At 70.6% G+C, this 218,821-nt stretch carries 206 protein-coding genes, 10 pseudogenes and 1 riboswitch (1 of these 217 only partly in view); of the genes and pseudogenes, 103 read left to right on the top strand and 113 right to left on the bottom strand.

Annotation, left to right across the window (positions count from 1 at the left end; translation table 11 throughout):
• Window positions 1–265 precede the first annotated feature (265 nt).
• A complete protein-coding gene (locus tag QRX50_RS21380; protein ID WP_285973688.1) occupies window positions 266–1,096 on the top strand; it encodes an alpha/beta fold hydrolase in 831 nt (276 codons plus the stop codon).
• Window positions 1,097–1,103: 7 nt separating this feature from the next.
• Window positions 1,104–1,859 (top strand): SDR family oxidoreductase, encoded by a 756-nt coding sequence (locus QRX50_RS21375; protein WP_285973687.1) that lies wholly within the window; start codon window positions 1,104–1,106, stop codon window positions 1,857–1,859.
• On the opposite strand, the gene QRX50_RS21370 is transcribed toward QRX50_RS21375, so the two are convergent.
• A complete protein-coding gene (locus QRX50_RS21370) occupies window positions 1,856–3,469 on the bottom strand; it encodes an IS1634 family transposase (protein WP_434533299.1) in 1,614 nt (537 codons plus the stop codon). The two genes, QRX50_RS21375 and QRX50_RS21370, sit on opposite strands and share 4 nt — an antisense overlap.
• A gap of 144 nt (window positions 3,470–3,613) precedes the next feature.
• Between QRX50_RS21370 and QRX50_RS21365 the strand changes: the two genes are divergently transcribed.
• Entirely contained in the window at window positions 3,614–6,211 is a 2,598-nt protein-coding gene (locus QRX50_RS21365) for a bifunctional FO biosynthesis protein CofGH (protein WP_285973686.1), read from the top strand.
• A gap of 356 nt (window positions 6,212–6,567) precedes the next feature.
• Here QRX50_RS21365 and QRX50_RS21360 read toward each other — a convergent pair whose 3' ends face one another.
• The gene (locus tag QRX50_RS21360; protein WP_285973685.1) at window positions 6,568–7,536 is read right to left on the bottom strand and encodes an alpha/beta hydrolase; all 969 of its coding nucleotides are present in this window, start codon (window positions 7,534–7,536) and stop codon (window positions 6,568–6,570) included.
• A gap of 237 nt (window positions 7,537–7,773) precedes the next feature.
• Here QRX50_RS21360 and QRX50_RS21355 point away from each other — a divergent pair, with 237 nt between their 5' ends.
• Both QRX50_RS21355 and QRX50_RS21350 read left to right on the top strand, forming a co-directional pair.
• A complete protein-coding gene (locus QRX50_RS21355) occupies window positions 7,774–10,116 on the top strand; it encodes a discoidin domain-containing protein (protein WP_285973684.1) in 2,343 nt (780 codons plus the stop codon).
• 28 nt (window positions 10,117–10,144) lie between these two features.
• Window positions 10,145–12,343, top strand: coding sequence for a galactose-binding domain-containing protein (locus QRX50_RS21350; RefSeq protein ID WP_285973683.1), 2,199 nt, complete (start codon window positions 10,145–10,147; stop codon window positions 12,341–12,343).
• A gap of 44 nt (window positions 12,344–12,387) precedes the next feature.
• Here the strand turns inward: QRX50_RS21350 and QRX50_RS21345 are convergent, their stop codons facing one another.
• Genes QRX50_RS21345 through QRX50_RS21320 form a run of 6 tightly spaced genes read right to left on the bottom strand, consistent with a single transcriptional unit; the run spans window position 12,388 to window position 18,216 of the window.
• Complete coding sequence (locus QRX50_RS21345) at window positions 12,388–13,743, bottom strand: MFS transporter (protein WP_285973682.1); 1,356 nt, start codon at window positions 13,741–13,743, stop codon at window positions 12,388–12,390.
• Entirely contained in the window at window positions 13,740–14,420 is a 681-nt protein-coding gene (locus tag QRX50_RS21340; RefSeq protein WP_285973681.1) for an alpha/beta fold hydrolase, read from the bottom strand. The genes QRX50_RS21345 and QRX50_RS21340 overlap by 4 nt, the downstream gene beginning before the upstream one ends.
• 55 nt (window positions 14,421–14,475) lie before the next feature.
• Window positions 14,476–15,474, bottom strand: a complete 999-nt coding sequence (locus QRX50_RS21335) for a 2Fe-2S iron-sulfur cluster-binding protein (protein ID WP_285973680.1) — start codon at window positions 15,472–15,474, stop codon at window positions 14,476–14,478.
• Window positions 15,471–16,433: a PdxA family dehydrogenase gene (locus QRX50_RS21330; RefSeq protein ID WP_285973679.1), complete on the bottom strand. Its 963-nt coding sequence runs from the start codon at window positions 16,431–16,433 to the stop codon at window positions 15,471–15,473. Before QRX50_RS21330 ends, QRX50_RS21335 begins: the two co-directional genes overlap by 4 nt.
• On the bottom strand, window positions 16,430–16,894 hold the full coding sequence (locus QRX50_RS21325) for an aromatic-ring-hydroxylating dioxygenase subunit beta (RefSeq protein WP_285973678.1): 465 nt from the start codon (window positions 16,892–16,894) through the stop codon (window positions 16,430–16,432). The genes QRX50_RS21330 and QRX50_RS21325 overlap by 4 nt, the downstream gene beginning before the upstream one ends.
• Window positions 16,894–18,216, bottom strand: coding sequence for an aromatic ring-hydroxylating dioxygenase subunit alpha (locus QRX50_RS21320; protein ID WP_285973677.1), 1,323 nt, complete (start codon window positions 18,214–18,216; stop codon window positions 16,894–16,896). The genes QRX50_RS21325 and QRX50_RS21320 overlap by 1 nt, the downstream gene beginning before the upstream one ends.
• A 142-nt stretch (window positions 18,217–18,358) precedes the next feature.
• Between QRX50_RS21320 and QRX50_RS21315 the strand changes: the two genes are divergently transcribed.
• The 6 genes from QRX50_RS21315 (at window position 18,359) to QRX50_RS21290 (ending at window position 25,200) form a co-directional block, all read left to right on the top strand.
• Window positions 18,359–19,111: an IclR family transcriptional regulator domain-containing protein gene (locus QRX50_RS21315; protein WP_285973676.1), complete on the top strand. Its 753-nt coding sequence runs from the start codon at window positions 18,359–18,361 to the stop codon at window positions 19,109–19,111.
• 75 nt (window positions 19,112–19,186) lie between these two features.
• Entirely contained in the window at window positions 19,187–20,194 is a 1,008-nt protein-coding gene (locus QRX50_RS21310) for a LacI family DNA-binding transcriptional regulator (RefSeq protein ID WP_285973675.1), read from the top strand.
• Between the two features lie 116 nt (window positions 20,195–20,310).
• A complete protein-coding gene (locus tag QRX50_RS21305) occupies window positions 20,311–21,702 on the top strand; it encodes an ABC transporter substrate-binding protein (RefSeq protein WP_285973674.1) in 1,392 nt (463 codons plus the stop codon).
• On the top strand, window positions 21,680–22,648 hold the full coding sequence (locus QRX50_RS21300) for a carbohydrate ABC transporter permease (protein ID WP_285973673.1): 969 nt from the start codon (window positions 21,680–21,682) through the stop codon (window positions 22,646–22,648). The genes QRX50_RS21305 and QRX50_RS21300 overlap by 23 nt, the downstream gene beginning before the upstream one ends.
• Window positions 22,649–22,657: 9 nt before the next feature.
• Window positions 22,658–23,575 carry a carbohydrate ABC transporter permease gene (locus QRX50_RS21295; protein ID WP_285973672.1) on the top strand — a complete coding sequence of 306 codons (918 nt, stop codon included), beginning with the start codon at window positions 22,658–22,660 and terminating at the stop codon, window positions 23,573–23,575.
• Between the two features lie 44 nt (window positions 23,576–23,619).
• On the top strand, window positions 23,620–25,200 hold the full coding sequence (locus QRX50_RS21290; protein ID WP_434533354.1) for a glycoside hydrolase family 13 protein: 1,581 nt from the start codon (window positions 23,620–23,622) through the stop codon (window positions 25,198–25,200).
• A 58-nt stretch (window positions 25,201–25,258) separates the two neighbouring features.
• On the opposite strand, the gene QRX50_RS21285 is transcribed toward QRX50_RS21290, so the two are convergent.
• Window positions 25,259–25,936 carry a TIGR02569 family protein gene (locus tag QRX50_RS21285; protein ID WP_285973670.1) on the bottom strand — a complete coding sequence of 226 codons (678 nt, stop codon included), beginning with the start codon at window positions 25,934–25,936 and terminating at the stop codon, window positions 25,259–25,261.
• Between the two features lie 275 nt (window positions 25,937–26,211).
• On the opposite strand from QRX50_RS21285, the gene QRX50_RS21280 reads away from it, so the two are divergent.
• The gene (locus QRX50_RS21280; RefSeq protein ID WP_285973669.1) at window positions 26,212–26,784 is read left to right on the top strand and encodes a dihydrofolate reductase family protein; all 573 of its coding nucleotides are present in this window, start codon (window positions 26,212–26,214) and stop codon (window positions 26,782–26,784) included.
• 14 nt (window positions 26,785–26,798) lie between these two features.
• Here the strand turns inward: QRX50_RS21280 and QRX50_RS21275 are convergent, their stop codons facing one another.
• Both QRX50_RS21275 and QRX50_RS21270 read right to left on the bottom strand, forming a co-directional pair.
• A complete protein-coding gene (locus QRX50_RS21275) occupies window positions 26,799–27,371 on the bottom strand; it encodes a chloramphenicol phosphotransferase CPT family protein (protein ID WP_285973668.1) in 573 nt (190 codons plus the stop codon).
• Window positions 27,372–27,419: 48 nt separating this feature from the next.
• Window positions 27,420–28,721 (bottom strand): LVIVD repeat-containing protein, encoded by a 1,302-nt coding sequence (locus tag QRX50_RS21270; protein WP_353074162.1) that lies wholly within the window; start codon window positions 28,719–28,721, stop codon window positions 27,420–27,422.
• Window positions 28,722–28,854: 133 nt separating this feature from the next.
• Between QRX50_RS21270 and QRX50_RS21265 the strand changes: the two genes are divergently transcribed.
• Window positions 28,855–30,312 carry an ABC transporter substrate-binding protein gene (locus tag QRX50_RS21265; RefSeq protein WP_285973666.1) on the top strand — a complete coding sequence of 486 codons (1,458 nt, stop codon included), beginning with the start codon at window positions 28,855–28,857 and terminating at the stop codon, window positions 30,310–30,312.
• Here the strand turns inward: QRX50_RS21265 and QRX50_RS21260 are convergent.
• Window positions 30,313–31,140: pseudogene (locus QRX50_RS21260) on the bottom strand (LysR family transcriptional regulator). It lies immediately after the preceding gene.
• A 93-nt stretch (window positions 31,141–31,233) separates the two neighbouring features.
• Here QRX50_RS21260 and QRX50_RS50380 point away from each other — a divergent pair.
• Window positions 31,234–31,786, top strand: a pseudogene (locus tag QRX50_RS50380) (Rossmann-fold NAD(P)-binding domain-containing protein); the annotation flags it as partial.
• Window positions 31,787–31,792: 6 nt separating this feature from the next.
• Here QRX50_RS50380 and QRX50_RS21255 read toward each other — a convergent pair.
• Window positions 31,793–32,560 carry an NPP1 family protein gene (locus QRX50_RS21255; protein ID WP_285973665.1) on the bottom strand — a complete coding sequence of 256 codons (768 nt, stop codon included), beginning with the start codon at window positions 32,558–32,560 and terminating at the stop codon, window positions 31,793–31,795.
• 120 nt (window positions 32,561–32,680) lie between these two features.
• Entirely contained in the window at window positions 32,681–33,418 is a 738-nt protein-coding gene (locus QRX50_RS21250) for an SDR family oxidoreductase (protein ID WP_285973664.1), read from the bottom strand.
• 122 nt (window positions 33,419–33,540) lie between these two features.
• Here QRX50_RS21250 and QRX50_RS21245 point away from each other — a divergent pair, with 122 nt between their 5' ends.
• Window positions 33,541–34,173: a class I SAM-dependent methyltransferase gene (locus tag QRX50_RS21245; protein ID WP_285973663.1), complete on the top strand. Its 633-nt coding sequence runs from the start codon at window positions 33,541–33,543 to the stop codon at window positions 34,171–34,173.
• A 39-nt stretch (window positions 34,174–34,212) separates the two neighbouring features.
• On the opposite strand, the gene QRX50_RS21240 is transcribed toward QRX50_RS21245, so the two are convergent.
• The 5 genes and pseudogenes from QRX50_RS21240 to pip all read right to left on the bottom strand — a co-directional run.
• Window positions 34,213–36,132 carry a S8 family peptidase gene (locus QRX50_RS21240; protein ID WP_285973662.1) on the bottom strand — a complete coding sequence of 640 codons (1,920 nt, stop codon included), beginning with the start codon at window positions 36,130–36,132 and terminating at the stop codon, window positions 34,213–34,215.
• 241 nt (window positions 36,133–36,373) lie between these two features.
• On the bottom strand, window positions 36,374–37,768 hold the full coding sequence (lpdA, locus tag QRX50_RS21235; RefSeq protein WP_285973661.1) for a dihydrolipoyl dehydrogenase: 1,395 nt from the start codon (window positions 37,766–37,768) through the stop codon (window positions 36,374–36,376).
• Between the two features lie 52 nt (window positions 37,769–37,820).
• The gene (locus QRX50_RS21230) at window positions 37,821–38,615 is read right to left on the bottom strand and encodes a lysophospholipid acyltransferase family protein (RefSeq protein WP_434533298.1); all 795 of its coding nucleotides are present in this window, start codon (window positions 38,613–38,615) and stop codon (window positions 37,821–37,823) included.
• A gap of 54 nt (window positions 38,616–38,669) precedes the next feature.
• The gene (locus QRX50_RS50375) at window positions 38,670–39,074 is read right to left on the bottom strand and encodes a nitroreductase family deazaflavin-dependent oxidoreductase (RefSeq protein WP_434533353.1); all 405 of its coding nucleotides are present in this window, start codon (window positions 39,072–39,074) and stop codon (window positions 38,670–38,672) included.
• A gap of 111 nt (window positions 39,075–39,185) precedes the next feature.
• A pseudogene (gene pip, locus QRX50_RS50370) lies at window positions 39,186–40,034 on the bottom strand (prolyl aminopeptidase); the annotation flags it as partial.
• 79 nt (window positions 40,035–40,113) lie between these two features.
• On the opposite strand from pip, the gene QRX50_RS21220 reads away from it, so the two are divergent.
• The 7 genes from QRX50_RS21220 to QRX50_RS21190 all read left to right on the top strand — a co-directional run bounded on the left by QRX50_RS21220 (window position 40,114) and on the right by QRX50_RS21190 (window position 48,040).
• Entirely contained in the window at window positions 40,114–41,151 is a 1,038-nt protein-coding gene (locus QRX50_RS21220; RefSeq protein ID WP_285973658.1) for a LacI family DNA-binding transcriptional regulator, read from the top strand.
• Between the two features lie 78 nt (window positions 41,152–41,229).
• Window positions 41,230–41,913, top strand: a complete 684-nt coding sequence (locus QRX50_RS21215) for a response regulator transcription factor (protein WP_285973657.1) — start codon at window positions 41,230–41,232, stop codon at window positions 41,911–41,913.
• A gap of 2 nt (window positions 41,914–41,915) precedes the next feature.
• Window positions 41,916–43,262, top strand: coding sequence for a sensor histidine kinase (locus QRX50_RS21210; protein ID WP_285973656.1), 1,347 nt, complete (start codon window positions 41,916–41,918; stop codon window positions 43,260–43,262).
• Between the two features lie 150 nt (window positions 43,263–43,412).
• Entirely contained in the window at window positions 43,413–44,834 is a 1,422-nt protein-coding gene (locus tag QRX50_RS21205) for an amino acid permease (protein ID WP_285973655.1), read from the top strand.
• Window positions 44,831–45,604 (top strand): carbon-nitrogen hydrolase family protein, encoded by a 774-nt coding sequence (locus QRX50_RS21200; protein WP_285973654.1) that lies wholly within the window; start codon window positions 44,831–44,833, stop codon window positions 45,602–45,604. Before QRX50_RS21205 ends, QRX50_RS21200 begins: the two co-directional genes overlap by 4 nt.
• Window positions 45,601–47,295, top strand: a complete 1,695-nt coding sequence (locus QRX50_RS21195) for a flavin monoamine oxidase family protein (protein WP_285973653.1) — start codon at window positions 45,601–45,603, stop codon at window positions 47,293–47,295. The genes QRX50_RS21200 and QRX50_RS21195 overlap by 4 nt, the downstream gene beginning before the upstream one ends.
• A gap of 112 nt (window positions 47,296–47,407) precedes the next feature.
• On the top strand, window positions 47,408–48,040 hold the full coding sequence (locus tag QRX50_RS21190) for a TetR/AcrR family transcriptional regulator (RefSeq protein ID WP_285973652.1): 633 nt from the start codon (window positions 47,408–47,410) through the stop codon (window positions 48,038–48,040).
• Between the two features lie 177 nt (window positions 48,041–48,217).
• On the opposite strand, the gene QRX50_RS21185 is transcribed toward QRX50_RS21190, so the two are convergent.
• On the bottom strand, window positions 48,218–48,946 hold the full coding sequence (locus QRX50_RS21185) for a TetR/AcrR family transcriptional regulator (RefSeq protein WP_285973651.1): 729 nt from the start codon (window positions 48,944–48,946) through the stop codon (window positions 48,218–48,220).
• Window positions 48,947–49,013: 67 nt separating this feature from the next.
• On the opposite strand from QRX50_RS21185, the gene QRX50_RS21180 reads away from it, so the two are divergent.
• The 3 genes from QRX50_RS21180 to QRX50_RS21170 all read left to right on the top strand — a co-directional run bounded on the left by QRX50_RS21180 (window position 49,014) and on the right by QRX50_RS21170 (window position 50,721).
• Window positions 49,014–49,880 (top strand): alpha/beta fold hydrolase, encoded by an 867-nt coding sequence (locus QRX50_RS21180; protein ID WP_285973650.1) that lies wholly within the window; start codon window positions 49,014–49,016, stop codon window positions 49,878–49,880.
• Window positions 49,881–49,964: 84 nt separating this feature from the next.
• The gene (locus tag QRX50_RS21175; RefSeq protein WP_285973649.1) at window positions 49,965–50,393 is read left to right on the top strand and encodes a hypothetical protein; all 429 of its coding nucleotides are present in this window, start codon (window positions 49,965–49,967) and stop codon (window positions 50,391–50,393) included.
• A 142-nt stretch (window positions 50,394–50,535) separates the two neighbouring features.
• On the top strand, window positions 50,536–50,721 hold the full coding sequence (locus tag QRX50_RS21170; protein ID WP_285973648.1) for a DUF5302 domain-containing protein: 186 nt from the start codon (window positions 50,536–50,538) through the stop codon (window positions 50,719–50,721).
• A 70-nt stretch (window positions 50,722–50,791) separates the two neighbouring features.
• Here QRX50_RS21170 and QRX50_RS21165 read toward each other — a convergent pair whose 3' ends face one another.
• Window positions 50,792–51,226 carry a MarR family winged helix-turn-helix transcriptional regulator gene (locus QRX50_RS21165; RefSeq protein ID WP_285973647.1) on the bottom strand — a complete coding sequence of 145 codons (435 nt, stop codon included), beginning with the start codon at window positions 51,224–51,226 and terminating at the stop codon, window positions 50,792–50,794.
• A 57-nt stretch (window positions 51,227–51,283) separates the two neighbouring features.
• Between QRX50_RS21165 and QRX50_RS21160 the strand changes: the two genes are divergently transcribed.
• Window positions 51,284–51,805, top strand: coding sequence for a DUF6790 family protein (locus QRX50_RS21160; protein ID WP_285973646.1), 522 nt, complete (start codon window positions 51,284–51,286; stop codon window positions 51,803–51,805).
• Window positions 51,806–51,865: 60 nt separating this feature from the next.
• On the opposite strand, the gene QRX50_RS21155 is transcribed toward QRX50_RS21160, so the two are convergent.
• From QRX50_RS21155 to QRX50_RS21140, 4 genes are all read right to left on the bottom strand, one after another.
• Window positions 51,866–52,939 carry a Glu/Leu/Phe/Val dehydrogenase dimerization domain-containing protein gene (locus tag QRX50_RS21155; RefSeq protein WP_285973645.1) on the bottom strand — a complete coding sequence of 358 codons (1,074 nt, stop codon included), beginning with the start codon at window positions 52,937–52,939 and terminating at the stop codon, window positions 51,866–51,868.
• A gap of 138 nt (window positions 52,940–53,077) precedes the next feature.
• Window positions 53,078–54,271, bottom strand: a complete 1,194-nt coding sequence (locus QRX50_RS21150) for a kynureninase (RefSeq protein WP_285973644.1) — start codon at window positions 54,269–54,271, stop codon at window positions 53,078–53,080.
• Window positions 54,268–55,059 carry a tryptophan 2,3-dioxygenase gene (locus tag QRX50_RS21145; RefSeq protein ID WP_285973643.1) on the bottom strand — a complete coding sequence of 264 codons (792 nt, stop codon included), beginning with the start codon at window positions 55,057–55,059 and terminating at the stop codon, window positions 54,268–54,270. The genes QRX50_RS21150 and QRX50_RS21145 overlap by 4 nt, the downstream gene beginning before the upstream one ends.
• The gene (locus QRX50_RS21140) at window positions 55,056–55,901 is read right to left on the bottom strand and encodes a PaaX family transcriptional regulator (protein ID WP_285973642.1); all 846 of its coding nucleotides are present in this window, start codon (window positions 55,899–55,901) and stop codon (window positions 55,056–55,058) included. The genes QRX50_RS21145 and QRX50_RS21140 overlap by 4 nt, the downstream gene beginning before the upstream one ends.
• A 68-nt stretch (window positions 55,902–55,969) precedes the next feature.
• On the opposite strand from QRX50_RS21140, the gene QRX50_RS21135 reads away from it, so the two are divergent.
• Together QRX50_RS21135 and QRX50_RS21130 are read left to right on the top strand one after the other, a co-directional pair.
• A complete protein-coding gene (locus QRX50_RS21135; RefSeq protein WP_285973641.1) occupies window positions 55,970–56,662 on the top strand; it encodes an SDR family NAD(P)-dependent oxidoreductase in 693 nt (230 codons plus the stop codon).
• The gene (locus tag QRX50_RS21130) at window positions 56,659–57,486 is read left to right on the top strand and encodes an enoyl-CoA hydratase family protein (RefSeq protein WP_285973640.1); all 828 of its coding nucleotides are present in this window, start codon (window positions 56,659–56,661) and stop codon (window positions 57,484–57,486) included. The genes QRX50_RS21135 and QRX50_RS21130 overlap by 4 nt, the downstream gene beginning before the upstream one ends.
• 65 nt (window positions 57,487–57,551) lie before the next feature.
• On the opposite strand, the gene QRX50_RS21125 is transcribed toward QRX50_RS21130, so the two are convergent.
• From QRX50_RS21125 to QRX50_RS21110, 4 genes are read right to left on the bottom strand one after another with little or no spacing between them, the layout of a single operon-like run.
• A complete protein-coding gene (locus QRX50_RS21125; RefSeq protein WP_285973639.1) occupies window positions 57,552–58,307 on the bottom strand; it encodes a 2-keto-4-pentenoate hydratase in 756 nt (251 codons plus the stop codon).
• 41 nt (window positions 58,308–58,348) lie between these two features.
• On the bottom strand, window positions 58,349–59,266 hold the full coding sequence (locus tag QRX50_RS21120) for an SMP-30/gluconolactonase/LRE family protein (RefSeq protein WP_285973638.1): 918 nt from the start codon (window positions 59,264–59,266) through the stop codon (window positions 58,349–58,351).
• A 10-nt stretch (window positions 59,267–59,276) separates the two neighbouring features.
• Window positions 59,277–59,933: a histidine phosphatase family protein gene (locus tag QRX50_RS21115; RefSeq protein WP_285973637.1), complete on the bottom strand. Its 657-nt coding sequence runs from the start codon at window positions 59,931–59,933 to the stop codon at window positions 59,277–59,279.
• A 22-nt stretch (window positions 59,934–59,955) separates the two neighbouring features.
• Window positions 59,956–60,696 (bottom strand): SDR family oxidoreductase, encoded by a 741-nt coding sequence (locus QRX50_RS21110; protein WP_285973636.1) that lies wholly within the window; start codon window positions 60,694–60,696, stop codon window positions 59,956–59,958.
• Between the two features lie 413 nt (window positions 60,697–61,109).
• Between QRX50_RS21110 and QRX50_RS21105 the strand changes: the two genes are divergently transcribed.
• Window positions 61,110–62,033, top strand: coding sequence for a hypothetical protein (locus tag QRX50_RS21105; RefSeq protein WP_285973635.1), 924 nt, complete (start codon window positions 61,110–61,112; stop codon window positions 62,031–62,033).
• Window position 62,034: 1 nt separating this feature from the next.
• Here QRX50_RS21105 and QRX50_RS21100 read toward each other — a convergent pair whose 3' ends face one another.
• The gene (locus tag QRX50_RS21100) at window positions 62,035–63,672 is read right to left on the bottom strand and encodes an acyl-CoA synthetase (RefSeq protein WP_285973634.1); all 1,638 of its coding nucleotides are present in this window, start codon (window positions 63,670–63,672) and stop codon (window positions 62,035–62,037) included.
• Between the two features lie 152 nt (window positions 63,673–63,824).
• Here QRX50_RS21100 and QRX50_RS21095 point away from each other — a divergent pair, with 152 nt between their 5' ends.
• From QRX50_RS21095 to QRX50_RS21085, 3 genes are all read left to right on the top strand, one after another.
• Entirely contained in the window at window positions 63,825–65,516 is a 1,692-nt protein-coding gene (locus QRX50_RS21095; protein WP_285973633.1) for a bifunctional 3'-5' exonuclease/DNA polymerase, read from the top strand.
• 16 nt (window positions 65,517–65,532) lie between these two features.
• A complete protein-coding gene (locus QRX50_RS21090; RefSeq protein ID WP_285973632.1) occupies window positions 65,533–66,000 on the top strand; it encodes a hypothetical protein in 468 nt (155 codons plus the stop codon).
• A 69-nt stretch (window positions 66,001–66,069) separates the two neighbouring features.
• Entirely contained in the window at window positions 66,070–66,507 is a 438-nt protein-coding gene (locus QRX50_RS21085) for a hypothetical protein (RefSeq protein ID WP_285973631.1), read from the top strand.
• Window positions 66,508–66,510: 3 nt separating this feature from the next.
• On the opposite strand, the gene QRX50_RS21080 is transcribed toward QRX50_RS21085, so the two are convergent.
• Window positions 66,511–67,593 (bottom strand): aldo/keto reductase, encoded by a 1,083-nt coding sequence (locus QRX50_RS21080; protein ID WP_285973630.1) that lies wholly within the window; start codon window positions 67,591–67,593, stop codon window positions 66,511–66,513.
• 153 nt (window positions 67,594–67,746) lie between these two features.
• Here QRX50_RS21080 and QRX50_RS21075 point away from each other — a divergent pair, with 153 nt between their 5' ends.
• Window positions 67,747–68,619 (top strand): AraC family transcriptional regulator, encoded by an 873-nt coding sequence (locus QRX50_RS21075; protein ID WP_285973629.1) that lies wholly within the window; start codon window positions 67,747–67,749, stop codon window positions 68,617–68,619.
• Here QRX50_RS21075 and hrpA read toward each other — a convergent pair.
• From hrpA to QRX50_RS21060, 3 genes and pseudogenes are all read right to left on the bottom strand, one after another.
• Window positions 68,612–72,442, bottom strand: coding sequence for an ATP-dependent RNA helicase HrpA (gene hrpA, locus QRX50_RS21070; RefSeq protein WP_434533352.1), 3,831 nt, complete (start codon window positions 72,440–72,442; stop codon window positions 68,612–68,614). The genes QRX50_RS21075 and hrpA overlap by 8 nt on opposite strands.
• A gap of 111 nt (window positions 72,443–72,553) precedes the next feature.
• Window positions 72,554–73,714 (bottom strand): annotated as a pseudogene (locus QRX50_RS21065) (cation:proton antiporter).
• A gap of 636 nt (window positions 73,715–74,350) precedes the next feature.
• On the bottom strand, window positions 74,351–75,187 hold the full coding sequence (locus QRX50_RS21060) for an LLM class flavin-dependent oxidoreductase (RefSeq protein ID WP_285973627.1): 837 nt from the start codon (window positions 75,185–75,187) through the stop codon (window positions 74,351–74,353).
• Between the two features lie 90 nt (window positions 75,188–75,277).
• Between QRX50_RS21060 and QRX50_RS21055 the strand changes: the two genes are divergently transcribed.
• The 3 genes from QRX50_RS21055 (at window position 75,278) to QRX50_RS21045 (ending at window position 78,362) form a co-directional block, all read left to right on the top strand.
• The gene (locus QRX50_RS21055) at window positions 75,278–76,438 is read left to right on the top strand and encodes a saccharopine dehydrogenase family protein (protein ID WP_285973626.1); all 1,161 of its coding nucleotides are present in this window, start codon (window positions 75,278–75,280) and stop codon (window positions 76,436–76,438) included.
• 325 nt (window positions 76,439–76,763) lie between these two features.
• Complete coding sequence (locus tag QRX50_RS21050) at window positions 76,764–77,615, top strand: chitosanase (RefSeq protein ID WP_285973625.1); 852 nt, start codon at window positions 76,764–76,766, stop codon at window positions 77,613–77,615.
• Between the two features lie 63 nt (window positions 77,616–77,678).
• Window positions 77,679–78,362 (top strand): L,D-transpeptidase family protein, encoded by a 684-nt coding sequence (locus tag QRX50_RS21045; RefSeq protein WP_285973624.1) that lies wholly within the window; start codon window positions 77,679–77,681, stop codon window positions 78,360–78,362.
• Between the two features lies 1 nt (window position 78,363).
• Here QRX50_RS21045 and QRX50_RS21040 read toward each other — a convergent pair whose 3' ends face one another.
• From QRX50_RS21040 to QRX50_RS21030, 3 genes are read right to left on the bottom strand one after another with little or no spacing between them, the layout of a single operon-like run.
• Window positions 78,364–79,347 carry a PHP domain-containing protein gene (locus tag QRX50_RS21040; RefSeq protein ID WP_285973623.1) on the bottom strand — a complete coding sequence of 328 codons (984 nt, stop codon included), beginning with the start codon at window positions 79,345–79,347 and terminating at the stop codon, window positions 78,364–78,366.
• 18 nt (window positions 79,348–79,365) lie between these two features.
• Entirely contained in the window at window positions 79,366–79,869 is a 504-nt protein-coding gene (locus QRX50_RS21035; RefSeq protein ID WP_285973622.1) for a metallophosphoesterase family protein, read from the bottom strand.
• A gap of 5 nt (window positions 79,870–79,874) precedes the next feature.
• The gene (locus QRX50_RS21030) at window positions 79,875–80,534 is read right to left on the bottom strand and encodes a GntR family transcriptional regulator (RefSeq protein ID WP_285973621.1); all 660 of its coding nucleotides are present in this window, start codon (window positions 80,532–80,534) and stop codon (window positions 79,875–79,877) included.
• A gap of 146 nt (window positions 80,535–80,680) precedes the next feature.
• Here QRX50_RS21030 and araD point away from each other — a divergent pair, with 146 nt between their 5' ends.
• The 4 genes from araD to QRX50_RS21010 all read left to right on the top strand — a co-directional run bounded on the left by araD (window position 80,681) and on the right by QRX50_RS21010 (window position 85,390).
• Window positions 80,681–82,399: an L-arabinonate dehydratase gene (gene araD / locus QRX50_RS21025; RefSeq protein ID WP_285973620.1), complete on the top strand. Its 1,719-nt coding sequence runs from the start codon at window positions 80,681–80,683 to the stop codon at window positions 82,397–82,399.
• Window positions 82,400–82,489: 90 nt separating this feature from the next.
• Window positions 82,490–84,253: a VanW family protein gene (locus tag QRX50_RS21020; RefSeq protein WP_285973619.1), complete on the top strand. Its 1,764-nt coding sequence runs from the start codon at window positions 82,490–82,492 to the stop codon at window positions 84,251–84,253.
• Entirely contained in the window at window positions 84,253–84,492 is a 240-nt protein-coding gene (locus QRX50_RS21015; RefSeq protein WP_285973618.1) for a hypothetical protein, read from the top strand. The genes QRX50_RS21020 and QRX50_RS21015 overlap by 1 nt, the downstream gene beginning before the upstream one ends.
• Before the next feature lie 124 nt (window positions 84,493–84,616).
• Window positions 84,617–85,390, top strand: coding sequence for a DJ-1/PfpI family protein (locus tag QRX50_RS21010; RefSeq protein ID WP_285973617.1), 774 nt, complete (start codon window positions 84,617–84,619; stop codon window positions 85,388–85,390).
• Between the two features lie 20 nt (window positions 85,391–85,410).
• Here QRX50_RS21010 and QRX50_RS21005 read toward each other — a convergent pair whose 3' ends face one another.
• Entirely contained in the window at window positions 85,411–86,070 is a 660-nt protein-coding gene (locus QRX50_RS21005; RefSeq protein ID WP_285973616.1) for a hypothetical protein, read from the bottom strand.
• Between the two features lie 150 nt (window positions 86,071–86,220).
• On the opposite strand from QRX50_RS21005, the gene QRX50_RS21000 reads away from it, so the two are divergent.
• A complete protein-coding gene (locus tag QRX50_RS21000; protein WP_434533297.1) occupies window positions 86,221–87,000 on the top strand; it encodes an ABC transporter ATP-binding protein in 780 nt (259 codons plus the stop codon).
• The gene (locus tag QRX50_RS20995; RefSeq protein ID WP_285973615.1) at window positions 86,976–88,568 is read left to right on the top strand and encodes a hypothetical protein; all 1,593 of its coding nucleotides are present in this window, start codon (window positions 86,976–86,978) and stop codon (window positions 88,566–88,568) included. The genes QRX50_RS21000 and QRX50_RS20995 overlap by 25 nt, the downstream gene beginning before the upstream one ends.
• Before the next feature lie 40 nt (window positions 88,569–88,608).
• Here the strand turns inward: QRX50_RS20995 and QRX50_RS20990 are convergent, their stop codons facing one another.
• A complete protein-coding gene (locus QRX50_RS20990; protein ID WP_285973614.1) occupies window positions 88,609–89,961 on the bottom strand; it encodes a TrpB-like pyridoxal phosphate-dependent enzyme in 1,353 nt (450 codons plus the stop codon).
• A 93-nt stretch (window positions 89,962–90,054) separates the two neighbouring features.
• On the opposite strand from QRX50_RS20990, the pseudogene QRX50_RS20985 reads away from it, so the two are divergent.
• From QRX50_RS20985 to ligD (QRX50_RS20965), 5 genes and pseudogenes are all read left to right on the top strand, one after another.
• A pseudogene (locus QRX50_RS20985) lies at window positions 90,055–90,546 on the top strand (dienelactone hydrolase family protein); the annotation flags it as partial.
• 29 nt (window positions 90,547–90,575) lie between these two features.
• On the top strand, window positions 90,576–91,811 hold the full coding sequence (locus tag QRX50_RS20980; RefSeq protein ID WP_285973613.1) for a recombinase family protein: 1,236 nt from the start codon (window positions 90,576–90,578) through the stop codon (window positions 91,809–91,811).
• A complete protein-coding gene (locus QRX50_RS20975; RefSeq protein WP_285974798.1) occupies window positions 91,739–92,146 on the top strand; it encodes a hypothetical protein in 408 nt (135 codons plus the stop codon). Before QRX50_RS20980 ends, QRX50_RS20975 begins: the two co-directional genes overlap by 73 nt.
• A gap of 192 nt (window positions 92,147–92,338) precedes the next feature.
• Window positions 92,339–92,818: an ATP dependent DNA ligase gene (locus QRX50_RS20970; RefSeq protein WP_285973612.1), complete on the top strand. Its 480-nt coding sequence runs from the start codon at window positions 92,339–92,341 to the stop codon at window positions 92,816–92,818.
• A gap of 5 nt (window positions 92,819–92,823) precedes the next feature.
• Window positions 92,824–93,753 carry a non-homologous end-joining DNA ligase gene (gene ligD, locus QRX50_RS20965; protein WP_285973611.1) on the top strand — a complete coding sequence of 310 codons (930 nt, stop codon included), beginning with the start codon at window positions 92,824–92,826 and terminating at the stop codon, window positions 93,751–93,753.
• Between the two features lie 47 nt (window positions 93,754–93,800).
• Here ligD (QRX50_RS20965) and QRX50_RS20960 read toward each other — a convergent pair.
• The 3 genes and pseudogenes from QRX50_RS20960 to QRX50_RS20950 all read right to left on the bottom strand — a co-directional run.
• A pseudogene (locus QRX50_RS20960) lies at window positions 93,801–93,971 on the bottom strand (integrase core domain-containing protein); the annotation flags it as partial.
• Between the two features lie 13 nt (window positions 93,972–93,984).
• Window positions 93,985–95,088 carry an IS110 family RNA-guided transposase gene (locus tag QRX50_RS20955; RefSeq protein ID WP_285971930.1) on the bottom strand — a complete coding sequence of 368 codons (1,104 nt, stop codon included), beginning with the start codon at window positions 95,086–95,088 and terminating at the stop codon, window positions 93,985–93,987.
• A gap of 246 nt (window positions 95,089–95,334) precedes the next feature.
• A pseudogene (locus QRX50_RS20950) lies at window positions 95,335–96,132 on the bottom strand (IS481 family transposase); the annotation flags it as partial.
• A 168-nt stretch (window positions 96,133–96,300) separates the two neighbouring features.
• Between QRX50_RS20950 and QRX50_RS20945 the strand changes: the two are divergent.
• Window positions 96,301–96,660, top strand: a complete 360-nt coding sequence (locus QRX50_RS20945; protein ID WP_285973610.1) for a transposase — start codon at window positions 96,301–96,303, stop codon at window positions 96,658–96,660.
• A complete protein-coding gene (locus tag QRX50_RS20940; protein WP_285973609.1) occupies window positions 96,608–97,162 on the top strand; it encodes an IS5 family transposase in 555 nt (184 codons plus the stop codon). Before QRX50_RS20945 ends, QRX50_RS20940 begins: the two co-directional genes overlap by 53 nt.
• A 175-nt stretch (window positions 97,163–97,337) precedes the next feature.
• On the opposite strand, the gene QRX50_RS20935 is transcribed toward QRX50_RS20940, so the two are convergent.
• Window positions 97,338–98,471 (bottom strand): IS701 family transposase, encoded by a 1,134-nt coding sequence (locus QRX50_RS20935; RefSeq protein ID WP_285974499.1) that lies wholly within the window; start codon window positions 98,469–98,471, stop codon window positions 97,338–97,340.
• A gap of 569 nt (window positions 98,472–99,040) precedes the next feature.
• On the opposite strand from QRX50_RS20935, the gene QRX50_RS20930 reads away from it, so the two are divergent.
• Window positions 99,041–99,451, top strand: a complete 411-nt coding sequence (locus tag QRX50_RS20930) for a VOC family protein (protein WP_285973608.1) — start codon at window positions 99,041–99,043, stop codon at window positions 99,449–99,451.
• Between the two features lie 208 nt (window positions 99,452–99,659).
• Here the strand turns inward: QRX50_RS20930 and QRX50_RS20925 are convergent, their stop codons facing one another.
• Window positions 99,660–100,265 (bottom strand): TetR/AcrR family transcriptional regulator, encoded by a 606-nt coding sequence (locus QRX50_RS20925; protein ID WP_285974519.1) that lies wholly within the window; start codon window positions 100,263–100,265, stop codon window positions 99,660–99,662.
• Window positions 100,266–100,353: 88 nt separating this feature from the next.
• Here QRX50_RS20925 and QRX50_RS20920 point away from each other — a divergent pair, with 88 nt between their 5' ends.
• Window positions 100,354–100,794 (top strand): class I SAM-dependent methyltransferase, encoded by a 441-nt coding sequence (locus QRX50_RS20920; RefSeq protein ID WP_285973607.1) that lies wholly within the window; start codon window positions 100,354–100,356, stop codon window positions 100,792–100,794.
• Between the two features lie 946 nt (window positions 100,795–101,740).
• On the opposite strand, the gene QRX50_RS20915 is transcribed toward QRX50_RS20920, so the two are convergent.
• Genes QRX50_RS20915 through QRX50_RS20900 form a run of 4 tightly spaced genes read right to left on the bottom strand, consistent with a single transcriptional unit; the run spans window position 101,741 to window position 105,716 of the window.
• On the bottom strand, window positions 101,741–103,267 hold the full coding sequence (locus QRX50_RS20915; protein ID WP_285973606.1) for an aldehyde dehydrogenase family protein: 1,527 nt from the start codon (window positions 103,265–103,267) through the stop codon (window positions 101,741–101,743).
• A gap of 13 nt (window positions 103,268–103,280) precedes the next feature.
• Window positions 103,281–103,622 carry a ferredoxin gene (gene fdxA / locus QRX50_RS20910; RefSeq protein ID WP_285973605.1) on the bottom strand — a complete coding sequence of 114 codons (342 nt, stop codon included), beginning with the start codon at window positions 103,620–103,622 and terminating at the stop codon, window positions 103,281–103,283.
• Window positions 103,623–103,641: 19 nt separating this feature from the next.
• Window positions 103,642–104,646: an NAD(P)/FAD-dependent oxidoreductase gene (locus tag QRX50_RS20905; protein ID WP_285973604.1), complete on the bottom strand. Its 1,005-nt coding sequence runs from the start codon at window positions 104,644–104,646 to the stop codon at window positions 103,642–103,644.
• Window positions 104,643–105,716 carry a DODA-type extradiol aromatic ring-opening family dioxygenase gene (locus QRX50_RS20900; protein ID WP_285973603.1) on the bottom strand — a complete coding sequence of 358 codons (1,074 nt, stop codon included), beginning with the start codon at window positions 105,714–105,716 and terminating at the stop codon, window positions 104,643–104,645. Before QRX50_RS20900 ends, QRX50_RS20905 begins: the two co-directional genes overlap by 4 nt.
• 128 nt (window positions 105,717–105,844) lie before the next feature.
• Here QRX50_RS20900 and QRX50_RS20895 point away from each other — a divergent pair, with 128 nt between their 5' ends.
• The gene (locus QRX50_RS20895) at window positions 105,845–106,633 is read left to right on the top strand and encodes a 2-keto-4-pentenoate hydratase (protein ID WP_285973602.1); all 789 of its coding nucleotides are present in this window, start codon (window positions 105,845–105,847) and stop codon (window positions 106,631–106,633) included.
• Between the two features lie 10 nt (window positions 106,634–106,643).
• On the opposite strand, the gene QRX50_RS20890 is transcribed toward QRX50_RS20895, so the two are convergent.
• The 8 genes from QRX50_RS20890 to QRX50_RS20855 form a co-directional block, all read right to left on the bottom strand.
• Window positions 106,644–107,429: an IclR family transcriptional regulator gene (locus tag QRX50_RS20890; RefSeq protein ID WP_285973601.1), complete on the bottom strand. Its 786-nt coding sequence runs from the start codon at window positions 107,427–107,429 to the stop codon at window positions 106,644–106,646.
• Between the two features lie 73 nt (window positions 107,430–107,502).
• Complete coding sequence (locus QRX50_RS20885; RefSeq protein WP_285973600.1) at window positions 107,503–108,783, bottom strand: aromatic ring-hydroxylating oxygenase subunit alpha; 1,281 nt, start codon at window positions 108,781–108,783, stop codon at window positions 107,503–107,505.
• Window positions 108,780–109,781: an amidohydrolase family protein gene (locus QRX50_RS20880; protein WP_285973599.1), complete on the bottom strand. Its 1,002-nt coding sequence runs from the start codon at window positions 109,779–109,781 to the stop codon at window positions 108,780–108,782. Before QRX50_RS20880 ends, QRX50_RS20885 begins: the two co-directional genes overlap by 4 nt.
• A gap of 7 nt (window positions 109,782–109,788) precedes the next feature.
• Window positions 109,789–110,283, bottom strand: coding sequence for an aromatic-ring-hydroxylating dioxygenase subunit beta (locus QRX50_RS20875; protein ID WP_285973598.1), 495 nt, complete (start codon window positions 110,281–110,283; stop codon window positions 109,789–109,791).
• The gene (locus tag QRX50_RS20870) at window positions 110,280–110,993 is read right to left on the bottom strand and encodes an alpha/beta hydrolase (protein WP_285973597.1); all 714 of its coding nucleotides are present in this window, start codon (window positions 110,991–110,993) and stop codon (window positions 110,280–110,282) included. Before QRX50_RS20870 ends, QRX50_RS20875 begins: the two co-directional genes overlap by 4 nt.
• Window positions 110,990–111,202 (bottom strand): tautomerase family protein, encoded by a 213-nt coding sequence (locus QRX50_RS20865; RefSeq protein ID WP_285973596.1) that lies wholly within the window; start codon window positions 111,200–111,202, stop codon window positions 110,990–110,992. Before QRX50_RS20865 ends, QRX50_RS20870 begins: the two co-directional genes overlap by 4 nt.
• 14 nt (window positions 111,203–111,216) lie before the next feature.
• Complete coding sequence (locus QRX50_RS20860; protein ID WP_285973595.1) at window positions 111,217–111,987, bottom strand: 2-keto-4-pentenoate hydratase; 771 nt, start codon at window positions 111,985–111,987, stop codon at window positions 111,217–111,219.
• Window positions 111,984–112,802: a 2-keto-4-pentenoate hydratase gene (locus QRX50_RS20855; RefSeq protein WP_285973594.1), complete on the bottom strand. Its 819-nt coding sequence runs from the start codon at window positions 112,800–112,802 to the stop codon at window positions 111,984–111,986. The genes QRX50_RS20860 and QRX50_RS20855 overlap by 4 nt, the downstream gene beginning before the upstream one ends.
• A 184-nt stretch (window positions 112,803–112,986) precedes the next feature.
• On the opposite strand from QRX50_RS20855, the gene QRX50_RS20850 reads away from it, so the two are divergent.
• Window positions 112,987–114,432 (top strand): aldehyde dehydrogenase, encoded by a 1,446-nt coding sequence (locus QRX50_RS20850; protein ID WP_285973593.1) that lies wholly within the window; start codon window positions 112,987–112,989, stop codon window positions 114,430–114,432.
• A gap of 104 nt (window positions 114,433–114,536) precedes the next feature.
• On the opposite strand, the gene QRX50_RS20845 is transcribed toward QRX50_RS20850, so the two are convergent.
• A complete protein-coding gene (locus tag QRX50_RS20845; RefSeq protein ID WP_285973592.1) occupies window positions 114,537–115,055 on the bottom strand; it encodes a hypothetical protein in 519 nt (172 codons plus the stop codon).
• A 136-nt stretch (window positions 115,056–115,191) separates the two neighbouring features.
• A complete protein-coding gene (locus QRX50_RS20840) occupies window positions 115,192–116,115 on the bottom strand; it encodes a helix-hairpin-helix domain-containing protein (protein ID WP_285973591.1) in 924 nt (307 codons plus the stop codon).
• A gap of 186 nt (window positions 116,116–116,301) precedes the next feature.
• On the opposite strand from QRX50_RS20840, the gene QRX50_RS20835 reads away from it, so the two are divergent.
• Together QRX50_RS20835 and QRX50_RS20830 are read left to right on the top strand one after the other, a co-directional pair.
• On the top strand, window positions 116,302–117,384 hold the full coding sequence (locus tag QRX50_RS20835) for a tyrosine-type recombinase/integrase (RefSeq protein ID WP_285973590.1): 1,083 nt from the start codon (window positions 116,302–116,304) through the stop codon (window positions 117,382–117,384).
• Window positions 117,381–117,710 (top strand): helix-turn-helix domain-containing protein, encoded by a 330-nt coding sequence (locus tag QRX50_RS20830; protein ID WP_285973589.1) that lies wholly within the window; start codon window positions 117,381–117,383, stop codon window positions 117,708–117,710. The genes QRX50_RS20835 and QRX50_RS20830 overlap by 4 nt, the downstream gene beginning before the upstream one ends.
• Window positions 117,711–117,989: 279 nt before the next feature.
• Here the strand turns inward: QRX50_RS20830 and QRX50_RS20825 are convergent, their stop codons facing one another.
• Entirely contained in the window at window positions 117,990–118,250 is a 261-nt protein-coding gene (locus QRX50_RS20825) for a hypothetical protein (protein ID WP_285973588.1), read from the bottom strand.
• 256 nt (window positions 118,251–118,506) lie between these two features.
• Here QRX50_RS20825 and QRX50_RS20820 point away from each other — a divergent pair, with 256 nt between their 5' ends.
• The 4 genes and pseudogenes from QRX50_RS20820 to QRX50_RS49600 all read left to right on the top strand — a co-directional run.
• Window positions 118,507–119,430: an ATP-dependent DNA ligase gene (locus QRX50_RS20820; protein WP_285973587.1), complete on the top strand. Its 924-nt coding sequence runs from the start codon at window positions 118,507–118,509 to the stop codon at window positions 119,428–119,430.
• Window positions 119,431–119,476: 46 nt separating this feature from the next.
• Complete coding sequence (locus QRX50_RS20815) at window positions 119,477–119,914, top strand: WDGH domain-containing protein (protein ID WP_285973586.1); 438 nt, start codon at window positions 119,477–119,479, stop codon at window positions 119,912–119,914.
• A 257-nt stretch (window positions 119,915–120,171) separates the two neighbouring features.
• Entirely contained in the window at window positions 120,172–120,498 is a 327-nt protein-coding gene (locus QRX50_RS20810; protein ID WP_285973585.1) for an alpha/beta hydrolase fold domain-containing protein, read from the top strand.
• Window positions 120,499–120,583: 85 nt separating this feature from the next.
• A pseudogene (locus QRX50_RS49600) lies at window positions 120,584–120,820 on the top strand (hypothetical protein); the annotation flags it as partial.
• Window positions 120,821–121,013: 193 nt separating this feature from the next.
• On the opposite strand, the gene QRX50_RS20800 reads toward QRX50_RS49600, so the two are convergent.
• Window positions 121,014–121,619 carry a TetR/AcrR family transcriptional regulator gene (locus QRX50_RS20800; protein WP_285967391.1) on the bottom strand — a complete coding sequence of 202 codons (606 nt, stop codon included), beginning with the start codon at window positions 121,617–121,619 and terminating at the stop codon, window positions 121,014–121,016.
• A gap of 100 nt (window positions 121,620–121,719) precedes the next feature.
• On the opposite strand from QRX50_RS20800, the gene QRX50_RS20795 reads away from it, so the two are divergent.
• The 4 genes from QRX50_RS20795 to QRX50_RS20780 all read left to right on the top strand — a co-directional run bounded on the left by QRX50_RS20795 (window position 121,720) and on the right by QRX50_RS20780 (window position 124,242).
• Window positions 121,720–123,060 (top strand): carboxylesterase/lipase family protein, encoded by a 1,341-nt coding sequence (locus tag QRX50_RS20795; RefSeq protein WP_285973584.1) that lies wholly within the window; start codon window positions 121,720–121,722, stop codon window positions 123,058–123,060.
• A 29-nt stretch (window positions 123,061–123,089) separates the two neighbouring features.
• Complete coding sequence (locus tag QRX50_RS20790; RefSeq protein ID WP_285973583.1) at window positions 123,090–123,359, top strand: SDR family oxidoreductase; 270 nt, start codon at window positions 123,090–123,092, stop codon at window positions 123,357–123,359.
• A gap of 34 nt (window positions 123,360–123,393) precedes the next feature.
• Window positions 123,394–123,855 (top strand): lipocalin-like domain-containing protein, encoded by a 462-nt coding sequence (locus QRX50_RS20785; protein WP_285973582.1) that lies wholly within the window; start codon window positions 123,394–123,396, stop codon window positions 123,853–123,855.
• 153 nt (window positions 123,856–124,008) lie between these two features.
• Entirely contained in the window at window positions 124,009–124,242 is a 234-nt protein-coding gene (locus QRX50_RS20780) for a hypothetical protein (protein ID WP_285973581.1), read from the top strand.
• A gap of 92 nt (window positions 124,243–124,334) precedes the next feature.
• On the opposite strand, the gene QRX50_RS20775 is transcribed toward QRX50_RS20780, so the two are convergent.
• Both QRX50_RS20775 and QRX50_RS20770 read right to left on the bottom strand, forming a co-directional pair.
• Window positions 124,335–124,505, bottom strand: coding sequence for a hypothetical protein (locus QRX50_RS20775; RefSeq protein WP_285973580.1), 171 nt, complete (start codon window positions 124,503–124,505; stop codon window positions 124,335–124,337).
• Between the two features lie 44 nt (window positions 124,506–124,549).
• Window positions 124,550–126,253, bottom strand: a complete 1,704-nt coding sequence (locus QRX50_RS20770) for an FUSC family protein (RefSeq protein WP_285973579.1) — start codon at window positions 126,251–126,253, stop codon at window positions 124,550–124,552.
• On the opposite strand from QRX50_RS20770, the gene QRX50_RS20765 reads away from it, so the two are divergent.
• Together QRX50_RS20765 and QRX50_RS20760 are read left to right on the top strand one after the other, a co-directional pair.
• The gene (locus QRX50_RS20765; RefSeq protein ID WP_285973578.1) at window positions 126,192–126,731 is read left to right on the top strand and encodes a cysteine hydrolase family protein; all 540 of its coding nucleotides are present in this window, start codon (window positions 126,192–126,194) and stop codon (window positions 126,729–126,731) included. The two genes, QRX50_RS20770 and QRX50_RS20765, sit on opposite strands and share 62 nt — an antisense overlap.
• Before the next feature lie 9 nt (window positions 126,732–126,740).
• Window positions 126,741–127,226 (top strand): hypothetical protein, encoded by a 486-nt coding sequence (locus QRX50_RS20760; RefSeq protein WP_285973577.1) that lies wholly within the window; start codon window positions 126,741–126,743, stop codon window positions 127,224–127,226.
• A 281-nt stretch (window positions 127,227–127,507) separates the two neighbouring features.
• Here QRX50_RS20760 and QRX50_RS20755 read toward each other — a convergent pair.
• The 6 genes and pseudogenes from QRX50_RS20755 to QRX50_RS20730 form a co-directional block, all read right to left on the bottom strand.
• Window positions 127,508–127,703 (bottom strand): annotated as a pseudogene (locus QRX50_RS20755) (transposase); the annotation flags it as partial.
• Between the two features lie 98 nt (window positions 127,704–127,801).
• The gene (locus QRX50_RS20750) at window positions 127,802–128,431 is read right to left on the bottom strand and encodes a hypothetical protein (protein WP_285973576.1); all 630 of its coding nucleotides are present in this window, start codon (window positions 128,429–128,431) and stop codon (window positions 127,802–127,804) included.
• A 435-nt stretch (window positions 128,432–128,866) separates the two neighbouring features.
• Window positions 128,867–129,295: a hypothetical protein gene (locus QRX50_RS20745; RefSeq protein ID WP_285973575.1), complete on the bottom strand. Its 429-nt coding sequence runs from the start codon at window positions 129,293–129,295 to the stop codon at window positions 128,867–128,869.
• Window positions 129,296–129,502: 207 nt separating this feature from the next.
• Window positions 129,503–129,796 carry a hypothetical protein gene (locus QRX50_RS20740; protein ID WP_285973574.1) on the bottom strand — a complete coding sequence of 98 codons (294 nt, stop codon included), beginning with the start codon at window positions 129,794–129,796 and terminating at the stop codon, window positions 129,503–129,505.
• Between the two features lie 230 nt (window positions 129,797–130,026).
• Window positions 130,027–130,599: a DUF8453 domain-containing protein gene (locus tag QRX50_RS20735; protein ID WP_285973573.1), complete on the bottom strand. Its 573-nt coding sequence runs from the start codon at window positions 130,597–130,599 to the stop codon at window positions 130,027–130,029.
• Window positions 130,600–130,686: 87 nt separating this feature from the next.
• Window positions 130,687–131,577 carry an AcrVA2 family anti-CRISPR protein gene (locus QRX50_RS20730; RefSeq protein WP_285974797.1) on the bottom strand — a complete coding sequence of 297 codons (891 nt, stop codon included), beginning with the start codon at window positions 131,575–131,577 and terminating at the stop codon, window positions 130,687–130,689.
• Here QRX50_RS20730 and ligD (QRX50_RS50365) point away from each other — a divergent pair.
• Window positions 131,530–131,694: pseudogene (gene ligD / locus QRX50_RS50365) on the top strand (non-homologous end-joining DNA ligase LigD); the annotation flags it as partial. The gene QRX50_RS20730 and the pseudogene ligD (QRX50_RS50365) sit on opposite strands and share 48 nt — an antisense overlap.
• A 180-nt stretch (window positions 131,695–131,874) precedes the next feature.
• On the opposite strand, the gene QRX50_RS20720 reads toward ligD (QRX50_RS50365), so the two are convergent.
• The 4 genes from QRX50_RS20720 to QRX50_RS20705 form a co-directional block, all read right to left on the bottom strand.
• Window positions 131,875–132,021 (bottom strand): hypothetical protein, encoded by a 147-nt coding sequence (locus tag QRX50_RS20720; RefSeq protein WP_285974796.1) that lies wholly within the window; start codon window positions 132,019–132,021, stop codon window positions 131,875–131,877.
• A gap of 298 nt (window positions 132,022–132,319) precedes the next feature.
• On the bottom strand, window positions 132,320–132,961 hold the full coding sequence (locus QRX50_RS20715) for an EndoU domain-containing protein (RefSeq protein ID WP_285973572.1): 642 nt from the start codon (window positions 132,959–132,961) through the stop codon (window positions 132,320–132,322).
• Between the two features lie 67 nt (window positions 132,962–133,028).
• Complete coding sequence (locus QRX50_RS20710) at window positions 133,029–134,738, bottom strand: WXG100 family type VII secretion target (protein WP_285973571.1); 1,710 nt, start codon at window positions 134,736–134,738, stop codon at window positions 133,029–133,031.
• A 232-nt stretch (window positions 134,739–134,970) separates the two neighbouring features.
• Entirely contained in the window at window positions 134,971–135,192 is a 222-nt protein-coding gene (locus tag QRX50_RS20705; protein WP_285973570.1) for a DUF2188 domain-containing protein, read from the bottom strand.
• Between the two features lie 927 nt (window positions 135,193–136,119).
• Between QRX50_RS20705 and QRX50_RS20700 the strand changes: the two genes are divergently transcribed.
• Window positions 136,120–136,536, top strand: a complete 417-nt coding sequence (locus QRX50_RS20700; RefSeq protein WP_285973569.1) for a hypothetical protein — start codon at window positions 136,120–136,122, stop codon at window positions 136,534–136,536.
• Window positions 136,537–136,612: 76 nt separating this feature from the next.
• Here the strand turns inward: QRX50_RS20700 and QRX50_RS20695 are convergent, their stop codons facing one another.
• From QRX50_RS20695 to QRX50_RS20685, 3 genes are all read right to left on the bottom strand, one after another.
• Window positions 136,613–136,921: a DUF7677 family protein gene (locus tag QRX50_RS20695; protein ID WP_285973568.1), complete on the bottom strand. Its 309-nt coding sequence runs from the start codon at window positions 136,919–136,921 to the stop codon at window positions 136,613–136,615.
• A gap of 415 nt (window positions 136,922–137,336) precedes the next feature.
• Entirely contained in the window at window positions 137,337–137,810 is a 474-nt protein-coding gene (locus tag QRX50_RS20690) for a hypothetical protein (protein WP_285973567.1), read from the bottom strand.
• A 71-nt stretch (window positions 137,811–137,881) separates the two neighbouring features.
• Window positions 137,882–138,121 (bottom strand): hypothetical protein, encoded by a 240-nt coding sequence (locus QRX50_RS20685; RefSeq protein ID WP_285973566.1) that lies wholly within the window; start codon window positions 138,119–138,121, stop codon window positions 137,882–137,884.
• Window positions 138,122–138,593: 472 nt separating this feature from the next.
• Here QRX50_RS20685 and QRX50_RS20680 point away from each other — a divergent pair, with 472 nt between their 5' ends.
• From QRX50_RS20680 to QRX50_RS20670, 3 genes are all read left to right on the top strand, one after another.
• Complete coding sequence (locus tag QRX50_RS20680; RefSeq protein WP_285973565.1) at window positions 138,594–139,118, top strand: hypothetical protein; 525 nt, start codon at window positions 138,594–138,596, stop codon at window positions 139,116–139,118.
• A 508-nt stretch (window positions 139,119–139,626) separates the two neighbouring features.
• A complete protein-coding gene (locus tag QRX50_RS20675; protein WP_285973564.1) occupies window positions 139,627–140,451 on the top strand; it encodes an alpha/beta fold hydrolase in 825 nt (274 codons plus the stop codon).
• A gap of 281 nt (window positions 140,452–140,732) precedes the next feature.
• Window positions 140,733–141,284 carry a hypothetical protein gene (locus QRX50_RS20670; RefSeq protein WP_285973563.1) on the top strand — a complete coding sequence of 184 codons (552 nt, stop codon included), beginning with the start codon at window positions 140,733–140,735 and terminating at the stop codon, window positions 141,282–141,284.
• 289 nt (window positions 141,285–141,573) lie between these two features.
• On the opposite strand, the gene QRX50_RS20665 is transcribed toward QRX50_RS20670, so the two are convergent.
• Both QRX50_RS20665 and QRX50_RS20660 read right to left on the bottom strand, forming a co-directional pair.
• Window positions 141,574–142,572, bottom strand: a complete 999-nt coding sequence (locus QRX50_RS20665) for an IS481 family transposase (RefSeq protein WP_285972854.1) — start codon at window positions 142,570–142,572, stop codon at window positions 141,574–141,576.
• 696 nt (window positions 142,573–143,268) lie between these two features.
• Window positions 143,269–143,874 (bottom strand): endonuclease domain-containing protein, encoded by a 606-nt coding sequence (locus QRX50_RS20660; RefSeq protein ID WP_285973562.1) that lies wholly within the window; start codon window positions 143,872–143,874, stop codon window positions 143,269–143,271.
• Between the two features lie 781 nt (window positions 143,875–144,655).
• Here QRX50_RS20660 and QRX50_RS20655 point away from each other — a divergent pair.
• On the top strand, window positions 144,656–145,072 hold the full coding sequence (locus tag QRX50_RS20655; RefSeq protein ID WP_285973561.1) for a hypothetical protein: 417 nt from the start codon (window positions 144,656–144,658) through the stop codon (window positions 145,070–145,072).
• Between the two features lie 82 nt (window positions 145,073–145,154).
• Window positions 145,155–145,376, top strand: a complete 222-nt coding sequence (locus tag QRX50_RS20650) for a dienelactone hydrolase family protein (protein ID WP_434533296.1) — start codon at window positions 145,155–145,157, stop codon at window positions 145,374–145,376.
• 8 nt (window positions 145,377–145,384) lie between these two features.
• On the opposite strand, the gene QRX50_RS20645 is transcribed toward QRX50_RS20650, so the two are convergent.
• A complete protein-coding gene (locus QRX50_RS20645) occupies window positions 145,385–146,137 on the bottom strand; it encodes an MBL fold metallo-hydrolase (protein ID WP_285973560.1) in 753 nt (250 codons plus the stop codon).
• 82 nt (window positions 146,138–146,219) lie between these two features.
• Here QRX50_RS20645 and QRX50_RS20640 point away from each other — a divergent pair, with 82 nt between their 5' ends.
• Complete coding sequence (locus QRX50_RS20640) at window positions 146,220–147,092, top strand: aminoglycoside phosphotransferase family protein (protein ID WP_285973559.1); 873 nt, start codon at window positions 146,220–146,222, stop codon at window positions 147,090–147,092.
• 13 nt (window positions 147,093–147,105) lie between these two features.
• On the opposite strand, the gene QRX50_RS20635 is transcribed toward QRX50_RS20640, so the two are convergent.
• A complete protein-coding gene (locus tag QRX50_RS20635) occupies window positions 147,106–148,101 on the bottom strand; it encodes a helix-turn-helix domain-containing protein (protein WP_285973558.1) in 996 nt (331 codons plus the stop codon).
• A gap of 155 nt (window positions 148,102–148,256) precedes the next feature.
• Between QRX50_RS20635 and QRX50_RS20630 the strand changes: the two genes are divergently transcribed.
• Window positions 148,257–151,967, top strand: a complete 3,711-nt coding sequence (locus tag QRX50_RS20630) for a S8 family serine peptidase (RefSeq protein WP_285973557.1) — start codon at window positions 148,257–148,259, stop codon at window positions 151,965–151,967.
• A gap of 123 nt (window positions 151,968–152,090) precedes the next feature.
• The gene (locus tag QRX50_RS20625) at window positions 152,091–152,552 is read left to right on the top strand and encodes a DUF8821 family protein (RefSeq protein WP_285973556.1); all 462 of its coding nucleotides are present in this window, start codon (window positions 152,091–152,093) and stop codon (window positions 152,550–152,552) included.
• A 151-nt stretch (window positions 152,553–152,703) separates the two neighbouring features.
• Here QRX50_RS20625 and QRX50_RS20620 read toward each other — a convergent pair whose 3' ends face one another.
• The 3 genes from QRX50_RS20620 to QRX50_RS20610 form a co-directional block, all read right to left on the bottom strand.
• Window positions 152,704–153,279 carry an ATP-binding protein gene (locus QRX50_RS20620; RefSeq protein ID WP_285973555.1) on the bottom strand — a complete coding sequence of 192 codons (576 nt, stop codon included), beginning with the start codon at window positions 153,277–153,279 and terminating at the stop codon, window positions 152,704–152,706.
• Between the two features lie 86 nt (window positions 153,280–153,365).
• Entirely contained in the window at window positions 153,366–155,177 is a 1,812-nt protein-coding gene (locus QRX50_RS20615) for a PstS family phosphate ABC transporter substrate-binding protein (protein ID WP_285973554.1), read from the bottom strand.
• Complete coding sequence (locus QRX50_RS20610) at window positions 155,164–155,859, bottom strand: DUF6313 family protein (protein ID WP_285973553.1); 696 nt, start codon at window positions 155,857–155,859, stop codon at window positions 155,164–155,166. Before QRX50_RS20610 ends, QRX50_RS20615 begins: the two co-directional genes overlap by 14 nt.
• 165 nt (window positions 155,860–156,024) lie before the next feature.
• On the opposite strand from QRX50_RS20610, the gene QRX50_RS20605 reads away from it, so the two are divergent.
• Window positions 156,025–156,645 carry a VOC family protein gene (locus QRX50_RS20605; RefSeq protein WP_285973552.1) on the top strand — a complete coding sequence of 207 codons (621 nt, stop codon included), beginning with the start codon at window positions 156,025–156,027 and terminating at the stop codon, window positions 156,643–156,645.
• A 160-nt stretch (window positions 156,646–156,805) separates the two neighbouring features.
• On the opposite strand, the gene QRX50_RS20600 is transcribed toward QRX50_RS20605, so the two are convergent.
• On the bottom strand, window positions 156,806–157,285 hold the full coding sequence (locus tag QRX50_RS20600; RefSeq protein WP_285973551.1) for a carboxymuconolactone decarboxylase family protein: 480 nt from the start codon (window positions 157,283–157,285) through the stop codon (window positions 156,806–156,808).
• A 133-nt stretch (window positions 157,286–157,418) separates the two neighbouring features.
• Here QRX50_RS20600 and QRX50_RS20595 point away from each other — a divergent pair, with 133 nt between their 5' ends.
• Window positions 157,419–158,297, top strand: coding sequence for an RNA polymerase sigma-70 factor (locus tag QRX50_RS20595; protein ID WP_285973550.1), 879 nt, complete (start codon window positions 157,419–157,421; stop codon window positions 158,295–158,297).
• 63 nt (window positions 158,298–158,360) lie between these two features.
• Window positions 158,361–159,155: a PIG-L family deacetylase gene (locus QRX50_RS20590; protein ID WP_285973549.1), complete on the top strand. Its 795-nt coding sequence runs from the start codon at window positions 158,361–158,363 to the stop codon at window positions 159,153–159,155.
• Window positions 159,156–159,207: 52 nt separating this feature from the next.
• On the opposite strand, the gene QRX50_RS20585 is transcribed toward QRX50_RS20590, so the two are convergent.
• Window positions 159,208–159,546: a RidA family protein gene (locus tag QRX50_RS20585; RefSeq protein ID WP_285973548.1), complete on the bottom strand. Its 339-nt coding sequence runs from the start codon at window positions 159,544–159,546 to the stop codon at window positions 159,208–159,210.
• A 64-nt stretch (window positions 159,547–159,610) separates the two neighbouring features.
• On the opposite strand from QRX50_RS20585, the gene mtnA reads away from it, so the two are divergent.
• Entirely contained in the window at window positions 159,611–160,597 is a 987-nt protein-coding gene (gene mtnA, locus QRX50_RS20580) for an S-methyl-5-thioribose-1-phosphate isomerase (protein ID WP_285973547.1), read from the top strand.
• Here mtnA and QRX50_RS20575 read toward each other — a convergent pair.
• The 9 genes from QRX50_RS20575 to QRX50_RS20535 are packed head-to-tail and all read right to left on the bottom strand — an operon-like array spanning window position 160,582 to window position 169,333.
• Window positions 160,582–161,430, bottom strand: coding sequence for an outer membrane protein assembly factor BamB family protein (locus QRX50_RS20575; RefSeq protein ID WP_285973546.1), 849 nt, complete (start codon window positions 161,428–161,430; stop codon window positions 160,582–160,584). The two genes, mtnA and QRX50_RS20575, sit on opposite strands and share 16 nt — an antisense overlap.
• Window positions 161,431–161,470: 40 nt before the next feature.
• The gene (locus tag QRX50_RS20570; protein WP_285973545.1) at window positions 161,471–162,526 is read right to left on the bottom strand and encodes an MSMEG_0565 family glycosyltransferase; all 1,056 of its coding nucleotides are present in this window, start codon (window positions 162,524–162,526) and stop codon (window positions 161,471–161,473) included.
• 2 nt (window positions 162,527–162,528) lie between these two features.
• A complete protein-coding gene (locus QRX50_RS20565) occupies window positions 162,529–163,359 on the bottom strand; it encodes a carbon-nitrogen hydrolase family protein (protein WP_285973544.1) in 831 nt (276 codons plus the stop codon).
• A complete protein-coding gene (locus QRX50_RS20560) occupies window positions 163,360–164,187 on the bottom strand; it encodes a carbon-nitrogen hydrolase family protein (protein WP_285973543.1) in 828 nt (275 codons plus the stop codon).
• Window positions 164,188–164,200: 13 nt separating this feature from the next.
• Window positions 164,201–165,574 (bottom strand): MSMEG_0567/sll0787 family protein, encoded by a 1,374-nt coding sequence (locus QRX50_RS20555; protein ID WP_285973542.1) that lies wholly within the window; start codon window positions 165,572–165,574, stop codon window positions 164,201–164,203.
• A 1-nt stretch (window position 165,575) separates the two neighbouring features.
• A complete protein-coding gene (locus tag QRX50_RS20550; RefSeq protein WP_285973541.1) occupies window positions 165,576–166,652 on the bottom strand; it encodes an MSMEG_0568 family radical SAM protein in 1,077 nt (358 codons plus the stop codon).
• Window positions 166,653–166,661: 9 nt separating this feature from the next.
• Window positions 166,662–167,174 (bottom strand): MSMEG_0572/Sll0783 family nitrogen starvation response protein, encoded by a 513-nt coding sequence (locus QRX50_RS20545; protein ID WP_220243137.1) that lies wholly within the window; start codon window positions 167,172–167,174, stop codon window positions 166,662–166,664.
• Between the two features lie 3 nt (window positions 167,175–167,177).
• Window positions 167,178–168,014, bottom strand: coding sequence for an amidohydrolase family protein (locus QRX50_RS20540; RefSeq protein WP_285974518.1), 837 nt, complete (start codon window positions 168,012–168,014; stop codon window positions 167,178–167,180).
• Window positions 168,014–169,333, bottom strand: coding sequence for an MSMEG_0569 family flavin-dependent oxidoreductase (locus QRX50_RS20535; RefSeq protein ID WP_285973540.1), 1,320 nt, complete (start codon window positions 169,331–169,333; stop codon window positions 168,014–168,016). Before QRX50_RS20535 ends, QRX50_RS20540 begins: the two co-directional genes overlap by 1 nt.
• Window positions 169,334–169,581: 248 nt before the next feature.
• Between QRX50_RS20535 and QRX50_RS20530 the strand changes: the two genes are divergently transcribed.
• Window positions 169,582–170,304 (top strand): hypothetical protein, encoded by a 723-nt coding sequence (locus QRX50_RS20530; protein ID WP_285973539.1) that lies wholly within the window; start codon window positions 169,582–169,584, stop codon window positions 170,302–170,304.
• Window positions 170,305–170,356: 52 nt separating this feature from the next.
• On the opposite strand, the gene QRX50_RS20525 is transcribed toward QRX50_RS20530, so the two are convergent.
• The 4 genes from QRX50_RS20525 to QRX50_RS50360 all read right to left on the bottom strand — a co-directional run bounded on the left by QRX50_RS20525 (window position 170,357) and on the right by QRX50_RS50360 (window position 174,051).
• Entirely contained in the window at window positions 170,357–170,572 is a 216-nt protein-coding gene (locus QRX50_RS20525; RefSeq protein ID WP_285973538.1) for a ferredoxin, read from the bottom strand.
• Window positions 170,573–170,574: 2 nt separating this feature from the next.
• Window positions 170,575–171,765, bottom strand: a complete 1,191-nt coding sequence (locus QRX50_RS20520) for a cytochrome P450 (RefSeq protein WP_285973537.1) — start codon at window positions 171,763–171,765, stop codon at window positions 170,575–170,577.
• 165 nt (window positions 171,766–171,930) lie between these two features.
• On the bottom strand, window positions 171,931–172,365 hold the full coding sequence (locus tag QRX50_RS20515; protein WP_285973536.1) for a YrhB domain-containing protein: 435 nt from the start codon (window positions 172,363–172,365) through the stop codon (window positions 171,931–171,933).
• Between the two features lie 18 nt (window positions 172,366–172,383).
• A complete protein-coding gene (locus tag QRX50_RS50360) occupies window positions 172,384–174,051 on the bottom strand; it encodes a toxin glutamine deamidase domain-containing protein (RefSeq protein ID WP_434533295.1) in 1,668 nt (555 codons plus the stop codon).
• Between QRX50_RS50360 and QRX50_RS50355 the strand changes: the two genes are divergently transcribed.
• Both QRX50_RS50355 and QRX50_RS20500 read left to right on the top strand, forming a co-directional pair.
• Window positions 174,043–174,282, top strand: coding sequence for a hypothetical protein (locus QRX50_RS50355; RefSeq protein ID WP_434533294.1), 240 nt, complete (start codon window positions 174,043–174,045; stop codon window positions 174,280–174,282). The genes QRX50_RS50360 and QRX50_RS50355 overlap by 9 nt on opposite strands.
• A gap of 178 nt (window positions 174,283–174,460) precedes the next feature.
• Window positions 174,461–175,030 (top strand): TetR/AcrR family transcriptional regulator, encoded by a 570-nt coding sequence (locus QRX50_RS20500; RefSeq protein WP_285973535.1) that lies wholly within the window; start codon window positions 174,461–174,463, stop codon window positions 175,028–175,030.
• Between the two features lie 7 nt (window positions 175,031–175,037).
• On the opposite strand, the gene QRX50_RS20495 is transcribed toward QRX50_RS20500, so the two are convergent.
• Both QRX50_RS20495 and QRX50_RS20490 read right to left on the bottom strand, forming a co-directional pair.
• Window positions 175,038–176,069, bottom strand: a complete 1,032-nt coding sequence (locus QRX50_RS20495; RefSeq protein ID WP_285973534.1) for an alpha/beta hydrolase — start codon at window positions 176,067–176,069, stop codon at window positions 175,038–175,040.
• Between the two features lie 176 nt (window positions 176,070–176,245).
• Entirely contained in the window at window positions 176,246–179,038 is a 2,793-nt protein-coding gene (locus tag QRX50_RS20490) for an FAD-binding and (Fe-S)-binding domain-containing protein (RefSeq protein ID WP_285973533.1), read from the bottom strand.
• Between the two features lie 164 nt (window positions 179,039–179,202).
• Between QRX50_RS20490 and QRX50_RS20485 the strand changes: the two genes are divergently transcribed.
• The gene (locus tag QRX50_RS20485; protein ID WP_285973532.1) at window positions 179,203–179,496 is read left to right on the top strand and encodes a hypothetical protein; all 294 of its coding nucleotides are present in this window, start codon (window positions 179,203–179,205) and stop codon (window positions 179,494–179,496) included.
• A gap of 107 nt (window positions 179,497–179,603) precedes the next feature.
• Here QRX50_RS20485 and QRX50_RS20480 read toward each other — a convergent pair whose 3' ends face one another.
• On the bottom strand, window positions 179,604–180,230 hold the full coding sequence (locus QRX50_RS20480) for a YigZ family protein (RefSeq protein WP_285973531.1): 627 nt from the start codon (window positions 180,228–180,230) through the stop codon (window positions 179,604–179,606).
• 600 nt (window positions 180,231–180,830) lie between these two features.
• Here QRX50_RS20480 and gltB point away from each other — a divergent pair.
• Both gltB and QRX50_RS20470 read left to right on the top strand, forming a co-directional pair.
• Complete coding sequence (gltB, locus tag QRX50_RS20475) at window positions 180,831–185,360, top strand: glutamate synthase large subunit (protein WP_285973530.1); 4,530 nt, start codon at window positions 180,831–180,833, stop codon at window positions 185,358–185,360.
• On the top strand, window positions 185,353–186,804 hold the full coding sequence (locus tag QRX50_RS20470; protein ID WP_285973529.1) for a glutamate synthase subunit beta: 1,452 nt from the start codon (window positions 185,353–185,355) through the stop codon (window positions 186,802–186,804). The genes gltB and QRX50_RS20470 overlap by 8 nt, the downstream gene beginning before the upstream one ends.
• Before the next feature lie 59 nt (window positions 186,805–186,863).
• Here the strand turns inward: QRX50_RS20470 and QRX50_RS20465 are convergent, their stop codons facing one another.
• Both QRX50_RS20465 and QRX50_RS20460 read right to left on the bottom strand, forming a co-directional pair.
• Window positions 186,864–187,772: an ROK family protein gene (locus tag QRX50_RS20465; RefSeq protein ID WP_285973528.1), complete on the bottom strand. Its 909-nt coding sequence runs from the start codon at window positions 187,770–187,772 to the stop codon at window positions 186,864–186,866.
• Between the two features lie 117 nt (window positions 187,773–187,889).
• A complete protein-coding gene (locus QRX50_RS20460) occupies window positions 187,890–189,353 on the bottom strand; it encodes a M1 family metallopeptidase (RefSeq protein ID WP_285973527.1) in 1,464 nt (487 codons plus the stop codon).
• An 85-nt stretch (window positions 189,354–189,438) separates the two neighbouring features.
• Between QRX50_RS20460 and QRX50_RS20455 the strand changes: the two genes are divergently transcribed.
• From QRX50_RS20455 to QRX50_RS20445, 3 genes are all read left to right on the top strand, one after another.
• Entirely contained in the window at window positions 189,439–190,530 is a 1,092-nt protein-coding gene (locus QRX50_RS20455) for a sensor histidine kinase (RefSeq protein WP_285973526.1), read from the top strand.
• 72 nt (window positions 190,531–190,602) lie between these two features.
• Window positions 190,603–191,190, top strand: coding sequence for a response regulator (locus QRX50_RS20450; protein ID WP_434533351.1), 588 nt, complete (start codon window positions 190,603–190,605; stop codon window positions 191,188–191,190).
• An 82-nt stretch (window positions 191,191–191,272) separates the two neighbouring features.
• The gene (locus QRX50_RS20445) at window positions 191,273–191,989 is read left to right on the top strand and encodes a DUF4190 domain-containing protein (RefSeq protein ID WP_285973524.1); all 717 of its coding nucleotides are present in this window, start codon (window positions 191,273–191,275) and stop codon (window positions 191,987–191,989) included.
• 4 nt (window positions 191,990–191,993) lie between these two features.
• Here the strand turns inward: QRX50_RS20445 and QRX50_RS20440 are convergent, their stop codons facing one another.
• Window positions 191,994–193,475 carry a cobyric acid synthase gene (locus QRX50_RS20440; RefSeq protein ID WP_285973523.1) on the bottom strand — a complete coding sequence of 494 codons (1,482 nt, stop codon included), beginning with the start codon at window positions 193,473–193,475 and terminating at the stop codon, window positions 191,994–191,996.
• The gene (locus QRX50_RS20435; RefSeq protein ID WP_285973522.1) at window positions 193,472–194,410 is read right to left on the bottom strand and encodes a cobalamin biosynthesis protein; all 939 of its coding nucleotides are present in this window, start codon (window positions 194,408–194,410) and stop codon (window positions 193,472–193,474) included. The genes QRX50_RS20440 and QRX50_RS20435 overlap by 4 nt, the downstream gene beginning before the upstream one ends.
• Before the next feature lie 36 nt (window positions 194,411–194,446).
• Between QRX50_RS20435 and QRX50_RS20430 the strand changes: the two genes are divergently transcribed.
• The 3 genes from QRX50_RS20430 (at window position 194,447) to QRX50_RS20420 (ending at window position 196,980) form a co-directional block, all read left to right on the top strand.
• Complete coding sequence (locus QRX50_RS20430; RefSeq protein ID WP_285973521.1) at window positions 194,447–195,052, top strand: bifunctional adenosylcobinamide kinase/adenosylcobinamide-phosphate guanylyltransferase; 606 nt, start codon at window positions 194,447–194,449, stop codon at window positions 195,050–195,052.
• Between the two features lie 10 nt (window positions 195,053–195,062).
• On the top strand, window positions 195,063–196,082 hold the full coding sequence (gene cobT, locus QRX50_RS20425; RefSeq protein WP_285973520.1) for a nicotinate-nucleotide--dimethylbenzimidazole phosphoribosyltransferase: 1,020 nt from the start codon (window positions 195,063–195,065) through the stop codon (window positions 196,080–196,082).
• A 166-nt stretch (window positions 196,083–196,248) separates the two neighbouring features.
• A complete protein-coding gene (locus QRX50_RS20420; RefSeq protein ID WP_285974516.1) occupies window positions 196,249–196,980 on the top strand; it encodes an adenosylcobinamide-GDP ribazoletransferase in 732 nt (243 codons plus the stop codon).
• Between the two features lie 35 nt (window positions 196,981–197,015).
• Here QRX50_RS20420 and QRX50_RS20415 read toward each other — a convergent pair whose 3' ends face one another.
• The 6 genes from QRX50_RS20415 to QRX50_RS20390 all read right to left on the bottom strand — a co-directional run bounded on the left by QRX50_RS20415 (window position 197,016) and on the right by QRX50_RS20390 (window position 204,269).
• On the bottom strand, window positions 197,016–197,969 hold the full coding sequence (locus QRX50_RS20415) for a redoxin family protein (protein WP_285973519.1): 954 nt from the start codon (window positions 197,967–197,969) through the stop codon (window positions 197,016–197,018).
• Window positions 197,970–199,175, bottom strand: a complete 1,206-nt coding sequence (locus QRX50_RS20410; protein ID WP_285973518.1) for an epoxide hydrolase family protein — start codon at window positions 199,173–199,175, stop codon at window positions 197,970–197,972. It abuts the gene before it with no gap.
• 139 nt (window positions 199,176–199,314) lie between these two features.
• Window positions 199,315–200,358 (bottom strand): Rv2231c family histidinol phosphate aminotransferase CobC, encoded by a 1,044-nt coding sequence (cobC, locus tag QRX50_RS20405; protein ID WP_434533293.1) that lies wholly within the window; start codon window positions 200,356–200,358, stop codon window positions 199,315–199,317.
• Window positions 200,333–201,685 carry a cobyrinic acid a,c-diamide synthase CobB gene (locus QRX50_RS20400; RefSeq protein ID WP_434533292.1) on the bottom strand — a complete coding sequence of 451 codons (1,353 nt, stop codon included), beginning with the start codon at window positions 201,683–201,685 and terminating at the stop codon, window positions 200,333–200,335. The genes cobC and QRX50_RS20400 overlap by 26 nt, the downstream gene beginning before the upstream one ends.
• Window positions 201,679–202,293: a cob(I)yrinic acid a,c-diamide adenosyltransferase gene (cobO, locus tag QRX50_RS20395; RefSeq protein ID WP_285973515.1), complete on the bottom strand. Its 615-nt coding sequence runs from the start codon at window positions 202,291–202,293 to the stop codon at window positions 201,679–201,681. The genes QRX50_RS20400 and cobO overlap by 7 nt, the downstream gene beginning before the upstream one ends.
• Window positions 202,293–204,269, bottom strand: a complete 1,977-nt coding sequence (locus QRX50_RS20390) for a putative cobaltochelatase (protein WP_285973514.1) — start codon at window positions 204,267–204,269, stop codon at window positions 202,293–202,295. Before QRX50_RS20390 ends, cobO begins: the two co-directional genes overlap by 1 nt.
• 68 nt (window positions 204,270–204,337) lie before the next feature.
• On the opposite strand from QRX50_RS20390, the gene cbiE reads away from it, so the two are divergent.
• The 7 genes from cbiE to QRX50_RS20355 all read left to right on the top strand — a co-directional run bounded on the left by cbiE (window position 204,338) and on the right by QRX50_RS20355 (window position 212,308).
• Complete coding sequence (cbiE, locus tag QRX50_RS20385; protein ID WP_285973513.1) at window positions 204,338–205,489, top strand: precorrin-6y C5,15-methyltransferase (decarboxylating) subunit CbiE; 1,152 nt, start codon at window positions 204,338–204,340, stop codon at window positions 205,487–205,489.
• Complete coding sequence (gene cobM / locus QRX50_RS20380) at window positions 205,486–206,247, top strand: precorrin-4 C(11)-methyltransferase (RefSeq protein WP_285973512.1); 762 nt, start codon at window positions 205,486–205,488, stop codon at window positions 206,245–206,247. The genes cbiE and cobM overlap by 4 nt, the downstream gene beginning before the upstream one ends.
• Window positions 206,244–207,254 (top strand): Gfo/Idh/MocA family protein, encoded by a 1,011-nt coding sequence (locus tag QRX50_RS20375; RefSeq protein ID WP_285973511.1) that lies wholly within the window; start codon window positions 206,244–206,246, stop codon window positions 207,252–207,254. Before cobM ends, QRX50_RS20375 begins: the two co-directional genes overlap by 4 nt.
• On the top strand, window positions 207,251–207,979 hold the full coding sequence (locus tag QRX50_RS20370; protein WP_285973510.1) for a cobalt-precorrin-6A reductase: 729 nt from the start codon (window positions 207,251–207,253) through the stop codon (window positions 207,977–207,979). Before QRX50_RS20375 ends, QRX50_RS20370 begins: the two co-directional genes overlap by 4 nt.
• Window positions 207,976–208,620 carry a 5,6-dimethylbenzimidazole synthase gene (gene bluB, locus QRX50_RS20365; protein ID WP_285973509.1) on the top strand — a complete coding sequence of 215 codons (645 nt, stop codon included), beginning with the start codon at window positions 207,976–207,978 and terminating at the stop codon, window positions 208,618–208,620. The genes QRX50_RS20370 and bluB overlap by 4 nt, the downstream gene beginning before the upstream one ends.
• A gap of 30 nt (window positions 208,621–208,650) precedes the next feature.
• Window positions 208,651–211,728 (top strand): arabinosyltransferase domain-containing protein, encoded by a 3,078-nt coding sequence (locus QRX50_RS20360; protein WP_285973508.1) that lies wholly within the window; start codon window positions 208,651–208,653, stop codon window positions 211,726–211,728.
• Window positions 211,729–211,882: 154 nt separating this feature from the next.
• The gene (locus QRX50_RS20355) at window positions 211,883–212,308 is read left to right on the top strand and encodes a GlcG/HbpS family heme-binding protein (RefSeq protein WP_285973507.1); all 426 of its coding nucleotides are present in this window, start codon (window positions 211,883–211,885) and stop codon (window positions 212,306–212,308) included.
• Here QRX50_RS20355 and QRX50_RS20350 read toward each other — a convergent pair.
• The 3 genes from QRX50_RS20350 to QRX50_RS20340 are packed head-to-tail and all read right to left on the bottom strand — an operon-like array spanning window position 212,299 to window position 215,572.
• Window positions 212,299–213,819: a precorrin-2 C(20)-methyltransferase gene (locus tag QRX50_RS20350; protein ID WP_285973506.1), complete on the bottom strand. Its 1,521-nt coding sequence runs from the start codon at window positions 213,817–213,819 to the stop codon at window positions 212,299–212,301. The genes QRX50_RS20355 and QRX50_RS20350 overlap by 10 nt on opposite strands.
• The gene (locus QRX50_RS20345; protein WP_285973505.1) at window positions 213,816–214,439 is read right to left on the bottom strand and encodes a precorrin-8X methylmutase; all 624 of its coding nucleotides are present in this window, start codon (window positions 214,437–214,439) and stop codon (window positions 213,816–213,818) included. The genes QRX50_RS20350 and QRX50_RS20345 overlap by 4 nt, the downstream gene beginning before the upstream one ends.
• Window positions 214,436–215,572: a ferredoxin-like domain-containing protein gene (locus QRX50_RS20340; protein ID WP_285973504.1), complete on the bottom strand. Its 1,137-nt coding sequence runs from the start codon at window positions 215,570–215,572 to the stop codon at window positions 214,436–214,438. The genes QRX50_RS20345 and QRX50_RS20340 overlap by 4 nt, the downstream gene beginning before the upstream one ends.
• Window positions 215,573–215,714: 142 nt before the next feature.
• On the opposite strand from QRX50_RS20340, the gene QRX50_RS20335 reads away from it, so the two are divergent.
• The 5 genes from QRX50_RS20335 to cobN all read left to right on the top strand — a co-directional run.
• Window positions 215,715–216,575: an ABC transporter ATP-binding protein gene (locus tag QRX50_RS20335; protein ID WP_285974515.1), complete on the top strand. Its 861-nt coding sequence runs from the start codon at window positions 215,715–215,717 to the stop codon at window positions 216,573–216,575.
• Window positions 216,576–216,583: 8 nt separating this feature from the next.
• Window positions 216,584–217,456 carry an ABC transporter permease gene (locus QRX50_RS20330; protein ID WP_434533291.1) on the top strand — a complete coding sequence of 291 codons (873 nt, stop codon included), beginning with the start codon at window positions 216,584–216,586 and terminating at the stop codon, window positions 217,454–217,456.
• Window positions 217,457–217,462: 6 nt separating this feature from the next.
• Window positions 217,463–217,696: a helix-turn-helix transcriptional regulator gene (locus tag QRX50_RS20325; protein WP_285973502.1), complete on the top strand. Its 234-nt coding sequence runs from the start codon at window positions 217,463–217,465 to the stop codon at window positions 217,694–217,696.
• Between the two features lie 10 nt (window positions 217,697–217,706).
• Window positions 217,707–218,324 (top strand): hypothetical protein, encoded by a 618-nt coding sequence (locus QRX50_RS20320; protein WP_285973501.1) that lies wholly within the window; start codon window positions 217,707–217,709, stop codon window positions 218,322–218,324.
• Window positions 218,325–218,367: 43 nt separating this feature from the next.
• Window positions 218,368–218,477: riboswitch (cobalamin riboswitch) on the top strand.
• A gap of 34 nt (window positions 218,478–218,511) precedes the next feature.
• Window positions 218,512–218,821 carry the 5' end (the start) of a cobaltochelatase subunit CobN gene (gene cobN, locus QRX50_RS20315; protein WP_285974514.1) on the top strand. It continues 3,299 nt past the right edge of the window, so 310 of the gene's 3,609 nt are visible here — the first part of the coding sequence; it begins with the start codon at window positions 218,512–218,514; its stop codon lies off the right edge, out of view.

Genomic DNA, 218,821 nt, shown 5'->3' with positions numbered 1-218,821 from the left:
TCGCCTGAGGCGAGAGCTTGGTTCGTGTCCCGGTGGCCGCCCGGTTTCCCTGGCGACTTGGAGAACTTTACATGGCCGAAAACGCCCCAGAACAGGGGGGTCCCTTAACTCGATCTTCCCAGGTCAAACCCCGTGTTGTCCCCGGAATCGCCCTACCGCAGCCCCGGACACCTCGTCCAGCCGCTCCGTCGACTGGCGAAAAACATTGCTCCGACTACATTGCGGCGCATTGCACCGATACAAAGCTCTGCCTACCGTCAGCCCCATGCCCACCCTCGAGACCCACCATGGCGCCGTCCTCACCTACGACGACCGGGGCACCAGCGAACCAGCGCTGTTGCTCGTCCACGGCCACCCCTTCAACCGCTCCATGTGGCACCCCCAGACCGAGCACTTCGCCGAACGGGGCTTCCGCGTGGTCGTCCCCGACCTCCGCGGCTACGGCGAGAGCACCGGTCCCGCCGTGACCAGCCTGAAAGACTTCGCCCACGACCTCATCGCGCTGGCCGACCACCTCGGCCTCGCCACCTTCGTCCTCGGCGGCCTGTCCATGGGCGGCCAGATCGCCATGCAGACCATCGCCGACCATCCCCAGCGCGTCCAAGCGCTTCTGCTCGCCGACACCTTCCCCACCGCGGAGACCCCCGAAGGCCGCCGGAACAGACGAGCCGCCGCCGGCCGGGTCGAGAAGGAAGGCATGCGCGATTACGCGACCGAGCTCCTCCCGAAGATGGTCTCCCCGCGAACCCGCGCGAAGAACGCCGAAGTCACCGAGCACGTCTTCACGATGATGCGCACCAGCGCACCCGCCGGCGCCGCCGCGGCACTCCGGGCCCGTGCGCTGCGCCCCGACTACCGGGTGACCCTCGAACAGGTCGAAGTCCCCACCCTGGTGACAGTCGGCAGCGAAGACGAGTTCACCCCGGTCGCCGACGCGCAGCTCATGCACCGGCTCGTGGCCGGTTCCGCACTGGCGGTGCTGGAAGGCGCGGGCCACCTGCCTAACCTGGAGTCCGCGGCCGAGTTCAACGACGTGTTCGGCCGGTTCCTGAACCCACTCCGGCCCCGGCCGGACCCCCAGGCGGAAGAACGGTGACCCACCCATGAAGACCGTATTCGTGACCGGCGCGAGTGCCGGGTTCGGTGCCGCGATCACGCGCCGGTTCGTGGCCGAGGGCTCGCGGGTCGTCGCCGCGGCCCGCAGTGCCGACCGGCTCGCCGCGCTGACCTCGGAGCTCGGCGAGTCCGTGCTGCCGGTGGTGCTCGACGTGCGCGACCGCGACGCGATCGTCGCGGCCGTCGGCGCGCTGCCCGGCGACTGGGGCCGGATCGACGTGCTCGTGAACAACGCGGGCCTGGCCAAGGGCCTCGAGCCGGCGCAGGAGGCCAAGCTCGAGGACTGGGACCAGATGATCGAGACCAACGTGACCGGCCTCGTGCACCTCACCCGCGCGGTGCTGCCCGGCATGGTCGAGCGCGGCAGCGGCCACGTGATCAACATCGGCTCCATCGCCGGCACCTACCCCTACCCCGGCGGCAACGTCTACGGCGCGACCAAGGCGTTCGTGCACCAGTTCAGCCTCAACCTGCGCAGCGACCTGCGCGGCACCGGCGTGCGCGTGACCAACATCGAGCCCGGCATGGTCGGCGGCACGGAGTTCTCCAACGTCCGCTTCGGCGACGACGACAAGGCCGCGGGCGTCTACGCCGGCACCACCCCGCTCACCGCCGACGACATCGCCGAGTCGGTGTTCTGGGCCGCCGCGCAGCCGCCGCACGTCAACGTGAACGTCATCGAGATCATGCCGGTCGTGCAGAGCTTCTCGGCCCTGACCATCCAGCGCGACAGCCAGAGCTAGGGCGCGAACCGCTCCAGCCCGAACAGGTCGAACAGCGCCTGCTGCGCCGGGTCGCGGTCGGTGAGGATGCGGCGGCTGCGCGGACGCCCGCCGGTGGACGGGTAGCGCAGCACCGTCTCGCCGATGCCGCACAGCTGGTCGAGCAGCTCGCCCACGGACAGGTTCATCCCGGCGCGGTCGGCCTCGCGCCGCATGAGGTGCGTGACGGTGGCGGCGAGCACCGAGACCAGCGCGTGCACGGCGACGCGCTGCGGGGTCCACTCCCACCGCGGCGTCGGGCCGAGGGCGGCGGGGCCGGTGAGCCAGCGGAACGTGGACTCGAGGTAGGTCCGCGCACGGTAGGCGGTGACGATCTCGGCCACCGGCCAGTCGCGGTCGGTCACGAGGATCTGCTTGCCGAAGTACTCGTCCACCAGCCGGGCGACGGCCGCTTCGTCGACGCGGCGCGTCAGCCGGATCTCGCCCGTCCGGGTGCCGGTGAGCGTCGCCTCCAGGACCCGGCCGATGCGGCGGCCGCGCGTGACCCGCGAGATCTCCGCGTGGACCTGGGTGCGGTCGCCGCGGTGGGTGCCGGCTTCCAGGGCCGCGGCCAGGCCGTCGAGCTCGCGGGTCGCGGTGCTCAGCTCGTCGGTGAACGCGCGGTACTGAGCCGCGTACAGCGTGGCCGAGTGCGTGAGGATGACCCGGCGCCGCACGCCGTCGACGGTCGCGCGGGTGTCGATCGCGGTCAGCCCGGCGAAGCGTTCCGGGTCCACGCGCCGGCGGGCCGAGGCCGGCTGCGTGAGCAGCTCCGGGTGGTCGGCCGGCGGGAGCGAGCCGACGAACCCGCGCCTCGCGCCGAGGTCGAGCTGCGCGGCCTGCCCGGCGTGGAAGACGAGTGTGACGTCCGTGGCCGGGTAGCGCTCGCCCAGCTCCCCCGCCAGCGCGCCGAACGTCGGCGCCGCGCCGCTCTCCCTGCGGTACACGCGCGACGCGAGCGGGATCGCGCCGTCCCGGGTGACCACGAGGCCGAGGCCGGCGAGCGCGTCCTGACACGCGGAGGGCACCGTGCAGTCGGCGGCGGTGAAGGCCGCGAACTGGGGGACGTCCACCGCGAGCGCGGAGGTGCCGTCGTCGCCGAGCAGGTCGAGCACGGCTTCGGCGACCGCCGTTTCGACGCCCGTGATGCGCTCCGGCGTCAGGCGCTGCAACGCCCGCCAGTGCGCGGCCGTGGTGACGGCGGCTTTCGGCGGACGCGGGCGCACGAGGTCCTGCGCCGCGCAGCCGGCCCACCACTCCTCGAAGCTCGCGCCCGCCCCGGTCGCACGGTGCAGCACGGCGAGCGCGACGTGGAACCCGAGCGTGGTCTTGGCTCGCTGCGGACCGGCCACGGCGTCGACCCGCCGGACGAGATCGAGGCGCTGGATCGTGCCCCACACGGCGGCGACGTCACCGAACGTGCGATGCCGCGCGCCGCCTGGTTCCGCGCCGCCGGGCAGCGCGCCGGCGATGTCCTCGGCCGTGCCGAGGTACCGCTGCGTCACCACCCGCGGCGCGCCGTCGACCCGCGCGGATTCGGCCAGGTAGTAGTACGTCCGCCCGCCGATGCGCTTCCCGATCACCGATGCCACACTTTAGGTAATACACGTTTCTCGGGTGATCGACAACCTTTCCAAGCCGCTGACCAGCGCGGATGATCGTCCCTTCCGAACGGGTGAGCACGTGGCGGACAACGCACTGGCCTGCTTCCGCGAGCTGGTCCTAGCGTGACGGGAATGGCACCCGAACCCGAGTTGACCGCCCCCACCCCGTCGGCGATGCGCCGCGCGCTCGCGCGGGCCAGGGACGGGAAGACACTCGACCTCGCCGAGGCCACCGTGCTGCTGCACGCCCGCGGTGACGACCTCAAGACGCTGTCCGAGCACGCCTCACGCATCCGCGACGCCGGGCTCGAAGCCGCCGGCCGCGCGGGCGTCATCACCTACAGCCGTAAGGTTTTCATCCCGCTGACGCGGCTGTGCCGCGACCGCTGCGGCTACTGCACCTTCGTGACCGTGCCCGGCCGGCTCGAGTCGCCGTTCCTCTCACCCGACGAGGTCCTCGAGATCGCCCGCAAGGGCGCTGAGATGGGCTGCAAGGAAGCCCTGTTCACGCTCGGCGACCGGCCCGAGGACCGCTGGAAGGCCGCGCGCGACTGGCTCGACGCCCACGGCTACGACGACACGCTCTCCTACGTCCGCGCGATGGCCATCCGCGTGCTGGAGGAGACCGGCCTGCTGCCGCACCTGAACCCCGGCGTGCTGAGCTGGCAGGACTTCCAGCGGCTCAAGCCGGTCGCGCCGTCGATGGGCATGATGCTCGAGACCACGGCGACGCGGCTGTGGAGCGAGAAGGGCGGCCCGCACTACGGCTCGCCGGACAAGGATCCCGCCGTCCGGCTGCGCGTGCTGGAGGACGCCGGGCGCAGCTCCGTGCCGTTCACGACCGGGGTGCTGATCGGCATCGGCGAGACGCACGAGGAGCGCGCGGACGCCCTGTTCGAGATCCGCAAGGTCGCCAAGACCTACGGAGGCATCCAGGAAGTCATCGTGCAGAACTTCCGGGCCAAGCCGGACACGAAGATGCGCGCGACCCCGGACGCCGACCTCGAAGAGCTGGCCGCGAACATCGCCGTGGCGCGGCTCGTGCTCGGCCCGAAGATGCGCATCCAGGCGCCGCCGAACCTGATCGGCAACCAGTACGACCTGATGATCCGGGCCGGAATCGACGACTGGGGCGGCGTTTCGCCGCTGACCCCGGACCACGTCAACCCGGAACGCGCGTGGCCGCAGATCGACGAGCTGGCCCGCCACACGGACAAGGCCGGCTTCGAGCTGAAGGAACGGCTCACGATCTACCCCGAATACGTCAACGCCGGCGAGCCGTGGCTGGACCCGCGGATCACCCGGCACGTCGCCGCGCTCGTCGACCCGGCCACCGGGATGGCGCGCGAGGGCGCGATGCCGGTCGGCATCCCGTGGCAGGAGCCGGACGGCGGCTGGCAGCAGTCCGGCCGCACCGACCTGCACACCGAGATCGACACCACCGGCCGCACGGAAGACCGCCGGAGCGACTTCGACTCGGTGTACGGGGATTGGAAGGAGATCGGCGACCGGATCAAGACCGGGGTGCAGAAGTTCGACTCCACCGTGCTGGAAGCCTTGCGCAGTGCGGAAAAGGACCCCGCCGGGCTGTCCGACGACGCCGCACTGGCGCTGCTGTCCGCCGAGGGCAAGGAGCTGGACGCGTTCACGAAGCTCGCCGACGACCTGCGGCGCGAGACGGTGGGCGACGACGTGACGTTCGTCGTGACGCGCAACATCAACTTCACCAACGTCTGTTACACCGGCTGCCGCTTCTGCGCCTTCGCCCAGCGACGCACCGACGCCGACGCGTACACACTCTCGCTGGAGCAGGTCGGCGACCGCGTGGACGAGGCGTGGGCCGCGGGCGCGACCGAGATCTGCATGCAGGGCGGCATCCACCCCGATCTGCCCGGCACCGCGTACTTCGACCTCGCGGCCGAGGTCAAGCGCCGCCGGCCCGACATCCACCTGCACTCCTACAGCCCGATGGAGGTCGTGAACGGCGCGTCGCGGACCAACCTGTCCCTGCGGGACTGGCTGATCCAGGCCAAGGAGTCCGGTGTGGACTCCCTGCCGGGCACGGCGGCGGAGATCCTCGACGACGACGTCCGCTGGGTGTTGACCAAGGGCAAGCTGCCCACGTCGGAGTGGATCAAGGTCGTCACCACCGCGCACGAGATCGGGCTGCCGACGACGTCCACGATGATGTACGGCCACGTCGACACACCCGCGCACTGGGTCGCCCACCTGAAGCTGCTCGCCCGGCTGCAGCGCGAAGGCCTCGAGAAGCACGGGCGGCGCGGGTTCACCGAGTTCGTGCTGCTGCCGTTCATCCATCAGAGCTCGCCGATCTACCTCGCCGGGCTCGCCCGCCCGGGCGCGACCCAGAACGAGAACCGGGCGGTCCACGCCCTGGCGCGGCTGCTGCTGCACGGGATGATCGACAACATCCAGAGCTCCTGGGTGAAGCTCGGCGAAGAAGGCAGCCGGGCCGTGCTCCAGGGCGGTGTCAACGACATCGGCGGCACGCTGATGGAGGAGACGATCTCCCGCATGGCCGGCGCGTCGAACGGCTCGTACAAGACGATCAGCGACATGCGCGCGATGGTCGAGCCGCTGGGCCGACCGCTGCGGCAGCGGACGACTGGGTATGGGACGCCGTCGGCTGAACGCGTTGCGGCGGCGGAGGCTTCGGACGGGGTGGCGACGGCGGTGCGGAAGCCGTTGTTGCCGCTGCTGACTTCTTGATGGGTGGTCAGGTTCTCGCTGGTTTGGTGGGGATCCCCGGTGCTCCTTGCGGTTTCGCTTGGGGCGCTGGGGATTTCTCGTGTGTCGCGGCTTCGCGCGGTGGCCGTGGATTCTTGGCCCGCGAGGTCTGCGGGGCGTTGCGTGGCGCGGTGGCGGCTTCCGGAGACAGTGCGGCAGGCGATGCGTGATGACGACCTTGCTCGGGCAAACGCTGCCGTTTGAGACGGCCTTCGTGACCAGCGACGGGTTGAGCGCCAAGGCCTGACTCGGCAGCGGAAGTCGGCCTCAGTCGGAGGAAGGGCCCCGGGGTGAGGTGGTGAGCTGCAGACGCCTGGGCCGCAGCTCACCACAAGGCCTCAGCCGAGGATCCGCCGCAGCCACGGCGCCCGCGCCGCGCGGGCCTGCACCGACAGGGCCGCGTCGGGTGCCGAGCCGTCGAAGCCGTGGTAGGCGCCCGGCCACACGTGCAGCTCGGCTTGGACGCCGGCTTGCCACAGGCGCGTCGCGTAGGTGACCACTTCGTCGCGGAAGGTTTCGGCGGTGCCGACGTCCAGGAAGGCCGGCGGGAGGCCCGACAGGTCCTCGGCGCGGGCCGGGGCGGCGTAGGGCGAGACGTCGGGGCCGCCGCGGGCGGAGCCGAGCAGGGCGGTCCAGCCGATGTCGTTGGCGGTGCGGTCCCAGACGCCGAGGCCGGCCATCTGGAACGACGACGGGGTGTCGTTGCGGTCGTCGAGCATCGGATACAGCAACAGCTGGCCGAGCAGGGCCGGGCCGCCGCGGTCGCGCGACAGCAGGGCCACGGCGGCCGCCAAGCCGCCGCCCGCGCTGGCGCCGCCGACGATCACCCGGGAACGGTCGATGCCCAAGGAATCAGCGTGCTCGACTGTCCACTTCAGACCCGTGTAGCAGTCCTCGACCGGCGCGGGATGCGGGTGCTCCGGGGCGACGCGGTAGTCGACCGAGGCGAACGCCAGGCCGAGCGAAACCGCGTACTCCTTGAGCACCAGCAGGTCACGGCCGCGGTGCCCGCCGAGGATCATGCCGCCGCCGTGCATCCAGTAGAGCACCGGGGCGTCGGCGGTCACGTGGGTCGGGCGGCCGATGACGAGCGGCACACCGTCGGCGTCCACTTCGGACAGCGTGACGGTGCCGTCGGCCGCGACCTCTGCCAGGGAGAGCTCACGCGTGGCGCGCTCCTCGCGCAGGGCCGGGATCGCGGCGGCCGAGTCGAGCGCCGGCCGCTCGGCCCGCATCTGCTCCAGCACCACCTCGAGCTCGGGGTCGAACGGCAGCGGCGGCCCCACCTGCGGACGGGTCGCGGTCATCTCGGTACCTCCCAGGACGTCGTGGCTCTCCCCTGATCATCCTGGCCCGGCCGGGCCCCGCGCCACCTCCGCCAGGTGGCGGGAAATCCTCGAGCCGAGCCAGCCCTGACGGCCTATGTCGAAAATTTGCGTAAGTCAGTCCGACTATTGCGATTTCCTGTCGGGAATTCGTATGATCCAGCTCACACACTGTCCCCACCAGTGCACCCGACCCCGACGAAAGGCGAGTGCTGCCCCGTGTCTCCCCTAGGTGTCTTCAGCGCGCCCGAAAAACGACGGCCCACCCCGACAAAGATCACCGCCCTCGGCAGCGCCGTGCTCGCGGCCGCCGGCCTCACGGCCTTGACCGTGATCGCGGCTCCCGGCAACCCGGCGGCAGCCACACCCAACGCCGCCGTCGCCGGCCGCGGCGCCACCGTCCCGTTCGTCGAGCAGGAAGCCGAGAACGCCGCCACCAACGGCACCGTGATCGGCCCAGACCGCAGCGCCGGCTCCCTCGCCGGTGAGGCGTCCGGCCGCAAGGCGGTCACCTTGACCGGCCAGGGCAAGTACGTCGAGTTCACCCTCAGCGCCGCGGCCAACTCGCTCGACTTCCGCTACAGCCTCCCCGACAGCGCCCAGGGCACGGGGATCAACGGCACGATCTCGGTCTACGTCAACGGCAGCCACAACCGCGACCTCAACCTGACCTCCCGCTATGGCTGGTACTACGGCGGCTACCCCTTCAGCAACGAGCCCGGCCAGGGCAAGGCGCACCACTTCTACGACGAGGTGCGCACCCTGTTCGGCACCAGCTATCCCGCCGGCACCAAGATCAAGCTGCAGATCGACGCCGGCGACGTGACCCCCGCGACCGTCGACCTCGCCGACTTCGAGCAGGTCGCCGCACCCGCGGCCAAACCCGCCAACGCCGTGAGTGTCACCGACTTCGGCGCCACCACCGGCGACACGAGCGACGACGCCGGCGCGTTCGACGCCGCCGTGGCCGCCGCGAAGACGCAGGGCAAGCAGGTCTGGATCCCCGCCGGCTCGTTCACGCTCAACCACCACATCACCGTCGACCAGGTGACGATCCGTGGCGCCGGGCCGTGGTACTCCGAGCTGCACGGCACCCGCGCGGGCATCTTCGGCAAGGGCGAGCCGGCCAGCTGCGCCACCCCGACGTACCCCGGCAACGCGGCCGTGCCCGGCAGCAGCACGAACGTCGGGCTCTACGACTTCGCGATCATCGGCGACGTCCAGGCCCGCGTCGATTGCGACCAGTCCAACGCCATCGGCGGCGCGCTCGGCGGCGGTTCGGTCGTACAGAACCTGTGGCTGCAGCACACGAAGGTCGGGCTGTGGCTCGACGGGCCCTTCGACGGGCTCACCGTGCGCGGCAACCGCGTCCTCGACCAGACGGCCGACGGCCTCAACCTGCACCAGGGCATCAGCAACACGATGGTGACGAACAACTTCCTGCGCAACACCGGCGACGACGGCCTCGCCATGTGGGCCGAGCACGACGCCGACCACCACAACACGTTCTCGTTCAACACGGTGCTGCTGCCGATCCTCGCGAACAACATCGCGATCTACGGCGGCCACGACAACACCGTGTCCGACAACGTGGTGGCCGACAACCAGGACCAGGGCGGCGCAATCAACGTGGCCAACCGGTTCAGCGCCGTGCCGCTCTCGGGCACCACCACCGTCACGCGCAACACCGCGATCCGCACCGGCGTGCTCGACTCCAACTGGCAGTTCGGCGTCGGCGCGCTGTGGTTCGACGGGCGCGACTCGGCCATCACCGGCCGCATCGACGTGGTGGACAACGACCTGCTGGACAACAACTACGAGGGCGTGCAGTTCATCGACGGCGCCACCACCGACGTGCACTTCGACGGCCTGCGGATCACCGGCGCGGGCACGTTCGCGTGGCAGCTGCAGTCCAAACCGAGCGGTACGGTCAAGAACGTCGTCGCGACGAACGTCGGCCGCGCGGGCGTGTACAACTGCATGGGCCCGGACGCGCTCACGGGTCTCGCGGACCAGGGCGGCAACTCGGGCTGGACCACCACGTTCTGCGGTTCGTGGCCGACGCCGGTCTACAACGGCGACAACGGCGGCACGACTCCCCCGACCACGCCGACGACTCCCACGACACCCACGCAGCCGCCGACCGGGAATCTGGCTCTGCGCAAGACAAGCACGGCGAGCGGCTCCCAGGGTGGCTTTCCTCCGGGCAACGCCGTGGACGGCGATCCGAGCAGCTACTGGGAAAGCGGCAACAACGCGTTCCCGCAGACGCTGACCGTCGACCTCGGCAGTGCCCTGAACGTCGGCCGGCTCGTGCTCAAGCTGCCGCCGTCGAACGACTGGGGCGCACGCACGCAGACGCTCACCGTCCAGGGCAGCATCAACGGTTCGTCGTTCACCACGCTGAAATCCGAGACCGGCTATCGCTTCGACCCGGCGAGCGGCAACACCGCCACCGTCTCCTTCAGCCCCACGAGCACCCGCTACCTGCGCCTGAGCTTCGCCGGCAACACCGGCTGGCCGGCCGGGCAGCTGTCCGAGCTCAAGGCCTACGCGTCCTGATCCCCGGAAACCCGCAGAAAGGCGAAAGATGTCCCCCACCTCAGCACGACGCAGGGCGGCCTCGCTGGCCGCGGCGCTGGTGTCCTCCGGGCTGACCGTGTTCGCGGTCGGCTCGGGCACCCCCGCCGCGGCGGCGACCTGCCCGGCCACGGCGTCCGGCGGTGCGAGCGTTCCGTTCCGGACGGTTGAAGCCGAATGCAGTGCCACCAACGGTTCCGCCGTTAGCCCCGACTACACGCAGGCGACGGTGGCCTCCGAAGCGTCCGGCCGCCAGGCCGTGCGGCTCGGGCAGGGCGAATACGTGGAGTTCACGCTGCCGGCCGCGGCCAACTCGGTCAACGTCCACTACAACCTGCCCGGCGGCAGCTCCGGCCGGATGTCAGTGTACGTCAACGGGACCAAGCTCGGCAGCGGGCTTTCCGTGACGTCGCAGTACACCTACACCGACACCCCGGGCATCCCGGGCGCGAAGACCCACCACTTCTTCGACGACGCGCGCCTGCTGTTCGGCCAGAACGCCGCCGCGGGCGCGAAGGTCAAGGTGCAGCTCGACTCCGGTGACGTCGGGCAAGCCACGATCGACCTCGCCGACTTCGAGCAGGTCGGCGGCGCCGGCACACAACCGGCGGGCTCGCTGTCGGTCACTGATTACGGCGCCACCGCCAACGACTCCGGCGACGACACGCAAGCCTTCCGCAACGCGTTGCAAGCCGCCCGTCAGCAGGGCAAGGAAGTGTGGATCCCGGCGGGCCGATTCGAAATCGGGTCGGCGCTGCAGATCGACCAGACCACCGTGCGCGGTGCCGGACAGTGGTACACCGTGCTGCACGGCAACAACATCTTCAACAACGGCAGCGCGTCCGGGAACATCAAGCTCTACGACTTCGCCGTGTTCGGCTCGGTCTCCGAACGCAACGACTCCAGCCCGGACAACGCGTTCCACGGCGTGCTCGGCACCGGCTCGGTCGTCTCGGGCCTGTGGATCCAGGACACCAAGTGCGGCCTGTGGCTGATGAACGGCGCGTCGTCGAACCTCACGATCGAGAACAACCGCATCCTCGACACTCAGGCCGACGGCGTGAACTTCGACGGCGCCGTCACGAATTCGGCGATCCGCAACAACTACCTGCGCAACAACGGTGACGACGCGCTCGCACTGTGGTCCAACGGCCAGGCCGACTCCGGCATCACCATCGCGAACAACACCGTGGTGCAACCGAACCTGGCCAACGGGATCGCGCTGTACGGCGGCTCGAACAACACCGTGAGCGGCAACCTCATCCAGGACACCAACGCGCTGGGCGGCGGTTACCTCGTGGCCAACCGGTTCAACTCGGTGCCGCTCTCGGGCACCGTCACGCTGACGAACAACACCGCGCTGCGGGCCGGGGCGCTCGATCCCAACTGGCAGTTCGGCGTCGGCGCGCTGTGGTTCGACGCGCGGGACCAGGCCATTTCCGGCGTGACCATCCGCGTCAACGGCTTCACGGCGATCGACAGCCCGTACGAGGCCATCCAGTTCATCGACGGCAACGGCGCGGGCAAGCAGGTCAGCGGCATCACGATCGACGGCGTCACCGTGCGCGGCGCGGGCACGTTCGTCGCGCAGTCGCAGACCCAGGGCACGGTGTCGATCAACAACCTCACGGCGTCCGGGGTCGGCGTCGTCGGCACGTACAACTGCCCCTACCCGGGCTCGATCCCGAAGATGACCTTCAACGGTTCGGGCAACAGCGGCTGGACCGGCACGTGGAACGACTGCTCCAGCTGGCCCGCGCCGAACTCCGGCCCGCCGCAGCCGCCGAAGTCGGGCGCGAACATCGCGCGCGGCAAGGCCATCACAGCCAGCGGCTCGCAGGGCGGTTTCCCGCCTGGCAATGCCGTGGACGGCAACGCGAGCACCTATTGGGAGAGCGCGAACAACGCGTTCCCGCAGACGCTGATCGTCGACCTCGGTGACGCGGCGGCGATCAACAAGGTGACGCTGAAGCTGCCGCCGTCGGGCGACTGGGGCGCCCGCACCCAGGCGCTCACCGTGCAGGGCAGCACCGACGGCGGCTCGTGGACGACGCTGGTCGCCTCGCGCGGCTGGAAACTTCAGCCCGTCGTCGGGCAACACGGCGTCGGCGAGCTTCGGCACGACGACGCAGCGCTTCGTGCGCGTGACGATCACCGGCAACACCGGCCGGCCGGGCAGGTCTCGGAACTGGAGGTGGCCGCGGCCTGATGAACCGGGAAGGGCTCCCCGCCGGTGAGCAGGGAGCCCTTCCTTCACACCGCGGGCGCCGGTTCCCGCTCGGCGACCTCGGCCGTCTGCCGAGCCCGCCGTCCCAGGTAGAGGATCAGCACCGCGCACACCAGCATCGGTCCGGACAGCGCGAGGAAGATCGCCGCCGGGGACCAGTCGGCCGCGACCGCGGCGCCGACGACGAGCGGGCCGAGGATCCCGCCGAGGCGGCCGATGCCCAGCGCCCAGCCGACGCCCGTCGAGCGGATGTTCACCGGGTAGACCACGGCGGCCAGCGCGATCAGCGCCTTCTGGCCACCGCTGACCCCGCAGCCGACGAGGAACATCGCCGCCAGCAGAAGCCACACCGGCGCGTGGAACGCCGGCCCGGTCACCGCGAGGAACACCGCACCCACCACGAACAACGCGCCCAGCGAACCGAACGCGCCCAGGCGGTCCATCGCCGGGCCCACGACGAGCGCGACGACGATCCCGCCGACGGTCGTGAGGCTCGTGGCGGTGACCACGGTGCCGTTGGCGAAGCCGAGGTCCGTGAGCATCGTCGGCAGCCAGCTCTGCAACGCGTAGAACTCGCCGAGGTTGACGGCGAACACGACCCACAGCAGCACCGTGCTCAGCACCCCGCCGTTGGCCAGCAGCGCCTTCAGCTTCACGCGGCCACCGGCTTCGGCCGCGTCGACGGTCACCGGCTGCGGCTCCGAAGGCAGCGCCGGATCGATGCGGCGGCACAGCCGGTACGCGCGTTCGGCGTTCGCGCCGCGGCCCACCAGGAACACGAGCGACTCCGGCAGGAACTTCAGCATCAGCGGGATGATCACCATCGGCGCCAGCGCGCCCACGAGGAACACCGAACGCCAGCCGGCCGTCGGCACGAGCCAGCCCGACACCACCCCGGCCACGACGAACCCGAGCGAGAATCCACAGTAGATCGCCAGGACGAAGCTCGCCCGCAGGCGTTTCGGCGTGTACTCGGCGGTGAGCGCGACCGCGCTCGGTGCCGCAGCTCCCAGACCGATGCCCGTGATCAGCCGCAGTACCACGAGCTCGGCCACGCCGCCGACCCACACGGACACGAGGCTCGTGAGCGCGAACAACGCCGTGCCCGCGATCACGAGCCGCCGGTGGCCGAAGCGGTCGGACAGCGGCGAGAGCACGAGGTAACCGACCATCAGGCCGACCAGGGCCGAGGAGAAGATCGGGCCGAGCACCGCGACCTTCAGTCCCCAGTCCTTCGCGATGTGCGGGGCGAGGTAGTTGATGGCCTGCGTGTCGAAGCCGTCGAAGAACATCACCAGCCCGCACAGCACCACCGTGCCGTACTGGAACGCGCTGACGCGCTTGCCGTCGACGAACCCGCTCAGCCGAACCCCGGCCGTCACCGGGTGCCGGCCAGCAGGTCGGCCACTTCACGCGGGTGCGTCAGCGGCGCCAGGTGCGGGGCGTCGAGGCGCAGGACGTGGTCGGCCTCCGCGGCCATCTTCTCCTGGTCCACGGGGAAGATGGCCTCGTCGCGCTCGCACACGACGTAGGTGACCGGGTGCGTGCGCTCGGGTTCGGTGGCGGGCTGGGTGAAGGTGACGGCCGCGTGCGCGTGGCGCTGCCCGTGGACGCCGGCGAACGCGGTTTCGTCGAGGTCGGGGGCGAGGACCTTGCGGGCCAGGGCGTAGTCGTCGGTGACGTGCAGCGTGCCGTCTTCGCGGGGCACGATCCACTCCTGCGGGTGCGGCGAACGGATGTCGAGCAGGTTTTCGCCGCGGCGCGGCCGGAACGCCGACAGGAACACGCTGTGGCGCACGCGCGGGTGGTCGGAGAGCTCGCCGACGACGATGCCGCCGTAGGAGTGCCCGACCAGCACGACGTCACGATCGAGGCCGTCGATGACGTCACGCACGTGGGCCACGTCCGCGGCCACATCACCGAACGCGGCCGGGTCCGGTCCCCCGCTGGGCAGCTGTTCGACGACGTGCACCTCGTGGCCCTGCTCGCGCAGCGCTTCGGCCACTTCCCGCCAGCTCCAGCCGGCGTACCAGGCGCCGTGGACGAGCACGAAGTCCATGGGATTCTCCTTTGAATCGTGGTGGGTTCAGACGGAAACGCAGTTCGGAAAGCGGTCAGGCAGAAACGCGGGGCTCGGCGGCGGGCACGAACGAGTCGGCCAGGAAGCTCTCGGTCGGCAGGCCGCCGCGGGCGGTGAGCAGGTCGTGGGCGTCGGTGGTCATCGCTTCGCTGCCGCAGGCGTACGTGCGATGGCCGGTCAGCTCCGGGTGGTCGGCCAGCGCGGTGTGCTGGACATGGCCGGTGGCGCCGGACCAGCCCTTGCCGGGGCGGGAAAGCACCGGTGTGTAGTCGAACCAGCGGTGCCGGGCCGCCCAGCGCTGCGGGAGCTCGGCCAGGTAGAGGTCCTCCTCCGTCCGCGCGCCCCAATACAGGTGGACGGGCCGGGTGCTGCGACGGGCGATGAGGTCGAGCACGATCGACTGGATCGGCGCGAACCCGGTGCCCGTGGCGAGCAGGAGGATCGGCCCGTCGCCGTCGTCGAGCACGAACTCGCCGAACGGCGTCTCGACGTCGAGTGTGTCGCCGGGGCGCAGTGCCCCCACCGTGTGCTCGGAGAACCGCCCGCCCGGTTCGGTGCGGACGTGCAGCTGTACCGCGTCGTTGTGGTGCGGCGGGTTCGCGAGCGAGTACGGGCGCGGTTCGTCGTCCGGCAGCTGCACTTCCAGGAACTGCCCGGCCCGGAACGGCGCGCGCCGCCCGATCGGGAACCGCAGGTCGAGCACGGTGACGCGAGGCGCGGGCCGGCGGATGCGGTGCACCACCGTGGTGAGCTTCTTGCGCCGGGGCGGCTCGCTGCGTTCGATGCGGCGCGGCCGGACCACGACCGGGCCCTGCGGTTCGGCGCGGCAGAGCAGCACGCCGTCGGCCGGCCCCGTCAGCTCACCGCGGCCGCGGACGACCACCGAACCCGCGACGAGCGAACCGGTGCACGACGTGCAGACGCCCTTGCGGCACGAGTACGGGATCGCCCAGCCCGCGTTCTCGGCGGCTTCGAGCACGGTTTGCCCGTCGTCGCAAGGGATCTCGACATCCGTGTCCGCCACGGTGATCATGCGGTGGTCTCCTTCGTTCGTCCGAACAGGCCGAGCGCGCGGACCACGGCCGTGGGATCGGCGACGCCTCGGCCGGCGATGTCGAACGCCGTACCGTGGCCGACGCTGCAGAACGGCACGCCGGCGCCCACGGTCAACGCGGTCGAGGTACGGCCGGCCAGCAGTTTGACCGGGATGTGGCCTTGGTCGTGGTACAGCGCGACGAACCCGTCGTGCCCCGGGGTGGTGAGCGCCACGTCGGCGCCGGTCGGCCCGACCGCGTCGATGCCTTGCGCGACAAGCGAAGCCACGGCCGGTGCGGTGACGCGCTCGTCCTCGCTGCCAAACAGGCCGCCCTCGCCCGCGTGCGGATTTATGCCGAAGACGCCGACGCGCGGGACGGCGACGCCGAACGTCCGCAGGGTTTCCCACAACGCTTTCCCGGCCGCGGTGACCAGCTCCGGGGTGAGCCGGGCGAGGGCGTCGGCGAGGCGTTCGTGCAGGGTCGCGTGCACGATGTTCAGGCCACCGCCCGAGAGCAGCAGGAACACGCGGTCCTCGGGCACGCCGGTGAGCTGCGCGATCAGTGGCGGGTAACCGCGGAACGGGATGCCCGCGGCGTGCACGGCCGTCTCCGAGTGCGGGCAGGCGACCACTCCGCGGTACCCGCCGCCGAGGGCGAGTGTGACGGCTTCGGTGACGTAGCGGACGGCCGCCGCGCCCGCCTCCGCGCTGAGCACACCCGGCCGGAACTCGTCCGGCGGCAGGTGCCCGACGTCCACGAGGTCGAGCACACCGTCCTCGGGCGGGACGCCGGGCGTGTGCTCCCGCAGCCGGAACCCCTTCGCCGCGGCGAGATCCGCGAGCACGTGGTGGTCGCCCACGAGCACCGGCGGGTCCTCGGCCTGGGTTGCGGCCGCGACGGCGATCTCGGGTCCGATGCCGTTGGGGTCACCGATGACCAGCAGTACGCGGCTCACAGCGGCAGCGCCAGCAGGGTGTCGATCTCCTTGCTGTCGCACACGACCACGCGTTCGCGCAGCAGAGCCTGATCGCCCTCGACGCGGTAGCGGTCGACATAACGACCGCTCGCGAACAGGTCGGTCGGGCCGCCGCCGGTGACGCGCAGCACGAAGAACGGCGTCTCGCTCTCGACGTCGCCGCCGGACTCGGTGAGGATCGCGGGCTGACCGAGCATGTGGCGGTACACGTGCGGCTCGTAGATGTTGGCTTCCTTGAGCGCTGACACGCGGTCCTTCAGCATGCCCCGGGTGTCGGCCCAGATCAGGCCGGCGGGCAGGCCGCGGGCGTAGTTGTCGGCCGTGGTCACGCGGTAGTGGCAGTTTTCGGTGAAGAACATGGGCCAGTCTTCGAGCGGCCCGTCGTCGATGCAGCGGGCGTAGTGCGCCTGGGCGCGGGCGATGGCGACCTGGTTGTCCATCAGGCGCGCACCACCCGGGTGCGCTCGTGCTTGCCGATCTCGGGGAGGGGCGCGTCGTCGTCGGGCACGAAACCCATCGACTCGCGGTAGGCCAGCCAGAACCCGCGGACCGACGCTTCCGTGACGCGGCTTTCGCTCGACTCCGCGGTGTCGCCGCCCATCTGCAGCGTCGCGTACTCATCGGACGCGCCGGCGATACCGCGCTGCACGAAGCCGCCGATGCCACCGTCCTCCATGGACACGTAGCCGGCGGGACCGACCAGGTTGGACTGTTTCATCCTGACCAGCCGCTGCTCTTCGGTGTCGGACTCGAAGCCGAGGTAAGTCCAGTTGAGCAGCGTGTCGTCGGTGCCGCGCGGAAGGATTTGCCGCACGGCCACCGAGTTCTGGATCTGCTGCAGCACGAACCCCGGGTAGACCGACAGGATCTGCAGCGTCACGTCGTCGCCGACCTCGCTGAACCCTTCGAGCAGCGACGGGTCGGCCAGCTGGTACTCGCTGTCGGAGCGGATTTTCTGGTCGCGGTATTCGTTGCTCGCGACGGCCGTGCGGTCGATGGCCGAGTAGCTCACGTGGTGACCACCCGACTCGTCGACGATGATCGCGCCACGCTGCGAAAGCCGGTTGATGCCGAACGTGGTGAAGAACAAGTGCAGGATGCTGGCGTGGTAGGAGTCGCGGACGTTCTCCGCGTACAGCTTCCAGTTGTTCGGCAGCCGCTGCGCGAACCGGCCGAGCACCACTGGCTTGCGACCGCCGAGCACGCGGTCGATGCGGTCGAGGATCTCCTCGCCGAGGTACTCCTCGATGTCGGGCAGGTCGTTCGACAAAGTACCGAACACCAGCCCGTGGACCACGGCGATGCGCAGCTTGCGCGGCCCGTGGTCGGACAGACAGAAGTTCGGCGGCATCCCGCCCTTGCCGCCGACGCCCTCGGCGAACGCGACGGCCGTGAGGTCGCCCTGCAGGTTGTAGGTCCAGGCGTGGTAGACGCAGGTGAAGTCGCGGGCCTTGCCGTGGTCGGCCATCGCGATCAGCGCGCCGCGGTGGGCGCAGCGGTTTTCGAACGCGTACACCTCCCCGTCGACGTCGCGCGTCACCAGCACCGGCTGCTCGCCGATGAAGGTCGCGCAGAAGTCGCCGGGCTCGGCGAACTCGGCCTCGAGGCACAGGTAGCTCCAGTGCGGACCGTGGAAGATCCGGTCCTGCTCGGCGCGGTACACCGCCTCGTCCTGGAAGACCCAGTACGGCACCCGGGTCAGCGACCGCGGCCAGCTGCGGTCGGGTGCGCGGCCCGCAGTGGTCCCCGTGAGGCGATCCATCGTCGGTTCCTCCTCGCCCGGGGCGCCGCTCGACAGCTCGCGGCACCCCTGCTAGTGTTCGAATAACGAACGTAGATTCACTTGCCGAACACATTGAAGGCAGACGAGAGCCCGCCGTCAAGACCTATCTCCGGGGAGAGTCATGCCCGCAGCCGAGGGAATGGCCGGTTTGGCCAAGGGATTGGCGATCCTCGAGCTGTTCGGAGAGGCGGCACCGAAGCTCGCGATCAGCGACGCGGCGCGCCTCACCGGCCTCAACCGCGCCGTCGCCCGCCGCTGCCTGCTCACCCTGGTCGACCTCGGGTACCTCACCCACGACGGCAAGCACTTCCTGCCCACACCGCGCCTGCTGCGCCTGGGCGACGCGTACGTCGAGTCGACGGCGCTGCCGCAGCTCGCGCAGCCACACCTCGCGGCAGTGCGCGAGCACGTGCAGGAGTCCGCTTCACTGGCGGTGCTGCAGAACGACGACGCGCTGTTCATCGCGCGCAGCGAGGTGAAACGGATCGTCAACACGGGCGTGCGCATCGGCGCGAGCGTGCCGGCATACACGTCGGCGACGGGACACGTGCTCCTTTCCGCACTGTCCACGGAGGACTTCACGGCCTACCTCGACCGGTCCGAATTCCACCCCCGGACCCCGAAAACCCCTGTGACGCCCGACGAGATCCGCCGACGCGTGGACCTCGTGCGCGAGCAGGGCGCGGCGTTCACCGACGAGGAGCTGGAGTACGGCCTGCGCTCGCTCGCCGTACCCGTGTTCGACTCGCGCGGGCGAACCGTCGCCGCGATGTCGGTGAGCGCCACTGCTGGCCGCATCTCGATGGACCAGCTGCGCGACGAGTTCCTGCCGGTGCTGCGCGACCAGGCGGAGCAGCTGGGGCGCAAGCTGTAGCCGGTGGCTCTGCGTGTCAGCACCCTCGCGCCGTGAAGTCGAGATTTTGCGATTCGTTGCAGTAAAGTTTCAGCCATGACGCGTCGACTTGCCGAAGTGGCCCGACAGGTGGGGGTCAGCGAAGCCACGGTCAGCCGGGTGCTCAACGGCCGGCCCGGGGTTTCCGCGAGCACCCGGGCCGCCGTTCTCACCGCGCTGGACGTGATGGGCTACGAACGCCCCACCCAGCTGCGCGGGGAGCGGGCCCGCCTGGTGGGGCTCGTGCTGCCCGAGCTGCAGAATCCGATCTTTCCCGCGCTGGCCGAGATCATGGGCAACGCGCTGGCCCAGCAGGGGTTCACGCCCGTGCTGTGCACGCGCACCGCCGGCGGGGTGTCCGAAGCCGAGTACGTGGAGCTGCTCCTGCAGCAGCAGGTGTCCGGGGTGGTGTTCGCCGGCGGGCTGTTCGCCCAGGCCGACGCCGTGCACACGCACTACCACCACCTTGCGGAACGGAAGCTGCCGACGGTGCTGATCAACGCCGCCGTCGACCACCTCGGCCTGCCGCAGGTCTCGTGCGACGACGCGGTGGCCGTGGAGCAGGTCGTGGGGCACCTCAGCTCGCTCGGCCACGAGAAGATCGGCCTGGTCCTCGGCCCGGCCGACCACGTACCGTCGCAGCGCAAGCTCGCGGCTTTCCGCTCGTACGCGGCGAAACTCGGCCTACCCGTGCTCGACGAACTGGTGGAGCACGGCATGTTCTCCATCGAGGGCGGCCACGCCGCGGCCGCGCGCCTGTACCCGCGCGGGGCCACCGCCGTGCTGTGCGCGAGCGACCTGCTGGCCCTCGGCGCGATCCGCGCTGCCCGCCGTCAAGGCCTCGACGTGCCGGGCGACATCTCGGTGGTCGGCTACGACGACTCGGCGCTCATGAACTGCACCGATCCGCCGCTCACGACCACGCGTCAGCCGATCGAGGCGATGGGCCGCGCGGTGGTGGAGCTGCTGGTGAAGCGGATCAACGGCGGCGAGGTCGCGGCCGAGGAACTGCTGTTCGCCCCGGAGCTCGTGGTGCGGGGGTCGACCGCGCGGCACCGGGCGTGATCACGTCCTGTTCGTAACTTGCAAATCCTCGTCGGGTTATTGCGGCGTTCTGGTCTCGCACTTTAGAGTGACGGCCATCACGACACAGCCGTCGCGACCGCGAGAAGAGGCTTGAGATGAGCAGTCCCTGGTCCCGAGCAGCGAGGTCCAGCCGCACCCAGAGAACCGTGATCGCCCTGCTCACCGCGGGCGGCCTGGCCGTGAGCCTCGCCGCCTGCGGCTCCGATGCCGAGGGCGGTGACGCCGGCGGAAAGGTCCAGATCACCGTCACCGGGCAGCCGCCGACCACGCAGCCGTTCGAGCGCAAGGTGTTCGACGCCGACGTCGCCGAGTTCGAGGCTTCGCACCCGGACATCGACATCGTGCCCCACGAGGGGTTCATGGACCCCAAGACGTTCTCCGCGAAACTCGCCGGCGGCCAGCTCGAAGACGTGTACTACGTGTACTTCACCGACCCGGCGCAGATCATCGCCCGGCACCAGGCCGCCGACATCACGGAAGCGGCGAAGAGCGTGCCGCACGTCAACGACATCCAGCCGCAACTCCTGGACAACTTCCGGGACGCGAGCGGCAAGCTCTACGGCCTCCCGACGGCGAACTACACCATGGGGCTCGTCTACAACCGCAAGCTGTTCCAGCAGGCCGGGCTCGACCCGGACAAGCCGCCCGCCACCTGGGACGAGGTCCGCGCCGACGCGAAGAAGATCTCCGCGCTGGGCAACGGCACCGTCGGGTACGCCGACTACAGCAAGAACAACCAGGGCGGCTGGCACCTGACCGGCTGGCTCTACTCCATGGGCGGTGACATCGCCCGCAAGGACGGCGACAAGTGGGTCGCCGACTTCGACAACGACAAGGGCCGCGCCGCGCTGAACTACCTGCACGCCATGCGCTGGGACGACAACTCCATGGGCAGCAAGCAACTACTGCAGGACGTGGACGTGCAACGGATGATGGGCGCGGGCCAGCTCGGCATGTACATGGCCGCGCCGGACAACGTGCCCGTGCTGGTGAAGCAGTTCAACGGCAAATACGAGGATTACGGCATCGCCGGCATGCCGGGCGCGCAGGGCACCCTGCTCGGCGGCGAGGGCTACATGATCAACCCCAAGGCGTCGGCCGCGAAGATCAAGGCCGGGCTCACGTGGATCCAGTGGAAATACCTCAACCCCGACCGCTTCGACAAGCACGTGAAGCAGTACTCCGACGGCAAGCAGCCGGTGGGCCTGCCGACCGAGCCGACGCCGGACATCTGGCAGGGCGCGGTGCGCGACCAGCAGCTGGCCGTGAAGAAGAAGTACGCCAACGTGCCCGCGGAGAACTACCAGTCCTACGTGGACACCGCGAGCAAGATCAAGGGCAGCATCGAACCGCCCAGCGCGCAGCAGATCTACGCCGCGCTCGACAGCGTGATGCAGGCCGTGCTCACCGACCGCAACGCGAACATCGACCAGCTGCTCGGCTCGGCGCAGTCGAAGGTCAACAGTGTCCTCGCCCAGGTCAGGTAACGTGCTCGACTGGCCCGCGGTCACCCCGCGGGCCAGTCGGCCCCCCGCCTCGGCCGCCGAACGCCGGCGCGCCCGGCTCAAGCGGCGCCTGCGCGAGAACCTCACCGCGTACACGCTCTTGTGCGCCGCGCTCGTGGTGTTCGCGATGTTCTCCTGGTACCCCATCGTGCGCGGAGTGCTGCTGAGCTTCCAGCAGGTCGACTTCGTGAACCCGCCGACGTGGGTCGGGTTCGACAACTTCGTGCGGCTCTTCGCCGACCCGCTGTTCGGAGTGGCGTGGCGAAACACGTTGCTGTTCACCGGGTTCGCACTCGTCTTCGGGTTCCTCGTGCCCTTCTTGGCGGCGGTGCTGCTCAACGAGCTGCACCACGCGCGGGCGTACTTCCGGCTCGCGGTGTACCTGCCGGTGATGCTGCCGCCCGTGGTCACGGCGCTGATGTGGAAGTGGTTCTACGACCCGGGTCCCGGTCTGTTCAACTCGGCACTGAACTCCGTCGGCCTGCCCGGTCTGCAGTGGCTCGACTCGTCGACGACCGCGATGCTGTCGCTGGTGTTCGTGTCCACCTGGGCCAACATGGGCAGCACCACGCTGATCTACCTGGCGGCGCTGCAGACCATCCCGGGTGAGCTGTACGAGGCCGCGGAGCTCGACGGCGCCGGGATGTGGCGGCGGCTGCGGCACGTGACGTTCCCGCAGACGCGGTTCGTGCTGCTGGTGCTCCTGCTGCTGCAGATCGTGGCCACGATGCAGGTGTTCACCGAGCCGTACGTGATGACCGGCGGCGGCCCGGACGACTCGACGGTGACCGTACTCCTGCTGCTGTACCGCTACGCCTTCGTCTACAACGACTTCGGCTCGGCCAGCGCGATGAGCCTGCTGCTGTTCGTGGCACTGGGCGTGTTCTCGGCAATGTACGTGCGGCTGACCCGGCGCGCGGACGACTAGGAGGTTCCCATGACAACCGCCTTGCCGCGCAAGGGGAAACGCGCGGCTGTCCCGTCAGGACGGACGTTGATCTCACCGTCGCAGCTGCGCACCGGCGGCGGGAAAACCGTGTACGTGATCGTGTTCGTGTGCACGTTCGTGTTGTTCACGCTGGCGTTCCTGTTCCCGTTGTACTGGGCCGTGACGGGCGCGATGAAGTCGCCGGCGGAGCTGGCGGCGACCCCGGCCACGATCGTGCCGCGCGAGTGGCATCCGGAGTCGTTCACCGAGGCCTGGGACCAGATGGACCTCGGGAAGTACTTCCTCAACACGGTGGTCGTGGCCGGCGGCGCGTGGCTGGTGCAGCTCGCGGTGGACGTGCCGGCGGCGTTCGCGCTGTCGAAGCTGCGGCCGAAGTTCGGCAACGTGGTGCTGGGGCTCATGCTCGTCACGCTCATGCTGCCGGCCGCGGCGCTGCTGGTGCCGACGTACGTGACGGTGACCGACCTGCCGCTGCTGCATCTGAACCTGATCAACTCCCCCGCCGCGATCTGGCTGCCGGCCGCGGCCAACGCGTTCAACATCTACCTGCTCAAACGGTTCTTCGACCAGATCCCCGACGAGCTGGTCGAAGCCGCGCGCCTCGACGGCGCCGGCCCGGTGCGCACGTTGTGGAAGGTCATCCTGCCGATCTCGCGCCCGATCCTCGCCGTGGTTTCGATCCTCACGATCGTGGCCGCGTGGAAGGACTTCATCTGGCCGCTGCTGGTGTTCCCCGACACCGGCAAGCAGACGCTGAGCGTGATGCTGCAACGGGTCGCGATCGACATGCCGCTCAACCTGCTCGTGGCGGGCATGGTGCTGGCGAGTGTGCCGATGATCGTGCTGTTCCTCGTGTTCCAGCGCCAGATCCTCGCCGGGCTCACCGCCGGTTCGATCAAGGGCTGAGCACTGTCCGCAAAGACTACTGGGAGGACTACGCAGTGACCGAACTGTCTTCGGCTTGGTGGCGCAGCGCGGCGATCTACCAGGTGTACATCCGCAGCTTCGCCGACGGAAACGGCGACGGCATCGGAGATCTCGCCGGTGTGCGGTCCAAACTGGACCATCTGGCCGATCTGGGTGTGGACGCCATCTGGTTCACGCCCTGGTACCCGTCGCCCATGGACGACGGCGGCTACGACGTGGCCGACTTCCGTGACATCGAACCGCTTTTCGGCACCCTCGCCGAGGCCGAGGAGCTCATCGCCGAAGCGCACCAGCGCGGCATCCGCGTGATCATCGACATCGTGCCGAACCACTGCTCCGACGAGCACCGGTGGTTCCAGGCGGCACTCGCCGCCGGCCCGGGATCGCTCGAGCGGCAGCGGTTCTGGTTCCGCCCGGGCCGCGGCCCGGGCGGCTCCGAGCCGCCGAACAACTGGAAGTCCCGTTTCGGCGGGCCCGCGTGGACCCGCGTGGAGGACGGCGAGTGGTACCTGCACCTGTACAGCTCGCGCCAGCCCGACTTCAACTGGGACAACGCCGACATCCGCGCGGAGTTCGAAGACGTGCTGCGGTTCTGGTTCGACCGCGGCGTCGACGGCTTCCGCATCGACGTCGCCGACGGGCTCGTGAAGGACCCCGCGCTGCCCGACGTCGCCGAGGGGGACGAGACGCCGTTCTCCGACCAGGAGGGGCTGCACGAGATCTACCGGTCGTGGCGCAAGATCGCCGACTCCTACGCGGGCGAACGCGTGCTCGTCGGCGAGATGTGGCTGCCCGACATGTCCCGCGCCGCGCGCTACCTGCGCCGCGACGAGCTGCACTCGGCGTTCAACTTCGACTTCCTGGTGTGCCCGTGGGACGTCTCGCGCTTCCGCGACGTCATCTCGCGCACGCTGCGCGCCCACGACGAGGTCGGCGCGCCCGCGGCGTGGGTGCTGTCCAACCACGACGTGACACGGCACGTGACGCGGTACGGCCGGTCCGGCGACACGGGCTTCTCGTTCGCGGACCGGCTGCACGGCTCGCCGGTTTCGCTCTCCCTGGGCACCCGCCGGGCGCGCGCGGCGGCACTGCTGACTTTGGCGCTGCCGGGCGGGGTGTACGTGTACCAGGGCGAAGAGCTGGGGTTGTGGGAGGTCGAGGACCTCCCCTCGGAGCTGCGGCAGGACCCCGTGTGGGCGCGAACCGACGGCGCGGACCCGGGCCGGGACGGGTGCCGGGTGCCATTGCCGTGGTCGGGTTTTGGCGCACCGTTCGGCTTCGGCGCGGGGACGCCATGGCTGCCGCAGCCGGCTTCGTGGGCCGAATACACGGCTTCCGCCGAGGCCGCCGACCCGGCGTCGATGCTGTCGCTGTACCGCGACGGCCTGCGGATCCGCGCGGAACAGCCGGCGCTCGGCGCGGGGGCGCTGGAGTGGCTTTCCCTCGGCGACGGGGTGCTGGCGTTCACGCGGGAGCCGGGGTTCACGTTCGCGCTGAACTTCTCCGCGTCGCCGGTGCCGTTGCCGGCCGCGGAGATCCTGCTGGCGAGCGGTCCCGTCACCACGGAGATCCCGACGGACACCGCGGTGTGGCTGCGGTCCTGACCGGCGAGGGAGGGCACCTCTGATTCACTCGAGGTGCCCTCCACGGATCGGGCCTTGCTCAAGCAAGACCGATCACAAGCTCGACCACCAGCCGGTACGCCCCGGTCCGGGCCGGCGTCCACTCGTTCGCCCCGAGGACCACGTCGTCGGTCACGATGCGACAGATCAGGGCGCGCACCAGCATCTGGCCCCACTCGGGCAGGTGCGACCACCGCGTCGCGAGGTCCGGCTGGGCGCCGTGCCGGCACAGGGCGTCGACGATCACGACCGCCGATACCCACGACGGCGGCCGCCAGTACACCGACCAGTCGATCACCGCCGGGGCCTGGCCGTCGGCGAACAGGACGTTGCCGAGCAAGTCCCCGTGCACGGCCTGTGAGACGAGGTCCACCGGACGGCGAGCGCCCACGAGCGGGCGCAGCAGTTCCGCGGCCGCCGCAGAGCCGCTCCGCACGGTCAGCTCCTCCCAGGCGGCGCGGTCGCCCGTAGCGCACGGATCGTCGCGCCGGTCCAGGAAAGCCGGCCGGGGCAGGCCGGCGACGGCCTGGTGGAACGCGAGACCGGCCCGCACCACGTCGTCCGCCCGGCCGACGTCCGGTTCACCCGCGACGAACAGAGCCGCCTCCCAGCCCTCGGCGAACCAGCCGCCGTCGGTGGTCCTGATCGGCGTCGCGACGCGGAACCTGGCCGCGCCCAGCCCGGATACCGTGCCGGCGCGCCACACCGTCTCGGACACGACTCCACGCGTTTCAGCACCGCCCAGCCGGCCAGCCACGTCCCGCCTCGGCCGCCGGGCAGCCGCTCGATCGGCTGGTCGGCGAGTCCGAACGCGGCCAGGACGGACTGCGGTGGCGGCGTCACGGCCGCTGATCGTAGGAGGACTCCGACCCCTTTGTCGTCGCGGTTTCGGCCGCTCAGAAGTTTTTCTCCCGACGGTGTCGATTGGCGTCGAGCGGGTTCGTAGGCAGGGTGAGGGGCCGCCCGGCCCGAACCTCATTCAAGGAGCACACCATGACCGCCACCTACACCTTCGACGTCTTCTCCAGCCTCGACGGCTACGGCTCCCACACCGGCGACTGGGGCGGCTACTGGGGCAAGCAGGGCCCCGAGCTGCTGGCGCGCCGCCTCGAGCTGTACGGCGAGGGGCAGCGGATGGTGTTCGGGAAGACCACGTTCAAGGACAGCGTCGAGATGTTCGCCGAGTTCGGCGTGGAGAACCTCGACCCCTGGGTCGCCCTGATGCGGAACCTGCCGGCCACCGTCGTCTCCACCACCCTGCGCGGCCCCCTGGACTGGCCGGACGCGACGGTCATCAGCGGCGACGCCGTCGATGTCGTCGCGCGCCTCAAGAAGGAGTCCGACGCACCGCTGCGCTCGCACGGCAGCCTGGCGATGAACCGCGCCCTGATGGCGGCCGGCCTGGTCGACCGCGTGCAGCTCACGGTCTTCCCCGCACTCACCGGCCGAACCGGCGCCGCCCGCATCTTCGAGGGTGCCGAGGACTTCGACCTGGAGCTCCTGGAAAGCCGCACCCTGGACGGAAACACGCAGGAACTGATCTACCGGCCCACGCGCCACCCGTGAGTGGCCTCAGGCCGTCAGCTTGTTCGCGCGCGGGCGGCGCGGAGGCGTTCGAACGCCTTCGGCCGCCCGACCGCGTCGAGACGGCCGGCGATCTCGCGGGCGCAGTCGGCCGCCGTGCGGTGAGTCGTGTCCACGACGAGGTCGCTGTCCCGGTGGGAGTAGATCAGCGTCTGCGACGCGGCGAGACCGTGCGGCCGATCGCCGCGCGAGCGCTCCCGCCGGGCGAGCTCCTCCGGCGCGCAGTGGACGTCCACAAGCGTGACGTCGTAACCGTCGAGGACGACGAGGAGGTCGTCGAGGCGCCACGGCTCGCTGAGCAGGTAGTCCATGACCACGTCGTTCCCCGTGGACGTTAGGGCCGCGACGGCGCGGTGGTAACCCCGCCGGGTTCGTCTCAGCATCTCCTGGACCCCGGCGTCGTCGAGCTCACGGGTGTAGCGCGTCGACCGCATCCCGCTGATCCCGTCGACGGGGACGTGGAACCAGGGGTCGGGCAGGATCGCCAGCAGTGCCTGCCCGATGCTCGACTTTCCCGAGCTCGAAGGGCCGTTGAGGAGAATGACCCGGCCGCGCGCCACTGGCTCCATGATCGAACTGTAGCCAGCGGCGCCGATCGATCGCCCTGCGACCGGATCTCAGGCAGTCAGCTTCAGAACATCCACCCCACGCACGTTGTCCGCCACATACACGTACCCGTCGTGCCAGTACGGCGCCCACGAGCTGGCGTCCGCCGGGCGGAAGTAGGCGATCTGGCGCGGGTTGGTGGGGTCGCTGACGTCGAGGAAGCGCGTGCCCTGGGAGTAGAAGGATTGGACGAGCACGTGGTCGCGCAGGTCGAAGTAGTGGGCCGAGCAGTCGTCGGAGGCGGGGTCGCTGCCTTCCTGGCCCGCGACGCTCCACGTGCCGATGCTCTGCAAGCGGAAGGGGTCAGTCGGGGTCGAGCGCCAGCCTTCACCGTTGTATGAACCGGCCAGGGACGAGATGGTGAGCACGCCGTCGCCCGCGCAGCCGTCGAGGAAGTTCTCCTCGGTGGCGTACACGAGGTCGTGGCCGCGCCAGGCGCCGGCCTCGCGGGGGCCGACCGGGTGGAAGCTGTTGTGCAGGAACTTCGACGGCGCGGCGGTCTCGTCGACTCCGCCGCCGGCGTACGGGATGGGCGCCAGGGCCGTGGCGCGGTGCACGCCGCCGCGGACGGGGTCGCGGTGCAGGCCGCTGGTCCAGTAGCCGCGGACGCCGCCGCGGCCCGAGACCCACGCGACGCCCGCGGAGTCGACCTGGACGTCGTGCACGTAGTCGGTCTGGCCGTCGTTGCGGGCGAGCTCGATGGGGTCCGGGTGGACGACCGGGTGGCGCGGGTCGCGCACATCGGTGACCCAGATCGGGCGCCCGCCCCAGTCGGCCGGCTGGTCGTCGGCCTTCGCGGGGCCGCCGGTCCACAGGTAGCGGCAGCCGTCGACGCAGCTGGTGGTGTGGCCGGCGGGCACGCGCACGTAGCTGAGGATCGTGGGCTTCTCCGGGCGCGAGACGTCGACGACGTAGATGCCGGACTCGCCGGTGTGCGTGTTGCCCTCGAACGCCCGCGGGTCACGCGAGAGGAACACCAGCTTGCGCTTCGCGTCGACCTCGGTGTCCTCGGTCTCCCACAAGCCGGGCAGGCTGAGCTGCCCGATCGCCTTCGGCGCGGCGGGGTTGCGCGTGAGGTCGTAGACCTTGAGGCCGAACTCGCCGGACACCACCATCACGTCGCGGTGACCGTACTGCAGGAAGTTGGCGGAGATCGCGCCCGCGGCGTCGGGCACGTTGCCGACAGCGCGCACGCCCTTGATCGCGCCCGGATCACCGGCGGTGTGTTTGGCCTGCACCGCCGGTTTGTCGTCCTCGCCGCACGCGGCCGCGGGCAGCTCGGTCGCGATGAGCGTCGCGGCGACTGTGGTCAGGGCCAAGCAAGATCGAACCCACCAGCGTCGCACACGAACCTCCCAGAACGCCCAGCGTGACCGTTGCACTCTAAGACGGTGACCAACCGGACACAACCGCCTTTCGTCTCTTTCCAACTGGTATTAAGACACCATGCGCCTGCCTGCCCTGCTCGTCGCCGCGGTGGTGGCGTTGTCCGCGCTCGCCGGCTGTTCGTCCGACGAGCCGGCGCGCCCGGGCGTCGTCACGGTCGGGCTGCAGGAGCCGGGCACGCTGCTGCCCGCCGACGTCGACGACCAGGCCGGCCGCTTCGTCACGGGCGCGCTGTGGACGCCGCTCGCCGACTACGACCCGGCCACGGGCAAGCTCACCCCGCGCGCCGCCGCGGCGATCACGAGCACCGACCGCGTGACGTGGACCGTGACGCTGCGCCCGGGGCTGAAGTTCCACGACGGCACCCCGGTGACCGCGCAGTCCTATGTGGACACCTGGCAGGCCATCGCCGGCGAGAACTGGGAGGCCACGCCGGTGCTGACGAAGTCGTTGCGGGCCAAGCAGATCACCGCACCCGATGCGACGACGATCCGGCTCGTGCTCGACCGCCCGAGCAGCCAGGTGCCGGCGTGGCTCTCGGCGCCGGGGCTCGTGCCGATGCCCGCGTCCGTGCTCGCCTCGCACGACTGGAACGGCTTCGCCCGCCACCCCGTCGGAGACGGCCCCTTCCGCCTCGCCGACGACTGGGCCCCCGGCACCGGCGGCACCCTCGTGCGCGTCACCCCGGCCGAGGGCAAGGCGACCGAGGTCGACCTGCGCGTGGGCGACCCGGTGGAGCAGTACGACGCCGTGCGCGACGGCTCGCTCGACCTCGTCACCTCCGTCGCCGGCGAACGCCACGAAGCCATGCACACCGACTTCGCCGACCGCCACACCACCTGGCCCCTGCCCGAAGCCGGCTACCTCGTCTTCCCCATGGCCGACCCCCGCTTCGCCGACGCGGCCGTCCGCCACGCCTTCGCCCTGGCCGTCGACCGCTCAGCGCTGGAAGCCGGCCCCCTCGCCCACCAGGTCGACCCGGCCCACGCTCTCCTGCCACCCGCCGACGCCCCCGGCGAACGCACCGGCACCTGCCGCCCCTGCTCCTTCGACGCGGCCGCCGCCAAGTCGCTGCTGGGCCAGTCCGCCTTCACCGGCCCCACCACGGTCTACTTCGACCCCGGCGCGGGCCAGTGGACGCGCCCCCTCGCCACCGGTGTGGCCACGGCGCTGGGGGTAGCGGTGACCGCCGCCCAGCGCCCGAACGGTCGCGTGACTGGTCCGTCCACTGTGGACTTGAACCTCGCCTCCGCCAGCCCGGCGGACCTGCTGTCGGCCCTCGCCTCCGCCTCGGGCTACTCCGACGCCGGCTTCGAGCAGGACCTCACGGCGGCGGAGTCCGCGGCCACCACCGCGGAAGCCGGGCAGCTGTACCGCGTCGCCGAGAACCAGCTGCTGCGCGACCTCCCCGTGGCGCCCCTGTGGACGGGCCACGGGCACGCCGTGTGGTCGCCCCGCCTGCACGACGTCACGGCGGCGGCGTTCTCGGGGATCGACCTGGCGAAGCTTTCCGTCTGATCACACGCTCGCGTGGCGCTCGAGAACCTCGACAAAGGCGCTGGTCGACGGATCCGGCCCGGGGCCGGCTGTAAGCCGTGAGCACCCGGCGCACCGGCTCCGCCGGGCCCAGCACGCGGCCTTCGAAGTTCGGCGGGAGCACGTTGGCGGGCACGAGAGCGGGCCCCAGGCCGGCGGCCGCGAGGATGGGGGCGGTGGCCGTCTGCTCGGTGCGAACAGCAGGGCGCGGGCGGAAGCCGGAGTCGGCGCAGGCGGCGTCGAGGATTTCGGCGAGGCCGTGGCCGGGGGCGTAGTGCACCCAGGCGCAGTCGGCGAGCGTGGCCAGGTCGACGGTGCCGTGGTCGCCTTCGGTGGCGCCGTCGGACGGGAGGACGACGACGAACTCCTCGATCCCCGGCGAACGCACCGGTCCTTCCCAGCCGGCGGGCTCCGGGCCGATCGCGACGTCGGCTTCGCCCGCGATCATGGCTTCGCGAAGTTCGTCGGTGTGGCGGTGTTCGAACAGCCGCACATCGACCGCCGAGTGGTCGCGCCGCCAACCACGCAGCGCGGAGGGGAGCACGCCGAGGCTGACGGAGTAGACCGTGGCGACGAGGAGCTCCCCCGCCATGAGCCCGGACGCCTGCCGGGCGGCGCAGCGGGCGCGTTCGGCATCGGCGAGGGCGGCGCGGGTGTGCCGAAGCATCGCGCGGCCCATCGGCGTGAGACGGACCGAGCGAGGCAGCCGTTCGAGCAACGGTCCGCCGACGTGCTGCTCCAGCGCCCGGACCTGGTGCGACAGCGCGGTTGCGCCACATGGAGCTGCTCGGCCGCACGCCGGCCGAACACCTGCGCGGCCTCGGCTGGGACATCGTCGGCCTCTCGCGGCGCGGCGGGCCCGGCGCGCTGTCCGTCGCCCTGCTCGACTCCGCGACGCCCACGATCCGGCCGTCGGTGGTGGGCGGCACCACGCTCGGCAACCCGATGAACCTCGCGCTCGTGATCGCCGTGTACGCGTCGATCTCGAAGGAGCTCGGGGTGCCGCCGCGCTTCCCCGGCAAGCCCGGCGCCTACGACAGCCTCCTGGAAATGACCGACGCCGGGCTCCCGGCGGAGGCCACGGTCTGGGCCGCGACCTCCACCCGCAACGAGGCGTTCAACATCGCCAACGGCGACCTCTTCCGCTGGCGGCGAGCTGTGGCCGAAGCTCGCCGCGTACTTCGGCCTCGACACCGCGCCGCCGTTGCCCATTTCGCTGGCGACCGTGATGGCGGACAAGGAACCGCTGTGGTCCAGGATGTCCGCCGAGCACGGCCTCAAGGCGACCTACCGCGACGTGTCCGCCTGGCCCTTCGGCGACTTCGTGTTCTCCTGGGACTACGACATGTTCGCCGACACGTCGAAATCACGCCGCGCCGGCTTTCACTCCTATGTGGACACCGAGCAGATGTTCCACCGCCTGTTCGACGAGTTCCGGCGCGACAAGGTCACCCCCTGCCGCTCAGGCGTTCGGGTCCAGCCCGACCTCGGCCGGCTTCGCCGTCGCCAGCGTGCCGTTGAAGCGGTCGTCCGTCAGTTTGAACGTCGCGTCGCCGAAGTCGGCGGAGGTGAGCTTGTCGCGGATGCCCGCGGGGTAGTTGTCCCAGCCCACGAGGCCCTTGACCTGCCACACGCCCTCGTCGTTCTCGGGTGGCTCGTCGCCGTTGCCGTCCTTGGGGAAGCGGAAGTCGTGGGTCGAGACGCCGTCCTTGTGGTACACGGCCTTCGGGTGGGTGTCCTGGAACGGGACCTCCGAAGCGGGCTTCGTCTCGTAACCCTGGTGCTGGGAAACGGAAATGTACTTCGCCTGGTCGTCCTGGACCCACACGACGATGTGCTCCCAGTCGTGCTTGTGGCCGGCCGACACGGGGCCGTCGGAGACCTGGTCCTTCTCGAAGTAGTAGCCGTAAAGGTAGGCGCACCAGCCGTTGTTGCACTTGGACCGGGAGTAGACGTTGGTGTTGGCCAGATCGGACTTGTCGTGGCAGTTGCCGTTCACCGCGCCGCCGAGGTCGAGGCCCGGGTTGAGGGTGCCGTCGGGGCCGATGGCGGGGGTGTTGTAGCAGCCGTCCTTGTCGAAGTCGAGCGCGGGCTGCCACTTGGCGTCGGCGGCGGGCGCGCCGGCCGGCAGGGCCGAGGGCGGATCGGCCCATGCGGTCGCAGAACCGAAAACCAGTGAACCGGAAACCACCGTGGCGATCGCCAGCCTACGCAACGTGCGGTGCTTCATCGAGCGGGTCCCTTCTCGTGATCGCACGCCCAGCGTGGTCCCGGGACACGAGCACCGCAGCGTGGATCAGACCACTCGAAGGTCTTTGCCCGAACGGGTAAATCCGGCGGTACGGACGGGTCAGCCCCTCCCGATGAACGGCATGGCCGTGGCCGTGATGGTCAGGAACTGGACATTCGCGTCCAGCGGCAGCCCCGCCATGTACAGCACCGCGTCGGCCACGTGGCCCGAGTCGAAGGTGGGCTCGGCGAGCACGCGGCCGTCGGCCTGCGGGATGCCGGCGGACATGCGCTCGGTCATCTCCGTGGCGGCGTTGCCGATGTCGATCTGTCCACACGCGACATTCCAGGCGCGGCCGTCGAGGGAGATCGACTTGGTCAGCCCCGTGACGGCGTGCTTCGTGGCGGTGTAGGCGACACTCGCGGGCCGCGGCGCGTGCGCGGAGATCGAGCCGTTGTTGATGATCCGCCCGCCCATCGGCTCCTGGTCCTTCATCAGGCGCACGGCCTGCTGCGCGCACAGGAACATCCCGGTCAGGTTCGTGTCGACCGTCCGGCGCCAGCGCTCCACCGACAGGTCCGCGACGGTCCCGCCCGCCGACACCCCCGCGTTGTTCACCAGCAGGTCGAGCCGGCCCCACTGCTCGCGCACCGCCTCGAACAACGCCGCCACGGCCCCGGGCGAAGCCACATCCGTGGGCACGACCAGCGCACCCGAAGCATCACCAGCCGTCTCCGAAAGCGCCTCGGCCCGGCGCCCGGCCAGCGCGACCTGGTAGCCGGCGCCCAGCAACGCGCGCGTGACCCGCCGCCCGATGCCCGAACCCGCTCCGGTGACCACCGCGGTCTTGCCCGCCATCACACCCCTCCTCGATCTCGACCGCCAGCACGCTGCCACTCCGCCAGCACGCTGCCACACCATCCGGGCCACCACAATCCACGTCGTGGACTCGCGGCCGTCGCGGGGGCAGACTTGCGGAAATGGGACCACGAGACACTCTGCTCGCCGGGCTGGCGCGGCAGCTCGGCCACCCCAGCGGGCTGCCCGGCCGGGCCGTCGGGCGGCTGCTGAACCGCGCCAACCGCGGCAACATGAGGGCGGCCGTCGAAGCACTCGACCTGAAACCCGGGGAGACGGCGCTCGACATCGGCTTCGGCGGCGGGCTGGGCCTCGACCTGCTGCTGCGCGCCGCGGCGGGCGGGACGGTGCACGGCGTCGACATCTCCGACACGATGATCGCCAAGGCCCGCGCCGCGTTCCCCGACAACATCGCCGCCGGCCGGTTGCGTCTGCACCGCGGCACGATGACCGCGTTGCCGCTGGAAGACGCGTCGATGGCCGCCGCGATCACGCTCGACACGGTGTACTTCGTCGACGACCTCGACCTGGCGTTCGCGGAGGTCGCCCGCGTGCTCACGCCGGGTGGCCGGTTCGTGCTCGGCATCGGCGACCCGGAGGCCATGAAAGCCATGCCGTTCACCGAACACGGCTTCCGGCTGCGCCCGGTGGCCGACGTCGAGACGGCACTGGGCGAGGCGGGGTTGAGCCTGGACCGCCACGAACGCCTCGGCGAGGGCACCCGCGCCTTCCACCTGCTGCTCACGAGCAGGTGAGCCGGCGGCCCCGGCTACCCGGGGCCGCCGGAACCGCACCTAGCTCTGCGGCACGCCCAGCGCCGCCAGCGCCGGGCCCGCCATGATCACGCCGGCGCCCGTCACGGGGTCGTACCCGGGCGCGCCCAGGTCGATCGCGCTCGACACCAGGGCCGAGCGGATCTCCGCGGGCGTCGCGGTGGGCTTGCCCGAGAGCAGCAGCGCCGCGATCGCCGCGGCGTGCGGGGCGGCCGCGGACGTGCCGTAAAACGGCTGGAAGCCGGCCACGGAGGTGGCGACGCCGTCGGCCGCCGTGAGGTCCGGCTTGGCGCGCGTGGCGCCGCCCGTCGAGGAGACGTTGCCCGGGGTGAGCTCGGTGCCGTCGGGGTTGAAGAACAGGTGGCGCTCACCGTCGGAGGTGAAGCGTTCCCACTTGCTCGCCGAGGTGAACTGGCCCGGGTACGGACCGGCCGGGTTCGCCGGGTCGCCCGTCTCGAGTGGACGGCCGAACGCCGTCGCCGCCGGAGCCGCCGCCACGCTGAACGCGTCGGCCGCGGCCGAGTGGCCCGAGGTGACGCCCGCCGTGCTGAACGCCCTGAGCGAGCCGGAGTCCACGAACCGGCCGCGGATCACGTTGAGCGCGAGGAACCGGTCGGCGCCGCTGTACTTGACCACGGCCACGCGGTAGCCCGAGCCCGTGGTCGGCACCGACGCGATCTCGTACGGGTTCTGCGAGCCCGTCTGCGGGTTGTCGCTGGAGGCCACGACGCTGCCGGACACGTTGAGGATGAACAGGTCGTAGTCGTTGCCCGACTTGCCCCACGGGTCCGACCAGAACAGCGCGACGGGCTTGCCGAGCGAACCCGCCGACAGCGGGTCGGAGGTCTGCACCGCGGAGCCCGGGTCGAAGTCGTGCGGCGTGCCGCTGATGCCCGGCAGTGTGGTGGCCGAGGCGCGGAAGTCGCCCTCGTAGTAGCCGCTGGTGCCGTCGGTGAGGTTGCCGGAGTTGCCGGCGGAGGAGAAGTACAGCGCGCCCGCCGCGGTGACGTCGTTGACGGCCTGCGCGACCTGCGTGTCCTGGAACGGCGACTCGTCGAAGTAGGCGACGTCGTCCACGATCACCGTGCAGTGGCCGGTAGTGCGCAGGGCGCGGATGTTGGCGGCGAAGCTCGCTTCGCTGGTGAACGCCGTGGCGAAACCGAGCGTGGCGCCGGGCGCGAGGTCGTGGACGATCTCCAGCATCGCCGTGCCCTCGTCGCCGCTGCCGGCCTGGCCCGCCGGCACGTCGACGGCCGGCAGCTCGCCCGCGGCCTGCGACTTCGACAGCGAGTTGACGCCGTCGGACAGCACGCAGACCTTGATGCCGGAGCCGGTCACGCCGTACTCGGCGCGGGCGGTGTCGGCGCCGTGCGCCTTGTCCCCTTCGGACACCTGCGTCACGGCTTGAGCCACGAGTTCCCGGCGCGGGTCCTGCTCATGCCACGTCATCGCCTGCGCGGCCGGCGCGACGGCGGACACATCCCCGCGCGCCGCGATCTTGTCCACGGCGGCGAGCGGCAGGTCCGCGCGCACCGCGCCGTCCGGCGAGGCGTAGCGGACGGTGCCCCCGGCCGCCCGCACGGCTTGGGCCACGGCGGTCCCGGCGGCGCCGGTGATACCTGTGATGCCTGTGAGGTCTGTGATGTCTACGGAGACCGCACCGCTGTTTGCCACCGGCAGGCCCGTGCGGTAGTCGGGCAGCAGCGCCGCGAGCACGTGGTCGGCGCGCAGTCGCTTCTCGATCACCAGCCGACTGTCCTGCTTGCGCTCCGCGGGCGTCAGCGATTTCTTGATCCCCTGCAACGCGCTGATGCCGGCCTCGGTGCGCTGCGCGACGACGTCGGCCGCGGACGGCTGCGCGCTCGCCACGCCGGCGCCCAGCAGCACCACCCCCACCGCCAACGGCACCGACCGAGTGGCGGCCCGGCTGAATCCCCGCATCGACTCTCTCTCCCTGCCTCGCCCGCTCCACCGGCGGTAGTCAGACGAATCTAGGGAGTCACCACCGCGCAGTACACCGACAAAAGTTTGAATCGTCCGGTGTGTCCACTCCGTGGACGCGGTGATCACCGTAGCCGCCCGTCCCCCGCCCGTGGCCCCTCTCCGAGCGAACGGGTGATGACCGGCGAACGACGGCGCCGGACCGTCCGCAGTGGACGATCCGGCGCCGTGGTGGGAAAACTCAGAAGTTGATCATGTGCCCGGCCAGGCCGTGGATCGCTTCCTTCACCGCTTCGCCCAGGGTCGGGTGAGCGTGGACGTTGCGGGCGACCTCGTGCACGGTCAGGTCCCACTGCTGGGCCAGCGTGAGCTCGGGCAACAGCTCGGTCACGTCCGGGCCGATGAGGTGCGCGCCGAGCAGCTCGCCGTACTTGGCGTCGCTGAGGATCTTGACGAAGCCGCCGGCGTCGCCGAGGCCCTGGGCCTTGCCGTTGGCCGTGAAGGGGAACTTGGCGACCTGCACGTCGTAGCCCTTGTCGCGGGCCTGGGCCTCGGTCCAGCCGAAGCTGGCGATCTGCGGCTGGCAGTAGGTCGCGCGCGGGATCATCACGAAGTCGAGCTCCATGGTCTCCGCGCCGGCGATCGTTTCGGCCGCCACGATGCCCATGGACTCCGACGCGTGCGCCAGCATCAGCTTCGCCGTCACGTCGCCGATGGCGAACAGGTGGGGCACGTTGGTGCGGCCGCGGCCGTCGACCGCGATGGCGCCGCGCTCGGTGAGCTCGACGCCGGTGTTCTCCAGGCCGTAGCCCTTCACGTTGGGCGCGAAGCCGATGGCCTGCAGGACCTTGTCGGCCTCCAGCACATCCTGTTTGCCGTCCTTCGACACCGTGACGCGAACTTTCGCGCCCGAGGCACCGGGGTCCTCGATGGCCTCGACCTTGGTGCCGGTCAGCACCTTGATCCCGAGCTTGCGGTAGCGCTTGGCCAGCTCCGCCGACACCTCGGCGTCCTCCAGCGGCACCATCCGGTCGAGGAACTCGACGATGGTCACGTCCACGCCGTAGTTGCGCAGTACGTACGCGAACTCCACGCCGATCGCGCCGGCGCCCGCGATGACGATGCTCTCGGGCAGCTCGCTCTCGAGGATCTGCTGTTCGTAGGTGACCACGCGGTCACTGCGGGAAGTACCGGGCAGCAGGCGCGCCGTGGCGCCGGTCGCGATGATGCAGTTGTCGAACGTGATCCGCTCGCCGTTGACCTCGAGGGTGTTGGCGTCGACGAACGTGCCGTGGCCGTCGTACTCCGTGATCTTGTTCTTCTTCATCAGGAAGTGCACGCCCTTGACGCGGCCGTCCGCGACCTTGCGGCTGCGCTCGTAGGCGGCCGAGTAGTCGAAGCGGATCTCGCCGTCGGAGGAGATGCCGTAGGTGGCGGCGTCTTCCTTCACCGTGTGCGCCAGCTCGGCGTTGCGCAGCAGCGCCTTCGACGGGATGCAGCCGACGTTGAGGCACACCCCGCCCCAGTACTTCTCCTCGACGACCGCCGCGCTCAGACCGAGCTGCGTGGCGCGAATGGCGGCCACGTAGCCGCCGACCCCGGCCCCCAGGACCACGACGTCATAGTGTGCACTCATACCGTCCAAATTACCCCGAACCGACTGGCGGGGCGGGGTGACGGTGCTCGCCTCACGCACGGTCGCCGGGCGGCTCTTCGCCGCGGATCCCGGCCAGCAGATCCGTCACCGCGCACATGATCCGGGCGGTCGCCTCTTCGAGCACCTCACGGGTCGGCTCGCCGTACCGGAGGTCCGAAAGGTCCACCGGCGGGCCCGCCACGAGCTCGACGGTCTTGCGCGGGATCCCGTGCGGGAACCAGGCCCCGGCGGGCAGCAGGTGGTGCGTGCCCCAGTTCGCGACGGGCACCACCGGCACACCGGTCTCCAGCGCGATCCGCGCGACGCCCGTCTTGCCCTTCATCGGCCAGCCGCCGGGGTCGGCCGAGAACGTGGCCTCCGGGAAGATCGTCACGCACTCACCGGCGTCCACCGCCTTCACGGCGTCGCGGTACGCCCCCGCCGCCGTCGGCGCTCCGCGGTACACGGGAATGTGCTGCCCGGACCGCATCACCGAGCCGACCACCGGCAGGTCCCACAGGCTCGACTTGGCCAGGTACCGCGGCACGCGGCCGGCGGCGAGGCAGAACGCCGTGAGCGTGGTCGGGTCGGCGAACGACAGGTGGTTCGACGCCACCAGCACCCCGCCCGAAGCCGGGATGTGGCGCGAGCCCCGTACGCGGAAGCGGCTGAACAGCACCAGGAACTGCCAGACCACCTCGATCGCGAAGCTGTACCAGGCCCCACGGCCGGCGCGGGCGAAGCGCCGGCCGTAGGCCTGCATCTGACGGAAGGTGAGCAGCTCCCCCTCGTTCTCGAGCGGGGTCCAGCGGTCGCGCGACCGGTTTCGCAGGGCCATGAGCGTCATTCGTAGCCGAAGACCACCCGGCTCGGTGACCCCGGGTCCCGGACGCGGCGCGGATCACACCCGCTCGAGGACCACCACGGGGATCTCACGGTCGGTCTTCTTCGCGTATTCGTTGTAGTCCGGCCACACCTCGGCGAGCTTGTCCCACAGCCGGGCGCGCTCCTCGCCGGAGACCGTGCGGGCCCGGGCGGTGAACTTGTCGGCCAGCACCTGGACGCGAGCCTCGGGGTTGGCCTCCAGGTTGAGGTACCAGCCGGGGTGGTTCGGCGCGCCGCCCTTGGAGGCGACGATGACGGGGTTGCCGTCCACCTCCTGGTAGATCAGCGCGAACTTGCGGTCCTCACCGGACTTGCGACCCTTGGTCGTCAGGACCAGTGTCGGCACACCGGGCTTCCACTCGTGGCCGACCTCGCCGTCGGTCTCCTCGTAGCGGCGGACGTGCTCGTCACCGTAAAGCATCCGTGTGGTTCCTCTCGGTTCGTTGTTCTCGTGCTCGTCCCAGCGTGGCGCGAACCGGTCGGTCGTGCTGATCAGCTCGTGCAGCGTCCGGGGTTCGTCGAAGGCGTGCCCGGCGTCGGAGATCATCTTCAGCTCCGCACCGGGCAGTACCTGCGCCAGCTCCCACGCCGTCGTCGCGGGAGTGACCACGTCGTACCTTCCCTGCACGAGAACGCACGGGATGCCCGTGAGCTTCCCGGCCTCGCGGATGAGCTGGTCCTCGGCCAGCCAGCCGCCGTGGCGGAAGTAGTGGTTCTCGATGCGCGCGATGGCGAGCGCGAACTCCGGTTCGGTGAACGCCGACACCACCTCCTCCTGCGGCGTGAACTTCACCGTCTCGCCCTCCCACCGGCTCCACGCGATCGCGGCCGGGCCGTGGACCTCGGGGTCGGGGTGGTGCAGCAGCTCGTGGTAGACCTCGAGCAGGTTGTCGCTGCGGCGCGCGTACGGCACGGGCGCGAGGAACCGCGACCACGCCTCCGGGAACAGGCACGCGGCACCGCCGCCGAAGAGCCACTGGATCTCTTTCACCCGCAGCGTCGCGACCCCGCGCAACACGAGCTCGCTGACGCGGTGCGGATACTGCTCGGCGTACGCAAGGGCAAGCACGCTGCCCCAAGAGCCCCCGAACAGCTGCCACCGGTCGATGCCGCGGTCTTCGCGCAGGAGCTCCATGTCGGCGACCAGGTGCCAGGTGGTGTTCACCGACAGATCCGCCTCGGCCGTGCTGCCGTGGGGTGTGCTGCGGCCGCAACCGCGCTGGTCGAACAGCAGGATCCGGTACCCCTCGGGGTCGAACAGCCGCCGGTGCCGCGCCGACGCGCCGCCGCCGGGACCGCCGTGCAGGAACGCCACCGGCTTGCCCGCGGGGTTCCCGCACTCCTCCCAGTAGATTACGTTGCCATCGCCCACCGGCAGCATCCCGTGGTCGTAGGGTTCGATTTCCGGGTACAGACCGAGCATGGGGCCACTATGCCCGAGGAACCACCATGGAGGAGCGATGAAGTCGGGGCCACACGTGACGTTGGCCGACGTGGCACAAAGCGCCGACGTGTCACTCGCCACGGCGTCGCGGGTGCTCAACGGCACCGCGTCCGTCCGCACGGACCTGCGCGACCGCGTGATGTCGGCCGCGACTGAGCTCGCGTACGCGCCGAACGCACACGCGCAGGCACTCGCCGGAGGGACACATCGGACGGTCGGGGTGATCTGTCACGATGTGTCCGATCCGTACTTCTCCGCGGTCGCCGGCGGGGTCATGAAGGTGGCCAACGCCAACGGCCTGCTCGTGATGCTCGCCGACACCTTCCGTGACCCCGACCGCGAAGTGGCGTACGTCTCGGCGCTGCGGGCGCAGCGGGCGTCGGCGATCGTGCTGATCGGCTCGGCGTTCGAAGACCGCTCCTGGGAACGCGCGATGGCCGCGGAGCTGGACCCGTACCGCCGCGGCGGCGGCCAGGTCGCGGCCGTCAGCCGGCACCGCGGGCTCAAAGTGGACACCGTGCAGCCCGACAACCGTGGTGGCGCGGCTGCCCTCGCGAAGGCGCTCGTCGGTTTGGGCCACAAGCGGTTCGCCGTGCTGGCCGGGCCGACGCGGCTCACCACGGTGTGCGACCGGCTCGACGGGTTCGCCGAGGAGCTCGCCGCCCACGGCGTGCCACTGTCCGACGACGACGTCCTCGAAACCGCGTTCACCCGCGACGGCGGCTACGAGGCGGCGAAGCGGCTTCTGGAGCGCCCGAAGCGGAAGCGCCCGACGTGCGTGTTCGCGGTCACAGATTTGATGGCGATCGGCGCACTGGCCGCGTTGCGCGAGGCCGGCGTCGCCGTGCCGGGCGAGATCTCCGTGGCGGGCTTCGACGACATCCCCGTAGTGCGCGACCTCACACCGGCGCTCACCACGGTCGCGCTTCCCCTGGAACAGCTGGGCGAACGCGCGATGGACCTGGCGCTCAAGGGGTCGGGCACCCGGGCCCGCACGGTCCGGCTCAACGCCGAGGTCGTGCTGCGCGAAAGCACCGCGCGCCCCAGGCGCTGAGCACCGTCCTATGTAGACGAAATGCGCCTCCGCGGATTTCCGGCACAGTCCGGCCGGGGTGTTGGTTAGGCTGCTGCCGTGGCCAAGGTGCTGGTGGTTGAGGACGACGTGACGATCGGCGGCGTCCTGGAGTCGTCGCTCACGCGCCACGGTCACGAGGTGCGCTGGTGCCGCGACGGCCGCAGCGCCCTGAACGAGGCCGGGGCCGAGCTCGTGCTGCTCGACCTGGGCCTGCCCGACCTCGACGGCGTGGACGTGTGCCGCCGCCTGCGCACGAGCATGCCGGGCGCGGTCGTCGTGATCCTCACCGCGCGGGCCGACGAGATGGACGTGGTCGTGGGCCTCGACGCGGGCGCCGACGACTACCTCACCAAACCCATCCGCCTCGGCGAGCTGCTCGCCCGCGTGCGCGCCCACCTGCGCCGCGGCGCGCCGGCGAACCTCGCGGTGCCGGTCGTCACCGTCGGCTCGCTCGTGGTCGACCCGGCGAGCCGCCGTGCGGTCATCGGCGGGCAGGAGGTGGACCTGCGGGCGCGGGAGTTCGACCTGCTGGCCCGCCTCGCCGAGCAACCGGGCGTGGCGGTGAGCCGGGAGCGGCTCATGGCCGACGTCTGGGACGCGAACGCGCGCGGCTCCACCAAAACGCTCGACGTCCACATCGCGGCCTTGCGGCGCAAGCTCGCCGAAGCCGCGCCCGAGCCGGCGGACGTGCCCCGGATCGCCACGCTGCGCGGGCACGGCTACCGCCTGGAAGAGGCCTGAGCGTGCGCCGCCGGATCGTCACACTCACGGTGCTCGCCGCCGTGGTGGCCACCGTGCTGTTCGGGCTGCCGCTGGCCGTCGCGGCGCTGTGGTACTTCCGGGAGAACACCGGCTCCGAGCTCGAACGCGCCGCCGACGGCACGGCACTGGAGGTCTCCGACGCGCTCGCCGCAGGGCGCGTGCCCCGCCAGCCGGTGCAGGACAGTGCGACCGTCGGGATCTACGACCCGCAGGGGCGGCTGGTCTCCGGCACGGGCCCGGAGACCGCCGACGCGGTGGTGAGGCAGGTGTCCGGGGCGGACGTCGACGTGGCGTCCGGACCGGTCGACGGCGAGGACGTGCTGGCGGTGCCGGTGATGGACGGCGCGCGGCTCGCGGGTGTGGTCCGCGCGGCGATGCCGCACACCGTGCTCCTGCGCCGCGTCGGCCTGACCTGGCTCGGGATGATCGGGTTCGGGGTCGCCGCCGTCGCCGCGAGCTGGCTCATCGCTCGGCGCATCGCGGCCCGGCTGTCGAGCCCGCTGGAGGAACTGTCGTCGGCCGCGACCCGGCTCGGCGACGGTGACTTCACAGCTCGCAGCCCGCGCGCGGGCATCGCCGAGATCGACCGGGTCGGCGCGGCGCTGGACGTGACCGCGGAGCGGATCGGCGAGACGCTCGATCGCGAGCGCGCGTTCTCGGCCGAGGCGTCGCACCAGCTGCGCACGCCGCTGGCCGGCTTGCGGCTGCAGCTGGAGGCCGCGCTGGAGACGCCCGGGCTCGACCCGTACGAGGCGATCCGCGCCGGCATCGACTCGGCCGACCGGCTCGAGCGCACCATCGACGACCTGCTCGCGTTGTCCCGCGAACGCCGCGCACCGCGCGCGGAGCTCGACCTCGGCGCCGTGCTGGCCGAGCTGCGCGACGCCGGCGCTCCGTTGCTCAGCGGCCGCGGGCTTCGCGTCGAAGTCCAGGACCCGCCCACCGTCCGGGCTTCGGCGGCGGCCGTGCGGCAGGTGCTCGCCGTGCTGCTGGACAACGCGACGACGCACGGCTGTGGACCGGTCACCGTCGTCGCGCGCGACGCGGGCGGCGCGCTCGCCATCGACGTGGCCGACGACGGCCCGGACCTCGGCGACACCGACGCGTTCGCCCTGGCCCGCACCGCGCCGCCCGGGCACGGCATCGGGTTGCGGCTGGCCCGCAGCCTGGCCGAGGCCGAGGGCGGGCGGCTGCGGCTGTCGAGCCCACACCCGCCGACATTCACTCTGCTGCTGCCCGCGAGCGACGACCCCGCGGAGCCCGCCACCCCGGCCGAACCGACTGAACCGGCCCGGCAGGCTGAACCTTCGCCCGCCGTCGCGGAGTGAACAGATCACCGTTTCCGACCGTGAAAGTGCAATGAAACACCCAGATCTCGTCCGAACGCGCAACGTTTTCCTGTTTTCGGCTCACACTTCGCTCGATACCGTGGCTCGCGCCCGATCTTCATCGCAGCCTCGACGACGAGGAGTAGCCAGGTGACGTCCACCCCGACCCGCGTGCGGCTCGGCACGGCCCTCGGGCGCCGCAAACCGGTCGCGGACCTGGTGGCCGAGGCCGGCCACGGCCCGTTGAAACGCTCGCTCGGCCTGGGCCAGCTCACGATGCTGTCCATCGGCGCGACGCTGGGCAGCGGCATCTTCGTGGTGCTCGGCGAGGCTGTGCCGGTGGCCGGACCCGCCGTCGTCCTCTCGTTCGTGCTCGCCGGGGTCACGGCGCTGTTCTCCGCGCTGTCCTACGCCGAGCTCGCGGGCATGATCCCGCTGTCGGGCTCGTCGTACTCCTACGCGTACGCCACGCTCGGCGAGCTGGTGGCGTGGGTCTGCGGCTGGTGCCTGATCCTGGAGTACGGCGTGTCCGTGGCGTCGGTGGCGGTCGGCTGGGGCCAGTACGTGAACGAGCTGCTGCAGCTGGCGTTCGGGGTCGCGCTGCCGGAGTCGATCAGCGGCCCGCCCGGCGACGGCGGGCTGGTGAACGTGCCCGCGATCGTGGTGGTGCTGCTGGCGATGGTGCTCCTGCTTTCGGGCGCGAAGGAGAGCGCGCGGGCCAACGCGATCATGGTCGTGGTGAAGATCGCGACGCTGGTCCTGTTCTGCGCCATCGCGTTCACCGCCGTGCAAGCCAAGAACTTCACGCCGTTCCTGCCGCTGGGCCTCGCCGGCATGAGCGCGGGCGGCGCGAAGTTGTTCTTCTCCTACATCGGGTTCGACGCCGCGTCGACCGCCGGCGAGGAGGCCCGCAACCCGCAGCGCGACCTGCCGCGCGCGATCCTGCTCTCGCTCGGCATTGTGACGGTGCTCTACTGCCTGGTGGCCGTCGCGGCTGTCGGCGCGCTGCCGTGGCAGCAGTTCGACGACCAGCAGGCGGCCCTGTCGCACGTGCTGACCTCGGTGCTGGACAGCCCGTTCTGGGCCGGCGTGCTCGCCGTCGGCGCCCTCGTGGCGATCTCGAGCGTGGTGCTGACCGTCCTCTACGGACAGACGCGGATCATGTTCGCCATGTCGCGCGACGGGCTCGTGCCGAAGACACTGTCCACAGTGCACCCGCGGACCGGCGTGCCGCGCACGAACACCCTGGTGGTGTCGGCGTTCGTCGCGGTGCTCGCCGCGTTCGTGCCACTGGGCAAACTCGCCGACGCGACCAGCATCGGCACGCTCTTCGCGTTCGGCCTGGTCAACATCGCCGTGCTCGTGCTGCGCAAGCGCCGACCGGACGACGCGCGCACGTTCCGCGTCCCGTTCTCCCCCGTCACGCCGATCCTGGGCGTGCTCTGCTGCGCGTACATGATGTTCAGCCTCGACGGGGCCACATGGGTCGTGTTCGGCGGCTGGATGCTGCTCGGGCTGGTGCTGTACTTCGGTTACGGCATCCGGCGTTCGCGGCTGGCGGCGGCGAAATGATCGTCGCCGTCCACCAGGGGCCCTATGCGGAACTGCCCGCCGCGCTCGCTGCCGCCGCCGAGCGCGGCGCAGAGCTCGTGGTCACCGCGGAAATGATCACCACGGGCTACGCGATCGGCGCCGCCGCGGTCGCCGAGCGCGCCGAGCCGGCCGGCGGACCGCTGGCGCGGGAGCTGGCCGCGCTCGCGCGGCGACACGGTGTGGCCCTGGTCTACGGCTACCCCGAGCGCGCGGGCGACACGGTGTACAACTCCGTGCAGCTGCTGTCCGCGCAAGGGGAACGGCTCGCGAACTACCGCAAGACGCACTTCTACGGCGAGATCGACCACAGCCAGTTCTCCCCCGGCGCGGACCTGGTGGTGCAGGCGGACCTCGGCGGGCTGCGCGTGGGCCTGCTCATCTGCTACGACGTGGAGTTTCCCGAACCGGTGCGCGCCCACGCCCTCGCCGGCACCCAGTTGCTGCTCGTACCGACCGCGTTGATGCGGCCGTACGAGCGGGTCGCGGACGCACTCGTGCCCATCCGGGCGCACGAAAGCCAGCTGTATGTCGTGTACGCGAACCGCTGCGACACCGAGGGCGAGCTGACCTACTGCGGTCACTCGACCATCGCCTCGCCCGACGAGACGGTGGCCAAGGCCGGCGACGGGCCCGAACTGATCGTCGCGGACCTCGACCCCGCCGTGCTCACCCGGCCGGCGAACACCTACCTGGCCGACCGCCGGCCCGAGCTGTACCGATCCCTGACCGAAGAAGGACCCCAGGCATGACCTCCGCCGTCCCGACCGCGATCCCCACGGACGAGCCGGCCGGACGCCCGATCACCATGTTCGGCCCCGACTTCCCCTTCGCCTACGACGACTACCTCACCCACCCCGCCGGCCTCGGCACCGTGCCCGCGGAACACCACGGCACCGAGGTCGCCGTGATCGGCGGCGGGCTTTCGGGCATCGTCACGGCCTACGAGCTCATGAAACTCGGGCTGCGGCCGGTGGTGTACGAGATCGCCGAGCTGGGCGGACGGCTGCGCACGCACCGCTTCCCCGGCCTGCCCGACGACGTGGTCGCCGAGATGGGCGCGATGCGCTTCCCGCCGGCGTCCACCGCGTTGTTCCACTACATCGACAAGGTGGGCCTCGAGACCTCGCCGTTCCCGAACCCGCTCGCGCCCGCGACGCCGAGCACCGTCGTGGACCTCAAGGGCCACAGTCACTACGCGCACACGCAGGACGATCTGCCACCAGTGTTCACGGAAGTCGCGAAGGCGTGGCAGCGCACGCTCGACGAGCACGCGTCGTTCGCCGAGATGCAGACCGCGATCCGCGACCGCGACGCGAAAACCGTGAAGCGGATCTGGAACGAGCTCGTGCCGCGGCTGGACAACCAGACGTTCTACGGATTCCTGTGCGATTCGCCCGCGTTCGCGTCGTTCCGCCACCGCGAGATCTTCGGCCAGGTCGGCTTCGGCACGGGCGGTTGGGACACCGACTTCCCCAACTCGATCCTGGAGATCCTGCGCGTCGTCTACACCGGCGCCGACGACGAGCACCGCAGCATCACCGGCGGCAGCAGGCAGCTGCCGGTGCGGTTGTGGGACCACGCACCGGAAACGCTCGCGCACTGGCCCGCCGGCACCAGCCTCGCGGCACTGCACGAGGGCGCCCGGCCGCGCCCCGGCGTCACGCGGCTGCACCGCACGGCGCCGAACAACGTGACCGTCACCGACGCGTCCGGGCACATCCGCACCTTCCGCGCCGCGGTGTTCACCGCGCAGAGCTGGATGCTGCTGTCCAAGATCGAATGCGACGAGGCGCTGTTCCCGATCGACCACTGGACGGCCATCGAGCGCACCCACTACATGGAGTCGTCGAAGGTCTTCGTGCCGGTGGACCGCCCGTTCTGGCTCGATCGCGACCCCGTGACCGGGCGCGACACGATGAGCATGACGCTGACCGACCGGATGCCGCGCGGCACCTACCTGCTCGGCGACGACCCGGACAAACCCGCCGTGATCTGCCTTTCCTACACGTGGGCCGACGATTCGCTGAAGTGGCTGCCGCTGAGCGTGTCCGAACGCGTGGAGGTGATGCTGCAGTCGCTGCGCGAGATCTACCCCGGGGTCGACGTGCGCAAGCACCTCGTGGGCGACCCGGTGACCGTGTCGTGGGAAGCGGAACCGCATTTCATGGGCGCGTTCAAGGCGAACCTGCCCGGCCACTACCGCTACCAGCACCGCCTGTTCACGCACTTCAAGCAGGACAACCTGCCCGAGCCCTACCGCGGGCTGTTCCTCGCCGGCGACGACGTTTCGTGGACCGCGGGCTGGGCCGAGGGCGCGGTGCAGACGGCGCTCAACGCGGTGTGGGGCGTGCAGCACCACTTCGGCGGCGAGTCGGCGCCGGCCAACCCCGGTCCCGGTGACCTGTTCGACGACCTGGCGCCGGTCGAGCTGCCCGACTGACCCGGCGGCCAGTCAACCCGTACCCGGCGGTAGCCAACCAATGGTGTCCCCGGGCGCGACACCGCCGGACATCGGTCGGCCCCACTGAACCGATCATGCGAAAATATTACGTATGAATACGGAGCCGGCGCCGAAGTGGCGGAGACTGGAACCGGACGAGCGCAGGGAGCAGATCTACGCCTGCGCGGCGCGCCTGTTCGGCGAACGGCCCTACTCGGCGGTGTCCACTTCGGACATCGCGGCGGCCGCCGGGGTCGCGCGGGGGTTGATCAACCACTACTTCGGCACGAAACGCGAGCTGTACCTGGAAATCGTGCGGCGCGCGCTGACCGTGCCGAGGCTCGCGATCGAGATCCTGCCCGACGGCCCGCTCGAGCTGCGCGCCGATGTCGCCATCGACTGGTTCCTCGACATGGTGCGCGCGCAGGAGAAGACGTGGCTCGCCGCGATCGCGCCGGAGGGCATCGGGCGCGACGCGGAGGTCGACCGCATCCTGGAAGAGGCCGACCGCGAGTCGGCCGACCGCGTGCTGGAGGCCGTCGGCCTTTCGCGCGACAGCGAGCACGGCGAGGAGCTGAACGCGGCCGTGCGGGCGTTCGCAGGCATGGTGAAGGCGGCTGGGCGCGAGTGGCTCGTGCGGGGCTCGCTGAGCCGGGACCAGGTGCACACGCTGCTGAGCAAATCGCTCGTCACGCTCATCGGTGAGGTGTTCCCGCTGATCCAGGGCGAAGCTCCCGGGGAATGACGGAACCCCCGGCACCACGAGGGGGAGGAAAGTGCCGGGGGTCCCGGCCGGAAGCCTCACGACCCCCGGCTCCTTTCAACGTTACCCCTGGTCGACGTGGGTTCGGTGTCAGTTTCCCCCGGATAACTCCGGGGTGGTCACACGTTCGGCCCACACCGGAAGGCGGCCGCCACTCGATCAGGCCCGCGGCTCGGCCTCGAGCTCGGCCAGACGGTGCGCCAGCCCGTCCACACAGCGGCGCACCGCGTAGTCGTACAGGCGGGCGTACCAGCCGACCGCCAGCTCCGGGTCGGCCATCAGCTCCCGCATCGCGCGGCCCTGCGCGGCCATGCCGGGTAGGTCCGTACGGTCGTGATAGGTCGCGTACTCCTCGGTGTTGTCCAGGCGCAACGCGAGCGAGCTGTCGCGGTCGTCCTCCATCGCGACGAACTGGCAGGCCGTGGCGACGAGCAGGTTGTAGGCCAGCACGCTCTCCTCGCGGAAGCCGGCGGCGAGCAGCACGCCGACCCCGCGGTCGATGGTGCGGACGGCGGCCGACACCGACGGCCCGAAAAGCACCAGCCGCCGCGCCGTACCCGGGTGGGCCCGCAGCACCGTGCGCAGGTCGGCCAGCAGCTCGGCGAACCAGTCCTGCCACGGCAGGTCTTCCTCGGGCAGGCTCAGCAGGCCGACGACGCGGTCGAGCACCGCGGCCACGACCGCGTCCCGGTCGCCGACGTGGTGGTAGATCACCGCGGGGTAGGCGTCCACCGCCGCCGCGAGCTGGCGCAACGTCCAATTGTCGAGGCCGCGTTCAGCGGTCAGCGCGACCGCCGCGTCGACCACCTTCTCGGCGGTGACGGCCGGCAGTCCCGCCGCCGCGCGCGAGCGAGGGCGGTTCCCGGCCCGCGAGGACGAAGACGGCATGCGATGTACCGTATCCGGATAACAACGGCCCGTGCCAGGATTCGGGGATCTAGGGCAGGATCAGGGCATGCCCCGTGCCCTGGCCAACGGTCTCGAACTCGAGTACGACACGTTCGGCGACGCCGCGAACCCCCCACTGGTGCTCGTGATGGGCCTCGGTGCCCAGATGGTGACCTGGGAGGCCGGGTTCTGCGAGCTGATCGCGAGCCACGGCTTCTTCGTCGTCCGCTTCGACAACCGCGACATCGGCCTGTCGACCTATCTGGACGACCTGGGCGCGCCCGATCTGGCGGGCATCACGGCCGGGCAGGCCTCGGCGCCGTACCTGCTCTCGGACCTCGCCGACGACACCGTCGGCCTGTTCGACGCGCTCGGCTTCGCTAAGGCCCACGTGGTGGGCGCGTCGATGGGCGGGATGGTCGTGCAGCAGCTCGCCATCGACCACCCGGGCCGGCTGCTGAGCCTCACGTCGATCATGTCCACGACCGGCGACCCGACCGTCGGGCACACCTCGCCCGCCGCGCTGGCCACGTTGACCCGACCGCCCGCGGCGACGCGCGAAGAGGCCATCGAGCAGAGCATCGCCTCCTACCGCACCACCGGCTCGCCCGGTTATCCCGCGACCGACGAGTACTTGCGGTTCAAGGCGACGCGGGGCTACGACCGCGCGCAGCACCCGATGGGCACCCTGCGTCAGGCCGCGGCCGTCGTCGCTTCGGGCGACCGCACGGAAGCCCTGCGCGCACTGCGCCTGCCGACAGTGGTCGTGCACGGCGACTCCGACCCGATGATCGACGTCAGCGGCGGCAAGGCCACCGCGGCCGCGATCCCCGACGCCGAGCTCGTGGTCATCCCCGGCATGGGCCACGACCTGCCCGAACCGCTGTGGCCGGAGATCGTGGGCGCGATCGTGCGGGCCGCGAGCCGCAGTTAAGGAGATGTCAAGAACACCGCACGGGATGTAGGGAAAGCGTCCGCACCTCTCGTGCGGTGCGGGCGGGCGCGCTGAGCTGGACCCATGCGCATCACCGGTGGTTTCGGCTTCCCGCTCGGCTGCGCGGCCGTGGTGGCCGCCGCGATCGGGGCGGACGTCGCGGGGGCGACCACGCACCCGCTCTACGCGCTGGTGCCGTTGGCGCTCGTCGTGGTCGCCGCCGCTGCGATCACGGCCCCGGCCGCGGCGGCGGGGATCGCCGTCGTGGCCTGGGCCGTCGACTCCGGCTTCGTCCTCGGCCGCGAAGGCGCCCTCGTCTTCGACACCGCGAGCGGCCGCGCCGCCCTCGTGCTCGGCGCGGCGCTCGTCGTGGGCTTGCTGTCTCGGCTCGTGGTGACGGCGGCGGTCCGCGCCCGCCGCCGCGTTCACCCTGAGCCGCACCGGTTCGTGGCGTCCGTCCCCTCGCCGCGAACCGCCGGACAGCGGCGGGCCGACCACGCAGCCTCCGCCTGATCGGCCCGCCGCATCCGGCCCTCGTCGAGCGTGGTTGGCTGTGCGGGTGTGACCGGGTCCCGGTGTGTCGAAATCGACTCGCGTCGGGCTTCCGGCGGTGCCAGGCTGGGACGGTCACACGTCGTCACCTTCGGAGGTAAGCATGAGTGATCCGCAACCGTCGCCCAGCGGCGAGGAGGACGACGTCAAGCGCAAGTTCCGCGAGGCGCTGGAGCGCAAGCAGGCCCACGCCCGCTCCGGCTCCGCCCACGAAACCGGCGGCGGCAAGAACCAGCACGCCCACGGCCCCGCCGCGAACAAGCGCACGTTCCGCCGCAAGAGCGGTTGAGCGTCGCCCATCGACGAAGGCCCTCTCACCGCGGTGAGGGGGCCTTTCTCATGCCCTTCACGGCTCCGAGTCACGGGTCTCGGGGTTCCAGAAGCCGGGCCAGCCGGGCGGTGTCACGCAGGTACTGCTCATACGGGAAGCCGGCTTCGAGCAGGGCGGCGCGCAGCTCGTCGTAGAGTGGTTTCCCGTTGTCGCGGAAGGCTTTCGAGCCGACCTCGGTGATCGTCACGAGCCGGCGCCGGGCGTGTTCCGGGTCCTGGCGGACCTGCACGAGCCCGGCGGTCTCCAGCGGGCGCAGCGCACGGCTGATCGCCGGGTCGGACACCGAAAGCGCCTGTGCCAGCTGGTGCTGGGTCACGGGCTGGATGTCCTCCAGTGTGCCCAGCAGCCGCATCTGGCTGTAGCTCAGGCCGCCGGCACCACCGGCACTGTCAGCACGCCGGCGCGCGGCCTCCCCGAGCAGGAACACCACGCGATGCAGCAAATCAGCGAGATCGTCGTCCACGCCATCAGTCTACCTTGAGTCTTGCGTAGTTAATATTAACCATGCAAGACTCAAGGCATGACCACGATCGAGTACCTCGCCCAGTCCGCCGTTCCCCTGCTTTTCATCGTGGTGCCGGTCATCGGCGCCTTCATCCGCACCCGGCACAGCCCCTCCCGCGAAGCCGCACTGGAGACCTGGCAACGGTGGTGGGCCATCGGCGCCCTCGGCTGCGGCAGCCTCTGGATGACACTCGCGTTCGTCGGGGCCCCGGACGTGATGGCCACGGCGATCGGCTTCACCCGGACCCCGTTCGAGTTCGAAATCGCCTTCGCCAACCTCGGGCTCGCCGTCCTGGGCTTCCGCGCCGCTTCGGCCTCGGCCCGCGAACGCCTCACGATCGGCATCGGCGCCGGGATGTTCCTCTGGGGCGCCGTCGTCGGGCACGTCTACCAGTGGTTCACCAACGGCGACCACGCGCCGGGCAACACCGGCGGCGTCCTGGTCACCGACCTGCTGATCCCCGCCGTGAAGATCATTCTCGCGCGCCGCGCCCAGCGACTGTCCACATCGGAGCGGGTCGCGCCGGCCCTCGGTTGAAACCGTGTCACGAAAAGCGGGCGCACGGGGAACCCCGTGCGCCCGCTGTCGTGAGAGAACTCAGACCGTCAGGATCGACCGCAGCCGGCCGACGTCGGCCATGCGCCGTTCGGCGAGGCGGTCGGCCGCCGCGGCGGGCGGGACCCCGTCGGCCTTGGCCAGGGCGTACACGGCCTTCGTGGTGTCGAAGATGGCCGTGGTCTTGCGCTGGGCGCGGGCAAAGTCGAAGCCGTGGCGTTCGTCGTCGACCTGGATGACGCCGCCGGCGTTGACCAGGTAGTCGGGCGCGAAGAGGATGTCGCGGTCGTCGAGGAGCTTGTCGACGCCCGGGTGGGCGAGCTGGTTGTTCGCGGCACCGCAGACGATGCGGGCCTGCAGCGCGGCCACCGTCTCGTCGGTCAGCACGCCACCGAGCGCACACGGGGCGAAGACGTCGAGGTCCGCGCCGATCAGGGTGTCCACATCGGACACCACCTCGACGCCCGGGTACGCGGCGCGCGTGTGCTCGACGGCGAGCGCCGATACGTCGGTGATCACGACCTGCGCGCCCGCCTCCACGAGGTGGCCCACCAGGATGTGGCCGACCTTGCCGACGCCGGCGACACCGACGCGACGGCCGGCCAGCTCGGGCACGCCCCACACGTGGTCGGCCGAAGCGCGCATGCCCTGGTAGACCCCGTACGCGGTGAGCACCGAGGAGTCACCCGCGCCGCCGTCTTCGGGCGAGCGGCCGGTGACGAACTTCGTCTCGCGGGCCACCACGTCCATGTCGTGCACGTACGTGCCCACGTCGCAGGCCGTGATGTAGCGGCCGCCGAGCGACTCTACGAAGCGGCCGTAGGCACGCAGCAGCGCTTCGGACTTGATCGTGGCCGGGTCACCGAGGATCACGGCCTTGCCGCCGCCCAGGTCGAGCCCGGCCAGCGCGTTCTTGTACGCCATCCCCTTGGAGAGCGCGAGCACGTCGTCGAGCGCGTCGTCCTCGGTGGCGTAGGGGTAAAAGCGGGTGCCGCCGAGCGCGGGGCCCAGTGCGGTGGAGTAGATGCCGATGATGGCTTTGAGGCCGCTGGCCTCGTCGTGGCAGTACACGACTTGTTCATGGCCGCTGTGCCGGCCGAACACTCCTTCGGTCACGGTGGTGACTCCCTTGTCTGACCGCTCGCGGCTCGTGGCCGCGTGCTCCGGAAGGTGGTGTGCCGGATGGAGGTCGTCCGCCCCGCACACCGCCAACCTAGAGCCATCCGCGCGAACCGACCACCGCAGGTCGTCTCCTCAGCCGGCGACGACCTTCCCGAGCATCGCCATCGCCGCTTCCAGCTGCGCGTCCGACAGGTAGGGAGCCGGGCCGAACCGCAGGTAGGACCCCCGGCTGTCGGTGCGGACGCCGTGCTCGGCCAGCGCGTTCTGCAGGTCGCCGGCCGAGGGGCTGCGCAGCGACAGGAACCCGCCGATCATGCCCAGCGGCGTCTCGCGGTCCCGCGACACCACGTCGGCTGGGAGGCCGAGGTCGTCGAAGCATCGAGCCAGCAGGCCGACCTGGTGCTGCGACACCGTGCGCAGGAACTCCGGCGTGAGGCCGTGCTCGGCGAAGAACCGCTGCACGCGCACACCGCGGTAGTGGCTCGACGGATCGTAGGTCGCGCCGGCGAAGCGGTCGCCGCCGGCGGCGTAGGCGACGCGGTCCGGGCGCTGCCGGTCGGCGAGCGCGCCGAACTCGGCGTACCAGCCGGTGACGACCGGGCGCAGCTCTTGCGCGTGGGCGGGCAGGCGCAGGAAGCAGTTGCCCTCGCCGAGCTGGAGGTACTTGTAGCCGCCGCCGACCACCCAGGCATTGGTGAGCCCCAGCTCGTGCAGCGAGAACGGCACCACACCCAGTGCGTGGTAGGCGTCCACGACCAGCTCGACGTTGCTGTCGCGGCAGACGTCGGCCAGGCGCGCGAGCCCGGGCACGAGCCGCGACGTCTCGAACAGCACGGCGGACACGAGCACCGCGGCGGTGTTGCCGTCGACCTCCGCGGCCACGCGTTCGGCCAGCGTCGGCACCGGCTCCACCGGCACCCGCACGACCTCGACGCCCTCCTCCTCCAGCCGCGCGAGCTGGCGGCGCAGGGTGTGGAACTCGCCGCCGGTGGTCACCAGGCGCGGGCGGGACCGCAGCTCGATCGCCGACAGGAACCGGATCACGAGGTCGTGGGTGTTGGCGCCCAGCGCGTATTCGCCGTGCGGATCGGACAGCAGCCCGCGAAAGCCGGCCCGCAGCTCGTCGGCCTTGGCGAACGCGGCGGTCCACTTCTCGTCGACGTCGCGGGCCGCGTCGGCGAACCCCTCCAGCAGGCCCTCCTCGGCGACGTCGGGCCAGGCCTGGTGCGAGTGCGCCGAGAACAGCAGCCGGTCGGCCACGCGGAAGCGCGAGTAGTGCGGCGCGAGCGCGTTGTCGTCCGCGCGCAGGGATTCCAGCGTCGTCACAGCTTGCTCCGCACGGCCCACAGGTCCGGGAACATCGGCTGGAAGAGGGTGGTCCGCAGGTACGTCGCGCCCGACGACCCGCCCGTCCCGGTCTTGTCGCCGATGGTCCGCTCGACCATCTTCACGTGCCGGTAGCGCCACTCCTGCATCCCTTCGTCGAGGTCGACGAGACACTCCGCGACCACCGAGGGGCCGCCATCGTCCTGGTAGACCTTCAGCAGTACCGCCTGCAGTTCCGCCGACGGCGCCACCGGCCGGGTGACGTCTCGATCACTGTCCACGGCATAACCGCTGTTCGCGAGGTACTTGAGGAACGAGTCGAACAGCGACGGCCGGGCCATCGCGGCGGCGATCCGGGCGCGCTGCTCGCCGCCTTCGGGGTAGTGCGCGAACACGCGCTCGTCGCGGCGGCCGAGCACCGCCTCCAGCTCGCGGAACTGCGCGGACTGGAAGCCGCTGGACGCGTCGAGGCGCGCGCGGAAGCTCGTGAACTGGCTGGGCGTCATCGTCTCCAGCACGTCGATCTGCGCCACCACGACCTTGAGCACCGTGAGGATGCGCCGCAGCGTGCGGATCGCGTGCGCGGTGTTGCCGGCTTCGAGGTTGGCCTGCAGGAACTCCGCTTCGTGCAGGATCTGCTTGAACCACAGCTCGTACACCTGGTGGATCACGATGAACAGCAGCTCGTCGTGCTCGTCGGAACGCGGGCGCTGGGCTCCGAGCACCTCGTCGAGCGCGAGGTACGACGTGTAGCTCAGCGCGGCCCGCGTGTCGTCGGTCTGGGTCATGGGTTCCTCACCTCGTCGAAATCGTTGGTCCGCACGGCACGATCGAAATGCCGCTGCGCCGCGGGCGCGAGCGCGGCGTACAGGTCGTGAAAGAGCTCGACGGCCGCCGCGCGCCGGCCGGGCGCGGGGATCAGCTCGCCGGGCAGCTCGGGGTCGAGTGACGGGAACACCCGGAACTCGTGGACCAGTCTCGTGCGAACCGTAAACGCTTGCGCGTCGGACAGCTCTTCCGGGCCGCGCGGGATGCTGCCGAACTCGGTCACGAAGGCGTCGTAACGGGCGGACAGCTCGTCGAGGTCCCAGGCCCGCCCGGCGAACCGGCGGACGTCCAGCGCCGCCGACGGGGTACCCAGCATCAGGCCGGCGTGCTCGGTCACGCCGAGCTCGGCGAGCAGGCCGAGCACCTCGGCCTCGCGGTCGTGCGGCGCGATCCACGTGCCGTCCTGCACCGGGCCGAAGCCGAGGAACCGCAGGCGCCGCACGAGCGTCTCGCGGGCCTGGCGGCGGGTCTCGGGGATGTTCTGCCACAGCACCGTCCACGCGCCGGCCGGCCGGTCGCGGCGGCCGAGGCTGAAGATGCGCCGGTCGCCGTCGGCCAGGACCGCGACGGTGCGGTTCGTGAGCGAGTAGTGCACCAGCCGGCCTTCGCGGTGGCGCGCCAGCAGGTCGCGGTTGACCAGCCGGGTGAGCGCGATGCGGGCGGCGCCGTCGGAGAACCCCAGCTCGGTGAGCAACGACACGAGGCCGCCCGACCACACGCGCCGGCTTTCGCGCGGCTGCACGTAGCTGCCGAGGAGGGTGATCACCAGCTCCTGCGGTCCGGTGGGCGATGGTTCGAGCACGGCCTGACTCTATACACCTCAGCCCGCTGCGGTGTAGCTTTCGAACGAGCAGGTTGTCAGGAGGCTGGATGAAACGGCTGGTGGTCGTCACCGGCGGCACTCGCGGCATCGGCGCGGCGATCGCGGAACACTTCACCGCGGCGGGTGACACGGTGCACGCGCCGGGCAGACGCGACTGCGACGTGACCGACGAGCAGGCCGTGCGCTCGTACTTCGCCGAACTGGGCCCGGTCGACGTGCTCGTGAACAACGCCGGGATCTCGTCGAGCGCCCCCACCGCGAAGACGTCGCTGGAGGACTGGCGCGGACAGTTCGAGGTGAACGCGACCGGCGCGTTCCTGTGCACCCGCGAGGTGCTGCCCGGCATGCGCTCGCGCGACCGTGGCCGGATCGTCACGGTGGCCTCGACGGCCGGGCACGTCGGTTACCGCTACACCACGGGCTACACGGCCTCGAAACACGCCGCGGTGGGGCTGATGCGCGCGGTCGCCGCGGAGCTCACCGGCACCGGGGTGACGGCCAACGCCGTGTGCCCGGCGTTCGTGCGCACGGACATGACAGCTGACTCGGTCGCCCGCATCCGCGAACGCACCGGCCGCGACGAGGCCGACGCCGAGGCAGCGCTGGCGGCCGCGTCGCCGCTGGGGCGGTTGCTCGAACCGTCGGAGGTCGCGTTCGCGGTGGCGTTTTTCGCCGCGGAAGAAGCGGCGGCGATCAATGGACAGACTCTCGTACTCGATGGTGGAGGAATTCAGAAATGAGCCCGTTCCGTGCGACTGCCCCGATCACGAAGTCGTGGGACCACTTCGAGTTCACCGTGGACGACGGTGTGGCGACGCTGATGTTCAACCGGCCGGAGAAACTCAACGCGCTGACGTTCGACGTGTACGCGGATTTGCGGGATCTGGTCACGGAGCTGCCCCACCGCGGCGACGTGAAGGTCCTCGTGATCACCGGGCAGGGCCGCGGGTTCTGCTCGGGCGGCGACGTCGAGGAGATCATCGGCGAGCTGCAGAAGATGGAGACCGCGGAGCTGCTCGAGTTCACGCGGATGACCGGCGCGGTGGTGAAGGCGTTGCGGGAGACGCCCATTCCGGTCATCGCCGCCATCAACGGCGTGGCGGCGGGGGCCGGGTCGGTCATCGCGCTGGCTTCCGACTTCCGGATCCTGGCGCAGTCGGCGAAGTTCGCGTTCCTCTTCACGAAGGTCGGCCTGGCCGGCGCGGACATGGGCTCGGCTTACCTGCTGCCGCGGCTGGTGGGCCTCGGCCGCGCCACGGAGCTGCTGATGCTGGGCGACAAGCTGGAGTCGGCCCGCGCCGAGGCGATCGGCCTGGCGACGTCGGTCGTGGAGGACTCGGAGCTGGCGTCAACTGCTGCTGCCTTGGCGCGCCGGCTCGCCGACGGCCCGGCGCTGGCTTACTCGACCACGAAGGTCCTGCTGACCCGCGAGCTGGACATGGACCTGGGGTCGTCCATCGAACTCGAGGCGATGACCCAGGCCCTGCTGATGACGGCGCACGACCACAAGGAGTTCTACGCGGCTTGGTCGGCCGGCCGTAGTCCACAGTGGACCGGACGGTAGAACCTCACGACAGCCCCATGCCCCGGCGCGCGATTGTGCCGGGGCATGGTTTCGGCTCAGTGCCGCTACTGCGTCGCCAGGGTCAGGTTGCCCAGACCCGACACCTCGGCGAACAGGGTGTCCCCGCCCGTGAACGGCGTCGGCGCGCACAGTGTGCCCGTCAGGACCATGGCGCCCGCCGGGAGCGACTCGCCCGCCGCCGCCAGGTGGTTCGCGAGCCACGCAACCGCGGCGGCCGGGTTGCCGTTCATCACTGCCGCGGCGGAGCCGGGGATGGCCTTGTCCCCGATTTTGAGCGTGCACTCGAGGCCCGAAAGGTCCTGCGGCAACGGGGCCTGGGGGCCGAGGAAGGCGTAGGCGGCGTTGGTGTTGTCGGCGGCGAGCATGGCCAACGTCGTCGGTCCGCCGGACCAGCGGGAGTCGACGATTTCGAACGCGGGGGCGATCGCGGCGGTCGCGGCGACGACGTCCTCGGCGGTGGTGTCGGGGCCGGAGAGCGAGCGGCCGAGGATGAAGGCGATTTCGACTTCGGCGCGAGGCGCGAACATGTCCGCGGTCGACAAGGGTTGCCCGGGTTGCAGCACGGTGGAAGCCAGGACGTGGCCGAAGGCGGGTTCAGTGGCGCCGTAGGTGGCGCGGGCCGGCTCGGACGTGAGGCCGACCTTGTAGCCCGCGAGGCGATCACCGGCGGCCAGGGCCAGGTCGCAGATCGCGCGAGAGACGCGGTAGGCGTGCGCGAGATCGGCCACGGGTGCGGGGGCGACGGCGGGGCCGCCGTGAGTGGCCTTGGTCAAGCGCCGAGCCAGGTCGTCGTCCGTCACCGTGTGCTCCTCGGGGGTCCGGGATGGGCCTGGACATCTGATCACACCTCGGTGTGCGCGATGGCGTTGCCCTCCAGCGAACCGAACCAGAGGCGGCCGGCGTGTTCGCGGACGCCGACGAGCATGTGGAAGCCCGGGATCTCGCCCCACAGTTCGTGCTCCACGGCGCCGTCGGCGGCGATGCCGAGCACACCGACGTGACGTTTCGGGGCGGGTTGCAGGGCCGCCGGCAGTGAGCGCACCGCGGCACGCAAAGAGGCGGGCAGGCGGCGGACGGCGTCCAGCGCGGGGACACGGACGGAGGCCTGCGTGACCCAGATCAGGCCGTCGCTGCCGGTGGCGATGTTGTCGGGGAAGCCGGGCAGATCGTCGACGAGGGTGTCGCGCTGGCCCTGGCGCGTGCCGTGGAGCCAGAAGCGCGTGACACGGAATTCGCCGGTTTCGGCGACGGCCACGAAGGACTCGTCCGGGGGCAGGGCGACGCCGTTGGCGAACTGGAGGCCGTCGGCGATCAGATCGATGGTGCCGTCCGGGGTGCGGCGCAGGAGACGGCCGCCGCCGGTCTGTTCGATGAGGTCGTCGCGCCAGCGGTCGATGCCGAAGCGGCGCGAGGAGTCGGTGAAGTAGATCGTGCCGTCGGTGGCGACGGCGGCGTTGTTGCAGAACACCAGGTCGAGGCCGGCGGCGGAGGTCGCGAGGGTGCGCACCGCTCCCCCGGCCAGCGGCATCGTGAGCAGGCCGGCGCGGGCGTCGCAGATCAGGAGATCCTCGCCGTAGAGCTCCAGGCCCAGCGGGCGGCCGCCGGTGTCGCCGAGGACGTCGATGCGGCGGCCGTCGGGGGCGACGCGCAGGATTCGGCCGTCGTCGACGCCGGTGTAGACCCGGCCCTCGGCGTCGACCACCACGTCTTCGGGTGCGTGCCCGTTGACCGGGACCACCACGACGTCACCGAAGTCCATCACGAACCTCCTACCGATAGGTGAGCAGCTGCGCCGCCTCCGCTTCGAAGTGCGGGTGTTCGTTGAACGTCAACAGGTTCACGCCGCCGCGGCCCGAGGTGAGCTTGGTGATACCGGTGTTCACGGTGACGCGGTTGAACTTCAGCAGGCCGACCTCGGGCACGCCCAGGACCGCGCCCGCGATCGTGCCGATCACGCCGCCGGAGGTGAACACCAGCGCGTGCTCGCCCTTGCCGAGTGACTCGACGAGGTCGGTCAGCCCGGCCGTGCAGCGTTCGAGGAACGCCGGCCACGTCTCGGCGCACGGCCCGTCGGCGCCGGCCGCGACCCACGCGCCGAGCGCGGCGTCGAGCAGGCCCTGGTACTCGCGGGAATCCTCCTGCGGGGCGCCACCGGCGTGGTGGCGCGAAATGTCCACGTGGTCGTATTCGTTCCACCGCGGGTCCTCGACCACGGCCACGTCGGAGCCGAGTGTCTTCAGCGCCGTCGCCGCCGTGTCGCGCTGGCGGGCCAGCGAGCCGGAGCGCACCTGCGCGAACTCGACGCCGCGGCGCGCGAGCTCACGACCGACCACAGTGGACTGTTCGAAGCCGCGCTCGGACAGCGCGTCGTAGTCGGCCGCGCCGAACGAGGCCTGACCGTGGCGGACGAGGTAGATCGCACCCAACGCACTTGCTCCTTTTGGCTCGTCAGGAGAACTTGGCCAGCAGCCCGGCGGGCAGCACGCGCATGACCGCACTCAGCGGCACCCACGGCCACGAAGGAACGTACGCCATTTTCGGCTCCGCCTCGATCGCCTTGGCCATCGCGCGGGCGCCTGCCTCGGCACCGGTCAGCAACGGCGTGCTGCCGCTGCGCGCGGACATCTCGGACGCGATGTAGCCCGGGCGGATCTCGGTGACGCTGATGTCGGTGCGGCGCAGCTCGACCCGCGTACCCGCCACGAACGCGGAGATCCCGGCCTTCGACGCGGCGTACGCGGTGAGGTTCCTGGGCAGGCCGCGGATCGCGCTGAACGACGAGACCACGGCCAAGTGCCCTTCGCGCTGCTCGCGGAAGATGCCCACGGCGGCCTCGATCTGCGCGGCCGCGGCGACGAAGTTGGTCTCCAGCGTCTGGCGGTTGGCGTCGAAGCGGCCCTTGCCCACGGGCTGGCCCTTGCCGAGCCCGGCGTTCACGATCACGCGGTCGAGCGAGCCGAGCTCACCGCGGAACTCCTCGAACACGGTGAACACGCGGTCGTGGTCGTTCACGTCGAGCGGGCGGGTGACGACCGTGATCCCGGGGTAGGCGGCCTTGAGCTCGTCGAGGCGGTCGGTGCGCCGCGCGCAGAGGGCGAGGTTGCGCCCGCGCGCCGCGAACTGGCGCGCCATGCCTTCGCCGAGGCCCGAGCTGGCGCCGGTGATCAGGATGTTCTTCCGCAGGACCATGGGCCGGATCCTACCGGTTGGTAACCACCGGGCCTCGGCCCTTGACCGGTGGCCCGGCGCTGGGGGCATCGCCGGGCCACCGGTACCGGGTACGGCCGCCGGCCGTGCACGGGGCGCGGACCGCGGGCCGGGGCCGAAGCAGCTGCGCCGCGACCGGGATCGCCGGTGCGGGGCTTGATGGCCATACAAACGCGCCCCCGCAGGTCAGGGCAATGGTTCACAGTTGCCAGTACTAGCCCGTTCGCCCCAGTGGTGACGCGGAGTGCCTGGTCGGCTGCTGATACGGTCTGACGTGTCGGTTCGGACACTGTGGGGTTTCGGACACTCCGTTCGGGCACCCGGTCGGCGGACCACGGGTTTTCGGACACGGGTTTCACCACGAACCGGTGCGGTGCGAGACCACGGGCGGGGGCATGGCTGGTGGAACTGCGGACGAGTCCGGGGCCGACGGCGCCCGGACCGCGTTCGCGAGCGCGCTGCGCGCGGCGATCACCGCCAGCGGCCTGTCGCTCGACCGGATCCAGGCGCGGCTGCGGGCCCGCGGCGCGGCCGTCAGCGTCACGGCGCTGAGCTACTGGCAGTCGGGCAAACGCCAGCCCGAACGCGCGAGCTCGCTGTCCGCCGTGCGCGTGCTGGAGGAGATCCTCGACGTCCCGGCCGGCTCGCTGCTCGGCCTGCTGCCCCCGCCGCGCCCGCGGGGCGCGACCCGCCGTGACCGCGTCGGCGAGGAACCGCTGACGTTCACCCGCGAAACGCTGCAGCCGTTGCTGGACCGCGTCGGCGCGCCGCACATGCTCGACCAGCAGCAGCACCTCAAGCTCGTCGGCCTGCACGACCGCTGCGAGATCGCCGCGGACGGCGGCCAGCAGGCCGTCACGTCCCGCGCCGTCTTCCAGGCCGGCGCCGACGGCCTCGACCGCTGGCTGCTCGTCTACGCCCAGGACGACGCCGCGTCCGTGCCGCAGGTCCACGCCGTGCGCAACTGCCGCGTCGGCCGCTTCGAGGCGGACTCCTCGCACGGCATCCTGGTGGCGGAGCTGCTCTTCGACCGCCCGCTCGACCGCGGCGAGACGCACCTGATCGAGTACTCGCTGACCAACTCGGGCCCGCCCTACCCGCAATGCCGCGCCACGCACTACCGCGAATTCCGCCGCCCCGTGCGCGAGTACCTGCTGGAAATCCGATTCGCCCCGGAAGCCGAACCCGTGCGCTGCTGGCAGTACTCCCGCGACGACTCGGCCCCCACGCGCCGCCGCCTGCGCCTCGACTCGGCGGGCGGCGTGCACGCCGTGGCGCTCGACTTCGGGCCGGGGATCTTCGGCATCGGGTGGGAGTGAGTCAGCTCAGCTTGGAGCGCAACACCTTCCCCGTCGCATTGCGCGGCAGCTCGTCCAGGAACTCCACGTCGCGCGGCACCTTGTAGCGGGCGAGGTTCGACTTCACGTAGTCGCGCACCCCGTCGGCGTCCAGCGCCGAGTTCTCGCTGCGTACGACAAACGCCTTGAGCCGCTGGCCGAACTGCTCGTCCTCGACGCCGATCACGGCGGCCTCGATCACGTCGTCGCGCTCCACCAGGAGGTTCTCGACCTCGACCGGGAACACGTTCTCGCCACCGGAGACGATCATCTCGTCGTCGCGGCCGTCGATGAACAGGAGGCCGTCGTCGTCGAAGTGGCCGACGTCGCCGCTGGAGAGCAGGCCGTCGATGATCTCCTTGTGGCGGCCGTCGGTGTAGCCGCCGAAGCTGAGGCCGCTGCCGACGAACACGCGGCCCGTCACGTTGGGCTCGGTGATCTGGCGGCCGTGCTCGTCGTACAGGGCGACGCGGCAACCCACGGGCGCGCGCCCGACGGTGCCCGGTGCCTTGCGCCAGTCTTCCGGCGTGGCGACGGTCGCGACGGCGACTTCCGTTGAGCCGTAAAGGTTGTGCACGACGTCGCCGAACTGCTCGCTGGCCCGGTTGCCCAGGTCGGGCGACAGCGCGGAGCCCGCGACGAAGATGATCCGCAGGCACGACGTGTCATACCGCGAACGCACCGAAGCCGGCAGGTCGACGATGCGCTGCAGCATCGTCGGCACCAGCACGAGCGTGGTGCAGCGGTGCTCGGCGACGCCCTTGAGCGTCTCCTCCGGGTCGAACTTTCGCCGCATCACCACCTTGCAGCCCAGCGCGAAGCTCAGGATGAACTGCGAAAGCCCCGTGCCGTGGAACAGCGGCGCGCCCATGTACGTGGCTTCGCCCGCGCGCAGCGGGATGCGGTCGAGGAACTGCGCGGACGCCAGCGGCGACGTGTGCGGCCGCGGCGCGCCCTTCGGCGTGCCGGTGGTGCCGCTGGTGAGCAGCACGAACCCCCCGGGCTTGGCGGGCGCGTGCAGCGGGCGGTCGTCGGTGCTGGCGATGATCTCGTCGAGCACCGGCACGGAGTGGTCGCCCGGTTCGTCGACCCACGCGAGGTAGCGCTCGACGTCACCGGAGATCGCGTCGAGCAGGCCGGTGAACTCCTGGTCGTAGACGAGTGCGGTGACGCGTTCGCGCTGCGCGACGTCGGCCAGTTGCGGCTTGGCGAAGCCGGTGTTCATCAGCAGCAGCCGTGCGCCGAGCTTGCCGGCGGCGGCCATGGTGAGCACGAGGCCGCGGTGGTCGCGGCACAGCGCGGCGATCACGGTGCCCTCGCCGAGCCCGCGCTCGGACCAGGCCCTGGCCAGCGCGTTGGACCGGTCGTCGAGCTGCTTGAACGTGAGCGGGCCGAGCTCGTCGACGATCCCGACGGCCGCAGGGTCGCGGCGCGCGGCGATGTGGTTGGCGCCCGCGAACGGGCCGTACTTCCGGATGGCGACGACCGAGCGCACGCCCTCGTCGAGCCGCGGGAACGGCACGAGCCCCGCGCGGCGCATCACGTCGATGCTGCGCGCGGTCTCAGCCACCTTGTCCGTGACCTGGCTGGCGAGGCCGAACACCCCGGCCGGGTTCCTCATCCGGACACCTCCGTTGCTGCTGCGGGGAAGCCACCCGTACCGCCGGTATGGGTGGCTACTCGACAGTAGACCAAGCCGGGCGAGCGTGCACCAGACCACGGCGGCCGGGTTCGGTGACCGAAATTGTCGGTAGCCCCGAGCACAATGACGGCGTGCAGGTGATCACCGGCCAGGAGGAGGACGCCGGCTACACGATCTCGACGCCGGCGGGCACTTCCCGCGGGCTGTCGAGGGCCGAGTGGGTGGCCGAGGTGCGGCGGCTCGAGGAAGCCGAGGCGCCGCGCTGGGTGCTGCCCTCGGTCGAGGCGCTGTACCCGAAGCTCATCGACGCGGGCGTGCGGCTGGGGCGCTGCCATGACCTGGGCCTTGCGGAGGGCCTGCTGCTCGCGTACGAGGGGCGCGAAAGCGAGTCGCGCAGCCTGCGCGCGGCGTGGGCGCGGGCGCAGGGCGAGGAACCGCCCGACGACGGGCCCGCGTTCGGCGAAGCGGCGCAGCCCACGCTGTTCTCGCCGCGTGGACCGGGGCTGCCTCCTGACGTCACGGTCGTCGACGCGGTCCGTGGCGTGCTGGCGGAGCAGGAGAAACGCGTGGCTTCCGTCGCTTCGCCCGGTCGGATGCGGCTGCTGTTGGCGGCGGAGTCCGCGAGCGCGTTGGCCGCGGCCGAGATGTCGGCGGCGGGGCTGCCGTGGCGGGCGGACCTGCACCGGGCGCTGCTGGAGTCCCGGCTCGGTCCGCGCGTGCCGTCCGGGCAGCGGCCGAAAGCGCTGGTCGCGCTGGCCGCGCAGATCACCGACGCGTTCGGTGGGCGGCCGGTGAACCCCGACTCGTCGCCGAGCGTCATCCGCGCGCTGGCCCGCGAGGGCATCGAGGTGCCGGCCGCGCGCAAGTACCTGCTGCGCGACATCGACCACCCGGCCGTCGCGCCGCTGCTGGAGTACAAGGAACTCTCGCGCCTGCACTCGGCCAACGGCTGGGCCTGGCTCGACGAATGGGTCACCGACGGCCGCTTCCGCCCCCACTACGTCGTCGGCGGCGTCGTCTCCGGCCGCTGGGCCACCCGCGGCGGCGGGGCGCTGCAGATCCCCAAGGTGCTGCGCACGTGCGTCCGCGCGGATCCCGGCTGGAAACTCGTGGTCGCGGACGCCGCTCAGCTGGAACCACGCGTGCTGACGGCCTTGTCGGGCGATCGCCGGCTGGCCGAAGTCTCGGCCGCGACGGACCTGTACGCGCGGCTGGGCGAGGCTCTTTTTTCGGGCGCCCGCTACGTTCCCCCACCGTCCGGTTCCGCGGACGACCGCTCCCGAGCCAAGATCGCCATGCTGTCCGCCATGTACGGCGGCACCTCCGGCGAAGCAGGCCCCCTCCTCGCTCTGCTCCGCCAGCGCTTCCCCGACGCCGTATCCTATGTGGAACAAGCCGCGGCCGCCGGCGAACGCGGCGAACGCGTCCGATCCCGGCTGGGCCGCACCTCCCCCGCCCCGTCCGCCGCGTGGCGCGCCCTCACCGGCGGCCTCGCCGACGACGAAGCCACGGAAACCCGCGCCCGCCGCGCCTCCCGCGGCTGGGGCCGCTTCACGCGCAACTTCGTCGTGCAAGCCAGCGCGGCCGACCTGACCGCCGTCCTCCTCGCCACCCTCCGCGGCCGCCTCCCGGCCCCCGCCCACCTCGTCTTCTTCCAGCACGACGAGGTGATCGTCCACACCCCGGCCGAGCTGGCGCCCGCCGTGTCGGCCCTCATCGAGTCCACCGTGACGGAGTCGGCGCAAATGCTGTTCGGCGAGGCATGCCCAGTCCACTTTCCGATGCAGGCCCTCGCCGTCGACACCTACGCCGACGCGAAATAACTCAAGGAGATTCGTCATGGGAGCCTCGGGCTGGCACTACCGCGCGCCTTATGTCGGCAGCGTCAAAGCAACACACAGGTTCGTCCAGGCGCAACTCCTGTCGACCGGTGACTACCTCTGGCCGTGGGAGACCTTCGATCCGGAGTACGTCGCGCCCGTGCCTCGGCCCAGATCCCTGCCCGACCTCGAAGCCGCCAAGGACTCCGAAAACTTCTGGGACGCCGGCACCCACACCATCCTCGACACCCACGAGATCTCCGAAGCCGACAGCGTGGGCACCATCCGCCCGTTAAGCCCCGCCGAACTCATCGAGGTATTCGGCACCCACCAACCGTCGGCGGCCGACTTCGACCGTGTCTTCCGGCCCGGCCCCTCCGGCTCGCTCGCCGACCTGATGGGCGAACGCTGGACCGGCCGAAGTCTGGTGCTGTACCACAACGGCACCCCCACCGAGGTCTTCTTCTGGGGCTTCTCCGGCGACTGACCTCTGCCGGCTCCTCAGCCACTGGGCGCGCCGCTTTTCCGTCAGGTCGCCCTGTGGTTGAGTTCCCTCATGCTCTACATCTACTTCACGGCCACTTCGGACGACGAAGCCGCGACCGCGCTCGAAGCACCCGAAGGTCCGGCCGCGCTCTTCCCGACGGCCGCGTTCAACGGCATCGACCCGAACATGCAGGTGCCCCGGGCTGAGTCGTTCCTGACGGGGGTCGGCGAGGAGGCGGCCGCCGACAACCCGCGGGCGATGAAGCTGCTCGCGGAAGTCGGCGAGGGCGAGGTTGTGCTCGTCACGCTGACCGACGAATTCCGCGACGCCATCGCCGCCACCGACCAACCCCGCCGCCGCGAACTGGCGGACTTCTGGTCCCACGCCGAAGACCTCGGCGGCGAGGCCAGTGCCGAGGACCTGCTGCCGGTCGTCGACGAACTGGCCGCGCTCGCCAAGCAGGCGAAGCCCACGAACGGGCACCTGTACTGCTACGTCGCGGTCTGACGGTCAGTAGCGCGTGGCGTTCTGCAGCAGCGGCGGGTACACGCCGTGCTCCTGCCCGTTCACGGTCGCGCCCGCGTAGCGCAGCATCGGGGCCATGCCGCGGTTCAGCTCGGCCGGGAAGTTCAGCCGCGGCGCCGAAACCTCGTCCAGCGCGGCGACCTGCTCGGCGCTGAGCTGAAGGTCCAGCGCGGCCAGGTTCTCCGTCAGGTGCTCCACTCGCCGCGGTCCGATCAAGGTCGAAGTGATCCCCGGCCGCCCCTGCACCCACGCCAACGCCACCGCAGCCGGGCTCACGCCCAGCTCCTTCGCGATCCCCACCACCACATCGATCACCCGGAACTGCTCCTCCATCGGTCCTACCCCGAACGCCGCCCCGCGCCGCGTATCGGCAGCCGCACCGTCCCGGGTGTACTTGCCCGACAGGAAGCCGCTCTTCAACGGGCTCCACGGCAGCATTGCCATGCCCGCGTCCTCCGCCAGCGGCAGCAGCTCACCCTCGATCGTGCGCTCCAGCAGCGAGTACTCCATCTGCAACCCGGCCACCGGTGCCCACCCGCGGAACTCCGCGATCGTCTGCGCCTTCGCCGTGAACCACGCCGGAGTGTCGGAGAACCCGACGTAGCGGATCTTGCCGGCCCCGACAAGATCATCGAGCGTCCGCAGCGTCTCCTCGACGGGCGTGTGGCGGTCGTAATTGTGCAAGTAGTAGAGGTCGAGGTAGTCCGTCCCGAGCCGCCGCAGCGAGTCGTCCACCTGGTGCAGAATCGCCTTCCGGCCGGCGCCACCACCGTTGGGGTCACCCGGGTGCAGGTTGACGAAGAACTTCGTCGCCAGCACCATCCGGTCGCGCAGCCCCGGCGTCGCGGCGAGGAAGTCGCCGACGATCTTCTCCGAATGCGTGTTCGTGTAGAAGTTGGCGGTGTCGATGAAGTTGCCGCCGCGGTCGAGGTAGGTCTGCAGGATCCTCTCGGACTCTTCGACGCTGCAGCCGGTGCCGGTGTCCTCGCCGAAGTTCATGGCGCCGAGGCAGAACGGGCTCACGACGAGGCCGGACCGGCCGAGGTGGACGTAGGAATCAAGGCTCACGGGAATTCTCCTGGCTCATCATGGGACTTCGTTGCCGTTCCATGACACCAGCGCCCGGCCCGCCACCGTGAGCCCGAAAGTCGTAGCCTCTTGCCTGATCCTGTCACGATCGCCAGTTGCTCAGGCGGGCGCGGCCGTGGTCGAATCGACCCCGTGTCCCTCTCCGAGCTGCGCACGCTGATCACCCGCCACGCCGGCCGCACCGACCTGCCGGGCGGCCTGATGCTGTCGTGCGAACGCGCGCCCACCGACCCGGCGGCGTCGCTGACCGGCCCGGTGCTCGCCGTCGTCGCGCAGGGCCGCAAACGCATCGGCACGGGCGAGCGCACCTACGAGTACGGCGCCGGCCAGTACCTCGTGGTCACCGTCGACATGCCCGTGACCGGGCACTTCGTGGAGGCCAGCTCCACGGAACCGTTCCTGGGCGCCGGCCTGGTCCTCAAGCCGGAAGCCGTCGCCGCCCTCCTGCTCGAAACGGGCACCACGAACTCGGCCCCGGCCACCCCGTCGGCCATCACGGTGAGCGACGCGCCCGCCGAACTGCTCGACGCGTTCGTCCGCCTGCTGCGGCTGACCGACCACCCGGCCGACCGCCGCGTGCTCGCGCCGCTCATCGAGAAGGAGATCCTCTGGCGCCTCGTCACCGGCGACCAGGGCGCGACCATCCGCCAGATCGGCCTCGCCGACAGCAGCCTTTCGCACGTCGGGCGCGCCATCCGCTGGATCCGCGACCACCACGCGGAGTCCCTGCGCATCGCCGACCTCGCCCGCCTCGCCGCGATGAGCGAGTCGTCCTTCCACCGCCACTTCCGTGCCGTGACGGCCATGACGCCCATCCAGTACCAGAAACACATCCGCCTGCAGGAGGCCCGCCTGCTCCTCCTGTCCCGCACCGACGACGACGTCGCGTCCATCGGCTACGCCGTGGGCTACGACAGCGCGTCGCAGTTCAGCCGCGAATACCGCCGCCAGTTCGGCGTCCCCCCGGGCCAGGACTCGACCCGGCTGCGGGCGGGAATCAGCTAGCCGCCAAGGCGTCGTCCAACGCTTTCGTGATCCGTTTCAGCGACACCGGATACGCCGTCCCCAGGGTCTGGGCGAAGAAGGACACCCGCAGCTCCTCGATCATCCACCGCACCTCCGCCAGCGCGGGCGACGACGTCCCCGGCGGCAGCGCGGCCAGGGCCGACCGGTATTCCTCCGTGATCCACGCGACGTCGGCCGTGCGTTGCAGGTCGCGGGTCGGCTCGGTGGGCAGTTTCTCCAGCCGGCGCGAGATTCCGCGTAGGTAGCGCTCGACATCGCGCAGCCGCGAAGCGCCGGTCTCCGTCACGAAACCGGCGTGGACCAGGCCGGCGAGCTGCGCGCGGAGGTCGGCCAGCGACTCCGCGGGGCCGCGGGTGTCCGGCAGGACCGTCTCCACCTCGATGGCCGCGCGCAGGATCCGCTCGACGTCCGTGAGCACCGCCAGGACGGCCGGGTTCAAGCCCGCACGAACACGATCCAGCAGCACCGCGAAACCGGCCTCGTCCCAGACCGGGCCGCCGGCCGCGGTCATCAGGGAGTCGACCGCGCAGTCGACGCAGTCCTCCAGCAGAGCGGCGACGCTGCCGTGCGGGTTGCGGTTCAGCACGAGCTTGGAGGAATTGGACAACGAGCGGGTGATGAACTTCATCGGCGAGTTCAGGTTCAGCCGCAGCATGCGCCGGGTGCCGGCCCACATCGCGTGCTGCTGTTGCGCCGGGGTGTCCAGCAGGCGGACGGCGACCGACGAACCCTCGTCCACCAGCGCCGGGTACGCCTTGACGTCGTGGCCGCGCTGCGTGGAGGCGAAAACTCGAGGCAGGGAACCGAAAGCAGGCTGGGTGAGGCCCGCCTTCTCGATGCTGTTGGCGGCCTTCGAAATCGTCTCGCGGACCTTCGGGGCGAGACTGAGCTTCAACGCCTCCAGGTCCTTGCCCTCGGCCACCTTGCGGCCGCGGTCGTCGACCACACGGAACGTCACCCGCAGGTGGTCCGGCACGGAAGACAGATCGTAGGCCGACAGCGGCACGTCGACGCGGCGCAGCGTGAACAGCTCGTCGGACAGCACCTCGATCAGCGGACCATCCGAAGGCGACACTCGCGAAAGGACATACGCGGCCGTGTCGGGAGCGGGGACGAAGTTGCGTCGCAAGGCTTTCGGGAGCGACTTGATCAGCGCGGTGACCAGTTCCGAACGCAGGCCCGGCACCTGCCAGTCGAAGCCGTCCGGCGTCACCTGGTTCAGCACGGGCAGCGGGATGTGGACGGTGACACCGTCGGCGTCCGCGCCGGGCTCGAACTGGTAGGTGAGCCCGAAGACCTGCGAGCCCTGCGTCCACGAGTCGGGGTAGTCCGACTCGCGCACGCCGCCCGCGGTCTCGTTGATGAGCATGGACTTCTCGAACGACAGCAGGTCCGGGTCGCCGCGGCGCGCCTTCTTCCACCAGCTGTCGAAGTGGCGCACCGACACCACGTCGGCCGGCACGCGCTGGTCGTAGAACTCGAACAGGGTCTCGTCGTCCACGAGGATGTCGCGGCGGCGGGCGCGGTTCTCCAGGTCCTCGACCTCGTCGAGCAGCGCGCGGTTCTCGGAGAAGAACTGGTGGTTGGTGTGCCAGTCGCCCTCCACCAGCGCGTGGCGGATGAACAGCTCGCGCGAGAGCTCGGGATCGATGCGCCCGTAGTTCACGCGGCGGTCGGCGACGAGCGGCACGCCGTACAGCGTCACCTTCTCCACCGCCATCACCGCGCCTTGCTTGCGCTCCCAGTGCGGCTCCGAATACGACCGCTTCACCACGTGCGCGGCCAGCGGCTCGACCCACTCCGGCTCGATGCGCGCGTTGACGCGCCCCCACAGCCGCGAGGTCTCCACCAGCTCCGCCGACATCACCCAGCGCGGCTGCTTCTTGAACAGCGCCGAGCCCGGGAACACCGAGAACCGCGCCCCGCGCGCGCCGAGGTAGTCGCCCTTGGCCGGGTCCTTGAGGCCGATGTGCGAGAGCAGCCCGGCGATCAGCGACGTGTGCACGTGCTGCGGGTCGGCCGGCGTGGTGCTCAGCGAGATGTCGAGGGGCTTGGCCAGCTGGCGCAGCTGGCTGAAGATGTCCTGCCACTCGCGGATGCGCAGGTAGTTGAGGTACTCGTTGCGGCACAGGCGGCGGAACTGGTTGCCCGTCAACGCCTTCTGCTGCTCGCTCACGTACTCCCACAGGTTGAGGTACGCGAGGAAATCCGACGTCGGGTCGGCGAACCGCGCGTGCTGCTGGTCGGCCGCCTGCTGCTTCTCCGCCGGCCGCTCCCGTGGGTCCTGGATGGACAGTGCCGCGGCGATGATCATCACCTCGCGCACGCACCCGTTGCGCGCGGCTTCCAGCACCATGCGCCCCATCCGCGGGTCCACGGGCAGCTGCGCGAGCTTGCGGCCGATGTCGGTCAACTTCGACGCGTCGTCCACCTCGAACGCGCCGAGCTCCTGCAGCAGCTGCACACCGTCGGCGACCTGGCGGCGGTCCGGCGGCTCCACGAACGGGAACGCGGCCATGTCGCCCAGCCCGAGCGAGGTCATCTGCAGGATCACCGACGCGAGGTTGGTGCGCAGGATCTCCGGGTCGGTGAACTCCGGCCGCGACTCGAAGTCCTCTTCGGAGTACAGCCGGATGCAGATGCCGTCGGACGTGCGGCCGCTGCGGCCCTTGCGCTGGTTGGCCGACGCCTGCGAGATCGCTTCGATCGGCAGCCGCTGCACCTTCGTGCGGTGGCTGTAGCGCGAGATGCGCGCGTTGCCCGGGTCCACCACGTACTTGATGCCCGGCACGGTCAGCGACGTCTCGGCGACGTTGGTCGCCAGCACGATCCGGCGGCCGGTGTGACGCTGGAACACGCGGTGCTGGTCGGCCGACGACAGCCGCGCGTACAGCGGCAGCACCTCGGTGCTCCGCAGGTCGAGGCGGTTGAGCGCATCCGCCGTGTCGCGGATCTCGCGCTCGCCGGAGAGGAACACCAGCACGTCGCCGGGGCCTTCGGCGCTCAGCTCCGCGACGGCGTCGAGGATGCCTTGCGTCTGGTCGCGATCGGGATCGGCCTCGGGGTCGTCGGGGTCGATGATCGGCCGGTAGCGGACCTCGACGGGGTAGGTGCGCCCGGAGACCTCGACGATCGGCGCGTTGTCGAAGTGCTTCGAGAAGCGCTCCGGGTCGATCGTGGCCGAGGTGATGATCACCTTGAGGTCGGGCCGGCGCGGCAGCAGCTGCTTGACGTAGCCGAGGATGAAGTCGATGTTGAGGCTGCGCTCGTGGGCCTCGTCGATGATCAGGGTGTCGTACTGGCGCAGCATCCGGTCGGTCTGGATCTCGGCGAGCAGGATGCCGTCGGTCATCAGCTTCACGAGCGTGTCCTGGCCGGACTGGTCGGTGAAGCGGACCTTGTATCCGACGGCGTCGCCCAGCTCGGTCTTCAGCTCGCTCGCGATGCGGTCGGCGACCGTGCGCGCGGCCAGCCGGCGCGGCTGCGTGTGCCCGATCTGCCCGCGGATGCCGCGGCCGAGCTCGAGGCAGATCTTCGGCAGCTGGGTCGTCTTGCCCGAGCCGGTCTCGCCCGCGACGATCACCACCTGGTTCTCGGCGATCGCCTTGCCGATCTCGTCCTTGAGCTTGCTGACCGGCAGCTCTTCGGGGTACTCGATCTTGGGCACGCTCTCGCGCCGGCGCTGCACGCGCAGCTCGGCGGCGGTCACGTCGGCGGCGATGCGCTCGGCCACGGCTTGCTTGTCGCGTGACCGGCGCGCGCCGTCGAGCCGACGGCGCAGGCGGTGCTCGTCGCGTGACATCAGCTCGGGCAGCCGCGCGCGCAACGCCTCGAGGGGAGATTGAGTGGACATACTTGTGACGAGGATAGCGGTGCGTGACGGGCCTGGCTCCTGAATATGCCCGGGGTCTCCTCACGCCGGCCGCCGGGCCGGCAGCAGCCACGTGAGCCGGTCCGAACGCACCACCGCGAGCGGCCCGATCACGGCCAGGAGCAGCACGTATCCGGCGACGAACGGGGCCACGCGCTCGTCGAGCCCGGCCGCCGCCGCGAGCGTCGCGAGGACCAGCGAGAACTCGCCCCGGGTGAGCACGGTCAGCCCGATGTTCACCCCGGCCTGGCGATCGAAGCCGTGCAGGCGGGCGGCGAACGCGCCGGCCGCGAGGTTGAGCACCAGCGTCAGCACGACGGCCGCCAGCACGGGGACCACGACCGTCCCCACGGCGCCCGGGGCGATCGAGAGGCCGAAGATGAAGAAGAACAGCGCCCCGAACGCATCGCGCAGCGGCAGCACCAGCTTGTGCACGCGGCGCGACCTTCGAGCCGCCGAGCATCATGCCGACCATGAACGCGCCGATCGCGTCGGACACCCCCACCTCCTCGGCGACAGCCGCGCCGAGCACCGCGACGCCGACGAAGCACACGGTGAGCAGCCCGTAGTCGGCCGAACCGAACAACCGCGACACGAGCCCGCCGCCCCAGCGCGCGAGCACGAGCAGGAAGCCCAGCGCCTTGCCGAAGTCGGCGAGCGCCGCGCCGAAGCCGTCGGCGCCGCTGAGCACGGGCTGCAGCAAGGCCAGGTAGAGCGCGAGGAACAGGTCTTCGAGCACGATCACGCCCATGATCAGGCGTGATTCGGGGTTGGCGGTGCGGCGGGTTTCGAGCAGCAGCTTGGTCACGATGGCCGACGACGAGATGCTGATCGCCCCGCGATCACCAGCGCTTCGCGCGTGCCCCAGCCCAGCGTGAACCCGAACGCGAGCCCGCCGCCGACGTTGAGCACCAGGCAGCCCAGCCCCGCCGCGGCCAGCCGTCGGCCGCCGCGCGCGAGGTTGTCGAGCGAGAACTCGAGACCGAGGTAGAACAGCAGGAACACCAGGCCGAGCCCGGCCGGCACGCCGAGCTCGGCGGGGTCGTCCACAAGCGACAACCCGGGCGCGTGCGGGCCGAACACGAAGCCGGCCAGCATGAACAACGGGATCGTCGGCAACCCGATCCGCGCCCCGACGCGCGCGACGACCCCGGCCGCCAGGAACGCACCGCCGACGGCCGGCAAGGCATGCCCGTTGGTCATGGGATACCTCCAACAGCTGAGTACGGGTGAGGGGGTGACGTACTCAGATGGCGGGAGGCGCGCGGGCAGGTGCTTTCGGGTCGGATCGGTGCTCTGCGGTGGTGCTTTTGTCGACGGTCGTGGTGCTCGTCGCGGCCGGGCGCTGGTTTGCTCGTTCTGGCGGCGCGGCGTCCGGGATCGGTTGCGCGGCAACGAAGTGCGGTGACTGCTGGGCGACCAGTGCGGGCTCGGGCCGTGCGCCGGCCCCGTGGGCGCCGGCCCAGGCGCGGCGATCCCGAGGAACAGCAAGGCGGCGGGCAGGACACTGAGGATGGACCGGTGCCGTGGCGCAGCGGCAGCGGTCATCGTGCCGTTAGTTTACCAGCTCTTTAATCTTGCTCGAAGCTCCACAGTGGACGCTCGTTGCGGGAAGTGGCCGGGGCGCCGGTCCCGGCCAGGGTCTGCCGGCGATCCCGGAGGGCGACGTCAGCGCCGGCTGGGACGTTCACCGTCGGGCTGGGGCACTCACTCCGCGTGCCGGAGCCGCCGTGTTCGGACCGGAGCCGAGGATGGGCCTGGAACTCACACTGCCTCAGCTGTGGCTCGACCCGCGCCGGCACCCGAAGGGGCCCTGGACCGCCGACCTCTGAGCCGCCGTCACGCCGAGCGTTCCGCCGCCACCTGCTCCCGGACGGCCGGGATCGTCTCGCTGATGAACACGCGCGACGCCCGGTCGTCCGCGCCGGAGAGGACGAAGGTGTCGAAGCCGCCGGCGAGGGCGAAGTCGGCGAGTTCCGGGGCGGTCGGGGTGGCACCGACGTTGAGGACGCGGCGGATCGACGCCGGGTCGCGGCCGGCGTCGACCGCGGCAGCGTCCACGGCGGAGGCCATGCGGAGGGCTTCTGCGGAGTCGTCGCGGAGGCTGACGACCCAGCCGTCGGCGAGGCGGCCGGTGAGGCGCAGCGCGCGGGGGCCGTACGAGCCGAGCCACAGGCCGATCGGACGCGTCGGCACGGGGCCGGAGTGGGCGCCGGCCAGGGTGTGGAAGCGGCCGTCGAAGCGGAGGTTGTGGTCGCCGCTCCAGATCTTGCGGATGACGGTGATCGCCTCTTCCTCGGCGGCGAGCGCGTCGCCCGGGGCCCGGCGCGGGCCGCCGTACGCGACGATCGCGTCCCAGAACGCGCCGGCGCCCACGGCCAGGTCGAAGCGGCCACCCGAGAGCAGGTCGAGGCTGGCGGCGGCCTTCGCGAGCACGGCGGGGTTGCGCAACGGCAGGTTGGCGACGTCGGGGAACACCCGGATCTTCGTCGTCGCGCCGAGCAACACGCCCATGAGGGAGAAGCTCTCCACGTACCTGCGCTGATACGGGTGGTCCTGCACGGCGAGGTGCTCGAACCCCATCCGCTCCAGCTCGCGCGCGTGCTCGACCAGGGGGTCGGCCGCGTTCGGCACCAGGAAATAGCCCGTCGAGATGTCCCGCCCGAAGTCCGTCACACCCGCCTCAACCACGCCGGACGGGCGGAGATTCCGGCCCCGAAATAACCCGGCGGTAACCTCGGGACCGGACCTTCGGGAGGCACGCGCATGGCCGACTACGACCTGGTGCTGTTCGGCGCCACCGGCTTCACCGGCACGCTCACGGCGGAGTACCTCGCGCGCTCCGCCCCGCCCGGCTGCCGCTGGGCGCTCGCGGGCCGCAACCGCGCCAAGCTCGAAGACCTGCGCACCCGGCTGGCGGCCATCGACGAGCGCCTGGGCACGGTGCCGCTGCTCAGCGCCGACATCGCGGACCCCGACTCGCTGCGCGCGGTCGCCGCGTCGGCGAAGGTCGTGGCGACCACCGTCGGCCCGTACCTGCACTACGGCGAACCGCTCGTCGCCGCGTGCGCCGCCGAGGGCACGGACTACGTCGACCTCACCGGCGAGTCCGAGTTCGTCGACCGCATGTACCTCGCCCACCACGCGAAGGCCGCCGAGACCGGCGCCCGGCTCGTGCACAGCTGCGGCTTCGACTCGATCCCCCACGACCTCGGCGCCTGGTACACCGTGCGGCAGCTGCCGGAGGACGTCCCGCTGCAGGTCGACGGCTACGTCCGCGTCGGCGCCATGCCCTCGGGCGGCACCTTCCTCACGGCGATGACGGCGTTCTCCCGCCAGGCCGCCGCCAACCGCGCGGCCAAGGACCGCGCCGCGGCCGAACCTCCGCCAGCCGGCCGTCGGGTTCGGGTTCCGATCGGCAGCCCGCACCGCGTACCCGGCACCGGCCAGTGGGCCGTCCCGCTGCCGACGATCGACCCCCAGGTCGTGGGCCACTCGGCGCGGGCCTCCGCGCGCTACGGCCCGGACTTCCGCTACCGCCACTTCGCGGCCTTCTCCGGCTTGCCGTCGGTGGCGGCCGCGACAGCCGGCGCGGGCGCACTGTTCGCCGCCGCCCAGCTGACCCCCGCGCGCGACGCGTTGTCGAAGCTCCTCGCCCCAGGCCAGGGCCCAAGCCTGGCCCGCCGGGCGAAGTCCTGGTTCTCCGTCCGCTTCATCGGCTCAGGCGGCGGCCACCACGTGACCACCGAAGTCTCAGGCGGCGACCCCGGCTACGACGAGACCGCGAAGATGCTGGCGGAATCGGCCCTGTGCCTGGCTTTCGACGAGTTGCCTGCGACTGCCGGCCAAGTCACCACGGCGACGGCGATGGGTGACGCGCTGATCGAGCGGCTGATGCGGGCGGGGATGGGGTTCCGGACTTTGTAATTCACAATCCTTTGTAGACTCCTATTGGTCCACAAAGGACGTTCAGACTACTCGCCGCCGTCTCCTTCACTCCGGACACAACAGTTTCCCGCTCACCGGAACCCTGTACCACCCTCCGGGCACCAGCTCCCGCCAGCCTGCCCGCCATCCGCGAAAACCCGATCTACCCCCTTGCCGCCAGGATCACCCGCGGTTATCGTTGCGCTACGCCGCAGCAGCACCGGAGTCGTGATTGCCCTGGGAGACCAGGGAATTCCCGGCTTCGTCCGCCTTGCCCACCTGTCATGGTCCCGCCCTGACTTACCTGCGGAAAGGGAATTCTCCCATGCGCAAGACGATGCGGCCTGCTCTCGTTGCCGGTCTCACCGTGGCGTCGGCCCTCACCGTCGTCCTGGCCACCCCCGCCCTCTCCACGGCCGCCCCGGCGCCCGCGTCCCTCAGCAGTGCGGCGTCCGTCCTCGCCTCCGGCGGCGATCTCGCCTCGCCGGAGAAAAAGGACATCGCGATGCAGCTGGTCTCCAGCGCGGAGAACTCGAGCCTCGACTGGAAGGCCCAGTACAGCTACATCGAGGACATCGGCGACGGCCGCGGCTACACCGCCGGCATCATCGGCTTCTGCTCGGGCACCGGCGACATGCTCGAGCTCGTGGAGGCCTACACCAACTCCGTGCCGAACAACCCGCTGGCGAAGTACCTGCCGGCGCTGCGGAACGTCAACGGCACCGACTCCCACTCCGGCCTCGGCCAGGCGTTCGTGGACGCGTGGAAGGCCGCGGCGAAGACGTCGCAGTTCCAGGCCGCGCAGAACAGCGAGCGCGACCGCGTGTACTTCAACCCGTCGGTGAACCAGGCGAAGTCCGACGGTCTCGGCGCGCTGGGCCAGTTCATCTACTACGACGCCATCGTGATGCACGGCCCGGGCAACAGCTCTGACAGCTTCGGCGGCATCCGCAACTCCGCAATCAAAAAGGCCAAGCCGCCGTCACAGGGCGGCAACGAGAGCACCTACCTCAAGGCGTTCCTCGACGCCCGCAAGGTGATCATGAAGCAGGAAGAAGCCCACGCCGACACCTCGCGCGTGGACACCGAACAGCTCGTGTTCCTCAACGCGGGCAACCTCGACCTCCACACGCCCCTGAAGTGGAAGGTCTACGGCGACTCCTACCAGATCAACTGAGCCCGAAACCCGGGCCGCCGATTCCCCGCGGCGTCCCGGGTTCGTGCCGTAAGCTCGCGCCCCATGAGAACCGTTCTGGGGACGCTGGTCTGTGTCGCGCTGGGTACGCTCGCCACCGCCGCACCGGCTTCGCCCGCGCAGGATTCCGCGCCGAATCCCCCGCTGGCCTACCACGGTTCCGCCGGCCAGATGGTCACGGTCACCGCCCCGAAACCGTCCTCGACCACCGCGACGCTCATCGCCTGGCAGCGCAAGGGTTCCCAGTGGGTCCGGGCTCTCGGACCCTTCCCGGCGTTCGTCGGCACACAGGGCATCGGCGAAGCGAGCGAAACGACGTCGCGCACGCCCGCCGGCGTCTGGACGCTCACCGAAGCGTTCGGCATCCAGCCCACCAACGGCACCCGGCTGCCCTACCGCCAGGTGACCGGCCACGACTGGTGGGTCTCCGACGTCAAGTCGCCCCACTACAACACGCACTACTCGTGCGCGCCCGGCACCTGCCCGTTCAACGAGGCGGCCGGCGAAGACCTCGGCAAGGCCGGTCCCGTCTACGACCACGCCACCGTGATCGACTACAACCGCTCGCCCGCGGTGCCGGGCAAGGGTTCGGCGTTCTTCCTGCACGTCTCGTCGGGTAAACCGACGGCGGGCTGCGTGTCCATCCCGGGCGCGGACCTCGACGCCGTGATGCGCTGGCTCGACCCGGCCGGGCATCCCGTGATCAACATCGGGATCAGTCCACAGTAGACTAAACGAGCTCGTCGGCGGGCCGGGTGTTGATCACGCGGTCCGCGGTGAGACCGACCTTTTCGGCGCGCGCGCACCCGTAGACCTGCCAGTCGAGCTGGCCGGGTGCGTGCGCGTCGCTGTCGATGGCGAACTCGCAGCCCAGCTCCACGGCCATCCGCAGCAACGGCATGGGCGGATCGAGCCGCTCCGGGCGCGAGTTGATCTCCACCGCCACGCCGTTTTCCCGGCAGGCGGTGAACACCTTCTCGGCGTCGAACGTCGACGGCGGCCGCGCCCGAGGTCCGCGCACCAGCCGGCCGGTGCAGTGGCCGAGCACGCGCACGTGCGGGTTCGCGACGGCCGCCAGCAGCCGCGGCGTCAGCTCACGCGACGGCATGCGCAGTTTCGAGTGCACGCTGGCGACCACGAAATCCAGCCGCTCCAGCAAGTCGGCACGCTGGTCGAGCGCGCCGTCGTCGAGGATGTCGACCTCGATGCCGTGCAGCAACCGGAACGGCGCGAGTTCGGAGTTGACGCGCGCGACCTCGTCCATCTGCTTGCGCAGCCGCTCGGGCGAAAGACCGTTGGCCACGGTCAGGCGCGGCGAGTGGTCGGTGAGCACGATCCACTCGTGGCCGAGGTCGCGCGCGGCCTCGGCCATCTCCTGGATCGGGCTGCCGCCGTCGGACCAGTCGGAGTGCGTGTGGCAGTCGCCGCGCAGCGCGGCGCGCAGCTCGCCGCCGTCGGGCAGATCGGCTTCGGCGACCTTCGCCGCGTACGCGGGCACACGGCCGAGCCACGCGTCCTCGATGACCCCGGCCGTGGCCTTGCCGATGCCCTTGAGCGCCTGCAGCGTGCCCGAGCGCACGCGGCTCTCCAGCTCTTCCTGCGACAGGTGGTCGACCACCGCCGCGGCCTGCCGGAAGGCGCGGACGCGGTAGGTCGGCTCAGCCGCGCGTTCGAGCTGGAACGCGATGTCGCGCAGTGCGCGTGCCGGGTCCATGCGTCCTGTTCTACCCGCTCAGGCGCGCCGGGGCAGCTCGTGGAGCTCGACGTCGGTGAGTTTCCCGGCGTGGATCTCAGCGGTGGAGTACGTGCAGAACTCCTGGCGGCGCCGGTCGGTGGGCGAGCCGGGGTTGAGCAGGCGCAGGCCGCCGGGCGTCACGGTGTCCCACGGGATGTGGCTGTGGCCGAACACCAGCACGTCGGTGTCAGGGAACTGCGCGTCGCAACGCGCTTCGCGGCCCTTCGCGTCGCCCGTTTCGTGGATCACGGCCAGGCGCACACCACCGAGCGTCACGCGGGCGACCTCCGGCAGCCACTCGCGCAGCTCGGGTCCGTCGTTGTTGCCGTAGACCGCGACGAGCCGTTTGCTGGCCACGGCGAGCTCGTCGAACGCGTCGAGATCGACCCAGTCGCCCGCGTGCACCACCACGTCGGCCCGCTCCACCTCGGCCCAGACCTCGTCGGGGAGCGCTTTGGCGCGCTTGGGCAAGTGGGTGTCCGCGACGAGCAGCAGCCGCACGGTCGTTACGCCCCCTCGTCCGGGATCGCGGCCAGCACTCGGTCGAGGAACGCGCCGATGTGCTTGCGCAGCAACTCGGCCGCCCCCTCGGCGTCGCCCTTCTTCGCGGCGGCGAGCACGGCCTTGTGCTCGGTCCACTCCTTGCGCCAGCTGGGGTTCGTGTCCCAGCCGACCACGGTGATGAGCGCGGCGCGGTCCTTGAGGTCGTCGAGCATCGAGACCATCAGCGGGTTGCCGCAGCCGGCGTAGAGCGCGCGGTGGAACCGGCGGTTGAGCAGGCTGAGCGCGGTGTGGTCCTTGTCCGCGAGCGCCGCCTGCGCCTCCTTCAGCGCTTCGGCCGCGTCGTCGAACGACGCCCCGGCCGCCACCGAACGGCGCAGCGCCTCGGGTTCGAGCACCATCCGCACGTCGTACACCGACCGCGCGAGCTCCGCGTCGACCACGCACACCGAAGCGCCGCGGTACGGGCTGAACGTGACCAGCCCGGAGTTCGACAGCACCTTCAGCGCCTCGCGCACCGGCGTCTTCGACACGCCGAGCCGCTGCGCCAGCTCGGCCTCCACCAGCGGCTGGCCCGGGAGCAGTTCGCGGGTCAGGATGCCGCGCCGGATCTCCTCCACGACCACTTCGGTCCGGGAGGCGGGCAGGCTGAACGTCGGTGGCATCGGACACTCCAGGCTCGCGCGGTCTGCCGCGGTGAACAGACCGACATTCAACCAGGCGGTCGCGGACGGTGCCCGCGAGCCGCGCGGCGGGCTGTGATCATATATCAGATGCCATACTGCTCGTAGCGACGAAAGGCGGCCCGGCCATGAAAACACCGGAGGACCTGCGCAGCCACCGCTGGTTCGGTGGCGACGAGCTGCGGAACTTCAGCCACCGGGCCCGGGCCCGTCAGCTCGGGTACGAACCCGAGGAGCACCTGGGCAAGCCGGTGATCGCCGTGCTCAACACGTGGAGCGACATCAACCCGTGCCACATGCACCTGCGCGAGCGCGCCGAGCAGGTGAAGCGCGGTGTGTGGCAGGCGGGTGGGTTCCCGCTGGAGTTCCCGGTGGCGACGCTTTCGGAGACGTACCAGAAGCCCACGCCCATGCTCTACCGCAACCTGCTGGCGATGGAGACCGAAGAGATCCTGCGTTCCTACCCCGTCGACGGCGCGGTGCTGATGGGCGGCTGCGACAAGACCACGCCCGCGTTGCTGATGGGCGCGGCGAGCGCCGGGCTGCCCGCGATCTTCGTGCCGGCCGGGCCGATGCTGCGCGGCCACTGGCGCAACGAGGTGCTGGGCAGCGGTACGGACATGTGGAAGTACTGGGACGAACGCCGCGCCGGCACGATCGGCGACGAGGAGCTGTCCGAGCTGGAACGCGGCCTGGCCCGCTCCCCCGGCCACTGCATGACCATGGGCACGGCGTCGACCATGACGTCGGCGGCAGAGGTCCTAGGGGTGACGCTGCCGGGCGCGGCGTCGATCCCGGCCGTGGACTCGGCGCACCACCGGATGGCGGCGGCCAGCGGGGCCCGGATCGTGGACATGGTGTGGGAGGACCTCACGATCACGAAGGTCCTCGACGAACGCGCCTACGCCGACGCCATCACCACCGTGCTCGCGCTCGGCGGCTCGACCAACGCCGTGATCCACCTGATCGCTATGGCCGGGCGCAGTGGACTGTCCCTGAGCCTGGCCGACTTCGACGAGATCGCGCGCCGCGTGCCCGTGCTGGCCAACATCCGCCCGGGCGGCGCGTGGCTGATGGAGGACTTCTACTACGCGGGCGGCCTGCCCGGGCTGCTGTCGCGGCTGACGGACCTGCTGCACACCGACCGGCTCACCGTCTCCGGCCGCACCCTCGCCGAGACGCTGACGACCGCGCGCGTGCACAACGACGACGTGATCCGCCCGCGCGACAAGCCGCTGGCGGCCGAAGGCGGCGTCGCCGTGCTGCACGGCAACCTGGCGCCGTCGGGCGCGGTCATCAAGCACATCGCCGCGACGCCGGAACTGCTCACGCACACCGGGCCCGCGGTCGTGTTCGACGACTACGCCGACCTCAAGAAGCGCATCAACGACCCGTCGCTCGGCATCACGGCCGGCTCCGTGCTGGTGCTGCGCGGCTCCGGCCCGCTCGGCGGCCCGGGCATGCCCGAGTACGGCATGCTGCCGATCCCCGACCACCTGCTCGCGCAGGGCGTGCGGGACATGGTGCGCATCTCCGACGCGCGCATGAGCGGCACTTCGTACGGCGCCTGTGTGCTGCATGTCGCCCCCGAATCGCACGTCGGCGGCCCGCTCGCCCTCGTCCGCGACGGCGACCTGATCACGCTCGACGTGCCCGCCCGCGCGTTGCGGCTGGAGGTGCCCGACGACGAGCTGGCGCGCCGGCGGGCCGGCTGGCTCGAGCCTGCGCCGCGCTTCGAACGCGGTTACGGTGCCCTGTACGCCGAGCACATCACCCAGGCCGACGAGGGCTGCGACTTCGACTTCCTCGCGCGCGCCGGCGTCAATCCGGAACCCGACGCCCGTTGACCGGTTTGTTCCGCAAGGGGCACTAGTCCGGCATGTCCGGCTCAGGCCGTACGCTGTGGCGCGGGACGCAGCAAACGGAGGGTCGAACAGGTGCCGTACGAACCGCGCTGGCCGGAGTCCGAGGACGAGCAGACGGTCGTGCTGCCGGCGGTCCCCACCGAGCCCGAAACGCGCCCTCGCCTGCGCAGAACCCTGTGGATCTCCGGCGGCGTGTCCGCCGCGCTGCTGGTCGTGTACCTGATCGACCTGCTCACCAGCCAGGGCAGTGTGCCGCGCGGGACCACGGTGGCGGGCGTCGACGTCGGCGGCCTCGACCGGCCGGTGGCCGAGCGGGAGCTGCGGGGTCTCATCGAGCCGCGGCTGACGCAGCCGCTGACGGTGACCGCGGGCGCGGCTCGGACCACCTTGTCCCCGACGCTCGCCGGCCTGCGCCTCGACTGGTCCGCGACGCTGGACCAGGCCGGTGACCAGCCGCTGAACCCGTTCACGCGGCTGGCGTCGTTCTTCTCGACGCACGAGATCGGCGTCGTCTCACATGCCGAGGGCGACCGGCTGGACCCGGCGCTGGAGGACCTGCGCGGGCGGGTGGATCGTGCCGCGGTGGAGGGCACGGTGCGGTTCGACGGCACCACTCCGGTCGCCGTGGCGCCGCAGCCGGGGCAGAAGCTCGATGTCGCCGCCGCGAAGGCGGCCGTGCTGAGCCAGTGGGCGACGGGGTCGGAGCTGGCTTTGCCGGTGGTGCCGGCGCCGGTGCGGACCACCGCGGCCGGGGTACAGGCGGCGTTGGAGCAGTTCGCTCGGCCCGCGGTGGCTTCGCCCGTAACCCTCGACGGCGAGGGCGCCTCGGCCGTGCTGGAGCCCCGTGACATCGCCGCGGCGTTGACTTTCGCGCCGGCCGACGGCGGCGGGCTCGCGCCGGTGGTGGACCAGAAGAAACTCGTCGCTGTCGCCGGCCCGCAGCTGAAGTCCACCGAGAAGGAGGGCAAGGAGGCGACCGTCGGGTTCAGCGGCGGGAAGCCGGCTGTCGAGCCTTCGGCGGACGGGAAGTCCGTCGATTGGGAGCCGAGCCTGAAGCCGCTGCCGGACGTGCTGAAGCGTGCCGACGGTCGTTCGCTGAAGGCCGTGTACAAGAACAGCCCGGCCAAGGTGACGACCGAGCAGGCCAACGCGCTGGGCGTGAAGGAGGTCGTCGGCGAGTTCACCACCGGCGGCTTCGCTCCCGACTCGGGCGTCAACATCCGCGTCGTCGCGCAGAAGGTGAACGGCGCCATCGTGAAACCGGGCGAGACCTTCAGCCTCAACGGTTTCACCGGCCCGCGCGGCAAACCCCAGGGTTACGTCGAGGCCGGCGTCATCGAAAACGGCGCGCCGGCCCGCGAAGTCGGCGGTGGCATCTCGCAGTTCGCGACGACCCTGTACAACGCGGCGTACTTCGCGGGAATGAAGGACGCGGGGCACAAGGAGCACAGTTACTACATCAGCCGCTATCCGGCGGCGCGCGAGGCGACGGTTTTCCAGAACCCCAGCGGGTCCAGTGTGATCGACCTGAAGTTCACGAATGATTCGTCGACGGGGATCGCCATTCAGACGATTTGGTCGCCTTCGTCGTTGACGGTGAAGCTGTGGGGGACGAAGCGGTACTCGGTGGAGTCGATTCCCGGGGAACGGACCAATCCGACGCCTCAGCCGACGAAGCCGGGTCCGGCCGAGAACTGCCACGCTTCCAATGGGGCACCCGGGTTCACGACCACGGACACCCGGGTGCTGAAGGACGCCGCCACGGGGCAGGAAGTCTCGCGCCACACGCGGACGGTGCGGTACAACCCGCAGCCGAAGATCACCTGCGGGGCCTGATGCTTGTGGTCAACATGGTCGAGAAGTTCGGTGCGGACGAGTTCCTCGAACGGGAGTGGACCCTGCCGGCGGAGGTCGCCGAGCCATTGCGCGGGCAGGTCGACATGACGCCCGAAGGCTGGATCATGAACGAGTGGCCGATGACGGCGGCAATCGCCGCCATCGTGCAACCTTGGGTCGACGAGCTCATCGATGCCGAGTCGGGCTCCTGGTTCGTCAGCTCGGCGCAGGTCGACTGATCCGGTAGCGCGTTTCGCCGTGAAGATCGTGAGCTGGCATCCTTCCGACTGAGCTCCAGGAGGATGACTTGGCGACAGTGCTGATCCCCGTCCCGGCCCGCGACTCGGACCCGTCCGAGTGGCCGTGAGCCGGGCGATGCCGGCCGGCCACGACGTGGTCTTCGCGACTCCCGAGGGCGCGCAGGCGAACTGCGACGAGCTGATGGTCACCGGCGAGGGCCTCGACCTGTGGAGCCGGGTGCCGGGCCTGTGGCGGCTCACCGCCGTCGGCCGCGTGCTGCGAGCCGACTCGGCCGCGCGTGCGGCACACCGCGTGTTGCTCGCGGATCCGGCGTGGCGCACCCCGATCCTCTGGGCCGACATCAAGCTCGACGACTTCGACGGCCTCCTGCTCCCGGGCGGGCACCGGGCCCGCGGGATGCGTTCCTATCTCGAAAGCCCGTTGCTGCAGGACGTGGTCGTCTCCGCGTTCCGGCGCGACCTCCCGGTCGGCGCCATCTGCCACGGCGTCCTGCTCGCCGCCCGCAGCATCGACCCGGACACCGGCTGCTCCGTCCTGCAAGGCCGCACGACGACGGCCCTGACCTGGCAGCTGGAACGCACCGCCTGGCAGGTCGCGCGCCGGACCCGGTTCTGGGACCCGGACTACTACCGCACCTACCGCGAGGAGCCCGGGCAGACTGCGGGGTACATGTCGGTGCAGCAGGAGGTCACCCGCGCCCTCGCGCGCCCGGAGGACTTCCGCGACACGACCGACCGGGTCCAGGCGAGTGGCCGCGCCCGCGACTCGGCGAACGACGCGCGGCCGACGTTCGGCGTCGAGGACGGCAACTACGTGTCGGCGCGCTGGCCTGGGGATGTGCACACGTTCGCGAAAACGTTCGCCACGACGCTCTGACTCGGGCGGTCGGGCGACGGTCACTTGCAGGTGGCGGCTCCTTCCACGCGGGCGTGAACGCGCCGGCGGAGCCACTCCAGCAGATTCCGATCAGCTCTGGCCGCGATGAGCGCATCGATCGACTCTTCCAGCTCGCGAGGATCGCCCTCGTCCACTTCGAGGATCACCTTGCCGAAGTCGGGACCATAGCAACTCAGGATCGCGAGATCGGCCCGCCGTCCTCCATACGCCGCCTGGGCGAGTGCCGGGAGCGAGAGGAAGCTTTTCCACAGGTGTATCGCGAAGTCTCGAAAATGATCTCGCAGCTTCGGACCAGTCACGTCGAAGCCGTCAAGACGGACGCCCCACAGCGAGCTCCCTGGGTGCGGGTACGTGCTGAGGTGGTCGGGAGGCTTCGGCCGCGTCTGGAGCAACCCCCACTCGAACTTGACCGGTTTCGAACCCGATCTCTCGTCGTGATACTCGCGCAGCACGGCCGGGAATGCCGCCACCTCCACGTGGAACTCGACCGTCGGCTCCGACAGATACGGCCGAATCTGCACGAACACCGCGTTCCCGCCGGGTGAGGTGATCCACCACCTCCGCAGGCGCAGCCGCCGGAAGCCGCCCTCCTTCATCACCGGGTCGACGTAGGTCTTTACCAGGTCATCAAGCGGGCCGGCCACATTCACCCCTGACATCGATCTGTCTGCCCACTACTTACCAGACATCACTGGATATCCCGGCTGCGGGCGCCGTGGCCCGCTCGCGACGACACAACCCCGCAAACATCGCGCGCACCTCCCCCAACCCGCGTAATCTCCCCTTCCAGACCACGGAAGGGGGCACTCGTGGCCGAAAACGGCGCGGACGCCGCAATGGGCCTGTACGGGCTCACCAAACGGTTCGGCACCACGCTCGCAGTCGACAGCGTCACCTTGGAGGTGCCGCGGGGCTCGTTCTTCGGGCTCGTCGGGCCGAACGGCGCGGGCAAGACCACGTCGCTGTCGATGGCGGTGGGGTTGTTGCGGCCGGATCAGGGGCAGGCGAACGTGTTCGGTGTCGACGTGTGGCGAGAGCCGGAGCGGGCAAAAGGTCTGATCGGGGTGCTTCCGGACGGACTGTCCATTCCGGAGCGCCTCACGGGCCGCGAGCTGTTGACCTACATGGGACTTCTCCGGGGCCTTCCGCCGAACACCGTTGCGGAGCGGGCGCAGGAGCTGCTCGGCGTGCTGGAGCTGCTGGAGGCCGAGCGCACGCTCGTGATCGACTACTCGGCGGGCATGCGCAAGAAGATCGGGCTCGCGATGGCACTGCTGCACGGGCCGCGGCTGCTCGTGCTGGACGAGCCGTTCGAGGCGGTGGACCCGGTGTCGGCGTCGACGATCCGGACGATCCTGCAGCGGTTCGTCGGCTCGGGTGGCGCGGTGGTGCTCTCGAGCCACGTGATGGCTCTGGTCGAGCAGCTGTGCAGCCACGTCGCGGTGATCACGCGCGGCCGGGTGGTCGCGGCGGGCGCCGTGGACGACGTGCGCGGCGGCGGGAGCCTGGAAGACGCGTTCGTGCACATCGTGGGCGGGCGCACCGGCGGAGCGGAAGGGTTGTCGTGGTTGGCGTCCTCGTCCGACTGAAGCTGCGCGTCCTGCGCAATTCCCTGCGTGGCAGCCGTGTCGCGGGCCTGGTGGTCGGCGGGGTAATCGGGCTGACCGCCGCCGTGCTGACGATCGTGCTGGCCCTCGTGCCGATCCGCGGCGGCGGTGACATCACCGTCGACCTGCTGACCACGATCTACGCGGGGTGGGCGGCCGGCTGGGTGCTCGCGCCCATCGCCACCGGCGGCGGGGATGACACGCTGCGCCCGGAGCACTTCGCGCTGCTGCCGATCGGCCGGCGCAAGCTTGCCGTCGGGCTGCTGGCCGCGAGCTTCGTCGGTGTGACGACGCTGGTCAGCCTGGTCGCGTTCCTCGGCCTGTTCTTCTACGGCCTGCGCCTCGGCGCGGGCGCGGCGCTGGTCGGGCTCGTGTTCACGGTGCTGCAGCTGGCGTTCGTGGTGCTGCTCTACCGCGTGGTGATGGCGGCGCTCGGCGCGCTGCTGACGTCCCGCAAGGGCAAGGAGCTGGGCATCATCCTCGTCGCACTGACCGGTCTGTCCGGCGTCGGCGTGAACCTGGCGATCAACAGCCTCGGCCCCGCGATCATCAACGGCCGCGTGCCGGGTTTCGTGAACGTGATGCACGTGCTGCCGTCCGGCTGGGGCACGGTCGCCGTGCACGCGGCGGGCACCGGCGAGTGGGGCACGGCGCTCGGGCTGCTAGTCGCGATGCTCGCACTGATCGCCGTGCTGGTCGCGGCGTGGGGCGCGCTGCTCGCACGGCAGGTGACGAGCCCGTCGTTCCGCGGCGCGTCGCGCACGAAGGTGCGGGCCGAGGGCGCGCGAGTGCGCCGCAGCCTGCTGCCCGCGACACCCGTGGGTGCCGTGGCGCGCAAGGAGCTGTTCACGTGGTGGCGCGACGCCCGCCGGCGCGTCGCGCTGCTGTCGACGCTGATCGTCGGAGCCGTGGTCACGGTCGTCCCGGCGCTCTCCGGCGGCGGGCGGCCGGCGATCGTGCCCTACCTCGGGGTCGCCGTCGTGTTCTTCGCGTGCATGCAGTCGGGCAACCTCTACGGCTTCGACGGCAGCGCGCTGTGGCACACGCTCACCGTGCCCGGCGCCGAACGCGCCGACGTCCGCGGCCGGCAGCTGGCGTGGGCGTTGATCGTGGCGCCGGTGGCGCTGGTGCTGGCCGCCGTCCTGCCGGGCGCGGTCGGCGAGGCCGGCGCGTACCCGTGGGTGTTCGGCCTGGTGCCGTCGCTGCTGGGCGCCGGCGCGGGCGTGCTGATGCTGCAGTCGGTGTTCCTCGCGTATCCGCTGCCCGACCAGCGCAAGAGCTCGAGCCCGTGGTCGTCCGGCGGCCGCCCGGGCTGTGCGCGGCTGCTGCAGATGTTCGCGACGATGCTGCTGGTCGCCGCCGGTGCGCTGCCGGTGCTGGCGCTGTGCGTCGCCGGCGCGGTGCTCGGCTCGCCGGTGCTGCAGTGGCTCGGCGTGCCGGTCGGGATCGTGGTCGGCGCCGTGCTGGCGTGGTGGTGGGGCGGGCTCGCGCAGCGTCGGCTCACCGCGCAAGGCCCCGAGCTGCTGGCGACAGTGTCGAAGGAGCGGTGAACCGCGGGCCGCGGGTCCGGGCGACCCGCGGCCCGTGGTGTCACGGCAACTCGGCCAGCGAAGCGGCGAGCACGTCGTCGGACAGCTCGTTGTCCACCATCTCGCCCGAGAGGTACGCGCCGTACGCGGGCAGGTCGAGGTGCGCGTGGCCGCACAGCGCCGTGAGAATCACCTTCTCCTCCCCGGTTTCCTTGCAGCGCAACGCTTCCTGGATACACGCGGCCAGCGCGTGCGTCGGCTCGGGCGCCGGGATGATGCCCTCCGCCCGGGCGAAGCGCACGCCCGCGGCGAAGCACTCCTGCTGCCCGACGGCGAGCGCCTCGATCAGGCCCAGCTCGTAGATGTGCGAGATGAGCGGCGACATCCCGTGGTAGCGCAGGCCGCCCGCGTGGATCGGGTCGGGGATGAAGCCGTGGCCGAGCGTGTGCATCTTCAGCAGCGGGGTGAGGCCCGCCGTGTCGCCGAAGTCGTACGCGTAGGTGCCGCGCGTGAGCGTCGGGCACGCCGCCGGCTCGACGGCGCGGATCACCGGGTTCATCCGGCCCGCCAGCTTCTCGCGCAGGAACGGGAACGCGAGCCCGCCGAAGTTGGAGCCGCCGCCGGTGCAGCCGACGAGGATGTCCGGCGTGTCGCCTGCGAGCTCGAACTGCTTGAGCGCCTCTTCGCCGATCACCGTCTGGTGCATCAGCACGTGGTTGAGCACGCTGCCGAGCGCGTACCGCGCGTTCGGGTCGGCCGCCGCCTGCTCCACGGCTTCGCTGATCGCGATGCCGAGGCTGCCCGTGGAGTCCGGGTCGTCGGCGAGGATCTTCCGCCCGGACTCGGTGAGCGCCGACGGGCTCGGGTGCACGGTCGCGCCGAAGGTCTCCATCATGAGCTTGCGGTAGGGCTTCTGGTCGTAGGAGGCGCGGACCTGCCACACCTCGCACTCGAGCCCGTACTGCGCGCACGCGAACGCCAGCGCGCTGCCCCACTGGCCGGCGCCCGTCTCGGTCGTCAGGCGCGTGACGCCCTCGGCGGCGTTGTAGAACGCCTGCGGCACCGCGGTGTTCGGCTTGTGCGAACCGACCGGGCTGACGCCCTCGTACTTGTAGTAGATGCGCGCCGGCGTGCCGAGCGCCTTCTCCAGCCGGTGCGCGCGATACAGCGGCGAAGGGCGCCACAGGCGGTAGACGTCGCGGACCTCCTCGGGGATGTCCACGTAACGCTCGGTGCTCACCTCCTGCGCGATCAGCGCCTGCGGGAACAGCGGCGCCAGGTCCTCGGGCCCCACGGGCTCGCGCGTGCCCGGGTGCAGCGGCGGGGGCGGGGGCTCCGGCAGGTCGGGCACCACGTTGTACCACTGCGTCGGGAGATCGGCTTCGTCCAGGATGTACTTGGTGCGCTCCGCCATCACGCCTCCTGAGATCTGGAAAACTCAACATAGATCTCCGGAGGCCGGTGGGCCAGCCTGATTGTCCACAGTGGACCTACTTTGGGAGGAAACTTGCCCACTCGTGTCGATCGCCTGCAGCTCGCCGACGGTCCCGTCGACCTGCCCGTGTGGCTGCCTGCCGGCGGCCGGGGTCCCGGTCTGGTGCTGATCCAGGAGATCTTCGGCCTGGACGCGTACCTGTCCGGCGTGGCCGCGGACCTCGCTGAGTTGGGCTACGTGGTAGCCGTGCCTGAGCTGTTCCACCGCTTCGCGCCGGGGTGGTCGTCTGCGCATGACGAGGCCGGGGTCGCGCGGTCGATGGAGATCTCGGGTCAGTTGGATCCGGCGCTCGCGCTGTCGGATGTGCTGGCGACCCTTGCGCATCTCCGGGCTTCGACCTCCAGTGCCGGCGTGTTGGGCTTCTGCCTGGGTGGGTCTCTCGCCTTCGCTGCCGCTGCCGCGGGTACGCCGGATACGGCGGTGTCGTTCTACGGGTCGACGGTGGCTGCGGAGATCGCTTCGCTGGATGAGGTGAGTTGCCCGATCCAGTTCCATTTCGGCGGACTACCTTTTGTTGACATACGATCGGCTGCATGAGCAGCGACGACAAGGCTAGTGCAGGTCAGAGGGGCCGTCGCCTGATCTTGGACTCCTACGGCCGGCTGTCGAAGGTTCCGGAGACAGGCGAGCTGGAGAAGATCGACGACCAGCTCGCGGACAACCGCAAGGTGATCAAACGCGTCGGCGGGACGCTGGGCCTTGAGCTGTCCGACGGCCTGTCAGCCTGGAACCGGAAGGTGAAGCGACCGGGCTGGGAGCGACTGCTCGCCCGGGTCGAGTCCGGCGAGTCGGACGGCTGCGTCGTGTGGCACACCGACCGGCTGTTTCGTCAGCCACGCGACCTGGAAGCCCTGATCGACCTCGCGGAGCACGGCTACAAGGTCTACTCAGCCCACGGCGAACGCGACCTTGCCGACCCGGATGACCGGTTCATTCTGCGCATCGAAGTTGCCCACGCAGCACGGTCGAGCGACGATACCTCGCGCCGGCTCAAGCGCCGGTTCGAGTCGATCCGCGCGCAAGGAAGGGAAACCGGTGGACCGCGCGCGTTCGGTTTCCCGGGCAAGGACATGACATGGAAGCCGGGGGAAGGCGAGACGAACGCCGACCGACCTGAAGCCCCGGCCGAACTGGTCGACCAGGAACGCCGAGCAATCCGCGATGCCGCCGAGCTACTGCTCTCGGAAGACGGCACGGGCTGGAAAGTCCTGAAGATGTGGAATGGCGCCGGTATCCGGACGGTCTACGGTCGCAACTGGATCCACTCGACGGTCATGTTCACGATGCAGCGCCCAGCCCTGGGCGGCTACCTGGTCCACGACAACAAGATCGTTGGCCGGCTGAAGGGTGAACAGATCCTCGATCAGCGCACGTACGACCGGTTGCAAGCGCTGTTCGCAGGCCGGAAGCGTGGCCGCATCGCCGGCCAGGCCTATCTCGGCTCGGGCATCCTGCGTTGCGGCGTCTGCGGCCGCAAACTCAGCGCACGAAGCATCAAGGCTAGCCCCTACCCAGACGGCAGCAAACGCGGCCACTACTTCTGCCCGCTACAACGCGGCGGCTGCGGCAAGGTCTACATCGACCGACGCAAGACCGACGCCGAACTACTGGCCTTCACCGTGGCCCCCTCTCCGACGAACGCCACGCCTCACGAGTGGCGGCGGCCAAAGCTCAAGCCAGCGAGCGATTGCTGGCAGTGGAACGCGAGATCAAGGAGATCGAGAAGCTTCAGCGCGACCTGTCCGAGCGTCTTGGTCGACGTAGGTTGACTATGGAAGCGTTTGATGTTGCGAACGAACCACTCGCGGCCGATCTAGCGCGCCTGTCGGCTGAACAAGAAGCGCTAACCACCGAGGCTCCACACCAACAGACCAAAGCTGCGTCGGCCGCGACGCTGGAAGCCGATTGGGCCGCCGGCGACCTCGCCGAGAGGCGGGCGATGCTGTCAAAGGCGATCGACGTGGACAAACTGTGCATCTTCCCCAGCCGCCACAACAACCGAGTCTTCGATCGTTCTCGAATCAGGCCGCTCGATACCGACGAGTTCGCAACGCTCACCTCGACCTGGAACACTCACCGCAGCAGGCAAGTCGATAACAGCTAGGTTGAGGGGCCGCCGACACATCACCTGGCGACCCCTCAACCTAAGATCTATCACGCCTCGCCCGTGCTGGCCCGCCTGTCCTCTATCCGCCGCAATAGGGCGGCGACATCGGCGATCTTCTCGTCGCTAAGCGTTGCCATCGCCGCGACGATCGGGTGCCAGTAGGCACGTGACTCCTCACTGATCTGTGACGTGGGGCTGGTGGTGAAGGCCCGGACGTCGAAGTACCGGCCCGGCCGGCGCAGCCCCGAGTGGTTGAAACACCCGCTGATCCAGACGCAGGAGGTCGTGATCGGCGGCTGGCGCGCCGGCCAGGGCGGCCGCGAAGGCCTCTTGGGCGGGATGCTGCTCGGCGCGCACGACCGCGACACCGGCGACCTCGTGTACATCGGCGACGTGGGCACCGGCTTCAACCACCAGGCCCTCCTCGACGCCCAGGCCAAACTCGACCCGCTGGCCCGCTCGACGAGTCCGTTCGCGAACGAGGTGCCGCGCGACCGGGCCCGCGGCGCCCACTGGGTCGAGCCGGTCCTGGTCGGGGAGGTCGTCTACCGCCAGTTCACCCCGCGCGAACACCGCCTGCGGCACACCGCGTGGCGCGGCTGGCGCCCGGACAAGACACCGCCCGAGGTGCTCGTCCCCGACACCAGCCGCGGCGCCGGCGACGGGTGAGCCCGATGCCCGAGAAGAAGCTGACCGTGCAGGTCGGGGAACGCCGGCTGGTGCTGTCCAACCTGGACAAGCCGCTATATCCGAGCGGGTACACCAAAGGCGAGGTCGTGCACTACTACACCCGCGTCGCCCCGATCCTGCTGGCACACGTCCGGCAGAGGCCGATCACGATGGTCCGTTTCCCCGACGGCACCGATGGGGAAGCGTTCTTCGAGAAGAACTGCCCGCGCGGGGCACCCGAGTGGGTCCAGACCGTGACGCTGCCCAGCTCCGGATCCCGCAGCGACCGCGGCCCCGGCACGATCACCTACCCGCTGATCGAAGACCTGCCGAGCCTGGTGTGGGCGGCCAACCTCGCCGCGCTCGAGCTGCACGTGCCCCAGTGGACAGTCGGCCCCGGCCCGAAACGCCAGTCCCCGGACCGGCTCGTGTTCGACCTCGACCCGGGCGAGGGCGCCAGCGTGGTCGAGTGCGCCCGGGTGGCCGAGCGGCTACTGGAGGTCCTCACCGCCGACGGGCTCGCCCCGCTGCCCAAGACCAGCGGCTCGAAGGGCCTCCAGATCTGCTGCGGCGTCCGAACCCGCCGGCCCGACCGAACCTCCACCTACGCCAAGGCCATCGCCGAGCAACTCGCCGCCGAGATGCCCGAGCTCGTGGTGTCAAAGATGGCGAAAGCCCTGCGGACGAACAAGGTGCTCATCGACTGGGGCCAGAACCACGTCGCGAAGACCACAATCGCCCCGTATTCGCTGCGCGGCCGCGCCACACCGACCGTGTCCACGCCGATCACGTGGAACGAAGTCCGCGCCTGCCGCACCCCGGCCGAGCTCACCTTCACTGCCGCCGACGTGCTGCATCGCGTCGACGAGCACGGCGACCTGCTCACCGAGCTCGAGACGTCGCGCGTAGCTCTCCCTGCGAACGACCGCAGGTGATCGTCGGCGACGGTTTGTGGCCCCTCCGGCCTAGGTGTATTTGGCCATCAGGTTGGTGGCAGTCGGCTGGTGGGTGGGTGGCCGCCGAGTGCGCTGTGGCGGCGTTGAGTGTTGTAGTGCTGGAGCCAGGGTGCAAGGGCTGCGGTGCGGTCAGCGTTGCTGGCGAAGGCCTGGCGGTAGGCCCATTCGTCGAGCAGAGTGCGGTTGAGACGTTCGATGCTCCTATGTTTGTCAAGCAACGCTCGGAAGGGCTGGCTCTGGGTCGACCGTCGCCGATCGCGGAAGGTTGGCGTAGATCTCGCGGGCGATGTAGCGCTTGAGGCAGCGGATGATCTCGCGTTTGCTCCGTCCTTCGGCGGTCCGCCGGTCGAGGTAGTCACGAGTGGGCTGGTGACGGCGCATGCGGACGATGGTCACGATGTAGAGGGCGCTGTTCGCGGCGCGATCGCCGCTGCGGCTGAGCCGGTGGCGGCCGGTGGTGCGGCCGCTACTGGCTGGTTGTGGAGCGACTCCGCAGAGTTTGGCAAAGGCTGCCTCGCTGCGGATGCGCTCGGCGTTGTCGCCGGCGGTGACCAGGAATTGCCCAGCCAACTCGATGCCCACCCCGTGAAGTTCGACGAGTTCCGGCGCGGTGGAGCGGACCAACGCCTCGATCTGTTTGTTGAGCGTTGTGATCTCTTCGTCCAATGCCTTCCAGCGGCGTGCCAGGTCGCGCAGCGCTGTTGTCACTCCGGCCGTGAGCAACTGCTCGGGTGCGTCGATCAGAGTGAGGACGTCATCGGTTTCTGGGTCCAGTTGCAGGCATCGGTTGATCAGGGTCCTCTTGGTCAAGGCCACCAGGTCGTCCCGTAAGGGCGAGGGCGCACCGATCATCACGCCCCAGAGGGTGTTGAACGTCTGGGTCCGGGCCTTGACCGCGCTGGTTCGGGTGATTCGGAGGGTTCGGATCACCTCGACGACGCCAGACTTGGCTTTCGGGGTCGCGGTCGATGTTTGCCCGAGAACAGCGCGGGCGATCTGCTCGGCGTCCAGGCGGTCGGACTTGCCATCCAGACGCCGGGCCAGACGGTTTGGCCGGTTGACCTCGATGACCCGGACGTTGGCGGCGGTGAGAAACCTGCTCAGGGAAGCACCGAACGACCCGGTGCTCTCGACACCGATCGAGGCGATGACGCCGTGGCCCCTGATCCATTCCAACAACTGTGCATAGCCGCGGTCGCGGGCGGGGAACTCACGGTGTCCGAGTAACCGGCCGTGCTCGTCGACCACGGCCGCGTAGTGGGTGTGTTTGTGGGTGTCGACGCCGCCGATGACACGGGTTGCGATGGTTGCCATGCTGGAACTCGCTCCTCCGGTGGGTTCACGCTCGCGGACGGGGCGAACCGACCGGACGGGCGACAGGTCTGTGACGGGGCTTCTGGTCCAAGCTCCTATCAGGTCAGACCCGTCTGGCCGGTGCGCGTACGGTGCTGCGCCCGGACCGGCCGACAAATCGAACGCAGGACACCAAGGTCGCGCCTCGGGTCATACCTTGGCCGGGGTCAAACCAGCCCGGCGCAGCACCAAGCCCCAGTCTTCACAGACTTTGCCGTTTTGCCAGGGGCAGTGGGGCTTGATGAACTTCTGCCGGATGTTGTGCTCGGCGCAGACCTCGCGCAGGGACCAGCGGTAGGCCCAGGCGTTGTCGGTCATCAGCCGTTGGATGCGGGTGATGCCGTGGCCGGCGAAGTAGGTGATCGCCCGGGTGAGGAAGGCAGCGCAGGTTGGCCCTTTCTCGTCCGGGTGGATCTCGGAGTAGGCCAGGCGGGAGTGGTCGTCGACCAGGGAGTGGACGTAGTCGTATCCGATCTTGGCGCTGCGGTCGCGGGTGGCTTCCCGCTGGGCCCGGCCGTGGGCTCGCCAGCCGCCGCCGTCGGGGATGCGGCCGATCTTCTTGACGTCCATGTGGACCAGCTCGCCCGGCTGCTCCCGCTCATAGCGGACGGCTGTGGTCTTGCTGGCCCGGATCACCTGCCCGGTGATCGGGTCGAGCGTCGCCAGTCGCGGGATCTGGTGGCGGGCCAGCACCCGCGACACCGTCCGTGTCGGGACACCCAGTGCACAGCTGAGCCAGGCCGGGCCGCGGCGTTCACGCTGCCGCAACGTGATGATCCGCTGCTCGAGCTGATCATCGGTCCGCCGCGGTGAGGTATGCGGCCGCGAGGATCGGTCACGAAGACCGGGCTCCCCCTCGGTGGCGTAGCGGTCCAGCCAGGTCTTCACGCATTTGCGAGAGATTCCCATCGCGGCGGCGATGTGTGCTTGCGGCCATCCGGCCTGGTGACGCTGGACGATCAGCAACCTGCCCAGGAACGTGGTCCGGGCATTACGGTGAGACACGAGAGCCTCCGGTTGACGTGGGTCCTAGACAAGCCACCCCTCAACCGGAGGTTCTCCCCACGTCAACCAGACCCCTTCCGCAACCAACGTCCTGGCCAAATACACCTAGGGCGTGTCTGACAAACGTCGTGTGTGGCGGCTGGGATGTTGCTGTCGGATGAGCAGTGGGTGTTGATCGAGGATCTGTTGCCGGTGCGCACCGGTAAGCGGGGTCGTCCGTTTTCGGACGCGCGGGCGATGGTGGAAGGGATCATCTACCGGTATCGGTGCGGGATCGCGTGGCGGGATGTGCCGGCGGTGTTCGGTCCGTGGCAGACGATCTGGACCTGGCACCGTCGCATGGCCGGTGACGGCACGTGGGACACCGTGTTGCAGCGGCTGCTGACCGCTGCGGATGCGGCCGGGATGGTGGATTGGGCGGTGTCGGTGGATTCCACGATCGCGCGGGCGCATCAGCACGCCACCAACATCAGGCGTGTCACAGGGGGCTGGGTCGAACTACACGGATCTGCTCGCCGAGCCGCCTGATCATGCGATCGGCCGCTCGCGCGGCGGCTGGAGCACGAAGGTCCACCACCTCGTCGACGGGAACGGCCGACCACTGGTGACGTTGGTCGGTCCCGGTCAGGCCGGCGACGCACCGATGTTTCCGCACCTGATGCGGCACCTGCGGATCCGTCGGGCTGGGCGTGGTCGGGCACGTACTCGTCCCGACCGGGTCCGGGGCGACAAGGCCTACTCCTCGCGAGCGATCCGCGGGCACTTGCGCACCCGCGGCATCACCGCCGTCATCCCCGAACCTGCCGATCAGGTCGGGCACCGCACACGCCGGGGTTCACGCGGCGGCCGCCCACCAGCGTTCGATGTCCTCGACTACCGCGGCCGCAACGTCGTCGAGCGCGGCTTCAACCTGCTCAAACAATGGCGTGGCTTGGCCACCCGCTTCGACAAGCTGGCCATCGTCTACCGCTCCGCCGTACTCCTCCACGCCGTGATCACCTGGACCAAGGCTTTGTCAGACGTGCTCTAGTACTGCAACGGCAGTTAGGCGAGTGGGTAGCCGCGTCGTTTGTAGTGGCTGAGCCGGGCTTGGTGTTGTCGTCGGCGGCGGAAGCGGGACCAGGCCCAGACGTGGTTGGCGGCGTCGGCGACACGCAAGACCAGCTTGGTAAGCAGGCGCCGGATCTCCGGTAGCGTGAATCCGATCATGCCCGGCTCGTCGGCTCCGGTTCCCCTTTTGTGACAAGGGATCGGGAGACGGCGAGCCAGGCGTGGGCGAGCATGGACAGGGTGATGTGGGCATACCACGCTCGCCAAGACCGGACCTGATACTGATCGAGTCCGGCTTCGTTTTTGGCCTGCTGGAAGCATTCCTCGATCCGCCAGCGAGTCCCGGCGATCCAGGCCAGGTCCAGCAGCGTCGAGCGGCGGGGTCCGTAGCAGACGTAGTAGGCGATCTCCGTCGGATCGGTGACCTTGCGGCGGGCGAGCAGCCAGTGCCCGCGCCCGGGCTGCCAGCCGATCCGGATCGGTACCCGCGCCCAGTCGTACTCCCGTGGCCCGTGCGCCCCGGCCCCGACCGACAACCGCCGCCACGCCCTGGCTGGCAGGTCCGCGATCAGCTCGTCGGCGCGGGTCTCGGTGCCGCCGGTGGTGACCAGGGTGTCGTTGACCTTGGTGGCCAGCACGTGTGCGGCGTCGTGGGCTTCCAGCCACAGCCGCAGGTACTTGACCTGCCCGTAGGCCTCATCGGCGGTGACCCAGGCGAACGGCACCTGCGCGGCGAAGGCCCGGGCCAACATCGCCATGGCCTGGCGCGGCTTGGTCTCGAACTCGGCCCCTTCCGGGATCCCCGCCCGCCGGCACCGATCCCGGTCCGCGATCCAGGGCTCGGGCAGATACAGCTCCCGATCGATCAGCGCATGCCCGCGAGCACCGGCATAGGCCAGGAACGTGCCGATCTGGCAGTTCTCGATCCGGCCCGCCGTTCCCGAATACTGCCGCTGCACACCGGCCGAGCGGACGCCTTTCTTCAGGAACCCGGTGTCGTCCACGATCAGCACGCCACCGGGCTCGCCGAGGTGCTCGATGACGTAGTCGCGAACGTCATCGCGGACGCCGTCGATGTCCCAGTCCGCCCAGCGCAGCAGCCGCTGCATCCCATCCGGCGACATCTCACCGGCCTGCTCGGCCAGCGTCCACCCATTCTTCCGCTCCAAACCAGCGACCAACCCGGACACATACTCCCGCGCCCGAGCCCGCGGCTCCGACCGCGCGAACCGGCCAGAGATCCGCTCATGCACCCGACCCAGCTGATCCATCACCACATCGACCACCACCACGATGATCTACCACAACGCCAGCAACTGCCGTTGCAGTACTAGTCCTACGGATGACCACCCGATGACCACTCACGATCGATGAACGACGTGGAGTGGGCTGGCAGAGCTGAGCACGCGGCAGCCACCGGCGAGGCGAACGCTGGTGCTCGCATGGTGGGGACTGAAACCCGGTGCCGGGGCGCAGGACTGCTGGGTTGATCGACGGGCGGACAAGACCAGCTAGCTCGTCACCTTTCGCGGCGCGATGGTGAACTTCACGCGGACCTGGCCGGGGCCGCCGAACCACGGGTAGATGGAGCGCGTCGCCTGTTCGCCCGACCCTGCCTCGGCCGGGCCCGGCAAGGTTCGCGGCCAGCGGCGCTCGGATGGTTCCCGCTACCACAGGTCCACACCAGCGTTAGAACATATGTTCAACAGCGGCGAGAAGCTTCGATCCGGCTCTTGGAACGTACGACGGCGTGTCCCAGCCTGCTCAAGCTGATTGCCGCTCGCGCCCTTTGGTATACAGGCAGGCTCTAGGCTGATCGCCGACGAAAGGGGACACAGTGCGGCAGAACGTGCACTTCATGACCTTCGCGACCGCCGATCTAGACGCCGCGCGTCGCTTCTATGCGGACGCCCTGGGCTGGATCCCGCTGGCCGACGTGCCGGGCGAGATCATCTTCTTCCAGGTGGCGCCCGGTGTGGTGCTGGGCCTATTCGACGCGGCGAATTTTAACCGTGATCTCGCCGACGGCACTGACCGTGCCTCGATCTCCGGCGTGATCATTTCCCACAACGTCGACAGCCCCGAAGAAGTCCGGTCTATTGTGGACACCATGGCCGCCGCCGGCGGAACCGTGCTGAAGAAGCCACAACCCGGCGAGTTCGGCGGCATCTTCCACGCCCACGTCCGCGACCCGAACGGCATCATTTGGGAGATCGCTCACAACCCCAACTGGCGCATCTCCGAAGACGGCACCGTTTCGCTGAGCTGACGACGTCCACACGACTCGCCTCAGCCCGGCGATCGGAGTGGCTCAGATTAGCGCTCCGTCGTAGAGCTAAGGTCGGCCAGCTGTGGGGCGTAGTCCAGCCCGGCCGGGGACAGCAGGCCGAAGACGATGTCGCTGTAGGAGGCACGCGCGATCGTTTCTGAGGTGCTCGCCGCAGGGCGAGGTGGGTGCTGGATGCCGGTGGCCGACGTCAGTGCGGCGCCTGCGGCAGCGGCGAAGTCGCTGGTGGGGCTTGGAAAGCTCGGATCATGAGTGCGGCGAAGCGTCGGGAGGCCGCGATTCGTGCCGCCGGTGTGCTCGCGTGGATGCCGTCGTTGGCCATGATCATGAGGATGAGGTCGTCCAAGACGACGTCGGGGCGCAGCTGGCCGGTGTCCTGGGCGCGGCGGATCAGTTTGGCTGCGGAGGTCAGCGAGGAAGTGCGGGTCGCGGCGAAGTCCATCGCGCGCGGGAAGGCGGACTTGAAGGCCGCGGTGAAGCCATGGTCGCGTGCTTGCAGCTCACAGAGCTTCTCGACCGCGAGGCAGAAGCCGTGCCAAGGGTCAGGGTCGGCGAGGCCTTCGTCCAAGCTGGATCGCCATGCGAGCATTCGATCGGTGAACACCTCGGCGACCAGGTTCTCCTTGGTCGGGAAATGGCGGTAGACGGTCGCGGGCCCGACCTCGGCGCCTCGGGCGATCTCCCGGATCGGCACGTCCAGTCCATCGGTGACGAACACCGTGAAAGCCACATCAAGGATGCGGTCGCGGTTGTCCCGGGCGTCGGAACGTCGGCTGTGAGGCAAACGAGCGGTCACCGCTCTCAATTTAGTCGGACGGACGGGAGTATCCGCTACGGTCCGCTGAGCACAGGACACCCAAGTCCGAAGAAGGTTGAGCAAAACCATGACTTTCACGAGGCGCGACGGCGACACCTGGGACCTCGCCTCCAGCGTCGGTGCGACTGCGACCGCGGCGGCGGCCGCCCGGGCGATCGCGACGCGCACGGATCCCGCGCTGATCGACGACCCGTTCGCCGAACCGCTCGTCCGCGCTGTCGGCATCGATCTGCTCACCCGGCTGGCGACCGGCGAACTGCCCCCCGACAGCTTGGTCGGACAGGAAGCGATCGACGGCGCCAAGGTGCGGACCAAGATGTTCCGGCACGGCTGCACGCACGTGGCCGTGATGGTGGACCGGAGCACGGACACCCGCGCCCGGGTGGCGTTCTTCGAGGCGTGTGGCTTCGCCTCGCTGATCCCGAGTGTGCCCGATGATCTGCTCGGCGCGGAGATCACGACCGTGTTGGAGCGCACGGCGCAGGGCGCGCGCCGCCGTGGGAGGTGAACCCGGGCTTCCCCGCGCGCGGCGAGCCGGCGTGGGTTAGGTGTCGTGGCCGAACGCGCGCGCGAGGGCGGTCATGCCCTCTGCGACCCCATCGCGGCGAAGTTGAAGGTGGTTCCGCCTCGGCAGTTTCGGCGGCGTTCACGTTCGTTCTCCATTGCGGAAAGAGAAGAATTCGAGACAACCGGCCATCAACCTGAACTCAACCGAGTTACACGTCTCGGTGAGCGGGAAAGTCTCACGGGAATGTCGCATACGAAATTGGTACGACACGGTTCTTTGGATTGCGACATCAGCCGTGGGGCCCTACACCTCCGCCAAAATCGGCGGCCACTGGTACTCGGTTCGCGATGAGAACGGGGCCGGTGGTCACCCATCGGCCCCGTGTCGCTTTCCCTCGGATTAGTACTGCAACGGCACTTCGTGATGCCGTCGTCGGTAATGCCGGTGCGGACTCGGGCTTGGCTCGTTCGCTGCCTGCGCCCTCGTGACCAGTGCAGGCACGGCCGTACCGGGCGTCGCCGCGACGCTCAGCGAGAATGCGGGCACGACCGTCCTGCTGCTGGAGGCCGGCTCAGAAGCAGGACCGGCTGCGATAGCGGCGTGGCCGGCATGGCGGTGCCACTGGACTGCGCGGTCGACTGGGCCGCCCACACCGCGTCACTGCCGGAGCTTCGCGGCCTGGACCTGCCGTACCGTGTGGCCGCGGGCCGCCGCGGATCGAGCTCGGGTCAATGCGATGGCATCGCCCGTTGCGACGGGTGAACAAGCCGCGATTCGCTGTCGACTGCACCGACTTCCTGGCCCGCGAGCGCAAAGGCGCCCGCCGCCAGGAGCGCCAGCCCGGAATGGTTCCCCCGCTTCCGGGAACCGTTCCGGGCCGAGGCTTCTGAGGAATGGCTTTCGTGCGACTCGGATGTGATGGGAGAATTAAGGAGTGCCCCGGTCGTCACCGCCGAGTCTGGAGCCGCCCATCGATCCGGCGCGGCAGGGGTGCCGCGGGCTCGTCCGTGAGCTCGTCGGGCAGCAGGTGCGCCGGGGCGTTCTGCCAGGCGAGCGGGCGCAGGAACCGGCGGATCGCCGTGGCGCCGACGGAGGTGTGGAGACTGTTGGTCGCCGGCCACGGGCCGCCGTGGTGCTGAGCCCAGCTCACGGCCACACCCGTCGGGAAGCCGTTGAACACCAGACGGCCGACGCGCCGGCCGAGCTCGGTGACCAGGTCCTTCGGTGTTTCGTCCGCACCGAGGTGCAGCGTCGCGGTGAGTGAGGCGGGCGCCTGGTCGAGGACGGCGAGCAGCTCGGCCTGAGAGCGGTACCGCACGATCACGGCGGCGGGACCGAAGTACTCCGCGAACGCCTCGGCGGGGATGTCGGCGGCGTCCACTGTGGCCAGAAGCGGAGCCACCCGATACCCGTCCGATCCCGGGTTCGGCCCACTGGCCACTTCGGACACCCCGCTTGCGCGAACGAGCTCGGCGGTGTCGCCGAGGTAGGCCTCGTGGATCCGCCGGTTGAGCAACGGCACCACTTCCGCGGTGCCGAGCGCTTCGGCCGCGGCGGCGACCACGGCGTCGCCCTCGGCGCCGGCCGGCACCAGGGCCAGACCGGGTTTCGTGCACAGCTGGCCCGCGGACCCGGTCACGGACGCGACGAGCCCCGCCCCGATCTCCGCGCCCCGCTCCCGCGCGGCGGCAGCGGTCACGACCAGGGGGTTGAGGCTGGAGAGCTCACCGTAGAACGGGATCGGCTCCGGGCGGCCGTGGATGAGATCCAGCAGCGCCCTGCCGCCGGACAGCGAGCCCGTGAACCCGACCGCCTTGATCGCGGGATCGGTCACGAGGGTCTCCGCCGCCGCCCGGCCGAAGACCAGTCCGAGCGTCCCAGCGGGCGCACCAGCCGCGACCAGCGCTTCACGTAGGACCTCGTGGACGAGCCGCGACGTCCCGGGGTGCGATCCGTGCGCCTTCACCACCACGGGGTTCCCCGCCGCCAGCGCCGACGCCGTGTCCCCGCCGGGCACCGAGAACGCCAGCGGGAAGTTGCTCGCCCCGAACACGGCCACGGGCCCGATCGGCACCAGCATGCGCCGCAGGTCCGGCCGCGGCCCCATCGGCGTCGGCCCGGCCGGGTCGAGGGTCGCCTCGACGTAGCCGCCGTCCGCCACGACGTCGGCGAAGAACTCGAATTGGTAGCACGTGCGGGTCAGCTCCCCGCCGAGCCGCGCCGCACCGAGCGCGGTCTCGGCGTCGGCCACGGCGATGATCCGCTCACGGGCGGCTTCCAGCGCCCGGGCCAGCGCACGCAGCAGGTTCGCCCGGCCTCGCCGGCCCAGCGCCTCCAGCTCCGGCGCCGCCGCGGCCGCCTCTGTCACGATCGCGCGCACTTCGGCCACGCTGTTCTCCACCGCGCTCGGCACCAGCGCCGCACCGGTCCACGGATCGGCTCCGGCGACCGGCCGGTTTTCCAGGGTTGTCACAGTTCTCTCCGAATCAGGTACGAGGCAGCGCGGCGACGGTTTCGGTGTCCACACCCACCGGGCCCAGGTGGGTGGCACCGCCCGGAGTGCCGAGCGGGGCGTCGCGGCCGGGCAGCGCCTCGGTGAAGAACCCGGCGTTGTCGGCCGTGTTCCACTCGGCGTCGGTGCCCGTGAGCATGCGGTCCGCGAGCGCCGCGCCCGTCGGGCACGCCTGTTCGCAAGCGCCGCAGTCGATGCACTCGACGGGGTTGATGTACATCTTGCGGTCGCCCTCGTAGATGCAGTCGACCGGGCATTCCTCGGTGCACGCGCGGTCGAGGATATCGACGCAGGCGTCGGTGATGACGTAGGCCATGGCCGGGTTTCCTCTCGGGTCAGGCGGGGACTCGCAGGGGCCGGGCGGCGGGCGCCGGGCCGTCGGTGGAGTGCCCAGGGAAGGTGGAGGCGGCCGGGTCGAGGTGGACGGCCGCGTGGTTCACGGCGGTGGCCGCCTCGCCGAAGCCGACCGCGATGAGCGGGACGCGGCCGTCGTAGGTGCAGATGTCACCGGCCGCGAAGACGCCGAGCCGCGACGTGCGCAGGGCTGCGTCGACCACGATCTTGCGATCGTGTGTGGCCAGGCCCCATTGCAGCAGTGGGCCCGGGTTCGCGACGAAGCCCAGCGCCGCCACGACGTGGTCGCACGCCACCTCGGTCGTCTCGCCGCTCACCGTGTCGCGCAGGACCGCGCGGGTAACCCGGTTCTCGCCGTGGAGCCGGTCGACGGTCGCGTTGGTCAGCACGGTCGCCGGCCCGGACAGCACCTGGCCGACGGTGTGCTGGTGCGCGCGGAACGTGTCGCGGCGGTGCACGAGCGTGACGTCGGCAGTGTGCTGCAACGTCTCGGCCCAGTCGAGCGCCGAATCGCCGCCGCCGACCACGAGCACACGGCGGCCGGCGAGCTCGGCCGGGTCGCGGACGAAATAGGTGAGCCCGCGACCCAGGAACTCCTCACCGCACGGCAGCTTGCGCGGCGAAAAGGTGCCGATCCCGCCCGTGACCACGACGGCGCCGGCCTCCAGCGCGGTACCGTCGTCGAAGCCCAGCCGCAGCCCGCCGTCCGCGAGGTCGTCGAGCGCCGTCGCCCGGTGCCCGAGCAGCATCCTCGGCGAGAACTGGTCGAGCTGCTCCACCAGTCCCCGCACGAGGTCACGGCCCTTCACCGCCGGGAATCCGGCGACGTCACGGATGAGCTTTTCCGGGTACAGCGCGGTGATCTGCCCGCCGGGCTCGGGCAGCGCGTCGACGACCGCCACCGACAGCCCGCGCATCCCCGCGTACACCGCGGCGAACAGCCCTGCGGGGCCGGCGCCGACGACCGCGACGTCGCAGCGCGTCACGGCTGCTCCGCGTCGTAGACCGCGAAGACCTTGTTGGACACGAAGATGTTCGACGCCACGAAGCTCGTCCAGCTCGGCCCGCGGCCCAGCTCGCGCATCGCGCCGAGCAGCGCCCACCAGTTCAGCAGCTCCTGCTGGCCGGCCTTCTCCGCGTCGGCGAGTGTCGTGTTCTCCCACACCGAATAGTCGGCGGCGACGAGCGCGTCGTACATCTTCTCGTCGGCCGCGGAATCGGGGAACAGCCGCATCGTCGAGTCCACGAGGAAGCTGTGCGACCAGCTGGAGCTCGCGACGAGCGCGACCCGGTACGGGCTGTCCGCGCAGATCCGCGCGACGGCCGCGCCGACGTCCATGATCCGCGCCGGCGAAGGCGACGGTGGGTCGAGCTCGCGCTCCACGCCGAGCGGGCTGATGTTGCCCTGGAAGCTGATCACCTTGCGTCCGTAGCAGTTCAGCGGGAACGTGACCACCGGGTAGTCGAAACCCTCGCGGTCGTAATCGAGGTACAGCACCGTGTTGAGGAACGCGTGCGCGAGACCCGGGTGGTGCAGCGGCTCGTAGGAGTACGGCACGTCGATGTGGCGCGCGAGCAGCCCCTCCACCAGGTGCCGAGCGAAAGGCTTGTGTCCACGGATGAGGCGCTCGGTGTTCTCGCCCTCACCCCAGACGTTGGGCTTGCCCTTCATGTTCGACGACTCGTCGGCGTGGCGCCACGGGTGCACGGTGAGGTCGTCGTAGATCTGCACGGCGTACGGCGGCACGAGGTCCTCACGGAAGTTCTCGTACTGGTCGTCGCCCCAGATCAGCACGACGTCCGGCTGGAACTCGTCCAGCGCGGCGCGCGTGCGGCGGAACCCCTCCCGCAGCGCCGCGCGGTGCGCCTTGCCGGCGGCGACGCCTTCGTCCTCGGCCCATTCCCGGCGGGCCCGCTCGGGCCACGACGCCGGGTCGCGCAGTTCGGCAGGCAGCTTCGGGTCCGCGAGCGCGCCGCGGAACACCCGCGTCAGGTTGTCGTCGGTGCCGCTCAGCGGCGGGTAGTGGGTGACCCCGAGACCCAGTACTTCGGCCATGGTTCCTCCTCGTCGTCGAGTGGGTGGTGACGTCCAGTCTCGGAACAGGCGGGACCCGCGACCACGCCTCGGACCGGCGAGTGGACCGGTGGGACTCATCGGCGACCGTCAGTCGTGACGATGAAGAAGTGACTGACACGATCGAAAATCCCGTCGCGCAGGTACTGCACCGAGCCCGCACCGGGCGCACCCTCCTCGACGCGGCGACGGAAGCGACCGCGCTGTCGCTGGAGAACGCGTACGAGATCCAGGACGACCTCACGCGCCTGCGCCTGGCCGAAGGACGCTGCGCCGTCGGCTACAAGCTCGGCTACACGTCCGCGGCAATGCGCCGGCAGATGGGCGTCACGGCGCCGAACTACGGTCCGCTGCTCGACGACATGGTGCTGCGCGACGGCGCGCAAGCCACCGGCTTCCTGCACCCACGCGTCGAGCCGGAGATCGGCGTGATCCTGAGCCGCGACCTGGCCGGGCCGGGGCTCGCGCTGCACGAAGTCGCCGACGCGATCGCCGAGGTGCGCGTGTGCCTCGAGGTCGTCGACTCGATCTGGCGCGACTACCGGTTCACCGCCGAGCAGAACACCGCCGACGGCTCCTCGGCCGCCGGTGTCGTGCTGGGACCGGTGCTCGACGTCGAACCGCTGCAGGCCCACCGCGTCACCGTCGAGCTCCAAGAAGACAACGCCCTCGTCGCGACCGCGACCTCCGCGGCGGCCGCCGGCCATCCGCTGCACGGCGTGGCGTGGCTGGCCGCGCAGCTCGCGGCGCGCGGAAGTGGCTTGAAGAAAGACGAGTTGATCATCACCGGCGGCCTCACCTCCGCGGTGCCGCTGCGGCCGGGCAGTACCATCACGGCCCGCTTCGACGGCGCCACCACTGTGAGCGTCGGCAGGCCCGCGGGCGAAACCGACGCGTGAACCCCGCCGGTCAGTGCAGGGGGTAGCCCAGGAGCCGACTGATGCTCAGGGCGGCGGTCCGCACCGCCGCCCCGAGCCGCGCCGGCTGCAGGCGGTTCGCGGGCCCTGTCACCGAAAGCCCGGCGACGGCGCGGTGGCCGTCGCGCCCGACGTAGCTCTCCACCACGATCGGCGCCGCGACGCAGGCGATGCCGCGCGTGCCCTCTTCGCGGTCGTAGGCGATGCCGGAATCGTGGATCTTCGCCAGCTCGCGCAGGAAGTGCTTCGGGTCGGTGATCGTCGTGCCGGTCCGCGCCGGCATGGGCGCGGACGTCACGCGCTCCACCGCGGAGTCGTCGCTGAACGCGAGGATCGCCTTGCCCAGGCCGGTGCAGTACGCGGGTAACCGCGCGCCCACGGCCGAGGGCACGGTGGCGCTGTGCTGGCCGGTGAGCTTCTCGACGTACACGATGTCGGTGTCGTCGAGCACGCCCAACTGCACGACCTCACCCGTCGCCGTCAGCAGGTCGGCCATGAACGGCAGCGCGGTCGCCCGCAGCCGCCGTGAAGCCGGCACGTGCTGGCCCAGCTCGAACAGGTGCAGCCCGAGCCGGTAGCCGTACGTGCCGCGTTCGAGCATCCGGTGCGCCACGAGGTCCAGTGCCAGCCGGTGCACGGTCGCCTTCTTCAGGCCCGTCCGGCGCGCGAGCTCACTGAGCCCGACCTCGCCGGGGGAGGTCGCGACGGTGTCGAGGATGAGCAGCATCCGGTCCCCCACCGACCGGTGCTGCTCCGTCTCCTCGGCACTGATGCGCATCCGGCCACGATATCCGTTCTCGGCCGTCAGGCCGGGTTTGTTCGGGTGGGGTCGACCGTCGGTGCGGCGCCGACTACGGGGTACCCAGCAGGTCTCGCCACCGGCGCCAGAACGCCCGCTGCTGCACCTCGTCGGACGCGACGAACGGCCCACCGGTGGCTTCCTTGTGGATCCCCCGCGAGATGTCCGACCACGGCGACTCCGTCGCGACGGCGAACCCCTCCTGACAGGACTCGCAGGCCTCCATGTCGTCCGGCGTCGCCAGCCCGCCCGGCCCCTGGAACGTCACATACGAGTCCAGCCGCCGCGCCCGCACTGACTCCGGCTCGCCCTTCGTAGCCATCGTCCACTGCGCCACCAGCGTGCGCCCGGCCGCGGTCGGCGTGATCGTGCGCACGACGATGCCCATGATGTCGTTGATCACGAGGTTGGGGAAGATCAGCAGGTTGCGGTCGGTCGTCGCGATCCGGCGCGCGCGGTCCGCACCGAACTGCTCTTCGAGCCGCGCCCGCTGCCCCTCGACGTACTCGCGGTTCTCCTCCCCCATCGCCGGCGTCCACCGGGCGACGGGCCGGGCCCACGGACCCTCCACGGTGATCACCGCGTGACCGTTGCCCAGGTCCTTCGCTTCGGTCGCGTTGCGCGGGTCGAGATAGGAGTCCTCGGTGGACTTCAGGTAGTCGAAGTACGTGCGGTGCAACGGGATCAGGTGGTAACCGTCGAGGCTGTTCTCCACGAACAGCTTCCAGTTCGCCTCCATCGAGTACTCGTGCACGCCCTCGACCACCTCCATGTCCGGCGACTGGTCGGCCACCAGGTCGAGGTAGTCGCGGGCTTCGCCGAGGTACTCGGGCAACGTGACGGCGTCGGGGTCGAAGCAGCAGAAGACGAAACCGCGGTACTCCTCGACCCGCGGCGGGGCGTTCAGGCTGAAGCGGGACCGGTCGAAGTCGGGGCCGTAGCCCTCGACGTCGGGCAACGCGGTCAGGCGGCCGTCGTTGGCATAGGTCCACGCGTGGTAGAAGCACGACATCCCGCGCGCGTTGCCTTCGGGCACGCGGCACAGCTGGGCGCCGCGGTGCCGGCACGCGTTGAGGAACACACGCACCTCGCCGTCGCTGCCGCGCCACAGCACGAGCGGACGACCCGCCACTGTGCGGGCGCGGAAGTCGCCGTTCGTCGGGACTTCCGAGACATGGCCGACGTAGAGCCAGCACTTGTCGAAGATGGCGCGGCGCTCCTGCGCGAGCACGCCCTCGTCGACGAGCGCGGCCCGGTCGACGCGGAAGAGCCCGTCGGCGGGGCGGTCGTCGACCAGCGGGGTGGAAGGGGGTGCGATCAGTTCGGAGGTCATCTCCAGCTCCTTTGCCGGGAGTTCGGTCGGGTGAGCGCTGCGAGCAGGGCCTCGGGGTTCGTCTCGCGCACGGCCTTCGCGAACCCCGCGGGCAGCGCCGGGTCGCCGAGGAACCCGAGCGGGTCCGTCGGCATGAACGGGTGGTCCGTGCCCAGCACGATCCGGTCCGGTCCGACGGTCTCGGCTAGGTGGCGCACGAGGCCGGCGTCGAACAGCAGCGGGTCGAACCACAGGCGGCGTGCAGAGTCCACAGCGGACTCGGGCATCAGCTCCCGCAGCGCGGGCGTGATCCCGCGCAGGTAGTCGATCCGCGGCAGCTCGGTGATCAGAGCGCCGCCGCCGTGGCTGGCCAGTAGCCGCAGCCCGGACCGGGCGGCCAGCGCGCCCGTGACGATCAGGCCGCCGAGCGCGGTGCCGATGCTCGCGGGGAACACCACCCCGTTGGCGGCCATCGGGTGCGGGTAGTCGGCGACCGCCGCTCCCCCGGCCGCGTGCACGAACACGAGCAGGCCCAGCCGCTCGGCCTCGTCGAGGAACCCGGCCCATGCCGGCGCGTGCAGGGGTGCCGTCGGCGGGTTCGAGGGCACCTCGACGCCGAGCAGGCCCGCGTCGGCAATCTCGGTAAGCAGGCCGGCCGCGGCAGCGGGATCCTGCAGCGGAACCACGCCCAGGCCGGTGAAGAACCCGTCGTGGTGCCGCACTGCCTCGGCGAGCCACGCGTTGAAGGCCCGCGCGTACGCGAGCCCTTCGCTCGGCGACGCCCACGGCGCGAGCAGCTCGGGCATGGCCGACAGCAGCTGTCCGGTGCCGCCGACGGCTTCCGCGGCCGCGCGGCGGGCATCGAGGTCCCAGGCGACGCGGTGCACCGTCCGGAACGGCTTGCCGGACACGGAGACGACCCCGGTAGCGGTGTCGAGCCGGGCCCAGCGCGGGTCGGACGAGGTGCCGAACGGCGTTTCCGGGGGCACCACGTGGGTGTGCAGGTCTAGCACGGTCACGCTCCCGTCACAGGATGATCGACACGGTGCCGCCGGCCTCGACGATGCCGTGGTCCAGCGTCGCGACGCGTTCGCGGACGAGGAACGCGGCGCCGTCCTCGACGAGCACGTGCCGGTAGGTGCCGAGGAAGTGGTCGAGCTGGCCCAGCCGAGTGCGCATCACGTGGAAGTTGGCGTGCGCCACCACCGTGTCGCCGAGCGGTGCGGCCCGGACGTTGGTGACCAGCCGGCGCGTGCGCGAATGCGGGCTTTCGGCGTGGGCGTGCTTGCTCTTCAGCCGGGTCACGCGCCCGCCGAGGCGGGTGTGGTCGTCGTGGATCACCTGCAGCGTGAAGCGCGGGTCGAGGTGATCGGAGCCCGGCGACGGAATGCGGTACTCGATCTGCGGGTGCATCAACGCGAACCACTCGTCGAGCCGCCACTCGTCGAGCAGGGCGGCTTCGTGGTACAGGAACTGCTCGACGCGGTGGTGCAGGTCGGGTGTGGTGACGGCGGCGGTCATCGGGCCTCCGATCTCGAAGCGAGGGTGACGAGCAGGTCGGCCAGCTCGCCGGGAGCGGACAGGAACGGGCTGTGGGAGGTGCCGAGCCACGTCACGTCGGCGCCGAGCCGCTCCTTGGCCGTGCGTTCGGCCCACTCCCCGGAGACGGCGCGGTCGGCGCGGCAGCCGACGTAGTGCATCGGCAGCTCGGGAAACGCCTGCAGGGGCGTGACTTCCGTGATCGGCGCCGGGGATTGGGGTCGCAGCCGGGACGCGGCCGCGGTGGCTGTCGCAGGTGGACAGTCGTGGAAGAACAGCTCGGCCGCGACCGACGCCGGCCACACCGTGCGCCCTTGCTCGTCGCGTTCCTGCTTCGGTAACCCGTTGTCGTAGAACCAGTCCGCCATCGGGCGGCTGAGCGTCAACTGGTCCCGCCACGACCGTCCCGGCTCGGGCAGCAGCGAGGCCAGGAAGACGAGCGCGGCGACCTCCGTCCGCTGCGGGACCAGCGGAATCGCCAGCCCGGCCAGCGAGTGGCCGACCACGACGTCGCCAGGGCCGCATACAGCAGCGGCGATCGTGGCGGCGTACTGGCGGGCGCCCGCGCGCATATCGTCGGACGGCAGCTCCACCGCCGTGGCCGAGTGGCCGAGCGCCGCCAGCGCGGAGATCTCGGCCTCCCAGCACCACGCGCCGTGCCAGCCGCCGTGCACCAGCACGAAGTGCGTCATGCCGGGCCCGCCGGTTTCGCGGCCTGCCGCTCGGCGAGCGTGACCCCGCCGACGAGGACCTCCGTCGCGGGAACTTCCACGACCCACACGCGCACCGACGTCTCCGGCACGGAGATCGCCTCGGCCGCCGCCGTGGACACGGCGCGGATCAGCTGGTCTTTCTGCTCGGGCGTGCGACCGGACCCGAGGTTGATCTGGATGAACGGCATGGTGTCCCTTTCCCTTACTCTGCGCCGAGGGTGACGCTGCCGAGCCCGTTGAGCGTCGCGGTCACGGTCGATCCGGCTTTCAGCGAAACGGGCGCGGTGAGCCCGCCCGAGAGCACGACCCAGCCGGCCTCCAGGCGTTTGCCGGCGAGGGCGAGCTGGTTGGCCATGAACGCGACGGCGGCGGCCGGGTGCCCCATCACCGCGGCACCGGCGGCCGACTCGACGACCTGCCCGTCGACCTCGAGCACGCAGCCTGTCAACGCGAGATCGCCGTGGGGCGCGACCAAGTCGTCGCCCAGGGCAAAAGCGGCCGAGGATGCGTTGTCGGCGATCGCGTCGAGGTGGCGGAAGGAGAAGCCCTCGTACCGGCTGTCGATCACGTCGAGCGCGGCGCAGAGGTAGCGCGTGGCGGCGAGGACGTCGGAGACCGTCACGTCGGGGCCTTCCAGCGGCTCGCCGAGCACGAACGCGATCTCCGGCTCGACCCGCGGTTGGATCAGGTCCTTGAGCGACAGGCGCGAGCCCGAAGCGCGGCTCATGCCGCTGGTGACCAGGCCGTAGAGCGGCTTGTCCACGCCCATCGCGATCTGCTTCGCGCGGCTGGTGAGGCCGAGTTTGCCGCCGACGAGCCGTTCGCCGCGGTCCAGGCGCAGGCGCACGAGCGCGTCCTGCACCTCGTAGGCGGTGCGGAGGTCTGCCAGGCCGTCCGTGGTCAGGGGCGCGACCGTGGCCTGCGAGGTGGCGGCGTCGTCGAGCCGGCCCGCCCAGGTGCGAACGCCGGTCATGCGGCCACCTCCCCGTCGCGGGCAGCGCTGAAGGAGACGCCGACGTGGCCGAGGTGTTCGAAGTCGGCTCGAACGGTGTCGCCCGGCTTCAGCTCGACCGCGCGCGTGCAGGTTCCGGGCATGATCACGTCGCCAGGGCGGAGCACCACGCCGTTGTTCGCCACGACGTTCGCCAGCCAGGCGACGGCCTGTGCCGGATTTCCGAGCACTGCGCCGCTTGCACCGGTCTCCACGATTTCGCCGTTGCGCCGCAGCACCACGCCGATCAACCGCGGGTCGAGTGCGTCGATCGGGGTCCGCTTCCCACCCAGGACAACCCGGGCAGAGGAAGCGTTGTCCGCCACCGTGTCCACGATGCCGATCTGCCAGTCCTCGATCCGGGAGTCGATGATCTCCAGGGCGGGCATTACAAACGCCGTGGCTGCGAGTACGTCGGCCACCGTCACACCCGGGCCCTCCAAGGGTGCGTCGAGCACGAAGGCTAGCTCCGGTTCCACTCGGGGTGCGATCAACGAGCCGATCGGCAGCGGCTCCCCCTCTGGGTGAAACATCGACGCGAGCAGATGACCGAAATCGGGACGGTCAACGCCGATCTGTTGCTGCATCACGCGTGCAGTGAGCCCGACCTTGTGTCCCCGCACGGCGTCGCCCTCGTCCGCGCACCGGAGCCTGATCCCCTCCTGCTGCACGAGGTACGCGTCGTCGATGTCGGCGTGGGGATACCTGCGGCTGATGGGACTGATCGGAGCCGAACGCCGCTCCGCGTCCCACAGCTCGCTCGCAAGCTGCCGGATTTCCTCTTCGCTGAGTGCCATGCAGACATGGTCGGGCGCAACGCCACCTGCATCAGCACGACGGTCCGCGCAATGGACCGCTCGGGTCGATCACCCAGCGGTCCGCGAACGAGAACGGCATCCCGTCCAGTGGACCAGAGGGTAGAGCCGGGCCTACACGCCACGCACCCTGATCGCCACTGACCGTTCTTTGGGAGAGTGGGCAATGACGACCAATGAATCCCTGTTCATCGGTGGCGAATGGACGGCGTCGGCGAGTACCGCGACGATCTCCGTCCATTCATCGAGCACCGGGCGGTTGCTGGGCACCACGGTGTCAGCCGATCGATCCGACGTCGATCGAGCAGTCACCGCAGCCCGCGCCGCGTTCGACGACCCAGTCGGCTGGTCCGCATGGCCGCCGCACGAACGCGCCGCCGCCCTGGAGCGGTTCGCCGACGCTCTGGAGAAGCGCAGCGACCAGATCGCGCGCACCGTCAGTGAGCAGAACGGCATGCCGATCTCGGTGTCCAGCCAGATCGAAGGGCGCTTCCCGGCCGCCATGCTGCGTTATTACGCGGGGCTGGTCACAGTGGGGCCAATGGAGTCCAGCCGGCCCGGTCTGCTTGGTGGCACCACCCACGTGCGGCGCGAGCCTGCGGGTGTGGTGGCCGCCATCGCCCCCTGGAACTTCCCCCAGGCCCTCGCTGCGCAGAAGTACGCACCCGCGCTCGCCGCCGGGTGCACCGTCGTCCTGAAACCGTCGCCCGAGACGGTGCTGGACACCGCGGTGGTGGCCGAGGCAGCCGTCGAGGCAGAACTGCCGCGCGGGGTGCTCAACGTGGTGCCTGCCGGAGCCGACGTGAGCGCCTACCTCGTCGGCCACCGCGGAGTTGACATGGTGGCTTTCACTGGTTCCACCGCCATCGGACGGCAGATCGCAGAACTGTGCGGCCCATTGATCCGCCCGGTCGTGCTCGAACTCGGCGGCCGGTCCGCTGCGGTCATCCTGGACGACGCCGACCTCGACCTCAGCCGGGTGGGCGAAGCGCTGTTCGGGGCGATGCTAATCAACAACGGCCAGACCTGCTTCCTCTCCAACCGGGTGCTAGCGCCACGGACCCGCTACGACGAAGTCGTCAGCACCCTTGCCGCGTTCGCCAACTCCCTCGCTGTTGGGGAAGCACTCGACCCCGCCACGCAAATCGGACCCCTGGTTTCCGAACGCCACCGCAACCGGGTCGAATCCGCGATTGAGAAGGGCATCGACGACGGCGCCCGGCTCGTGGCCGGAGGCGTGCGGCCCGCGGGGCTGGACGACGGCTGGTTCCTGCAGCCCACCGTCCTGGCGGACGTTGATAACAGCTGGTACGTCGCGCGAGAGGACGTCTTCGGCCCGGTCATCACCGTCACCCCCTACGACAGCGAGGAGCAGGCGATCATACTCGCCAACGACTCCGATTACGGCCTCGCAGGCAGCGTGTGGACGGCCGACCCCCAACGTGGTCTGTCCGTCGCCCGCCGAATCCGCACCGGCAGCGTCGGAATCAACGGCTATCTGCCCGACCTCGGGGCACCCTTCGGCGGTGTCAAGCACAGCGGCATCGGCCGCGAACTGGGCCCCGACGGACTCGCGACGTACCAACGGTCCAAGTCAATCTTCCAGCTGTAATAGGTGCCGGCGCCGAACGAGTGGCGGGCAGACGCGCTCGAACTGTGCCAGGGCCGAGCGCGGGCGGAGGCACCCCCGCGAGAACGAGGTCTTAGTTAGTTAGTTTAGCTCTGGGTGGCCGAGCCGTTGCCCTGCAGCTGGGAGGGCCCCCACGGCTTCTGGATCTCGAAGTGGTGCGGGTGGGTCACGGTGAGGCCAGTCCAGCAGTACTTGTAGTACGTGCCGTCGAGCGTGTAGTTGACCGTAGGCCCCTTCTGGCCGTCGATGCCATCCTCGTCCCACATCAGCACCTTGACGATCTTGCCCTTCCAGTTCGGATCGTCGCTTCCGGTGCCGCGCAGGCTCACGCAGGCCTGCCCACGCGACTCGCGGCCCGCAGGTGTGAACTGGCGCGAGTTAAGCGAGTAGCAAATGTTGAAGCTGTAGGTGAACGGCAGGGCCGCGGCCGCGGCCGTGCTGGGCTCGTTGACGGGACCGGGGACCTCCGGGCCTGTGGTCGGCACTGCGTCGACTTCCTCGCCTGGAGCACCGGCCGAAATGTCGGCCGCGAATGCGGACCCGGTGAAGAGCGTGGTGAAGAGCAGTGTTGCCGTACTGACAACAGCAAGCGTTCTGATCGGCATGGATCCCCCTCCATTTGCACCGTTGATGTGGCGCCACCGAAAAGTAAACTGAGATATACAAGCGCTGTCGCTGGGCTAAACGAGTTGTCTTCTTCGCATGCCACGACAATTTAGGATCGGCCCCTTCTCCGGGTGCTCACCGGAAGTCGCGGCTGCTGGCGGCGAGGCTCTTGAGGTCGAGCGGGGTGACCTGGTCGGCCACGAGGGACACGGTGCCTTGCCCGACTTGGGCGATGCCGCGCACGAGCAGCGCTGGGCTGGACAGCCATATTTGGCGGTCGCGGCGCCACATCCCGACCGACACGATCACGTTCGCCATTCCGGTCTCGTCTTCGAGGTTGAGGAAGGTGATGCCGCCGGCGGTGGCGGGGCGTTGTTTGTGGGTGACGGCGCCGCCGACCTTGATCCGGGTGCCGTCGGGGATGTCGAGGAGGTGGTCGGCGGGGATGGCGCCGAGCTGGTTGAGGTGGGTGCGCAGGAACTCGATGGGGTGGCGGCCGGCGGTGATGCCGGTGGCCCACAGGTCCGCCGACGCGAGCTCGAAGGTCGTCATGCCGGGCAGGGCGGGGGCGTCGTGGCCCATGGCCAGGCCGGGGATGTGTTCGGCGCGGGTGGCGGCGGCGGCACCGGCGGCCCAGAGCGCGGCGCGGCGGTCGGGCCCGAGGCGGGTGAACACGCCGGCGGTGGCGAGGGCTTCGACGACGGGCCGGTCGAGCTGCACCCGCTCGGTCAGCTGCCCGATCGAGGTGTAGGGGCCGGCGGCGTCGCGTTCGGCGACGATCCGCTCGGCGAGGTCCTGGCCCACCGAGCGGATCCCGGCCAGGCCGAGCCGGATCGCGACACCGCCTTCGGAGTCCGGGTCGGGTTCGAGGGTGGCGTGCGGCAGCGACAGGTTCAGGTCGGGCTCGCGGGTGGTCACGCCGTGGCGGCGCGCGTCGGCGACCAGGGACTGGGGTGAGTAGAAGCCCATCGGCTGGGCACGCAGCAGACCGGCGCAGAACGCGGCCGGGTAGTAGCGCTTGAACCACGCGGAGGCGTAGACCAGCAACGCGAACGACATCGAGTGCGCTTTGTGCGACACCGCCTGGGTTCGCTCGCGCGCCGGTGGTGGCGGCTCGCCCTGATCTGTGCAGGACCAGGTCTTTTACGACCCTCGGCGTGATCTACTTCATGATGACGAATCATCAGCATTTCTGAAAAATCCTGAGAGTTTTGATGGTTCGTTGTGGCTCGTGAAGTTGGGGTGGTGGGGTTGCCGCTGGCTGTGGTGCGGGACCTGCGTGACTGGCGGCCGGACCTTGATCCGGAGCAGCTTCTGGATTTCGAGACCGACGTGATGGCCGGGTTCGTGCTGGCGCGCGCGTCGGCCGGCTTGGCCGACAGCACGATCCGGCACGACGTGTCGAACCTGGAGCACGTGCGGGGGTGGTTCGAGCGGCCGTTGTGGGAGATGCAGCCATCGGACGCCGACCGCTACTTCGGCGAGGTGATGCGCGCGGCGGCCAGGGGGACGCGTCATGCCCGCGCGCAGACGTTGACGACGTACTTCGAGTTCCTGGAGCTTCGGCACAAGGTCGAGCTGCACGAGCTGACCGGGCGGGTTGTCGAGTGCCCGATTGACGAGATGAACAGGCCTCGAGGCCATAAGGACGCGGCCCTGCGGATCCCGCCGACCGCGCACGAGCTGGGGCAGCTATTCACGGGATGGCGCGGGGAGCTGGCAACGTGCCGCAAGTTCGCGCCGACCGCAGGCAACTACACGGCGGCAAAGCTGTCGTCGCTGGTGGGCTTGCGGATCAACGAGACCCGGAGCATCAATCTCGACGACGTGAAATGGCATCTCGGGCCGTTCGGCAAGTTGCACGTCCGGGCTGGGAAAGGCAGCCGCGGTAGCGGCCCGCGTGAGCGCATGGTGCCGCTGATCAACGGCGCCGATCGGTTACTGCGCTGGTTCGTCGAGGACGTGTGGGGGCATTTCGGCGACGACCACACGCGGCCGGGCGCGCCGCTGTTCCCGTCCGAGCGGCACACCCGCGACGGATCGGCCAGCCGCGTCGGGTGCGACGCCCTGCGCGTCGGCCTGGTCGCCGCGACTGCGGCGTACTTGCCGTCCTGGGCAGGTCGGCTAACCCCGCACGTGCTGCGCCACTTCTGCGCCAGCGAGCTCTATCTCGCCGGCGCGGACCTGCTCTCGATCCAGGAGATCCTCGGCCACGCGTGGGTGGCCACGACCATGAAGTACGTCCACATTCACCGAACCCGCATCGAGGAGGCGCTGCTGGCCGGCCAGCAGCGCGCCGCCCGGCGCCTGGAGGGATTGCTGCCATGAAGTGGAACCTGCGCTTGGCCGCCGCCAACCGCGGCATCTGGAAGGCCAGCGAGCTGCAGAGGATGCTCGCCGAACGCGGCGTCGTGTTCTCCGTCGGGAAGATGTCCGGGCTGTGGTCGGGCAACCCCGCCAGCTTCAAGGGCACCGATCTCGATGCCCTGTGCGCGGTGCTCGACTGCGGGCTGGCGGACATCATGGTCGCCGAGCCCGAGGCGTTCCCCGTGCCCGAGCGTGACACTGCGCGCCCGGCCGCGACCGGCGACGCCGACTCACCCACGACGGTCACCCCGCGCCGCCGTGACGGGCGATCCCTCCCGCCGGAATGAGCGCACGGCCGGCCAAGCGCGCGGCGGATTCGTGCGAGAGCTGCCTGGGCTGGGGAACCCTCTTCGCGCGCAAGCGGTGCAGGGCCTGTTACACCCATGACCGCGCGAACCCGGAAGGCACCTGCGTCACCTGCGCCCGGACCGCGTCGCTGCGGCGTGGGCATTGCCGCTTGTGTTGGGAAAACGCCCGGACGCTCGCCCACGAAATCGGTGATCGCCGCGTCACGGAGATCCACTGCGTTGCTGAAGTTCGCCATCCTCAGCCGTCCTTCACCAGCCTTATTCCCCCGCGCCGGGCAGGCAGCACGTCGAGCCGGTCGAAAACCCGTGCCCGCGTTGCCGTACGTCGCTCGGATCTGATGCAGGACGATGCGGTGTCACCGGCTGACGGGCAGTAGCGAACAGCGTCGGCTCATCGGCGGGCCGGAAGGCGTGGATCTGCATCCCGGCCTCGATCAGCACCTCGTGGAAGGCCGCGTGCCACCAGACGCTGCCGCGGGTGTCGTAGTCGTTGACCAGCGAGTGGGGAACAAGGCTCACGCGGACGTCTCCTGTCGTCGACGCTCGTCGCTTGTCGACGACTCATCGCGCCGAGCGACCACGGCGTTGCGCGACGGGACGCCGCGGTCGCGGTCGACGGCTTTGGCTGGGGCTGCTGTCGCCGCTGAACTGCGATGACCCTGCGCGATTTGGGCTGCCGAACTCGCCATGCGGGCGCTGCGCCTCCAACATGCATGCGAGCCAGACGCCGGGGGTTGTGGCTGCGCTGCTGGTCAGCGGGGTTGACGATGGACAGGTGCCCGTGCAGTCACTGCCGTTGCGGCTCGCTGTCGCCGAGCCGGCCGCCGTGCTGCCCGAGGCCGGCCACGGATATGAACCCAAGCTCGACGGCTGGCGCTGCCTCATCCACGTGCCCGCCGGGGCGGTCCAGTCCCGCACCGGCAGCAGCCTGGCCGACCGGTTCCCCGGGATCCTCGAGTCGGCGGCCACGCTGGGCCGGGTGGTGCTCGACGGCGAGCTGTGCGCCTACCGCGCGGGCCGCCTGGACTTCGCGGCGCTGGGCTATGGGCCGGTGCGGCGCCGCGCCGAGGGCGTCACGGCGGTGTTCGTGGCGTTCGACCTGCTCGGCGCCCGCGGACGTGACCTGCGGACCTTGCCATACGCGCGCCGGCGGGAACGGCTGGAAACCGTCATCGGCGCGGGCAACGCCGGCGTGCAGCTGATGCGCTCGACCCGCGACGTTGAGCTGGCACGCGGGTGGATCAGCGCCGAGCAGGCCGCCGTCGGCGTCGAGGGGTCCGTCGCGAAGCCGCTGGGCAGCCGGTATCCGCCGCGCGGTGGCCGCGCGGGCTGGGTGAAAGTCCGCCACTTCGACGACGTCGACGCCCTGGTGCTGGGCGTGACCGGCTCCCCCACCCGGCCGACGGCGCTGGTCCTCGGCCAGACCGACCGGCGCGGGCGGGTGCGGGCGGTCGGGCTCTCCACGACGCTGTCCCGGCCGGCGCTCGCGTCGCTCGCGGGCAGGCGCCGCCTCGCGCCCGGCGGCCCCGTCCGGGCATCGGGGGTCGTGGCCGGCCTGCCCGGAACCGCTGACTTCACGTACTGGCCGGTCGAACCCGGCGTGGTGGTCGAGGCCCGCGCGGACTCGGCATTCGAGCTCGGCCGGTACCGACATCGACTGACCGTGGTGAGAGCGAAACCTTTCACCACCAGGTCATGAAGGCCCGCCCGGCGGTCGCTACCTCATCCCGGTGAAAGGCTGAACCATGAGCTTCCACGACGAGCAGCGTGCGAGCGTCCGACCTGCCGGCCTCGGCGGCGCCCCCGGCGGTGAGCTGGAGCAGCTGCGTGACCGGGTGGCCGAGCTGGAGGCCCAGCTCCGCTCCGTCTACGCCGATCGGATGCACCTGCTCGCGGCGCTCGCGGCTGACCCGGGCCTGAACCCGCGGTTGAAAACCGACCCCACAGGGCTGCCCGGCTACAAAACGGTGCTGTACCTCACCGACCCCGACGCCGACCCCGGAGAGGGGCAGATGTCATTCCCCATCGCCGACGCCGACCTCACCCTGATCGAGCACGTGCCATGGGCTACCGAGGGGGACCCGCACGCGGCCTGGGACGGCACCGGCAAAAACTTCGTGCTCGCCCGGCTGCGGAACCTGGCGCAGCATCGCGCCGACGCCGCTCGCGCCATGGGTGACTAGCCGAGCCCGGGTGACGGGCATGCCTCTCAGCCCTGCTCGTCCAGCACGGCCCGCGCCCGGGCCGCATCGTGGAAGTCCGGCACGTACTTCTCCTGGTCGGCGATCTTGCGCCGGTACCAGTCCTGCGCACCCTGCTTGCTCATCCCTAGCGCCGCCCCGATTTCCGACCAGGACGCCCCCGCCTCACGGGCATCGCGCATCAGGATCCAGCGGGTGCCCGTGAGCCGTTCGACCAGCGCACGGCCGCCATCGAGCAGATGTGGGCGTGCTACCTCGGCGAGCACGGCGACCGCAAGTCGCCCCTCGCGGCACCCAGTCGAGCCTCGACGCTCGAAGGGCTCACCCCCGCCCTCGTCATCACGGTCGAGGTAGACCCGCTGCGGGACGAAGCCGAGAACTACGCCCAGCAATTGGCCGCGGCCGGCGTACCGGTGGAACACGTCCGGATCCCTGGTCTGATCCACGCGGTGCTGAACATGTCAGCCTACGTGCCACGCAGCCGCGAGATCATCACCTCAGCGGGGAATTTCCTTCGTACGCGGTTTAAACAGCTCGACACCGAGCGCGTCGCCGACCCAGTCTGAGCCCGACCACGGCCACGCTGTCCGCACCTGCCAGCGCTCAGCGAAACGCGGTAACGCCGGAACCACACGAGAAATCGCGGCACCCATGAAAGCCCATCACGATCGAGCATCGCGCGATCGTGAGCCGATCAGGCTGGTCGCGTGTGGGGCCTCGCCGCCACACGCGACCAGTCCACCTTCTCCGTATTGGAAGGAAACGAACGTCATGAAGCCGAGCGCTGTGCAGAGCGTAATCAGTATCGATCTCAGCGGCCGGACCGCTCTGGTGACAGGAGCGGCCAGCGGGGTCGGCCGGGCATGTGCGCTTCGCCTCGCCGCCGCGGGTGCGCGCGTGCGCGCTGTGGACCGCGATGCCGACGGTCTCGCCGACCTCGCAGAGCAGTCCCCCTGGTGGAGGAAGTGGTACTGGACATCAGGGCTGTGCTCGCCGACTCCCTCCCTCGCGTGGGCCGGCCTTCGCAGAGGGACGTGCCTTCATGCCCACGGGCGGGACGGGTGGCGTGACGGCTGGGTAACTACGCGCGTTCGGCAGGCGGTGTCGTGGAGCGGACTCCGGCCAGCAGGAGGTCCACGAGCCGGCGGACGTAGTCGCGGTCAGCCGGCTGATTGCGTTCCAGGACGCGGAAGTGCAGCGAGCCAGTCAGGGCCTCCAGCAAGAGTTCCGCGTCGGTTTCGCGGGGGAGTTCGCCCCGGTCGATGCCGCGGTGGATGACCTCGCCGGCGCGGTCGAGGCGGGCGGCCCGAAACTGCTGGAGCAGTTCCTCGAACCGTGTGTCGTCCGGTTGGACGAGGGTGATGCGGGCCAGCGCCCGGCCGGTGGGCGTGGCGAGGAAGGCAGCCAGGTCGGTGAAGAAGGCCGTCAGGTCCTCGCGGATGGAGCCGGTGTCCGGACGGGGCAGCTCAGCATCCAGACGATCGGAGAGGGCCTCGAGGATCAGGGCGTTGCGAGTGCCCCACCGGCGGTAGACGGAGGTCTCGTGGACCCCGGCGCGGGCGGCGATGTCGGCGACGCGAGCACCTGCCAGGCCCTCGGCGGCCAGGAGTTCGGTGGTGGCTTCGAGGACGGCTTGGCGTACGGCGGCGCCGCGACGGTGCGAGGGGGCCGGGTGGGGTGGTGCCATACCTCTCATCATCGCAAGTCGAGTTGCGTTCCGGCCGGAAGGGGGCTTCACTGGAATTAACGCAAGTTGACTTGCGTTGGCGTGATCCGAGGAGGTTTCTGTGCTCACCACCATGGCCAAGACCGCCGATGGCGTGCTGCGCGGGCGGGTCGAGGACGGCCTGACCGTTTTCCGGGGTGTGCGCTATGCCACCTGCGAGCGGTTCGGCCCGCCCCGCCGGGTGCCCACCTGGAGCGGGGAGCGCGACGCCACCGTCGACGGTCCGATCGCCCCGCAGCGGCCGTCCCGGCTGGAGCCCGTCATGGGTGCTCCGGAGCCCCACGAACAGGGTGAGGACTGCCTGAACCTGACCATCACCACTCCTGGGGCCGACGATCGTGCCCGCCCGGTGCTGGTGTGGTTCCACGGCGGCGCCTGGATCTCGGGCGCCGGCTCGTGGAAGTGGTACGGCGGTCACCGGCTGGCCCAGGAAGGTGACGTGGTCGTCGTCTCGGTCAGCTACCGGCTGGGCGTGCTCGGTTATCTGCGTGCCCCGGGGATCTCCGAGGGCAACCTGGGCCTTGCCGACCAGCTCGCCGCGCTGAGGTGGGTGCACCAAAACATCGCCGCCTTCGGTGGTGACCCGGACGCGGTGACGGTGGCCGGCCAGTCCGCAGGTGGCCACACCGTGCGGTGCCTACTGGGCATGCCCGCCGCCGAGAACCTCTTCCGCCGGGCCATCCTCCAAAGTTCGCCGCGTCTCGACCTCACTAGTGCCCGCACCGCCCAGCGTTCCGCCCAACGATTCCTCACCCGGCTCGGTCAGGACCCGCGCGCCGCTTCGGTGCCCGACATCCTCGATGCCCAGAGTGAGGTCGCGCGCGCAGCTGCCGGCAGGTTCGGGCTGAAAATCATCTCCCCGTTCTGTCCCATCCCCGGAGTCGGGCCCCTCCCGGACGAGGCGGACTGGACCGCCTGCCTCGTCGACCGCGCACCCACGCTGGACGTCATCATCGGCACCACCGCACGCGAGATGAGCGCCTTCTACACCTTGAATCCGGCGCTGCGCCGCCTGCGCCGAGTTCCCGCCGTGGGACCAGTGATCACCAACACCTGGGAACATCACGCGAGCGACACCGTGTGCAACCGCCCCACCCGTCGCCTGGCCGCCCGCCTCAACGACAGCGGGGCGCGCGTCCGGGCCTACCGCTTTGACTACGCCCCGCCCGCGTCCCCCTTCGGGGCCACCCATTGCATCGAGCTACCCTTCCTGTTCGGCACCGCCGCCGACTGGGCCACCGCGCCGATGCTCGCCGGAGCGGACCCGAACGACATCGAGGCACTGGGCCGGCGCCTGCGCGCCGCCTGGCTCGGCTTCATCCGCACCGGCACCCCGGCCACCGAGCCGCCCTGGCCGCAATACACGGCAGACTCAGCCGCCGTCCGCCACTGGCGCCGCTGAGGATCACAGCGGGCAGCGCGGGCCCGCAGATGGGCGCAGCCCACGGCGTCACCTCCAACTGCATCAACCCGGCCGGGATATGGACCCCGATCCTGGAGAAGCAGATCGACGACCAGGCTGCCGCACACCACATCAGCCCCGACCGCGTCGCGTCCGAGATCCTGCTGGCCGGCGCCGTGATCAAGCGGTTCATGGAACCGGAGGAGATCGCCGAACTGGTCCTGTACCTGATTGGCCCGCAGGCTTCGTTCATCAGTGGTGCCTCGCTGTCCATCGACGGCGGATGGACCGCGCACTGACAAGGCGAGTACGCCGATCCGAACACCATCGAGGATGGATAACACGCTCATGAACGCAGCGGACCTTCGCACCGAGCTGGTAGGAGCCTGGCGACTCGTTTCGTACGAGACGCGGAGCATCACTACCGGGACCGTCTGGCATCCCCTGGGTAAGGACGCTTGGGGGCTGCTGCTCTACACCGCGGACGGCTACATGTCGGCCCAGCTCATGGCGGCAGACCCACCGCCGTTCGTCAAGGGTGATCTGCACCAAGCGGACCACAACGAGCTAGCGGCAGCTGCACGCGGCTACATCGCCTACTCGGGCCCGTTCGAGGTGAGCCCCGACGGCCGACTCACCCACCACATGACCGTCAGCCTGTTCCCTAACTGGCTTGGCCAGACACAGGAGCGCATCGTCTCCCTCGATGGGCGTCGCCTGCAGCTTGCCACGGCCGACCCGATCGTCGTTCGTGGGGAGGAGTCTGCGACCAAGCTGGTCTGGGAACGTACCTGACAACTATGTGACCTGCCGGTTGGTGGTCGATGGGCACTGACGCTGGTGGTGTTGCCCGCGCTGCAGTCGATGCCCGACAAGGTCGCCGTGCCGCCTGATGCAGGGCTTCTGCGTGAGCTGGCTGTACCGGATCCACGACCTTGAGCGGTGACGATGACGCCGGCGTCCCCGTCCTGGATCGCGCTACTTCAGGACATGCTCACCCGCGCCCTGACCAGCAAGGCAGCGTTCCGGCGACTGGTCACGCTCGTGGCGGTCACGGCCACTGCGGTTGCTGTCCTGCTCGGCGTGGTGCTGCTCTGCGCAGGCAAGGACATCGGGTGGTGGTCTGTCATGGCCGTGAACAGCGTCCCTGCTCTCCGTGCGGTCCGACGAAAGCCACGCTGACCACGCCTCACCCACGACATCGCCGCAGGTCAACCCATATCCGCCCGATTTTCGGCGAGTACTACGGCTACCCCACGGCCGCCCCGCACCCGTCAGGAGTCGAGTTTCTTCGCGATCTCCTCCAGGACCTGCACGCCGTCGTGGAGGGTTTTGACGCCGGTGAACATCGCACCGCGGCGAACGTCGAAGTCGAGCTGCACAACCTCGTCGTACCAACGCTTTTGGCTGTCTCGATACGCCGATTTTAGCTCTTCCCAGGCCATCGTCGCGAAATCGTAGCCAGGCCGGGGCCCGCTGTGACCTGCGGTCAAGGCTGCTCGCAGACCGGCACGCCGAGCTCGCGAGCCAGGGCCAGCACGTTCTCGTCCAGCCGCCGCAGGTGCCGCAGCGCCCGGCGCGTGGTGTGGGTGTCAGCGGGGCGGCCGGGGCCGCCCGCGAGAGCCGGAACGCCGGCACCGCGAGCGAGCACACCGTCCGAGCCGCTCACCCGCGAAGCGAGGGCTTCCAGGTTGTGGTCGATCCGCGTGGCCTCGGCAGCCAGCCGGGAATCCACGCCCGACGGCACCGGCTCGGCGGTGGCGGCCAAACTGCGGACGTGGAAGGCGGCCGTCTCGAGCAGGCCGAGCACGGACCGCGTGGTACGCCGCCGGGAGCGCATCGGGGCGACCGGTGTGATCAGCGGCTGCACCGAAAGCCGCAGCGCGTCAAGGGCAGTGTCGAGCGCACGGGCCGAGGCCAGCCGGTCGCCATCCGCGGAGCCGGAGAGCCGGGCCACCGATGTGGCCAGTGCCGAGCGCAGCCGGTCGAGCACCGTGCGCAGCTGCTGGTTCGTGCGGTCGCGCGTACGCACCGGCAGGACGAGCGCGGCAGCGACCAGGCCGGCCACGATGCCCAGCGCCGTCTCCTCGATGCGCACCACCAGCACACCCGGGGTGAGCACGTGCAGCAGCGTGTACAGCATCCCGATCATCGTGGTGACGAAGAAGGACATCAGCGTGTACGACACCGCGCTCGTGTAGTACATCCCGAACACGCTGCCGATCGCGAGCGCGAAGGCCAGCCACGGGTCGTCGCCGATCAACGCCGCCAGGGCAAGGCCCGTGGCGACGCCGGCGAGCGTGCCGAGCAGGCGCCGGTAGCCGCGCACCAGTATCTCGCCGGTTGAGGTGGTGCTGATGAAGACCACCCAGCACGTGAACACCGCCCAGTACCAGCGCTCCGGCGACAGCAGCTCGCCGCCGGCGATGGCGAGCGCGGACCCGATCGAGACCTGCAACGCAGTCCTCGTCGTGGGCCGGATGCGCGCGGTGGCCAGTCCGCGGTCCTGCGCCTGCAGCTCCGCGCGCGCCTGGGCCGTCTCGGGCGGGTCCGCGGCGGGCGAGTCATCACCGGCGGCCAGCCGCAAGCCGAACAGCGCGAAGGCGAAGTCGCCCAGCGAGCGGAAGACGTCCTGCAGCGCGGGCGACGCATCGGGCAGGTCTTCGTCGTCGCGGTAGCCCAGGAGCCGGTCGCGCACCTCCACCGGTGACGCGGAGCCGAGCGCGCCCCGCACCGCCCGCAGCTCGGCGACCAGCCGGGGCAGCACTACGGCATCGCGTTCGTCGACAGCGCCGGTGGGCTCCCGCGCAGGCAGGTGCCGGGTCAAAGAGTCGAGATCGGTTCCGGGCGACCGGAACCGCAAGACCAGGACCGCCAGTCGCTCCACGGCTGTCTCGGCTTCCGCGACGCGCCGCTGAATCGCCGCCGCGTCCGCGGTGCCTGCCCCCAGCCGGTTTTGGATCATCAACGCGCTCGCGTGCAGGCGGGCCGCGGCCCGGCGCAGGTCGTCCGCGGCATCGCCCTCGGCCACCTCCGCGAGCGCGTCGAGCACGAACACCAGCCGCACGTGGAAGGCGCGCCGCAGCCGCGCCAGGGTCCGCTCCGGACGCGGCCGCAGCACGGCGAAGCGCGTGACCGCCGAGCCTGCGAAGGCCACCGCGACGGCGGCGAACAGCGCCGGCAGCTGGGCCACCTGCGTCCCGACGAACTGCGTGGTCTTCTACTCCTCCACCGCGTTCACCGACGCGGACTACGACTCGTGGAAGCACGTGTCCGGGATCCACCGCCAGATGTTCGACAAGCGCCTGTTCGAAGCCGGCACGTGGAACGCCGAGTTCTTCGAGGACCTGGCGCCTAAGCCGGGCGACGTGGTGCTCGCGCCGCACAAGAGCCTCGACGTGTTCGCCCACACCGACCTCGAGTTCCAGCTCCGCCAGAGGAACGTCGAGTACCTCGCGATCGCCGGCGTCTCCGGGATCATGGCCGTGGAGTCGACCGCGCGTACCGCGATGGAGCGCGGCTACCACGTCACGACCTTCACCGACGCGATCGCCGCGCCCGGTGGCCTGGTCACGTACCAGGCGATGATGCGCGGCCTGAACATGATCTCCCACAACGTGATCAGCGTCGACGAGTTCCTCGCTTCGCTCAACAAGTCCGCGGCGGCCTGACCCACGGCGATGCGCACTGCAATCGGGTTGACGGACGTCCGGGATCGGTTCATCGCCTCCGATCCCGGACTGCTCCGGCTGTTTTCCGCGCTCAGCACGGTCTTCGCCGTGGTGCTGACGCTCGGCGTCCTCGCGGCGGCGCGCGCCGGGGTCCCGATCCTCGTCGCAGGCGCACTCACCGCCATGGTCACCACGGTCGCGGTGACCGAGCCCCGGCTCCGTGATCAGGCACTGACGCTGATTGCCGGCGTGCCGGTCGCGCTGGCCACGATGGCGCTCGGCAGCGTGCTGACCCCGTACCGGGTCCTGGCCGACGCGGTGTTCGTGGTGCTCATCTTCGGGGCGATCCACATCAGACGGTTCGGCCCGCGCGCCACCACCCTGGGGATCTTCGTCTTCCAGCTCTTCTTCGTCACGTTCGCGTGCTCGCGCACTCCGTCGATCAGCTTTTTCAGGTTCTCGATCGTGCCGAGCCGCTCGTACTCCGGCGCGTAGATCGAGTACGCCTTGCCGTCTTCCGAGAAGTTCTCGTTCACGAGGTCAATGAGAAGCAGACCGACGCGGCCGTGTTCGTAGGTGTTCGCCATGGCGACCTTCCAAAGTTTCGTTACGGTTGTGTCATGTAACGCAGCTGATCCCCCTTGCGTAGCCCCGCGGTACTGAGAGCCTGTTCACATCCCTTCGTTGTGCGCCAGAGATTTGATCTTCATCGTAGTCCTCATTCCAACGCTGACCGATCGGTGGTGTGAGGGTGTTCGACCAGGCAAAGCGGCTCTTCACGGTCGAGGATGTAGCTGCGGCCTGAAGCCGCCCCGTCTCGAGCAGGCTCCGGGCGATGTAGTGGGTGAGGTTGCGGAATCCGAGCGCGGAGCCGCGCAGGTGCTCGAGTCGGCCGTTGATCGCCTCCGTCGGGCCGTTGCGCGTTCCTGGCCGGTCGAAGTAGGCCAGCACATCGGTGGCGCGCTTCTTCAGAGGGGGCCGCCGGGATACACGTCAAAACTGCCAAGTGAGTGGGTAGTACCTGGTCAGGTGTCTGTGCGAACAGTGCGGTCCCCGTTGGCCGCTGTGCTTCAGATGAGGGGCTGTCCGTCTCGTCGCGAGCGGCCGAGCAAGCCGCCCGCGATCCTGCGGAGCCGGCCGCCCGGTTCCGGTTGTTGCGGCGTCGACTGGAACGCCCGATACCGTTGTTTGGTGACGCACACGATGACGGCGTGCATGAATTTCTCGCGGTCGGGCACCTGCACTGCCCAGCGTTCGTCGGTACGCGTGTTCCACAGGACACCCGTCTGGTATCCGCCCATCACCAGGTAGAGGGCCAGCTGGAGGAACATGGCGCGGTCGAGTTCGGACACGAACTTCAGCTCAAAGACCTGACCATCGTGCACGGCGTCAGCAACACCCACGAACGTGATCGGCGTCGCCGCCGAGGATGCAACGGCCACGCCCGAGAGGGCCATCGGCACCTGCGCCGAGCAGTCGCGGGGAAGCTGTGTTGCCAGCCGTCTGGTCAGCGCGTCGCGCACCTCGCCGCTGACTTTCCGGGTGACCTGTTCTGCGTAGCGCATCTGGTCTGTGTCGACGGCGGTCAGCAGCAGCGAGTTGTCCCAGGGGTCTTCGGTCAGCTTGCCGCTGAGCTGCTTCGCGATCGGTTTGGGGTTGAGGATCACTTCGAGGGAGGGGTTGTACCTGTCGAAGAACACCGCCTCCTGGTAGTGCCCTACCACGGGGGGAGAGGTCGATCAGCCCGTCGACGCGGTTGTGGTGATCTCCTCGCCCGCGCCCTCATCGAGGCGTCGCGTGTCGAGCAGGTCGACACAGGCCTGGAGGTTCTCCGCGTAGGTGAAGTCGAAGCAGCCCGACGCCCGGAGGGGTCGGTGCCGAGGGCGCGGGCGAGCAAGTGCGGGCGGTGTCCCACAGAAGGACCAACGCGCGCCACGTCCGCGCGTGGGCGGCCGAACCCCGGGTCCGCGAATCGTCGACTACCACGATCTCCGTGTGCACTCGTACAGCCAGGCGGGCACGTCGTGATTCCGGTGAGGTGGCGGTCCGCGCGGCGGAAGCTCACCGTCGCTGTTACAGCGGCGGTGAGCTCCCCGGTCCTCGTGGTGGTTCACACCTCGCCTTGGCGTGAGTGCTCAGCCCGCGGCGTACTCGCGCACGAAGTTGCTGCAGCTGAGTTCCGTGTTGCCCTCGTAGTTGCAGGCCTGGACATCGATCCAGCCGGATTCGGGAATGTCGGCCAGGTCGTGGTCGACGCAGTTACCGGCCTCGGGCGCGTCGCTGATGTGGCGCAGGGTGTTAGGGGAGGTTGACCGGAAGTAGTAAACCTCCGGGTGGTGACCATCGGCGAGGAGGTCGCAGTTGAGCAGGTGCTCCCCCGTCGGGTTGAAACAGGCCCCCGCGCCCCCGTCCGGCGAGACGGGGCCCGCGCACGCAGCCATGGCGGTGGCAGCCGGCACCTGGGCGACCTGATCGGTCGCCGCGGGCGCGGCGCTCGCGACGCCACTCAAGCCGAACGTTAACGACGCTGCCGCGGCAAGAACCGCGCCCATCTTGAATCTCATGTGCTGTCCCTCCAGTTGCTCCGCCGCATCACCCTTGTGGGGGCCCGGTCGGAGGTCGAACCGGACAATGCTGCATCTGGTCTGAACCTATTCGCGGCGAATTAACCAGGTAGACACCTAATTGGACGAGCGATTCACCAGGTTGCCGACGTCCCGCGGCGGCACCTCTACCCTTGGTAGGCCGGGCCGAGAGTCCCCAGCCTCAGCTCACGATGTGCGTACACCCGACACGGGCCGACACCTGCTGGCAGCTCCTGGCACACCGCGAAAGTCCGCACACGGGCACTCCTGGTCGCGGGTGAGCGCGTTCTGGAGCCGGAAGTCGCCGAAACCGGTGGGCATGGCGGAGGTCGTGCCGTGCTCCACGAACCGTTCGGTGGCCCGCCGGTAGCGCACGAGGTCGGCGATCGCGAGCACCGGCAGGTCGTGCTTCGCCACAAACCGCGTCAGCCGTTCGCCGCGGCACATCGAGCCGTCCTCGGCGACGATCTCGCCGATCACGCCCACCGGTTCCCGCGCATGCAAACCGGGCCGGCGATAGTCCAGCGGCCACGTCTCGTCGGGGGATCCACGTGGGCGGCAGCTGCTGTACGGCGGCGTGGATCTCCTCGGCGATGGTGGGAAGCGCCCGCAGCGTTTGTTGAACGCACGGATATCACAGGTTATCGGTAGTAGTGCTCAGGCCGTTCCGCTAATCATCGGCGATCCGTGGGCTGCGGCCTAGCGGCGCGTCAGTGCTGGAGGTTCTTGGCGATCTTTTCGAGGATCTTCACTCCGTCGTGGATGGTTTTGACGTCGGTGAACATCGCGCCGCGTCGAACGTCGAAGTCGAGCTGAACGGTCTCGTCGTACCAGCGTCGCTGGCTGTCGCGGTATCGCGTGGTGACGGCGAACGACATCGGCAACGTGCTTTCGTACCGCTCGGGAGCGCTGTCGAAGAACATCCGGAACTCGCGGCCGGGCGCGACCATCGGCGTCGGCTCGTTGAACATCCGCACGTCTTTGAGCTTGAACTGCGGTGCGTCTTCGCGTGCGCGCTCGGGCGGTGGGTCGAACGTGATTGTGAGGTCGTAGGCGGGGGTGGTGCCGATGTTGGTGATCACGAGATCCGCCAGCTTTGCCGCGGCGAGGCCGGGGACCAGGTCTACGACCACGTACGGCCTGCTCTGCTCGATCCGTGTCTTGCGGGCCGAGCGCAGTTGGAAGTAGCCCACCACGAGCGCGACGAGGAACGCGCCGCCCGCGACCACGGTGCTCAACGCCTGCCAGGCGAGAGCGCTGATGCCCCAGAATTCCGGATTCATAAGCGTGAACGTCGTCGGCGCCGGGAGATTCGTTTCACGCGCGAGCCGAGCGGTTCGTCGCCGGGCTTCAGCGTCACGGTCAAGTCGTTAGCGACTTTGGTTCATCACGGGGCTGCGGTCGCGCAGGACGTAGACCTGGCCGCCGCCGGTGAGGGAGCCGTGCACCGTGGTGGAGCGAACCCAGGTCCAGCGTCGTTCGCGCCGGCCGGGGCCGACGGGCTGGTCGCGCCAGTGTCCACGGCGCAGGTGGGGCCGCACCCCCGGTCCGGCGGTCTCGGCCGGGTCGTGGGTGCGGCGGGGCGAGGTGGCGTCGATGTCGAGCACGTGCAGCTCACCAGTGTCGACGAGCGGGGCGCCGATCCCCGGCGCCGGGTGGTCGGACAGGCGCGCGGGCAGGTCCTGGGCTTCGTGCCAGCAGCTCAGCGCGATGCCGGCGATCAGGTTGCCCAGCGGCCGGCGCCACTGTGCCCGGGTCCGCGAGGCGGGGATGGCGACGCGCGCGAGGGGCAGGCCCGTCGGGTGGTAGATCGCCACGCACCAGGCGACGTCGTCGCCGGGCACGCCGTGGTCGTCGGCGGTGAGCAGGACGCCTTCGACGTACCCGCCGTAGCCGTCGAGGAACTCCAGCGGCGAGGGCAGGTCGTCGCGTTCGGCCAGCCCGGTGGCCTGCAGCCGGGTGAGCACGTCGCCTAACTCCGGCGGCGCGAGGTCCGTGCCGAGGCGGCCGCGGGCGTAGGTGAACAGCGGGTGCCCGTCGAGCATGGGGTGCTTGTTCTCGTGGTTGGGCTCGATGCGCCACGGCGTGGACAGCACGGCGAACACGGTCGGGAACGGCAGCCGGAGCTCGACCTCGTCGGGCAGCGCCCGTGCGGCGGGGAAGGCGCTGGAGTGTTCGCCGGGCAGCCACATCGGCACCGGCCGGCGGTCGGGATGCCGAGCCTGGTGTGGGCGGCCAACCTCGCCGCGCTCGAGCTGCACGTGCCTCAGCGGAGAGTCGGCCCCGGCCAGAAACGCCAGGCACCGGACCGGCTCGTGTTCGATCTCGACCCGGGCGAGGGCGCCAGTGTGGTCGAGTGTGCCCGGGTGGCCGAGCGGCTGCTGGAGGTCCTCACCGCCGATGGGCTCAGCCCGATGCCGAAGACCAGTGGCTCGAAGGTCTGCAGGTGTACTGCGGTGTCCGCACGCGGCAGCCCGAGCGGACGATGCCGCACACGGCTCAGCCCTTCCTTGCCGTGGCGCTGCGCCTGCTGCTCTTCTCCCAGGTACCGCAGGCGCTCATGCTGCACCACCGGCGCAAGCCGTTTTGCTGGTGTCGTAGAACAGCCATCCGCAGCTGCCGTCGTGGCCTTGGCATTCTTTGATCCGGCCGAAGTTGGCGCTGACCGCAGTTTCTGCAGCGGAGCGGGCGATCGGCCACAGCACGCAGTCGAGTTCACCTCGGGGTGACCAGCTCCAGTCGACGCGCTCCCTCGCGGCCTCCGGCGGGAGAACTGACCTGAGCCGGCTGCGGCTGGCGTGGCTGACCGGCGATGCAGCAGCCTTTGCCAGCTGGACGCTGAAGAGAGCCGACGTAGACTCGCACGCATGTTCGAAGCTCGGCGACCGCTCGGCGAGTACGGCAACACGGATCTTCCTGTGCGGCCGGCGCTGCGGTACGAACTGAGCCGCGGGTGCGCCGACCTCCGGGCCGGCGCACCCGCGCATTGTGCTGTGGCTTCGGCTACGGCGCGATGACCGGGAAGAAGGTCAGCACCTCGCCGGTCGCGGGATCGAAGTACCCGGCCAGCTCGAGTCCCCGCCACATCCCGGACCACACGCCGGTCTCCAGGTCCCGGACCGCGGTGGGTGACTGCCAAGCGCCGTTGCCCGCCGCACGCACCTCCTCGCCCGACCACTCCGGCGGAAAGTAGGTGTAGTCGACGAAGTACGGCTTTTGCCCGCCGTCGGGCCGTTCCTCGAAGATGCGTGGGACCGCCAGCGGGTAGTCCGCTGGCCGGGCCAGGGCCGGATCCGCGGCCGCCGCGACGAGGAATGACCGCAGCCCGTTCAGCACGGGCCAGAACACCGACTGCGGCACGATCTTGCGTGGCCACCGGCCGTACCGGCTTTCCAGCACCACGATGTTATTGACGAAGTCGACCTGGCAGCCGTTGCCGACCAGCGTCCGCTCCTCGCTGCGACACCGCTGCAGGGTGGCACCGAGCCGGTCGAGCACGGCGATGTTGGGCTGGGCGTCGGTGTACAGCCAGGCAGCGACCGGAAGCAGTTCGCGCGGCACCATGATCCGCAGCCGGCGCTGGTCGTCGAACGCGAGCGACACCGATTCCCCGATGTCGAAGGGGGAGGTGATCGCGCTGGTCATACGCCGCTTCCGTGGTCAAGGTCACAGGGGTTCCGGATCGCCCTGCGGCTGTCGGGCTGTGGTGTGGTCAATTCCTGCCGTCCGGGTAATAGGTGGCCGGCTTGATCACCGCTGGGGCGGTGCCACCCGGAGGTGCTGCGATGCCGGGGGGTGCCGGTGCGGAGTAATCCGGGTTCGCGTAACCCGATACGTGGATGGTGCTACCCGCGTTCGGGTGGTTGCCAGCTCCACTGCCGTGGGTGGGGCCGAAGGTGCCGTCGGGACGCTCGTCCCAGATGGGGGTGTACGGGATCTGCCCGTGGCCCTGCCACGTATAGCTTTGCGGGTTGCCGTGCGGGTCCAGCTTCACACCGTTCGGGCCGGTGACCGGGATCATCGGCCCGTGGGTCGCGCCACCATTCCACGCCTGGTTTCCGACGTTCTGCACCAGCCCCGGATTCATGCCCTGCGGGAACATCGTGCTGCCCGGTTTCCCGGCGTCACCGATGTGGCCTGGCGGGGGCGTCATCGTCGGGTTGCTCAAGTGGTACACCCCGTTGGGCGCAGGGACCGAGCCGAACGGCCCCGGCCCGGGAACCGACGCGAGCCCCGGTGGCGGTGGTTTGACCCCCGTGACCCCCGCTCCGTGCCAGCTGGGGTTGGCGCCGGCCGCCGCCGAGTTGTGTGCGGTAGTGCCCGCCGGGAGGTCATCGTGCAGGACGTGGCCCCCGGTGAACCCCCACGGTTTGTTCGGCTTCCTCGGTGGCTTGAGGTTGCCGAAGATCACGTGATCGTGAGCGGACTGCGGGATGGCCGGGTGGTTGCCGTACGCGGACTGAGGCGGCGGATCGGGAGCGATGGGCAGGTCGTCGTCGAGCGACCGCGAGCCGCCACCACCACCTGCGTGGCTCGCGGTGGTGCCGCCACCGGCGTGGCCGGCGGGGCCACCGGCCCTGCTCGCCCCGGGTGCGCCGCCACCGAGCTTGATGAAGCTGTTGACCCCGGGTGGCAGCTTGCCCGGAGCGGTCGGGGGCGAGACCTTGCCGGTCTTGACCTTCTTCAGCGCGTCCGACACGCCGTCGAAGACCTTGCTCGCCCTGCCCAGCAGCCCGGACAGCGTCTTGAGCGCGCTGACGAGGCGTTTGACGAGACCGGCGATCTGCGTGGCGGTCCTCGCGACCAGGTTGACCACCTGCGGCACGACCCAGGTCAGACCGACGCCGAGCGTGAAGACCACCTGCAGCGCCCACGAGATCATGTGGGACACCACCTTGGCGATGGTGTCTCGAACGAGCGAGCGCACCGCGGCGACGACCTCACCGGCGGTCTGCACTCCGGTTCCCGCGCCGGCCCCGGCCTCGCTCGCGGCGCCGAGCACCGCGGCCAGGTCGGACGCCCGCTGGCGGTAGGCGTCCGCGGCGGAACCGGACCAGCCTTGGAGGTCGGTCTGAACCAGCGAGGTCAGGTCCTCGCCGATGGCGGCGAGTTCCTGGGAGATGTTCTGCCAGGTCTGTGCTTTCGCGGTGATCTGGTCCGGGTCGCCGGCGAGCTTGTCCAGCGCATCCTTGAGCGGCCCGACGTGCTCCATCAGCCAGCTCACGCCCGAGGACAGGATCGCGCCGAAGGGATCCGCCACGACCGCGAGCGCGTCCATCGCCGTTCCCGCGGCTCCCAGGACCGCTGAGGCCCAGTCGCCGCTCTCGATTCCGGTCTTCACCGATTGCGCGTCTTCCAGCAGCTGGATCCCGGTGAACGCGGTCGTTGAACTCACCGGTGCGGCCACCAATGGGTTGGTCACGAGTCCCTCTTCCTCCTCGACTTGCCTGACCCCGCCGAGATGTCGATGGGCCGTGAGCAACACGAAGTGACAACCGCCAGGTTAACCAGGCATCGACCGGAGGCCACCTGGGTGGTCCCAGTCTCTCGGATCAGGGTGTGCCGGGGTTGGCGCGTCCGCGCCGGCCGGGTTTTCGCCTCGAGCCTCCGATCGGGCGGCCAGGGCCACCGGTGACATGTCGCGCGTGACAGGGTCAGCCGGGGATGTTGCGGGGGTCGTGGCCGTAGGTGTTGCGCTCACCGATCCGGCCGTCCTTGTTGCGGATGAAGTGCTCGACCTTGCGTTCCCGCGCCATGTCCCGGCCCTTGCTGGTGGCGGCCTCCTTGGTGTCGTGGATGTTCGCGACCCGGCTGCTGCCCTCGACCTTGTTCTTCCACTGCCCGCCCTCGAAAAAGGTCTCGATATCGCCCTTCACCGGTACTTCTCCTTCCCTGCTGGGGCGCACCACCGCGCCCGCTCCCGGCGTGGATACCCGACCTGATCAGCCGAAACCCCGAGCTCTGTCGGGCGGCCATCTGGGCGGCGAAGGCCTCGGCCGGCGGGCCGCGTCCCGGTGGTCGGGCAGGTCGAGTCCCCGGTGACCATCGCGGCGGTACCCGCTCGGCCGCACCGCGAAACCACCCGGCCGGGCTCGTGACCTGCACGTTTCCCCCGGCGGCGGGCGGGCTGCCGGGTTAGGCTCGCGCCAGATGCGCCGAGCGCAAGCTGCCCGGCGACCGGTCAGCCGGGGAGGTCCGATGGCCAAGCGCGTGCCGGGTGACCGGTCAATGGTGCCCGGCTACGCGAGCCGATGCTCGCGACACCGGACGGCGGCCGGCTGCGCGACGACCCCAAGTACGCCTACGAGTTCAAGTGGGACGAAACCTCGTAGGTTCACGAATTCCTGGAGGGCAATCCTCCGGAACCCGGTCGCAATGACCGAAGGACTCTGGCACGGGCACGCAAGTTCGCCTGCCTGACGAGCGAGATCATCAAGTCCATCGCAGAATCGAGACGTTCTGTGCGCCAGCGCTCGGTAGAACGAAGACCACGCTGCGCCCGCTCTCCCCGGTCGCAGCGAAGTCCGCTGGCCAGGCGCATGGAGGAGAGTCCGCGGGAGAAGCTCCCGAACGCTGGACTGCCGGAAGTCATGGACCCGATTGCCTGTCAGGCCGTGGCCGGCTTGCAGGACCTGCGTTGACAGCCAACGGCTGGCACGTCGCTACATGAGCCGCTGTGGCTGTTGGAAGCAAGCGCCTCGCGGCATGAGCGGACGCCATGGGCAGTGACTCAATCTCTGACCGGCCTTGTGAGCCCGGAAAACCGATCATACGAACCCGCGTCGAGCCGATAGGGTCGCGCGATGGTCGACCTCCGCGAATTCCGCCGAGCATGCCACGAAGCGGCCCGGCGCACCGGCGGCCGGCTCGTCGAGTTCCGGATCGCCGACAGTGTTACGCCGAACTTCCACCAGGGCGTGATCGACTACAGCGACCATCACCTGTCAATCGTGTGCACGAGGGACCGAAGGGAACCTGTCGTGGCGGTCGCCGAGCCACGGGCGATCGACGCGACCGTGGTCAGCGCGGGACCACTGACGTTCGTCGACGCTCCCGACCTGCTCGCCGTGCTGGCGGAGTTCCCAGCGTTCCAGGTGCTCACCCCGGCCGATCTGGCGGGACCGTTCGACGCGCGGAAGTGGCCCGGACTCCACTCGGCCGACCTGAAGTACTGGGCTCCGGCGGACTTGGGCGAAGTACTCTTCAACTACTGGGACTGACTCGGCCGAGAGCCCGCGCTCAGCGGCATGAGAATGCGTCGAGCTTGACGTTGCTGGCCGCGCGAGGACGCTTCGCTCAGTAGAGCTCGACCTCCCACCCATCTAGTTCCGCCTCCCCGGGTGGGAGCTCTCCTGTGCAGTACTTGTAGAGCCACAGCGCGGCACGGCGTTCGGCGTACTTTTCGTTGACCGGTTGGCCCTGATCGTCAAGCTCGAGGACGTTTGCGAAGATGGCGAAACAGATCTCCATCTGGGACGGCGAGTCCTTGAGCTCGTCCCAGTAGTCGATCCCGTCCAGCATCGGATGGCCGACCGAACCCCGGGCGACCCATCCGGCAAAGCGACGGATCGCTCCTGATGCGCCGGGGCTGAGATGCGTAGACACGCACGGAATGTACCTGACGCCGTTGGCTGCGAAATCCTCAATTCGGCAGTAGCGGACGTTAAGTCTTCGTCCCCATGATCGTTTCCGCACTGTGGATCTGGAACGTGTTCTCTTCGTGTTCGTGAGTCGGCAGCGCCGCGTCACGCGCTGGTGGGGTCCGTGGCAAAGCGGTCGGGGTGGGCTGCGCGGACGTAGCTCACGGCGGTGGTGACGCCGAGCCCGAATACACGGATGAGCTGGACAGGGTCGGCTGTATGGTGGGCCTCGTCGAGGATGCGGTCGGTGCGCAACTGCCGCGCGGTGATCCCGAGCTGCCGGAACGGAGCGCCGAGGCCGGCATGGAAAAGTATCGAGAACCAATCGGGTGTGACTTAGATCACGAAAGAATTCGGCGTTTTTGGTTAACGCACGGATTCTAGATTCGTGCAACGGGCAGGCCCATCGCGGCGCATGTTTTCGCGTCGCCAGGGAACACGCCGACCGCGCCGACCGCCGCCTGGTCGATGTTGACGGCCGCGGACGTCAGCACGCACGCGACGAGCGGAGGCACGACGCGGGGCAGCCCGGGCTTCTGCCACTGGTAGTAGTCCTCGGCCCAGGCGGTCTTGCAGTACGACATGATGTGGGCTGCGGTGTCACCGCGGCCGTCGGCGCTGTTGCCGCTGACGCCGACGGCGACGTGCTGGCCGTCCGCGCTGCTGGTGATGTCCGCGTTCTGGTAGCAGTAGGCAATCTCGCGTTCGATCGGCGCCGCGGTCGTGACCTGCCCTCCTGCGGCCGGGGTGATCGTCTGCGGGGCTCCGCGGGTCAGCAGCGCCGCCCCGCCCAACCCGACGATCACCACGGCGGCGGCAGTGCCGGCCAAAGCGAGCTTGGTGCGCTGCCGCACCGCGCGAGCACCCTGCGCCTCGATCGCCGCAGAAGCGAGTGCCCGCCCAGCCCGAGGGGACTTCGACTTCGTCAGCGGGTTCGCGGATCGGGGTCGGCCATGAGAACGACACGGTCCACGCGCGGATCGAACGCGAGGACCGCTTGCCCTGAGTCTCCTTCAGGCGTCAGCAGCACCGGCTTCCCGAGCGTCTGGCCGATCGCGCGTAGCAAGTCGCACAAGACGTTCACTCCGGTCTGGCCCTGCAACTCCCGTAGGTCGACGTCAAAGTCGATCTGATCAGGCGAGTAGGTCCGGAAGATCGCCAGCACGCCCGTGGCCGGCCAAACCCGCAGCTCCGCATCGACCGGATGATCAACGCTTCGACCGCCGTGGGCAACGGCGTGACGACATCGTCCAGCCGGTACTCCCACGCCCACCCCCGTGACCGCACGAGGTCGAACACTGCTTGCCAGTCCTCGGCCGACGCGTCGGCTACCGAGACGTCGGGAAGCGCGCCCGTCAGGTGGGGATCGAAGAGGCCTCTGACCTCGTCCCAGAGCAGGTCCGGCATCACCTCATCCTGCCGGTCCCCTCGTGCAATCCGGTCCAGATCGCGCAAATGTTACGCACAGCGGACAAGTCCCCCAAATCGTCACTCATGGTGATCACGAGTGGATCTCCGACAGCGGGAATTCCGGGAACGTCCGGCAGGATCAGGGCATGCGTTTGTCTCGAAGATTCATCGCCGTCGCTTTCGTGGCGGCGGCTGCCGCAGGGTGCTCGAACGGTGGGAGCGGAGCTGTGGCGGGGGCGCCGGCGTCCAGCAGCAGCCTGCCGACCACCACCAGCAGCAGCGCCCCTCCCCCGGCGCCGTTCGTGCCGGCGGTTTCTCCGGCACACCTGAGCGCGGCGTGCCCGTTCTTGTCCCCGGCGGAGTTCGCGAAGACGTTCGATGACACAGACGTCGACGCCAGCAGTGAACGGCCCCAGACACACCAAGACCAGTTCACCGCCTACAACTGTGAGTACCGCCTCGCCGATCCCCCCGGGACCCACCTGGGAACCCTGACGGTCGGCGGCGTGCCGTCGCTGCTCTCCCCGCAGAAGGCGCTGCAGCTGTTCAGCGAGTCCTGCGCAGATGACGTGCAGTCCCTCTACGAAGCCGCGATGTACTGCGACACCAAGGACGGCGGCACCGACATCGTGGTCGCCAAGTTCAGCCATGGTGAGACCCGCCTCGCGACGATCTCCCTGGTGAATCCTCCCGACGGCACCATGCGCGCCGAATACACCGCAGTGATGAAAACCCTCGAAGGCCGCCTGTAATCCAACGCAGCGCCGCGGACCGGTTCACGTCCGGCCGCGGCGCTGCGGCGGATGTGTCCCCGAAACGAGAAAACCGCGCCGACGCGTTGAGCGACCGAAGGGACCCGTACTTCACCTGAGGTCAGCTGACTGGACTGCGGTGTTCGAGGAACACGGTGTCGTGCCCGCGGCCGAATCCCGCCAGCCTAGGTATAGGCCACCGGGTCGCCCGTGGGCGTGACGTGCCCCGTGCTGGACCGTCGCCTACAGCCCTCGCAAGTTCTGCTCCCTGACGGCCTCGCCGGGTCTGACGTGGCTCATGATGCTGATCCACTTCGTCGGGATGGATGGGTGGTGGTCGGTGAGATCACCGTGCCACCCGTAATTTAAGGTACTTCTGGCCCTAATCCGGGCGAGTTGGTTCGCGCGACCTTGCCCGGCCCCCGGCCGGCAGGGCAACGTGATCATCGACTGTGACAGGCCCCGACGGGGGAGCCGTCGCACCCCGAGGAAGCGGAGAAACGCACCCATGCCGATGATCACCACCAACGATGGCGTCGAGATTTTCTACAAGGACTGGGGCACCGGGCAGCCGATCGTGTTCAGCCATGGCTGGCCCCTGTCATCGGATGACTGGGACACCCACATGCTGTTCTTCCTGCAGCACGGCTTCCGCGTCATCGCTCACGACCGTCGTGGCCACGGCCGGTCGGCGCAGGTGGCCGACGGGCACGACCTGGACCACTACGCCGACGACCTGGCCGCGGTGACCGAACACCTCGACCTGCACGACGCCATCCACATCGGACACTCCACCGGCGGCGGCGAAGTCGTGCGTTACCTCGCCCGCCACGGCGAGTCGCGGGTCGCCAAGGCGGCGCTGCTCAGCGCCGTGCCGCCGCTGATGGTGCAGACGGACGCCAATCCCGACGGCTTGCCCAAGAGCGTGTTCGACGACATGCAGGCGCAGCTGCTGGCGAACCGTTCGGAGTTCTACCGGGCCGTCGCTTCGGGGCCGTTCTACGGCTTCAACCGGCCCGGGGTCGAGCCGTCGGAAGCCATGATCGAGAACTGGTGGCGCCAGGGCATGATGGGTGGCGCGAAAGCGCACTACGACGGGATCGTCGCGTTCTCCCAGACCGACTTCACCGAGGACCTGAAGAAGATCACCGTGCCGGTGCTGGTCATGCACGGCGACGACGACCAGGTCGTCCCCTACGCCGACTCGGCGCCGCTGTCGGCGAAACTCCTGCAGAACGGCACACTCAAGACCTACGCGGGCTTCCCGCACGGCATGCCGACGACGCAGGCCGAGACGATCAACGCCGACCTGCTCGAGTTCATCCGGTCCTGATCGGGCGAGCACGCGGAGGCCCGCGGGTTCGTACGGCTAAAAGTCGACGAATTCGCGGGTCATCCGCGGGGCCCGCGGTGCTTGCCGAGCTCGTTTGATTCGCACCACGGCCGAACTGAGCTTCACCCGAGGACGTCCTGCACCGCGTCGACGAACACGGCGACCTGCTCGCCGAACTGGCCGACACCCGCGTGGCGCTGCCCGACCGATGAGCCGCAGCCGCCTCGCCACGCGACGCCGGGTCAGCTAGCCGTCCTCGACAAGTCCTTCACACCGCTCTGATGGGCGCCTCTCAAGCCATGTGGGTGCTCGCCGGACAACGCCAACAGCGACGCGAGCACGCCCTGCGAATCGTCATCGACGACATCAACCAACGCCGCAAGCTGGTCCGGGACCTCGGCACCCTCCCCGCCGAGCACCAGGCCATCGCCGACCAGGACCTGCGCAAGCTCGACGTGCGTCTCGATGAAGCCTCGATCGCAGCTGACCAAATCGGACTCCAGCTCGCCAACATCAAGGCATACAAGCTGGACATGACCACGGTGATCAAGGACGCCACCAATTTGGCGTTTCCCGGCAGCGACGAACACAGCGCGAAGATCCGCGCAAGCGCCGGATTCCTTTGGCGAACGACCAGCGGGCACGCGCACGGAACCCCCTCCAGCAGGCTCACCCTCATCCGGGTCGAAGACGCCGTTCGGAAGCCGGACGGCTCGGCCACCGCGAAACCAGAGCCCTCGATCGACCGCATCGCCGTCGCGCTCCACAACGCCATAATGATGACCAACGAAGCCTGGAGACTCTACGACCTCCGCTGCCAACCCCATTCCTGATCAACGTCTATAACGGACAAGTGATCGTGTGCCGCCGGCGGGCATTACCGCCGGCGCCGCCCACTTGCGTCCGGTGATGACCAATCCCGCACGGTATTCGAACGTCGCCGGCGATCAGGCCGTGTGAGGTGGTTCGTGGATGAGCCCCGCTACGCCGTGGGGTGAGACCGTTGAATCGGGTCGTGACGTCCGTGCCGAGTCGCGCACCTGCTGCGATCGGGAGCCGGTTTCCGTCGATGTGCGCGTTGTAACCGCCGACGGCCAACGTCGGCGGCCGGCACCTCGCGGCCTAGATGTGATGTTCAGGCAGGTTGGTTAGTCGGGTGATGGGTGGGTGGCCTCCGAGGGCGGAGTGGGGTCGATGGTGATTGTAGAAGTGAAGCCAGCCTGGTAGGGCTGCTCGGCGTTGCTGGTCGCGGGTGTAGAAGCGGGCGTAGGCCCAGCCGTCGGCGAGGGTGCGGTGGAAGCGTTCGATTTTGCCGTTCGTTTGGGGCCGGTAGGGGCGGGTGTGTTTCGGTGTGATGCCGAGCTCGGCGCAGGCTTGATGCCAGGCGTGGGAGCGGTAGGCCGAGCCGTTGTCGGACAACACACGCTCGACGGCGACATGGTGCTGGGCGAACCAGGCGACGGCGCGGTGCAGGACACCGATCGCGGTGGCGGAGGTTTCATCGGTGCAGATTTCTGCGTAGGCGACGCGGGAGTGGTCGTCGATGACGGTGTGCAGGTAGCTGATGCCGGGGCGGGGTTCGTAGCGGTGGTTGCGTCGGCCGGTGCGTTTGGCGGTGGCTTCCCGGTTGCGTTTGCCCTGACCGCGTCCGACGAAGCGGTGGCCACCGCCGTCGGGAATGTTGCCGAACTTGGTGACATCGACATGGATCAGCGAGCCGGGGTGGTCGTGTTCGTAGCGGCGCAACGGCTCGCCGGTGACCCGGTCGATGCGGGAGAGGCGGTTGATCCGGCAGCGCACGAGCACCGCGTGCACCGTCGAGGCCGGTAGTCCTGTCCGGCCGGCGATCTGGACGGGGCCGAGCCGGTGGCGCCACCGCAATCGTGCGATCCGGCGCACGAGTGTGGGTGCGGTCTTGGTGGGGCTGTGGTGCGGGCGGCTGCTGCGGTCGGTCATGCCGCCTGGGCCTTCGTCGCGGTAGCGGGTGGCCCATTTCTTTGCGGTGGGCGCGGCGACCATGAACATTTTCGCTGCGGCGGTGTAGGTCCATCCGTGGTCGACGATCAGACGGGCCAGCCGCAGACGAGTGATCGGGGTCAGCGTGGCGTTAGGGTGGGACACGAGGCCCTCCAGCTGGTGAAACGGTTCCTAGGCAGTTCCACTTCACAACCGGAGGGCCTCACCTGTCAGGTGACACCACCCTCGAACTGCTGAACAACGTCCCCGGACATCACACCTAGAGCTCGTCGGGCGGGCGCTGGCCAACTGTCCTGTCTCGCAACATCTGACCGCCCACGCCTCCTCTTGACGTGCACGGATTCAGTTTCAATGAGACCCACCTCGGCGGCCGGCGAGCGACTGTTCTTCCGCCTCGTCCATGCACCCGACTCTGATTCGAGGTCGCCCCGGTTCCGGGCGCGACGGGACGCGGTCACCGGAGCGGCGGAACCCGGCGTTCGGCGCTCCTGCCATCATCGCGTGGTGATGGAGTACTTCACCCTCGACCCGACGACGAGGGCAACCCGCGATCCGGCCGTCGTCGACGCCGCACTGCGCCGGGCATGGAACGCGTGTGCCGGTGTGCCCTGCTCGAAGTGCGGAGTCGAGGCGTGGCAGCACTGCCGGGACAGGACGCGGGGAACCTGGTGGGTTACCCGGTTTCACCGGCCGCGTCAAGACGCTGCGGGCGTGCGAGGAATCCTGGCCCCGATGGGGATTCATGGACTCAGCTGGGTGAAGGGGAACGGGGTGTTCGCGTGGGACGACCGCCGCGTTCCGACTGTGTAGGTCGCCCCAGGCCGCGGTGACCGGGAACGATCACGCCTTGTCCGGGGACAGGTCCTGGGCGGTGGGTGTCCCCGGCGCCGGTCGGCGCCGGCGATGTGCCGGTGCGGCCCGCGCCCGCCGGGTCCGGTCTAGTTGTTCCGCCGCGCGGTCTTCTGCACCCTGCAGGGCGCCTTCCGCAGCCGCGGCGATCTCCTCTCGTCGTGCTCGACGGCCGGCTGCGTCCAGGGTTGGCGATCGAGCCGGACGGCCGCGGTTTGGGTAGCGGATCCTCAGCCCGGTTGCCGGTGGTCTGGTGAGGTAGTCCGCGAAGGCACAGCCATCCACGTGCAGGCAGTGGTCGACTCGGCTGATGCACCAGTTGCACAGAAGGCCGCGGACAAGGCCAGTCGCGTGGTCGTGATCGACACGGTCGCCCAGCGTCGGACAGGTCATGCACGTCGGGCCGTACGTCGCGATCAACCGGTTTCGGATCTTGGCCACCGGCGTTGTCGCGTTCGTCGGTAGCCCGGCTGCCTCGAAGGCGGTCGCCGCGAGCAGCGCCGGCGACGTCTCGAAGTCGCGCACATGCTCCCCGTACCGTGCGGTGCTCTCCGCCTGCGCATGGCCGATGTGCCGCTGGATCGCGTCGCCGGCCACGCCGAGTGCACTCCGGATCGTCGATCCCGGGCCGCCGTGGCGAGCCGCGCCAGCATCCGCCGCACGTGTACTTCGAGCGCTGGAGCGCCCGCGACCTACTTTCCCGCCGGCCGGCACCGTCGTCGAAATCCGACGCCCTCAGCCACAGTCCGGCCACGTCACGACCGAGCGCGGCGTGATCATCCACTCCGCGATGACCTGGCTCGTCGCCTACTTCCCCGGCGATCCGTCGCATCCCGCCGACCCGGCCGACCCTGCCGCGGTCCGTGTCCTGGGCATCACCCATCTCGCCACCGAGATCGTCGTCTTCCGTCAGCTGGCCGATTGCGCCCCCCGTGTGGGTCCTCGGCACCTGGAGGCACCTCGTCACGGACGGCCCGGGTCATCTTCAGCGCCCCCACGTGGTCCCGGTCTGGGAACTCGCAGCCCAGCTCGCCGAGTCCCGGCTCAGCGCGGAGTCTCGGACCTGGGAGACCGGGGAGCCGGATCGCGTCGTCCGGATGCACGTGCGGAGCAACGCGAGGAACAAGACACGGTACGTGGTCCGAGCGAGCGAATGCCCATGGTCCTGGCGGGCAGCCCCGTGTTCACCGACCAGCACGCCACATGGGTCCGCCTGACCGCGGTACGCGTCCGTGGACGTGTCGGTCACGCCCGCTCTACCGGATCGACGCAGTACGCCGTTCTCAGGTGTCGGCGGCGGTGCGGAAGCCGGTGTTGCCGCTGGAGCTGTCGGGGGGCCGGTGCGGGTGGCGGCGCGGTAGCGGTTGCAATAGGACTCGTGGCACAACAGGCCGCCATTACCGCCGGCGTCGACCCGGCGGCGCTTCTCGAACCGATCAACCAAGCGCAGGCCGAGCCCGCGGCGGCGCGGGCGCACATCGACGCTGTTCCGGCGGAGTCGAACGTGACGGTTGCCGAGATCTACGCGAGGATTGACGCTCTCGGCGACGTCTGCGGAACGCTGGCCGACGCGACAACGGCCGGCCTGAGTTGTTTGTACCGAGCGCTGAACCTGGAGCTACTCTACGAACCAAAAGAGCTGGTCGTCTATGCGACGACCAGCCCCGGTGTAGATAGTGCGTGTGTACGAGGCCGGACACTTCTCGGAGACGGAGTTCGAGCGCGTGTCGGGGACGGCTGGGACGAGCGCGGGGAAACGTGTCCCACCTGCCCCAACCATTGTTTTCGCAGCTAGAGCCTCAGTGCGAGGCGTCCCGCTGCTGGGACGGGCCGGGACGGCTGGGCCGGGTTCGCCCAGGTCACGTATATGTAAACAAATGGCAGTCCGCCTCGGGGGGCAGGATCCGTTCATTCCGCGTTCGGATGTTGCTGTGGTCGAGTCAGCGGTCGCCGGGCATCCGGGGGCGGAAATCCATGTGCAGGAGGACGCCGGACATGCCTTCCACAACCGGGTGGCGCCGATGTTCTACCGGCCGGAAGCCGCTGCTCGCGCTTGGGAGCTGACGGTGGAGTTCCTGCAGCGGACCCTACCGGCTTGACGACCCGTTCATCCGGCTGAGCATCGGGCCACGTTCGCCTGGTGCGGGCCTGCGAGCCAGTCCTGTTCAAGACGCGCGTCGACCGGTTCCGCTCCGCTCCGCAGCGCGTCGAGGTACGCACGATCGGCGGTGAGGCGGGCCGCCACCTCAGGCCCCTCGGCGACGGAGCCGTGGCCGGGGACCAGGACGTCGACGTGCCGGGCCGCTTCGGCCAGGCGGTCGAGTGCCGCCGCGTAGGCGTCGGCTTGGCCGGGGCGGCGGGGGTCCAGCAGGGGGATCAGGACGTCGGAGAGCATGTCGCCGGCGAGCAGGACGCCGCGGTCCGCGAGGAGGACCGCGGCGTGGCCGGCGGCGTGCGCGTCGTGCTCCACGAGCTCGCCCGGCAGCGAGCCCCCGTCCGCGGGCAGCGGGGTGACCAGCGCGACCAGCTCGAGCGGGACACCCGACGCGCTCTCCGCGGCCATCGCCTGCGCTCGCTCCCGGGCTCCGGTCGCGACTTCGGCGCAAGTGGCGGTGGCGTAGCGCGGGACGTCGCCGAAGCGGGAGTGCCAGAGCAGGTGGTCCCAGTGGGGGTGGGTCGCGAACCCGGCGACCACCGGGACGCCGAGGCGCGCCACGTCGTCGGCGAGCGCGTCCAGCTCGGCGCCGCTGATGCCGGGATCGACCAGGACGAGGCCGTCGTCCCCGCGCACCACGATGGCGTTGCTCCAGACCCATTCGCTCTGCCGCACCCAGACGCCGTCGGCCACCTGATTCAGCATCGGTCCACTGTGTCAGGTGTCGCCACCCGAGGCGAGGGGCGCGGCGGAAACGCCCGCCGAGGTGGAGACTTCCGGGGTGGACATGGCTGACGTCGGTGCGCGCTTGAGGGCGCGGTTCGGTCCCGAGGCCGAGGATTGGCTTGCTGAGGTTCCGGCCCTCGCGGCGCGGCTGTCCGCCCAGTGGGGCCTCGGGCTCGGTGAGCTTTTCGCGAGTGGCGCCTCGTCGGTGGTCCTGCGCTGCCGATGGCCCGACGGGACACGAGCGGTGCTCAAGCTCAGTCCGGATCGGGCGTTGTTGACCAAGCAGGTGGAGATGCTGCGCGTGTTCGCGCCATCGGGGCGGGTGCCGGTCGTCTTGGCCGCCGACGCCGAAGCCGGCGCGATGGTGCTGGAGGAGATCGTGCCCGGCACCGAGGCCGAGGACCTGCCGCAGCCGGAGATGCCGCGGCGGTGGGGTGAGTTGCTGACCGCGCTGCACGCCGTGGCCCCGCCCGCGCGCTGGCCCTGGGACCTGCGTGGTCGGTGTGCCGAGGCCTTCGCCCGGATCGGCCGGAGGCTGTCCGACCCGGCCATCGGCGCGCGGATCGATCAGGACACGTGGCAGCGGGCGATCCGGCGCTGCGAGACGCTGCTGGCCACGCAGACCAAGCTCGTGCTGGTGCACGGCGACCTGCATCTCGGCAACGTCCTCGACGGCGGCCCGCGGGGGCTGGTCGCGATCGACCCGAAAGCGTGCGTGGGCGATCCGTGCTTCGACGCCGTCGACTACGTGGTGGCCGGTGCCGGGCACGAGGGTGTCGCGGCTCGTTGCCGGCGGGTCGCGGCCGCGTGTGGGCTCGACGGGAACCGGCTGTACACCTGGAGCCAGGTGGTCGCGCCCATGGCAGCCATCGCGCGCCTCACCCGAGGCGGTCCGGAGCCGGAGATCGAGGAGCTGCTCTTCCTGGCTCGTTGATCGACCCGCCCGCTCACAACCAGCCGCGGCGTTCCGCCAGGCTGCCCGCCTGAAACCGTGTCGACGCGCCCAGCTCCGTCATCAGCCGCTGGAGCCGGCGGTACGTCGTCCGGGTGCTCCAGCCGTTCACGCGCGCGATGGCGGTGTCGGTGAGGCCCGCCATCATCATCGTGAGCAGGGCGCGGGTTTCGTCGTCCGGGCGGGGACCGCCGCCGAACGGACCCGGCGTCACCGCGGACGCGTCGAGCGGGGCGGCCTGGGCCCATTCGCCCTCGAAGAGGGCCTCGAGGGCGGTGAGGAGCGGGGAGCGCCGGACGAGGTAGGCGACCTGCAGGCCGCTGTGGCTGAGGTCGAAGGGGATGAGGGCGTCCTGGTCGTCGCGGATGATGAGTTTGATGGGCAGGGTCCGGCGGGTCCGGGCTTCTTCGCCGCCGCGGACGGCGGGCAGGATGTCGGTTTCCAGCTTCTGCGGCCAGGCCACCGCGTCCAGGCTGTAGATCACGCGGTGCGCGACGCCGTCGTTCTGGTGGCGGGCGATCTGCGCCTGGGTGTTGCGGGCGGCGCCTTCACCGCCGGGCGGCTCGTAGTACGGCGGGGTGTCGAACACGCGGACCTGGTGCAGCGCCTCGGATTCCAGGTGCGCGACGGCCGCGGCGATCGTTTCGCGGTCGGTGAGCTGCTCGATCACGAGCTCGGGGCTCGTCCGGTGCGCGCTGCGGTGGATCTCCGACAGCGCGTGCACTTTCGCGCGCGCCGCGCTCAGTTCGCGCTCGCGCTGCTGCACGAGCTGGTTGATCGCGATGTCCGGCGGAGCGGCCAGGTACCGCGCCGGGCTGCCGCTCGCGGCCACCAGGTGATTGTCGACGAGGGCGTCGAGCGTCTGCTGCAACGGGCCCGCCGGGCTCGACAGGTGGTCGGCGAGCCCGGCGACCGTCGACCCGGGCAGGGCGACGAGCGCTTCATAGACCCGCTCCTCGTCGGAGGACAACCCCAGGACCCCGAGCTCCATGCGAATGTCCTACCGGAGTTGTCGGGATTGTGCCAGGTGGCAGTGAGCAGCCACGCGGGGATCTTGTGACGGGTTCCGGCGGCTGGCACTGTTCGGCCGTTCCGGTGTGGCAATTGCGCCCGCCGGTCTGCCCCTGCGCAGAAAGGAATCCCTCGTTGAGAAGTTCACGCAAGCGTCGGGCCGTCGCGGCGGCCGCGTGCCTCGCGTCGTCGCTCAGCACGGTTCTGGTCGCCGGTCCGGCCTCGGCCGCACCCGGCAGATCGTCGGGGCCCGCGGCCCCGCAAACCCACACCGTCACCCTGGTCACCGGCGATGTCGTCACGGTGAACACGACCGGCGACACCGGTGACAACGGGGGGACGATCTCGGTCAAGGGCCCCGACGGCGGCCCCGCCGACGCGCGGATCCTCGAGTCGGCCGGCGACGTGTACGTCTACCCGTCCTCGGCGATGCCCTACCTCGCCAAGGGGATCCTGGACCGGCGCCTCTTCGACGTCACGGACCTGATCGCCGCCGGCTACGACGACGCGCACCGCGCCGACCTGCCCCTGATCGTCTCGTACACGAACCCTTCCCCGGGATTCCGGGCGAACACCGCGCCCCGCGGCTCGGCGCTGGTCCGTCCACTGGCGAGCGTCGACGGCGCCGCCGTCACCGAGAACCACGCGCAGGCGCAGGACTTCTGGGCCGCGGTGACGGCGGGGGCGCCGTCGTCCTTCGCGGCGGCACCGGCGTTCGCGAACGGCATCAAGCAGATCTGGCTCGACGGCAAGGTCCACGCCGACCTGGCCGAGTCGACCGCGCAGATCGGCGCGCCCGAGGTCTGGACCGGCGGCGACACCGGTCAGGGCGTCGACGTCGCGGTGCTCGACACGGGCGTGGACGAGGGCCACCCCGACCTGGCGGGACGCATCGTCGACACGCGCAGCTTCATCCCCGGCGAGGACGTCAAGGACCTCTACGGCCACGGCACCCACGTCGCCTCCACCATCGCCGGCACGGGCGCCGCGTCCGGCGGCACCGAAAAGGGTGTCGCCCCGGGCGCTCGCCTGCACATCGGCAAGGTGCTGGCGAACTCCGGCTCCGGCAGCGACTCCGAGATCCTCGCCGGCATGGAGTGGGCGGCGGTCGACGAGCACGCCAAGATCATCAACATGAGCCTGGGCTCGCAGGAGCCCTCCGACGGCACGGATCCGATGTCCCAGGCGGTGAACCGGCTCAGCGCGCAGACCGGCGCGCTGTTCGTGATCGCCGCGGGCAACACCGCCGGCGCCGGCACCGTCAGCTCGCCCGGCGCCGCCGACGCGGCGCTGACCGTGGGCGCGGTGGACAGCACCGATCACCTCGCCGAGTTCTCGAGCGAAGGACCCCGGGTCGGCGACGGCGCGCTCAAGCCGGAGATCACCGCGCCGGGCGTCGACATCCTGGCCGCTCGGTCGCAATACACCGCCGAAGGCGAGGGCTTCTACCAGACGATGAGCGGCACGTCGATGTCCACGCCGCACGTGGTCGGCGCCGCCGCGCTGCTCGCCGCGAAACACCCCGAGCTCACCGGCGCCCAGCTGAAGGACCTGCTGACCAGCACCGCCAAGCAGACTCCCGGCTACACCGCGTTCCAGGCCGGCAGCGGCCGCGTGGACGTGGCGGCCGCCGCCCGAGCCGGGATCTTCGCCTCGGCCACCGCGTACGCCGGGCAGAACGGGTCCGCCGCGGTCCGCCGCCCGGTGACGTACACCAACTTCGGTGCCACGCCGGTGAATCTCGCCCTGTCGGTCGCCGCGCCCGGCGTGCCGAAGGGGATGTTCACGCTCTCGGCCGACCGGGTCACCGTGCCCGCGCACGGCACCGCCGCGGTCACCGTGACCATCGACCCGCACGCCGCGCCAGGCGCGTCCGATGGCTTCACCGCCCAGATCCTGGCCACCGGTCCGGACGGCGCGCTCGCGGCGCACACCGCGGTTTCGCTCGGCGCGCTGACGCACCTGCTGACCATCAACGTCAAGGACGCCGCCGGCCAACCCGCCTCCGCCTTCGTGATCGTGCTCCGCGCGGGCGATCCGATCCCGATCCCGGTGCCGGTCGACGGCAGCGTGAGCTTCTACACGCCGGACGACCAGTACTCGGCACTCGGATACCTGACCGTGCCCGGCGTCCACGGCCCGAACTCCCAGGGCGTGGCGCTGCTCGGCGACCCCGACTTCACGTTCGACGGGGACCGCACGATCACACTCGACGCCGGCCACGTCCGGCTGGTCGACGAGACCACCCCGCAGCCCGGCGTGCCGAGCTACCTACGGCTCGAGTACTCGCGGATGCTCAATCCGGACGGCCGCTGGCACGACTTCGGGCTCGCCGACGCGGGCGCCGACAGCCTGTGGATCCAGCCGCAGGGCAAGGTGACGCACGGCGACTTCATCGTCGGCGCGCGGTGGCGCAAGGAACAGCCCGGCCTGACGGTGTCCGCCCGGGGCACCGACTACACCGACGTCCTGCGCCAGGCGGGTGTCACCCCGCTACCCGACGGAACCCGGAACCTGCCGCTGGTATTCGCGGGCAACGGCGCGCCGTCGGACTACGCGGGCCTCAAGGCACAGGGCAAGGCGGTGGTCATCCGGCGCACCGCGACGGCGAACCCGGCCGAGCTGGCCAAGGCTGCGGCCGACGCCGGTGCCAAGGTGTTGCTGGTGGCCAACGACCGGCCCGGGCGGCAGAGCCTGTTCTTCGGCACGGACTCGCTGCACCCGAGCCCCGTCGACGTCGGGCTCCTCAGCGCCGACGAGGGCGCCAAGCTGATCGCCCAGGCCCGGCAGCGCAACGCGACGCTGCGCACGGAGTCGCACCCGGCACCGGCGTACCTCTACGACCTCATGCACACGTGGCACAACGACGTGCCCCAGGACATGGTCGTCCACGCGTCGGGCAAGAACCTCGCGCGCGTCGACGAGACGTTCGCCGGTGCCGTCCCCCAGGGTGGCGGTGAGGAATGGCGGTACGACTTCCCGTCGTACTCGGAGTGGGGCATCGGGACCTACGTCGCCATGGCCGCCAGCGGGCACCGCACCGACTGGGTCACCACCGACGGCGCGAACCGGTGGGGCCACGAGGTCACCGACGGCGTGCTGGGCGAGTGGGGCGTGGCGCGGACGTACCGGCCCGGCACCGTGTCCAGCGACGACTGGTTCACGCCCATCCAGCGGCCGTACCTCAACAACAACTACCTCGGCCCGACGCGCACCGGCGACCAGCTGCGGATCGACGTGCCGGGCTACGGCAACGCCGACCACGTCGGCGCGATCTCCGACGCGCAGCACTCGCACCAGACCGTGACCCTGTTCCAGGGCGACACGCAGCTGGGCGAATCCGACAACGGGCTCATCATGTATCCCACCGCGCCCAGCTCCGGACCGCGGCAGTACCGCCTGGTCGTGGCGAACGAGCGCGACGCGGCGCTGAGCCCCTACTCGTCCTCGACCACGACGGCGTGGACGTTCACCTCGGCCGCCCCGAAGGTCTCCGGTGGGCAGGACCTGTTGCCGCTGCTGCAGATCCGTTACGATCTCGACCCCAACGCCTCCGGAACCGTGCCCCGCGACTCGAAGTTCGGCGTCACCGTCGAACAACGCGCCCCGGTCTCCGTGGGCCTGACCCCCGTCTCGATCGCGGGCGGCGGCACCCTTCGCGCACCCCGCGTGGAGGTCTCCTACGACGACGGCACCACCTGGACCCGCCTCTCCGACGACCACCGCGGCGACTACCGCCTGGACGCACCGAAAAAGGCGCGGTTCGCCTCGCTGCGGGTGACCGCCGGTGATTCCGCGGGCAACTCCGTCACGCAGACGATCGTGCGGGCTTTCGGGCTTCGCTGACGTTTCTCTCGCGGCCCGCCCTGCTCCGGGGCGGGCCGCGCCTGCGCTCCCCTACGCCTACGCTGGCCGTCGGTGGACGACGCCCGACTCCGCCGACCGGACCGAGACGCGGAGGCACTCGCCATGACCCACACCGTGGACTTCAGCACCGTATCGACCGCCGGCCTGGAGTCGTCGCCGGTCGCCGCCGCGCTCGCCGGCCTGCGCGCGAACGAGGCCCGGTACTTCAAGAACAAGTACGACCACGTCTTCACGGTCGAGCCCGCCGCCGACGCCGCGGCGACCGTCGACTGGGTCCGCCGGATCCTTTCGGAGGAACGCGGCATCGTCATCGCCTCCCGCCCGCTCGAGGCGACCGCGTTCCAGGTCGAGAACATCCGGATGGCCTACGTCTTCTACGAGAACGGGCTGTCGATCAACGTCATGTACACGATCGACGAGTCCGGCAAGCGGGCTGTCGGGTTCAAGCTGTCCGACGGGATGGAAATTCCCGAGGAACTCCCCTCGTTCAAGTTCGCTCGCCAGAAGTCCAAACTGGCGGGCACGATCCGCGGGTCCTACTTCGTGATCAAGAACGAGTACTGACCCCGAGAGACGGCCTCGGTGCGGCCGTTGGCCCTCGTCGGGACCCGTCCACCCACCCAACGTCACCTAAGACGTGCCCGGAGTTCCGGCGGCCAACCTGCTCCGTCGGCACCAACGGCCAATGTCCGCACCACGGGCTGGCGTTGGCCCATCAACGGAGGACCACGGTCAAGTGCGGTCCGAAGTCCAGCCCCCTGAAGTCCACCGGCCCGCGCAGCGTCGGAAGGAAGTGGACGGTGGTGCCTGTTGCGCCGTCGTCGCAGATCGGGGTCAGGTCGGTCACGGGGATGCCGTGCTCGTAGCGCTGCCTCCACGATCCGTTCGCGCGGCGGTTGATGTGCTCGAGCCATTCGCTCAGCGCTGCCACCACTGACATGCCCCGGCGCGGATGCCCGTCAGGCAGAGTGGCGGCCGCCGGGTGGTCAAAGAAGCGCAGGTCCTTGGTAGCCATGACCGGTTTCTTGACGGTGCGCCCGGCAGCGTCGACGCGGGTGTCGGTGCCGCGCCCATCGTCGGCTACAGAGATCGAACCATCCGCGTGCCGGGTGACCACGGCGATACCGCTGCCGCGCGACTCGGCCTCTTCCGCGGCGTAGGCCAAGACCTCAAGCACCAGATGCCGCACACCGCCCGGGGCGAACTCCGCCGGTGCGGAGCGGACGACCTTGAGGTGTGCGGTGTCCACCGTGCCGGCCCAGTCGTGGGTGGTATTGCGCCAGTTGATCACAGCTCAAGCGTAGGTCGTCAGTTCCGGTCAGGTGGGCGCATCGCCGTCGGAGATGAGGGCCGGCACCGACCAGCGCGCAAACCGCGTCACCGCCGGTCGCAGAGATCCTGCTCCCCCGCCGCACACGCGTAGTACTGAAACCCCGCCATTGCGTTCCGCGCCTCGGGCGTCAGCAGGTAGTCCCGAAACGCCGCCGCCAACGACCCCGATTCCAGTGGCCCCCGGCTGAACACGTCCTCCACCGTCCAAAACGGATAGCCGCCGCGGATGTCGTCCAGGGTGGCGTCGCGGCCGTCGAGGCTGATCTTCTTCACGGCGCTCGACTGGGCCACGTCGGAGACGTCCGCGTAGCCGATGGCGTCGCCGAGGGTGGCGATGCGGTCAATGAGGTCGCCGGTCGAGCCTTGTTCGCAGATGATCGGGGACGAGGCCGCGAGGTCGGGGCGCAGGTCGCGGCAGGAGTCGGACGTGGCCGGGGCCTGGCCGATCGGGGCGGAAGGCGTGCCGAGGAGGTAGTTCTCCAGCGTGCGGCGCGTGCCCGATGAGGTGGAGCGGCCCGCGACGCGGATCACGCCCGTGTCGCGCAGGTTACCGGTGATGTCGCTCCAGACGCGGGCGCCGCCGGTGAAGATCTTCCGCACGTCCGCCACCGACAGGCTGTCGACGGGCACGTTTTTGCTCGCCACCAACGTGAACGGGACGATCGCGAGCTTCTGCGGCACGAACCGGGTGAAGTCGGGCTCGTCGAACTTGCCATCGGACAGGGCGAGGTCGATGGTGCCGTCGTGCAGGCGCTGCAGGCCTTCCACGCTGCCCGGCGTGCCGACCTTCACCGCCGCCCCCGGGCAGTACGCCTCGTACGAGCCGGCCAGCTCCGTCGCGGCCCGGCCGAACGCGCTGGACCCCTCCACGCTCAGCGAGCCCGCTTCGCACGCCACGCCCCGCGGCAGCTTGGTGAACGGCGCGACGTTGTTGAGCAGCAGCACCACCGCGAGCGCACCGGCGCAGATCGCCGTCAGCCCGCCCCACGCGAGCGTGCCCGGTCCGACCTTCTCCTTGCCTTCGCGGGTGGTGATCCGGCCGTCGCGCAGGACGCCTTCGACGGCGATCTGGTGTTTCTCCCCCGGCGTCGTCCCGGAGAGCACGATCACGAGCTTGTACGAGGCTTCCCGTTCGAGCAGGACCTTCGGCAGCTGCACCCGGTCTTCCTCGATCGTGAAACCGGGCAGCTTGCTGATCACCCGGTGCAGCTCGACGGGCTCGAACTCGGTGGCGTCGACGGAGATCACCTGCCGCCCCGGGAAGTGCAGGGCGAGCGGGGACACGTAGTCCTCCGCCGTGATCGTCGAGCCACCGGTGTTCTTCACCCGCACCACGACCACCCCCGGGTCGGTCACGGCCGCGTGTTCACCTTCCAGGCGCACGGTTTCGCCGATGTCGACGCCGAACGGCGCGTCGATCCGCACCCGGCACGACAGGATCTGCCGCCGGCGCACCCGCACGTAGCTGACGCTCGTGGCCAGCGCGGCGACCACCGCCGCGATGGAGAGGCCGAGGATGCCGTCGCCGCTGATCGCGGTCTCGGCAACCCATTGCCGCTCCGCGATCCCGAGCACGAGGGCCACGAGCACCACCACGGCCGAGACCACCGCGGCGGCGATGCGCGGGCCCCGGCGCGACTTCGGCGCGGCGCGGTTGATCACCGCGTCGTCCAGCGGCCGGGCGCCCGGCGACGTCGAGGGGTCGGCCTGCTCCGCGCGGCTGATCCGCTCGACGGCCACCGACACCTGCTCCTCGACCCAGCCGGAATCGTCGGTCTTCTCCGGGTAAGCCGTCCGGTAGAGGCTCCGGGCGATCTCGTCGACGGTCTGCGGCGGCTGCGGGTCATTGGCGGGCATCGGTTCTCCCCTCACCCTTCGCCGCGGTTTCCTCGCACACCGGGCACTTTCCGGACATTCCGTCCAGGACGTAGGAGGCCTCCAGCACGGCCTGCCACATCGCCTGACGCGGCCCGTGGGTGCGATCGGACTCGGCGGCGTTCAGGAACTTCTCGACGATGATCTCCCAGTGGTCCTGCGCGCGAGCCCAGTCCCCGTCGTGGCGCAGGGCGAACCGGATGCCGAAGTAGTGCGGCACCTCGAACCCGTGCCGGCGGTACTGCAGGCGGTCGAGCAGCGGGATGAGCGCGATGCGACGTGCGTTCCCGCGGCCGCGCATCCGCCCGATGTTGCGGTTGTCCGTCACCTCGGTCACCACGTAACCCGCGACGGCGCCGGCGAAACCGGTCACCACGAGCCAGCCGGCGAGTGACAGCGGCAGGGCGAGCGCGGGGCTCGAGGTGTCCCACGGCGAATCGATCTGCAAAGTCACGTCGTAGGCGACCCGGCCCCCGATGACCACGGCGTTGACCACGAACAGGCCCGCGAACGCGGCGAGGAAGTAGTAGCCCCGCACGCGCAGCCAGTACTGGATGCCCCTGAACCGGCCGACACCCCGGCGGCGGCGCCGCAGCAACGCCCGGATCGACTCGCGCGGCGGCGGTGGATCGACGTTGGTCGTTTCGGTGATTTGCCTCGTCATGCGCCGCGACGCCTCGCCCGAGCTGAGCGAGGCCCCCATTCGCCACCCATGGGCCGAACCTACCGGACTCCGGGCACCGGAAATCAAACTGGCAGCAACCGGTCACCGAACACTGAGCAGGAATGGAGAAGCACTAATCACGCTCGCGCGCTTACCGTTCCAGCCATGACCTCAATCGACACCATCACCCTCGAAGTGACCGATCCCACCGCCGCCGAACGCTTCTACGCCGACGCTTTCGGGCTCGGCTCCCGCCTGCGTCTGCGGGAGTCGCAGGAACCGTCCGACGGCTTCCGCGGCTTCACGCTCTCGCTGACGGTCTCCCAGCCCGCCAACGTCGACGCCCTCATCTCCTCGGCTCTCGCCGCCGGCGCCACGACGCTCAAGGCCCCCGCGAAATCCATGTGGGGCTACGGCGGCGTCGTCCGGGCCCCCGACGGCACGATCTGGAAGGTCGCGACGTCCGCCAAGAAGGACACCGGCCCGGCCGCACGGGAGTTCGACGCCGTCGTGCTCCTGCTCGGCGTCGACGATGTGGCCGCGAGCAAGAAGTTCTACGCCTCGCGCGGGCTGAGCGTGGGCAAGAGCTTCGCGCGCATGTACGTCGAGTTCGAGACGGGGCCGGTGAAGCTGGCGCTGTACCGCCGCCGCGCACTGGCGAAGGACGCCGGCGTGGCCCCCGCTGGGACGGGCGCGCACCGCATCGCGGTGGTCGGCGGAGAGGAAGCTTTCACGGACCCCGACGGTTTCGCGTGGGAAACCACCGCGTCGGCCGAGGTGCGGTGATGTGCCGCTATCGGTTGTACACGACCGGGCTGAACGGGGTCAGCAGCTCCGACACCGAACACGAGGACGGCGCGCAACCCGTGCAACCGTCCACTGCGGACTCCGCCGCTGGGGTTTCCGCCCGGCCCGGGGCGGAAATCCCCGGGCCGGACCGGCAGCTTCAGTTCACCAGCGCGTCGAACATCCCCGGCTCGTAGGAACCACCCGGGTTCCGCACGATCACGTTCATGCGGTTCGCCGCGTTGATCATCGACACCAGGCACACCAGCGCCGCGATCTGGTCGTCGTCGAAGTTCTTGCGGACGTGGGACCACGTCTCGTCCGAGACGCCGGCCGAATCGGCCATGCGGGTGGCTTCCTCGGTGAGCGCGAGGGCGGCGCGTTCGGCCTCGGTGAACACGGTGGATTCGCGCCACGCGGCCACCAGCGCGAGGCGCACCGCGGTTTCGCCGGCGGCCGCGGCGTCCTTGGTGTGCATGTCGACGCAGAAGCCGCAGCCGTTGAGCTGGCTGGCGCGCAGGTTGACCAGTTCCTGGGTCGACTTCGGCAGGGCCGACTTCTCGAACAGGAGGCTCGCGGAAGCGAAGCGCTTGGCGAACTTGGTGGCGAACTCGTTCTCGAACAGGTTCATGCGGGTCATGGAGTCGTCCTCACTCGTCGTTTCGCGAACTGATGCCCACCAGATGCCGGCGACCCCGCCGTTGTGACATGTCACGAAACACAACCGGGCGGCATCTGGTGAGGGACACTGTCGAAACGGAAGGGGGAAGCGCATGGCCGACCGCAGCACGGAGCTGTTCCTCACGCACCGCAACCTGTTGTTCACCATCGCCTACGAGATGCTCGGCTCGGCCGCCGACGCGGAGGACGTGCTGCAGGAGACGTGGCTGCGCTGGGTGGACGTCGACTTCGACGGGGTGCAGAACCACCGCGCGTACCTCGTGCGCATCACCACGCGCCAAGCCCTGGGCCGGCTACGGACGCTCGGGCGGCGCAAGGAGTCCTACGTCGGGCCGTGGCTGCCGGAGCCGCTGCTGACCGCGCCGGACGTCGCCGAGGACGTGGAGCTCGCCGACAGCGTCTCGATGGCCATGCTGCTCGTGCTGGAGACGCTCACGCCGACCGAACGCGCGGTGTTCGTGCTGCGCGAGGTGTTCGACCTGGGCTACGGCGAGATCGCGGACGCCGTCGGCAAGAGCGGCGCCGCCGTGCGGCAGATCGCGCACCGGGCGCGGGAGCACGTGGCCGCCCGCCGGCCGCGCGGGCCCGTCTCGCGCACCGCCACCCGCGACGCGCTCGCCGCTTTCCAGCACGCCATCGAAACCGGCGACCTGCAGTACCTGCTCGACATCCTCTCCCCGGACGTCGTCTTCCTCGGCGACGGCGGCGGCGTCAAGCAGGCCGTGCTCAAGCCCGTGATCGGCGCCGACCGCGTGGCGCGCATCCTGGGCGCCGGTCTGGGCCGCCTCGCCACGTCCACCCGGCTGCCCGCGCAGGTCAACGGCTACCCCGCCCTCACCGTCCACTTCGACGGCGCCCTCGACACGGTCCTGGCCTTGCGCATCGACGACGGGCTCGTCACCGGCATCTACGCGGTGCGGAACCCGGAGAAGCTCTCGCACATGGACAAGGAGCGGAGCCTGCAACGGTGAGCGAGGCCGGTGTGTTCGCCCGGCCACCGGCTTTTGTCGGTCCCCCCGGGTAAGTTCGATGACATGGCAACAATGGTGACGTTCCACGCCCACCCCGACGACGAGTGCATCGTGACCGGTGGCGTGATGCGCAAAGCCGCCGACGAGGGACACCGCGTGGTGCTGGTGGTCGCGACGCGCGGCGAGGTGGGCGAGGTGCCCGACGGGTTCCTCAGCGACGGCGAGGAGCTGTGGGAGCGCCGCGTGCGCGAGACCCACGCGGCGGCCGAGGTGCTCGGCGTCAAGCGCGTGGAGTTCCTGGGCTACCGCGACTCCGGGATGATGGGCGAGCCGACCAACGACGCGCCGGGCGCGTTCTGGCGGGCGTCGGTCGAGGAGGCGGCGCAGCGGCTGGCCGACATCCTGCGTGAGGAAGACGCCGAAGTGCTCACGATCTACGACGACTACGGCAACTACGGCCACCCCGACCACATCCAGGTCCACCGCGTCGGTATGCGGGCGGCGGAGCTGGTGGGCACGCCGCGCGTCTACCAGGCGACCTCGAACCGCGACCACATGCGCCGCGGGCTGGAGCTGGCCGTGGAGATGGGGGCGATGCCGCGCGAGGCGGTGCCGGACGTCGACGCGCAGGAGAAGCTCGGCAAGCCCGAGGCCGAGATCACGGCGGCGGTCGACGTCAAGCCGTTCCTCGCCGCGAAGCGCGCGGCCATGCGGGCGCACCCGAGCCAGATCAGCGACGAGTCGTGGTTCCTCGCGATGCCCGACGAGGCGTTCGGCCACGCGTTCGGCATCGAGTGGTTCATCCGCGCCGGCCACGGTCCGGGGATCACGGAGACGGACCTGATGGCGGGCCTATGACACCGCGGCGGTCACGTCCAGCCCACCAGCTGGCCCGGGTAACCCAGGCACGTCACGCCCAGCAGCGTGCTCGCGGTGCTGAACGCCGGCCCGACGCCGAGCCGGTGAACCGGTCCCAGACGGCGGAGCGCACGGCGCGCTCGGCCGTGGCCACGTAGATCACCGTGCGGACCACGTCGTCGGCGGTGGCGCCGGCGGCCGTGAGCGCGGTGGCGGTGTTGGCGACGACCTGGTCCACCTGCGCGAGCACGTCACCGTCGACCACGGCACCGTCCAGCCCGAGCGGGCACTGGCCGGCGAGGTGCACGGTCGTGCGGCCCGAGACGGTGGTCACGTGGTGGTAACCGGGCGTCGCGTGCAGGGCGGGCGGGTTCTGCCGTTGAATGGTCACGGGGCCGCATGGTGGTGCACCCGCCGCGTGGCCGGCCAGCGATTTTCGGGGCTCGGGAGGGCACATGCGCAGGACCGTGGACTGGGCCGACGGCGCCGTCGTGATCATCGACCAGGTCGCGCTGCCCGGCGCGTACCGCACGCTGGAGCTGCGGACGGTCGACGAGCTCGTCGACGCGATCCAGCGGCTCGCCGTGCGGGGCGCTCCCGCGCTGGGCGCCGCGGGGGCGCTGGGGGTCGCGCTGGCGGCGTTCGCGGGTGGCTCGGACGGCGCGGTGCGGGCCGAAGCCGAACGCCTCGCCACCGCCCGCCCGACGGCCGTCAACCTCCGCTGGGGCGTCACCCGCGCGCTCGGCAAGCTCGGCGGCGGCCCCGAAGCCGTCCTCACCGAGGCGCTCGCGATGCTCGACGAGGACGAACACCTCAACCGCACCGCGTCGGGCCACGCGGCGGACGTAGTGCTGCGCGAGACCACCCGCCGCCCGCTGCGGCTGCTGAGCCACTGCAACGCGGGCCACCTCGCCACCGTCGCGTGGGGCACGGCGCTCGGCGTTGTCTGGCACCTGCACGAGCGAGGCCTCGTCGAGTCCGTGCTGGTCGACGAAACCCGGCCCCTCCTGCAGGGCTCCCGCCTCACCGCGTGGGAACTCGCCCAGGCCGGCGTCCCCTACCGCGTCCAGCCCGACAGCGCCGCCGCCCTCGCGATGTCCCGCGGCCTCGTCGACTGCGTCCTCGTGGGCGCCGACCGCATCGCCGCCAACGGCGACGTCGCCAACAAGATCGGCACCTACGGCCTCGCGATCGCCGCCGCGCACCACGGGGTGCCGTTCGTGGTCGTCGCTCCTGAGTCCACAGTGGACGCTTCGATCGCCTCGGGCGCGGACATCGAGATCGAGGAACGCCGGCCTTCGGAGCTCACGGAGTTCGGCGGTGTCCGCATCGCTCCGGAGGATGCCGAGGCCTTCAACCCGGCTTTCGACGTGACGCCTGCCGCGCTCGTCACGGCGGTGGTGACGGAAAACGGCGTCCGGACTCCTCAGCCGATGTCGTAAACCGCGACGGTTCCCTTTCCTGCCACGGCGATTCGGCCTGGCGCGAGTATGTGCAACCCCACGGCCCGGCCGGCCACCCGGGTCCGCGTGAGACGGGTGCCGTCGGCGGCCCAGTGTTCGAGGTGGCCGGCGTTGTCGAGGGTCACCAGGCCGCCGGCCACCGCAACCGAGCCGACCAGGCGTTCGACGCTCGTTGGGCGGGGGAAAGCGGCCGCGGGTGCCGGGTGGGTACGCCACGAGGTGGGGTCCAGGGCGCGGCCGCCGACGACGGCGCTGGAGCCAGAGACTTCGAAGACGGGACCGGCGTCGGGGTCGGGGACGTGGGCCCACCAGGCGCGTTCGACAGCGCCGGTGGCGGGGCGCAGCAGTTCGACGAGGCGGCCGCCCGGCTTCCCGACGAGGAAACCGCCGGCGAACCACGCCGGGCGGACGGTGGAACCGGACCGGGTCCACCGCAGCTCCCCCGTCGTTCGGTCCAGGGCGCGCAGCGGGGTGTAGCCGCGCCAGCCGCCGACGAGGACGAGGTTCGGGGAGGCCACGACGTGGCCCGAAGGCCAGCCGACGTCGCGGGTCCAGCGCGGTTCGCCGGTCGGCCAGGAGAGGCAGAACAGGCGGCTGGGCAGCTGGGGCAGGGCGAACACGTCGGTGCCGTCCACGACAACGGCGCGTGGCCACGTGCCGAGCGGTACGTCCCAGTGCACCGTGCCGTCGGAGCCTGCGAGGCGGACGAGGCGAGTGGACCGTTCGTGCACCAGCACGTCACCGTCCGCGACCGCGAAGTCGTGGATCGAGGGCCGTTGGTGCAGTGGCCGTTCCCACCTCAGCTCGAACACGGCCACATCGGACCAGCCGACCGGCTGCCCGGCAAGCCAATTACCCCACGAGCGACCGGTACAACTCCAAATGCGCCCGCGCCGCCGCAGCCCAGGTGTGGCGCTCAGCCAACGCCACCCCCGCCGCGCGGTCCTCCGTCCCGGAATCCAGCGCCTCCTGGATCGAGGCCGCGAAACCGCGGGGCGTGGAAGCGAACTGGGCCACCCCACCGAAAACCTCGCGCAGCACCGGCAGATCACGCGTCACCAACGGCACCCCGGCAGCCAAGGCCTCCATCGCCGCCAGACCGAAACCCTCCTTCGTCGAAGGAAACGCGAACACCGCCGCCGAACGCACCAGCGACGGCAGCGAGTCGTGCGAAACCGGCCCCAGCACCACCGGATCCACGCCCAGCTCGGCCGCCCGCTTGTCCCAGCGTTCACGGTAGTCGCGGTAGTCGAAGAGCGTCTCGCCGCCCGCGATGACCAAGCGCACGGGAGGGTCGAGCAAAGCGACGGCCTCCAGCAGATCCAGCGAACCCTTACGCGGCTCGATACCGCCGACCGCGAGCACATACCGGCCGAAGCGCGCCCGCCAATCCCCGTAGGGCGCCGACGAAAACCGGGCAGCGTCAACGCCGTTGGGGATCACCGTGGCCTCGATCCCCCAGCCCGCGTGCACCTCCTCGGCCACCGACGCCGACACGCACACGTGGGCGAACGGCCGCGTGATCGCCCGTTCGTGACACGCGGCCAGCTCGGGCGTGGTGAACCTGTCGAGGTGATGCACCGTGCGCACGCAACGGTCCACGGCGTTGGCCGAAATGCAGTCCTGCGCGTGCACGATGTCGTACTCACCGGCCGGAAAAGCCGCGCCCAGAACCGCGATCGAGCGCACGATCCGCGAACCCACGGACTCACCCGGCACGTCGGGAAACGGCACCACCACCGTCGTCACGCGCGGATCCACCGGCCGGAAGAAGCCGCTGTCACCGCCGCGGCCCAGCGTCCACACGGTCACGTCCGCGCCGAGCGCGGCCAGCGCCTCGGCCAGCGCCAGCGTGTGCACCACGCCGCCGCGGGGTTTCGTCGAATAGCTCAGCAACGCGATGCGCAACGTCAGCCCTCCCGATACGCGAAAGGTTTGCGTTCCCCGAGGTGGTGCAGCACGCGGCGGGCGTTCGCGACTTCCCCCGCCACGTCGACCTCCGCCACCGCGAGGCCCGCCTTCGACCAGGTGCGCGCGAGGATCTCACCGCCGGGGCCGACGACCTTGGCCTGGCCGAGGAACCGCATGCCACCCATCGCACCGGTCTGGTTGGACGACACCAGCACCACCTGGTTCTCCGCGGCGCGCGCCTGGTCGTACAGGTCGAACAGCCGCGACTGGCGGTCCTGCGCCATGCGCGGGGCCCGGTCGGTGATGCTCGTCGGCCACGCCGAGAGGCACGCGACGATCTCCGCGCCGTCCACCGCGAGCGAGCGCGCCGACTCCGGGAACGTCTTGTCGTAGTCGATCAGCATCCCGACGCGCCCGACCGGGGTGTCGAACGCGGCGAACGAATCCCCCGCGTCGTACGCGACGCTTTCCCCCGGCGGCTGGTGCACCTTGCGGTGGTGGCCGAGCACGCCGTCGCCTGTCACGCACACGGCCGCGTTGTAGCGGCGCGCGCCGTCGGCCTCGCAGTAGCCCACGCACACGGTCATCTCCGCCGCCAGCGCCTGCACCGTTTTCAGCTCGGGGCAACTGGGTTCGAGCGCCGGCGGCAGCGCGTCGGGGTCGGGGTGGCGCAGGTCGGCGAGGTAGCCGCCGAGCGCCGCGTCGGGCAGCACCAGCAGGTCGGCGCCGCTTTGGCGCGCGTGGTCGATCAACGTGGCGATGCGCCGCAGGTCGAACTCGAGGTCACGCCCGAAGTGGGCGGCCACCGCGGCGATCCGGAGCCGGCCCATTCACCCGCCCACCGCATACGCGGCGGGCCGGCGGTCGGCCAGGTGCGCCATCGCCCGGCGCGCGCCCGCCAACGCGGCGGCGACGTCCACCTCGGCGATCGCCAGACCTTCGGCCACGCCCGTGTCGGCCAGCACCTCACCACCGGGGTCGACGATCTTCGCGCTCGCCACGAACCGCAGGTCGCCGAAGGTGCCCGACTGGTTGGCCGAGACCCACACGATCTGGTTCTCCAGCGCCCGCGCCCGGTCGAACAGGTCGAACCGGCGCTTCCAGCGGTCCTCGGCGAGGTCGGCGCTCGGGTTGGTCCGGCTGCCCGGCCACGCCGACATGCACACCACCACCTGCGCGCCGTCCAGGGCCAGCGCCCGCGCCGATTCCGGAAACGCCTTGTCGTAACAGATCATCATGCCCAGCCGGCCCACCGGTGTGTCGAACGCGGCGAACCCGCTGCCCGCGCCGTAGCTGGCGTCCTCCGACAACGGCTGGTGCACCTTCCGGTGGTGCCCCAGCACACCGTCGCCGCTCACGCACACCGCCGAGTTGTAGCGCCGGTCGCCGTCGCGCTCGCAGTACCCGGCCGTGACGACGAGATCGCCCGCCAGCTCGGCCAGGCGGCGGATCTCCGGACCCGCCGGATCGAGCGCGGGCGGTCCCTCCGCGTCGCCGTCGAGGTTCGCGAGGTACCCGCCGAGCGCCGCCTCGGGCAGCGCCAGCAGGCCGACGCCCTCCGCTCTGGCTTCCGCGATCAGCTTCTCGATCCGCGCGAAGTCGCTCTCGACGTCGCGGTCGAAGGGCGCCGCCACCGCGGCCATCCGCACCGTGCTCATGTTCTCTCCTCGATCATGCTGCCTCCCCCAATCCCGTGACCCCGCCGTCCACGACGGTCGTCACCTCGCCGTCCGGCCACCTCAGCCGCACGCCGGACCCCGCCACGAGCTCACCGCAGCCGGCGGTCACGGCGGCGCGGGCCGGAGCGGGCGCCCCGGCCGTGAGCATCGCGAAGCCCGGGAAGCAGGTGAACCAGTCACCCACCGTCGTCCCGGCCGGGCGCGGCACCTTCGCGACGTCCAGCACCGCGCCGCAGCCCGACGCCTCGGCGAGCATCCCGAGCGTGCCGGCGAGGCCCGCCATCGACACGTCCTTGGCCGCCGCGGGCCGCGCCCGCGCGACGGCGCCGAGCAGGTCGCGCAGCTCGGGCGTGCGCCGTGAGCTCGTCGAATCCCATTGCCGCCCGGTGTATCCGGGCCGCCAGCGGCCGTCGAGGTCGGCGGTCAGGTACACCGTCTGGCCGGGTTTCCCGCCGCCGCCCGGCACCGGCTCGGCCGCGCGGCCCAGCGCGGTGACGGCCAGCGACGCCGGGACGCCGAACTGCGTGTGCCCGCCCAGCACCGGCACGCCGTACGCAGCGCTCGCCTTCCGGAGTCCGGAAAGGACTCTCGCGGCGAACGACGCGTCCCGCGCACCCAGCGCGTCCAGCAGCGCGACGGGTTCCGCGCCCATCGCGGCCAGGTCGTTCACGTTCACCAGCGCCGAGCACCAGCCCGCCCATTCCGGGTCGCGCTCGACCATCGACGGCACGATCGCGTCGCACGCCGCCACCAGGTCGCTGCCCGGAATCGGCACGCCGTCGTCGCCGAAGAAGCCCGGGCTGCCGGTGAGCCCGGGCAGCAGTGTCCCCAGTGAACGTTTGGTGGCCTGCGCCAGCGCGGCCACGCGGCCGATGGGCCACCGCATCAGCACGTGCTCGACGCCCGCCACCGTGACCGGCCGGACGTTCTGCCAGCCCAAGCGCGTGAACATGCGCTCGTTCTGCACCTGCACGGTCGCCTCGAAGCGCAGCGCGCCTTCCGTTTCGGCCCGGGCACAAGCGGCTCGCACGAGCGCGCGTCCGACACCGTGCGGGCTGCCGGGCGCGACGACCAAGCGCCCACCGGTCCACCAACCGAAGTCCGGGCCGTCTTGCGCCGGGCCGAGCCGGACGCCGCCGAGCACCGTGCCGGCGGCGTCACGCGCCACGAGCACCAGCGTCCGCGGGTCGGTGTCTCGGTCGTCCACGTCGTGGCGGGCGAACAGGCCTTGGCGCTGCACGAACGTCTCGTGCCGCAGCGCTCGGTAGGCCGTGAGCCCACTGTGGCCGGCCGGTTCGATCCGGAACTCGGATGGGGCGACGGCGCTACGGGAATCGCCGAGCAACGCCAGGATGTCGTGGTCCACATCAGCCTCCCGCCGCGCTCAGCACGCTGCACGCTCCGCAAGCCGCACAGCCGGCACCCTGATCGGCCCCGGTCATCCCCGCGGCCCGCAACAGCTCGGCCACCCGCCGCGTCACCTCACGCACCAACGCCGGCGAAGGGGCCACCGCGCCGTCGCGCCGGGCGAGTGTGCCGAGCATCGGCCGCATCGGCACCACGAACGGGTACACGCCCCGCTCGATCAACCGGCCGGCGCCCGCGACCAGCTCGTCCGGGTCCTCACCGAGGCCGATCAGCAGGTACGTCGACACGCGGTTGGGGCCGAACACCCGCACGGCCTCGTCCCACGCCGCCTCGTACTCCGCCATCGGCACGCTCGACTTGCCGGGCATCCACCTCCGGCGCACGTCGTCGTCGAGCGATTCCACGTGGATGCCGATCGACGTCGCGCCGGCTTCGTGCAGCTCGGTCAGCACGGCGAGGTCGCCGGGCGGCTCGATCTGCACCTGGATCGGCAGGCCGGGCATGGCTTCGAGCACCGCGCGAACGCAACGCACGAGGTGGCGTGCCCCGCGATCCGGCCCGGCCGTGGTGCCGGTGGTCAGCACCATCTGCCGGATCCCGTCGAGCCGCACGGCCGCTTCCGCGACCTCGGCGAGCTGCGCCGGGGTCTTGGCCGCGACCGTCGAATCGGCGCGCAGCGACTCTTCGATGGTGCAGAACCGGCAGCGCTGGTCTTCGACGTAGCGGATGCACGTCTGCACGACTGTGCTGGCGAGCACATCCTTCCCGTGCAGCAGCGCGATCTTTCGGTACGGCACACCGTCCGCTGTGGACAGATCGTAGAACTTCGGGCGGGCCACGGGTTCGACCGAGAGGCCGAGGTCGAGCGAGCCGCGGAAGACACGGCCTTCCCTTACTTGATAAGGGCTTTCGTCGTTGATCGGCAGCGTGGCGTTGGCACCGTCGACGACCAGGTGCCCGTCGTCACTCGGCCCGGCGCCTTTGCTGCGCTGCACGGGTGCGTCCATGCGCACCCCGCGGACGGCCATGTCGGCGCGGGTGTCCAGAATCTCTTCGGTAGTGGTGCCAACGCGCACGCCCGCCTCCTAGAACATGTACGTGGAGTTGATGATCGCGCCCTTGCGCGCGTAGTGGATCAAGGCGTCCTGCACGTCGAGCGGGTGTGCCGGGATCACGCCTTCGATGAGGTCTTCCTCGCGCGCGCCGTGCAGCGAGAGCCCGAAGCGGCAGCAGTAGACCTTGCCGCCCTCGGCGATGAACGTCTTGAGCTGGTCGTTGATGTTCAGCTCGCCGGGGAACGCGGCGTTGCCGGTGGTGGGGAACCCGCGCGTGGCCAGGCAGTTGAGCGAGCCCGGGCCGTAGAAGTAGATCGCGGTCTCGAAACCCTTGCGCAGCGCGCGGGTCGCCTGCAGGATCGCGACGAAGCTCACCGAAGACTCGTGCGCGATGCCGTGCACGAGGGTGAAGTAGGTCTCCCCGTTCTCCGCCTGGTAGTCGGGGAAGATCTTGGTGGCGCCGTAGAGGTTCGACCCCTGCGGCAAGGACGGGTGCGGAATCTCGTCGAGGCTGGTCTTCTCGAGGTCGGTCAGCTCGGCCATCGGTCATTTCCCTTTCTTCGGTCCGTACAGCACCTCGAACGTGCTCCGGAAAACGTGGTCGCCCAGCTCGCCGTCGCCGACCACCGCGGTCAGCTTCGCGAGCTCGCCCTCGTAATCGCCCCACGGCTGGTCGGAGGCGAAGAGCACGCGGTCGTGCCCGATGCCGCGCCGGGAGATCTCCTCGGCGAGCCAGCGCGGGGTGAAGCCGATCGCCCAGGACAGGTCGGTGTAGACCTGTTTGCCGGCGGCGATCCAGTCGAAGAAGCGCCCGCCGGCGAGCTTGATGTGCCCGCTCATCCCGCCGCCGAAGTGCACGAGGTGCAGCTTCGCGTCGTCGGCGTACTCGTCCACGAGTTTGCCCACCTCGTCCACATCGGACGCGGCGCCGGGCGACGTGTGCACGTGGACGACGAGATCGTGCTCACGGGCCGTGGCGAAGATCTTGTCGAGCTGGGGTTTGCAGGCCGGGTCGCTCGCGCGGCCGCCGAGCAGGAAGCTGAGCTTGAGCGCGCGGACGCCGGGTTCGCCGGCCAGCTTGAGCGCCTGGTCGGTTCTCGCGGCGTCCTCACTCCGGGGTGACACCCACAGGGCCGCGGCGATCCGGTCGTCCTTTTCGGACGCTTCGACGCAGAGCTCGTTGAAGGAGAACGCGATCTCCGGGTCGGGCACGCCGTAGTTGGGGATCACGAGGGTGCGTTCGGTGCCCTCACGGTCCAGATCGGACAGCAGCTCGTCGATCGTCGCCCGCGAGCCGATGGCCGGGGCGACCGGCGGGCCGCCGTAGAAGGGGTACGCGGGCAGCACGCCGAGGTGGCGGTGGGCGTCGGCGATCCAGCGCATCACGCGACCGTCCTCGGGGCGACCCAGTCGTCGGCCGGCTCGGTGTTGCGGGGCGTGCCGGAGATCCAGCGGACGTCGGCCGCGCGCTCGCCCGCGACGATGCGGCGCGCCAGGTACTCCGCGTCGGCGCCGACGCCGCAGAAGCGCCCGGACCCCCAGGTGTGCTGCCACGGCAGGCCGAGGAAGAACAGTCCCGGGGAGCTCGTGACGCCGCGGCGGTGCGTCGGGTAGCCCTTGCCGTCGAACACGGGGACGTCGATCCAGCGGTGGTCCCGGCCGAAGCCGGTGCTCCAGACGACCGCGGAGATCCTGGTGGTGTCCAGGGTTCGCGGCTCGTCGTCCGGCTGCCAGACGGGGGTGTAGCGGGGTTCCGGTGGTGCTTCGATGTTCGCCCGGGTGAGGTAGGCGTCGATCGAGTCCTTGATGCCTTCGGAGACGGCGTCGGCTGCGTCGAGGTTGCGGCGGAGGTCGGGGGCGAAGTGGAGGACGTTGTCGCGGACGTCGGTGAGGCGGCCGTAGAGCTGCATGCCCTCACGGGCGAACGCGCGCAGGTCGATGTCGTGGCCGCCGTCGCGCCCGGTGACGTAGTGGTTGGCGCGGAACCGGACGGCGTCCGCGTCGGCGAACTCGTCGATTCCCCTGGCGTAGTAACCCATGTCGTCGAGCCAGGCCACCACGTCGCGGCCGCGGTAGCGCCGCGCCACCCGCGGCGCCGACCCCACCGCGAGGTGCACGCGGCGGCCCGCGAGGTGCAGGTCCTCGGCGATCTGGCAGCCGGACTGGCCGGTGCCCACCACGAGGACCTCGCCGGCGGGCAGCTGCTCCGGGTTGCGGTACTCGGAACTGTGCAGCTGCGTTGTGGCGGCCGGCAACCGCTCGGCCAGCCGCGGCGTTAGCGGCACCTGGTAGGGGCCGGTCGCCACCACGACGTGGTCCGCCGTCAGCTCACCCTGCGTGGTGGCCACGCGGAACCCGCCCCCGGGCACCTTCGTCAGGCGCGTGGCCTCGACCCCCTCGACGATCGGCACGTCGAAGGATTTCTTGTAGTCTTCGAGGTAGGCGACGATGTCGTCGCGCACCATGAACCCGTCCGGATCATCGCCCGGATAGGGGAAACCGGGAAGCCGGCACTGCCAGTTGGGCGTCACCAGGCAGAAGCTGTCCCAGCGGCGCGAGCGCCACTCGTGCCCGGCGCTCTCGCGCTCGAGCACCACGTGCCCGACCCCGGCGGTCGTCAGGCACTGGGACATCGAGAGCCCGGCCTGTCCGCCGCCGACCACGATCACCGGCCGGTGCAGGCCGTCGAGCTGGAAGTTCATGCCGCACAGTGCACCGCCGGGCGAAGTCCGAACCGTTTCATCCGGAACACTGCCGTGTTACATGCGCCGCGCAGAGTTACGGTTCACGGCGGCGCTCGTTAACACGATTTCGGGTGGGGGCAAGAAAAGGGGGCCCGCACCGTCACTCGATCGAGTGACGGCAGGCACGGCAACCCTTCATGTCTCTCGCGCGTGAGCTCAGGGCGCCCTCCGCGGGCGCGACAGGGCGAACGAGCGGGGGAACTCGAGTGGGGCGCTGGATCACGAAGAACGGCCGGCACATCTACATCAACGGCAGCGGCAAGGGTGTCGCCGTCGCGGTCGCCGGCCTGATGTTGTTCGGTGGTGCTGCGGGCGCCGGAGCGTTCGGCGGAGCCGCGGGCGGAGCCGCCGTGGATGCGGCCGCTGAGTCGCTGGCCGGAAACACCGCCGGCGACGTCGTGGACTCGCTGCCGGGGCGCTCGCTGAAGGCCCGAACCAAGTCCGGGCAGGAAAGCGCGCGCAAGGGCGATGCCAAGAACGCGTGGAGCCGGCTGAAGTTCAAGGAGCTCAAGCGCAAGGTCGAACGCAAGCTCGAACGTGAGGCCGACTGCTTGGTCGCCGCGTCGGGCCGGGTGCGGGAGTTCCTGGCCAAGACCCCGTGCACGTCGCTGGACCGGATGCTCCTGGCCGTCGGAGACGGTCATGGCAACGCGGCTGTCGTCTCGGTGGTGCGGGTCGGGTTCAAGACCAAGGCTCAGGCGGGCAAATTCCGCCAGGTCGAGACTGTGCAGGGCAGTGGGGACGTCCGCCCGTTGGAGGCCGCCGTGACGCTCGGGCTGGCCGGCGTTCACATGACCGGCCTCAACTACTCCGACCGTCCCGACGGCGCCGGCCTGGTCGTCGCCGAAGCCGATCAAGCCACCGGGCACGTACCCCGCGAGACCCTGAAGGCGCTCGCCGACGTCGCCGCATACCTGCCGGTGAAGTAAGCAAAAGGGCCCCTCCGCAAGCAAGCAGAAGGGGCCCTTCCCCGACGTCACCTCAAGGCCGTGGCCCCACGACCTCCGCGCCATCCGTGATCGTGATGGCCATCGCCGGGCAGGAGTCGGCGGCGTCGAGGGCCGTCTCGTCCGGGGCGACGGTGTCCGCCAAGGGGTGGGCGACCGGGCCGTCCAGTTCGAAGAGCTCCGGCATCAGCGAGGCGCACATGCCGGAGCCGATGCATGTGTGTTCGTCGACTTCCACTTTCCAGGTCATCGTCACCACCCGATCGGCATTGAGCGTGGTCCGCGGACCAGCATCTGGGTCTTCCACACGATATCCCCGGCGAGGTGGAGATTCGGCATTTCGCGGGTGAGAGCCTTCAGCGCCTCCTGCACCTCCAGGCGGGCGAGCGGCGCGCCGAGGCAGTGGTGCACGCCGTGGCCGAAGCCGAGGTGGTGGGTGTCCTCGCGGTCGAACACGAGGGTGTCGGCGTCGCCGAACTGGAGGCGGTCGCGGTTGGCCGCGCCGATCGCGACGAGCACCGGTTCGCCCTCGCGGACGAGCACGTCGCCGACCTGCACGTCTTCGGTGGCGTAGCGCGCGAAACCGGCACCGGCGCCCAGGGGGACGAAGCGCAGCAGCTCCTCGACGGCGGCGTTGATCAGCGACGGGTCCTCGACGAGCTTTTTCCACTGCTCCGGCTGGTCGAGCAGCGCGTAGACGAAGTTCGGGATCTGGCTCGCCGTGGTCTCGTGGCCGGCGATCAGGATCCCGACGCACAGGTCGACCAGCTCGAGTTCCGTGAGCCGGTCGCGAACGTCGCGCGCCTCGATCAAGGCGGTCATCAGGTCGTCCTGCGGCTGTTCGCGGTGCTGCGCGATCAGGCCCGACATGTACGCGCGCAGCTCCTCGCGGTTGCGCTCGAACTCCTCGGCGGTCAGGCCGCTGGAGGTGAGCGCGGCATCGCTCCACACGCGGAACTTCGCGCGGTCCTCGGTCGGCACGCCGAGCAGCTCGCAGATCACGGCGACGGGGATCGGCAGCGCGTACGCGTCAACCAGGTCGGCGGGCTGCCCGGCCGCCTTCATGTCCTCGATCAGCCCGGTCGCCAGCTCCTCGACACGCGGCCGCAGCAGCTCCACGCGCCGGACGGTGAACGCCTTCGCGACGAGCGTGCGCAGCCGCGTGTGGTCCGGCGGGTCCATGGTGAGGATGCCGCCCGAACGCCGGTGCGCGGCCATCCGCGGCTCGTCCTTCTGTTCCGACATCGCGCGCGAGAACCGCCGGTCGCCCAGCACGAGCCGGGCGTCGGCGAACCGCGTGGCGAGCCAGGCCGGCTCACCGTGCGGCATCTGCACGCGGATCATGCCCTCCGCGCCGCGGGCGTCGGCATACGCCGCGTTGAGCGCGAGCCCCGCCTCTTCGTTGAACGGGTACGCAAGCGGCTCCGACTGCGTGGTGGTCATGCGGGGAACTCCCAATCTGACGGAAAGTCCGGTTTGTAAGCACCTGCTTACAAACAACGGTACCGAGTCGGCCCCGACTTGTCAGCCGCTGCGCAGCGGGAGATCAACACTACTTTCCGTGACCGCCGGCGGGCGCGCTCGAACCCCGCCCTGGTGCATCGCGAATTACCGCGGGCCGTCCCCACGGGTGTGGCCGCCGGTGAAGTTCCCGGTTTCGGGGTCGAGGTGCCCGTGCCGCACCTGCTCGTGCACGCTCGCCGGGATGGCCGGCGGCTCGGGCGCGGTGCCGGTCCACTCCCCCAGGTCACCGCCGCCGGCGACGACCTCGTCCAGGAACTCCCGCACCGGCAGCGAAGACGGCGGGAGGAACGCCGGCAACCCGTTGCGCGGCACGGCGATCACGCTCGGGATGCACGCCTTGTCGAAGTCCCCGTCCTCGAGGAACGCGACGCTGTTGAACGGCACGATCCACGCCAGCTCGTGCTCCGACACGAACTCCTCTTCCACGACGAGCCGCCCCACCACGGGGTGGATCAGCTCCGGGCCGACCTGGTCGGCGATGAACCGCGTCGCGATCGCCACGGCGTCTTGTTTCTGCACGTGCTCCGCCTGTCCGAATCAGCCGTTGAAGTGCTGGTCTGCCCTGAGCCAGTCCTGGTAGACGTCGTCGATCCCGGTACCCGCGGCCGGGTTCGGCGCAGGCGCAGGCACCGGGGGCGCGGCCGACGGGGGCGTCCACCCCGGCGGCGGGCCCTTCGCGGCGTGCTCCGGCGGGTCGTAGCGGAAGTACTGCAGGTTGCGCGGATCGGTGTCAGCTTGCCCGAGCTTGCCCGACTGTCCATCGAGGAAGACGACACCCTTGTCCGTGTTGACCACGTTCATCACGTGGGAGCTGCGGTCGTCGCGAATCACGATCACGTAGCCCTTGCTGCCGGGGGCACTCGCCTTGTCGATGACCTGGTCCCAGTTGTCCAGATTGGCCGGCGGGTCGGCGTTCGGGTTCTTCTGCCGTAGCGGGTGGTTCGCCCCGACGGCGGTGCCGATCTGGTCGTCCGGCGGCAGCTTCGGCGCGGGTTTGACCTTGCCGCCCAGCATGTCGTCGACGGACGTGATGGCCGGCGTGCAGTTCTTCCCGTCCTTCGTCGGGTTCAGCTTGTTGAGGTTCGGGTAGTACTTGCTCGCGAAGTTGCCCGCGCCGAGGGTGTCGGCGTTGATCGACGGCCGGGTCGTGCCACCCGGCCCGGCCGACGCCTTCACCTTGTTGCCCGGGACGAACACGCCGCCGACCTTGTCGAAGAACGAACTGGTCGTGTCCCCGAGACCGTGCACCGGCGGCGAGTCGACCGGGTCCGAGCTCCGGGGCGGCGGGGATTTCGGGGTGCCGCCGCCGGTGCTGGAGGTGTGGGTGGTGTCGGTCGACTTCGGAGTGCCGCTGCCTCCGCCCGACTTCGCCGGCGGGGGCGTGAAGTCCGATCCCGAGCCGGTGTAGCCCGAGCCGTTCGGCGCGTCGTCGGCCGCCTTCGCGGCAGGCGGCGGGGCGTAGTCCTTCGGCGAGCCTTCGTAACCGGACGCCTTGGTCGAATCGTCCGCGCCCGACTTGCCCGGGGGCGGGGTGTAGTCCTTCGGCGTGCCCTCGTAGCCGCCACCGTGGGTCGCGCCGCCGCCGTCACCGGCGGTTTTCACCGGCGGCGCCTTCGGGGTGCCGCTGAGATCCTTGGTTTTCGGCGGTGGGGCGACCTTGCCGCCCTTGAGGCCCTTCAGCGCCTTGCCCGCGTCTTCGAACAGTGTGCCGGCCTTCTTCAGCAGCGGAACCAGGGCTTTGAGGGCCTTGACCAGCTTCGTGACGAGACCGGTGATCTGCGACGCCGTCTTCGCGACCGCACTGGCGACCTGCGGGACGACCCACGCCTGGCCGATGCCGAGCGTGAACACCACCTGCAACGCCCAGCTGATCAGGTGCCCGATGAGCTCCGAGATGATGTCGCGCACGAGCGTCCGGACGGCCGCGACCACCTCACCCGCGGTCTTCACCCCGGACGACGCGCCCTCGGTACCCTTCTGCGCCGACTGCAGCAGCGTGCCGAGGTCCTGCGCACGCTGCCGGTAGGCGTCCGACGCGGAGCCCGACCACGACTGCAGGTCGGCGTTCACGGCGTCGGTCAGGTCCGAGGCGACGCCGCCGAGCTCTTTCGCGACGTTCGCCCAGGTCTCGGACTGTGCCTTGATCTGGTCGGCGTTGCCGGTGAGACCGTTGAGCGCGTCCTTGAGCGGGCCGACGTGCTCCATGAGCCCGACACACCCGCGGCCAGGATCGCGCCGAAGGGGTCCATCGCCACCGACAAGGCGTCGAGCGCGGTCCCTACCGCCCCCATCGCGACCGACGCCCAGTCGCCCGACTCGATGGCCGTCGAGAGGTCGTTCGCGGTCTCCAGCAAGGAAATCCCCGAGTACGCCTTCGTCGAATCGACGGTCGGCGCAATCAGCGGATTGCTCATGCGGTTTCTCCTCGTGCCCTGATCTCGATCTCATCCCATCACGGCCGCGCGGCGGACGTCGGTTCACCACCCCGATGTGTCACCGCGCACAAACCCACCCGAACGAGTGCACGATCAACCCGGCCCACCCGCGGGACGCAGCACCGATGCGCCCTCACCGCGTGCACCGCGGTTAACCTCGTGCGCGAACGGGAGGCGCCATGACCGCAGAATCGCACGCCCGGAAACGGGACGCCGCGGCGACGAAAACGGCGCTGCTCGACGCCGCCGAACAACTGTTCGCCGAGCGCGGCTTCGACCGCACCACCGTGCGCGACATCGCCGGCCGCGCCGGCGCGAACCAGGCGCTGCTGTTCCGCTACTTCGGCAGCAAAGAAGCCCTCTTCGAGGCCGTCATGACCCGCGGCGGCTTCGCCCAGCTGGAGGCGACCCCGCCCGAGCACCTGTTCGCCGAAACCCTGCGCAGCCTCCTCAAGGACGACTCCGAGCGCCGCGACCGCTCCCTGGAGACCTACCTGCGCTCCACCGGCACCGACGGCGCCGGCGCCGCCCTGCGCGACCAGCTCGGCGAGGAATACGCCCGGGCGCTCGCCTCCCTCACCGGCGAGCCCGACGCCGCGCTGCGCGCCGACCTCGCGCTGGCCTGGCTGCTCGGCATCGGCCTCGTCCGCGCGGTCACCCGCAAGGACCCCCTGGCGAGCGCCTCACCGGAAGACGTGGCGCGGCTGACGGGGCCGGCAGTGCGGACGCTGCTGGAGCGGAGCGAATAGGCCGGCGTCAGGCGCTTTGCCGGGTGAGCCAGCCGTCGATGTCCGAGGTGGCCTCGGCGGCGCTGGGGCTGAGCGTCAGCGAGTGCGCGGCGCCGGGGACCGCGATGGCGGTGAACCGCGGGGCTCGCGGAAAGAAGCCGCGCTCGGCGTGGTCGATGGAGTCCGCCGTGGCGCAGGAGATGCCGAGGACGCCGCCGCAGAAGAGGACGTCGGCGGCACCGTTCTCGATCAGCACCGGCACGGTGATCGAGAACGAGTTCGTGAGCGGCAGCACGCTCAGCGCCTGCACCGCGCCGTCGGCTTCGGTGGCCGAGAGCACGTCCTTGGTCGCTTCGTCGCGCGCGACGGCCGCGGCGCTCGCGGTGTCGCCGTCGAACAGCGCGCCTCGGTGGCCGGGGATCGAGGTGAGCATGCCCGCGTCGAGGCCGGCGACGGGCCCGACCTGCGCGTCGAGCACCGCCGGGTAGAGGTGCTGGGTGAAGGTCCGCGCGAGGATGTCAAGCGAAAGGTAGTGCGTCATTCCGGTGAGCACGAGGTAGTCGACGTCGTGATAGGTCCCGGCCTCCGCCATCGCCTCGATCGAGCCGAGCGAGTGGCCGACGAGCGCGACGCGGTCGTAGGCGTGGCCACCGACGGCGCCGCCACGCAACGCCGTGATCACCTGGTGCACAGCCGCCGACTCGGTCTCCGCGGTGATCAGCACGGACGGCAGGTGCGTCGACTCGCCGTAGCCGAGTTTGTCGATCGCGAGCGTCGCGTACCCGTCGGCAGCCGCGGCGGCGGGGACGTCGAAGGCTTCGTTCCAGTAGCGCCGGTCGTAGGTGGCGCCGTGGACGAGCAGCTGCACGGTCCGCGGCTGCCGCCCCACCGGCGTGCAGTAGGTGCCGTGCACCTGCGCCGCCACGGCGAGGTCGGCGGTCACCGGGATCTCGACCTCCGCGCAGCTCTCGGCCGGCGCGGCACTCGCGGGCGACCCGACCACGGCCACCGCGGCGAGCGCCGCCGCCACGACGATGCCTACCCGGCGGACGGAGTTCATGGGTACCTTCTTCTGGCTCGCGACAAGGAATCCGGCCTTGCGAGCGTAAAAGGTGAACCCGTGTCCAGGCCCCGTTCGAGGACGCCGACGCCGAGACCGTGCCCGGCTGTCACCGCCTCGGCGTCGGCCGGAATAAATCCGCCGGTGTTGCCCGATCGTGGCTCTCGCGAACAGTCCTAACGCAGCGCCCGCCGCAGCAGCTCCGCCAGGTGCACGGCCTGCCGGCCCGACTCCTGCGCGATCTGCGTCCGGCAGCTGAACCCGTCGGACAAGACCACAGTGGACTCCGCGGCCTCCCGCACGGCCGGCAGCAAGCGATCCTCCGCCACGGCCTTGGACACGTCGTAGTGCCCCTTCTCGAACCCGAAGTTCCCGGCCAGCCCGCAGCACCCCGAGTCCAGCGTCGTGTTGCGCACGCCCGCCGCGGCCATGGCCGCTTCGTCGGCGGCGAAGCCGAGCACGGCGTGCTGGTGGCAGTGGACCTGAGTGATCGTCTCGACGTCGAGCGACACCTCCAGCGGTTTCGGTGCGTCGGCCAGCAGTTCGGCGAACGTCCGCGTCCGCGAAGCCAGCAGCTCGCCGACGGGGTCACCGGGCAGCAGCGCCGCCAGGTCGCCGCGGAACAGCGCCGTGCAGCTCGGTTCCAGGCCCGCCACCTCGTAGCCGGCTTCGAGATACGGCCGCAGCACGGTCAACGTCCGCTGCAGCACGCGTTTCGCCATGTCCAGCTGCCCCGTCGACACCCACGTCAGTCCACAGCAGACACCGCGGTCGGGCAGGACCACGTCGTAGCCGGCCGCCGTGAGCACCTCGGTCGCGGCTTCGAGCACGTCCGGCGTGAGGTAGTTGTTGAACGAGTCCGGCCACAGCACCACCCGCCGTTCGCCCGTCGCCCAGCGGCGCAGGTCGCGGCGGGCCCGCGTGAACGGCACGGTGGCGAACGAAGGCAGGTCGCGTTCCGCCGCGATGCCACCCAACCGCTTCAGCGGCCCGGCGGCCCAGCGGCGGCGAGAGAAGAAGTTCGCCACGCGCGGCGCGAGCGACACCGCGCGCAGCCACATCGGCAGCCAGCCCATCGAATAGTGCGACGCCGGGCGCCGCCGCCCGCGGTAGTGCTGGTGCAGGAACTCGGCCTTGTAGGTGGCCATGTCGACGTCCACCGGGCAGTCGGACAGGCAGCCCTTGCACGACAGGCACAGGTCGAGCGCCTCGGCGACCTCCTCGGACGCCCAGCCGTCCTTGATCACCTCGCCGTTCACCATTTCGGCCAGCAGATGTGCGCGTCCGCGCGTGGAATGTTGTTCTTCGCGCGTCGCGCGGTAACTCGGGCACATCACGCCACCACCGCTGGTGTTGCGGCACTTCCCGACACCGACACACCGCCGCATCGCCTGGCCGAAACTGCCGCGGTCCTCGGGATATCCGAGCACCGTCACGTCTTCGAGGGCCAGCGGCGCGCGGCGCACGCGCAGGTCCGCGTCCACCGGCCGCGGGTCCACGATGATGCCGGGGTTCATCCTGCCGGCCGGGTCGAAGATGCCCTTGAACCGGGCGAACAACGCCATCATCTCGGGGCTGTACATGCGGCCCAGCAGCTCCGAACGCGCCTGCCCGTCGCCGTGCTCCCCCGAGAGCGAGCCGCCGTGCGCGGCGACGAGATCCGCGGCCTGCTCCAGGAACTTCCGGAACTGCGCCTTCCCCGGCGTCGACAGCAGGTCGAAGTCGAGCCGCAGGTGCAGACAGCCCTCGCCGTAGTGGCCGTAGACCACACTGCGGCGGCCGTGCTCACGCATCAGCTCCTTGAACGCCCGCAAGTACGAGCCGAGCCGCGCGGGCGGCACCGCGGCGTCTTCCCAGCCAGGCCAGGCCTCGGCGCCGTCGGCCAGCCGCGTGGCCAGCCCCGCGCCCTCCTCCCGGATCCGCCACAGCCGGCGCTGCGCCGCGGGATCGTCGAGCACGACCGAACCCGTGAGCGCACCACGCAGCGAAGCCGCCAGCTCCCGCGCTCGCGCAGCGGCTTCCGCCGGGGACGAACCGGCCAGCTCCACGAAAAGCCACGCCCCACCGGGCGGAAGTCCCTGCGCCCGCCCGGGTTCCAGCATCGCGACGAGCTCCGCGTCCACGCCCTCGACGGTCAGCGGCGACCACGGCAGGATCCCCGGCACCGCGTCGGCCGCGTCGATGTCGGACGGAAAACCCAGCACCGCCAGCACGCGGTGCTTCGGCAGCTCGGCGAGCGCCACGGTCGCACCCAGCACCGTCACGCACGTGCCCTCGCTGCCGACCAGCGCCTTGGCGACATCGAACCCGTTCTCCGGCAACAGGTGTTCCAGCCCGTAGCCGGACACGCGCCGGGAGAACGCCGACAGTTCCGTGCGCAGCAAAGCGAGGTTGTCCCGCACCAGCGAACGCAGCTCGGTGAACACCCGCCCCTCGGTGCCCGGACGCGCCGCCCGTGCGTCCACTTCGGACGGTGACGTCGGCCCCATCGTGAGCCGCGTGCCGTCGTACAGGAGCACGTCGAGCTCACGCACGACGTCGACGGTCCGGCCCCACGCCACGGAGTGCGAACCGCAGGCGTTGTTGCCGATCATGCCGCCGATCGTGCACCGGCTGTGCGTGGACGGGTCCGGCCCGAACCGCAGCCCGTGCGGCGCGGCGACGGCCTGCAGGTCGTCGAGCACCGTGCCGGGCGCCACGCGCGCGAGCCGCGTTTCGGGATCGATCCACTCGACCCCGCGCACGTGCCGTGACGTGTCGACCACGATCCCCGGCCCGCACGAGTTCCCCGCGACACTCGTGCCCCCGCCACGCGGCACCAGCGGCGCCCCGCGCTCCCGGGCCGCCGCGACGGCGGCGACCACTTCGTCCACCGTCTCCGGCAGCACCACGCCGAGCGGCACGTGGCGGTAGTTCGACGCGTCGGTGGTGTAGAGCGCCAGCGTGGCGGTGTCGCTGAGGATTCGCACGCCCTCCATTCAAGACACGCCGTCCTCGGGACGGCACAGGGGGACCCCGAAAAATCTCGACATCACCCCAGAGAACACGTGAAATGCACGACATCGGGCCTGTCGCGACGGAAACTGTCGGTGGTCCGGGTTCTACTGGAACAGCGAAGGAAGGAGGCACCGCGATGTCGGATACGCAGTCAGAGCAGCAATCGAGTGAGCTGAACCACCGCGAGCGGACCACCCTGAGAGCCGTCGCGTCGGGGCGGGCCGAGATCAGCTGCAGCTGCGAGCCAGACCTGTTCGTCGACGGGTTGAGCTGCTGCGACCAGGCCACCACCCGTCGCCTCGTGCGGCGCGGGTTCATCGAGGCCGCGGCCGAAGGGCCGTGTGGCGAACTGGTGCTGGCCGCGCTGACCGCGGCCGGGATGGCGGCCCTGAACGAGGCCACGCGCGCCGGAGCGGTCACAGCCGCCTGAGCCGGCCGCGCACCGGGCGCGATTCCTGGCGCCCCACTGCGGTTGCGTGCGGGCGGGTTCTGCACGGGAGGATTCCGTACGGGAGGGTTCCGCGCTGGAGGTGTCCGTCAGGAACGCACCCATTCCTCCCCGAGTTCGACAGACTCCGCCGTCCCGCCGGTCACGTCGGCGAGCCAGGCGGCGAAGGCCGGTTCCTCGCCGGGAGCCAGGCCGACCTCGAAGTGCGCCGACGCCTCGAATCGGGTGCCGTGCAGCACGTACGCCGAAGCGCGCAGATCGTTCTCCAGCCGGCCCGAGCGGGTGTAGTCCACCTCGACGTCGAAAAGCAGCAGGCGCCGGTACTCGACCACGGACGCGGCGTCCAGCGCGTCGGACACCGCCTGTCCATACGCGCGGATCAGACCTCCCGCGCCGAGCAGCACCCCGCCGAAGTGACGCGACACCACGGCGACCGTGTCGGTCACCCCGCGGCGGCGCAGCACCTCCAGCATGGGGACGCCCGCGGTGCCGGCGGGTTCGCCGTCGTCGCTGGAGCGCTGGGTGCGCCCGTCCGCCCCGAGCACGAAGGCGTGGCAGTGGTGGCGCGCCGCCGGTTCGGCCTTGCGCCGGGCCGCGATCACGGCCCGCGCGGCGGCCTCGCCGGCCACCGGAGCGAGCGCGCAGAGGAACCGGGAGCGCTTGATTTCGATCTCATGCAGTACCGGGCTCGCCACGGAGAGATAACGATCAGCCATCGACGGTTCGCCTCATGTGTCCAGTCAACCAGCTCCGCCCGTGGCACAAGCCGCGACCCGCGCAGGCGTTTTCGCAGGTCAGCGAGGCTACTGACCAGTGGTCGGGAGACGTGGCCCGACATATGGTCATACCCCGGGGGCCGTCAACGTAAGCGTGGCATTTCCCACCCGAGCGCAACGACATATGTCGAACACAGCGAATTCACACTATCGTCATAAGACCCGGCGAACCCGGGAGTAACACCACGCGCCCGGCCGGCCCCCCACCACACAGGCTGACCGATCCACGCGTGCGCAGCCGCAGCGAACCGCTGCACCACCGAAGGACTGCTGCACCGACGAGAGCAACAGCGCCGATCGTCAGGCAACACTGGCGAAGAACGCGGCGCTGACGTAACTTGTGGCCGCCCAGTGCCGTGCGGCTTTACCCGGAACCGCCCTGCCGCAGCCCGGTCGATGTCGACCGAGCCGGTTTCATGGGCGGTTCCCCCCTTCTCGACTGACCATCGCGGTTCCGGACCACTTCGTTAACCGGTTCAGTGTCGAACCACCCGATGGAGTGAGTACCGGTCGCGCCAACGCCTTGGGAGGCGGCCAGCCGTGACCCACCGTTCCACTGCCGGTTCCACCGGTTTGTACGACCCCGCTTACGAGCACGACGCCTGCGGAGTCGCCTTCGTCGCCGATCTCGCCGGTCGCCGAGATCATCAGATCGTGGCGAAAGCCCTGGTCGCACTGCGGAACCTGGAGCATCGCGGGGCGCGCGGCGCCGAACCCGACACCGGCGACGGCGCCGGACTGCTGATCCAGGTCCCGGACGCGTTCTTCCGCGAGGTCGTGGACTTCACGCTGCCCGAAGAGGGCGCGTACGCCGTCGGCACCGCGTTCCTGCCCCGCGACGAGAAGCGCCGTGGGCGCGCCATGACCACCATCGAGCGGATCGCCGCCGAGGAGGACATGCGCGTGGTCGGCTGGCGCGAGGTGCCCGTGGACGCCGCGCACTGCGGCCCCACCGCCGCCGAGACGCGGCCGCACTTCACGCAGCTGTTCCTGGCCGGGCGCCGGCACAACCGCGACGGCCTCGCGCTGGAGCGTTCCGCCTTCTGCGTGCGCAAGCGCGCCGAGCACGAGCTGGTCGAGGACGACGTGTACTTCCCGTCGCTGTCCTCGCGCACCATCGTCTACAAAGGAATGCTCACCGAGGACCAGGTCGAGCGGTTCTTCCTCGACCTGACCGACGAACGCGTGACGAGCGCCATCGGTCTCGTGCACTCCCGCTTCTCCACCAACACGTTCCCGTCGTGGCCGCTCGCGCACCCGTACCGCTACGTGGCGCACAACGGCGAGATCAACACGCTCAAGGGCAACCGCAACTGGATGGACGCCCGCGAGGCCTTGCTGGAGACGGATCTCATCCCCGGCGACCTCAAGCGCATCTACCCCGTCATCACGCGCGGCGCGAGTGACTCCGCCTCGTTCGACGAGGTGCTGGAGCTGCTGCACCTCGGCGGCCGTTCGCTCCCGCACTCGGTCCTCATGATGATTCCCGAGGCCTGGGAAAACCACCAGGAAATGGACCCCGCGCGCCGCGCGTTCTACGAGTTCCACTCCACGCTCATGGAGCCGTGGGACGGACCGGCGCTGGTGGCGTTCACCGACGGCGCGCAGATCGGCGCGGTCCTCGACCGCAACGGCCTGCGCCCCGGCCGCTACTGGGTCACCGACGACGGCCTCGTCGTGCTCGCCTCCGAGGTCGGCGTGCTCGAACTGGACCAGTCGACGATCGTGCGCAAGGGCCGGCTGGAGCCGGGCCGCATGTTCCTCGTCGACACCGTCGAAGGCCGGATCATCGAGGACGAGGAGATCAAGGGCCAGCTCGCCACCGCGCACCCGTACGACGAGTGGGTGGACAACGGCCTGCTGCGCCTGGAAGAACTGCCCGAGCGCGACCGCGAGGTGCCGCTGCACGCCGCGCTCGTGCGGCGTCAGCAGTCCTTCGGCTACACCGAGGAAGAGCTCGAGACCATTCTCGAGCCGATGGCCCGCACCGGTGCGGAGCCGATCGGCTCGATGGGCAACGACTCCCCGCTCGCGCCGCTGTCGTCGCGTTCCCGGCCGTTGTTCGACTACTTCATCCAGCTCTTCGCCCAGGTGACGAACCCGCCGCTGGACTCGATCCGGGAAGAGCTGATCACGGCGCTCGGCACGCAGGTCGGCGCGGAGCCGAACCTGCTCGACGCCGGCGCCGCGTCGTGCCGCCGCATCGTGCTGCCGTTCCCGGTGCTGGACAACGACCAGCTCGCCAAGCTCGTGCACGTCAACGACGACGGCAACCTGCCCGAGTTCCAGGCCGTCACGGTGCTCGGCCGCTACAACGTCCACGGCGGCGGCGAAGCGCTCGTGCAGCGGCTCGACGAGATCCGTTCCGAGGTGTCGGAGGCCATCGAGGACGGGGCGCGGCTGATCGTGCTGTCCGACCGCGGCGTCGACGAGAACCACGCGGCCATCCCGTCGCTGCTGCTGACCGGTGCCGTGCACCACCACCTCGTACGCGAGAAGACGCGCACGCAGGTGGGCCTCATCGTCGAGGCGGGCGACGCGCGCGAGGTGCACCACATCGCACTGCTCGTCGGCTACGGCGCGGCCGCGGTCAACCCGTACCTCGCGATGGCGACGGTCGAGGAGATGGCCCACCAGGGCCTGATCCCGGGCGTCACGGCGAAGCAGGCAACCGCGAACCTGATCAAGGCGCTCGGCAAGGGTGTGCGCAAGACGATGTCCAAGATGGGCGTCTCGACGGTCGCGTCCTACACCGGCGCGCAGATCTTCGAGGCCGTCGGCCTGGGTGCCGACATCGTCGACACCTGCTTCACCGCCACCACCTCGCGGCTCGGCGGCGTCGGGTTCGACACCATCGCCGACGAGGTCGAGCAGCGCCACCGCCGCGCGTTCCCGGGCGACGGAGTGCGCGCGAGCCACCGCGAGCTCGAGACCGGCGCTGACTACCAGTGGCGCCGCGAAGGCGAGCCGCACCTGTTCAACCCGCAGACGGTGTTCAAGCTCCAGCACTCCACGCGCAGCGGGAAGTACGAGGTCTTCAAGGAGTACACGAAGGCCGTCGACGACCAGTCCGAGAAGCTGCAGACACTGCGCGGGCTGTTCGACTTCAAGACCGGCGAGCGCCCGCCCGTGCCGATCGAGGAGGTCGAACCGGTCTCGGAGATCGTGAAGCGCTTCGCGACCGGCGCCATCTCCTACGGCTCGATCTCGATGGAGATGCACCAGACGCTGGCGATCGCGATGAACCGCCTCGGCGGCAAGTCCAACACCGGCGAGGGCGGCGAGGACGCCGAACGGCTCTACGACCCCGAGCGCCGCTCCGCGGTCAAGCAGGTCGCTTCGGGCCGCTTCGGTGTGACGAGCGAGTACCTCGTGAACGCCGACGACATCCAGATCAAGATGGCGCAGGGCGCGAAGCCCGGTGAAGGCGGGCAGCTGCCCGGCGCGAAGGTGTACCCGTGGATCGCGAAGACGCGGTACTCGACGCCGGGCGTCGGTCTCATTTCGCCGCCGCCGCACCACGACATCTATTCCATCGAGGACCTCGCCCAGCTGATCCACGACCTGAAGAACGCCAACCCGGCCGCGCGCATCCACGTGAAGCTCGTGTCCGAGGTCGGCGTCGGCACGGTCGCGGCGGGCGTGTCCAAGGCGCACGCCGACGTGGTGCTCATCTCGGGCCACGACGGCGGCACGGGTGCCTCGCCGCTGTCGTCGATCAAGCACGCGGGTGGCCCGTGGGAGCTGGGCCTGGCCGAGACGCAGCAGACGCTGCTGGCCAACCGCCTGCGCGACCGCATCGTGGTGCAGACCGACGGGCAGCTCAAGACCGGCCGCGACGTCGTGATCGCCGCGCTGCTCGGCGCCGAGGAGTTCGGCTTCGCGACCGCGCCGCTGGTGGTTTCGGGCTGCATCATGATGCGCGTGTGCCACCTCGACACCTGTCCGGTGGGCGTCGCGACGCAGAACCCCAAGCTGCGCGAGAAGTTCAGCGGCAAGGCCGAGTACGTGGTGAACTTCTTCGAGTTCATCGCCCAGGAGGTGCGCGAGTACCTGGCGGAGCTGGGTTTCCGGTCGATCGAAGAGGCCGTGGGCCACGCCGAGATGCTCGACAAGCGCAAGGCCGTGGACCACTGGAAGGCCGCCGGGCTCGACCTGTCGCCGATCTTCCACGTGCCGGAGCTGGCCCCGCGTGCGGTGCGCCACCAGACCGTGAAGCAGGACCACGGGCTCGACAAGGCGCTGGACAACACGCTGATCCAGCTCGCCGAGGGCGCGCTTTCTTCGGGTGACAAGGTGCGGCTGGAACTGCCGGTGCGCAACGTGAACCGCACCGTCGGCACGATGCTGGGCTCGGAGCTGACGAAGAAGTGGGGCGGCGAGGGCCTGCCGGACGACACGATCGACGTGACGTTCACCGGCACCGCCGGCCAGTCGTTCGGTGCGTTCGTGCCGAAGGGCATCACGCTGCGCCTCATCGGCGACGGCAACGACTACGTCGGCAAGGGCCTCTCGGGCGGACGGCTGATCGTGCGGCCGCCGAAGGAGGTCTCGTTCGCGGCCGAGGACCACATCATCGCGGGCAACGTGATCGCCTACGGCGCCACCAGCGGTGAGATCTTCATCCGCGGCAAGGTCGGCGAACGGTTCTGCGTCCGCAACTCGGGCGCGCTGGCCGTCGTCGAAGGCGTGGGCGACCACGGCGGCGAGTACATGACGGGCGGGCGCATGGTGGTGCTCGGCGCCGTCGGGCGCAACTTCGCGGCCGGCATGTCCGGCGGCATCGCCTACGTGCTCGACCTGCCGGCGCACCGCGTCAACCCGGAGATGGTCGACATCGACCCGCTCGACGCCGACGACACCGACTTCCTGCGCGAGACCGTGGAGAAGCACTACAACGAGACGGAGTCCGCGGTCGCGCGCGAGCTGCTCGCCGACTGGGACGCTGCCGTCGACCGGTTCGGCAAGGTCATGCCGAAGGACTACAAGCGAGTGCTCGCCGCTCAGGTGCAAGCCGAGCGGGACGGGCGCGATGTGAACGAGGCGATCATGGAGGCCGCACATGGCTGACCCCAAGGGCTTTCTGACCACCACCCGGGAAGAACCGAAGCGCCGTCCGGTCGATCTGCGGCTGATGGACTGGCGTGAGGTCTACGAGGACTTCGCGTCGACCAAGCTGGAGAAGCAGGCCGGGCGGTGCATGGACTGCGGGATCCCGTTCTGCCACCAGGGCTGTCCGCTCGGGAACCTGATTCCCGAGTGGAACACGCTGGTGTGGCGGGAAGACTGGCGCGAGGCAGCCGAGCGGCTGCACGCCACCAACAACTTCCCGGAGTTCACCGGCACGCTGTGCCCGGCGCCGTGCGAAACCGCGTGCGTGCTCGGCATCAACGACGACCCGGTGACGATCAAGCGCGTCGAGATCTCCATCATCGACCGGGCCTTCGCCGAAGGCTGGGTCACGCCGCAGATCCCGGTGGCGAAGACGGGCAAGAAGGTCGCCGTCGTCGGCTCCGGGCCGTCCGGGCTCGCCGCGGCGCAGCAGCTCACGCGAGCGGGCCACAGCGTGGTGGTCTACGAGCGGGCCGAGAAGATCGGCGGGCTGCTGCGCTTCGGCATCCCGGAGTTCAAGATGGAGAAGCACCGCCTCGACCGCCGGCTCGACCAGATGCGCGCCGAGGGCACGGAGTTCCGGACGTCGGTGAACGTCGGCGTGGACGTCACCGTCGAGGAACTGCGCTCGAACCACGACGCGGTGGTGCTCGCCGGCGGCGCGACCGCGTGGCGCGACCTGCCGATCGACGGGCGCGAGCACGACGGCATCCTGCAGGCGATGGAGTTCCTGCCGCCGGCCAACCGCGTCGCCTCGGGTGACCTCGACGAGGTCGAGTACTCCGCCGAGGGCCTCGACGTCGTGGTCATCGGCGGCGGCGACACGGGCGCGGACTGCGTCGGCACGGCGCATCGCCAGGGCGCTCGCTCCGTCACCCAGCTGGAGATCATGCCGCGGCCGCCGGAGTCCCGTTCGGACGCCCACCCGTGGCCGACGTACCCGATGATCTACCGGGTGACCTCGGCCCACGAGGAGGGCGGCGAGCGCCTGTACTCGGTGAACACGCAGGAGTTCCTGGCCGACGCCGACGGCCGCGTCCGCGCACTTCGCCTGGTCGAGGTGCGCAACGAGGGCGGCAAGTTCGTGCCCGTCGAGGGCACCGACACCGAGCTGCCCGCGCAGCTCGTGCTGCTGGCGATGGGTTTCGTCGGCCCGCAGCGCTCGGGCCTGCTGGAGGACCTCGGCGTCGACCTCGACCAGCGCGGCAACGTCTCGCGCGACAAGGACTTCCGCACGAGCGTCGACAACGTCTTCGTCGCCGGCGACATGGGCCGCGGCCAGTCGCTGATCGTCTGGGCCATCGCCGAGGGCCGCTCGTGCGCCGCCGGCGTCGACGCCTTCCTCACCGGCCGGGCCTTCCTCCCGGCTCCGATCGCGCCGACGGACCGGCCGATCGCGTGACCCCGTGGTGGGCGCACCAGCGTTGCTGCGCCCACCACGACCCCTCCCCCACCGAACGGTCAGCGGTCGTGGAGCCGATCCAGCGCCAGGAGGCCGGCGCCCAGCCGCCCGGCCTCGTCACCCAGCGAAGCCACGCGCAGTTCCGGCATGCGCTGGAACGTCAACGCCGAAGCCAGGTACTCGCGCACCGGATCAAGGACGTAGTCGGCCGCGGTGAACAACCCGCCGCCCAGCACGATCACCTCCGGCGCCAGCAGCGTCAGCAGGGTCTTCAGGCCGTGGCCGAGGCCGTCGAGCGCGTCGGAGACCACGGCCACCGCCGCTTCGTCGCCGTGGCGCGCGGCGTCGACCACGGGCTGCGCGCCGTCGGCCGGGCGGCCGGTCCGTTCGGTGTAGCGGCGCGCGATGGCCGACGCCGAGGAGATCGCCTCGAGACAGCCCGTGGCGCCGCAGCCGCAGACGATGCGGTGGCCCACGTCGATGTGGCCGACCTCGCCGGCCAGCCCGTGGGCCCGGTAGAGACGCCCGTCGAGCAGCAACGCGGCGGCGATCCCCGTGCCGACGGCGATGAACGCCGCGTCGGTGCAGCCCTTCCCCGCGCCCACGCGGAACTCCGCCAGCCCACCGGCGCTCACGTCGTGGCCGAACGCCACCGGCAGCCCCAGCCGGTTCTCCAGCAGGTCACCGAACGGGACGTCGCGCCAGTCGAGGTTGGCCGAGAACCGGGCGACGCGCGCCTGTTCGTCGACGATGCCCGGCACCACGACACCGACGGCGCCCGGCGAACCCGTGCCGGCCTGCTCCGCGAGCGAGGAAACGACCTCGGCCACCTGCTCGGCCAGCGCCGTGCCGTCCGCGCTTTTCGCCGTGGGCGCCCGGGTCGTCGCGAGCGCGTTCAGGTCCGCGTCGAGCAGGGCCGCCTTCACGGTCGTGCCGCCCACGTCCAATGCCGCCACCAATTCAGCCATACCGCGATTCTCACATCGGCCGCCTCACATCGACGTGACGTTCACCGGGAGTAGCAACAGCCACCTACGCTCCGCCACGCTTGAGGACGCTTCACCAGTCCAGGTCGCCGGTCATCTTCACGCCTTCCAGTCGGGGTGGCCCGGCATCGCCGGGGTCGTGGCCGTGTACAGCCAGTCGTGGAAAAACGTGCCGAGGTCACGCCCGGAGACACGTTCGGCCACGCCGACGTAGTCCTGCGTCGAGGCCGCGCGGCCCTGGAATTCGTCGAAGAAGGTGCGCTCGATGCGGTCGAAGATCGCCTGGCCGACGAGGCTGCGCAGCGCGTACAGCGTGAGCTTGCCGCCGAGATCCGTGCCGAACATGACCCCCGACGCGGAGTTCTGCCGGGCGACCGGGCCGTTCTGCTTCAGGATCTCGTTGTTCTGGGCGTACCCGGACTTCGCCTTGTCGTCGAACGGTTTCCCGCCGTGCTCGGAGTCGTAGAGGTCCTGGTAGAAGGTGGCGTGGCCCTCACTCAGCCACATGTCGTCCCAGTGGCGCACCGGCACGGCGTCGCCGAAGTACTCGTGTGTGAGCTCGTGCGCCATCGTCGACACCTCCTCGGGGTACGCGAGGGCCTCGGCGCTGTAGGTCGGCGTCGCCGCGGTCTCCAGGGCGAGGCCACCGCCGTAGAGGCGATCGACGCCGAGGGTGCCGGCGCTCGCGTACGGGTACGGGCGGCCCAGCCGCTGCTCCAGCCACGCGATCAGCTCCGGGGTCTTGCGGGCGGTGTCGAGCGCGGCCGGCTTCGCCGCCTTCGTCACGTAGCTGCGCACCGGCAGTCCGTGCGGACCCACCTGGTCGAGCTCGGTGAAGCGGCCGGCCGCCATCTGCACGACATCGGTGGCCGTGGGCCGGTCGACGCGGAACACCGAGGTCACGCGGTCGCCGGCGCGGTGCTTCCCGACGAGCGTGCCGCTGCCGACACCCTGCACGTCGGCCGGAGTGGTGATTCGCAAGGTGTAGGTGGCCGGGTCACCCGGCACGTCGTCAGACGGGAAGACCACGTGCTCACGATCGGTCTGCCCCATCACCGCGAACCCGTCCGGGGTGTTCTGCCAGACGCCGATGGCCTCGGCGAGGTCGGGTGGCAGCGGGTGCCCCGTGGGTGACTGCGGGCTCTTCGCCCGGTCGGCCACGTAGGCGATCCGCACGGTGAACGGCACCCCCTTGCGCAGCGCGCGGGCGGGCGTGATCACCAGCTTTTCGCCCTGCGTCGCGAACTTCGCGGCCCTGCCGTCGACTTGGACCGAGTGGATCCCCGCCACCGCGGAGTCGAGCCCGAAGGACGACAGCGACTGCGTGGCGACTGCGCGCATCGTCACCGCCGCGTCCATCGTGGTGACACCCGGCCGGTAGTCGAGGGAGACGTCGTAGTCACGCGCGTCGTAGCCGCCGTTGCCGAGGCCGGGGAACAGCCGCTCACCCGCGCTCAGCGCCCCGGGTGACGCGGAATCAGCCGTGGCGGCGCTCCCGGTGCCGGCCATCAGCACCGCGGCGAGCCCTGCCACCGCTGCGGTCTTCACGATCGTTTTCGCCATGCGCCCAGCCTGCCGAGTCTTCCGTCCCGCGCACATCGGCCGGGCAGCTCGAACGCGCTAACCGGAAAGTCGTACGGTGATCGCCGTGCGACTGCTACTTCTCGACGCCTGCCTGGCGATCGCGGTCGCGGGTGTGCTCGCGCTGGAGGCGCTGAACGGGGTCTCACGGCCCGCCCTGTGGCAGCTCACGATCGTGGCCGTGCTGGTGCTGTTGCTGCTGCGGCGCCGGTTCCCGCTGGTCACGATGCTGGCAATGGCGGTGCTGGCCTGGTTCGCCCCGCCCGCGCAGCTCGCCACGATCTTCACGCTGTACACGGTCGCCGCGCTTCGCGGGCCGAAGTGGCCGGCAGCGGTCGCTGTGGTCGCGGACCTGGTGGTGGCCCTCGCCACGTACCAGCCCAGCGATCTCCGGGGCTGGGAGGTCGTCGGCTTCGTCCTGGCCCTGACGCTGCTCCTGCCGCTGCTCGCGGGCCTGTGGATGCACCAGCGCGCCGTGCTGGTCGACGCCCTGCACGACCGCGCCGACCAGGCCGAACGCACACGCGACCTGCTCGCCGAACGCGCCGTGACGGCCGAACGCCGGCGGATCGCGCGCGAGATGCACGACGTGGTGGCCCACCGCGTGAGCATCGTCGCACTGCAGGCGGGCGCGTTGTCGGTGCGCGCGCCCGACGAGGAGACCGCCCGCCTCGCCGAGGTGATCCGCGAGTCGAGCGCCGCCGCGCTCACCGAGCTGCGCGACATCCTGCGGGTGCTGCGCGAGCAGGAGAACGAGCCGAAGACGCTGCCGAGCCCCACGCTCGACGGCGTCGCGCAGCTGGCGGGCGACCTCGCCGCGGCCGGCGCCGACGTCGACACCGAGGTGCCCGACCCGCTGCCGCAGGTGCCGGAAAAGGTGGGCCGGGCGGCGTACCGGATCGTGCAGGAGGCGCTGACCAACGCGGCGAAACACGCACCGGGTGCGCCGATCCGCGTCCGGCTGTCGCTCGACCGCGGCAAGCTCGTGGTCGAGGTCGCCAACGCGCTCGGCGCCTCGGCGGGCCTGCCCGGCGCGGGCTACGGCGTGATCGGCATGCGCGAGCGCGTGACGCTGGCCGGCGGCGCGCTGCGCGTCGGTCCCGATGGTTCGGGTGACTACGTGGTGCGCGCGGTGTTCCCGCTCGCCGGCGGGGCGTGAGATGAGGAGGACGCTGCGGTGATCAAGGTCGTGCTGCTGGACGACGAGGTGCTCGTGCGCAGCGGCATCCGGATGATCCTCGAGTCGGACCCGGAGATCCGCGTGGTCGCCGAGGCGGGCGACGGCGCCGGCGTCGCCGAGCTCGTGGCGCAGCACCGGCCCGACGTCGTGCTCACCGACATCCAGATGCCCGGCGTCGACGGCCTCGAGGTGACCCGCGTGGTCACGGCGCTGCCCGAGGCGCCGGCGGTGGTCGTGCTGACCACGTTCGACCTCGACGAGTACGTGCACACCGCGCTGCGCCGGGGCGCCACCGGGTTCCTGCTCAAGGACACGCCACCGCGCGACCTGGTCCGCGCCGTGCACGTGGTGCGCCGCGGCGAGGCGATGCTGTCGCCGGCCGTCACGCGGCGGCTGCTCGGCGAGTTCGCGTCGGGCGGGGCCACGGAGAGCGCGAAGGCGCGGCTGGCGGAGCTGACCTCCCGCGAACGCGAGGTCGCGGTGGCCGTCGCCGAGGGCTGGAGCAACGCGGTGATCGCCACGAACCTCGGCGTCAGCCAGGCGACGGTGAAGGTCCACCTGGGCCGGATCATGTCCAAAGTGGAGGCCACCAACCGCACCCAGGTCGCGATCCTCGTGCACGATGCTGGTCTCGCCTGAATTGTTATTTCGCAGGCGCTATCGCACCGGTTAGGATCTTCGTCGGGTCGGGGGATTCCACGAATGAATTCAGGGGACCCGTATGTCCGAATCGATCCTGCCGCCCAAGCCGACGGGGCCGAGCTACCAGGACGCGCCGCCGCCACCGCCGCCACCCGCGTCAGGCAAGACCAACGGCTACGCCATCACCTCACTGGTCCTGGCGATAGTTCCGCTGCTGAAGGTGGTCTTCGGCTTCGCGCCGGCGATCCCGGGGATCAGCCTGCTGCTGAGCGTGATCTTCGCCGTCGTGGCGCTGCGTCAGATCCGGCGCACCGGCGACGGCGGCCGCGGCCTGGCCATCGCCGGACTCGGCCTGTGCGGTGCGTGGCTGCTGGCGCTGATCATCACCGCCGGCAACTCCTCCAGTCCGAGCAGCGAAGACGCGGTGATCGACGAGGTGTCGGGTGGCGGCAACAGCGTGTTCTCGGCCGAGGTGGGCGAATGCTTCACCGGCTACGACAAGCTGACCAGCGACGTCGCCAAGGTTTCGTGCGACGTCCCGCACGCTGACGAGATCTACGCCGTGGTGCCTCTGCCGGATTCCGAGATCTATCCCGGCGACGCGGCCCTGTCCACGACGAGTCGCCAGTACTGCACCACCGCACAGTCGGGGTTCTTCGTCGACACCACGATGCCGGCAGACCTCGTGATGGGCACGTACTACCCGCAGGCACAGTCGTGGTTGAACCAGAACCACTCGGTCATCTGCACGCTGGAGTCGAAGTCGGGCGTACTGAAGGCCCCAGTGGTGCACTAGCGCTTCAGGGCGCGCCGGGCGGAACGAAGGGCAATCCGTCCGGTGCCCCGTTGTCCAGCAGCCGCATGATTCGCTCAGTGTCCACTTCGGACTCGATCGCGTCGGCGAGGCGCTCCAGCATGTCCTCGCGCAAGGCCGCGAACCCTGGCGCGCCGTCGACCGGCGCCCACTCGACGCCGGCCTGAGCGGCCACTTCCGTCAGCCAGGCGCGGCGGAAGCCGTCGTTCTCGAAGGCGCCGTGCCAGGTCGTGCCCCAGACGGAGCCGACGCGGTGACCGTCCAGAAAGGACTCCGCTTCGGCGCGCGACGCCGTGCCGTGGTGAATCTCGTAGGCCTCGACCCGGTGGCCGCGCCACTCGCCGGTGGGGCGGCCGAGCACTTTCTCCCCCGCGAACGTGACGTCGGTCGGCAGCAGTCCGAGGCCGTCGACCGTGCCGGCGTGTGACTCGACGTCGTCGTGGATGGTGGCCGCGAGCATCTGGTAGCCGCCGCAGATGCCGAGCACGGGGCGGCCGGCGGCGGCGCGCGCGGTCACCGCGTCGGCGAGACCCCGCGAACGCAGCCAGCGCAGATCGTCCACGGTGGCGCGGGAACCGGGCAGCACCACCAGATCCGCCGCGGCGACCGTGTCCGGGTCGGCCGTGAGGCTCACCGTCACGCCGGGTTCGGCGGCCAGGGCGTCGACGTCAGTGGCGTTCGAGGCGCGCGGGAAGCGCACCACGGCCACGCGCAGCCCGCCGCCACGCGGGGCTTCGTGGCGCCAGCCCGCGGCAGCCAGTGCGTCTTCGGAGTCGATCCACACGCGGTCGAGCCACGGCAGCACCCCGAGCACGGGCCGGCCGGTCACGTCTTCGAGGCTCTTCAGCCCCGGGCGCAGCAGGCCGACGTCGCCGCGGAACTTGTTGACCACCCAGCCCGCCACCAGCGCCTGGTCTTCGGGCGACAGCAGCGCGAGCGTGCCGAACATCGCCGCCAGCACGCCGCCGCGGTCGATGTCGCCGACCACGAGCACCGGCAGCGAAAACCGCCGCGCCAGGCCCAGGTTCACGTAGTCGCCGCCGCGCAGGTTGATCTCGGCGGGGCTGCCCGCGCCCTCGCAGACGACCATGTCGAAGCGGGAGCTCAGGTCCTCGAACGCGCCGAACGCGATCTCCGCCAGCCCCGCGCGGCCGGTCGCGTACTCGCCGGCTTCCAGCGTGCCGAACGGTTTCCCGAGCGCGATCACGTGGCTGCGCCGGTCGCTGCCCGGCTTGAGCAGCACGGGGTTCATCGCCGCTTCGGGCTCGACACGCGCGGCGCGGGCCTGCAGCCACTGCGCGCGGCCGATCTCGGCCCCGTCCGCGCAGACCATCGAGTTGTTCGACATGTTCTGCGACTTGAACGGCGCCACCCGCACGCCGCGGCGCGCGAGCCAGCGGCAGATCCCGGCCGTGACCAAGCTCTTCCCCGCGTCGGACGTGGTGCCGGCGACCAGCAGCCCGCTCATCGGGCCACCGCCACCGCGGCCGCCACCAGGGCCGCGGCCGCGCCGACCACACGCGACAACCGCACCGCGTGACGCAGGTCGACCGGCTGCGGCGCACGGCCGTCACCGAGTGTGCCGCGGTCCTCGACCTCGCCGCCGTAGCTGTTGGTGCCGCCCAGGCGCAGCCCGAGCGCGCCGGCGAACGCGGCCTCGACCTGGCCGGCGTTGGGACTCGGGTGGTGCGAGCCGTAGCGCCGCCACGCCCGCAGCGACGCCCGGACCTGCCCGCCCGCGAGCGGCGCGGACACCGCGGTGAGCACGGCGCCGGCCCGCGACGGAACGAGGTTGACAACGTCGTCGAGACGCGCCGCCGCCCAGCCGAAGTTGCGATGCCGCAGCGAGCGGTAGCCGACCATCGCGTCGAGCGTGTTGAGCGCGCGGTAGCCGAGCAGGCCGGGGAGGCCGGCGACGGCACCCCACAGCAGCGGCGCGACCACGGCGTCGGACGTGTTCTCGGCGATCGACTCGGTGGCCGCGCGCGTGAGCTCCGCGGAGTCCAGTTCCGTCGCGTCGCGCGCGCAGAGGTGCGACAGCCGGGCTCGCGCGGCGGGCACGTCACCGGTGTCGAGCAGCCGGGCCATCTCGCGGCCCTCCGACGCGAGCCCGCGGCCGCCGAGCACAACCCACGTCGCGGCGGCAGTGAGGGCGAAGCGCGCGAAGGGACGCCGGCGCGTGCTCAACTGGGCGGCCACTCCCAGGCCGGTTGCGGCCCCCGCGCACACCGCCGCGTACGCCGCTCCGCGCGGCTTCGAGTCGGCCCACCAGCGACGTTCCAGCGCGCCGGCCCAGCTGCCGAACACCGCGACCGGGTGCCCGCGGCGGGGGTCACCGAAGAGTGAGTCGGCCGCATATCCGGTGATCAGGCCGGCCGCTGTGACGGCTTGTCGGAGTGGCACGTGGCGAACGGTAGCGCGTGCACGAGAATGCCGGGTATGACCAAGCTGACGCACCGGCTCGCCGGGTATCTCGAGACCCTGGCGCAAACCCTCCGCCGGTACGGACGCGACGACGGCAAGGTGCTGGTCCTCGGCGGTGTCCGCTCGGGGAAGTCGAGGCACGCGGAGCGGCTCGTCGCGCACCACACGCACCTCGTGTACGTGGCCCCCGGCCTTCCCCCGAGCGACGACGACCCCGAGTGGGCCGCCCGCGTCGCCGCGCACAAGGCCCGGCGCCCGCGCCACTGGACCACGGTGGAGACCACCGACCTGGCGACCGTGCTGCGCACGGCGACGAGCCCGTTGCTCATCGACTGCCTCGGCACGTGGCTCTCGCGCGTGCTCGACGAGGTCGGCGCGTGGACGGGCAAGCCCGGCTGGGAGCGCCGTCTCGACGACCGGCTCGAGGACTTCCTGGCCGCGTGGACCCAGGCGCGGGTGCCCGTGGTGGCCGTGAGCAACGAGGTCGGCAGCGGTGTGGTGCCCGCTACGTCGTCCGGACGGCTGTTCCGTGATGTGCTGGGCGCACTCAACAACCGGGTGTCCGCCGAGTCCGACCGTTGCCTGCTGGTCATCGCCGGGCGGGTGCTCGACCTGCCGTAAGGAGTCCGCCGTGCCGCGTTTCGACATCCCCGTGCCCGACGCCGCCGCCCGCGCCGCCGCGCAGGAGCGCCTCGACGGCCTGGTGAAGCCACTCGGCGCACTGGGCCGGCTCGAGGAGCTGGCCGCGTGGCTCAGCGCCGCCCACGGCGTGGTGCCACCGCGTCCGCTGGACGACGTGCGGGTGGTCGTCTTCGCGGGCGACCACGGGGTGTCGGCGCAGTCGGCCTACCCGCGCGAGGTCACGGCGGCGATGGTGCGGGTGTTCCTGGCCGGGCGCAGTGGCGTCACGGTGCTCGCCGCGCAGGTCGGCGCTCGGGTGCGCGTGGCGGACATCGCGGTCGATTGGGATGCTTCGGACGTTCCGGCCTCCGTGACCGCGCATAAGATCCGCCGTGGCTCGGGCGCCATCGACGTCGAGGACGCCCTCGCCCCGGGTGAGGCGCTCGCCGCGTTCGAGGCGGGACGCGCCATCGCGGCGGAGGAGGCCGACGCGGATCTGCTCATTCCGGGCGACATGGGCATCGGCAACACGACGATGTGCGCGGCCCTCGTCGCGGCCACGCTGGGCCTGCCCGCGGCCGAGGTCGTCGGCACGGGCACCGGCGTGTCCGGGGCGGCGCTGGACGCGAAGACGGCCGTGGTCGAGGCCGCGGTGCAGCGCGCCGCGGGGCGGGTGACCGATCCGTTCGAGCGGCTGACTGCGCTGGGCAGCGCCTGCGTCGCGGCCACGGCGGGGTTCCTGGTCGAAGCCGCCGTATGCGGCATCCCCGTGCTGCTCGACGGCATCTTCTCCAGCGCGGCCGCCCTGGTCGCCCGCGACATCGCGCCGGGCGCCAAGCAGTGGTGGCTCGCCGGGCACCGCTCGACGGAGCCTTCGCAGGCGTTCGCGTTGAAGGCCCTGGGCCTGACGCCGATCCTCGACCTGGGCCTGCGCCTCGGCGAAGGCAGCGGCGCCGTCCAGGCCGTTCCGACGCTGCGTGCGGCGCGGGCGATCATCGCGGACATGGGGTTGCTGGCGGATCTCGCGTGAGGGCTGCCTGCGAGGACCTGGGAGCAGCCGGAGCGCGGGTCGAAGGATTCGGACGGCCGTCTGTGGCGGCGCGGCGCGGCGCCGCGAGGACGTCGGCCGCTCTCGGGTGCCACGGTTGCGCCGGGCTGCGAGTGGGGAGCCGGTGAAGCTCGGCGACGCGCTGCGGCTGGCCGTCGGCACCCTGACCACCGTGCCCGTGCCGGCCCCGCGCGTCATCGATCGCGGGGTGGCCGGGGCAGCGATGGTGCTGGGCCCGGTCGCGGCGCTCCCCCTCGCCGCGGCCGCGGGCCTGGTCGTGGCCGGCGGTGTGGCCGTGGGCCTGCCCGCGCTCGCCGTTGCCGCCCTCGCGCTGGGCGTTGTGGCTCTGGGCAGCCGCGGCCTGCACCTCGACGGGCTGGCCGACACCGCGGACGGGCTCGGCGCCTCCTACGACCGCGCCAAAGCCCTCGACGTCATGCGCCGCGGCGACTCGGGCCCGACCGGAGTCGCGACGCTCGTCTTCGTCCTCCTCGTGCAGGCCGGCGCTCTGACCGGCGCCGTGTCGGCGGACCACGGCGCCGTGGCCGCCGTGGTCTCCGTGCTGGCGGGCCGGTGCACGCTGTCGATGTCGTGCGCGCGCGGCGTGCCGTCCGCCCGGCCGGAGGGGCTTGGTGCGACGGTGGCGGGATCCGTGCCGCGGGTGATCGCGGTGGCCGTCGGTCTGGTGGCCGCCGCGCTCGCCGCACTGGCGCCCGGTTTGCCGTGGTGGCAAGGGGTGGCCGCGGTCGGCGCCGGGTACTTCGTCGCGGCGGCCTTGCTCGCCCGATGCGTCCGGCGCCTGGGCGGAATCACCGGTGACGTCCTCGGCGCCGGTGTCGAAACGGCGGTGGCGGCGGCGCTGCTCACGCTCGCCGTCTGAGCCGCACCCGGTGCCGGTCGACGACGACGGTGGGGCTAGCCGAATGTGAACACGTACGCCCCGGCGCCGGGTTCGAGGAAGGTGATCTCCAGCGTCCGCTCACGGACCTCGTCGTGCTGGCGCACGAGGTGGTGGAGGCGGGCGTCCCGGAGCAAGCCGTGCCCGTCCGCGTCGACGTCCACACCGTGTGCCGGGCCCGGTGCTTCGCCGTCGAGGGTCACGCGGAAGGGAATCGGCGCTCCCGCACCGCGACCCAGCACGACATGCGCGTCGCGCGCGTGGAACCGGTAGGTGATGCTCCCGCCGGCCTGGGCGAGCACGACGCTCTCGGGCCCGATCGTCCACACGCCGGCGAGGGCCCAGGTGCCGAGGCGCACGCCCTGCGGCGGGAGCTCGTAGGTGCGTTGTTCGTCGAACCCGACGCGGCCCGGCGACGCGAAGTGCTCACCACGCGCGTAGCCGAGATACGTCTCGGGCGTCCGCAGGTGATCCCAGTCGGCCTCGGCCTCCACGCCGTGCCCGGCGACGGAGACGAGCTCTCGCTCGACGCCGAGCAGCCGCTGGATGACGCGCTCCGACTGCTCGTAGCGTCCTTCACCGAAGTGGTGGTCGCGGATGACGCCGTGGGCGTCCACGAGGTAGAGCGCCGGCCAGTAGTGGTTGTCGAACGCGCTCCAGATGGCGTAGTCGTTGTCGACGGTGACCGGGTAGTCGATTCCCCGCTCGGACGTCGCCTGGCGCACGCGGTCGATCTCGTGCTCGAACGAGAACTCCGGCGTGTGGACTCCGACGACGATCAACCCGTCGTCCCGATAGGCCCGCGACCAGGCGCGGACGTAGGGCGCCTGGCGCAGCCAGTTGATGCAGGTCAGCGTCCAGAAGTTGACGACGACGGCGTGGCCGGCCAGCTCGGCGGGGCCGAGTGGCCCGGAGTTGAGCCACTCGGCCCCGCCGAGTGCGGGCATGTTCGCGCGCGCGGACACCGACATCTAACGCACCGAGCGCAATCCGGCGCGAACCTCGGAAGCGAACAGCTTCGGCTGCTCCCAGGCGGCGAAGTGCCCGCCCTTGTCGAGCCGGTTGTAGTGGATGAGCCGGGGATAAGCCTCCTCGGCCCAGCTCCGCGGCACCTGGTAGAGCTCGTCGGGGAAGACGCTCACCGCCACCGGGACGGAGACGCCCTTCGGGTCGAAGAAGCCGAGCTTGTTCTCCCGGTAGAGACGTCCCGAAGAGACCCCCGTGTTCGTCAGCCAGTAGTGGGTGATGTTGTCGAGCACGTCGTCGCGGGTCAGTCCCTCGGACTGCCCGTCGAAGACCCGGGCGATCAGCGCCAGGCTGGCCGAGTCGTGGTCGAGCATCCAGGCGGCGAGGCCGATGGGCGAATCGGCGATTCCGTAGAGCGTCTGCGGGTGGGTCCCCATCTCGAGGGCGTAGGCCACGTCTGTCGCGAAGAAGTCCCTGAGCTTTTCGTAGAGACGTGTTCCTTCCTCGGACAGATCGGGTGGCGCCGGGCCGCCGGACTGCACGGCCTGGGCGACGTCGGGGCGGACGGCGCCGGGGAAATTGGTGTGGATGCCGATCAGGCCTGCCGGCGCCTGCGCACCCATCAGATCGACGATCTGCCCGCCCCAATCGCCGCCCGAGGCGACGTAGTTGTCGTATCCCAGGCGCTTCATCAACTCTGCCCAGGCGCGCGCGATGTGCTCGGGGCCCCAGCCGGTGACGGCGGGCTTGCCCGAGAACCCGTAGCCGGGCATCGACGGGATCACCAGGTGGAAAGCGTCCGCTTCGCTCGCGCCATGGGCCGTGGGATCGGTCAGCGGACCGATGATCTTCAGCTGCTCGATGACCGAGCCGGGCCAGCCGTGCGCGACGAGGAGCGGCAACGCGTCTTCGTGTTTCGAGCGAACGTGGATGAAGTGGATGTCGAGGCCGTCGATCTCGGTGATGAAGTGCGGGAGGGCCTTCAGTCTCTCCTCGCACCTGCGCCAGTCGTACTCCGTCGCCCAATAACGGGCGAGCGCCTGCATCGTCTCGAGCTGTACGCCCTGCGAGAGGTCCGAGACGGGTTCCTTTTCGGGCCAGCGAGTGGCCATGACGCGCGCACGCAGATCTTCGAGATCCGCATCGGACGTCTCGACCGTGAACGGCCGGATCGCTTGATCGTGCGCTGCCCCTTCAGTCGTGACAGACATGCGTCTCCTTGGCGGGATGGGTGCGGTGGTCGATGTCGCGTTTGCCGGGCAAGACGCGAAGCCCGGTACTGTGCCACCGGACCGTCGGCGGTTCCTCACCCGAAACGAGTGATACGCATTGCTTCCTCGTGCTCGCCGGCTACAGCGAGCGCGACAGCGCGGCGATGAAGCCGTCGGTGACTTCGCGAGAGCGGACGGCCAGCCGGACGTGCCGGGGGCCGAGGCCGGGGAAGGTGTCGCCACGGCGGACGGCGTAACCCGCCTCGCGCAGCCTGGTCCGGAGGCCGTCGTCGGGGCCCTCGACGAGCACGAACGGTCCCCTCGGGTCGCCGAGCACGGCCAGGCCCAGGTCGGTGAGGTGGGAGACGAGGTAGTCGCGGTCGGATTCGGCGGCGGTGGCGAGCTTTTCCGCTTCTTCGAGGGCGGCCGAGCGGCAGCAGGCGGCCGTGGCGACGGCGGCGAGCGTCGAGACCGACCACGGCGGCTGGACCGAGCGCAGGCGAGCGAGGACGTCGGCCGGGCCGAGGACGTAACCCGCGCGCAGGCCGGCGAGGCCCCAGGTCTTGGTGAGGCTGCGGAGCACGACCACGCCGTCGAGCGAGTCGCCCGCCAGGCTCTCGGCCTCGCCGGGTATCGCGTCGAGGAAGGCCTCGTCGACTACAAGCAGGCGGCCCGGCCTCGGCAACGTCCGGAGCACGGCAGCGGGGTGCAGGACGGACGTCGGGTTCGTCGGGTTGCCGACGAACACCAGGTCGGCTTCGTCGGGAACCACCGAGGGGTCCAGCACGTAACCGTCCGAAGCGGACAGAACCACCCGCGAAACCTCGTGCCCCGCGGCGCGCAACGCGGCTTCGGGCTCGGTGAACTGCGGGTGCACGACCACCGCGTGCCGCGGCTGCAAAGCCGAAGCCAGCAAGGTGAACGCCTCGGCCGCCCCCGCCGTGACCAGCACCTCGTCGAGCGGACGGCCGTGCCGCGCGGCCACGGCAGCCTGCGCTGCCGACGAGTCGGGGTACGCGGCGAGACTGTCCACAGCGGACACCAGCTCCCGCCGCAACCACTCGGGCGGGCGCGGCAGCCGGACGTTCACCGCGAGGTCCACCAGCCCCGGCCCGACTTCACGGTCGCCGTGGTGGTGCAGGTCGTAGTCCGGGGAGTCAGCCACGCGGAGGCACCTGGGCATAGGCACGGACGTGGGTGGCGAACCGCTCGGCCAGCTCTGGATACCCAGCCCAGTGCACGTGCAGGTAGGACGCGTGCAGCGAAGCCGACGCGAACCCGTCCGCCATCCGCTCCCAGCCCCACGCCGGCGACGGGCCGGCCCCGGGCGTCAGCTCCGTCCGGTGGAACTCGTGCCCGGTCACGCGCTGTCCCGCGACCGCGAGCACGTTGTCCGCCAGCGAAACGGCCGTCCGGTACCCGAGTTTGCCGCGCTTGGTCATCACCGCTGTCGCGTCCACGACACCGGCCATCGGCAGGCCGTCCAGCTCGCGGCACAGGTACAGCAGCCCCGCGCACTCCGCGCTCACCGGCATGCCCTGCCCGACCGCGTCCGCCACCGCCGTGAGCAGCGGCTTGTTCGCCGACAGCTCCGCCGCGTGCACCTCCGGGAACCCACCGCCGAAGTACAACCCGGCGCAGCCCTCGGGCAACCCCTCGTCCCGCAGCGGATCCACGTCGACGACGTCCACGCCGAACGAGGCCAGCAGCTCCACGTTCTCCGTGTACCGGAACGTGAACGCCGGCCCGGCCGCCGCGGCCACCACCGTCCGCGGTCCCGCGAAGTCACCCGGCGGTGTCCACACCGGACCGGTCAGCGGCGGCGCCGCCCGCGCGACCCGCACCACCGCTTCTAGATCCACGCCACCGGCCACCCACGACGCCAGCTCCGGCAGCACCCGCTGCGAGTCGGCCGCGCGTTCGGCCGCGGGCACCAGTCCGAGGTGGCGGCTGGGTGCGTGCACGTTCTCGTTGCGTCGCAACGCACCCAGCAGCGGAACGCCCGTGGCCTCCAACGCGGACGCGATCTCGTCCTCGTGGCGCTGCGAGCCCAGTTTGTTGAGGATCACGCCGGCGAGGCGCACGCGCGGGTCGTAGTTCGCGAACCCGAGCACGGTCGCCGCGACGCTGCGCGAAGCGGCCGAAGCGTCGACCACCAGCACCACCGGCGCGTCGAGTACCCGGGCGACGTGCGCGGTAGACGCGTAACCCTCCGTGCCGAGCGCGCCGTCGAACAGTCCCATCACGCCTTCGATCACGGCGAGGTCCACGCCCTCGGAACCGTGGCGCAGCAAGGGAACCAGCCGGTCCTCACCCTGCAGGAACGGGTCGAGGTTGCGCGCGGGACGGCCGGTGGCCAGTGCGTGGTAGGACGGGTCGATGAAGTCGGGCCCGACCTTGTGCCCGGACACGCGGTGCCCGGCCGCGCGCAACGCCGCCATCAGCCCCGCGGCGATGGTGGTCTTGCCGTGCCCCGAGCCGGGCGCGGCGATGACCACCCGCGCTACCACTCGATCCCCCGCTGCCCCTTCTGGCCCGCGTCCATGGGGTGCTTGACCTTCGTCATCTCGGCCACCAGGTCGGCGGCCTCGACGAGCTCCGGCGGCGCGTATCGGCCGGTGATCACCACGTGCTGGTGTCCGGGCCGGGAGACCAAAGTGGACACCACGTCGTCGACCTCGAGCCAGCCCCACTTGAGCAGGTAGGAGAACTCGTCGAGCACGTAGAAGTCGTGCGTCTCGGCGGCGAGGCGGCGTTTGATCTCGGCCCAGCCCTCGCGCGCGTTGGCGGCGTGGTCCTCGTCGGAGCCCTGCTTGCGCGTCCAGCTCCAGCCCTCGCCCATCTTGTGCCACTCGACGGGCCCGCCTTCGCCGGTCTCGTCGTGCAGCTTCCCGAGCGCGCGGAACGCGGCTTCCTCGCCGACGCGCCACTTCGCCGACTTCACGAACTGGAATACCCCGATCGACCAGCCCTGGTTCCACGCGCGCAGTGCCATGCCGAACGCGGCGGTCGACTTGCCTTTCATCTCACCGGTGTGCACAGCGAGCAGCGGGCGGTTGCGCCGCTGGCGTGTAGTGAGCCCGTCCTGCGGGACGACGGCCGGTTTCCCCTGCGGCATCAGGCAGCCCTCCCGGTGTGATCACGAACCGCGGCGGCGAGCGTCTCGGCCGCCACCTCGGCGAGCGGCACGTGCTCGGCGCCGAGGTGCCCGGCCAGCTCCGCCGCGAGCCCGAGGCGCATCCGACCGCTTTCGCAGTCCATCACGATGGTGGTGACGCCGGCCAGCAACCCCGCCGCGGCCTGCGAACGTGCGACGGCGTCGGCCCCGCTGGTGGCGCGTCCGTCCGTGACGAGCACCAGCAACGGACGCCGGCGCGGATCCCGGATCGCCTCCACGCTCAGCACGCGCGCGGCTTCCAGCAGCCCTTCCGCGAGCGGCGTGCGGCCACCCGTCGGCAGTCCTTCGAGCCGGGCCGCCGCGGCCTCGACGCTGATCGTCGGCGGCAGCGCGAGCTCGGCCGCGTCACCACGGAAGGTGACGAGCCCGACTTTGTCGCGCCGTTGGTAGGCGTCCTGCAGCAGCGACAGCACCGCCGTCTTCACCTCACGCATGCGCGTGCGCGCGCCCATGGAGCCCGACGCGTCCACGCAGAACAGCACGAGGTTGCCTTCGCGCCCTTCGCGCAGCGCGAACCGCAGATCCTGCGTACGCACGAGAAGTCCGGGACCACGGCGACCACGGGACCGCTGGTGCGGCGCGGCGGCCCGCATCGTGGCGACGAGGTGCGGGCGGCCGTCGCGGACACTCGGCGGCTGGACCCCGATCGTGCGCCCGGTGTCGGTGATGGCCCGCGACCGGCGGCCGCGCTCGCCTTCGCCGGTGCCCTTGACACGAAATACACGCGCGCGGAACGTCTCGCCGGAGCCGACCGTGTTCTGCGGTCCGGAACCCGTTCCGTCGCCGGGTTGCGGCTGCTGCTGCGGCGCCGGCTGGTCCCCCGGCGGCTGCTCACCTTCCGCGGCCGGCGGCTGCCCACCCGAGCCGGGCCCGTCGTCCTCCGGGCCAGGCCCTGGATCTTCGGGCGGCTGCGCGTCCTGCAACGCCTGTTCCAGTTGCTCCTCGGAAATCCCCGGCGCGTCGAACGGGTTGCGGCGGCGCCGGTGCGGCAACGCGAGCCGCGCGGCCACGCGGACATCCTCGGTGGTCACTTCGTTGCGCCCGGCCCACGCGGCGTGCGCGACGGCCGTGCGTGCCGTGACGATGTCGGCCCGCATCCCGTCCACCTCGAACGACGCGCACACCTCGGCAATCTGGCGCAGGGCGTCGTCGGGCAGCTTCACCGCGGGCAAAAGCCGTTGCGCTGCTTCGATGTCCGCGGCCAGCGCTGAGTCCTCGGCGGCGTACGCGGACGCGAACCCGTCGGGATCCGCCTCGTACGCGAGGCGCCGGCGGACCACCTCCACGCGTTGCTCCGGCTCCCGGCTGGAGGCGACCTCGACGGTCAGCCCGAACCGGTCCAGCAGCTGCGGCCGCAGCTCGCCTTCCTCGGGGTTCATCGTGCCGATCAGCACGAACCGCGCCGCGTGCGACACGGACACACCCTCGCGCTCCACGGTCGCGCGGCCCATCGCGGCGGCGTCGAGCAGCGTGTCTACGAGGTGGTCGTGCAGGAGGTTGACCTCGTCCACGTAGAGCAAGCCGCGGTTCGCCGCGGCCAGCAGACCGGGCTGGTAGTCCGTGACGCCCTCCGACAGCGCCTTCTCCAAGTTCAACGACCCGACGACCCGGTCCTCCGCCGCGCCGACGGGCAGCTCCACCAGCCGCGCCGGCCGCCGGTGCGCGGGCGCGTCCGCGGGGTGCGGACCGTCCGGGCAAACGGGGTCGGATGCCGCGGGATCACACGAGAACCGGCAGCCGTCCACCACGTCGAGCTGGGGCAGCAGGCCGGCGAGCGCGCGCACCATCGTCGACTTCGCCGTGCCCTTCTCGCCCCGCACCAGCACGCCGCCCACAGCGGGTGAGATCGAGGACAGGATCAGCGCCAGGCGCAGGTCCGGCATCCCGACGACGGCGGTGAACGGGTACGGCTTCAAGAGCTCTCCTCCTGGTCGGCGTCCGGCCGATCATCGCACAGGAAACGCGTCGTCTAGCGTGGGCGGACGTGCGCGAAAAATCACGCCTGCCGGTGGTCGGGATAGGCGCCGACGGCTGGGCCGGGCTGGCCGAGCGGGCAAGGAAAGCCGTGCTCGAAGCCGACGTCGTGCTCGGTGCGCCGAGGCAGCTCGCGACGCTGCCCGAAGGCGTCCGCACGCAAGCCTGGCCAAGCCCGTTGCTGCCCGCGCTCGACGACGTCCTCGCCGAGCACGCCGGGCGCCGCGTCTGCGTGCTGGCCAGCGGTGATCCCCTGCTCTCGGGCATCGGCACGACGCTACGCGACCGCGGTCACGAGATCGAGGTGCTGCCCGCAGTCTCGTCGGAGACGCTGGCCCGCGCTCGGCTGGGCTGGTCGTTCGAGGAGATCGAGGTCGTCACCGTCGTCGGCCGGGCCGTGGACCGCGTCACCCGGGTGCTCGCGCCGCGCCGGAAAGTGCTGGTGCTCGGCGCGAACGCGGCCGGCCTGCGCGAGCTGCTGCGAACCCGCGGTTACGGCGAATCCACCCTGACCAGCCTCGAAAACCTCGGCGCCGAAGACGAGCGCATCGAAGACGGCTGGACCCACGTACCCGGCCCGCTCACCGTGTTCGCCCTGGTCTGCGCCGGCCCCGCGCTCCCGCTCACCGGCCTGCCCGACAGCGCCTTCGAGCACGACGGCCAGCTCACCAAACGCGACGTCCGCGCGTCCGCGCTGGCCCACCTCGCGCCAGTGCCCGGCGAGCTGCTCTGGGACGTCGGCGCGGGCGCGGGCAGCGTCGGCATCGAATGGTCGCGTGCGCACCCGCTCAACCGCGCGATCGCGATCGAACGCGACCCCGCGCGCGCCGAGCGCATCACCCGCAACGCCGCCACGCTCGGCGTCCCCGAACTGCGGGTGGTCACCGGCCCGGCCCCCGACGCGCTGGCAACCCTCCCCCACCCCGACGCGGTCTTCATCGGCGGCGGCCTCACCGTGCCCGGTCTGCTCGACGCCTGCCTCGCCACCGGCGCCCGCGTGGTCGCCCACGGGGTCACGCTGGAGGCAGAGCAGATCCTGGCGAACGCCTACGCGAGCCGGGGTGGTGAGCTGACGAGGATCGCCGTCGACCACGCGCAGCCGCTCGGCGGGTTCACGGGGTGGACCCCGTCGCGCACCGTGACGTCCTGGAGTTCGAGATGACCGTTCACTTCATCGGCGCCGGCCCCGGCGCGGCCGACCTCATCACCGTCCGTGGCCGCGACCTGCTCGCGCGCTGCGGCGTCTGCCTCTACCCAGGCAGCATGACGCCAACCGATCTGCTCGCGTACTGCGCACCCGAGACCGAGCGCGTCGACACCGCGAACCTGAGCCTCGACGAGATCGTCGAACGCCTGATCACGGCCCACCACGCCGGTCACGACGTCGCACGCTTGGTCTCCGGCGACCCGTCGCTCTACAGCGCGGTCGCGGAAACCGTGCGCCGCCTCGACGCCGCGGCAGTGCCCTACGACATCGTCCCCGGCGTGCCCGCGTTCGCCGCGTCGGCCGCCGTGCTGGGCCGCGAGCTGACCGTGCCCGGCATCGGGCAGAGCCTCGTGATCACGCGGGCCCAGGCGAGGTCGACGGCGTTGCCCGAAGGCGAGACGCTGGCGAACTTCGCCCGCAGCGGCACCACACTGGCGCTGCACCTGGCGATCAACCACATCGAGCGCGTCACCGAGGAGCTCGTGCCGTTCTACGGCGCCGACTGCCCCGCCGCCGTCGTCGCGCTGGCGAGCCAGCCAGGCGAGACCGTCGTGCGCGGCACGCTCACCGACATCGCCGCGCAAGCCCGCGAAGCCGGGATGACGCGCGCGGCCACCATCTTCGTCGGCCGGGTGCTCGCCGCCGGAGGATTCCCCGACAGCTTCCTGTATTCGAGCACCCGAGACCGCGCGAGCCAACCGGAGTCACTGTGACCGACCTACGCTGGGGCCTGCTGGCCGCCGGATCGATCGCCGCCGATTTCGCAGCCGGCGTCGAACGCAGCAAGCACGGCACGCTGGAGGCCGTCGCCGCCCGCTCGGCCGACCGCGCCCGCGAGTTCGCCACCCGCTTCGACATCCCGAAGGCCTACGGCGCCTACGAAGACCTGCTCGCCGACCCGGATGTCGACGCCGTCTACATCGCCACGCCGCACCCGATGCACGCCCAGTGGGCGATCCGCGCCGCCGAGGCCGGGAAGCACGTGCTGTGCGAGAAACCGCTCACAGTCACGGCCGCCGAGGCCGAGAAGGTGATCGACGCGGCGCGCCGCCACGACGTCTTCCTCATGGAGGCGTTCATGTACCGGCTGCACCCGCAGACGCGCCGGCTCGTCGAGCTGATCTCGTGCGGGGCGATCGGTGAGGTCCGCGCCGTCGACGTCTCGTTCAGCTTCGACACCGGCGCCAACGACGCCCCACGCCTGGCCGACCCGGCGCTCGGCGGCGGCGGGATTCTCGACGTCGGCTGCTACTGCACGTCGCTCGCGCGGCTCGTTTCGCAGGCGGCGACCGGTACCGAGGTCGTGGAACCCACCACCGTGACGGGGATGGCGCGGCTGACCGACCGCGGCGTCGACGAGTTCGCGATGGGCCTGCTGCGCCTGCCGGGCGACATCATCGCGCAGCTGTCGTGCGGCTACCGGCTCACGCAGGACGACCACATCCGCGTCTACGGCACCACCGGCCAATTGCACGTGCCGCAACCCGCGTGGCTGCCGCAGATGCGGCGCGCGACATCGTCGCAGATCGTGCTGACGCCGTCGGGCGGCGAGCCCGAGGTGATCGAGATCGAGGCGACGCAGAGCGTGTTCGCGCGCGAGGCAGACCACGTCGCCGCGCACGTGGACGACCGGCAGGTACCCGAGCTGACCTGGGCCGAGACGATCGCGAACATGCGCACGCTCGACCGCTGGCGCGCGGCCGTGGGCTACGGCGGATGACCGTGCTGGTCCTCGGCGGCACGGCCGAGGCGCGGGCGCTCGCGGCCGAACTGCACGCGCGCGGGGTCGCCGTGGTGTCGTCGCTCGCCGGGCGGGTCGCGCGGCCGCGGCTGCCGGCCGGTGAGGTGCGCGTCGGGGGTTTCGGTGGGGTCGAAGGGCTCTCGGCGTGGCTGCGGGAGCACGAGGTGGACGCGGTCGTCGACGCGACCCATCCGTTCGCGGAACGCATCGGTGCCAACGCTTTCGCCGCCACCTCGGCCGCCGGTGTGCCCCTGCTGCGGCTCGCCCGGCCCGGCTGGCAGCCAGGCGAAGGCGACCGCTGGCACTGGGCCGACGACCTCGAAGCCGCCGCCGAGCTGCTGCCCGGCCTCGGCTCCCGCGTTTTCCTGACCAGCGGACGACAAGGCCTCGCCGCCTTCGCCGGGCTCGACACGTTGTGGTTCCTCATCCGCTGCGTCGACCCGCCCGAGCCGCCGTTGCCGAGGCAACACGAGGTCCTGCTGAACCGCGGACCGTACGAAGTGGACGGAGAGCGCGCGCTGCTGGCCGGGCACCGCATCGACGTCCTCGTCACCAAGGACAGCGGCGGCTCGATGACCGCCGCGAAGCTCACCGCCGCCCGCGAGCTGGGCCTGCCGGTGGTCGTCGTGCGCCGCCCGCCGCGCCCGGCCACCGCCGAGGTCGCGGCGGTCACCGAAGCCGTGGATTGGGTGCTGCACCGATGATCGAAGAGTTCTACGAGGTACTTCGCCGCCGCCGCGACGTCCGCGGCGAGTTCACCGGCGAGCCGATCGACGACGCCGTGCTCACCCGCGTGCTCGAAGCCGCGCACGCCGCGCCGAGCGTGGGACTGAGCCAGCCGTGGGACTTCGTGCTCGTGCGCGATCCCGCCACCCGCGAGGCGTTCGCCCGGCACGTGCACGACGAACGCGACGTGTTCGCCGCCGAGCTGGCAGGCGAACGCGCTGACACGTTCTCCCGTATCAAGATCGAGGGCATCCGTGAGTCGACCCTCGGCATCGTCGTCACCTATGACGCCGAACGCGGCGCGCCCGCCGTGCTGGGCCGCCACGCGATCGCCGACGCCGGGCTGTACTCCGTCTGCCTCGCCATCCAGAACCTGTGGCTCGCCGCGACCGCCGAGGGCCTCGGTGTCGGCTGGGTGAGCTTCTACCGCGAGCCGTTCCTCGCGGACCTGCTGGGAATCCCCGGAGGCGTCCGGCCCGTGGCCTGGCTCTGCGTTGGCCCGGTAACTGCACTGGCCGAGGTTCCGGACCTCGAACGGCACGGCTGGCGCACTCGCGCGCCGTTGACGAACGCCGTGCACCACGAACGGTTCACGCCTCGGGGCGAGGGCCCTGCCTAGCCCCTTCGGCCGACCGGATAGCTTTCCCGGATGCGTCCGATTGCCGTAGCGCTGGGGTTGCTTTCGGCGCTATGCGCCCTGGCTTATCCGTTCCTGCCCGTCGTGCAGGACACCGCGCAGGTCGGCTGGCCGACCGGCTCCGACACCCGGTCCGTCAACGCGCCCTTGACCGGCTACTGGGCCCAGGACCTCGAGGCCGAGATCCCGTGCGCCACGATCAAGTCGCTCGACGCGCGCGCGAACGGTCCCGCGCTGCTGTTCGCGACGGTGCCGGACGGGCGCACGGACCCGCGCGCGGGCAACGGCGTCGGCCTGCAGCTGAGCGTGGACAACGGAGTGCTGCTCGCCTCCAGCCAGGGCCAGCAGATCGCGCAGCAGCCGCTGCCGCCGGCCGGCTGCACGGTGACGCTGAAGTCCGACGCCACGCAGATGACGCTCGCCGTCGCGGGCACGACGGTGTTCCACACGACCGGCGACGTCCGCCCCCGCGTGGTCGGCCTCTACTCGTCGATCAGCTCCGCGAAGGACCCGATCACGGGCCTGCACGTGACGATGGTGCCGGACACCCGCTACCAGACTTCGCCCACGGCGTTGAAGCTCGGCGTCGGCATCCTCGGCGCGCTCGCGTTCCTCGCCTGCCTCATCGCGGTGTGGCGCATGGACTCCGGGTTCGCCCGCCGCGCGCCGCGCTGGGCTCCGGTGGGCTGGTGGCGCCTGACCGGCCGCGACGCCACGGTGATCCTCGCGCTCGGCGCGTGGGTGTTCATCGGGCCGGTGACCTCGGACGACGGATACATCCTCACGATGGCCAGAGTCACCGAGTCCACGGGGTTCCTGACCAACTACCACCGCTGGTTCGGCGTCGCGGAGGCGCCGTTCGGCTGGTTCTACCACCTCTACGAGCTGATGACGCACGTCAGCACGGTGCCGCCGTGGATCCGGCTGCCCTCGTACCTGGTGGGCGTGATCAGCTGGCTGCTCATCAGCCGCGAGGTGATGCCCCGGCTGGGCACGCAGGTCCGCGGCAGCCGCGCGGCGGGCTGGGCCGCGGCGGCCGTGTTCCTCGTCTGGTGGATGCCCTACAACAACGGCGTGCGGCCCGAGCCCGTGGCCGCGCTGGGTTCGCTGCTCGCGATCTGCGCGGTGGAGCGGGCTCTGGTGACGCGCCGGCTGCTGCCGCTGTGCCTCGGCCTCACCGCCGCCGCGTTCACCCTCGCCGCGACGCCGACGGGGCTGATCGCGGTGGCGCCGTTCCTGGTCGCCGCGCGGCCGTTGTTCAAGCTGGTGCGCCAGCGCGCGGCCGGTGGCTGGCTGCCGATCCTGGCGCCGATCCTCGCGTCCGGGCTGCTGGTGCTCGTGGTCGTGTTCGCGGACCAGACGTTCGCGACCGTGCAGGAGGCCACGCGCATCCGCACGCAGGTGGGGCCGAACCTGTCGTGGTTCCAGGAGCTCGCGCGCTACCAGCTGCTGTTCGAGAACCTGCCCGACGGGTCGGCGCCACGGCGGTTCCCGGTGCTGCTCGTGGTGCTGTGCACGGTCACGTGCCTGGTCGTGTTGCTGCGGCGGGGCCGGATCCCGGGCGCGGCGCTCGGGCCGAGCCGCCGGCTGATCGGCACCACCGCGTTGTTCTTCCTGTTGCTGGCGCTCACGCCGACGAAGTGGACGCACCACTTCGGCGCGTTCGCGGCCGTCGGCGCGTCGATGGCCGCGCTCACGGCATTGGCGACGAGTTCGACAGTGTTGCGGTCGAACCGCAACCGGGCCACGTTCCTCGCGGGGCTGCTCGTGGTGGGAGCACTGGCCGCGACGGGGCCGAACACGTACTGGTTCGTCTCGCGCCTGGGCGTGCCGTGGACCGGGCTGGCGCCGTCGATCGCCGGGATCTCGCTGTCGACGATCCTGCTCGTGGCCGCGGCGGTCGCGGGGATCTACGCGTTCGTGGAGAACATCCGCGCCCACCGGCCGGGTGCGCCCGCGCCGCAGGAAAAACGGGGCCGGTCGCTGCGGCTGGGTTCGCTGTCGCTCGTGGTCGTGTGCGGCCTGGTCGCGGCCGGCGAGTTCTACACGATGGCGGCGGCGATCTACATCCAGCGGGGCAGCTACAGCCTGGGCGCCGCGAACGTCGGGCACCTGTTCGGCAAGAGCTGCAACCTCTCCGACCACGTGATGGTGGAGACCGACGCCGCCAAGAGCGTCCTGCACCCGCAGCCCGAGCAACGGACGGTGCCGGCGAAACAGGAGGAATCGCCCCTGCCCAACCCGGACCCGGACAACGGCCAGGTGCAGACCGGTTTTCACCCCCGTCCCGTCGAAGAGGACGACCCGCTCGCCGAGCCCCCGCACGGCTTCACGCCCGACACCGTGCCGATGTGGAGCAGCTACTTCGAGCAGAACCGCGCGGGCCGGCTGCGCAGCGAGTGGTACGCGCTGGCCGAGAAACCGGCCGACGGCCAGATCGTGATCGCGACGGCGGGCCAGCCCCGCCGCCCGGCGTCGGTGAGCCTCGACTACGGCGTGGTGACAGCGCAGGGCGTGAAGGTGCTGCGCAGCCAGTTCGCCCTCCCGCCCGGCGCGGGCACCGGCGGCTGGAACGACACCCGCATCAACCTGCGCGACCTGCCGCCGCAGGCCACGTCGGTGCGCGTGGACATAGTCGACAACGACCTCACCGAGGACGGCTGGATCGCCGCGTCCGCTCCGCGCGTGCCGACCTTCACGACGCTGACGGACAAGCTCGTGGGCAAGTCCGTGTACATCGACTGGCCCGCGTCGTTCGTCTACCCGTGCGCGAACCCCGTGACCTCCCACGACGGCATCTCGCAGGTCCCCGACTACCGCATCACGGCCGGCGCGCTGGCCGACGAGGCCCAGTGGGCCTCCAGCACCAACGGCGGCCCGATCGGCTGGCTCGAGGAGGTAGCGAAGGAACCCGAGGTGCCCAGCTACCTGATCGGGCAGCCGAGCCAGTCGTGGGGCCAGCTGCTGCAGGTGGAACCCTTCAGCGAAGGTATTGCGCCCACGGTGCAGCACGGCCGCAAGACGGTGTGGGGCTGGTGGTCACCGGGTCCCGGGCCGGGGCAGCCGAACGGCAAGGACCCCACGCGCTGAGGCTCCTCGGCCCGCGGGTGGGTGGAGCAAGAGCGCCCCAATGTGGCGTTCGGTGCGCCCAACGCACCCCATGCGGCATTCGGTGCGCTCAACGCACCCAACGCCGCATGGGGGCGCTTTGACGAAGGTGACCGCCGTGGCTAGGTTCGCAAGCGTGTCTGATACCCCCCGACTGCCCGGGTTGTCGTTGGCCGAAGCGGACCAGCTGGTGAACACGGCCCACGCCGTCGCCGCCGAGCGAGGGTTCGCGCCGCTGGCGGTGGCCGTCCTCGACGTCACCGGCGAGGTGATCGCGCTGAAGCGCGCCGACGGCGGCAAGCCCGTGACCAGCCGCGTCGCCGTAGCCAAGGCCCGCACCGCGCTGCGCATGCTCATGCCGTCCGGCGAAGTCACCCTGCCCGGCGAGGTCGTCGGCCCGCTCCAGCACTCCTACGGCGGCGACTTCGTCGCGCGCGCCGGCGGCATCCCGATCACCGACGGCGACGTGGTCGTCGGTGCCATCGGTGCATCGGGTGCGCAGAGCGCGCAAGACGAAGAAGCCGTCCGCGCCGCCGTCGAACGCCGGGCGGCTCAGGCGTAGGTGCGCGGAGTCCAGACGACCGAGGTGCCGTCCGGGCCCTGTTGCGCCACCGTTTTCGACGAGCCCACGATGAGCAGGCACCGCATGTCCACAGTGGACGGGTCCAGCTCGCCCAGCGTGGTCACCGTGATCCGTTCCTCCGGCCCGCCCACGTCACGCGCCACGACGACCGGGGTGGCCGGTTCGCGGTGGCGCAGCAGCACTTCCCGCGTGGTGGCGAGCTGGGTCGTGCGGGTGCGCGAAGCCGGGTTGTACAGCGCCAGCACCAGATCCGCTGCGCCCGCGGCGTCGAGGCGGCGTTCGATGACGTCCCACGGCTTGAGGCGGTCCGAAAGGGACAGCACACAGTAGTCGTGACCGAGCGGGGCGCCGACGCGGGAGGCTGCGGCCTGCGCGGCCGTCACGCCGGGGACGATGCGCACGCGCACCCCGGCGCCGCGGCCGGCGGCGACCTGTTCGAGCACCGCGGAGGCCATCGCGAAGACACCCGGGTCGCCCGAGGAAACCACGGCGACCCGGCTGCCCGCGGCCGCCAGCTCCAGGGCTTCCACCGCACGATCGGCCTCGACCCGGTTGCCCGACGCGTGCCGCTCCTGGCCGGCGCGCTGGGGTACGCGGGCGACGTACGGCCCATAACCCACGATGTGCTCGGCCGCGGCCAGTTCTGCCGACGCTTCGGGCGTCAGCCACTCCGGACCGGCCGGGCCGAGGCCGACGACCACGACCTCGCCGCCTTCAGGAACCGCGGCGGCGACGGGAGCGACCACCGCCGGCTCACCGTCCACACGGGACGCATAAGCCGGGCTCGGCAGCAACGCCAGGGAGAAGTACGGCACCGTCGAAGGATCGACGTCGGCCAGGGGTTCGATCCGCTGCTCGCCCCACGTCGCGCGCTCGACGAACCACGCGTCCTCCAGCTTGCCCGCCTCGGCGAAGGCTTCGCGGACGGAACCGAAGGTGCGGCCCAGCTTCAGCACGGCCGCGGCCTGCGTGTCGGCCAGCCGGCGCGCCAGCTCGGGCGCCGGCAACGTGCCCGGCAGCACCGTGAGCACCTCGTCGCGCTGCACCAGCGGGCGGCCGAGCACCGACGACGCCGCGCTCACCGACGTCACCCCGGGCACGACCTCGGCCTCGAAGCGGCCGGCGAGCCGCTCGTGCATGTACATGTAGGAGCCGTAGAAGAACGGGTCGCCCTCGCACAGCACGACGACGTCGCGCCCCGCGTCGAGGTGTTCGGCCAGCTTCTTCGCGCTCAGCTCGTAGAAATCGGCGATCGCACCCTCGTAGCCACCCGGGTGGTCGGTGGTCTCCGTGGTGACCGGGTAGACCAGCGGCTCCTCCAGCTGGCCCTCGCGCAGGTACGGCGCGGCCACCGAGCGCGCGATGCTGCGGCCGTGGCGCGCGCTGTGGTAGGCGATCACATCGGCCTCGCCGATCAGCCGCGCGGCCTTCACCGTCATCAGTTCCGGGTCGCCGGGGCCGAGCCCGACGCCGTAGAGGCGGCCGGTCATTCGACCACGCTCGCGATCGCGTTGACGGCCGCCACGGCTATCGCGCTGCCACCCCGGCGCCCCTGCACCACGAGGTACGGCGCCGGCGCGCGCTTCACCAGCTCCACTTTGGACTCCGCCGCGCCCACGAAACCCACCGGCACGCCGATGATCGCCGCCGGTGCCCCGACGCCCTCTTCGAGCAGCTCCAGCAGGCGGAACAACGCGGTGGGCGCGTTGCCGATCGCCACCACCGAACCCGGCAGCCGGTCGCGCCACAGCTCCAGCGCCGCGGCCGACCGCGTGGTGCCCATGCGCTCGGCGAGCCCCGGCACGCTCGGGTCGTCGAGCGTGCACACGATGTCGTTGGCCGCGGGCAGCCGCTTGCGCGTGATGCCGCTGGCGATCATCTTCGCGTCGCACAGCACCGGCGCGCCCGCCTCGAGCGCCGCGCGGCCCGCCTCGACGACGTCGAGCGAGTAGCGCAGGTCGTCGACCAGGTCGACCATGCCGCAGGAGTGGATCATCCGCACCGCGACGCCGGCGACGTCGTCCGGCAGGATCGCCAGGTCCGCCTCCTCGCGGATCGTGGCGAACGAGTGCCGGTAGATCTCGGCACCGTCGGCCAGGTAGTCGATCACGGGTTTTCCTTCCTCACCAAGGATTCCGCCAGGCGGGACGCCGCCAGCAGGCGTCCGCCGACACGGTAGCCGCCGGCTTCGGCGACCACGTCGAGGTGGGGGGCCGATGGCCGCCCGCAGCGCCGTGCACAGCCCGCCACGTGCGCGCGAACCCCGGCCGGGACCAGGCGCGCGGCGTCGGCGCGCACGTCGGCCAGCGACTTCGCGCAGCCGGGACGGCCGATGCAGGCGGTGATCTCCAGCGCGGCGGGGTCGGTGCTCAGGCCGGCCGTGTTCAGGCGCGCGACGGCGTCCGGCGTGGCGTCCGGCAGCACGATCGACCGCCACGGCGTGACGACGGCATGGCCGGCGAGGCCGGTGTGGTCGGCGAGAGCCCGCAGCTGCGCGGCCGTGAGCTGCCCGAACCGGGGCGCGAAGCCGACGCCGTGGTCGCCGAGCGGCCCGACCGTCAGGTCCACGCGCGCCGGGCGCTCAACCGGTTCCGACCGCGGTCCCCGGGGCAGCAACGCGGTGGGATCGGGGAGCTCCGCGATCCGCCAAGCCGTCCCCCGCCGGGCGGCGAACTCACGCGCGACAGTCAGCAACGCGGCCACAGCCTCGCCGCGCGGCACGAACCAGCCGGTCTCCACGCCCGCTAGCAGCACCGTGCCCGCGTCGGACGTCACCGCGCGCCAGCACACATCGGCGCCTTCACCCGCGACGTCACCCCGGCCGTCGTCGAACGCGAACAGGAACCGCCCCGGCAGCTCGGCCAGCTCCGGCGCGGCGCACAAAGCCACGTCCAGCTCCCCCGCCAGCCCGCGGACGTCGGCGGTCCCGCCGTGCACTCCGCTCAACGGCGAGGCCAGCACGTTGCGCACGCGCTCGTGCGTCGGCGAAGGCAACAACCCGGCGGCCATGAGCCTCGACGCGAGACCGGGCCGCGTCACGCCACGCAGCTGGACGTTGCCGCGTGAGGTGAGGTGCACGTCGCCGTCACCGAGGTCTTCGGCGCAGGAAGCCAGCACCCGCAACCGCTCCGCGGACACGACCCCGCCGGGCAGGCGAACGCGAGCGAGCGGTCCGTCCGCTGCGTCGTGCGTGGCGAAGACCCCGGGACAGGCGTCGGCGCGTACGCGGGCAGGGCTGGACATGCCGCTCACTGTAGCTGGCGGCAGATTCAGCAGCCTTGCGATCGTATGTAGTAGGTGTGCTACATTTCGTCGCACACAAACGATGGGGGTGGATTCGGTGAGGAATCCAGAGGAAGTCGTGCTGCGGGTCGCGGACCTGCGCATGAGATATGGCACCAACGACGTGCTCCACGGCGTCGACTTCAAGGCCTATCGCGGCGAAGTGCTCTGCCTGCTCGGGCCGAACGGCGCGGGCAAGACGACCACGATCGAGATCCTCGAGGGCTTCCGGATGCGTTCGGCCGGCGAAGTCGAGGTGCTCGGCACTGATCCCGCACGCGGTGGTGAGGACTGGCGGGCGCGGCTGGGGGTCGTGCTCCAGTCCTGGCGTGACCACGGGAAATGGCGGGTGCGCGAGCTGCTGGCACACCTCGGCGAGTACTACGCGCCCTACTCCACCGCCACGATCCGCCGGCCGTGGGACACCCGCGAGCTGATCGACGCGGTCGGGCTCACACCGCACGCGGACAAGAAGATCCGGCAGCTCTCCGGTGGGCAGCGGCGCCGGCTCGACGTCGCGATCGGCATCGTCGGCCGGCCCGAGCTGCTCTTCCTCGACGAGCCGACGGCGGGCTTCGACCCGGAAGCGCGGCGCGAGTTCCACGACCTCGTGCACCGCCTGACCGACGACGAGGACACCACGATCCTGCTCACCACCCACGACCTCGACGAGGCCGAGAAGCTGGCCGACCGGATCCTCATCCTCAACGGCGGCCGGATCGTCGCCGACGGTTCGGCCGACGAGCTCAGCCGCCGGATCTCCGGCGAAGCCGAGGTGCGCTGGTCCGTCGACGGGCAGTACTTCGTGCACTCCACCACGGAGGCCACGAAGTACGTGTTCGAGCTCTTCAAGCAGCACGGTGAGGCCGTGGCCGACCTGGAGGTCCGCCGCGCGTCGCTGGAGGACACCTACATGACCCTGGTGCACCGCGCCGAGGCCGGACTCGTGGAAGCGGGTGTGTGATGACTGCGATGACCACGCCGATGGCGTTCGCCGCGGCCGCGAAGCGAAGGGCCCTGCGCACCGGGGTGCGCCGCGGGCTGACCGAGTTCCGCCAGCAGTGGACCAACCGGGACGACGTGCTCGGCCAGGTGGTCTGGCTGGTCCTGATCCTGACCACGCTCTTCTTCATGCGCGACGCGCACCTGCCCGGCACGTCGTTCTCGCTGGGCACCGCGACCGTGCCGAGTGTGCTCGGCGCCGGGATCGTGTTCAACGGCCTCTCGGGCGCGGCCGGCCAGCTCGTGATCGACCGCGAGGACGGCACGCTGCTGCGGGCCAAGGCCACGCCCAACGGCATGCTCGGCTACCTCCTCGGCAAGATCGTGTCGCTCTCGCTCATGCAGGTGGCCGGCCTGGTCGTGGTGCTGGTGCCGTGCCTGTTCCTGTTCTCCGGGCTGGCCTCCGACGGCGTGTGGTCGTGGCTGAACCTGCTCTGGGTCCTGGTGCTCGGGCTGCTGGCGACGCTGCCGCTGGGCGCCCCGATCGGCTCGCTGATCCGCGACCCGCGGGCGATGGCCCTGGTCATGCTGCCGGTCACGGGCCTGACCGCGATCTCCGGCATCTTCTACCCGATCACGGCCCTACCGGTGTGGGTGCAGGACGTGGCCCAGGTGTTCCCGATGTACTGGCTCGGCCTCGGCATGCGCTCGGCGCTGCTGCCCGATTCGGCGGTGGTGGTGGAGATCGGGCAGTCGTGGCGGCCCTGGTGGACCCTCGGCGTGCTGGTCGTGTGGTCCGTGATCGGATTGGCGCTGGCCCCGGTCCTGCTGCGGCGCATGGCGCGGCGCGAGTCCGGGTCGTCGGTGGCCGAACGACGGGAGAGGGCGCTGCAGCGTGTGTGATCCGCGGTGAGCGAGAACGTCTACAACCGCATCGCGGTGCTGCGCGCCGAGCGCGGGATCTCGCGCCGGCAGCTGGCCGGCGCGCTCGGCGTGCACTACCAGACGATCGGCTATCTGGAACGCGGCGAGTACAGCCCGAGCCTCTACCTGGCGCTGCGGATCGCGGAGTTCTTCGAGGTGGCCGTGGAGGTGCTCTTCTCCACCGAGCCGTTCCCGCGGATCGGCGACCGGTCGGCGTAGAACGGATGGGGTGACCGCCCACCTGCGCGCCGCCGAGGACCTCATCGACCACCTCTCGCCGGAGGCCAACCGCTACAAGGCCTCCGGCGAGCCCGACGTCGTGAGCTGGACGCGGCCGTGGCGCAACCACTCGCAGTGCGCCTCGTTCCAGACCCAGCTGCTCAAGCACGTCTACGACTGGGCCGACGACGACTTCTTCACCAGGCACTTCCGCTCGGTGAGCCCGCCTTCGCGCACGTACCGGTGGGTCTTCGAGCAGCGGCAGGTGCCGCACTTCGCGCGGGTGGACACCGTCGCCGACCTGCGGCCGGGTGATCTCGTGGTCGTCGACTACGGGCACCGCCGGCCGACGAACACCGGGCACATCGCCCTGGTGCGGGGCACGCCCGTCGTGGACGAGGACAAGTCCTACGTCGTGCCGGTCGCCGACTGCACGGCCGATCCGCACGGCAAGTCACCCGAGTTCCCCGACAGCCGCTCCCCCGCAGGTCAGGGCGCCGGCTACGGCCACCTGGTTTTCCACGCCTCGGCGGAAACGGGTGGGTTCGCGGGTTACGCGTGGAGCGTCACGGCCCAGCGGTCCTACCCTGTGACCGAGCGGCCGATCGTGGCCGTGCGCGTGGTCTGAGACGTCACCTTGACGCGGGCTCGCGCGCCCGTGAGAGTGAGTGACGAACCACGCGTCGGCAGGTGGAGGAACCCGGTGAGAGTCCGGGACGGTCCCGCCACTGTGACCCGGAGTGATCCGGGGAGCCAGGAACTCCCGCCGGCGCGACCGACGACCCGGGGCGCGGACACCCCGAGTGAGGAACGCCGTGATCCTGCTGCTGTCCACTTCGGACACCGATCTGCTCAGCGCCCGCGCGTCACAGGGTGAGTTCCGGCTCGCGAACCCGGCCCGGCTCGACGTCGCGGACCTGCCGGGGTTGCTGGACGGCGCGCCGATCGTGGTGGTCCGGATCCTGGGCACGCCGCGGTCGTGGCAGGAGGGCCTGGACACGCTGCGCGCGTCGGGCTCGCACGTGGTGGTGCTGGGCGGCGAGCAGACGCCGGACGCGGAGCTGATGAAGCTCTCCACCGTGCCGGCGGGTATCGCGGCCGAGGCGCACGCGTACCTCGCGCAGG

This window comes from Amycolatopsis sp. 2-15 (genome assembly GCF_030285625.1).
Classification (GTDB): domain Bacteria; phylum Actinomycetota; class Actinomycetes; order Mycobacteriales; family Pseudonocardiaceae; genus Amycolatopsis; species Amycolatopsis carbonis.
The sequence above is the reverse complement of the archived record's forward strand: the minus strand, read 5'-3'. Positions and strand labels throughout refer to the sequence as shown.

Coding starts and splice junctions, on each gene's coding strand:
- QRX50_RS20990 (WP_285973614.1), bottom strand. CDS start 89,961: ATGGCGGAGCGCACCAAGTACATCCTGGACGAAGCCGATCTCCCGACG.
- QRX50_RS20500 (WP_285973535.1), top strand. CDS start 174,461: ATGACCGCAGAATCGCACGCCCGGAAACGGGACGCCGCGGCGACGAAA.
- araD (WP_285973620.1), top strand. CDS start 80,681: ATGAAAACACCGGAGGACCTGCGCAGCCACCGCTGGTTCGGTGGCGAC.
- QRX50_RS20920 (WP_285973607.1), top strand. CDS start 100,354: ATGACTTTCACGAGGCGCGACGGCGACACCTGGGACCTCGCCTCCAGC.
- QRX50_RS20900 (WP_285973603.1), bottom strand. CDS start 105,716: ATGGCCGAAGTACTGGGTCTCGGGGTCACCCACTACCCGCCGCTGAGC.
- QRX50_RS20610 (WP_285973553.1), bottom strand. CDS start 155,859: ATGACGAGGCAAATCACCGAAACGACCAACGTCGATCCACCGCCGCCG.
- QRX50_RS21100 (WP_285973634.1), bottom strand. CDS start 63,672: ATGAGGAACCCGGCCGGGGTGTTCGGCCTCGCCAGCCAGGTCACGGAC.
- mtnA (WP_285973547.1), top strand. CDS start 159,611: ATGCGCAGGACCGTGGACTGGGCCGACGGCGCCGTCGTGATCATCGAC.
- QRX50_RS20495 (WP_285973534.1), bottom strand. CDS start 176,069: ATGAACTCCGTCCGCCGGGTAGGCATCGTCGTGGCGGCGGCGCTCGCC.
- QRX50_RS20485 (WP_285973532.1), top strand. CDS start 179,203: ATGTCGGATACGCAGTCAGAGCAGCAATCGAGTGAGCTGAACCACCGC.
- QRX50_RS20745 (WP_285973575.1), bottom strand. CDS start 129,295: ATGAGATTCAAGATGGGCGCGGTTCTTGCCGCGGCAGCGTCGTTAACG.
- QRX50_RS21175 (WP_285973649.1), top strand. CDS start 49,965: ATGCGCATCACCGGTGGTTTCGGCTTCCCGCTCGGCTGCGCGGCCGTG.
- fdxA (WP_285973605.1), bottom strand. CDS start 103,622: ATGGCCTACGTCATCACCGACGCCTGCGTCGATATCCTCGACCGCGCG.
- QRX50_RS20595 (WP_285973550.1), top strand. CDS start 157,419: ATGGCCGACCGCAGCACGGAGCTGTTCCTCACGCACCGCAACCTGTTG.
- QRX50_RS20560 (WP_285973543.1), bottom strand. CDS start 164,187: ATGAGCACGGTGCGGATGGCCGCGGTGGCGGCGCCCTTCGACCGCGAC.
- QRX50_RS20800 (WP_285967391.1), bottom strand. CDS start 121,619: ATGGCACCACCCCACCCGGCCCCCTCGCACCGTCGCGGCGCCGCCGTA.
- QRX50_RS21245 (WP_285973663.1), top strand. CDS start 33,541: ATGGGACCACGAGACACTCTGCTCGCCGGGCTGGCGCGGCAGCTCGGC.
- QRX50_RS21135 (WP_285973641.1), top strand. CDS start 55,970: ATGAAACGGCTGGTGGTCGTCACCGGCGGCACTCGCGGCATCGGCGCG.
- QRX50_RS20635 (WP_285973558.1), bottom strand. CDS start 148,101: ATGGAGCTCGGGGTCCTGGGGTTGTCCTCCGACGAGGAGCGGGTCTAT.
- QRX50_RS21380 (WP_285973688.1), top strand. CDS start 266: ATGCCCACCCTCGAGACCCACCATGGCGCCGTCCTCACCTACGACGAC.
- QRX50_RS20525 (WP_285973538.1), bottom strand. CDS start 170,572: ATGACCTGGAAAGTGGAAGTCGACGAACACACATGCATCGGCTCCGGC.
- QRX50_RS20410 (WP_285973518.1), bottom strand. CDS start 199,175: ATGTCTGTCACGACTGAAGGGGCAGCGCACGATCAAGCGATCCGGCCG.
- QRX50_RS21350 (WP_285973683.1), top strand. CDS start 10,145: ATGTCCCCCACCTCAGCACGACGCAGGGCGGCCTCGCTGGCCGCGGCG.
- QRX50_RS20330 (WP_434533291.1), top strand. CDS start 216,584: ATGACCACGCCGATGGCGTTCGCCGCGGCCGCGAAGCGAAGGGCCCTG.
- QRX50_RS20480 (WP_285973531.1), bottom strand. CDS start 180,230: ATGGCTGATCGTTATCTCTCCGTGGCGAGCCCGGTACTGCATGAGATC.
- QRX50_RS21055 (WP_285973626.1), top strand. CDS start 75,278: ATGGCCGACTACGACCTGGTGCTGTTCGGCGCCACCGGCTTCACCGGC.
- QRX50_RS20590 (WP_285973549.1), top strand. CDS start 158,361: ATGGCAACAATGGTGACGTTCCACGCCCACCCCGACGACGAGTGCATC.
- cobM (WP_285973512.1), top strand. CDS start 205,486: ATGACCGTTCACTTCATCGGCGCCGGCCCCGGCGCGGCCGACCTCATC.
- QRX50_RS20370 (WP_285973510.1), top strand. CDS start 207,251: ATGACCGTGCTGGTCCTCGGCGGCACGGCCGAGGCGCGGGCGCTCGCG.
- QRX50_RS21120 (WP_285973638.1), bottom strand. CDS start 59,266: ATGGACTTCGGTGACGTCGTGGTGGTCCCGGTCAACGGGCACGCACCC.
- QRX50_RS50375 (WP_434533353.1), bottom strand. CDS start 39,074: ATGCTTTACGGTGACGAGCACGTCCGCCGCTACGAGGAGACCGACGGC.
- QRX50_RS21105 (WP_285973635.1), top strand. CDS start 61,110: ATGGCTGGTGGAACTGCGGACGAGTCCGGGGCCGACGGCGCCCGGACC.
- QRX50_RS20600 (WP_285973551.1), bottom strand. CDS start 157,285: ATGACCCGCATGAACCTGTTCGAGAACGAGTTCGCCACCAAGTTCGCC.
- QRX50_RS20450 (WP_434533351.1), top strand. CDS start 190,603: ATGATCCTCGAGTCGGACCCGGAGATCCGCGTGGTCGCCGAGGCGGGC.
- QRX50_RS20700 (WP_285973569.1), top strand. CDS start 136,120: ATGGTCGACCTCCGCGAATTCCGCCGAGCATGCCACGAAGCGGCCCGG.
- QRX50_RS21360 (WP_285973685.1), bottom strand. CDS start 7,536: ATGACCGCGACCCGTCCGCAGGTGGGGCCGCCGCTGCCGTTCGACCCC.
- QRX50_RS21250 (WP_285973664.1), bottom strand. CDS start 33,418: ATGGCGGGCAAGACCGCGGTGGTCACCGGAGCGGGTTCGGGCATCGGG.
- QRX50_RS20930 (WP_285973608.1), top strand. CDS start 99,041: ATGACCTTCGCGACCGCCGATCTAGACGCCGCGCGTCGCTTCTATGCG.
- QRX50_RS21275 (WP_285973668.1), bottom strand. CDS start 27,371: ATGGAGCCAGTGGCGCGCGGCCGGGTCATTCTCCTCAACGGCCCTTCG.
- QRX50_RS21295 (WP_285973672.1), top strand. CDS start 22,658: ATGACAACCGCCTTGCCGCGCAAGGGGAAACGCGCGGCTGTCCCGTCA.
- QRX50_RS20415 (WP_285973519.1), bottom strand. CDS start 197,969: ATGTCGGTGTCCGCGCGCGCGAACATGCCCGCACTCGGCGGGGCCGAG.
- QRX50_RS50360 (WP_434533295.1), bottom strand. CDS start 174,051: ATGGAGCACGTCGGCCCGCTCAAGGACGCGCTCAACGGTCTCACCGGC.
- QRX50_RS20520 (WP_285973537.1), bottom strand. CDS start 171,765: ATGACCACCACGCAGTCGGAGCCGCTTGCGTACCCGTTCAACGAAGAG.
- QRX50_RS20815 (WP_285973586.1), top strand. CDS start 119,477: ATGAGCTTCCACGACGAGCAGCGTGCGAGCGTCCGACCTGCCGGCCTC.
- QRX50_RS20460 (WP_285973527.1), bottom strand. CDS start 189,353: ATGGCGAAAACGATCGTGAAGACCGCAGCGGTGGCAGGGCTCGCCGCG.
- QRX50_RS20430 (WP_285973521.1), top strand. CDS start 194,447: ATGACCAAGCTGACGCACCGGCTCGCCGGGTATCTCGAGACCCTGGCG.
- QRX50_RS20465 (WP_285973528.1), bottom strand. CDS start 187,772: ATGGCTGAATTGGTGGCGGCATTGGACGTGGGCGGCACGACCGTGAAG.
- QRX50_RS20735 (WP_285973573.1), bottom strand. CDS start 130,599: ATGAATCCGGAATTCTGGGGCATCAGCGCTCTCGCCTGGCAGGCGTTG.
- QRX50_RS20335 (WP_285974515.1), top strand. CDS start 215,715: ATGAGATATGGCACCAACGACGTGCTCCACGGCGTCGACTTCAAGGCC.
- QRX50_RS21030 (WP_285973621.1), bottom strand. CDS start 80,534: ATGCCACCGACGTTCAGCCTGCCCGCCTCCCGGACCGAAGTGGTCGTG.
- QRX50_RS20670 (WP_285973563.1), top strand. CDS start 140,733: ATGGGCGCCTCTCAAGCCATGTGGGTGCTCGCCGGACAACGCCAACAG.
- QRX50_RS21220 (WP_285973658.1), top strand. CDS start 40,114: ATGAAGTCGGGGCCACACGTGACGTTGGCCGACGTGGCACAAAGCGCC.
- QRX50_RS21185 (WP_285973651.1), bottom strand. CDS start 48,946: ATGCCGTCTTCGTCCTCGCGGGCCGGGAACCGCCCTCGCTCGCGCGCG.
- QRX50_RS21040 (WP_285973623.1), bottom strand. CDS start 79,347: ATGGACCCGGCACGCGCACTGCGCGACATCGCGTTCCAGCTCGAACGC.
- QRX50_RS21045 (WP_285973624.1), top strand. CDS start 77,679: ATGAGAACCGTTCTGGGGACGCTGGTCTGTGTCGCGCTGGGTACGCTC.
- QRX50_RS20675 (WP_285973564.1), top strand. CDS start 139,627: ATGCCGATGATCACCACCAACGATGGCGTCGAGATTTTCTACAAGGAC.
- QRX50_RS21005 (WP_285973616.1), bottom strand. CDS start 86,070: ATGTCAGGGGTGAATGTGGCCGGCCCGCTTGATGACCTGGTAAAGACC.
- QRX50_RS21305 (WP_285973674.1), top strand. CDS start 20,311: ATGAGCAGTCCCTGGTCCCGAGCAGCGAGGTCCAGCCGCACCCAGAGA.
- QRX50_RS21085 (WP_285973631.1), top strand. CDS start 66,070: ATGCTCTACATCTACTTCACGGCCACTTCGGACGACGAAGCCGCGACC.
- QRX50_RS20790 (WP_285973583.1), top strand. CDS start 123,090: ATGGGCGCAGCCCACGGCGTCACCTCCAACTGCATCAACCCGGCCGGG.
- QRX50_RS21255 (WP_285973665.1), bottom strand. CDS start 32,560: ATGAAGCACCGCACGTTGCGTAGGCTGGCGATCGCCACGGTGGTTTCC.
- QRX50_RS21240 (WP_285973662.1), bottom strand. CDS start 36,132: ATGCGGGGATTCAGCCGGGCCGCCACTCGGTCGGTGCCGTTGGCGGTG.
- QRX50_RS21145 (WP_285973643.1), bottom strand. CDS start 55,059: ATGACCCAGACCGACGACACGCGGGCCGCGCTGAGCTACACGTCGTAC.
- QRX50_RS21110 (WP_285973636.1), bottom strand. CDS start 60,696: ATGGTCCTGCGGAAGAACATCCTGATCACCGGCGCCAGCTCGGGCCTC.
- QRX50_RS20650 (WP_434533296.1), top strand. CDS start 145,155: ATGGCAGTCCGCCTCGGGGGGCAGGATCCGTTCATTCCGCGTTCGGAT.
- QRX50_RS20640 (WP_285973559.1), top strand. CDS start 146,220: ATGGCTGACGTCGGTGCGCGCTTGAGGGCGCGGTTCGGTCCCGAGGCC.
- ligD (WP_285973611.1), top strand. CDS start 92,824: ATGCCCGAGAAGAAGCTGACCGTGCAGGTCGGGGAACGCCGGCTGGTG.
- bluB (WP_285973509.1), top strand. CDS start 207,976: ATGATCGAAGAGTTCTACGAGGTACTTCGCCGCCGCCGCGACGTCCGC.
- QRX50_RS20445 (WP_285973524.1), top strand. CDS start 191,273: ATGTCCGAATCGATCCTGCCGCCCAAGCCGACGGGGCCGAGCTACCAG.
- QRX50_RS20625 (WP_285973556.1), top strand. CDS start 152,091: ATGACCCACACCGTGGACTTCAGCACCGTATCGACCGCCGGCCTGGAG.
- QRX50_RS21050 (WP_285973625.1), top strand. CDS start 76,764: ATGCGCAAGACGATGCGGCCTGCTCTCGTTGCCGGTCTCACCGTGGCG.
- QRX50_RS21230 (WP_434533298.1), bottom strand. CDS start 38,615: ATGACGCTCATGGCCCTGCGAAACCGGTCGCGCGACCGCTGGACCCCG.
- QRX50_RS20955 (WP_285971930.1), bottom strand. CDS start 95,088: ATGGCAACCATCGCAACCCGTGTCATCGGCGGCGTCGACACCCACAAA.
- lpdA (WP_285973661.1), bottom strand. CDS start 37,768: ATGAGTGCACACTATGACGTCGTGGTCCTGGGGGCCGGGGTCGGCGGC.
- QRX50_RS20540 (WP_285974518.1), bottom strand. CDS start 168,014: ATGCGCTGGATCGCCGACGCCCACCGCCACCTCGGCGTGCTGCCCGCG.
- QRX50_RS21375 (WP_285973687.1), top strand. CDS start 1,104: ATGAAGACCGTATTCGTGACCGGCGCGAGTGCCGGGTTCGGTGCCGCG.
- QRX50_RS21195 (WP_285973653.1), top strand. CDS start 45,601: ATGACCTCCGCCGTCCCGACCGCGATCCCCACGGACGAGCCGGCCGGA.
- QRX50_RS20645 (WP_285973560.1), bottom strand. CDS start 146,137: ATGCTGAATCAGGTGGCCGACGGCGTCTGGGTGCGGCAGAGCGAATGG.
- QRX50_RS20810 (WP_285973585.1), top strand. CDS start 120,172: ATGTGGGCGTGCTACCTCGGCGAGCACGGCGACCGCAAGTCGCCCCTC.
- QRX50_RS21265 (WP_285973666.1), top strand. CDS start 28,855: ATGCGCCTGCCTGCCCTGCTCGTCGCCGCGGTGGTGGCGTTGTCCGCG.
- QRX50_RS20565 (WP_285973544.1), bottom strand. CDS start 163,359: ATGGGCCGGCTCCGGATCGCCGCGGTGGCCGCCCACTTCGGGCGTGAC.
- QRX50_RS20850 (WP_285973593.1), top strand. CDS start 112,987: ATGACGACCAATGAATCCCTGTTCATCGGTGGCGAATGGACGGCGTCG.
- QRX50_RS20545 (WP_220243137.1), bottom strand. CDS start 167,174: ATGGCCGAGCTGACCGACCTCGAGAAGACCAGCCTCGACGAGATTCCG.
- QRX50_RS21190 (WP_285973652.1), top strand. CDS start 47,408: ATGAATACGGAGCCGGCGCCGAAGTGGCGGAGACTGGAACCGGACGAG.
- QRX50_RS21160 (WP_285973646.1), top strand. CDS start 51,284: ATGACCACGATCGAGTACCTCGCCCAGTCCGCCGTTCCCCTGCTTTTC.
- QRX50_RS21015 (WP_285973618.1), top strand. CDS start 84,253: ATGCTTGTGGTCAACATGGTCGAGAAGTTCGGTGCGGACGAGTTCCTC.
- QRX50_RS21315 (WP_285973676.1), top strand. CDS start 18,359: ATGCCCGCAGCCGAGGGAATGGCCGGTTTGGCCAAGGGATTGGCGATC.
- QRX50_RS20875 (WP_285973598.1), bottom strand. CDS start 110,283: ATGACCGCCGCCGTCACCACACCCGACCTGCACCACCGCGTCGAGCAG.
- QRX50_RS21325 (WP_285973678.1), bottom strand. CDS start 16,894: ATGGACAACCAGGTCGCCATCGCCCGCGCCCAGGCGCACTACGCCCGC.
- QRX50_RS20980 (WP_285973613.1), top strand. CDS start 90,576: ATGAGCAGCGACGACAAGGCTAGTGCAGGTCAGAGGGGCCGTCGCCTG.
- QRX50_RS20890 (WP_285973601.1), bottom strand. CDS start 107,429: ATGCGCATCAGTGCCGAGGAGACGGAGCAGCACCGGTCGGTGGGGGAC.
- QRX50_RS20775 (WP_285973580.1), bottom strand. CDS start 124,505: ATGGCCTGGGAAGAGCTAAAATCGGCGTATCGAGACAGCCAAAAGCGT.
- QRX50_RS20605 (WP_285973552.1), top strand. CDS start 156,025: ATGACCTCAATCGACACCATCACCCTCGAAGTGACCGATCCCACCGCC.
- QRX50_RS20350 (WP_285973506.1), bottom strand. CDS start 213,819: ATGACCGGCCGCCTCTACGGCGTCGGGCTCGGCCCCGGCGACCCGGAA.
- QRX50_RS21320 (WP_285973677.1), bottom strand. CDS start 18,216: ATGGATCGCCTCACGGGGACCACTGCGGGCCGCGCACCCGACCGCAGC.
- QRX50_RS20845 (WP_285973592.1), bottom strand. CDS start 115,055: ATGCCGATCAGAACGCTTGCTGTTGTCAGTACGGCAACACTGCTCTTC.
- QRX50_RS20830 (WP_285973589.1), top strand. CDS start 117,381: ATGAAGTGGAACCTGCGCTTGGCCGCCGCCAACCGCGGCATCTGGAAG.
- QRX50_RS20340 (WP_285973504.1), bottom strand. CDS start 215,572: ATGTCCAGCCCTGCCCGCGTACGCGCCGACGCCTGTCCCGGGGTCTTC.
- cobC (WP_434533293.1), bottom strand. CDS start 200,358: ATGCCCAGGTGCCTCCGCGTGGCTGACTCCCCGGACTACGACCTGCAC.
- QRX50_RS20860 (WP_285973595.1), bottom strand. CDS start 111,987: ATGACCGGCGTTCGCACCTGGGCGGGCCGGCTCGACGACGCCGCCACC.
- QRX50_RS20865 (WP_285973596.1), bottom strand. CDS start 111,202: ATGCCGTTCATCCAGATCAACCTCGGGTCCGGTCGCACGCCCGAGCAG.
- QRX50_RS20715 (WP_285973572.1), bottom strand. CDS start 132,961: ATGACCAGCGCGATCACCTCCCCCTTCGACATCGGGGAATCGGTGTCG.
- QRX50_RS20615 (WP_285973554.1), bottom strand. CDS start 155,177: ATGCCCGCCAATGACCCGCAGCCGCCGCAGACCGTCGACGAGATCGCC.
- QRX50_RS20870 (WP_285973597.1), bottom strand. CDS start 110,993: ATGACGCACTTCGTGCTGGTGCACGGCGGCTGGCACGGCGCGTGGTGC.
- QRX50_RS21130 (WP_285973640.1), top strand. CDS start 56,659: ATGAGCCCGTTCCGTGCGACTGCCCCGATCACGAAGTCGTGGGACCAC.
- QRX50_RS20760 (WP_285973577.1), top strand. CDS start 126,741: ATGCGCACTGCAATCGGGTTGACGGACGTCCGGGATCGGTTCATCGCC.
- cobO (WP_285973515.1), bottom strand. CDS start 202,293: ATGCCGCAGGGGAAACCGGCCGTCGTCCCGCAGGACGGGCTCACTACA.
- QRX50_RS21335 (WP_285973680.1), bottom strand. CDS start 15,474: ATGATCACCGTGGCGGACACGGATGTCGAGATCCCTTGCGACGACGGG.
- QRX50_RS20535 (WP_285973540.1), bottom strand. CDS start 169,333: ATGAACTTCCAGCTCGACGGCCTGCACCGGCCGGTGATCGTGGTCGGC.
- QRX50_RS21170 (WP_285973648.1), top strand. CDS start 50,536: ATGAGTGATCCGCAACCGTCGCCCAGCGGCGAGGAGGACGACGTCAAG.
- QRX50_RS21180 (WP_285973650.1), top strand. CDS start 49,014: ATGCCCCGTGCCCTGGCCAACGGTCTCGAACTCGAGTACGACACGTTC.
- QRX50_RS20785 (WP_285973582.1), top strand. CDS start 123,394: ATGGATAACACGCTCATGAACGCAGCGGACCTTCGCACCGAGCTGGTA.
- QRX50_RS20360 (WP_285973508.1), top strand. CDS start 208,651: ATGCGTCCGATTGCCGTAGCGCTGGGGTTGCTTTCGGCGCTATGCGCC.
- QRX50_RS20440 (WP_285973523.1), bottom strand. CDS start 193,475: ATGAGCGGGCTGCTGGTCGCCGGCACCACGTCCGACGCGGGGAAGAGC.
- QRX50_RS21310 (WP_285973675.1), top strand. CDS start 19,187: ATGACGCGTCGACTTGCCGAAGTGGCCCGACAGGTGGGGGTCAGCGAA.
- QRX50_RS20840 (WP_285973591.1), bottom strand. CDS start 116,115: ATGTCGTTCGCGTTGCTGGTCTACGCCTCCGCGTGGTTCAAGCGCTAC.
- QRX50_RS20470 (WP_285973529.1), top strand. CDS start 185,353: ATGGCTGACCCCAAGGGCTTTCTGACCACCACCCGGGAAGAACCGAAG.
- QRX50_RS20885 (WP_285973600.1), bottom strand. CDS start 108,783: ATGACCTCCGAACTGATCGCACCCCCTTCCACCCCGCTGGTCGACGAC.
- QRX50_RS21365 (WP_285973686.1), top strand. CDS start 3,614: ATGGCACCCGAACCCGAGTTGACCGCCCCCACCCCGTCGGCGATGCGC.
- hrpA (WP_434533352.1), bottom strand. CDS start 72,442: ATGTCACGCGACGAGCACCGCCTGCGCCGTCGGCTCGACGGCGCGCGC.
- QRX50_RS20855 (WP_285973594.1), bottom strand. CDS start 112,802: ATGGCACTCAGCGAAGAGGAAATCCGGCAGCTTGCGAGCGAGCTGTGG.
- QRX50_RS20780 (WP_285973581.1), top strand. CDS start 124,009: ATGACGCCGGCGTCCCCGTCCTGGATCGCGCTACTTCAGGACATGCTC.
- QRX50_RS21200 (WP_285973654.1), top strand. CDS start 44,831: ATGATCGTCGCCGTCCACCAGGGGCCCTATGCGGAACTGCCCGCCGCG.
- QRX50_RS21280 (WP_285973669.1), top strand. CDS start 26,212: ATGACCGCCACCTACACCTTCGACGTCTTCTCCAGCCTCGACGGCTAC.
- QRX50_RS21340 (WP_285973681.1), bottom strand. CDS start 14,420: ATGGACTTCGTGCTCGTCCACGGCGCCTGGTACGCCGGCTGGAGCTGG.
- QRX50_RS21090 (WP_285973632.1), top strand. CDS start 65,533: ATGGGAGCCTCGGGCTGGCACTACCGCGCGCCTTATGTCGGCAGCGTC.